The sequence below is a fragment of the Paenibacillus sp. PvP094 genome (assembly GCF_040546835.1).
GTDB lineage: Bacteria > Bacillota > Bacilli > Paenibacillales > Paenibacillaceae > Paenibacillus > Paenibacillus illinoisensis.
Genome location: NZ_JBEPOM010000001.1, coordinates 2,065,001 through 2,295,686 on the forward strand (window position 1 = coordinate 2,065,001; position 230,686 = coordinate 2,295,686).

The 230,686-nt window shown below is 47.2% G+C and carries 197 protein-coding genes and 1 tRNA gene (2 of these 198 cut by a window edge); 151 read left to right on the forward strand and 47 right to left on the reverse strand.

What is annotated here, in order from left to right:
- A protein-coding gene (gyrA, locus tag ABIC22_RS09680; protein ID WP_354480433.1) for a DNA gyrase subunit A crosses the window boundary here: on the reverse strand, positions 1-2,045 show its 5' portion. Its footprint begins 508 nt before the window's first position; only the first 2,045 of its 2,553 coding nucleotides appear in the window; the start codon lies at positions 2,043-2,045; its stop codon lies beyond the left edge, outside the window.
- A gap of 423 nt (positions 2,046-2,468) precedes the next feature.
- On the opposite strand from gyrA, the gene ABIC22_RS09685 reads away from it, so the two are divergent.
- Positions 2,469-3,404, forward strand: a complete 936-nt coding sequence (locus tag ABIC22_RS09685) for a YheC/YheD family protein (RefSeq protein ID WP_127537621.1) — start codon at positions 2,469-2,471, stop codon at positions 3,402-3,404.
- Between the two features lie 72 nt (positions 3,405-3,476).
- Here the strand turns inward: ABIC22_RS09685 and gyrB are convergent, their stop codons facing one another.
- The 9 genes from gyrB to ABIC22_RS09730 form a co-directional block, all read right to left on the reverse strand.
- Entirely contained in the window at positions 3,477-5,387 is a 1,911-nt protein-coding gene (gyrB, locus tag ABIC22_RS09690; protein WP_127537620.1) for a DNA topoisomerase (ATP-hydrolyzing) subunit B, read from the reverse strand.
- Between the two features lie 146 nt (positions 5,388-5,533).
- Positions 5,534-5,782 carry an extracellular matrix regulator RemB gene (remB, locus tag ABIC22_RS09695; RefSeq protein WP_095293520.1) on the reverse strand — a complete coding sequence of 83 codons (249 nt, stop codon included), beginning with the start codon at positions 5,780-5,782 and terminating at the stop codon, positions 5,534-5,536.
- Positions 5,783-5,795: 13 nt separating this feature from the next.
- Positions 5,796-6,908: a DNA replication/repair protein RecF gene (recF, locus tag ABIC22_RS09700; RefSeq protein ID WP_095293519.1), complete on the reverse strand. Its 1,113-nt coding sequence runs from the start codon at positions 6,906-6,908 to the stop codon at positions 5,796-5,798.
- Between the two features lie 54 nt (positions 6,909-6,962).
- Complete coding sequence (yaaA, locus tag ABIC22_RS09705; RefSeq protein WP_056697580.1) at positions 6,963-7,178, reverse strand: S4 domain-containing protein YaaA; 216 nt, start codon at positions 7,176-7,178, stop codon at positions 6,963-6,965.
- 16 nt (positions 7,179-7,194) lie between these two features.
- Entirely contained in the window at positions 7,195-8,337 is a 1,143-nt protein-coding gene (gene dnaN, locus ABIC22_RS09710; RefSeq protein WP_354480440.1) for a DNA polymerase III subunit beta, read from the reverse strand.
- A 220-nt stretch (positions 8,338-8,557) separates the two neighbouring features.
- A complete protein-coding gene (gene dnaA / locus ABIC22_RS09715; RefSeq protein WP_095362173.1) occupies positions 8,558-9,904 on the reverse strand; it encodes a chromosomal replication initiator protein DnaA in 1,347 nt (448 codons plus the stop codon).
- A gap of 755 nt (positions 9,905-10,659) precedes the next feature.
- On the reverse strand, positions 10,660-12,207 hold the full coding sequence (gene gntK, locus ABIC22_RS09720) for a gluconokinase (RefSeq protein WP_354480443.1): 1,548 nt from the start codon (positions 12,205-12,207) through the stop codon (positions 10,660-10,662).
- A gap of 63 nt (positions 12,208-12,270) precedes the next feature.
- Complete coding sequence (locus ABIC22_RS09725; RefSeq protein WP_127537617.1) at positions 12,271-13,632, reverse strand: GntP family permease; 1,362 nt, start codon at positions 13,630-13,632, stop codon at positions 12,271-12,273.
- A gap of 211 nt (positions 13,633-13,843) precedes the next feature.
- Positions 13,844-14,518, reverse strand: coding sequence for a GntR family transcriptional regulator (locus tag ABIC22_RS09730; protein WP_154894406.1), 675 nt, complete (start codon positions 14,516-14,518; stop codon positions 13,844-13,846).
- Positions 14,519-15,325: 807 nt separating this feature from the next.
- On the opposite strand from ABIC22_RS09730, the gene rpmH reads away from it, so the two are divergent.
- The 12 genes from rpmH to ABIC22_RS09790 all read left to right on the forward strand — a co-directional run bounded on the left by rpmH (position 15,326) and on the right by ABIC22_RS09790 (position 27,230).
- The gene (gene rpmH, locus ABIC22_RS09735; protein ID WP_024629517.1) at positions 15,326-15,460 is read left to right on the forward strand and encodes a 50S ribosomal protein L34; all 135 of its coding nucleotides are present in this window, start codon (positions 15,326-15,328) and stop codon (positions 15,458-15,460) included.
- 280 nt (positions 15,461-15,740) lie between these two features.
- Positions 15,741-16,091, forward strand: coding sequence for a ribonuclease P protein component (gene rnpA / locus ABIC22_RS09740; RefSeq protein WP_095293513.1), 351 nt, complete (start codon positions 15,741-15,743; stop codon positions 16,089-16,091).
- 74 nt (positions 16,092-16,165) lie between these two features.
- Positions 16,166-17,044 (forward strand): YidC/Oxa1 family membrane protein insertase, encoded by an 879-nt coding sequence (locus ABIC22_RS09745; RefSeq protein WP_127537615.1) that lies wholly within the window; start codon positions 16,166-16,168, stop codon positions 17,042-17,044.
- Positions 17,041-17,742 carry an RNA-binding cell elongation regulator Jag/EloR gene (gene jag, locus ABIC22_RS09750; RefSeq protein ID WP_095293511.1) on the forward strand — a complete coding sequence of 234 codons (702 nt, stop codon included), beginning with the start codon at positions 17,041-17,043 and terminating at the stop codon, positions 17,740-17,742. The genes ABIC22_RS09745 and jag overlap by 4 nt, the downstream gene beginning before the upstream one ends.
- Before the next feature lie 148 nt (positions 17,743-17,890).
- Positions 17,891-19,267 carry a tRNA uridine-5-carboxymethylaminomethyl(34) synthesis GTPase MnmE gene (mnmE, locus tag ABIC22_RS09755; RefSeq protein WP_354480450.1) on the forward strand — a complete coding sequence of 459 codons (1,377 nt, stop codon included), beginning with the start codon at positions 17,891-17,893 and terminating at the stop codon, positions 19,265-19,267.
- A 215-nt stretch (positions 19,268-19,482) separates the two neighbouring features.
- Entirely contained in the window at positions 19,483-21,372 is a 1,890-nt protein-coding gene (mnmG, locus tag ABIC22_RS09760) for a tRNA uridine-5-carboxymethylaminomethyl(34) synthesis enzyme MnmG (protein WP_354480453.1), read from the forward strand.
- Positions 21,372-22,097 (forward strand): 16S rRNA (guanine(527)-N(7))-methyltransferase RsmG, encoded by a 726-nt coding sequence (rsmG, locus tag ABIC22_RS09765; RefSeq protein ID WP_354480456.1) that lies wholly within the window; start codon positions 21,372-21,374, stop codon positions 22,095-22,097. Before mnmG ends, rsmG begins: the two co-directional genes overlap by 1 nt.
- Positions 22,098-22,590: 493 nt before the next feature.
- Entirely contained in the window at positions 22,591-23,409 is an 819-nt protein-coding gene (noc, locus tag ABIC22_RS09770; RefSeq protein ID WP_095293507.1) for a nucleoid occlusion protein, read from the forward strand.
- 192 nt (positions 23,410-23,601) lie between these two features.
- Positions 23,602-24,363, forward strand: coding sequence for a ParA family protein (locus ABIC22_RS09775; protein ID WP_095293506.1), 762 nt, complete (start codon positions 23,602-23,604; stop codon positions 24,361-24,363).
- Positions 24,356-25,201, forward strand: a complete 846-nt coding sequence (locus ABIC22_RS09780) for a ParB/RepB/Spo0J family partition protein (protein WP_095362185.1) — start codon at positions 24,356-24,358, stop codon at positions 25,199-25,201. The genes ABIC22_RS09775 and ABIC22_RS09780 overlap by 8 nt, the downstream gene beginning before the upstream one ends.
- Positions 25,202-25,345: 144 nt before the next feature.
- On the forward strand, positions 25,346-26,542 hold the full coding sequence (locus ABIC22_RS09785) for an aminotransferase class V-fold PLP-dependent enzyme (protein WP_483312583.1): 1,197 nt from the start codon (positions 25,346-25,348) through the stop codon (positions 26,540-26,542).
- Between the two features lie 187 nt (positions 26,543-26,729).
- Positions 26,730-27,230 (forward strand): DUF4446 family protein, encoded by a 501-nt coding sequence (locus ABIC22_RS09790; RefSeq protein ID WP_127537610.1) that lies wholly within the window; start codon positions 26,730-26,732, stop codon positions 27,228-27,230.
- Here the strand turns inward: ABIC22_RS09790 and yyaC are convergent.
- Positions 27,205-27,810: a spore protease YyaC gene (yyaC, locus tag ABIC22_RS09795; protein ID WP_095362187.1), complete on the reverse strand. Its 606-nt coding sequence runs from the start codon at positions 27,808-27,810 to the stop codon at positions 27,205-27,207. The two genes, ABIC22_RS09790 and yyaC, sit on opposite strands and share 26 nt — an antisense overlap.
- Before the next feature lie 162 nt (positions 27,811-27,972).
- On the opposite strand from yyaC, the gene ABIC22_RS09800 reads away from it, so the two are divergent.
- From ABIC22_RS09800 to ABIC22_RS09815, 4 genes are all read left to right on the forward strand, one after another.
- Positions 27,973-28,224 (forward strand): putative Se/S carrier protein, encoded by a 252-nt coding sequence (locus ABIC22_RS09800; protein ID WP_095293526.1) that lies wholly within the window; start codon positions 27,973-27,975, stop codon positions 28,222-28,224.
- Between the two features lie 15 nt (positions 28,225-28,239).
- Positions 28,240-29,205 carry a mechanosensitive ion channel family protein gene (locus ABIC22_RS09805; RefSeq protein ID WP_354480461.1) on the forward strand — a complete coding sequence of 322 codons (966 nt, stop codon included), beginning with the start codon at positions 28,240-28,242 and terminating at the stop codon, positions 29,203-29,205.
- Positions 29,195-29,404, forward strand: coding sequence for a DUF951 domain-containing protein (locus ABIC22_RS09810; protein ID WP_095362223.1), 210 nt, complete (start codon positions 29,195-29,197; stop codon positions 29,402-29,404). The genes ABIC22_RS09805 and ABIC22_RS09810 overlap by 11 nt, the downstream gene beginning before the upstream one ends.
- 102 nt (positions 29,405-29,506) lie before the next feature.
- Positions 29,507-29,597 (forward strand) — tRNA-Ser (locus ABIC22_RS09815).
- Between the two features lie 407 nt (positions 29,598-30,004).
- Here the strand turns inward: ABIC22_RS09815 and ABIC22_RS09820 are convergent.
- Positions 30,005-30,199, reverse strand: a complete 195-nt coding sequence (locus tag ABIC22_RS09820) for a YjzC family protein (protein ID WP_095362189.1) — start codon at positions 30,197-30,199, stop codon at positions 30,005-30,007.
- Between the two features lie 199 nt (positions 30,200-30,398).
- Between ABIC22_RS09820 and rpsF the strand changes: the two genes are divergently transcribed.
- From rpsF to ABIC22_RS09975, 31 genes are all read left to right on the forward strand, one after another.
- Complete coding sequence (gene rpsF, locus ABIC22_RS09825; protein WP_024629534.1) at positions 30,399-30,692, forward strand: 30S ribosomal protein S6; 294 nt, start codon at positions 30,399-30,401, stop codon at positions 30,690-30,692.
- Positions 30,693-30,740: 48 nt separating this feature from the next.
- On the forward strand, positions 30,741-31,226 hold the full coding sequence (gene ssb / locus ABIC22_RS09830; protein ID WP_095293499.1) for a single-stranded DNA-binding protein: 486 nt from the start codon (positions 30,741-30,743) through the stop codon (positions 31,224-31,226).
- Between the two features lie 54 nt (positions 31,227-31,280).
- Positions 31,281-31,553, forward strand: coding sequence for a 30S ribosomal protein S18 (rpsR, locus tag ABIC22_RS09835; RefSeq protein WP_062327715.1), 273 nt, complete (start codon positions 31,281-31,283; stop codon positions 31,551-31,553).
- A 201-nt stretch (positions 31,554-31,754) separates the two neighbouring features.
- Complete coding sequence (locus ABIC22_RS09840; RefSeq protein WP_354480468.1) at positions 31,755-32,345, forward strand: M15 family metallopeptidase; 591 nt, start codon at positions 31,755-31,757, stop codon at positions 32,343-32,345.
- 727 nt (positions 32,346-33,072) lie between these two features.
- On the forward strand, positions 33,073-34,071 hold the full coding sequence (locus tag ABIC22_RS09845; protein WP_354480471.1) for an ABC transporter ATP-binding protein: 999 nt from the start codon (positions 33,073-33,075) through the stop codon (positions 34,069-34,071).
- A 4-nt stretch (positions 34,072-34,075) separates the two neighbouring features.
- Positions 34,076-35,008, forward strand: coding sequence for an ABC transporter ATP-binding protein (locus ABIC22_RS09850; RefSeq protein ID WP_354480473.1), 933 nt, complete (start codon positions 34,076-34,078; stop codon positions 35,006-35,008).
- Positions 35,009-35,015: 7 nt separating this feature from the next.
- Positions 35,016-35,978: an oligopeptide ABC transporter permease gene (opp4B, locus tag ABIC22_RS09855; protein ID WP_153980492.1), complete on the forward strand. Its 963-nt coding sequence runs from the start codon at positions 35,016-35,018 to the stop codon at positions 35,976-35,978.
- A 27-nt stretch (positions 35,979-36,005) separates the two neighbouring features.
- Positions 36,006-36,911 (forward strand): ABC transporter permease, encoded by a 906-nt coding sequence (locus ABIC22_RS09860; protein ID WP_354480476.1) that lies wholly within the window; start codon positions 36,006-36,008, stop codon positions 36,909-36,911.
- A gap of 17 nt (positions 36,912-36,928) precedes the next feature.
- Entirely contained in the window at positions 36,929-38,755 is a 1,827-nt protein-coding gene (locus tag ABIC22_RS09865) for an oligopeptide ABC transporter substrate-binding protein (protein ID WP_354480479.1), read from the forward strand.
- 407 nt (positions 38,756-39,162) lie between these two features.
- Complete coding sequence (locus ABIC22_RS09870; RefSeq protein ID WP_354480482.1) at positions 39,163-40,410, forward strand: MFS transporter; 1,248 nt, start codon at positions 39,163-39,165, stop codon at positions 40,408-40,410.
- A 36-nt stretch (positions 40,411-40,446) separates the two neighbouring features.
- Positions 40,447-41,781, forward strand: coding sequence for a radical SAM/SPASM domain-containing protein (locus ABIC22_RS09875; protein WP_354480485.1), 1,335 nt, complete (start codon positions 40,447-40,449; stop codon positions 41,779-41,781).
- Positions 41,759-42,061, forward strand: coding sequence for a PqqD family peptide modification chaperone (locus ABIC22_RS09880; RefSeq protein WP_354480488.1), 303 nt, complete (start codon positions 41,759-41,761; stop codon positions 42,059-42,061). The genes ABIC22_RS09875 and ABIC22_RS09880 overlap by 23 nt, the downstream gene beginning before the upstream one ends.
- Positions 42,033-42,596 carry a S24/S26 family peptidase gene (locus ABIC22_RS09885; protein ID WP_354480491.1) on the forward strand — a complete coding sequence of 188 codons (564 nt, stop codon included), beginning with the start codon at positions 42,033-42,035 and terminating at the stop codon, positions 42,594-42,596. The genes ABIC22_RS09880 and ABIC22_RS09885 overlap by 29 nt, the downstream gene beginning before the upstream one ends.
- A gap of 634 nt (positions 42,597-43,230) precedes the next feature.
- Complete coding sequence (locus ABIC22_RS09890; RefSeq protein ID WP_354480494.1) at positions 43,231-44,124, forward strand: D-alanyl-D-alanine carboxypeptidase family protein; 894 nt, start codon at positions 43,231-43,233, stop codon at positions 44,122-44,124.
- Between the two features lie 105 nt (positions 44,125-44,229).
- Complete coding sequence (locus ABIC22_RS09895) at positions 44,230-46,662, forward strand: S9 family peptidase (protein WP_354480496.1); 2,433 nt, start codon at positions 44,230-44,232, stop codon at positions 46,660-46,662.
- 283 nt (positions 46,663-46,945) lie between these two features.
- The gene (locus ABIC22_RS09900; protein WP_354480499.1) at positions 46,946-48,538 is read left to right on the forward strand and encodes an MFS transporter; all 1,593 of its coding nucleotides are present in this window, start codon (positions 46,946-46,948) and stop codon (positions 48,536-48,538) included.
- A 258-nt stretch (positions 48,539-48,796) separates the two neighbouring features.
- Positions 48,797-49,831, forward strand: a complete 1,035-nt coding sequence (locus ABIC22_RS09905; protein WP_127537600.1) for an LCP family protein — start codon at positions 48,797-48,799, stop codon at positions 49,829-49,831.
- A gap of 174 nt (positions 49,832-50,005) precedes the next feature.
- The gene (locus tag ABIC22_RS09910; protein ID WP_127537599.1) at positions 50,006-50,431 is read left to right on the forward strand and encodes a CBS domain-containing protein; all 426 of its coding nucleotides are present in this window, start codon (positions 50,006-50,008) and stop codon (positions 50,429-50,431) included.
- Positions 50,432-50,615: 184 nt separating this feature from the next.
- Positions 50,616-50,918, forward strand: a complete 303-nt coding sequence (locus ABIC22_RS09915) for a MazG-like family protein (RefSeq protein ID WP_095290575.1) — start codon at positions 50,616-50,618, stop codon at positions 50,916-50,918.
- Positions 50,915-51,835, forward strand: a complete 921-nt coding sequence (locus tag ABIC22_RS09920) for a DUF2232 domain-containing protein (protein ID WP_251642846.1) — start codon at positions 50,915-50,917, stop codon at positions 51,833-51,835. Before ABIC22_RS09915 ends, ABIC22_RS09920 begins: the two co-directional genes overlap by 4 nt.
- Positions 51,836-51,846: 11 nt before the next feature.
- A complete protein-coding gene (locus ABIC22_RS09925; protein ID WP_127537597.1) occupies positions 51,847-53,835 on the forward strand; it encodes a DHH family phosphoesterase in 1,989 nt (662 codons plus the stop codon).
- Complete coding sequence (gene rplI, locus ABIC22_RS09930) at positions 53,832-54,275, forward strand: 50S ribosomal protein L9 (RefSeq protein ID WP_095290578.1); 444 nt, start codon at positions 53,832-53,834, stop codon at positions 54,273-54,275. The genes ABIC22_RS09925 and rplI overlap by 4 nt, the downstream gene beginning before the upstream one ends.
- 1 nt (position 54,276) lies before the next feature.
- Complete coding sequence (gene dnaB, locus ABIC22_RS09935; RefSeq protein WP_095290580.1) at positions 54,277-55,638, forward strand: replicative DNA helicase; 1,362 nt, start codon at positions 54,277-54,279, stop codon at positions 55,636-55,638.
- 441 nt (positions 55,639-56,079) lie between these two features.
- Positions 56,080-57,366: an adenylosuccinate synthase gene (locus ABIC22_RS09940; protein ID WP_153980485.1), complete on the forward strand. Its 1,287-nt coding sequence runs from the start codon at positions 56,080-56,082 to the stop codon at positions 57,364-57,366.
- A gap of 170 nt (positions 57,367-57,536) precedes the next feature.
- A complete protein-coding gene (locus ABIC22_RS09945; protein WP_354480506.1) occupies positions 57,537-58,298 on the forward strand; it encodes a dermokine domain-containing protein in 762 nt (253 codons plus the stop codon).
- A gap of 537 nt (positions 58,299-58,835) precedes the next feature.
- Positions 58,836-60,368: a peptidoglycan DD-metalloendopeptidase family protein gene (locus tag ABIC22_RS09950; RefSeq protein WP_354480508.1), complete on the forward strand. Its 1,533-nt coding sequence runs from the start codon at positions 58,836-58,838 to the stop codon at positions 60,366-60,368.
- Between the two features lie 248 nt (positions 60,369-60,616).
- Positions 60,617-61,339 (forward strand): response regulator YycF, encoded by a 723-nt coding sequence (yycF, locus tag ABIC22_RS09955; RefSeq protein ID WP_095290587.1) that lies wholly within the window; start codon positions 60,617-60,619, stop codon positions 61,337-61,339.
- Complete coding sequence (gene walK / locus ABIC22_RS09960; protein ID WP_127537593.1) at positions 61,339-63,189, forward strand: cell wall metabolism sensor histidine kinase WalK; 1,851 nt, start codon at positions 61,339-61,341, stop codon at positions 63,187-63,189. Before yycF ends, walK begins: the two co-directional genes overlap by 1 nt.
- Positions 63,173-64,453 carry a YycH family regulatory protein gene (locus ABIC22_RS09965; RefSeq protein ID WP_354480511.1) on the forward strand — a complete coding sequence of 427 codons (1,281 nt, stop codon included), beginning with the start codon at positions 63,173-63,175 and terminating at the stop codon, positions 64,451-64,453. The genes walK and ABIC22_RS09965 overlap by 17 nt, the downstream gene beginning before the upstream one ends.
- Before the next feature lie 272 nt (positions 64,454-64,725).
- A complete protein-coding gene (yycI, locus tag ABIC22_RS09970) occupies positions 64,726-65,469 on the forward strand; it encodes a two-component system regulatory protein YycI (protein WP_095290591.1) in 744 nt (247 codons plus the stop codon).
- Positions 65,470-65,475: 6 nt separating this feature from the next.
- Entirely contained in the window at positions 65,476-66,282 is an 807-nt protein-coding gene (locus tag ABIC22_RS09975) for an MBL fold metallo-hydrolase (RefSeq protein ID WP_354480513.1), read from the forward strand.
- Here ABIC22_RS09975 and ABIC22_RS09980 read toward each other — a convergent pair.
- Complete coding sequence (locus ABIC22_RS09980; protein ID WP_095290595.1) at positions 66,251-66,463, reverse strand: hypothetical protein; 213 nt, start codon at positions 66,461-66,463, stop codon at positions 66,251-66,253. The genes ABIC22_RS09975 and ABIC22_RS09980 overlap by 32 nt on opposite strands.
- A 670-nt stretch (positions 66,464-67,133) precedes the next feature.
- On the opposite strand from ABIC22_RS09980, the gene ABIC22_RS09985 reads away from it, so the two are divergent.
- From ABIC22_RS09985 to ABIC22_RS10065, 17 genes are all read left to right on the forward strand, one after another.
- On the forward strand, positions 67,134-68,405 hold the full coding sequence (locus ABIC22_RS09985; protein WP_127537588.1) for a S1C family serine protease: 1,272 nt from the start codon (positions 67,134-67,136) through the stop codon (positions 68,403-68,405).
- Positions 68,406-68,682: 277 nt separating this feature from the next.
- A complete protein-coding gene (locus ABIC22_RS09990) occupies positions 68,683-69,204 on the forward strand; it encodes a hypothetical protein (RefSeq protein WP_246058170.1) in 522 nt (173 codons plus the stop codon).
- A 281-nt stretch (positions 69,205-69,485) separates the two neighbouring features.
- Positions 69,486-69,653 (forward strand): CxxH/CxxC protein, encoded by a 168-nt coding sequence (locus tag ABIC22_RS09995; RefSeq protein ID WP_068964251.1) that lies wholly within the window; start codon positions 69,486-69,488, stop codon positions 69,651-69,653.
- 479 nt (positions 69,654-70,132) lie between these two features.
- Complete coding sequence (gene rlmH, locus ABIC22_RS10000) at positions 70,133-70,612, forward strand: 23S rRNA (pseudouridine(1915)-N(3))-methyltransferase RlmH (RefSeq protein WP_095362209.1); 480 nt, start codon at positions 70,133-70,135, stop codon at positions 70,610-70,612.
- Between the two features lie 56 nt (positions 70,613-70,668).
- Entirely contained in the window at positions 70,669-71,238 is a 570-nt protein-coding gene (locus tag ABIC22_RS10005) for a TetR/AcrR family transcriptional regulator (protein ID WP_127537659.1), read from the forward strand.
- A gap of 152 nt (positions 71,239-71,390) precedes the next feature.
- Positions 71,391-72,512, forward strand: a complete 1,122-nt coding sequence (locus ABIC22_RS10010; protein WP_354480516.1) for an ABC transporter permease — start codon at positions 71,391-71,393, stop codon at positions 72,510-72,512.
- The gene (locus tag ABIC22_RS10015) at positions 72,512-73,207 is read left to right on the forward strand and encodes an ABC transporter ATP-binding protein (RefSeq protein ID WP_354480518.1); all 696 of its coding nucleotides are present in this window, start codon (positions 72,512-72,514) and stop codon (positions 73,205-73,207) included. Before ABIC22_RS10010 ends, ABIC22_RS10015 begins: the two co-directional genes overlap by 1 nt.
- A 348-nt stretch (positions 73,208-73,555) precedes the next feature.
- Positions 73,556-74,215: a hypothetical protein gene (locus ABIC22_RS10020; RefSeq protein ID WP_354480520.1), complete on the forward strand. Its 660-nt coding sequence runs from the start codon at positions 73,556-73,558 to the stop codon at positions 74,213-74,215.
- A gap of 33 nt (positions 74,216-74,248) precedes the next feature.
- On the forward strand, positions 74,249-75,526 hold the full coding sequence (locus ABIC22_RS10025) for a polysaccharide deacetylase family protein (RefSeq protein WP_354480522.1): 1,278 nt from the start codon (positions 74,249-74,251) through the stop codon (positions 75,524-75,526).
- Between the two features lie 130 nt (positions 75,527-75,656).
- A complete protein-coding gene (locus tag ABIC22_RS10030) occupies positions 75,657-77,780 on the forward strand; it encodes a bifunctional metallophosphatase/5'-nucleotidase (RefSeq protein WP_354480523.1) in 2,124 nt (707 codons plus the stop codon).
- 558 nt (positions 77,781-78,338) lie between these two features.
- Entirely contained in the window at positions 78,339-84,467 is a 6,129-nt protein-coding gene (locus ABIC22_RS10035; RefSeq protein ID WP_354480525.1) for a DUF7601 domain-containing protein, read from the forward strand.
- A 26-nt stretch (positions 84,468-84,493) separates the two neighbouring features.
- Complete coding sequence (locus ABIC22_RS10040; protein ID WP_354480527.1) at positions 84,494-85,270, forward strand: class B sortase; 777 nt, start codon at positions 84,494-84,496, stop codon at positions 85,268-85,270.
- Positions 85,271-85,563: 293 nt separating this feature from the next.
- A complete protein-coding gene (locus ABIC22_RS10045) occupies positions 85,564-86,094 on the forward strand; it encodes a GNAT family N-acetyltransferase (RefSeq protein ID WP_354485919.1) in 531 nt (176 codons plus the stop codon).
- A 656-nt stretch (positions 86,095-86,750) separates the two neighbouring features.
- Positions 86,751-87,557 (forward strand): ATP-binding protein, encoded by an 807-nt coding sequence (locus tag ABIC22_RS10050; RefSeq protein ID WP_354480529.1) that lies wholly within the window; start codon positions 86,751-86,753, stop codon positions 87,555-87,557.
- A gap of 98 nt (positions 87,558-87,655) precedes the next feature.
- Positions 87,656-88,102: an RrF2 family transcriptional regulator gene (locus ABIC22_RS10055; protein WP_354480531.1), complete on the forward strand. Its 447-nt coding sequence runs from the start codon at positions 87,656-87,658 to the stop codon at positions 88,100-88,102.
- Between the two features lie 118 nt (positions 88,103-88,220).
- Positions 88,221-88,865, forward strand: a complete 645-nt coding sequence (locus tag ABIC22_RS10060; RefSeq protein ID WP_354480533.1) for a nitroreductase family protein — start codon at positions 88,221-88,223, stop codon at positions 88,863-88,865.
- Positions 88,866-89,673: 808 nt separating this feature from the next.
- Complete coding sequence (locus ABIC22_RS10065) at positions 89,674-92,583, forward strand: S-layer homology domain-containing protein (protein ID WP_354480535.1); 2,910 nt, start codon at positions 89,674-89,676, stop codon at positions 92,581-92,583.
- A 172-nt stretch (positions 92,584-92,755) separates the two neighbouring features.
- Here ABIC22_RS10065 and ABIC22_RS10070 read toward each other — a convergent pair whose 3' ends face one another.
- Positions 92,756-93,847, reverse strand: coding sequence for a GntR family transcriptional regulator (locus ABIC22_RS10070; RefSeq protein WP_354480536.1), 1,092 nt, complete (start codon positions 93,845-93,847; stop codon positions 92,756-92,758).
- Between the two features lie 462 nt (positions 93,848-94,309).
- Between ABIC22_RS10070 and ABIC22_RS10075 the strand changes: the two genes are divergently transcribed.
- The 18 genes from ABIC22_RS10075 to ABIC22_RS10160 all read left to right on the forward strand — a co-directional run bounded on the left by ABIC22_RS10075 (position 94,310) and on the right by ABIC22_RS10160 (position 115,291).
- Complete coding sequence (locus tag ABIC22_RS10075; RefSeq protein WP_354485921.1) at positions 94,310-95,926, forward strand: xylulokinase; 1,617 nt, start codon at positions 94,310-94,312, stop codon at positions 95,924-95,926.
- Between the two features lies 1 nt (position 95,927).
- Positions 95,928-96,623 carry an L-ribulose-5-phosphate 4-epimerase gene (locus ABIC22_RS10080; RefSeq protein ID WP_095290617.1) on the forward strand — a complete coding sequence of 232 codons (696 nt, stop codon included), beginning with the start codon at positions 95,928-95,930 and terminating at the stop codon, positions 96,621-96,623.
- A 275-nt stretch (positions 96,624-96,898) separates the two neighbouring features.
- On the forward strand, positions 96,899-98,320 hold the full coding sequence (araA, locus tag ABIC22_RS10085; protein ID WP_336782601.1) for an L-arabinose isomerase: 1,422 nt from the start codon (positions 96,899-96,901) through the stop codon (positions 98,318-98,320).
- A 203-nt stretch (positions 98,321-98,523) separates the two neighbouring features.
- On the forward strand, positions 98,524-99,288 hold the full coding sequence (locus ABIC22_RS10090) for an AAC(3) family N-acetyltransferase (protein ID WP_354480538.1): 765 nt from the start codon (positions 98,524-98,526) through the stop codon (positions 99,286-99,288).
- 298 nt (positions 99,289-99,586) lie between these two features.
- Positions 99,587-101,284, forward strand: coding sequence for a histidine kinase N-terminal 7TM domain-containing diguanylate cyclase (locus ABIC22_RS10095; RefSeq protein WP_354480540.1), 1,698 nt, complete (start codon positions 99,587-99,589; stop codon positions 101,282-101,284).
- A 224-nt stretch (positions 101,285-101,508) separates the two neighbouring features.
- Positions 101,509-102,708, forward strand: a complete 1,200-nt coding sequence (locus ABIC22_RS10100; protein WP_354480542.1) for a WXG100 family type VII secretion target — start codon at positions 101,509-101,511, stop codon at positions 102,706-102,708.
- A gap of 8 nt (positions 102,709-102,716) precedes the next feature.
- Positions 102,717-103,118 carry a hypothetical protein gene (locus ABIC22_RS10105; RefSeq protein ID WP_354480544.1) on the forward strand — a complete coding sequence of 134 codons (402 nt, stop codon included), beginning with the start codon at positions 102,717-102,719 and terminating at the stop codon, positions 103,116-103,118.
- Between the two features lie 80 nt (positions 103,119-103,198).
- The gene (locus ABIC22_RS10110; protein WP_354480546.1) at positions 103,199-103,669 is read left to right on the forward strand and encodes a hypothetical protein; all 471 of its coding nucleotides are present in this window, start codon (positions 103,199-103,201) and stop codon (positions 103,667-103,669) included.
- A 204-nt stretch (positions 103,670-103,873) separates the two neighbouring features.
- Positions 103,874-105,421 carry a nickel ABC transporter substrate-binding protein gene (gene nikA / locus ABIC22_RS10115; protein ID WP_354480548.1) on the forward strand — a complete coding sequence of 516 codons (1,548 nt, stop codon included), beginning with the start codon at positions 103,874-103,876 and terminating at the stop codon, positions 105,419-105,421.
- Entirely contained in the window at positions 105,421-106,368 is a 948-nt protein-coding gene (gene nikB / locus ABIC22_RS10120; protein WP_354480550.1) for a nickel ABC transporter permease, read from the forward strand. The genes nikA and nikB overlap by 1 nt, the downstream gene beginning before the upstream one ends.
- Complete coding sequence (nikC, locus tag ABIC22_RS10125; protein WP_127537564.1) at positions 106,365-107,222, forward strand: nickel transporter permease; 858 nt, start codon at positions 106,365-106,367, stop codon at positions 107,220-107,222. The genes nikB and nikC overlap by 4 nt, the downstream gene beginning before the upstream one ends.
- Complete coding sequence (locus ABIC22_RS10130; RefSeq protein WP_354480552.1) at positions 107,219-108,019, forward strand: ABC transporter ATP-binding protein; 801 nt, start codon at positions 107,219-107,221, stop codon at positions 108,017-108,019. The genes nikC and ABIC22_RS10130 overlap by 4 nt, the downstream gene beginning before the upstream one ends.
- On the forward strand, positions 108,016-108,870 hold the full coding sequence (locus tag ABIC22_RS10135; protein ID WP_354480554.1) for an ABC transporter ATP-binding protein: 855 nt from the start codon (positions 108,016-108,018) through the stop codon (positions 108,868-108,870). The genes ABIC22_RS10130 and ABIC22_RS10135 overlap by 4 nt, the downstream gene beginning before the upstream one ends.
- 508 nt (positions 108,871-109,378) lie before the next feature.
- Positions 109,379-110,476, forward strand: a complete 1,098-nt coding sequence (locus ABIC22_RS10140) for an iron-siderophore ABC transporter substrate-binding protein (protein WP_354480556.1) — start codon at positions 109,379-109,381, stop codon at positions 110,474-110,476.
- Positions 110,469-111,509 carry a FecCD family ABC transporter permease gene (locus ABIC22_RS10145; RefSeq protein ID WP_354480558.1) on the forward strand — a complete coding sequence of 347 codons (1,041 nt, stop codon included), beginning with the start codon at positions 110,469-110,471 and terminating at the stop codon, positions 111,507-111,509. The genes ABIC22_RS10140 and ABIC22_RS10145 overlap by 8 nt, the downstream gene beginning before the upstream one ends.
- Complete coding sequence (locus ABIC22_RS10150; RefSeq protein ID WP_354480560.1) at positions 111,506-112,537, forward strand: FecCD family ABC transporter permease; 1,032 nt, start codon at positions 111,506-111,508, stop codon at positions 112,535-112,537. The genes ABIC22_RS10145 and ABIC22_RS10150 overlap by 4 nt, the downstream gene beginning before the upstream one ends.
- Positions 112,537-113,346 carry an ABC transporter ATP-binding protein gene (locus ABIC22_RS10155; RefSeq protein WP_354480562.1) on the forward strand — a complete coding sequence of 270 codons (810 nt, stop codon included), beginning with the start codon at positions 112,537-112,539 and terminating at the stop codon, positions 113,344-113,346. Before ABIC22_RS10150 ends, ABIC22_RS10155 begins: the two co-directional genes overlap by 1 nt.
- Positions 113,347-113,785: 439 nt before the next feature.
- The gene (locus tag ABIC22_RS10160; RefSeq protein ID WP_354480564.1) at positions 113,786-115,291 is read left to right on the forward strand and encodes a malate:quinone oxidoreductase; all 1,506 of its coding nucleotides are present in this window, start codon (positions 113,786-113,788) and stop codon (positions 115,289-115,291) included.
- A 149-nt stretch (positions 115,292-115,440) separates the two neighbouring features.
- Here the strand turns inward: ABIC22_RS10160 and ABIC22_RS10165 are convergent, their stop codons facing one another.
- Entirely contained in the window at positions 115,441-116,514 is a 1,074-nt protein-coding gene (locus ABIC22_RS10165; protein ID WP_354480566.1) for a hypothetical protein, read from the reverse strand.
- 395 nt (positions 116,515-116,909) lie between these two features.
- On the opposite strand from ABIC22_RS10165, the gene ABIC22_RS10170 reads away from it, so the two are divergent.
- Together ABIC22_RS10170 and ABIC22_RS10175 are read left to right on the forward strand one after the other, a co-directional pair.
- Positions 116,910-119,009 carry a TerD family protein gene (locus ABIC22_RS10170; RefSeq protein ID WP_354480568.1) on the forward strand — a complete coding sequence of 700 codons (2,100 nt, stop codon included), beginning with the start codon at positions 116,910-116,912 and terminating at the stop codon, positions 119,007-119,009.
- Positions 119,010-119,246: 237 nt separating this feature from the next.
- Complete coding sequence (locus ABIC22_RS10175) at positions 119,247-119,807, forward strand: hypothetical protein (RefSeq protein WP_354480570.1); 561 nt, start codon at positions 119,247-119,249, stop codon at positions 119,805-119,807.
- Positions 119,808-120,019: 212 nt separating this feature from the next.
- On the opposite strand, the gene ABIC22_RS10180 is transcribed toward ABIC22_RS10175, so the two are convergent.
- On the reverse strand, positions 120,020-120,757 hold the full coding sequence (locus ABIC22_RS10180; RefSeq protein ID WP_354480572.1) for a glycosyltransferase family 2 protein: 738 nt from the start codon (positions 120,755-120,757) through the stop codon (positions 120,020-120,022).
- A 212-nt stretch (positions 120,758-120,969) separates the two neighbouring features.
- On the opposite strand from ABIC22_RS10180, the gene ABIC22_RS10185 reads away from it, so the two are divergent.
- The 8 genes from ABIC22_RS10185 to ABIC22_RS10220 all read left to right on the forward strand — a co-directional run bounded on the left by ABIC22_RS10185 (position 120,970) and on the right by ABIC22_RS10220 (position 126,990).
- Positions 120,970-121,842, forward strand: coding sequence for an AraC family transcriptional regulator (locus tag ABIC22_RS10185; RefSeq protein ID WP_354480574.1), 873 nt, complete (start codon positions 120,970-120,972; stop codon positions 121,840-121,842).
- Positions 121,843-121,976: 134 nt separating this feature from the next.
- A complete protein-coding gene (locus tag ABIC22_RS10190) occupies positions 121,977-122,594 on the forward strand; it encodes a hypothetical protein (protein WP_354480576.1) in 618 nt (205 codons plus the stop codon).
- 108 nt (positions 122,595-122,702) lie between these two features.
- Positions 122,703-123,671, forward strand: coding sequence for an SMI1/KNR4 family protein (locus ABIC22_RS10195; protein WP_354480578.1), 969 nt, complete (start codon positions 122,703-122,705; stop codon positions 123,669-123,671).
- 219 nt (positions 123,672-123,890) lie between these two features.
- Positions 123,891-124,691 (forward strand): SDR family NAD(P)-dependent oxidoreductase, encoded by an 801-nt coding sequence (locus tag ABIC22_RS10200; protein ID WP_354480580.1) that lies wholly within the window; start codon positions 123,891-123,893, stop codon positions 124,689-124,691.
- 62 nt (positions 124,692-124,753) lie between these two features.
- Entirely contained in the window at positions 124,754-125,488 is a 735-nt protein-coding gene (locus ABIC22_RS10205) for an SDR family NAD(P)-dependent oxidoreductase (RefSeq protein WP_354480582.1), read from the forward strand.
- Positions 125,489-125,551: 63 nt separating this feature from the next.
- Positions 125,552-125,965 (forward strand): MarR family winged helix-turn-helix transcriptional regulator, encoded by a 414-nt coding sequence (locus ABIC22_RS10210; RefSeq protein WP_354480584.1) that lies wholly within the window; start codon positions 125,552-125,554, stop codon positions 125,963-125,965.
- A 108-nt stretch (positions 125,966-126,073) separates the two neighbouring features.
- The gene (flgB, locus tag ABIC22_RS10215; RefSeq protein WP_354480586.1) at positions 126,074-126,484 is read left to right on the forward strand and encodes a flagellar basal body rod protein FlgB; all 411 of its coding nucleotides are present in this window, start codon (positions 126,074-126,076) and stop codon (positions 126,482-126,484) included.
- A gap of 134 nt (positions 126,485-126,618) precedes the next feature.
- Positions 126,619-126,990 carry a winged helix-turn-helix transcriptional regulator gene (locus tag ABIC22_RS10220; RefSeq protein WP_095290658.1) on the forward strand — a complete coding sequence of 124 codons (372 nt, stop codon included), beginning with the start codon at positions 126,619-126,621 and terminating at the stop codon, positions 126,988-126,990.
- Positions 126,991-127,057: 67 nt separating this feature from the next.
- Here the strand turns inward: ABIC22_RS10220 and ABIC22_RS10225 are convergent, their stop codons facing one another.
- Positions 127,058-128,128: an SDR family oxidoreductase gene (locus tag ABIC22_RS10225; RefSeq protein ID WP_354480587.1), complete on the reverse strand. Its 1,071-nt coding sequence runs from the start codon at positions 128,126-128,128 to the stop codon at positions 127,058-127,060.
- Between the two features lie 267 nt (positions 128,129-128,395).
- Here ABIC22_RS10225 and ABIC22_RS10230 point away from each other — a divergent pair, with 267 nt between their 5' ends.
- Complete coding sequence (locus tag ABIC22_RS10230; protein WP_354480589.1) at positions 128,396-129,718, forward strand: sensor histidine kinase; 1,323 nt, start codon at positions 128,396-128,398, stop codon at positions 129,716-129,718.
- A 73-nt stretch (positions 129,719-129,791) separates the two neighbouring features.
- Here the strand turns inward: ABIC22_RS10230 and ABIC22_RS10235 are convergent, their stop codons facing one another.
- On the reverse strand, positions 129,792-130,409 hold the full coding sequence (locus ABIC22_RS10235; protein WP_354480590.1) for an NUDIX hydrolase: 618 nt from the start codon (positions 130,407-130,409) through the stop codon (positions 129,792-129,794).
- 218 nt (positions 130,410-130,627) lie between these two features.
- Between ABIC22_RS10235 and ABIC22_RS10240 the strand changes: the two genes are divergently transcribed.
- From ABIC22_RS10240 to ABIC22_RS10250, 3 genes are read left to right on the forward strand one after another with little or no spacing between them, the layout of a single operon-like run.
- Positions 130,628-130,996, forward strand: coding sequence for a DUF4180 domain-containing protein (locus ABIC22_RS10240; RefSeq protein ID WP_127537545.1), 369 nt, complete (start codon positions 130,628-130,630; stop codon positions 130,994-130,996).
- A 21-nt stretch (positions 130,997-131,017) separates the two neighbouring features.
- Complete coding sequence (locus ABIC22_RS10245) at positions 131,018-131,500, forward strand: SRPBCC family protein (RefSeq protein ID WP_354480591.1); 483 nt, start codon at positions 131,018-131,020, stop codon at positions 131,498-131,500.
- Between the two features lie 50 nt (positions 131,501-131,550).
- Positions 131,551-132,678: an SGNH/GDSL hydrolase family protein gene (locus tag ABIC22_RS10250; protein ID WP_483312536.1), complete on the forward strand. Its 1,128-nt coding sequence runs from the start codon at positions 131,551-131,553 to the stop codon at positions 132,676-132,678.
- Between the two features lie 95 nt (positions 132,679-132,773).
- On the opposite strand, the gene ABIC22_RS10255 is transcribed toward ABIC22_RS10250, so the two are convergent.
- Positions 132,774-133,301: a dihydrofolate reductase family protein gene (locus ABIC22_RS10255; protein WP_354480593.1), complete on the reverse strand. Its 528-nt coding sequence runs from the start codon at positions 133,299-133,301 to the stop codon at positions 132,774-132,776.
- Positions 133,302-133,377: 76 nt separating this feature from the next.
- On the opposite strand from ABIC22_RS10255, the gene ABIC22_RS10260 reads away from it, so the two are divergent.
- From ABIC22_RS10260 to ABIC22_RS10270, 3 genes are all read left to right on the forward strand, one after another.
- Positions 133,378-134,280: a helix-turn-helix transcriptional regulator gene (locus tag ABIC22_RS10260; protein WP_354480595.1), complete on the forward strand. Its 903-nt coding sequence runs from the start codon at positions 133,378-133,380 to the stop codon at positions 134,278-134,280.
- Positions 134,281-134,550: 270 nt separating this feature from the next.
- Positions 134,551-134,817: a CD3324 family protein gene (locus ABIC22_RS10265; protein WP_127537541.1), complete on the forward strand. Its 267-nt coding sequence runs from the start codon at positions 134,551-134,553 to the stop codon at positions 134,815-134,817.
- Positions 134,818-135,007: 190 nt separating this feature from the next.
- On the forward strand, positions 135,008-135,598 hold the full coding sequence (locus ABIC22_RS10270) for a hypothetical protein (RefSeq protein ID WP_354480596.1): 591 nt from the start codon (positions 135,008-135,010) through the stop codon (positions 135,596-135,598).
- Positions 135,599-135,710: 112 nt separating this feature from the next.
- Here ABIC22_RS10270 and ABIC22_RS30135 read toward each other — a convergent pair whose 3' ends face one another.
- The 3 genes from ABIC22_RS30135 to ABIC22_RS10285 all read right to left on the reverse strand — a co-directional run bounded on the left by ABIC22_RS30135 (position 135,711) and on the right by ABIC22_RS10285 (position 139,279).
- Positions 135,711-135,845 carry an AbfB domain-containing protein gene (locus tag ABIC22_RS30135; protein WP_483312584.1) on the reverse strand — a complete coding sequence of 45 codons (135 nt, stop codon included), beginning with the start codon at positions 135,843-135,845 and terminating at the stop codon, positions 135,711-135,713.
- A 15-nt stretch (positions 135,846-135,860) separates the two neighbouring features.
- The gene (locus tag ABIC22_RS10280; protein WP_483312585.1) at positions 135,861-137,528 is read right to left on the reverse strand and encodes an AbfB domain-containing protein; all 1,668 of its coding nucleotides are present in this window, start codon (positions 137,526-137,528) and stop codon (positions 135,861-135,863) included.
- Positions 137,529-137,830: 302 nt separating this feature from the next.
- Positions 137,831-139,279, reverse strand: a complete 1,449-nt coding sequence (locus ABIC22_RS10285; protein ID WP_095290673.1) for a DEAD/DEAH box helicase — start codon at positions 139,277-139,279, stop codon at positions 137,831-137,833.
- Positions 139,280-139,774: 495 nt separating this feature from the next.
- On the opposite strand from ABIC22_RS10285, the gene ABIC22_RS10290 reads away from it, so the two are divergent.
- A complete protein-coding gene (locus ABIC22_RS10290; protein ID WP_354480597.1) occupies positions 139,775-140,713 on the forward strand; it encodes a macrolide 2'-phosphotransferase in 939 nt (312 codons plus the stop codon).
- 49 nt (positions 140,714-140,762) lie between these two features.
- Positions 140,763-141,449, forward strand: a complete 687-nt coding sequence (locus tag ABIC22_RS10295; RefSeq protein ID WP_354480599.1) for a hypothetical protein — start codon at positions 140,763-140,765, stop codon at positions 141,447-141,449.
- Positions 141,450-141,568: 119 nt separating this feature from the next.
- Here ABIC22_RS10295 and ABIC22_RS10300 read toward each other — a convergent pair whose 3' ends face one another.
- A complete protein-coding gene (locus ABIC22_RS10300) occupies positions 141,569-143,083 on the reverse strand; it encodes a leucine-rich repeat domain-containing protein (protein WP_354480601.1) in 1,515 nt (504 codons plus the stop codon).
- Between the two features lie 309 nt (positions 143,084-143,392).
- Here ABIC22_RS10300 and ABIC22_RS10305 point away from each other — a divergent pair, with 309 nt between their 5' ends.
- From ABIC22_RS10305 to ABIC22_RS10330, 6 genes are all read left to right on the forward strand, one after another.
- Positions 143,393-144,283 (forward strand): diacylglycerol/lipid kinase family protein, encoded by an 891-nt coding sequence (locus ABIC22_RS10305; RefSeq protein ID WP_354480603.1) that lies wholly within the window; start codon positions 143,393-143,395, stop codon positions 144,281-144,283.
- Between the two features lie 141 nt (positions 144,284-144,424).
- The gene (locus ABIC22_RS10310) at positions 144,425-145,342 is read left to right on the forward strand and encodes an aldo/keto reductase (RefSeq protein WP_153980434.1); all 918 of its coding nucleotides are present in this window, start codon (positions 144,425-144,427) and stop codon (positions 145,340-145,342) included.
- 274 nt (positions 145,343-145,616) lie between these two features.
- Positions 145,617-146,999 (forward strand): helix-turn-helix domain-containing protein, encoded by a 1,383-nt coding sequence (locus tag ABIC22_RS10315; RefSeq protein ID WP_354480605.1) that lies wholly within the window; start codon positions 145,617-145,619, stop codon positions 146,997-146,999.
- Between the two features lie 340 nt (positions 147,000-147,339).
- On the forward strand, positions 147,340-147,720 hold the full coding sequence (locus ABIC22_RS10320; RefSeq protein WP_127537533.1) for a GntR family transcriptional regulator: 381 nt from the start codon (positions 147,340-147,342) through the stop codon (positions 147,718-147,720).
- Positions 147,717-148,592: an ATP-binding cassette domain-containing protein gene (locus tag ABIC22_RS10325; protein WP_127537532.1), complete on the forward strand. Its 876-nt coding sequence runs from the start codon at positions 147,717-147,719 to the stop codon at positions 148,590-148,592. The genes ABIC22_RS10320 and ABIC22_RS10325 overlap by 4 nt, the downstream gene beginning before the upstream one ends.
- Positions 148,589-149,287 carry a hypothetical protein gene (locus ABIC22_RS10330; RefSeq protein WP_127537531.1) on the forward strand — a complete coding sequence of 233 codons (699 nt, stop codon included), beginning with the start codon at positions 148,589-148,591 and terminating at the stop codon, positions 149,285-149,287. The genes ABIC22_RS10325 and ABIC22_RS10330 overlap by 4 nt, the downstream gene beginning before the upstream one ends.
- A 120-nt stretch (positions 149,288-149,407) precedes the next feature.
- Here the strand turns inward: ABIC22_RS10330 and ABIC22_RS10335 are convergent, their stop codons facing one another.
- The 3 genes from ABIC22_RS10335 to ABIC22_RS10345 all read right to left on the reverse strand — a co-directional run bounded on the left by ABIC22_RS10335 (position 149,408) and on the right by ABIC22_RS10345 (position 152,296).
- On the reverse strand, positions 149,408-150,184 hold the full coding sequence (locus ABIC22_RS10335) for an isocitrate lyase/PEP mutase family protein (protein ID WP_354480608.1): 777 nt from the start codon (positions 150,182-150,184) through the stop codon (positions 149,408-149,410).
- Positions 150,185-150,241: 57 nt separating this feature from the next.
- Positions 150,242-151,300, reverse strand: coding sequence for a bifunctional transcriptional activator/DNA repair enzyme AdaA (locus ABIC22_RS10340; protein WP_354480609.1), 1,059 nt, complete (start codon positions 151,298-151,300; stop codon positions 150,242-150,244).
- 126 nt (positions 151,301-151,426) lie between these two features.
- A complete protein-coding gene (locus ABIC22_RS10345; protein WP_354480611.1) occupies positions 151,427-152,296 on the reverse strand; it encodes a DMT family transporter in 870 nt (289 codons plus the stop codon).
- A gap of 199 nt (positions 152,297-152,495) precedes the next feature.
- Here ABIC22_RS10345 and ABIC22_RS10350 point away from each other — a divergent pair, with 199 nt between their 5' ends.
- A complete protein-coding gene (locus ABIC22_RS10350) occupies positions 152,496-153,086 on the forward strand; it encodes a hypothetical protein (protein ID WP_354480613.1) in 591 nt (196 codons plus the stop codon).
- Between the two features lie 120 nt (positions 153,087-153,206).
- On the opposite strand, the gene ABIC22_RS10355 is transcribed toward ABIC22_RS10350, so the two are convergent.
- On the reverse strand, positions 153,207-154,124 hold the full coding sequence (locus tag ABIC22_RS10355) for a phosphatidate cytidylyltransferase (protein ID WP_354480615.1): 918 nt from the start codon (positions 154,122-154,124) through the stop codon (positions 153,207-153,209).
- 98 nt (positions 154,125-154,222) lie between these two features.
- Here ABIC22_RS10355 and ABIC22_RS10360 point away from each other — a divergent pair, with 98 nt between their 5' ends.
- The 3 genes from ABIC22_RS10360 to ABIC22_RS10370 all read left to right on the forward strand — a co-directional run bounded on the left by ABIC22_RS10360 (position 154,223) and on the right by ABIC22_RS10370 (position 157,371).
- Positions 154,223-154,765, forward strand: a complete 543-nt coding sequence (locus ABIC22_RS10360) for a hypothetical protein (RefSeq protein ID WP_354480616.1) — start codon at positions 154,223-154,225, stop codon at positions 154,763-154,765.
- A gap of 115 nt (positions 154,766-154,880) precedes the next feature.
- The gene (locus ABIC22_RS10365; protein WP_354480618.1) at positions 154,881-156,206 is read left to right on the forward strand and encodes a GntP family permease; all 1,326 of its coding nucleotides are present in this window, start codon (positions 154,881-154,883) and stop codon (positions 156,204-156,206) included.
- A 22-nt stretch (positions 156,207-156,228) separates the two neighbouring features.
- Positions 156,229-157,371 (forward strand): glycerate kinase, encoded by a 1,143-nt coding sequence (locus tag ABIC22_RS10370; protein WP_354480620.1) that lies wholly within the window; start codon positions 156,229-156,231, stop codon positions 157,369-157,371.
- Positions 157,372-157,485: 114 nt separating this feature from the next.
- Here ABIC22_RS10370 and ABIC22_RS10375 read toward each other — a convergent pair whose 3' ends face one another.
- Positions 157,486-158,532, reverse strand: coding sequence for a CdaR family transcriptional regulator (locus tag ABIC22_RS10375; protein WP_354480622.1), 1,047 nt, complete (start codon positions 158,530-158,532; stop codon positions 157,486-157,488).
- Positions 158,533-158,994: 462 nt separating this feature from the next.
- Between ABIC22_RS10375 and ABIC22_RS10380 the strand changes: the two genes are divergently transcribed.
- Both ABIC22_RS10380 and ABIC22_RS10385 read left to right on the forward strand, forming a co-directional pair.
- Positions 158,995-162,996 carry a DUF4073 domain-containing protein gene (locus ABIC22_RS10380; RefSeq protein ID WP_354480624.1) on the forward strand — a complete coding sequence of 1,334 codons (4,002 nt, stop codon included), beginning with the start codon at positions 158,995-158,997 and terminating at the stop codon, positions 162,994-162,996.
- A gap of 440 nt (positions 162,997-163,436) precedes the next feature.
- On the forward strand, positions 163,437-164,897 hold the full coding sequence (locus ABIC22_RS10385; protein ID WP_354480626.1) for a carboxylesterase/lipase family protein: 1,461 nt from the start codon (positions 163,437-163,439) through the stop codon (positions 164,895-164,897).
- Positions 164,898-165,022: 125 nt separating this feature from the next.
- On the opposite strand, the gene ABIC22_RS10390 is transcribed toward ABIC22_RS10385, so the two are convergent.
- On the reverse strand, positions 165,023-166,189 hold the full coding sequence (locus ABIC22_RS10390) for a VanZ family protein (RefSeq protein WP_354480628.1): 1,167 nt from the start codon (positions 166,187-166,189) through the stop codon (positions 165,023-165,025).
- 303 nt (positions 166,190-166,492) lie between these two features.
- On the opposite strand from ABIC22_RS10390, the gene ABIC22_RS10395 reads away from it, so the two are divergent.
- The 3 genes from ABIC22_RS10395 (at position 166,493) to ABIC22_RS10405 (ending at position 169,358) form a co-directional block, all read left to right on the forward strand.
- Positions 166,493-166,834 (forward strand): zinc ribbon domain-containing protein YjdM, encoded by a 342-nt coding sequence (locus ABIC22_RS10395; protein WP_095290698.1) that lies wholly within the window; start codon positions 166,493-166,495, stop codon positions 166,832-166,834.
- 475 nt (positions 166,835-167,309) lie between these two features.
- Entirely contained in the window at positions 167,310-168,122 is an 813-nt protein-coding gene (locus tag ABIC22_RS10400) for a class I SAM-dependent methyltransferase (protein ID WP_354480630.1), read from the forward strand.
- 174 nt (positions 168,123-168,296) lie between these two features.
- Positions 168,297-169,358 carry an LLM class flavin-dependent oxidoreductase gene (locus ABIC22_RS10405; protein WP_095360258.1) on the forward strand — a complete coding sequence of 354 codons (1,062 nt, stop codon included), beginning with the start codon at positions 168,297-168,299 and terminating at the stop codon, positions 169,356-169,358.
- A gap of 116 nt (positions 169,359-169,474) precedes the next feature.
- Here ABIC22_RS10405 and ABIC22_RS10410 read toward each other — a convergent pair whose 3' ends face one another.
- The 3 genes from ABIC22_RS10410 to ABIC22_RS10420 all read right to left on the reverse strand — a co-directional run bounded on the left by ABIC22_RS10410 (position 169,475) and on the right by ABIC22_RS10420 (position 172,349).
- Positions 169,475-169,927, reverse strand: coding sequence for a hypothetical protein (locus ABIC22_RS10410; protein ID WP_354480632.1), 453 nt, complete (start codon positions 169,925-169,927; stop codon positions 169,475-169,477).
- 85 nt (positions 169,928-170,012) lie between these two features.
- Positions 170,013-171,773 carry a cellulase family glycosylhydrolase gene (locus ABIC22_RS10415; protein ID WP_354480634.1) on the reverse strand — a complete coding sequence of 587 codons (1,761 nt, stop codon included), beginning with the start codon at positions 171,771-171,773 and terminating at the stop codon, positions 170,013-170,015.
- Positions 171,774-171,884: 111 nt separating this feature from the next.
- Positions 171,885-172,349 carry a DUF4385 domain-containing protein gene (locus ABIC22_RS10420; RefSeq protein WP_354480636.1) on the reverse strand — a complete coding sequence of 155 codons (465 nt, stop codon included), beginning with the start codon at positions 172,347-172,349 and terminating at the stop codon, positions 171,885-171,887.
- A 160-nt stretch (positions 172,350-172,509) separates the two neighbouring features.
- On the opposite strand from ABIC22_RS10420, the gene ABIC22_RS10425 reads away from it, so the two are divergent.
- The 3 genes from ABIC22_RS10425 to ABIC22_RS10435 all read left to right on the forward strand — a co-directional run bounded on the left by ABIC22_RS10425 (position 172,510) and on the right by ABIC22_RS10435 (position 174,907).
- A complete protein-coding gene (locus tag ABIC22_RS10425) occupies positions 172,510-172,977 on the forward strand; it encodes a YfbM family protein (RefSeq protein WP_354480638.1) in 468 nt (155 codons plus the stop codon).
- 120 nt (positions 172,978-173,097) lie between these two features.
- The gene (locus ABIC22_RS10430; RefSeq protein ID WP_260504010.1) at positions 173,098-173,223 is read left to right on the forward strand and encodes a hypothetical protein; all 126 of its coding nucleotides are present in this window, start codon (positions 173,098-173,100) and stop codon (positions 173,221-173,223) included.
- A 235-nt stretch (positions 173,224-173,458) separates the two neighbouring features.
- On the forward strand, positions 173,459-174,907 hold the full coding sequence (locus ABIC22_RS10435) for a copper amine oxidase N-terminal domain-containing protein (RefSeq protein ID WP_354480641.1): 1,449 nt from the start codon (positions 173,459-173,461) through the stop codon (positions 174,905-174,907).
- 140 nt (positions 174,908-175,047) lie between these two features.
- On the opposite strand, the gene ABIC22_RS10440 is transcribed toward ABIC22_RS10435, so the two are convergent.
- The 3 genes from ABIC22_RS10440 to pdxR are packed head-to-tail and all read right to left on the reverse strand — an operon-like array spanning position 175,048 to position 177,907.
- Complete coding sequence (locus tag ABIC22_RS10440) at positions 175,048-175,506, reverse strand: GNAT family N-acetyltransferase (RefSeq protein WP_354480643.1); 459 nt, start codon at positions 175,504-175,506, stop codon at positions 175,048-175,050.
- A complete protein-coding gene (locus ABIC22_RS10445) occupies positions 175,503-176,423 on the reverse strand; it encodes a D-alanine--D-alanine ligase (protein WP_354480645.1) in 921 nt (306 codons plus the stop codon). Before ABIC22_RS10445 ends, ABIC22_RS10440 begins: the two co-directional genes overlap by 4 nt.
- Positions 176,424-176,455: 32 nt before the next feature.
- Positions 176,456-177,907, reverse strand: coding sequence for a MocR-like pyridoxine biosynthesis transcription factor PdxR (gene pdxR / locus ABIC22_RS10450; protein ID WP_354480647.1), 1,452 nt, complete (start codon positions 177,905-177,907; stop codon positions 176,456-176,458).
- Positions 177,908-178,154: 247 nt separating this feature from the next.
- On the opposite strand from pdxR, the gene ABIC22_RS10455 reads away from it, so the two are divergent.
- The 12 genes from ABIC22_RS10455 (at position 178,155) to ABIC22_RS10510 (ending at position 197,797) form a co-directional block, all read left to right on the forward strand.
- Positions 178,155-179,390: an MFS transporter gene (locus tag ABIC22_RS10455; RefSeq protein WP_354480649.1), complete on the forward strand. Its 1,236-nt coding sequence runs from the start codon at positions 178,155-178,157 to the stop codon at positions 179,388-179,390.
- Positions 179,391-180,244: 854 nt separating this feature from the next.
- A complete protein-coding gene (locus ABIC22_RS10460) occupies positions 180,245-180,601 on the forward strand; it encodes a nucleotide excision repair endonuclease (RefSeq protein WP_095290710.1) in 357 nt (118 codons plus the stop codon).
- Positions 180,602-180,864: 263 nt separating this feature from the next.
- Positions 180,865-181,614, forward strand: a complete 750-nt coding sequence (locus tag ABIC22_RS10465; protein ID WP_127537512.1) for a Bax inhibitor-1/YccA family protein — start codon at positions 180,865-180,867, stop codon at positions 181,612-181,614.
- Between the two features lie 279 nt (positions 181,615-181,893).
- Positions 181,894-183,108, forward strand: coding sequence for an AraC family transcriptional regulator (locus ABIC22_RS10470; protein ID WP_354480651.1), 1,215 nt, complete (start codon positions 181,894-181,896; stop codon positions 183,106-183,108).
- Between the two features lie 49 nt (positions 183,109-183,157).
- Positions 183,158-184,210, forward strand: coding sequence for an ABC transporter substrate-binding protein (locus ABIC22_RS10475; protein ID WP_354480653.1), 1,053 nt, complete (start codon positions 183,158-183,160; stop codon positions 184,208-184,210).
- A gap of 276 nt (positions 184,211-184,486) precedes the next feature.
- Entirely contained in the window at positions 184,487-185,347 is an 861-nt protein-coding gene (locus ABIC22_RS10480) for an alpha/beta hydrolase (protein ID WP_354480655.1), read from the forward strand.
- A 137-nt stretch (positions 185,348-185,484) separates the two neighbouring features.
- The gene (locus ABIC22_RS10485; protein WP_354480657.1) at positions 185,485-186,270 is read left to right on the forward strand and encodes a 2,3-dihydro-2,3-dihydroxybenzoate dehydrogenase; all 786 of its coding nucleotides are present in this window, start codon (positions 185,485-185,487) and stop codon (positions 186,268-186,270) included.
- A gap of 23 nt (positions 186,271-186,293) precedes the next feature.
- Entirely contained in the window at positions 186,294-187,628 is a 1,335-nt protein-coding gene (dhbC, locus tag ABIC22_RS10490; RefSeq protein WP_354480659.1) for an isochorismate synthase DhbC, read from the forward strand.
- Between the two features lie 5 nt (positions 187,629-187,633).
- Positions 187,634-189,247 carry a (2,3-dihydroxybenzoyl)adenylate synthase gene (locus ABIC22_RS10495; protein WP_127537506.1) on the forward strand — a complete coding sequence of 538 codons (1,614 nt, stop codon included), beginning with the start codon at positions 187,634-187,636 and terminating at the stop codon, positions 189,245-189,247.
- Between the two features lie 64 nt (positions 189,248-189,311).
- Positions 189,312-190,307: an isochorismatase family protein gene (locus ABIC22_RS10500; RefSeq protein ID WP_354480661.1), complete on the forward strand. Its 996-nt coding sequence runs from the start codon at positions 189,312-189,314 to the stop codon at positions 190,305-190,307.
- A gap of 14 nt (positions 190,308-190,321) precedes the next feature.
- Positions 190,322-197,548 carry an amino acid adenylation domain-containing protein gene (locus ABIC22_RS10505; RefSeq protein WP_483312586.1) on the forward strand — a complete coding sequence of 2,409 codons (7,227 nt, stop codon included), beginning with the start codon at positions 190,322-190,324 and terminating at the stop codon, positions 197,546-197,548.
- Positions 197,549-197,560: 12 nt separating this feature from the next.
- Positions 197,561-197,797, forward strand: a complete 237-nt coding sequence (locus ABIC22_RS10510; RefSeq protein WP_127537504.1) for an MbtH family protein — start codon at positions 197,561-197,563, stop codon at positions 197,795-197,797.
- Between the two features lie 158 nt (positions 197,798-197,955).
- On the opposite strand, the gene ABIC22_RS10515 is transcribed toward ABIC22_RS10510, so the two are convergent.
- The 3 genes from ABIC22_RS10515 to ABIC22_RS10525 form a co-directional block, all read right to left on the reverse strand.
- Positions 197,956-198,270 (reverse strand): hypothetical protein, encoded by a 315-nt coding sequence (locus ABIC22_RS10515; RefSeq protein ID WP_095360236.1) that lies wholly within the window; start codon positions 198,268-198,270, stop codon positions 197,956-197,958.
- A 222-nt stretch (positions 198,271-198,492) separates the two neighbouring features.
- A complete protein-coding gene (locus tag ABIC22_RS10520) occupies positions 198,493-199,179 on the reverse strand; it encodes a 4'-phosphopantetheinyl transferase family protein (protein WP_354480664.1) in 687 nt (228 codons plus the stop codon).
- An 85-nt stretch (positions 199,180-199,264) separates the two neighbouring features.
- On the reverse strand, positions 199,265-200,134 hold the full coding sequence (locus ABIC22_RS10525; protein ID WP_354480666.1) for an arylamine N-acetyltransferase family protein: 870 nt from the start codon (positions 200,132-200,134) through the stop codon (positions 199,265-199,267).
- A 235-nt stretch (positions 200,135-200,369) separates the two neighbouring features.
- Here ABIC22_RS10525 and greA point away from each other — a divergent pair, with 235 nt between their 5' ends.
- From greA to rlmN, 3 genes are all read left to right on the forward strand, one after another.
- Positions 200,370-200,849: a transcription elongation factor GreA gene (gene greA / locus ABIC22_RS10530; protein WP_127537501.1), complete on the forward strand. Its 480-nt coding sequence runs from the start codon at positions 200,370-200,372 to the stop codon at positions 200,847-200,849.
- A gap of 297 nt (positions 200,850-201,146) precedes the next feature.
- The gene (locus ABIC22_RS10535; protein ID WP_127537500.1) at positions 201,147-202,502 is read left to right on the forward strand and encodes a sodium-dependent transporter; all 1,356 of its coding nucleotides are present in this window, start codon (positions 201,147-201,149) and stop codon (positions 202,500-202,502) included.
- 177 nt (positions 202,503-202,679) lie between these two features.
- A complete protein-coding gene (gene rlmN, locus ABIC22_RS10540; protein WP_127537499.1) occupies positions 202,680-203,774 on the forward strand; it encodes a dual-specificity RNA methyltransferase RlmN in 1,095 nt (364 codons plus the stop codon).
- 99 nt (positions 203,775-203,873) lie between these two features.
- Here rlmN and ABIC22_RS10545 read toward each other — a convergent pair whose 3' ends face one another.
- Positions 203,874-204,314, reverse strand: a complete 441-nt coding sequence (locus ABIC22_RS10545) for a GNAT family N-acetyltransferase (protein ID WP_127537498.1) — start codon at positions 204,312-204,314, stop codon at positions 203,874-203,876.
- Between the two features lie 176 nt (positions 204,315-204,490).
- Between ABIC22_RS10545 and ABIC22_RS10550 the strand changes: the two genes are divergently transcribed.
- The 6 genes from ABIC22_RS10550 (at position 204,491) to ABIC22_RS10575 (ending at position 209,480) form a co-directional block, all read left to right on the forward strand.
- The gene (locus ABIC22_RS10550; RefSeq protein ID WP_127537497.1) at positions 204,491-204,967 is read left to right on the forward strand and encodes a MarR family winged helix-turn-helix transcriptional regulator; all 477 of its coding nucleotides are present in this window, start codon (positions 204,491-204,493) and stop codon (positions 204,965-204,967) included.
- Positions 204,968-205,068: 101 nt separating this feature from the next.
- Positions 205,069-206,187 carry a glycosyl hydrolase family 8 gene (locus ABIC22_RS10555; RefSeq protein WP_354480669.1) on the forward strand — a complete coding sequence of 373 codons (1,119 nt, stop codon included), beginning with the start codon at positions 205,069-205,071 and terminating at the stop codon, positions 206,185-206,187.
- Positions 206,188-206,300: 113 nt separating this feature from the next.
- On the forward strand, positions 206,301-207,176 hold the full coding sequence (locus ABIC22_RS10560; RefSeq protein WP_095290728.1) for a diguanylate cyclase domain-containing protein: 876 nt from the start codon (positions 206,301-206,303) through the stop codon (positions 207,174-207,176).
- Positions 207,177-207,198: 22 nt separating this feature from the next.
- Entirely contained in the window at positions 207,199-207,342 is a 144-nt protein-coding gene (locus ABIC22_RS10565; protein ID WP_167301716.1) for a hypothetical protein, read from the forward strand.
- A complete protein-coding gene (locus ABIC22_RS10570) occupies positions 207,335-208,630 on the forward strand; it encodes a glycosyltransferase family 2 protein (RefSeq protein ID WP_354480672.1) in 1,296 nt (431 codons plus the stop codon). Before ABIC22_RS10565 ends, ABIC22_RS10570 begins: the two co-directional genes overlap by 8 nt.
- A gap of 121 nt (positions 208,631-208,751) precedes the next feature.
- Complete coding sequence (locus ABIC22_RS10575; RefSeq protein WP_354480674.1) at positions 208,752-209,480, forward strand: class I SAM-dependent DNA methyltransferase; 729 nt, start codon at positions 208,752-208,754, stop codon at positions 209,478-209,480.
- A gap of 112 nt (positions 209,481-209,592) precedes the next feature.
- Here the strand turns inward: ABIC22_RS10575 and ABIC22_RS10580 are convergent, their stop codons facing one another.
- Positions 209,593-210,372 (reverse strand): ABC transporter ATP-binding protein, encoded by a 780-nt coding sequence (locus tag ABIC22_RS10580; protein WP_127537493.1) that lies wholly within the window; start codon positions 210,370-210,372, stop codon positions 209,593-209,595.
- A gap of 167 nt (positions 210,373-210,539) precedes the next feature.
- Here ABIC22_RS10580 and ABIC22_RS10585 point away from each other — a divergent pair, with 167 nt between their 5' ends.
- From ABIC22_RS10585 to ABIC22_RS10595, 3 genes are all read left to right on the forward strand, one after another.
- Entirely contained in the window at positions 210,540-211,574 is a 1,035-nt protein-coding gene (locus tag ABIC22_RS10585) for a pectinesterase family protein (RefSeq protein ID WP_354480677.1), read from the forward strand.
- Positions 211,575-211,966: 392 nt separating this feature from the next.
- Positions 211,967-213,544 (forward strand): chitinase, encoded by a 1,578-nt coding sequence (locus tag ABIC22_RS10590; protein ID WP_354480679.1) that lies wholly within the window; start codon positions 211,967-211,969, stop codon positions 213,542-213,544.
- Positions 213,544-215,646 (forward strand): glycosyl hydrolase family 18 protein, encoded by a 2,103-nt coding sequence (locus ABIC22_RS10595; RefSeq protein ID WP_354480681.1) that lies wholly within the window; start codon positions 213,544-213,546, stop codon positions 215,644-215,646. Before ABIC22_RS10590 ends, ABIC22_RS10595 begins: the two co-directional genes overlap by 1 nt.
- Before the next feature lie 152 nt (positions 215,647-215,798).
- On the opposite strand, the gene ABIC22_RS10600 is transcribed toward ABIC22_RS10595, so the two are convergent.
- Positions 215,799-216,644 carry an aldo/keto reductase gene (locus tag ABIC22_RS10600; protein ID WP_095290736.1) on the reverse strand — a complete coding sequence of 282 codons (846 nt, stop codon included), beginning with the start codon at positions 216,642-216,644 and terminating at the stop codon, positions 215,799-215,801.
- 223 nt (positions 216,645-216,867) lie between these two features.
- On the reverse strand, positions 216,868-218,055 hold the full coding sequence (locus tag ABIC22_RS10605; protein WP_354480683.1) for an MFS transporter: 1,188 nt from the start codon (positions 218,053-218,055) through the stop codon (positions 216,868-216,870).
- A gap of 167 nt (positions 218,056-218,222) precedes the next feature.
- Here ABIC22_RS10605 and ABIC22_RS10610 point away from each other — a divergent pair, with 167 nt between their 5' ends.
- The 3 genes from ABIC22_RS10610 to ABIC22_RS10620 all read left to right on the forward strand — a co-directional run bounded on the left by ABIC22_RS10610 (position 218,223) and on the right by ABIC22_RS10620 (position 219,833).
- The gene (locus ABIC22_RS10610) at positions 218,223-218,621 is read left to right on the forward strand and encodes a winged helix-turn-helix transcriptional regulator (protein ID WP_095290738.1); all 399 of its coding nucleotides are present in this window, start codon (positions 218,223-218,225) and stop codon (positions 218,619-218,621) included.
- A complete protein-coding gene (locus ABIC22_RS10615) occupies positions 218,618-219,295 on the forward strand; it encodes a TIGR00266 family protein (protein ID WP_153980388.1) in 678 nt (225 codons plus the stop codon). Before ABIC22_RS10610 ends, ABIC22_RS10615 begins: the two co-directional genes overlap by 4 nt.
- A gap of 82 nt (positions 219,296-219,377) precedes the next feature.
- Complete coding sequence (locus tag ABIC22_RS10620; protein ID WP_127537487.1) at positions 219,378-219,833, forward strand: MarR family winged helix-turn-helix transcriptional regulator; 456 nt, start codon at positions 219,378-219,380, stop codon at positions 219,831-219,833.
- A gap of 144 nt (positions 219,834-219,977) precedes the next feature.
- On the opposite strand, the gene ABIC22_RS10625 is transcribed toward ABIC22_RS10620, so the two are convergent.
- A complete protein-coding gene (locus ABIC22_RS10625) occupies positions 219,978-220,952 on the reverse strand; it encodes an aldo/keto reductase (RefSeq protein WP_127537486.1) in 975 nt (324 codons plus the stop codon).
- A gap of 112 nt (positions 220,953-221,064) precedes the next feature.
- Here ABIC22_RS10625 and ABIC22_RS10630 point away from each other — a divergent pair, with 112 nt between their 5' ends.
- The gene (locus tag ABIC22_RS10630; RefSeq protein ID WP_354480687.1) at positions 221,065-222,111 is read left to right on the forward strand and encodes an LCP family protein; all 1,047 of its coding nucleotides are present in this window, start codon (positions 221,065-221,067) and stop codon (positions 222,109-222,111) included.
- A gap of 173 nt (positions 222,112-222,284) precedes the next feature.
- A complete protein-coding gene (locus tag ABIC22_RS10635; RefSeq protein ID WP_354480689.1) occupies positions 222,285-224,861 on the forward strand; it encodes a DUF2339 domain-containing protein in 2,577 nt (858 codons plus the stop codon).
- A gap of 213 nt (positions 224,862-225,074) precedes the next feature.
- On the opposite strand, the gene ABIC22_RS10640 is transcribed toward ABIC22_RS10635, so the two are convergent.
- Entirely contained in the window at positions 225,075-225,230 is a 156-nt protein-coding gene (locus tag ABIC22_RS10640) for a hypothetical protein (protein ID WP_164764214.1), read from the reverse strand.
- Positions 225,231-225,441: 211 nt separating this feature from the next.
- On the opposite strand from ABIC22_RS10640, the gene ABIC22_RS10645 reads away from it, so the two are divergent.
- On the forward strand, positions 225,442-226,131 hold the full coding sequence (locus ABIC22_RS10645; RefSeq protein ID WP_154894531.1) for an FHA domain-containing protein: 690 nt from the start codon (positions 225,442-225,444) through the stop codon (positions 226,129-226,131).
- Positions 226,132-226,160: 29 nt separating this feature from the next.
- A complete protein-coding gene (locus ABIC22_RS10650) occupies positions 226,161-226,739 on the forward strand; it encodes a class I SAM-dependent methyltransferase (RefSeq protein WP_354480691.1) in 579 nt (192 codons plus the stop codon).
- A gap of 161 nt (positions 226,740-226,900) precedes the next feature.
- On the opposite strand, the gene ABIC22_RS10655 is transcribed toward ABIC22_RS10650, so the two are convergent.
- The 3 genes in view from ABIC22_RS10655 to ABIC22_RS10665 are tightly spaced (at most 34 nt apart) and all read right to left on the reverse strand, a layout consistent with a single transcriptional unit that may run on beyond the window.
- A complete protein-coding gene (locus tag ABIC22_RS10655) occupies positions 226,901-229,237 on the reverse strand; it encodes a carbohydrate-binding domain-containing protein (RefSeq protein ID WP_354480693.1) in 2,337 nt (778 codons plus the stop codon).
- A gap of 34 nt (positions 229,238-229,271) precedes the next feature.
- Positions 229,272-229,952, reverse strand: a complete 681-nt coding sequence (locus ABIC22_RS10660; RefSeq protein WP_095290753.1) for a DUF4956 domain-containing protein — start codon at positions 229,950-229,952, stop codon at positions 229,272-229,274.
- A protein-coding gene (locus tag ABIC22_RS10665) for a polyphosphate polymerase domain-containing protein (RefSeq protein WP_095290755.1) crosses the window boundary here: on the reverse strand, positions 229,945-230,686 show its 3' portion. Its footprint extends 77 nt past the window's final position; 742 of the gene's 819 nt are visible here — the last part of the coding sequence; its start codon lies off the right edge, out of view — the gene reads right to left on this strand; its stop codon occupies positions 229,945-229,947. The genes ABIC22_RS10660 and ABIC22_RS10665 overlap by 8 nt, the downstream gene beginning before the upstream one ends.

A 230,686-nucleotide genomic window follows, 5' to 3' on the forward strand; every position in this document is an offset into this window, starting at 1 on the left:
CTCCGTCCCATGGAACGAACATTACCTTCGGAAAAACGAATAGACATTCCGTTTGAAGTACCCATGATGATCTCTTGCTGACCATCTGTGAGTTTAACCTCTATGAGAGCATCGTCATCACGCAAGGAGATCCCGATCAGACCACCTTTACGGATGTTGGTGTAATCCTCAAGCGGTGTCTTCTTCACAACACCCTGACGGGTAGCGAAGAACAGATACTTGTCGCTCTCGAATTCCTGCACCGGAATCACGGCGTTAACCGACTCTCCCTGTTCAATCTGAATCAGGTTGATAATCGGTGTTCCACGAGCTGTACGTCCAAGCTCTGGGATCTCATAAGCTTTTAGACGGTATACCTTACCCTTGTCCGTAAAGAACATGAGGTAGTTGTGAGAATTGGTTACAAATAGATGCTCGACAAAGTCGGTATCCTTGGTATCCATACCCACGACTCCACGTCCGCCACGCTTCTGACTGCGGTATGTTGATACCGGCAGACGCTTCACATAACCTGTGTGTGTAATGGTGATAATGACCTCTTCACGCGGAATCAGATCCTCATCCAGGATACTTTCTTCGCCAATAGTGATTTCTGTACGGCGATCATCACCGAAACGCTCACGAATTTCTTGCAGCTCTTCACTGATAATTTCGAGTACCAGATGCTCATTGGCCAGAATCTCGCGATACTCCGCAATCTTAACCATAAGCTCGTTATATTCATTCTCAATGCGTTCCCGTTCCAGACCTGTAAGGCGCTGCAAACGCATATCCAGAATCGCTTGAGCCTGATCATGACTAAGCGAGAACCGCTCAATCAACCCTTCTCTGGCTGCGTCTGTATTGCTGGAGGAACGAATCAACGCAATAATCTCGTCGATATGATCCAGTGCAATGCGCAAACCTTCCAGAATATGTGCACGGGCTTCCGCTTTTCTCAATTCGAATTGTGTACGTCTGCGAATAACCTCAATCTGATGCTGCAGGTAGTGATACAACACCTCACGCAGGTTCAGGATTTTTGGCTCCTTATTCACAATTGCAAGCATATTGATACCGAAAGTCGACTGCATTGCCGTGTGCTTGTACAGATTGTTCAATACAACACCCGGGTTCACATCTCTGCGAAGCTCAATGACAATGCGCATGCCGGTACGGTCGGATTCATCCCGAAGATCTGTAATACCATCAATTTTCTTGTCGCGAACCAACTCAGCAATCTTCTCCACCAGTCTTGCCTTATTGACCTGGTAAGGAATCTCGGTAACCACAATACGTGCCTTGTTGTTATTTTCCTCGATGTTCGTTTTGGCCCGCATTGTAACAGAGCCGCGGCCTGTCTGGTAAGCCTGACGAATTCCGGAGCGTCCCAGAATATAACCGGCCGTTGGAAAGTCTGGTCCATGAATGTAATCCATCAATTCCATGGACGTAATATCCGGATTTTTGATCATGGCCTGAACGCCGTCAATCACCTCTCCCAGGTTATGAGGAGGGATGTTCGTTGCCATACCTACCGCAATCCCGCCGACACCATTGACAAGCAAGTTAGGAAAACGAGCAGGTAAAACAACGGGTTCGCTCTCTTCACCGTCATAGTTCGGTTGGAAATCAATCGTATCCTTGTTGATGTCTCTAAGCATCTCCATAGCAATCTTGGACAAACGTGCCTCCGTATAACGCATGGCTGCCGCCATGTCGCCATCGACGGATCCAAAGTTACCATGTCCATCAACATGCATATAACGCAGGGAGAAATCCTGTGCCATCCGTACCATCGTTTCGTATACGGCAGAGTCACCGTGCGGGTGATACTTACCGATAACTTCGCCGACGATTCTGGCTGATTTTTTATGTGGTTTATCGGGTGTCATGCCTAGCTCTGACATTGCGTACAAAATACGCCGATGAACCGGCTTCAATCCGTCACGTACGTCAGGCAGGGCACGGCTAACAATGATGCTCATCGCATAATCCATAAACGATTCACGCATCTCGACGCCAATATCCCGATCTTTAATCTGCGAGTTCATTTCTTCCGCCATGCTGGACCTCCTTCTTGTCCTTCAACAAACGTTCCATTCAGTCATTAAAATAGTATATGTGAAAAGCCTAACAAGGCTAAAACCGCGCAAGAACGCTACTCTTTATTATATTACTTTCACAAAAGTTACACAATTAAACGTCCGCTGGGTAATAGCCTTTCTTCCGGGAACTTTAAGCAGTCTGGGGATTAGCCCTGCCTTCCTCTCCGTTTACACATACAATGCTAGAAAAGCGGCATATGTACTGCGTGTATTAAGGCTGGTGCCGTTCCCGTTCTACGTCCAAACTAGCAATTGTGCAGCCAAACGCACAAAACGTCATATTTCTCTATTATACCACTGATATCATCTCTTGTCCTTTGATTTCTCCGTACTGCTGCTCTTAGGGAACTCTGATAAAAACAAGAAAGGACTGGTGGCTTCTTGAGTATCCAGCGTGTCTCCAGCAAATGGACCAAAACAGTTGTGTTGCAGCGCAGCCGTACTGTGAATGAATATATCCCTGTCACAAGGCAATACGATCGCCAAACTCTTGAACGGATGACCGAACTGTTTGAGCTCAATTATATTAAGCCTGACCATGGGACCTACGGTAATGGGGTAATGCGAGTAAAGACAGTCCACTCCTTCAGTGAACCTCCAACCCCTGATCACTCCAATGCAGAGGAGGACATTACTGACGAACCCTCCCTTGCCGAATCCAGTTCACAGGATCTGGAGACTTCCTCACTCCAGGTGACATCCTATGAGCTCCAATATGGCACGAAACAGGAGTCGTATTCGTCTCTTGAGGAGCTCCATCAAGCTCTGGAAGAGCGAATTCAGGGACACCTTTACCTTATTCAGCAGGGCATCCCTCTCCTCAAACACGAAGATCTGCCATTTGACTTACGCGTGCTCACGCAAAAGAATCTGAAGAACAACTGGGAGACGACGGGCATTCTCGGCAGAATTGCTGCACCGGGAAAAATCATAACCAATATTCATGGTGGCGGACGGCTGGCCACATTCGAAGAACTGGTTCTACCCCATCTCCAAGCAACCGGATTACAGAAGCTGCGCAGCGAGCTTTACCGACTTGGTGTTCATACTGCTGTTCAGCTGCAAAAGTCGTTTCCAAGACTCAAAGAGATCGGTATTGATATTGCCCTCGATGAAACAGGCCGCCCCTGGATCCTAGAGGTCAACACACTACCTGGTATCTATGCCTTTGGCTTACTGCCTGACAAAGAGGCCTATCGCAGGATTAAACGATATGCAATTGCCTACGGCAGGTTGCCCTCCAAAAAAAAGAAAACATCACGCAATGCTGCCAAACCACAAGCATCCTCTTCAAAAGTGAAAAGTCGGGCACGTTAGCCTTTGGATTTCCTGTTTTCAACAGCCCACTAAAGTGAAAAAGGCGCCCAGCAGGCGCCTCTTCCCGTATCATCAGATATCGAGGTTTTTCACATATTTCGCATTTTCCTGAATAAAGTCACGACGAGGTTCAACATTATCTCCCATCAGGGTGTCAAACATTGCGTCCGCAAGCATTGCATCACTGATCGATACTTGCAGCATCGTCCGGCTTTCAGGGTCCATCGTGGTTTCCCACAGTTGTCCGGCATTCATCTCGCCGAGACCTTTGTAACGTTGGACATTGAACTTGGCATTTTCACCGAGACTCGCAATAATTTCATCACGTTCCTTCTCGGAACCGGCATAACGAATCACTTTGTTGCGCTCAATTTTGAACAATGGCGGTTGTGCAATGTACACATAGCCTGCTTCAATAATTTTGCGCATGTAACGATACAGGAATGTCAGCAGCAGTGTCCGGATATGAGCACCATCGACATCGGCATCGGTCATCAAAATAATTTTGTGATAACGGGCTTTCGAAATATCGAAGTCGTCACCAATACCCGTACCCATTGCAGTGATGATCGCCCTGATCTCCGCATTGCCGAGAATCCGGTCAAGACGGGCTTTTTCCACGTTTAGAATTTTACCGCGCAGCGGCAAAATCGCCTGGAAGTGACGGTCACGACCCTGCTTCGCAGAACCTCCTGCAGAGTCACCCTCGACGATGTACAGTTCACTGATCGAAGCGTCCTTGGAGGAGCAGTCAGCCAGTTTACCTGGCAGGGAGCTCACTTCAAGTGCGCCCTTACGTCTTGTCAATTCCCGAGCCTTACGTGCTGCTTCGCGTGCACGAGCAGCTTGCAATCCCTTTTCCAGAATGCGGCGGGATACCGAAGGATTCTCTTCCAGGAACTCCTGAAGCTTCTCGGCAAACAGGGACTCTACAATTCCGCGCACTTCGCTGTTACCCAGCTTCGTCTTGGTCTGCCCTTCAAACTGCGGCTCAGGAATCTTGACAGAGATAATAGCTGTGAGACCTTCACGTACGTCATCCCCGGACAAGTTACCTGTGCTGTCCTTGATTACACCCGCTTTGCGGGCATAGTCATTAATGATCCGCGTCAATGCACTCTTGAAGCCCGATTCATGCGTTCCGCCCTCATGCGTATTGATGTTGTTGGCAAAAGAATAAATATTCTCGGTGTAGTTGTCATTGTATTGCAGGGCAACTTCCACCTGGATATTATCTCTGGATCCTTCAACGTAGATCGGATTTTCATGCAATACTTCGCGCTTCTGGTTCAGGAAGGAGACGTATTCGATAATACCGCCTTCGTACAGGAACGAATTCGTTGCACCTGTGCGCTCATCTGTCAAAGTAAGACCGATGCCCTTATTCAGGAACGCCAGCTCACGAATACGGGTAAGCAACGTATCGTAATCGTATACCGTGGTTTCCGTGAAAATTTCCGGATCCGGGTGGAACGTAACCGTTGTTCCCGTTTCATCCGTTGTTCCTAATGTTTTCAGGTCATACTGCGGAGCACCACGGCGGTATTCCTGTTGATAAACATGTCCGTCACGTTTAACGGTAACGACCACTTTTTCGGAGAGGGCATTCACAACAGAGACACCGACCCCGTGCAAACCACCGGATACCTTGTATCCGCCGCCGCCAAATTTACCGCCTGCATGGAGCACGGTCATAACAACCTCAAGTGCAGGACGTTTCATTTTGGCATGCTCGCCGACAGGGATACCCCGTCCGTTATCGACGACAGTGACGCTGTTATCTTCGTGAATACTGACCTCAATATGGTCACAGTAACCCGCAAGCGCCTCATCGATACTGTTGTCCACTACTTCCCAGACCAGATGATGCAGACCTTTGGCACTGGTGGAACCGATGTACATCCCCGGACGCTTCCGTACGGCTTCCAGTCCTTCAAGGACTTGAATTTCATTCGCATCATATGACGGTTGATTCATAGACATGCCTTTCACCTACTTCTATAGATTCAATATCGTAAATATGCGTTAACTAAGAATGCATGCTGAATGATCATCTTTTCTTCGTTTCAGCAAGTAGTCCAAACTAAAGACAAGCAGCAGAAGACACACTATACCCTACCTGTAGAGGTCTAAAGATCAGGGAAAATGTGAGCCCGCTTCTTAAGCGTGGCTGAGGAAATAGGTGAATAATACACAATATTCTTGGTCACGACAATAGACTTGGCTTCCTCTTCACCGATGCGTTCCACTGTTTTTTCCTGCTCGGCATGCGTGACATACTGCTTGGAGATTTTAGAGGATTTTTCAATCGATATATCAAAAATAGCGACCAATTCGGAAGAACGGATAATTTTCTCGCCGCCCAGATGAATGTACATGTACCCTCACTCCTTAGCGTTCAACCTGTCCGGCATGAACATGATAAATACTGGCATCTTTGAGCTTGTCAACGTTCAGGCTCTCGATTCCCGTAGCTGTAATAAAGGTTTGCACCTTGCTCTGGAACGTTTCGATCAGCTGCGTCTGACGAAAAGGATCCAGCTCGGACAACACATCGTCAAGCAGCAGGACCGGATATTCTCCGATTTCTTCGTGGATCAGTTCAATCTCTGCAAGTTTAAGGGACAACGCCGTTGTGCGCTGCTGTCCCTGCGAACCATACGTTTGTACTTCCCGGTCGTTAATGAAAAAGGACAGGTCATCCCGGTGCGGCCCACTAAGGGTTGTGCCCCGGCGAATCTCCTGCTCTTTCATTTGTGATAATTTTATCATAAATTGGTCCATTAAAACAGCTTCATCTTCCTCAGCGGCTTCGCTGAAGGATGGAAGATAGGCCAGACGCAGCACTTCCCCGCCTCCGGTGATCCCCTGATGAATCGTTTCGGCCCACTTTTGCAGTTTCTTTATGAATTGTTTCCTTTTTTTGACGATTTTAACACCATGTTCGGCCAGCTGTTCATTCCAGATCTCAAGCATCGTCTGGGCAGAAGCATCCTTGCCCCATAACTGCTTCAGCAGATTGTTTCGCTGCACCAGCACTTTCTGATACTGCTGAAGATGGTAAAGGTAGCCTGGTGCCACCTGACCGATCTCCATGTCAAGAAACCGGCGGCGTACCCCCGGTGTGCCTTTGACAATCTCCAGATCTTCCGGTGCAAACATGACCACATTGAGTGCACCGACAAAATCGCTTAACTTTCGCTGCTCAAGCCCGTTGATCTTGGCCTTCTTCCCTTGTTGCGACAAAGACAGCTCCAAATTGACGGTTCCATACTTTTTGTCGACTTCTGCTGCAAGTCTGGCACGTTCCTCACCGAAACGAATCAGCTCCTTGTCGCGGGAAGTACGGTGGCTCTTGGTGAGCGCAAGCACAAAGATGGCCTCTGCAAGATTGGTCTTCCCTTGGGCATTTTGCCCGATTAACAGATTCACTGGACCGAAAGATTCCAGTTTCAGATGTTCATAATTGCGGAACTGCTGCAGATCAATGCTGTTGACAAACAAGCGGTTAACCTCCCTTTTATCCCGTCCGTCAGGAGGCAGCAGGGATCAAACTGTCTATTCTGCGGCAACTTCGAACGCGCCTTCTCCGTCCACCTCAACGATATCCCCAGGGTATAACTTGCGTCCCCGGCGTTCCTCTGGCTCTTTATTCACACGTACAAGTCCTTCCTGAAGCAGGGCTTTGGCCATGCCTCCAGTCGGAATGCAATCTGCCAGTTTCAAAAATTGGTCAAGCTTAATATATTCCGTACGAATCGTTACTCGGTTCACTGGAATCTTCCTTTCGTTAGTTGGTCGTCCGGTAAGGCAAGATGACGTAAAGGCTGTGACTGTCATCCAGCGGTTTCAAAATGATCGGGCTCATGACGCCGGTAAAAGCGATCATCAGCTGCTCACTCTCCACCACTTTCAGCACATCCAGCATATATTTGGAGTTGAACGAGATTTTCAGCGGATCACCGGTAAACTCGGCCGGTTCAATTTCTTCTCTTACTTTTCCCAGCTCAGAAGAGCTTGATGAAATTTCGATCGTTCCGGATTCCATCGTCTGCATGCGCACAATGTTGGTTTTCTCTTCACGCGACAGCAAATAAGCCCGGTCAATCGACTCACTTAATTTTTTGGTATCCAAAACAAGTTCTGTTTTGTACGAAGTCGGAATAATTCTAGAAGTATCCGGATATGTTCCGTCCAAAATGCGTGAATAGAACAGGACACGGTCAATTTTGAACAGGACCTGGTTGTCAGCGACTACGATATCCACAAGCGTATTTTGATCAGGCACGATTTTGCTGAGTTCGTTCAGCGTTTTACCCGAAATGACAACATTGTTGAAACGCACTCCCTCTGCATTATCCAGCATTGCTGAACGAGTAGCAAGACGGTGGCGGTCTGTTGCCACAAATTTCAACTCATTGTCAGCAAGGCTCCAGAGTACACCTGTCAGGATTGGAGTCGTCTCATGGGTGGAAATGGAGAATACCGTTTGCTTCACCATGTTTTTAAGCAGATCACCTGGAATGGATACCGTTTGGTTCTCTTCAATGCTTGGCAATACCGGGAATTCCTCCGGATCCAAACCTACGAGCTGAATTTCGGTAGCACCTGCCGAGATGAAGGTGTTGAAATTTTCTTTGACCTCCATGTGGATTTCCTGGGAAGGCAGTTTCTTGATGATCTCGACAAAAAACTTGGCTGGCAGTACAACACTACCTGGTTGCTCAACTTGAACTACACTTTTATCTCCCTCTTCAAGCGGGATAAAGGATTGAATTGATATATCCGTGTCACTTGCTGTCAACGTCACACCTTGATGATTAACGTCGAATTTGATCCCGCTCAAAATGGGGATTGTCGTACGGCTGGAGATGGCTTTGGATACATGCTGGATGGATTCGTTCAAGTAGGTTTTCATTATGCTGATTTTCATGGTTTCACTCCTAGCGGATTTTTTGGGTGTTTGGGTATTGAAAGGTGTTAAACAAAAGGCCGAAGGCCGAGCTTTAAACGGCGTATTTGGAGATGATATCTTTTAGATCTTTTTAGTAATAATAGTAATAGGGGCACTGAATATGTGGATAAGTGGGTATAAACCCATAAAATTAAGCCTATCCACATGTGTACACGTTGTGCATAGGCTTGGGACTTGTTCAGGTTGGATTCTTAATTTTTTCGGTTAAGTTGTTGATAACTTTGTAGAGCTCCTGATCGGATTTGATCGATTGGGAGATTTTTTCGTGCGCATGAATCACAGTCGTATGATCTCGTCCTCCGAAGGCTTCCCCAATTTTGGGCAGGGAGAAATCGGTCAGTTCACGCGATAGATACATGGCAATCTGTCTAGGGAAAGCAACGGCTTTGGTCCGCTTCCGTGCTTTGAAATCTTCAAGCTTAAGGCTGTAATACTCGCCGACCTTTTGTTGGATGTCTTGAATAGTGATCATTTTAGGACGGCTGGAAGGAATAATATCCTTCAATGCTTCTGCAGCCAGATGAGTCGTAACGTCTTGATTCGTCAGTGAAGAGTAGGCAACTACCCGAATTAGTGCGCCTTCCAGTTCACGAATATTGGTATCGATCTGGTTGGCGATGTACATCATTGCTTCGTTAGGAATATCGAGATTTTCCGCACGCGCCTTTTTCCGCAAAATGGCGATCCGTGTCTCGAGATCCGGAGGCTGGATATCCGTAATGAGTCCCCATTCGAAGCGGGAACGAAGTCGCTCTTCCAGAGTCGGAATTTCCTTCGGTGGTCTGTCGCTGGAGATAATGATCTGTTTCCGTTCCTCATGCAGCGCATTAAACGTATGGAAAAATTCCTCTTGTGTTGATTCTTTTCCCGCCAAAAACTGAATATCATCTATAAGCAGAATATCGACATTCCGGTACTTGTTACGGAAGCTCTCCCCGCGGTTGTCACGGATGGAGTTGATGAATTCGTTCGTGAATTTCTCAGATGACAAATAAACAACCTTGCTCCCCGGATCATGCTCCAAAACGTAATGGCCAATGGCATGCATCAAGTGGGTTTTGCCGAGTCCAACTCCCCCGTATAAAAACAAAGGATTGTATGCTTTGGCGGGCGCTTCAGCGACCGCCAGCGATGCGGCATGGGCAAAACGGTTGCCTGGTCCAATGACAAATGTATCGAATGTATATTTGGGATTCAGCATGCTGAGAACCGCTTCTTCCTGAACTACCGTAGGCGTTGGCGCCGGCAGCTGCGGATCCGGTTCAGCAGGCTTGTTCTCTTCGATGACAAATTTCACATCGACTTGCTTGCCTAGTAGTTCATATACTGTCGAGCCTACCAATTTGGTGTAACGGCTCTCCAGCCATTCGACGGCAAACGTAGTCGGCGCGGAAATGACAATTGAACTGTCATTCAGCTTCGTTGCTTTGGTTGCTTTGAACCAGGTATCGAAGCTGGGTTTGCTGAGCTTGTTTTGTATGATTGATAAAATTTGCTGCCATAAATCAGAAGTATGGCTGTCCACAGACTGTCACTCCTTTTACATGTTCCAAGTGTGGCTTAAGCCATGATGCAGTGTCGAAATACGAGATATATTGCCGGAATTTATCCCCAAACCCCCGCAGGTCGAAAACAAAAAAAGAATGAACAACGGAAAATTGTTCACAACTTTATCCACAGGCTGTTGATAATATTATGGGTCAGATCACATATTCACATCCAAAAGTAATACAATCATAGCAAAAGAAGCCCCGCATTTCAACGTATCGCGAGATTTTATCCACAAATTCAATAACTTGTGTATAATTTTTAATCACAACACAATATATTGTTTATAAATTGTTTAATTTTCGACAGGATGACCCAAAAAGCCAAAATGTTTTATACACAGGTTGTTCGTCGAAAATCGCTAAATTGTGTGTAAAATGACTCCTTAGTTGTGAATAACACATCTGTGGATAACCAGGAATTCAGAATGATCGTTTTGGGGATCTGTTGAATTAACCTCTTTAACCTCATGTGGGGTTGTATGCAATAAGCAGAGATTCGCAGCAACGGATAATAGATGCAGATAAGCTGATTAACACTAAAAAGAGGACGGTTGAAGCGCTGGCTGGATAGGGGAAGGAAGTCATAAAATGTGTCGTAAATGCCGGATGGGGAGAATAGATTGAATCAAATCATTGAATTAAAAAATGGACAAAAAAGAGGTTGTTCCTTAAGGCCAGCGTGTGGTCTAAGTGAACAACCTCTTTTTTTGGTGATTAAATGAGGAAAAGGTTACTTGGTTCTTAAGGGCAATTTGCGTTGGAATTCTGCAATATCCGCATATTCCTCTTCAAGTTTGCGCGAGATGCGAATGAAAATCGGGAGAAGTTCCCGGTAAATTGCTGCGTTTTCTCTAACAGGGGTATGTCTGTGCGTTGTCCCCACCATAGAAGAGACGGCATGAAGTGACTTGATTCGCCCTGTAGCATACAGACCGAGGACGACGGCACCCAGACAGGAGCTTTCGAAGCTCTCGGGGACGACGACCTCCTGATTGAAAATATCAGACATCATCTGACGCCAGAGAGGGGAACGTGCGAATCCGCCGGTAGCCTGAATGGAGGTCGGTTGACCAATCTGTTCTTCCATGGCCAGCAAGACCGTATACAGGTTGAAAATGACCCCTTCCAGGACAGCACGAATCATGTGTTCTTTCTGATGATGGAGGGTTAAACCAAAGAAAGAACCGCGGGCATCCGGATTCCATAATGGGGCACGCTCTCCTGACAAATAAGGATGGAACAGCAGTCCTTCAGAGCCTGGACTGACTCGCTCAGCGATTTTGGTGAGGACGTCATATGAATTGATGCCCAGCCTTTTTGCTGTTTCCACTTCGGATGCTGCAAATTCGTCACGTACCCAGCGAAATAGCATGCCACCGTTATTCACAGGCCCACCCACGACCCAGAGGTCCTCCGTGAGGGCATAACAGAAGGTCCGTCCTTTGGGATCGGTAACGGGGCGATCAACGACCGTACGAATGGCACCACTGGTACCAATGGTTGCTGCCACAACTCCAGGCTCGATGGCGTTTACGCCGAGATTGGATAACACTCCGTCACTTGCCCCGATCACAAAGGGAGTAGAGGGGGACAGTCCCATTTTCTCTGCACATTCAGTGTCCATTCCCTCTATTGTATATGTCGTAGGAACAAGCTTCGAGAGATGGTCAGGTGTGATTCCTGCAACCTCCAGCGCTTCCGTATCCCAATCCAGTTGTTCCAGGTTGAGAAGACCGGTGCAGGAGGCGATGGAATGATCTACTATATATTGTCCGAACAAACGGAAGAACAGATATTCTTTAATGGAGATGAACTTGGCTGTGCGCTGAAAAAGGTCTGGTTCATCATGACGCAGCCACATGAGTTTGGTTAGGGGAGACATGGGATGGATCGGTGTGCCCGTGCGCAAATAGATCCGATGACCTTGCCCACTCTCCTGTAATTGGGCTGACCAGGCTGCACTGCGGTTATCCGCCCACGTGATGCAGCGAGTGAGCGGCTTATGATCCTGGTCCATGGCAATCACACTGTGCATGGCAGAGCTGCAGGACAAAAACATGATTTGTCCTGCACTTACACTGCTCTGATCCATGACTCCACGTACGGAGCGAATAGCTGCTTGTACAATTTCCTCGGGATCCTGCTCAGCTACATCAGGAGCAGGTGTATATAGAGGATATTCCTGAGTGGAAGTGCTCACAACCTCACCTTGCTCCGTAAATAATACGGATTTGGTGCTGGTGGTCCCAATATCCATGCCAATCATATATTTTTTCATCTGGTGTAATCCTTCTTTCCCTTGATACAGTAAAATTTATCTTCTAAATAGATACGATCTGTCTTAGATCACGGCACTCAGCAGCAAAATAAAGATCAGTCCGACGACGGATAATAGTGTTTCCATAACGGTCCACGTTTTCAGTGTCTGGGAGACGCTCATATTAAAGAACTCCTTAATCATCCAGAAGCCCGCGTCATTCACGTGGGACAAAACAAGTGATCCCGCACCAGTAGCAAGTACAACCAATTCGATATTGGCTCCTGGAGTCAGCGCAAGAACCGGAGCAACGATACCCGCTGCCGTTGTCATGGCAACCGTTGCCGAGCCTGTGGCAACCCGAATCAGTGCCGCAACCAGCCAAGCAAACAGGATGACGTTGATATTGGCGTGAGTGGCAACTTCTGCAATCGCATTGCCGACACCGCTATTAATCAAGACCTGTTTAAATGCGCCGCCCCCACCAATAATGAGAATGATGGTCGCCGTAGGCGCCAGACATTCACTGGTGAAACGGGAAATATCGTGTTTGGTAAATCCGCGTGCAAAGCCGAGCGAAAAGAGGGCAAACACAACGGATATCAACAGGGCAATAATCTCATGCCCGATAAACTCACAAAAGACCGTAAAGCCACTTGTGGCATTGGGATCTACGATATTGGCAATGGAGCCAATTAGCATAAGGATGACTGGCAGCAAAATCGTAAACAGAGTAATGCCGAACCCTGGAAGATTGGTGTTTTTCTTCGTTGCGAACTGCTCTGCCAGCTCGGCTGGCGGTTCAGTGTGTATTCTTTTGCCGATAAACTTACCAAACAAAGGACCTGCGATAATCGCTGTCGGAATACCAACAATGAGGGAGTACAAAATGGTTTTCCCCAAATCCGCGTTGAATGCATCAATTGCGATCATCGGAGCCGGATGTGGTGGAACCAGACCATGTACCGTCGACAGACCGGCCAAAATCGGAATCCCGATCTGCAGAAGAGACATATTGGTTTTACGTGCAACGGTGAAAATAATCGGAATCAGCAGAATCACGCCAACTTCGAAGAAGACAGGGATACCTACGATAAAACCAACGATCATCATGGCCCAGTGCACACGTTTCACACCAAAGCGATCGACCAGTGTGGTTGCAATGCGCTCGGCACCGCCTGATTCGGCCATCATTTTACCCAGCATCGTGCCAAGCCCGATGACAATGGCTATGGTTCCAAGCGTACCGCCGAGTCCACCTGTAATGGAAGAGATCACATCGGCGGGTTTCATACCGGCAAGCAGACCAAGCATTAAAGCGGATATTAAAAGGGTAACGAAGGGGTTCCATTTATATTTGGAGATCAACACGATCAGAAATACGATCGCAATCAATGTCCACACCAACAATGTTGCATTATGGGATAGTCCAAAAAGAGTGCTCATGATGTATGCTCCTTTGTTTTGAATATAAACGCTTACAAGTGAATTTGCCGTCAGGGAAGTTTGTCTCCCTTTAATATGCCCAAAAATTGAAACTAAATCGCATTTTGTATACTTGTCGACAACTTAAATGACAATCCATCCACTTGGATGTGATTGCGGACAGTGGTCATTATTTAAACCAAAGTCGAAAAATATAAACTTTCTGACATGATCAGGAGTCGAAGCTCTCATGCAGGGTTTTGCCGGAATCCTGAAAGTACGTACGCACGCCGGCCTGAATGGATGCTTTGTCACCTGACTCTAGTGCTTCAATCAACAATCGATGTTTTTGAATTACAGCGCTTACTTTTGGATCGCCCTGATCAAACACCCTGCGGGTTGTTAGCAGCATAACCGTCATGACAACATAACGAATGCTTCTCCATAAATGTGAAATACGGGAATGCTCGGCTGCCTCAATGATGGTCTCGTGGAAAGTCAGATCCTGAAAAGCAAACTCGACGGCATCCTGATGCCGACCAGCCAGCTCCATTTTGTCCAGTATATTACGAAGCGAAGTAATCAATTGCTCGGGGACAGACCCTGCTAATCGCTGCTGGACAAAGCTTTCAATTAAAAAACGGACGTCGTACAGCTCTTCAACATCCTTGATTTTTAATCCTAGGACAACCACACCCATCCGTTCAAGCCGAATCAGTCCTTCATTCGACAGTGTTCTCAGGGCTTCGCGGACAGGAGAACGACTGCTGTCAAAATCAGCGGCAATTCGATTTTCAGACAAAATCTCTCCAGGACGCAGGGTTCCACTGATGATGCGCAGCCTTAATTCGCAGGCGATGGCTTCCCCGCGGGAAGCTCCCTGCAGCCAGGAAGAAGGAAACAACATAATGGCTAACGCTCCTATTCAAGTAATCAGTTCTCTAGGTCCAGTACTCGGTAATCCATCTCAGGTGGACCTGTACACTGATCATAGCATAACCTTTTTGCAGTTTGCATGCTGTCTGATTAGGACGCGGAAGTCCAAAACCAATTTTCCTAATACCGTTTTCAAAGAGCCGAAGATCAGTCCTTTTGTAAATCAAAAAGAGTGTTAGGTAACGCGGATATTCTCTTCATGAAAACTTAAGTATACTTGTATACAAGATGTGATTTTTATCCTACACCTTTCTTGAAAGCTTGTAAACCTTCAGATTAAAGCGGATACATAAAATTTTAAACAAGGCCCAATATTCAACAAAATGTACTACATAAGCTGAGAAAATAATTAGCGAATTTTGTAGCCTTCAGTAGGAAGAAAATATTGTATAAAAGGAAAACGCCAATACGAATAAAACGTAGTTGAATTCGTTATCCACATGTGAATAACTTCTGGTTACTGAAAGTGGAGGGTGAGAGATGAACGAGAGGTCCAAGTTGGGGTGTGGATAACCGTTGGAGTGATGGAGGAAGTGACAGCGCGAGGCTTGTTGGGGATAACTTTTTTCGCTTCAAAAATTATTTTATTCAAATCAAAATCTGCTTAAGTGTTACGAACTCTGAGGGGCAGGCTGGAAAGGGCTATAAAAAGAGGGAGAACCTAAGTGGGTTAGAGTTGACTTTTCCAGGTGTACGTGGTTAAATGTATAAAGGTGTTTTCTGTGAAGATGAAAATGATTCATCACATAAGTATTTCCTTGTAAGGAGGTGCAATACATTGAGACCTACATTCAAACCGAACGTAAGCAAACGTAAAAAAGTTCATGGTTTCCGGAAAAGAATGAGCACGAGCAACGGCCGTAAAGTTTTGGCTGCACGTCGCCTGAAAGGCCGTAAAGTCCTGAGTGCTTAATGCATGAGAAGACCACCGAGGTGGTCTTTTTTTTCTTAAATGAGTCATTTCAGACTGGATGCTGATATAGATCGGGTCTGAATTGGCTGCGAAAAAGGGCGAAAGTGTCTATTTCTTTTTTTGAAGAAGGATCTAATCCGTCACGAAATTTATAAAAAGTTTCCTTATATATAATGAAGTTGTCGTTAGAACAGTTTACCGTTATTCAAGAAAGCCTATACTAAATCAGTAATGAGGCCTCCGTCAATATGGATGGTGGAGAACAGCAAGGAGAAGCGCCGTGTATAAAAGACTGCGTTTGCGAAACCGGGCGGACTTTAGCCGCGTATACCGGTATGGGAAATCTTTTGCCAATCATCAATTTGTGGTGTATGGCTGCCGCCGTAAAGATACGGAGCAATTCCGGGTAGGTGTATCATGCAGCAAGAAAATCGGAAACGCTGTCGTACGAAACCGGATGAGACGCATGATTAAGGAAATTATAAGGCACCATGAAAAAGAGATTGTCACACAGATGGACCTGATCTTCATCGTGAGAAAAGGTGCGCTGGACATGACCTATCAGGAAATGGAGAAAAGTCTGCTGCACGTTATGCGTAAAGCGGCTCTTCTTAAGCCTAACAAACGGTAAGCTTCGGTTTATTTGTCCTCCTAATTATGGTATGATTTACGGTGGAATGGAATGGTTAAGAGAGGGGTTATGAAGTGTCGCGATTGAAGACATCAAAGGGGAAGTGGATTCTCCTCATTGCAGTCATTGCAATGGTCACCGTACTAGCGGGGTGTACTCCGCAAGGATCCGGGGTTACGACGGAAGATCTGAAAAACAGTGACTCATTCTGGCAAAGCAATGTTGTTTACTGGTTCTCACTGGCGCTCGATACATTCGCCAACTGGTTTAACGGTGAATATGGACTAGCTGTCCTAGTCATGGTGCTGATTGTGCGGACGTTGATTTTGCCACTAACAATGAAGCAGGTCCGCAGCTCCAAAGCCATGCAGGCAATACAGCCGCAGTTGAAGGAGATTCAAGCCAAGTATAAAGATACACCTGAGAAAGTTCAGCAAGAAACGATGAAGTTGTTTCAGGAGAATAAAGTTAATCCGATGGCGGGTTGTCTACCACTTCTGATTCAGATGCCGATTTACATCGCACTTTATAACTCAATTTACGGTAACTCCAGTCTGAGAACACATGACTTCTTGTGGCTCCAGCTCGGAGCGCCGGATCACCTGTTTATACTGCCTGTGCTGGCTGCCATCACAACATTCGTACAAACATGGATGATGATGCGTATGAATCCTGCACAACAGGTTGGACCAATGCAGTTCATGCTATGGGTTTACCCAATCTTGATTTTCGTAATGTCTTACCAGTTCCCGTCAGCGTTGCCGCTGTACTGGTTCTACAGTAACATCTACACGATCGTGCAAAACTATTTCCTTTACCGGAATAATGATAAAGTCGTGGCTGAAGTCAACGTGAAGCAGAATAGTTCCTCCAAAAATGGAGCTAAACGCAAAAACGGTGGCAAGGCAACCGTCTCTGGAAAAGGGTCGAAAGGGGCCAAAAAATCGAAATGACCAAAGTCATTGCGTCAGGAAAAACCGTTGAAGATGCTGTAAACCAAGGATTGGCTGAGCTTGGCGTGAGCCGGGACAAGGTCGAGATACAAGTGTTAGAGCAGCCGTCAAAAGGATTCCTGGGTTTGATCGGGGTAAAGGCGGCGAAAGTTGAAGTAAAACTTCTGCCTGTGCCCGAAGCTGTACCACAGCGGGTCGAGCCGGCCGCACATGTACCTCAGGTTGAAGCTAAACTTGAGGATGTCGCAGCTAAAAATCCCTATGAGGAAGCGGCTGCTTTCTTAAAAGAAGTAGCAGCAGGTATGGGACTGGATGTTGAAGTGGATATCAAAAAGCAGCGGGATGGACATATCTTCAATATTGCCGGGGAAGATCTTGGCATGATTATTGGCAGACGTGGACAGACACTCGATGCACTTCAATATCTAACGAACATTGTAGCTAACCGTTATTCGGAAAGTTTCGTTCGAATCGTACTGGACGCGGAGAATTTCCGCCAACGCCGCCGGAAGACGCTTGAGGATCTGGCTGAACGTCTGGCTGGACAAGCGATCCGTTCTGGCAAGGAAGTTGTTCTGGAGCCGATGCCTCCACTCGAACGCAAGGTCATTCATGCGAAACTGCAAAACCACCCGCAGATTAAGACGTACAGCAAGGGCGAAGAGCCCAATCGGCGCGTTGTCATCATGACGAAATAACACGAAATTGAAGACGCAATGGCTTCCTGCCCGGTGCAGAAGCCATTGCTTTTTTCGTAGATAAGTATATTGGTGAGAACTTATAAAGTGAAATTCACATGTGGTCCGTAAGGACAACCATTTTAAAATAGAGCAGGGAGAGATAACGATGATCAGTGATACGATCACAGCGATATCCACGGCTGTTGGGGAAGCGGGCATAGCAGTTATCCGGGTCAGCGGTCCGGATGCAGTATCGGAGACGGAGAAAATTTTCCGTAGTAAAACCCCTTTGACCCAAGCAGCATCTCATACAGTACACTACGGTCATATCATTGAACCTGGCAGTGGGGAGAAGATTGAAGAAGTACTGGTTACGGTAATGCGGGCACCTCGTTCGTTTACGACAGAAGATGTGGTTGAGATTAGTGCTCATGGTGGAGTAGTCTCAGTGAAGCGGGTTCTGGATCTGCTGCTTCAGCTCAATATTCGCCTTGCGGAGCCGGGTGAATTCACAAAGCGTGCTTTCCTTAATGGACGGATCGATCTGTCACAGGCGGAAGGCGTTATGGATCTCATTCGTTCCAAGTCGGATAGAGCATTCTCGGTAGCACTCAAACAAGTGGAGGGAAAGCTCTCCTCCAAACTGCGTGATCTGAGACATACGTTGGTGGAAACGCTGGCTCATATCGAAGTGAACATTGACTATCCCGAGCATGATGTGGAGTCCTTAACTGCGGATTTTATTAAAGAAAAATCCAGTCTGGTCATGACTGAAATTGATAAATTGCTGGTAACGGCAGAACAGGGCAAGATACTACGTGAAGGAATTACGACGGCGATTGTAGGGCGGCCAAACGTAGGAAAATCCTCTTTGCTGAATGCACTCGCTCAGGATAATCGGGCTATTGTAACGGACATTCCGGGAACAACACGTGACGTCATTGAGGAATTTGTAACGATTAACAACATTCCGCTCAAGCTGCTGGATACAGCCGGCATTCGGGAAACGATGGACGTTGTCGAGAAAATCGGGGTAGAACGTTCCCGCTCCGCAGTAGCAGAGGCAGATCTGTTGTTGATGGTCATCAATGCGGCGGAACCATTGCACGAGGATGAGATTGAATTGCTGGAACAAATCCGCGGTAGACAATCAATTATCATTATGAATAAAATGGACTTAGCTCCGCAGGCTGACCGCGACATTTTGCTACGCTACATCCCAGAAGAGCGCCTTGTTCCGATGTCAGTGAAGGATGATCTGGGTGTTGATCGTCTGGAAGATGCCATTACCACCTTGTTCTTCAGCGGTAAGCTGGAATCGGCTGACTTGACGTATGTCAGCAATGTGCGTCATATTGCTTTGCTCAAAAAGGCAAAACAGTCCTTGATTGACGCTTATGAAGCTGCTGAACAGTTCATTCCAATTGACATGATTCAGATTGATGTACGTCTGGCGTGGGAGCACCTTGGTGAGATTGTGGGCGATACGGCACATGATGCATTGATTGACCAGATTTTCTCCCAGTTCTGTCTAGGAAAGTAAAATGAACAAACATACTTCCTGTGAAAAGTAGTATGATAATGAAGTCCATTTCTTGTGAATGGTCAGCATGGCAATGACGTCTGTAGGAATCACAGACTTGATGGCTTGATATAGATCGGAATGTCCCCTGGCTGAATAGGGAGAGCATTCAATTTTTTACAATAGACCGTGGGCATGGGATTCAAACGTGCTGCGGCATAAGGAGGTAAACAAGAATGGCTTTTGATGGCGGCAGCTATGATGTAATTGTCGTTGGTGCGGGACATGCGGGTGTGGAATCGGCACTGGCCGCAGCCCGTATGGGTTCCAAAACACTGATGATTACAATAAATCTGGATATGGTGGCCTTCATGCCTTGTAACCCATCCATTGGGGGACCGGCTAAAGGACATGTTGTGCGCGAAATCGATGCGCTTGGCGGTGAGATGGGACGGAATATCGATAAGACGTTTATTCAGATGAGAATGCTCAACACAGGGAAAGGTCCTGCAGTTCACGCTCTGCGTGCTCAGGCAGACAAGTTCTCTTATCAGCATAAAATGAAAGAAACGATGGAGAATGAGCGCAACCTCACTATGCGTCAAGGTATGGTGGATCACTTGATCGTCGAAGACGGGAAATGTGTGGGGGTAGTGACTCAGACGGGTACAGAGTACCGTGCCCAAGCTGTTGTGCTAACCACAGGCACTTATCTGCGCGGTAAAGTTATTATGGGTGAATTGATGTACGAAAGCGGACCGAACAATCAACAGCCTTCACTCAAATTGTCCGAGCATCTGCGGGAACTTGGATTCGAACTTGTTCGTTTCAAAACAGGTACACCACCTCGTGTGCATAAGGATACAATTGATTTCAGCAAAACGGAAATTCAGCCTGGCGATGATGAGCCGAAGTTCTTTTCGTATGAGACAGAATCTTCTGAAAATGAACAGCTGCCATGTTGGTTGACCTACACTTCGGTTGAAACCCATCAGATCATTAATGATAACCTGCATCGTGCACCGATGTTCTCGGGTGTTATTGAAGGTACGGGACCGCGTTACTGCCCATCCATTGAAGACAAAATTGTTCGTTTCAGCGACAAGCCGAAACATCAGATCTTCCTGGAGCCAGAAGGAAAAAATACATCCGAGTATTATGTACAAGGACTATCTACCAGTCTGCCGGAGGATGTTCAGCTTGCCGTTCTTCGCTCGATTCCCGGAATGGAAAAAGTGGAAATGATGCGTAATGGATATGCCATTGAATACGATGCGATGGTACCTACACAGCTCTGGCCTTCACTTGAAACAAAACGTCTGCCAGGTCTGTTCACGGCCGGACAAATCAATGGGACTTCCGGTTATGAAGAAGCGGCAGGACAGGGGATCATGGCTGGAATTAACGCTGCACGCAAAGTACAAGGCAAAGAGCCTGTTATTTTGGATCGTTCCCAAGGTTATATTGGCGTGTTGATTGATGATCTGGTGACTAAGGGAACAAACGAGCCGTATCGTTTGCTCACATCACGTGCCGAGTATCGTTTGCTGCTTCGTCATGATAATGCAGATCTGCGTTTGACCGAGATTGGTCATGATATTGGTCTGGTTTCAGAAGAGCGTTATGCTAAATTCCTCGACAAAAAAGCCAAAGTGGATGCAGAGGTTGAACGTCTAAAAGCGGCTAAAGCACGCCCTGCGGATGTAAATCCTAAGCTTGAAGAGTTTGGCTCGACTCCAATTCAGGATGGAAGCACACTGCTTACCCTATTGCGTCGTCCGGAAATTACGTATGACTGGGTTGAACAGGTTTCACCTTCTGAGGTAGAACTGACAGCAGATATGAAGGAACAAGTGGAGATTCAAATTAAATATGCGGGATATATTGAGAAACAATTGATCCACGTGGAACGTTTACAAAAGATGGAGAAAAAGAAAATTCCGGATACGATTGAGTACAATGATGTTCATGGTCTGGCTATGGAAGCGAAGCAAAAACTATCCACGATCCGTCCCATTTCAATTGGGCAGGCTTCCCGGATTGCTGGGGTAACTCCTGCGGACATTTCCATTCTGCTCGTCTACTTGGAGCATTATAACCGTGTAACCGCAGCAAGGGGACAATAATGGACGATATTCAACAGCAATTGCAGCTTCGACTGAAAGAGCATGGTTTGGAGCTTGATGAACATCAGCTGGAACAGTTCGAACTGTATTTTCAGGAGCTGGTATCCTGGAATGAAAAGATGAACCTGACAGGCATAACGGAACGGGAACAGGTGTATACGAAGCATTTTTATGACTCAGTATCCCTGGCCTTCTATACGGATATGACCAAAGTGGAAAAGCTTGCGGATATTGGATCTGGAGCAGGCTTTCCTGGCATTCCACTCAAGATCTGCTTCCCGCATATCAAGCTGACCATTATTGATTCGCTGAACAAACGCATTGGCTTTCTGCAGCATGTCGTGGATACACTCGGTCTAACCGAGGTTGAATTAATTCATGGCCGGGCAGAGGAGTTGGGGCGCAAGGAAGGATATCGGGACAGCTACGATCTCGTTACTGCGCGCGCAGTAGCTAAGCTGGCAGTGCTGAATGAATTCTGTTTGCCTTTCGTTCGCAAGGGTGGGATGTTTGCCGCAATGAAAGGCGGAGACCCTCGTGAAGAAATGAAGGAAGCAGAATTTAGCTTCAACCAGCTGAGAGGACGGGTAAAAGCGGTTCATCCATTCCAGCTGCCAGTAGAAGAGTCAGCGCGTCATATCATCTTGATACAGAAGTTTGATAAAACGCCTCACAAATATCCTCGTAAACCGGGGACTCCACTCAAGACACCATTGGTACAGTAAATTAATGTTGGGTAAACCAATATGCTTTGCTTACTTTGGCCGGATTATAAAATTAATACTTGTGCCATATATAAAGTCAGACTAGAAAAATATTGAAGAGGATGTTTCACGTGAAACATCCTTTTTTTATTTTCAGATACATATTACAAAGCGAGTACCATTTCAAAAATAAACAGATGAAAAAAGGAGAAATCGAGGGTAAAACCGCCAAGATGCTCGGATGAAAAGCAGGAAAATTAGGAGGGTTTAAAGAATAGGTTAGAATAGGATTATGATAGAAAAGATGATAGAATAGAAGTAGCCGATCCTGTGTATCAGAGATCATAGATTATATATAAATAGAGTTGGCAAGAAGTATAGACAATTTCATCAGAACGTGATGTAGAAAGCAAAACTTATTCGAAGAACGACAACATATGAGGGGTCGCATATAGAATAGGAAGCACCTGCACTGCTGCGGGAGCTATTACGAAACTAGGTGGTAATATACGGAATGAAAGAACAATTTTCGAAGTTGTTTGGTTTGGCGGAGCGCAATAACGGAGATGAAGTGAAACAAATTCCGGTAGGCGAAATAGTAAGCAGCCCTTATCAACCGCGTACGATTTTTGACGATGATAAAATTGATGAGTTGTTGCAGACAATCAAAACCCATGGAGTCATTCAACCCATTGTTGTCCGTGTGCGGAATGGATCATATGAGATTATTGCCGGGGAACGTCGCTGGCGTGCGGTTCGAAAACTGGGACTAGAGCATATTCCAGCCATTGTGCGCGAATTTAATGACTCTCAAGCCGCTTCCATTGCCTTGATTGAGAACCTGCAGCGTGAAGGGCTCACAGCTATTGAAGAAGCGGTTGCTTATCAAAAGTTGATTGATCTTCACCAATTGACACAAGAGAGTCTTGCACAGCGATTAGGCAAAAGCCAATCAACCATTGCCAATAAAATTCGGTTGTTACAACTCCCGGAAGGAATTAAGACTGCACTGATGGAACGGAAAATATCCGAACGTCATGCAAGAGCTTTGCTTTCACTGGACTCGGAAGAACTGCAAATGAAATTGCTCAGCGAGATTATTGAAAAAGAGCTGAACGTAAAACAAACCGAAGCAAGGGTCGCCTTTTACAAGGAAGCTTCCAAAATCAAAAAGTCCAAACGCATCTCATTTACCAAAGATGTCAGACTCGCACTAAATACCATTCGCCAATCCATTGATATGGTCTCTGGCTCTGGTATGGATATTAAAACAAAAGAAGCCGATCACGAAGATCATTATGAGATCGTCATTCATATTCCTAAACGCAAATAGTTGAAGCTTAAGGCGGCAATGGGCCGCTTTTTCTGTCTATAGAGCTGGTTGAAGTCTGAAGTCTGTATTGAAGAACGTGCTTGAAGAACGGAACGGTAGTTGTTGTTTGTGTGGACGATAGCCACCTGCTTTTAGTTAACTGTATCTCACAACCTACAAGAAAAGACTCCTATTTTATTTGAGGTGAAGTAATTGTCTAAGATTATGGCCGTAGCAAATCAAAAGGGCGGTGTGGGGAAAACGACGACATCTGTTAACTTGGGTGCAGGACTGGCTTCACTCGGGAAAAGGGTACTGCTTGTCGATATTGACCCTCAGGGAAATACGACTAGTGGAGTCGGAATCAACAAAGCAGATGTGGCCAATTGTATATATGATGTCATCATTAATGAAGTACATCCTCAGGAAGCCATTGTGGAAACCCAAATTGAAGGGCTTCATATCATCCCTGCAACGATTCAACTTGCCGGAGCCGAGATTGAGTTGGTATCCACCATATCACGTGAAGTTCGTTTGAAAAAATCACTCGCCATGGTGAAAAAAAACTATGATTACATACTGATCGATTGCCCACCATCTCTTGGCATGTTAACGATCAACTCGTTGACCGCTTCCGACTCGGTGATCATTCCGATCCAGTGTGAGTACTACGCACTTGAAGGGCTGAGCCAACTGCTTAACACGGTTCGCCTCGTGCAGAAACATTTGAATACCTCTCTGCAAATAGAGGGAGTACTGCTCACCATGTTTGATGCCCGTACGAACCTGGGGATCCAGGTGATTGAAGAAGTGAAGAAGTATTTTCAACAAAAAGTGTATCAAACGATTATTCCGCGTAATGTGCGACTTAGTGAAGCCCCTTCACATGGGCAGTCCATTATTACGTATGATCCCCGTTCACGAGGAGCAGAAGTGTATTTAGAGCTCGCAAAGGAAGTGATATCGTATGAGTAAGCGGCTCGGAAAAGGTCTCGATGCCCTCATTCCATCGCTTTCAATAAATGACGATGACAAGGTTGTAGAAATTCCAATTGCCCAGTTGCGGGCAAACCCTTATCAGCCACGGAAGGTATTTGATGAGGATGCGATTCATGAACTGGCAGAATCCATACGTCAACACGGTGTGATACAGCCAATTATCGTACGTACTGTACTGAGAGGTTATGAGATTATTGCCGGGGAACGGCGGTTTAGAGCTTCTCAATATTGCGGTAATGCAACAGTGCCTGCAGTCGTTCGTAATTTTAGTGATCAGCAGGTTATGGAAATCGCGCTGATTGAGAATTTGCAACGTGAAAATCTCAACGCGATGGAAGTGGCTGTAGCCTATCAAGGCCTGATGGATCAGTTCTCGCTGACTCAGGAAGAGTTGTCTGTCAAAGTGGGGAAATCCCGTTCTCACATTGCAAATTTCTTGCGTTTGCTTTCGTTGCCGGATGAAGTGAAAGACCATGTTTCACGTGGAACATTGTCCATGGGTCATGCACGCGCCATAGTCGGTGTGAAGGATCAGGATATGGTGAAACAGCTGGCCAAACAAACCATTGACCAACAATGGAGTGTACGTGAACTGGAAGAAGCGGTACAGCAGCTGGATCGTTCCAAGACGGGTGAAGCCAAGGCCAAATCCAAACTCAAGAAAAAGGATCCATTCATTGATACGGTGGAGGAATCCTTGCGTGAGCGTTTCAAAACAACAGTGAAGATAAAGCACAACAAAGATAAAGGCAAAATCGAGCTCAACTACTACAGCAAACAGGATCTGGAGCGATTGTTGGAACTGCTGCAATAGACAATCCTGTAGATTAACTTACAACACGCGGGGCTTTTTCATCTGATGACATATCGCCTCTGTACGATGGAGAAACGATATGTCATTATTTTTTCTGTAAAGGTGTTGTTTTCTTATTCAGCCCTGGCGTTTACGATTGGTTTTATGGTGGATCGCTCAACGAACAGGACGGAGGGTGGTTGTGAGGTGAAGGAAGTCATTTATCTGGATCATGCTGCGACATCATGGCCTAAGCCGCCTGCTGTTGGTGAAGCCATGCTGCATGCCCTTGATGTCGCCGGAGCTAACCCTGGCAGAGGCAGCCATCGAATGGCTGTTCAAGCAAGCCGTGTGCTTTTTGACACGAGGAAGGTACTATCCAATCTTTTTGGCATCAGTAATGCCAATGATATTGCACTCGGTTCCAATACGACAGAAGCGTTGAATCTTGCAATCCAAGGCTGCTTGCGAAAAGGGGATCATGTCATTGCTACAATGGCGGAGCATAACTCGGTCAGGCGGCCTCTGGAATACATGCGACGGATCCGAAATGTAGAAGTGGATTATGTACCTGTGAATGCAGCAGGTGATATTGATCTGGTTCAACTCGAACGTTTGTTTCGTCCAAACACTAGATTGGTTGTGTGTACACATAGTTCCAACTTGCTTGGCAGCATTTTACCTATTGGCGAAATATCGCTGATTAGCCGTAAATATGGGGCAACATTTCTCGTAGATGCTGCTCAGAGTGCTGGTATTATGCCAGTGGATGTACAGCAGCTAGGTATCGATATGCTGGCCTTTCCAGGACATAAGGGGCTGCTCGGTCCACAGGGAACGGGAGGCCTCTATATCGCTCCGGAACTTGATCTCGAACCGCTTCTTCATGGGGGAACAGGCAGTCAGTCTGAAGCCATTCAGCAGCCGCTTGTTCGTCCAGACCGATATGAGGCTGGAACTCCGAATACCGTAGGAATCGCAGGGCTGGCAGCCGGCGTGAGACATGTGATGGAATTGACTCCTGAAGCAATCTATAAGCATGAGTGGGAACTAACTCAACATATGATGCAAGGGTTATCATCTGTAGCAGGAATTCGGATGCTTGGGCCAGAGCTTGGACAACCACGTACCGGGTTGGTATCCTTTACAGTAGAGGGATATGATTCTGCTCAGCTAGCTTTTCAACTGGACCGGCGTTATGGTATTGCTGTGCGTTCCGGTTTCCACTGTACACCTCTTGCTCATGAATCTGCCGGGACCACCTTGAGCGGAGCGGTCAGAGCCAGTGTAGGATATTCAACAACTAGCCAAGAGATAGATGCTCTAATTCATGCAGTAAACGAACTGACAATACCGCGGTAACTACGACGATTGGTATAAAAGGGCAGCAGAATAGAGAGATATCTATTAAAACTGGAAAATAGTTGATTAGTTACTATAGATAAAGGGTTTATTTATTAGGAGAAGGCCTAACGAATGTACGATTGCTCGTTGGCAAAAATGAACGGACAGGTTGATGAACAAACAAACAGAGGGGTAGTTGCACTACATGGCTGAATTAAACGAGCTGATTCTGGAACAGCTGCTATGGATTATTGGCGGAATGGCATTATTATTGGTGATCTTACTGATTGTAAGTATTGCCCAAGGCGCAAAGTTACGCAAGTTCAAACGGAAATACGAAGCGATGATGGCTGGCAGTGGAGTAGAGGACCTGGAATCGTTGTTGATCAATCTGAAAATTCAGATGGACAGCATTGAGGACGAGCATAACTTGCAGACTAGTCAGATCCAGGAAGTCATGCAAAAACTGACCCGTATCCAGGGTAAAGTGGGTGTAAAACGGTATAATGCCTATGGAGAAAGAGGCAGTGATCTGAGTTTCTCCATGGCCATGATTAACGATAATAACGATGGAATGATCCTCACAGGGATCTATAATCGTGATGGTTCTTATGTGTATGCCAAACCTCTTAAAGGGGGAGAGTCATCTTATACACTATCCCCTGAAGAGAAGGAAGCCATTACTCTGGCACAGCAAGCAGAGTAGAGCGTGTATGCCATTCGCGAATGGCTGAGTAAAGACTGCTCGCGATAATTTCAGACATGCGCATGACAAGACTGAGCCGTGTGTTTTGCAAAACAAAGTATTCCATAAAGCCGCCGACGTTAACGATACCTGTAAGATGGATATCGCCGACCGGCGGTAATTCTTTATTTACACCCGCACCAGGCTTGAGCGGCCCATTGACCACCTGAATACAGCCTACACTGGAGGATTGCCCGAGGCAGGCGTCTATTCCTATTACATAGGGGTTATGGTGTGTATTTTGAATGGTGTTCAGGGTGTCCTGAAGGTTCATTGCATGCACAGGTTCGTCCAATGTACCATAGAGGTGAAATAGGGGGCTGTCCCACTTGGCAAGCGAAGAGCCTACCAGAGGACCAAGACAGTCTCCTGTAGAGCGATCTGTGCCGATGCAGACAATAACGACATTTTGCAGAGAATGGGCCTTATAGAGATGAAACATTAAACGATGTATAATGGCGGAGTGTATGCCTGGGTCGGTATGTGGTATCTTCAAACTGGTCATATCTTGGGATGAATAAGAACGCGAATTGGGATTCATAGGATCTATCCTTTCCCCTTGAGAATGGTAGTAACAGTATATGGAAGGATAGAAGGTTTTATACTTCGCAAGGACAAGCTTTTTCCTAAAGGTTTACACGGAGAGAGAACAACCCATGGATGATGCTTGGAAATCGGAAAGGAGCCGGACATGGACGAGTGGATGGATGATTGGATGCTGATTGCCTTTGATTCTACCCAGCAGGCTTTGCGAGCGGAAATGCTGCTAGAATTTGCCGAGATTGAGATTGATTTATTTCCTACCCCGAAAGAGATTACGGCAGGCTGTGCCCTTTGTATACAGTTTCCAAAAGAAGATCTGGCAAGAGTGCAGCAGATCATTCGCAACGAGTTTGTAGAGATCCGGGGCCTCTATTTCAAAACCGAAGACAGCTATGATAACATACCCATGTAGAGGAGGTCGGAATTGATGCTGCCTTTTAAATTTTTTGCTACAGCTCCTGCTGAACCGGGTGCAGGGGATGATACTAATACCTTAGAAGAAACAGTAAAAAGTGCTGTCAGCTGGACTGATAAGTTATGGAATTCCGTCACCGATGCGGATATGTGGCTAAACATTCTATTCAGCTCGATTCGTATTGTTATTATTTTCATTATCACACGTATTGTAATCAAGATTGTGTACCGCATTATTGATCGCAGCCTGGAACGGAAGCAGGAAGGCAAAGTCCGTGTAAATCCGCGCAGGTTTGTCACGGTAGGTGAATTGCTGAAAAATGCGACCTCCATAACATGTAATTTCATTATGATTCTGTTACTGTTATCAGAGATCAACATACAAGTTGGACCCCTACTGGCCAGTGCAGGTGTGCTTGGACTTGCCATCGGTTTTGGTGCACAGGGTTTAGTGAAGGATGTTATTACGGGTTTCTTCATTATATTGGAGGACCAGTTTGCTGTAGGGGATGTTATTCAGACAGGTACCTACAAAGGAACCGTTGAAGTCATCGGCTTGAGAACAACCAAGCTGGTTAGCTGGCAAGGTGAAGTTCATATTATTCCGAATGGTACGATTGCCAGTGTGACAAACTTCTCCATGTCCAATGCGCTTGCTGTGGTGGATATCCCGATGAAGGGTGATCAAACCTTGGATGAATCTGTTCACTTGGTCAAACAGGCTCTGGTTGGAATTGAAGACCGGGATCTCAATATTTTGAAAGTTCCGGATGTGCTCGGCATTCAATCGATGACCACTTCAGAGTATGTCGTTCGGATCGTTGCAGAGTGTATGCCAAATTCCAGAGCCTCTGTAGAGCGCCAAATTCAGAGTGATGTAAAGAAAACGATGGAGTATCATGAGATGGGTAAGCTCGCAGCATTGGAACAGGCAGCCGGGCAGGAGAAGGATGAAGGGGATGGTACTGGTGGAGCGTAAGAGTTTCCAGCTTGGAGACATTGTACAGATGAAGAAGCAGCATCCCTGTGGAAGTAATGAGATGGAGATTATTCGGATGGGGATGGATATTCGAATCAAATGTGTAGGCTGTAAACACAGTGTACTCATTCCGAGAGCAAAGTTTGAGAAAAACATGAAAAAAGTTCTTCGCTCGGCAGAGGATGCTGCAGAATCTTAAATGCAAGTCTGTGGTCAAATGCATACCGTAATAACGTTTTCATGCATGCGCAGCACAGGTATTGCGTTCTGTATGTGATCATGCTATAATCAGTATTGCTGCGGAAAGGTACCCAAGAGGCCCAAGGGGGCTGACTCGAAATCAGCTAGGCGTGTCATAGCGTGCGTGGGTTCGAATCCCACCCTTTCCGCCACTTACAGCATTTATGCAATGGCATTTCAATGAACTTAGTTATATTGAGTATAATAAAGCGATCAGACCTTCCTCGAGTGGAAGGTTTTTTTATTTATTTTAAACAACAAAAAAGTCTACGACATAAAACAAAAGAGCCCCGAAGGGCTCCTTGTAGGCGATACATCGGTTAGTTAGGAAACAATCGGTCGTAAGATCAGAAACCTGGCGTACTGCTCATGCAATACTCGTGCTCAGACGAAGGGCCTTACACACTACCACTTGCTTCTTAGATTACGTGATGAATCTCCAACATTACACGATCGGCTGCGTTGTCCAACGGAACCACACCTCTCTCGTGTACCGCCTGATTGTATTATGTGCATTATTACGTTTTATATACATGTGTTATTAAATAATAATTTCCTTCTAATGAACACGGGCCTTCGTTAATCTCTTCCACTTCCGGTTTTGGTTGCTCGTTTCAGGAAAGGATTCCCCCTTTTTGAGGGTTATCCGTTTAGGATTTTGTATTTCGGTATGGAAGCTTTTTTCTCCGACTTCCGTGTACTCTCCATCATTCGGTGCTTTGTCACCTTTTTCAAACTCAGTTTGTTCGCCCATGGTAAGACCTCCTCAGATATTTTTCTTATTACTGCATCCATAGTGTCTCCAGAACTCGAATGAACATGTGCCAATACAAACAGGGAACGTTTGCTTGCATTGATGTCTTATTTTTGTTATATTAATATAGTTCGAGTTTGTGCTCGTTCCTTGCTCTCAACCTGGATTGAGGGCCAGAGTCCATAAGGAGGTGAAAATTATGCGCAAATATGAAGTGATGTACATTATTCGTCCTGACGTTGAGCAAGAAGTTGTTCAAGCTACAGTCGATAAATTCCAAGGCATCATCTCCAACGGCGGTGGTGAAGTTACAGCTCACGACGTTATGGGTAAACGCCGTCTTGCGTATGAGATCAAGAAATTCCGTGATGGTGTTTATGTTCTGGTACACTTCACTGCTGAACCAGCAGTAGTTACTGAGCTTGAGCGTCTCATGAAGATTTCTGACGAAGTAATTCGTTATCTCATTACGAACGATGTTAAGTCTGCCTAAGACAACTCGTGATTAACGCACCAATACGCTCTGAAGGAGGGGATTACATTGTTGAACCGTGTCATTCTGATCGGCCGGTTAACCCGGGATCCTGAGTTGCGTTACACTCCAGCAGGAGTAGCAGTTACGCAATTTACTTTGGCGGTGGACAGACCGTTTACAAGCCAAGGGGGAGAGCGGGAAGCGGATTTCATTCCGGTCGTAACCTGGAGACAGCTTGCTGAGACTTGTGCAAACTATTTGCGCAAAGGACGCCTAGCTGCAGTCGAAGGACGCATTCAAGTACGGAACTACGAGAATAACGAAGGTAAACGTGTATACGTGACCGAAGTCATTGCCGATAATGTCCGTTTCTTGGAGTCAGGTAACCGTGATAATAACGGTGGCGGCGGTGGGCAACCGATGCGTGAAGAGCCTTCTTATGGAGGCGGCGGGCGCGCGAACAATAACAATAATTCGCGTAGCAACAATCAGGATCCTTTTTCCGATGACGGAAAACCGATTGATATATCGGATGATGATTTGCCATTTTAACGTGAACCGACACTCTAGAGTGGATGGTTTAACGATAGGAAAGGACTGAAAAGCATGAGCTTCAAGCAAAGAGAAGGCGGAGACAACGATAAAAGACCGGCTCGCCGTGGCGGCCGTAACAAACGTCGTAAAGTGTGCTTCTTCACAGCTAACAAAATTACTCACATCGATTATAAAGATACGGACTTGCTTCGTAAATTTATCAGCGAACGTGGAAAAATTTTGCCACGCCGTGTAACAGGTACTAGCGCTAAATATCAACGCATGCTGACGATCGCGATCAAACGCTCCCGTCAAATCGCATTGCTGCCATACACAACTGAGTAGTCTTACTCAGCTTGCATACGAAGCAGCCGGCTTATAGCCGGCTGCTTTTTTGTGTTGTAAAACGAACGCGAACCTGAGCGAAATGATCGTGGAGAAGTAATTGAAATGCAAATCATTTATAATAGAATAGATTATGATTTGAGAAAGTGATGAGTTAACGCCGTATTCCATTTATAACAGATCAAAACATCAGGAGTGCATATGAAGAAAATCAAGAAAAAAGAGCAGCGGAAGCAAAAGAAAAGTTTGCGTTTTTGGCTAATAGCTACGCTGCTAATTTCCGTTTTATACGTGTGGCTACAACAGAAAGAAGATACTTACGAAATTTGGCCAGATTATACGAGAGAAGCTGCACCCATTACAGGTCTCCATCCCGTCGTGGCAGAGAGTGAGCAGTTACTGGTACGCAAAGCAGCCCGGCGTGGTATAGATGTCGTTATCACCCATGGTTATCGAAGTATAGAAGAGCAGAATGAGCTGTTTAATCAAGGCCGCGCCACGACTGGGAATATAGTTACGAATGCCAGGGGCGGGGAGTCATATCATAATTATGGACTGGCTATTGATTTTGCACTTCAGACACCAGATGGTGATGTAGTATGGGATATGGAGCGTGATGATAACGGCAATGGACAAGCAGACTGGATGGAAATTGTCGATATGGCCAAGGAGTTAGGATTTACATGGGGAGGCGACTGGGCTAACTTTCCGGATTATCCTCATCTGCAGATGGATTTTGGCTTAAGCATCAATGAGTTGAAGCGTGGCAAACGCCCGCCGGAATCACCATAAAGAGTATAATTAAAATACAATATATTGTATAAATATCGGAAAAGCCTTGCATTTTGCAGGGCTTTTTTCATTCTTTTGTAAAAAAAATGATAAAAGATTACAATTAGTCCTTTACAGCAGCAAATAAATAAAACTATACTAGAATAACTAGAATTTTAACACAGACTTAATGAATAGCATAAAAATAATCGCATAGGCATAAATTTGCTAAAAAGACAGCTGACATAGAAGAAACAAATTAAATCGAATATTTACCACAAACCTAACATATATATTCTAAAATTAAATTGACTCGACATGTAAGTACGTAATATACGTAAGGTGCATGTTATATATTTAGTATTCTCATTCTCCTACTTCAGAACCTCACGCGAAAAAAGTCGAAATAATATCGAAAACCCCTTGATAAAGCACCTTAAAAATATAACTAATACCCAAAACTATGATATAAAAAACATTTATACCAAAAATCTCAAAATACTTATTGACGTCACCTAAATTTACACGTATGATTACATTAATTATTTTCCTATATAATTCCGCTAGGATTTATCAGCATTAATTGACCAATGGTCTAAATAGCAATATCGAAACTCGTTTCTCCTAAAGGATTAGTATTTTGTATAAACTTTTGTTCGTCTTCTTCAAGAACATGGAAATATACAGTGGATGCATTCTTATATATATGAATACAGTCTGCGGAAATTTTGGGGTTAGGGTGATTGATTTGAACACAGAGCTATTGGAAGTCAGAAATCTAACTACATCATTCAGAATTGAAGATGACTATTATGCAGCAGTTGATCACGTTAACCTTACGGTTAAGAAAAACGAAGTACTAGCGATTGTTGGAGAATCAGGATCAGGCAAAAGTGCGTTTGCATTTTCAATTATGGGTCTTCACAACAAAGCCAAAATTGATGGTCAGATTCTATACAAAGGGCAGGATATCGCGAATATCAATCCTAACAAAATGAACAAACTTCGCGGAAAAGAGATAGGGATGATCTTTCAGGACCCCCTTTCCGCATTAAATCCTCTGATGATTATTGGTGACCAGATCGATGAGATTCTGACACTTCATCAACCTAAGCTATCTTCAAAAGAGAAGAAAGATAAGGTCATTGATCTGCTTAACCAAGTGGGCATCCCACGCCCCGAACAAATTTACAAGCAGTATCCTCACGAACTATCTGGTGGTATGAGACAGCGGGTTGTTATAGCGATTGCAATCGCCAATAAACCGGAATTGCTGATCGCTGATGAGCCAACAACAGCACTTGACGTTACGATTCAACTGCAAATTCTTGAACTTATACGTGAGTTGAAGAACGAAATTCACGCCGGCATCATCTTAATTACGCATGATCTTGGAGTGGTCGCCGAGATGGCGGATCGTGTGGCAGTTATGTACGCAGGTGAGATTGTTGAAATTGCTGATATCTACACGCTAATGACCAATGCGAAGCATCCATACACAAGATCTCTATTAAACTCTATTCCTACCATTACTGAAGAAAAATCGAAGCTGCATGTCATTCAAGGCATTGTACCTTCTTTAAAGAATCTTCCTCGCTACGGGTGTCGATTCAAGGCCCGAATTCCATGGATTAGTGATTCGGCCCATGAAGATAACCCACAGATGCATGAAATTGCTCCAGGTCACTTTGTACGCTGCACCTGTTACCAGCACTTTCATTTCCCTGATCAAGCTGAGGAGGAATAACATAATGGCACTACTCGAAGTTGAAGGACTCAAAATACACTTTCCGATTCGCGGTGGATTGATCAAACGTGAAATTGGAAGTATCAAGGCAGTTGATGATGTGAGCTTCTCCATTGAGCAGGGACAGACTTACGGACTCGTTGGTGAGTCAGGCTCAGGCAAAACGACGACAGGGAGAGCCGTCATCGGACTCAACCATGTAACAGCCGGAAGAATTCTTTTTAACGGCAAGGACCTTACCAAAGAGCGCCGTAAGGACAGACAACTCCAGCGAGACGTGCAAATGATCTTTCAAGATCCCTATTCTTCACTGAATCCCAAGAAGAGGGTTATCGATATTATTGCTGAACCTTTGCGCAACTATGAGCGACTTACAGCTACGGAAGAGAAGAGACAAGTCAGGGATTTGCTAGAGAAAGTAGGTCTAAGTCCGGAGTCAGTCTATAAGTATCCTCATGAATTTTCCGGAGGACAGCGGCAGCGGATCGGAATTGCCCGGGCAATTGCACTGAAGCCGAAACTAATCATTGCAGATGAGCCCGTATCCGCTCTGGATGTATCCGTACAGGCACAAGTGCTTAATTTCATGCAGGAGATTCAAAAAGAGTTAAATCTGACCTATCTGTTCATCAGTCACGACCTCGGAATTATAAGACATATGTGTGATCAGATTGGAATTATGTATAAAGGTCGCTACGTAGAGCAAGGAACGACCGATGATATTTTTGAGAATCCACAGCATATCTATACCAAGCGTCTCATAGCAGCTATTCCGGATATGGATCCAACCAAACGTGACGAGATGAATGCTTTCCGTCAGCAGGTTAAATCCGAGTATGAGAATTCATACCGAAACTTCTTTGATGAGGAAGGGCTTGCTTACTCGCTCAAATCCATTTCCAATACTCACCGAGTAGCTCTACCTCAGAAAGGTTGAAGGCCATATGTGGAATATAATACTACGAAGAATCATGATTATGATCCCTCAGATCTTTTTGCTTAGTCTCTTGGTATTCTTGATGGCCAAGGCGATGCCAGGCGATGCACTAACAGGCTTGCTTGACCCAAGCATAGATCCTAAGGCTCTGGATGAACAAAGAGAACGACTTGGACTCAACAATCCATGGTATATACAGTATTGGGACTGGATCAGAAATGCAGCACAAGGCGACTTCGGGCAATCTTTCCGATTTAAAATGCCAGTTATGGACTTGATTGGTCAACGAATCTCAAATACATTCTGGTTGGCTTTTGCAACGCTTGTGTTCACATACTTGATCGCGATTCCACTCGGTATTATCAGTGGTCGTTACAATGATACATGGTCTGACCGTTTAATTACGGGTTACACCTATTTAGGTTTCGCAGCACCTTTATTTATTTTTGCACTCGTTATGTTATGGATTTTTGGGTTCCACTTTGGGCTATTCCCAACTGGAGGCAGCGTAGCACCTGGACTTACACCAGGAACATTTAGTTACGTTGCAAGCAAGTTCTATCATCTGTTATTACCGGCCTTATCCATGGCGTTGATCGCTACAGTATCCACGGTTCAATACTTGCGTAGTGAAATTATCGATATTAAGCACAAGGAATTTGTTCTCACTGCGAGGGCCAAGGGCGCCTCGGAATCACGAGTTTACAACAGGCATATTCTAAGAAACTCTCTACTTCCGATTGCCGCATTCTTTGGTTATGAGATCACTGGACTTATCGGAGGTACCATTATCATTGAGGGTATATTCAGTTATCCGGGCATGGGTCAGCTGTTTCTTAACTCAATCTCTCTTCGGGATTTCAGTGTTGTGACTGCGCTTGTCCTGATATTTGGTATCGCCACAATTCTGGGCTCGCTGTTATCTGACATTATTCTTGGATTGGTAGATCCACGTATACGGATCAAGTAAGAACTTGAAGATTTCGGGGTGAATAAGATGAGCAACGCGAATGATGTCGTTATAACTTCACAGAAGATAGATAAAAGCCCCTCTAGCTTGAGTATCTTATGGAGGGAGCTAGTCCGGGATAAAGTGGCGCTAATTTCGCTCATATTTTTAGGATTAGTTTTATTACTAGTCTACGGAACTGCTTTGGTTCTGGATCAGGACGAAATTGTTAAAGTAGATCTATTTGCCTTGTATGAGCCGCCTTCCGCACAGTATTGGTTAGGAACAGATTACGGCGGGCGAGATGTATTCGGACAATTAGTCATAGGTACTCGGAACTCATTATCCATTGCCATTCTTGTTACGGTAATGACAGGTTTTTTGGGAATCGTGATTGGTTTATTGTCCGGTTACTTCGGAGGATTGATTGATAATATATTCATGCGTGTAGTGGATTTCTTCATGGTTCTTCCGTTCATGATGATCGTTATCGCGTTTGTTACAGCAGTACCCAAATATAATATTACTTCGTTCTCACTAATCATGACTGCTTTCCTATGGATGGGAATTGCCAGATTGATTCGGTCTAAGGCGTTACAGGAGCGCGAACTAGAATATGTAAAGGCATCAAAAACGTTGGGTTCTTCCCATCTCAAAATCATGCTTTCACAGGTTTTACCTAATCTGAGCTCCATCATCATCGTAACGATGACATTGAACCTCGCTGCCAATATTGGCCTTGAATCCGGGTTGTCTTTCTTGGGATTTGGATTCCCTGAGAGTACACCTAGTCTTGGGACACTCGTAAGTTATGCACGTAATCCGCAAACCCTGGAAACCAGATGGTGGATATGGCTACCTGCGTCAGTACTTATTCTGGTATTGATGTTGAGTATAAATAATGTCGGTCAAGCCCTTAAGCGTGCGACTGATGCAAGACAAAGAAGAGGTTAAAAAGGGAGGAAAGGTTCATGAAAAAGAGATTTTTTTCACGGGGACTATTTTTCACGATGATGTTGGTCTTCGTACTGGCGCTTGCGGCGTGCTCGGAGAAAGAGGCAGCAACACCAACGCCTTCTTCGAACACAGGGGAGACGAAGACAGAGGAGAAGCCTGCTAACGAAGAAGGCGTATACTCCATCGAGGATTTTAACAATGTTAAAACCAACGAGGGCACTGCCATTGAAGGTGGATCACTTACATTCGGCCTAGTATCTGATACTGCTTTTGAAGGTACATTAAACTACAATTTTTATTCCGGGAATCCGGATGCACAAGTTTTGCAATGGTTTGATGAAGGTTTGCTGACTTGGGATAAAGACTATGTATATACCAATGATGGTGCAGCAACATATGAAACATCCGAAGATGGAAAAACGTTCACACTGACCATTCGTGATAATGTAAACTGGCATGATGGTAAGCCGGTAACAGCAGAAGACTTGCAATTTGCTTATGAAGTAATTGGTAACAAGGCCTATGATGGTCCTCGTTACGATTCCAACTTCACAAGTGTAGTAGGTATGGATGAATACCATGCTGGAACAGCAAAAACGATCTCCGGTATCAAAGTGCTGAGCGACAAACAAATCAGCATCACATACAAACAATCTACACCGTCTCTACTGACAGGTGGCGTATGGACATATCCGCTGGCTAAACATATCTTCGGTGGTATGGATGTAGCAAAAATGTCCTCTTCCAAAGAAGTGCGTGAAACTCCAATCGGTTTTGGTCCATTTAAAGTGGAAACAATCACACCAGGTGAGTCCGTAACATACGTAAAAAATGAAGATTACTGGCGAGGAGCTCCAAAACTGGATAAAGTGACTCTGAAAGTTATCAACCCAACAACGGTTGTCCAAGAATTAAAATCTGGCGGGGTAGACCTCGTGGATGCATTCCCTACAGATCAATATAAAGACAATGCAGATATGTCCAACGTGGAATTCTTGGGTGCAATCGACCGTGCTTATACGTACATCGGTTTCAAACTGGGTACATGGGATGAAGAAAACGGAAAAGTTGTAACGAATCCTGATGCAAAAATGGCTGACAAAAACTTGCGTAAAGCCATGTGGATGGCTGTAGACAACGACCAAGTCGGTAAACGTTTCTACAACGGTCTGCGTTGGAACGCAACTACATTGATTCCACCGTCTCACCCAGAATTCCATGATTCCAGCAATCCTGGCGTTACGTACGATCCAGAAGCAGCTAAGAAATTGCTGGACGAAGCTGGTTACAAACTTGATGGTGAATTCCGTACAAAACCCGATGGAACTCCACTTGAAATTAACTTTGCTTCCATGACAGGTAGTGATATTGCTGAACCACTAGCGCGTTATTACGTTCAATCTTGGGCAGCAATTGGTTTAAAAGTAAATTTGGAAATGGTTGAATTTAACAGTTTTTATGATCGTGTAGGTAATAATGGTAAAGATGATCCTAACCTTGACGTGTATCAAGCAGCATGGACAGTAGGGATTGATGTAGATCCTGCCGGATTGTACGGTCGAGATGCCCTATACAACTTCTCCAGATTCTCTAGCGAGGAGAATGACAGACTGCTTGCACAAGGTATCTCAGCTGAGGCATTCGATGTAGACAAACGTAAAGAGATTTATAATGAATGGCAACAATATATGGTTGATGAAGTACCTGTCTTCCCTACTTTATATCGTGCTTCAATAGTACCTGTTAACAAACGTGTTATGAACTTTGCGATTGGGGATGGCACAGGTTTATATCTGAGCGATTTAGCCGTCAATGCAGACAAACCAATTGTAGCCGAGTAGCTTGCCAAAGTAGCGACTTTAAGGATTGGGGTCCTTAACGAGGCCGTTTACTAGGATTTAAGAGTTCCCACTGCAAAATCAACATAGATTCTTTACACTCTGGTAGAAGGTGTATAGAATCTATGTTTTTTCATTTTAAGAACACATTTATTTTTTACTTTTTTTAAGATAAAGTGCAAATAACTTATCTTGGAGGTTGTTAGTAAATTTATGAGAATTTGATTTATGAAGCTAGTGGTTAAGTGTCATTTTACTACTTGTGAGAAAATGTAATTAATGCTTTTTTATTCTTTTTATTTGAAATATTTACCTTTATATAGTATAATTATTTCAATATATAGTTCAAATTGGTGGTGATAATTTTCGTTTAGAAATGGAGAGAAGTACTTAAAAAGAAGGTACCTTATATGAATTTCAAAAAGATAAAAATAATGAATTCAATTGTGATTATAACAAATCAATTTTTAACTGAAATAGCTGATACTATTTTTAGTGTTGTGATCTTCTTATATGTATACGAGCAAACTAATTCTGCATTGTCAGCTTCCTTAATAACTACGGTGACTTTCTTGACACACATATTTATTGGTCCAATTATGGGTGTTTTCTCAGATAGGTTTCATCCAAAAAAAGGAATGCAATATGGGTATATGATAATGATCATGGTAGGTCTCCTACTATCACTATTCTTTATGTATTCGATTGATTATTTAATTTTAATGATTTACATAAGCTTGTTAATTCATAATGTCTGCATGCTATTTATTGTACCTGCAAAAAATAAACTGCTTCCACAAATTGTACCGAGGGAAGAGCTTGTACGTGTTAATGGCTATGTATCTTCATCAACAAATCTTGCTGAACTCATTGGCAATACAATTAGTGGGTTTATCTTAGCCTTGATAGGATTTGTAGGAATTATGTTAATTCATTCAGGAGTTTATTTACTTGCAAGTCTGCTGCTATTATTGCTATTTGATCTTTCCAAGATTTCTAACTTGAAAAATATGTCCAAATCAGCTGAAGTGGAGATTGAAAGTAAACAGAGTGGATTCTTTACAGAATTAATCGAAGGTTATGTTTATCTCAAATCAAATCGGCCCCTTTTCAAATTAGTATTTATGTCTACTATTTTGAATGTTACTTCTATGATTACTCCACTTTTAATTGTTCTCATAACAACCCAGTATGGAGGCGGATCTAAAGAATATGGATTCTTTAATGCTGGTGCTATCGTTTCGAGTTTTATTGTAGGCTTACTCGTAAGTTATGTTAATAAACTTATCTCACCAGGTAAAATATTTTCCATTACTTTATGTTTAGCAGGTTTTTGTTTGATTTTAATTTCTTTTTTTTCAGATATTTATGTAGGAGGAACTTTGTATTTTATATTCGCTGGTTTATTAACCATGCAAAGGATTATATTTAATTCATTTTTTATGCATGCTGTCGAAGAAAAGGTCAGAGGCAGAGTTTTATCATTAAGCTTAGCAATTTCTGTCGTAACGGTACCTTTATTCTCCCTATTAGGTGGCTATATTAGTGATATTGTTAGTGCAAATTATGTATATGTATTTTCAGGAATATGGTTAAGTATTTGGTCTGTTTTTCCACTTTTAGATCAGGATATTAAATCTATTGATAAGATAATGTGAAAAATGTGTCTTACTAATTCTGAGGAGTGATTTAATATGAATAGATTAAAAGAAGCTATTGTAACTAGAAGAGGGAATATTGCAGTTTATCATCATAAAGGAGAATATATAATTCATAATTTGATAAAAAGTTCATGGGTTGTACTAGATAAGGATCAAAACGAGATAGCCACCAGATATTTGTTTGATTTTGTTACAAAAGACCAATTGCTATTAGATTACAATCAAAAAGAAGTTAATCAGGTTTTGAATTTACTTAATTTGTACAGGATTAGCGAAGAAATCGACAAGGATATTCAAAAGAATAACTTTATACTTTCGAATAAGGTTACTAAACCGAAAACTGTGTATTTCGTTTCAACTTATAAGTGTAATTTGAGTTGTATTTATTGTTATGCTGATAGCGGCCCAACAAGATCAATGAAAGAGGACCTAACTACAGAAGAAGCAAAAAAGGTAATTCGTGAGATTAAAGATCTTGGGACAGAAATCATCACTTTTACGGGTGGAGAAGCATTTCTGAGGAAAGATATGATGGAATTGATTGAATACTCTAAGGATGTTGGATTACTAGTCAATCTCATTTCAAATGGTGCATTTATTCAAAATATAGATATGGCACGAAAACTATCTTCTCTCACTAATCTAATCACTATTAGTTTGGATTCATTGAAAAAAGAAGAACATGATGCTAATAGAGGCAAGGGGGCTTGGAGACTTGCTATGAGAGCAATTGAATTGCTATTAGAGGCTGGAGGGAAACTTAAGATAAATCAGACTGTCACCAAGAATAATCTTGATGCAGTAGAAGATATCATTGATTATGCTAGAAAAACTAATTCTAAACTTGTAGTAGTTCCTTTGGCGGGCTTAGGGCGAGGAAAACAAAATAATTATGAGTTGAATTATACTCAACGTCTCCAATATGAAAGTACTGTCATGAATAAATATCATTCTCAAGGACTTGCTGTTAAACAATTTAATTTGCAGCAACACTGTGGACATGGACTTAGTGAATTTTCTATAGATAGTCGTGGTAATGTGTATCCATGTAAATTGATGCATGAGTCATCTTTTTTAGCAGGCAATATTAAAGATAATGATTTGGCTGGTATATACAATGATTCGCATGTTTTTAAAGAATCGCGAGATCGTCATGTTGACAACCTACCTACTTGCAAAAGTTGTTCTTTTAAATATATGTGTGGTGGAGGATGTCGTGCAATACAATGGAGTGATACTAATAAAGTCAATGGAACAAACACTTATGAATGCGAATTTATAAAGATGAATTTTATTGAACTAATGTGGAGATATTTTCGCGAAAGTAAAAAGGAGGCTAAAGCAAATGTCCAAACTGTATCAAATTAAAGAAGAAATTTTTTATGATGAGAATTTAGAAGGTATATATTTACTAACTCCTTCCGGTAATACTCTGATTTTGGATGATGTGGTTGCTAAATATATATGGAGTACCATATCAAATAAAGCTTCTCATGAACATATTGTAAATGAGCTTATGGGAGCATTTAATTTAGATCAGTCTATGCTTGATGAAGTAAAGAAGGATGTTACAGAGTTTTTGAGCGAATTAGAAATTCATGATGTGATAGGGATATACGATGATGTTGAAGCAAAACAATTTCATTAGAAGAGCTGTTAAGTCTGGAAAAACAGTTAAAGTAAATATTAGCGGGGATTGTATGTTTCCGACCCTGTGTAACAATGAGCATGGATATGTTTGTGATAGTGATTCTTATAGTGTAGGAGATATTATACTGTTTGAAGATGGTAGGCACAAACTTATTTCGCATAGGATTAATTATATAAACGACAAAATCTTCCTCTCTTCTGGAGACAACAATAAAAATTATGATATTCCAAAAAACAAAAAATGTATAATTGGGAAATTTAAAATTAGTGACAAGCAATTTTTGTTTTCTAATCATAATATGATTATTGAAAATGTTCATTTTAAAGAGTACTTAACATTATCTCCAATAATAAGAAAAGAATATAGTGTTATTGCTATTTTCAATCATTACACTGAGTCAGTCCTGAATAAGTTTTATAAGTTTTATGAACAGCCAATTAAGAAAAAAGACAAAGTGCTACTAGTAACAGAACTTGATCCAAATAAAGTTGAAGAAGTTAATACTTTGTTTGATTCTGTCGTATGTATTTGAGACAACAGTTCTATACTTTTATATATCTGTGGTCTAAATTACAGAGAAAGGAGGAGTAGTATGAAATATGTAAAACCATCTATAAATAAAAGTCAGGGTATGATTGCTTCTGCTAGTTGTATATGTGGTCTCTTAGTTGGAGGGGGCGGGTGAAACAGTTTTATTATTAACTTTGAGGGGAGAGAAAAATATGAACTACATTAAACCATCTATTAAGAAAACTACTAATGTTTCCGAAGCAAAGTGTGATTGTGGATTATTAATTGGAAGTGGAAGATAGGATCTTATTATAATGTTTGAATTTATTCATTATAAACATAAATAGTGAATATGCAGTCAATGTAGATTCTCACTGAAAGATAACATATTATTTGAATGGAGTGAATGATATGTCTTACGTAAAGCCGAACGTTAAAAAAGGCAACACTATCTCTGTTGCTGCGTGTGAATGCGGCCTTTTAATTGGAAGTGGAAGATAAAATTTTATATAACTCGACAGTTCAAAAAGGGTGTTCTCTCTAAAGAGAGCACCCTTTTAACGAATTATGACAAATAATAAATTTAACTTTTTTGCAAAAAAGTGCAGACCAAATGCCTCTTTCATTCGTCTATATCTATAAGAGGTGATTCACGGATGAAAAGATGGTGGAAACGGGCAGGAATGCTGCTGGCTCTGCTGGTCATTATATATGTGGGTGTTAAACCGGACATACTGATAGGCAAACCGGGAATCAAGGCGGAATCTGCGGTACTGATGGATTTGAGTACAGGCAAGATCTTGATGGATTATAACGGTTCAATAGAAATGGCCCCTGCGGGTATCAGCAAATTGATGACAGAGCTGCTCGTCATGGAAGCTGTTATGAATGGCGAGGCACGCTGGGATGATGCGGTTAATGTTAGCCTGTACGCCAGTTCGGTGGGAGGCACTCAGGTTGCACTTAAGCAAGGTGAGAGATTTACAGTACAGGAGCTTTTCCAAACGATGGCAGTGTATTCCGCTAATGATGCAGCTGTTGCGCTTGCAGAGCATATTGGTGGTACAGAGCAGTCATTTGTACAGATGATGAATGAGAAATCCTCGGAGATTGGCATGTCAACGGATACCGTCTTCAGAAACTCCACGGGACTAAGTGAGAAACAGCTAGGTCCTCATCGTCCTGATGTAATTCAGGGACAGACGGTCATGACAGCTACGGATGCATGCAAACTTGCACAATATCTGATTGAAAATTACCCCGAAGTACTTCAGGTCTCCAGCCAAACTCAGGTATCCATGCATCAAAAAGGGATTTATATGAGTAACAAGAATTGGATGCTATCCTCCATTGGAGGACCTTACGCTTACGATGGCAATGACGGATTGAAAACTGGCTATGATCCACTTACAGGCTACCACTTTGTAGGAACAGCAGAGCGCGATGGCAAAAGACTAATCTCGGTCGTATTTGGTACAGAAAGCCGTGAAAGCCGTTTTAACGAAACGCGCAAACTGCTCAATTATGGTTTCTCTGGCTCAAAGAATTAAATGTTGCCGTATTCCCCTAACTGTAAACTTATGGATTATCATGGTAAAATGATTTACGAATAATTCCATATTATTCTGTAATTCACTTATAAGGGGGACTTAATATTGAACGCAATTAGCAAGAAGGTATATGCTGTAACGCTAACCATGGCCATGTCGATTGCTCTGATTCAGCCTGCAGTTCTGGCAGCCGAAGCAAGCAAGCCTACAGCAGCCGTTGCTGAAGCCATAACTTCGAAGATAGCACAGACGCTCCAGCAACTGGGATACATAGAAGGTACAACAGATGGAATGAAACAAACACAGACACCAATAACGCGTGCTCAGGCAGCAATCGTCCTACAACGTGTACTTAAGCTGGATACACCTGCTTCTCTTACAGGCTTCGCTGATGTTCTGGCTCAAGATGAAGCCGCACCAGCCATCTATGCATTGAAGCAGAGTGGTCTCATTCAGGGACAAGCCAAAGGCTATGCACCGGATGCACCCCTTACGCGAGCACAGATGGCCTCATTATTTACCCGTGCATTTGAGTTGAAGGATAACGGAATTCAGGTCGTATACAGTGATATGAAACAGATTCCCGCAGTGCATGCCGAGGATGCGGTCCGCCTCAAGCAGCATTTTATCATTGAAGGCACTGCGTTTAATGCCAAGGGTACAGTAACTCATGGTGAATTTGCCGAAGCATTGTATCTGGCACTAGGGCTTGATGTAGCAGCGGAGGGTCTTACACCATTAGAGGATTTCTTCAAGCAGCCTGCTCAGGCTGGATTCAAGATGTCACCGGACGGCAAACATATGGCGTATCTGGAACCGTGGAATAACCGTATGAACGTTGTGGTTAAGGAAAATGACGGTACAGGCAAGCCAATCCGGATTACAAGTGAAACCGATCGCAATATTGCTGCCTTTGTATGGGCTACCGATGACAAATTGCTCTATGTGAAGGATGAAGCCGGGGACGAGAATTATCATATTTATGTTACGGATATTGATGGGAAAAACAGCAAGGATCTTACCCCATACCCCAATACAAGAGCCATGTTGGTTGATCCACTGGAGAGCATTCCAGATGAAATTTTGGTGGGCATGAATAAACGTGATCCTCGGATCTTTGATGTATACCGCATCAACATTAAGACAGGCGAAGCTGTGCTTGCTGCTGAGAATCCAGGTAATATCTCGGGCTGGTTAACAGATCACGAAGGTAAGATTCGTGTAGCCGTATCCAGTGATGGCAACGTATCCTCGTTAATGTATCGTGATTCGGAGGATAAACCGTTTGAGCCATTGCTCACCACAGAGCTGGGAGAGACGTTTGTTCCACTGATGTTCACCTATGACAACAAAAATATCTATGTTGCGTCCAACCTGGATCGGGATAAAACAGCTATCGTGGAATTTAGCCCGAGCACCAAGAAGGTAACTAGAACCATTTATGAAAACAAAGATGTGGATGTAACCAGCTTCGTACCTTCGAAAGAGAAGGGGACAATTCTTGCAGCAGTTTATGAGACAGACAAGGTAAACTATGAATTCTTCGATGACGAGTTCAAAAAATTAATGCAGGATCTTCAAGCCAAAGTGCCCGGCAAGGAAGTTAGCATTTCCAACATGAGCGAAGAAGGTCAGGTCCTATTCGCCGCTTATAGTGACAAGTCGATGGGCACCTATTATTTCTACGACTCGAAGACAGGCAAGCTGGATAAACTGGCTGATGCCGCACCATGGATTGATGAGAGCAAAATGTCGGATATGAAACCTGTGACCTATACGTCACGTGATGGTTTAACCCTTCATGGCTATCTGACACTACCTAACGGGGCGGAAGCTTCCGGGCTACCACTCGTTGTTGTCCCGCACGGCGGTCCATGGGCTCGTGACTCATGGGGCTTCAGTCCGGAAATCCAGTTCCTTGCCAGCCGCGGGTATGCTGTACTGCAGGTGAACTTCCGTGGCTCCACCGGGTATGGCAAAGCGTTCCTGGATGCAGGAAACAAAGAGTGGGGCAAAGCGATGCAGAACGATCTTACGGATGGCGTAAACTGGCTGGTTAAAGAAGGGACAGTTGATCCAGAACGTGTAGCCATTTATGGAGGATCTTATGGAGGTTACGCAGCGCTAGCCGGACTGGCATTCACGCCGGACGTGTATGCTGCCGGAATTAGCTATGTGGGACCTTCCAATCTGTTCACCCTGCTGGATTCCCTTCCACCCTATTGGGAGTCTGAGCGGAACATGTTCTATGAGCGCATGGGTGATCCGGTGAAAGACAAGGAGCTGCTGACCGCAGCCTCACCATTATTCCATATCGATCAGATGAAGGCGCCGTTATTTGTCGTACAGGGTGCGAATGATCCGCGGGTTAAACAGGCAGAATCTGATCAGATCGTGGAAGCACTGCGCGAACGTGGTGTGGATGTACCTTACATGTTAAAAGCGAACGAAGGTCATGGCTTCGCTAATGTTGAGAATCAGCTTGATCTGTATCGGGCCATTGAGAAATTCCTCAATCGTCACCTGATGCAGGAATAGTGTACATCCAAGTTATTCGTACCGCTAAATTAAGCAGCCATAGGTAATCTTTATAAGGCAGCGGGCTGTCCCTCAGGTTAGATTCAAACACAATCTGGGGGGCAGCTTTTTTTCATTAAAATTATGCTAATAACCAGTGTAAATTCATATTAATGAATTGACATATGAAATCTGTTTGTTTTAAAATGACCAGTGAGTCATTATTGCTCTAATTTGTTTAATATATATGTAACATCCCGGCATATGCTGGGCAATTGTGATCTGATCGGGGAGGTAAGTAGAGATGCAAAAACAAATGAAATGGCCGCTCATTTTATTTGCGATAGGGGTATTCATGGCTGCACTCGATAATGGTATTATCACGTCATCGCTGACGACGCTAAATGCTTCATTTGGAGTATCTCCGACGTGGGGAGCATGGACAATTACTCTCTATACGCTTGGTCTTGCGGTGAGTGTACCGATTGCAGGGAAGCTGTCGGACCGTTATGGCCGTAAAAAGCTGTTTTTAATTGAAGTCGCGTTGTTTGGCATAGGTTCATTGCTTGTCGCAATGAGTCCATCATTTACCTTCTTCCTGGTTGCGCGTGTCATCCAGGCGCTGGGCGGTGGCGGGATCTTTATCATTGCCAGTTCGTATGTGCTGAGCAAGTTTCCTGCTGAACGTCAGGGTACAGCCTTAGGCTTGCTTGGAGGCATGAATGGTGTTGCTGCGATTCTGGGACCGAACATTGGTGCTTTTATTTTGGATATTACGGGAAACTGGCACTGGTTATTCCTCATTAATGTACCGATCGCTATTCTCTTATTTATCGCGGGCATTCGATTTATCCATGAAGAACAGGAGTTAAACCGTGCTGCTGTGGACTGGAGCGGTATTGCTGTTCTCACACTCGGGGTATTGAGTTTGATGTACAGCTTCAGTAATCTGGACGGTGTCGATATGCTGCAGAGCCTCGGTTCTCCGATGTTCTATGGTTTCTTCCTGGCAGGTGTGGTTATTCTGGTGCTCTTTTACTTTTTGGAAAAAAGGCTGGAAGGCTCACAACGTGAACCTGTCGTATCCACTCAACTTCTTGGCATTGCGTCCTTTCGGTGGACGCTGCTGATTGCCTTTTTCTCGGGAGCGATTCTGGCATCCGTAATCTTCATTCCAGGCTTCGTGGAGCAATATCTGGGTGTATCCAGTACGGCTTCAGGTTATTGGTTTACCCCGCTTGCCTTGGCATCAGGAATTGGCGCAGGTGGTGGTGGTTACCTGGTTGACCGCAAAGGACCGATCTGGACCTTATCCGTCGCTGGTTTGCTGTCTGCCATTGGATTCTTGCTATTCCCGCTATGGGTAGAGCATATCTGGCAGTTTGTGATTGCGAGTGTACTTGTGGGGATCGGTTTCGGCATGATGCTGGGGGCGCCGGTAAACGTGCTCGTCACGGAACAGGCTGGTGAGAACAACAAGGGCATTGCTGTGGCAACCAGTTCCTTATTCCGCCAGATGGCGATGGCCATTGCGCCTACCATCTTTGCAGGATTTCTCGCCCGTTCGTTCTCCAATTTGGGTTCCAATATTCAGACAGGCCTTGCGGATCAGGGAATCCAGGTTCCTCCAGAAGTGCTTCAACAATATGCCTCAGGAGCAGGCGGAGCATCGGGAAGTGATGTCGCGAGTCTGACGGAAGGATTGTCCCAAATTCCAGACCCGGGTATTCGGGATGTGCTGCTCCAAGCCGTTCATCAAACGACTGGTCAAGGTTACAACGGGCTCTTCTGGTCTGCCGTTATCTTCAGTGTGCTGACCCTGGCAGCTGCCCTGATCACTGGACGTTTGCGTACACGAGAGAAAAACAAACGTGTGAATACAGTATCCACCAATTGACCTTATAGAATAGATATACGTATAATTTGAAGAGAACAGCCTTACCTTTGAACGAGCCAAAAAGGAAGTGCTGTTCTTTTCAATTTAACCGTATTGTAACTTTTCGCCCTGTAGCAATGTTTAAAATAGAACGAGCGTGAGCGTTGTTCCTGTCCGAGATAGAGAAAAGTTCAGAGAGCACCGTGTCATAAGCAGTTTCAGACGTTTAATGATATGTAGTATCGAATTTCATTTTGACAGTGAAGAAGGAATCGATGAATGAAAAGCAGAACTAAAGAAAAGAAGAAGAAAAGAAGAAAAGGCATATATATTACTCTCGTGTCGCTCGTTGTTTTGTTAATTGGCGGATATTTGTTTCGCCAGCAGCTCGCTGTAGCTGCATTTGACCTGTTCCTGGCAGGCTCTGTAGAGGGCCAATTGTCCAAATCGTATGTTCCGCAGGAGGGCAATAAAACGCCTGATCCAACCGTCTATCGCAAAGAGCCGTTTTCGGTGCTGCTGCTTGGTTCTGACAAACGTGCTTACGAGAAAACGCGTGGTCGCTCCGATACGGTAATCTATGCCGTGGTCAGACCGAAGGAATCGCGTGTATTGCTCGTATCCATCCCCCGTGATACTTATGTACAGATTGTTGGACGTGATGCCAACAAGGATGGCGTAGATGATTACGACAAGCTTGCGCATGCCTACGCTTTCGGAGGGGAGAATATGTCCATCAATACAGTGGAGAAGTTTCTGGATGCGGATGTAGGCTACTATGCAACGATCAATTTTGACGGAATCAAAAAGGTCGTGGATGCGCTTGGTGGGGTGAAGCTGCCGATTGAAGAGGATATCGTGAATAAGGATCCGAATCACGTGCAATTCACGATTGAAGGCGGCAAGCCGATCTATGATGGTCAGGAAGCCCTTTATTATGTAAGATACCGCGAGGATAGTGATTTTAATCGTACCAAGCGGCAGCAGATTTTCCTGAACGCCATGGCAAACGAAATGCTGAGTTTGAATCAGATTACGAAAATCCCGGAATTGATTCAGATTATGGGAGAGAACTTCCAGACAGACATGCAGCCATCATTTATTACTGACCTGGCCAAACAGGTCATGACCCAGGATAAACCGCAAATCTCAAGCTTCACCATTCTCGGTGAAGGAATGCGCAAAGACGGTATCTATTATGGTCAGGCGGATGAGAAGGATGTCCAATATGCCAAAGAGCTGATTAACAACTGGATGGATGAATCGACCCCAGCCGGTGAAGTCATGGTTCCAGACCGGCAAGCGATCGACTAATGAATTCCATACAGACCTTGTTTATGACTACAATCAGCAGTACGTTAATGAGCGGGCTGCTGATTTTTTCATTGGAGGGCGATTTCAACCTTTTGGAACATCTTGCGTTTTGATCCGTATAATATAAGTTGAGGCGTAACTTGAAGTAGAAATACAAGGAGGATACGTAAGGGTATGAACATCGCATTTTTTTTGCTGCCTAAGCAAGAGGTTACCTGTGTAACGTCGGATTCTACTCTGCGGCAAACGTTGGAACGGATGGAATATCACCGGTTTACGGCGGTACCCATTTTGAATAAGGAAGGCAAATATATAGGCACGGTCACCGAAGGTGATCTATTGTGGTATATGAAAAACGCTGAGGGAAAGATTACATTTGAAAACGCTTCAAAATTCCTACTCAAAGATGTACCTCTTCGCCTCGATATTAAGCCAGTATCCATTGATGCCAATATGGAAGACCTGATCAATCTGGCCAAGGTACAGAACTTTGTGCCTGTGGTCGATGATATGGAACGTTTTATTGGTATTGTGCGGCGCAGTCAGATCATTGAATACTGTGAAGGCATTGTCGCCAAAGAGTCCATGAAAGCCAAGTAAGAAATCATTAAATGAAATTAAGCTTCAGTGAACGCGGATAATCAGAGCCTCTCAGTATCATGTTAAGCATTAGGAAGCATAAGAAGCGCGGGCATTTTCCTGCCATGGGGGATGATTTTGTGGACCCCCTTTTTATGCTATAATGGAGAATAAAGCTTTTTCGGGGAGAGTGACTTTCGCCAATATGCCTAAAGAACTGGATGTAGCCAAACGCGCTAAAGTGATTGAATGGCTGAAAACCGAAGTACTTGACCAGGTATCCCGATTGTTTAAAGCGTTATGGGAAGGCAGTACCTCCCGCATCGGGGACAGTCTCGCCAGTCTGATGATGAGTAGTTACATATTGGGCCGCAGGCTCGGTATTCCTTTCAAGGATCTGGATGCATTGTTAATTGAGAAGTTGAGAAAGCACAAATCGGAAGGTCACCAGCTTGAAGACTGGTACCAGGATATATCCGCGCTAGAAGATCATATGCGTAAGAGGTGAATTTGTTGAAATTTAGCTTGAAGTCAGCCGTCTGGAGCGCAGTATACCTGCTCTTGCTGCTTTCGCTGTTAACTCCTTTATCGGTTCTCGCCATATTTTTCATGATGGTACCCGGAGTTATTTTGTATGCTTCCTTATCTGTAAAATCATTTATATGGCACCTTGTTCCGGTAGCGGTCATATTAGTCTTGTTTCATCCGATCTATTTATTACTGCTGCTGCTATTCACCCTGCCTGCGATCATTATGGGTAATGCCTATAAGAAAAGGAAATCGGCCTTGTTCGCATTATTGGCGGGAACCGGAGCCATGCTGGCAGAATACCTGCTGCTCTTGCTGATTGGAAGTGTCATCTTCCAATTCGATCTGTCGAGTTATATTGATGATGTGGTGAGACTTACAATTGAACCACTAACGAATACGTCTAATCAAATGGTAAATGGCTTTGCGTGGACACCTGAAATGACTCAGGATGTCGCAAGGCAGACACAACTCATGATTCCGTTCGCTTTGGTTGTGACATCCATGGTGATGTCGCTTATCACACACGTGATTGCTCGTCCTATTCTGAATGTGATGGGTGTATCCGTATCGAAGCTGCCACCAGCGCGCGAATGGCGTATGCCTCGTGCTCTGATCTGGTATTACTTCCTGGCACTGCTCTTCGAGGTCATCTCTAGACAGAGCGATGGGACATACTGGACCATGATTGCGATGAACTTGTCGCCTTTGATTAATCTGGGCTTCATGATTCAAGCCATCGGTTTCTTCTTCTTCCTGGCACATGCGAAGAAGTGGAACCCGGTTATACCGTATTTGCTGGCGGTTGCGGTCTTCTTCATTGGGCCGCTTCGGATTATCGGGATTATCGATCTGGCGTTCCCGCTTCGCGAGGCAATATCGAGACCAAAACGTTAGGGTGATGAGTCATGCCTAAATTTCTGAAGAAACGCTGGCACGGCTACTATACCGTATGGGCGTTCATACTGCTGCTTCTGCTTGTTATGTTCGTGACCATCTATAACTGGGCGCTTGGTTTGATTAGTCTGATACTGGCTTCAGCGCTGGGAATCGTCATGATTAAGGCGGAGATGGCGTTCCGCCGCGAGCTTAACGACTACATTAACGGCCTGTCTATTCGCATCAAACGAATGGAGGGCGAAGCAATCAGCATGCTCCCATTCGGGATCGTGCTGTACAGCGAGGATCGTACGGTAGAGTGGCACAACCGTTTCGTTGGGGAGATGTTTCAGGAAAAGACGATGGTGGGCAATCCACTGCTTAACCTTTTCCCGAAGCTGCCTCAGCCGAAAGAAAAAAAGGATGGAACCAAAGAACCGGCCAAGGAACTTCATGATGAGTTCCAGTTGGATGACCGGTTCTATGGCGTTATTCACAATCCGCAGGAGCGGTATGTATATGTTTACGAGATTACGGAGCTTGCCATACTGCGCGATAAATATGAGAATGAACGCATTGCACTGGGGATTCTGGTATTGGATAACCTGGATGAGGCAGCACAGGGAATGGACGATCAGCAGCGTACTGCGCTTATTGCGCGGGTAACAAGCGAGATTACATCCTGGGCGAAGAGATATGAAGTTTACTTACGCCGTCTCTCTTCTGACCGCTATCTGATGATGCTGAATCATAAATCGCTGCAGGAGCTCGAACAGAGCCGTTTCGTCATTCTGGATGAAGTGCGAGAGATGACGGCGGATCTTAAAGTTCCGATGACACTCAGTATTGGACTCGCATTTGGTTCGGATACGATCAGTGAGATGGGTGAACTGGCACAGTCCAGTTTGGATATGGCGCTTGGACGCGGCGGGGATCAGGCTGCTGTGAAGTCCGGACAACGTCTATCCTTCTACGGCGGAAAATCCAATGCTGTGGAGAAACGTACACGTGTCAGAGCCCGGGTAATTGCCCATGCCTTGCGTGATTTGATGCAGGAGAGCGATCGAGTGCTGATCATGGGTCACAAGATGCCGGACATGGATGCAATCGGAGCTTCAATCGGCGTGTGGAAGGCAGCAAGTTTATACAATGTAGAAGCAAGAATCGTCTTGGATGGAATCAACCCATCCATCGAACGATTAATGGAGCAGGTGAATAAGGATGAGAAATTGTCCAAAGCCTTCGTCTCACCTGAACAAGCGACACAAATGATGACGGAGCATACGTTGCTCGTGGTGGTGGATACCCATAAGGCATCAATGACGATGGAACCGAAGCTTGTGCAATCAGCCAATCGCGTCGTGGTGGTGGATCACCACCGCCGCGGAGAGGAATTCATTAACGATGCGGTATTAATCTATCTGGAGCCATATGCTTCATCGGCTGCGGAGCTTGTGACTGAGCTCCTGCAATATATTCATGACAAGGTACAATTCACTCCGCTTGAAGCAACGGCTCTGCTGGCCGGGATTACGCTGGATACGAAGCATTTTGCACTGCATACAGGTTCGAGGACATTCGAAGCCGCAGGTTTCCTGCGCCGCAGTGGTGCAGACACCATTATGATCCAGCGTCTCATGAAAGAGGATTTGTCAGAATATATTGCTAAGGCAGAAATCATAAAGCATGCTAAAATGGTATACGGGAATATTGCGCTGGCGGTCACGGATCCCGGCAGCAAGATTTCACAGATGATGATTGCCCAGGTGGCAGACACATTGCTGAATATGACGGATGTGGTCGCTTCATTTGTTATCAGTGAGCGTCCGGATGGACTGATTGGCATCAGTGCAAGGTCACTGGGCCGCATGAATGTTCAGGTCGTCATGGAAAGACTTGGCGGTGGCGGACATTTGACGAATGCTGCCGTGCAATTGGAAGGAACGCTTGGAGAGGCAGAAAAACGGCTGATGAACGTACTGGCTGAAATCGAAAAGGAAGAGGGGCTGTTCGAATGAAAGTCATTTTTATAAAAGATGTAAAAGGTCAAGGGAAAAAAGGACAAGTGAAGGAAGTATCCGAGGGATACGCGCAAAATTTCCTTCTGCCACGGGGAATGGCACGCTTGGCAACAGACGGTAACATGAAGACGCTGGATAACCAGAATGCAGCGGAGGAAAGACGCAAGCAGGAAGAGAAGGCTGAAGCGGAAGTCCTCGGCAAAAAGCTGGAAGCAGAAGTAACTGAACTGAAAGCAAAATCCGGCGAAGGCGGCCGATTGTTCGGTGCAATTACAAGCAAACAAATCGCTGAAGCTCTGGCTGCAAAAGGTCTGAAAGTCGACAAACGCAAAATTGAGCTGGACGAGCCTATTCGCACACTCGGCGTAACGCAAGTAACCGTCAAGGTTCACCCTGAAGTGAAGGCTACCTTGAAGGTACAGGTAACGGAGGAGTAAGATGGGCGGCGAAATGTTATTCGACCGGATTCCCCCACAGAACCTGGAAGCCGAACAGGCTGTGCTGGGTGCAATCCTGTTGCAGGGCGAGGCCCTGATTACAGCGATGGAACGGGTGCAAACCGAGGATTTCTATGATAAGCCCCATCAATTGATATTTGAAGCGATGATTCAGCTTGGAGAGGAAAATCAACCGATTGACCTTGTCACGCTGACTTCGCGTCTAAAGGATAAAGGCGAGCTGGAGGACATTGGCGGCGTTAGCTATCTAGCGAAGCTGGCTCATGGTGTGCCTACGGCTGCCAACGTGGATTACTACGCACAGATTATTGAAGAAAAATCAATGCTGCGGCGCTTGATCCGTACAGCTACGCAGATTGTTAGTGAAGGCTATACGGGCGGTGAAGACGTTGCTGCGATGCTCGGTGAAGCAGAGCGGCGCATTTTGGAGATTTCCAACCGACGTTCCAGCAGCGGTTTTATCGCCATTCAGGATGTACTGATGGAAGTGTTCGACAAAGTCGAGACGCTGCATCAGAACCGGGGAACCACAACGGGCATTCCGTCCGGATTTATCGATCTCGACAAGATGACTGCCGGATTCCAGCGTAGTGACTTGATTATTGTAGCTGCGCGTCCTTCGGTAGGTAAGACAGCCTTTGCCTTGAATATCGCTCAGAATGTTGGCATTCGGGCGCAAGAGACGGTAGCCATCTTCAGTCTGGAGATGTCAGCCGCGCAGCTGGTACAGCGTATGATCTGTGCGGAAGCCAATCTAGATGCAGGGGTTCTTCGTACCGGTGAATTCAAAGGTGATGAGGACTGGCAAAAGCTGACGATGGGGATCGCTGCATTAAACGAAGCAGAGATCTATATCGATGATACACCAGGGATTACGGTAGCTGATATTCGTGCCAAATGCCGTCGTCTCAAAAAAGAAAAAGGTCTTGGCATGATTCTGATCGACTACCTCCAGCTGATCAGCGGCCGCGGTAAAGCGGGCGAGAACCGTCAGCAGGAAGTATCGGAGATCTCGCGTACACTGAAACAGATTGGCCGGGAACTTGAGGTTCCGGTTATTGCCTTGTCCCAGCTGAGCCGGGGTGTAGAGCAGCGTCAGGATAAACGTCCGATGATGAGTGACTTGCGGGAATCGGGTTCGATCGAGCAAGATGCCGATATCGTAGCCTTCCTGTACCGGGATGACTACTATAACCAGGAGACCGAGAAGAAAAATATTATCGAGATTATTATCGCCAAGCAGCGTAATGGTCCGGTAGGTACGGTTGAGCTGGTCTTCCTCAAAAACTTCAATAAGTTCGTTAACTATGAGCGGGCCCATAATGATGCCTTTGCGATGTAGATGATAGTTACGTTATATTTTGCTAGATAATAGAGAAGATTCTGTGCTCATCAACTACTAGTTAATATGGACTTATAAATAGATTCCTAATACGATATGTAGAGCCTTAATTCTATCGTGCAATTAAACCGGGGTTAGCCGTCAAGCTAGTTTTGACAGGCAGCCCCGGTTTTTTGCGTGGGAATATGGGGTTAATTCCGAACATTAAACTAGTGCGATTACCAATTGTTCGCCATTTCATTTGACTTTGAAATAGGGGACTGGTACACTAGAATTGCTGCGTTAAAGCAGCGAAAACCTTCCTTGATATGTAACACGAGGGGGATTTTCACTGTCCGTTAGCACGCTTCTCCGCCGGTATTTTCACTTCGAATTCCTGCCGAGATAGAGGACGGACAGACCAATACAAAGGTGCGCAAGGCACCCACGGAGGTATGTACGATGTCAACGGTAGTTGTAGTGGGAACGCAATGGGGAGACGAAGGTAAAGGTAAGATTACGGATTATTTGGCTGAAAGCGCAGACGTGGTCGCTCGTTACCAAGGTGGTAACAACGCAGGACATACGATTCTGATCGACAACAAAAAATATAAACTGACGATGATTCCATCGGGCATTTTCTACACGGATAAAGCTTGTGTCATTGGTAATGGCATGGTTATCAACCCGAAGGCACTTATTGAAGAAATTAACTATATTCATGATAATGATTTTACGACTAAAAACCTGTTCATCAGTGAACGCGCACATATCATCCTGCCATACCACATGGTACTGGATGCACTGGAAGAAGAGAGCAAAGGTCCAAACAAGATTGGTACAACTGGTAAAGGGATTGGTCCAGCTTACATGGATAAATCAGCTCGGATCGGTATTCGGATGGTTGACCTGCTTGATGCGGAAGAGTTCGAATTGAAACTGCGTCATTTGGTAAAAGAGAAGAACCGTGTGATCGAGCAAGTCTACGGCGGTGAGCCAGTAGATGTAGAAGAAATTCTGAAAGATTACCTGGGATATGCAGAAATCCTGCGTCCATACGTGCGTGATACATCCGTTGTACTCAACGATTCCATTGATGAGAACAAAAAAGTATTGTTTGAAGGTGCACAAGGTGTGATGTTGGACCTTGACCAAGGAACGTATCCATATGTGACTTCATCCAACCCTTCTGCAGGCGGCGTATGTATCGGTTCCGGCGTTGGTCCTGCTCGCATTCAGCAGGTCATCGGAGTAGCTAAAGCCTACACCACACGTGTAGGAGATGGACCGTTCCCTACGGAGCTGCATGATGCAGTTGGTGATCAGATCCGTGAGACTGGACATGAGTATGGTACCGTAACTGGACGTCCGCGTCGTGTGGGCTGGTTCGACAGTGTTGTCGTGCGTCACGCTCGTCGTGTCAGCGGCATTACAGGACTGTCCCTGAACTCTCTGGATGTGATGACAGGTCTTGAAACGGTGAAAATCTGCACAGGATACAAATACCGTGGAGAGATCATCACACACTACCCAGCCAGTCTGAAAATGCTGGCTGAATGTGAAGCGGTATACGAAGAGATGCCAGGCTGGAGCGAGGATATCACCGGAGCGAAGAAACTCGAAGATCTGCCTGTGAACACACAGAACTATGTGAAACGTGTTTCCGAGCTGACAGGGATTCCAATCGCGATCTTCTCCGTAGGTCGTAACCGTGAGCAAACGAATCAAGTTCTTCCAATCTACGTATAATTAAGTTGAATCATAGCCCCAGTTGTCGCCCCATAAGCGATGACTGGGGTTTTTCGCATATCTCCTGATATAATCCCGAGATTTCCGTCAATACTGAATAACAGTAGAATCACAGACCTGATGTGCTGACTGCCACAGACAGGTTGGATAATCGGAGGAGGAGAACAGGGATGAAGTTGCTTCAATGGTTTGCCAAAATCGTACTTACCGTCATGCTAGTTAGTTCATTGACCTTACTGACAACCGGATTAATTGTACAGTCGTATGTGAAATCGCTGCTGGCGAGTTTTAATATTGAGTGGGAAGGTCAACCGCTGGGGTTAACATCCATGTTTCAGGGTGCACTCGGTGGTAAGGCGAGCGAGGAGAACAAACCGGGGGCAGGAACAACAGATCAGCCGACTGGTGCTGAAGAAGAACAAGTTCCAGAGGACGCCATATCGGTCATGGGTAATGGAACAGACCAACCGGAGACAAGCACTGACAATGGTTCTGGCAATACAGGGAATGGGTCAGATAAAACCGACCAGACGGCTTCAAATGGTAGAGGCGAGAGCAGCAACGGTGACACTGGCAGCATAGACACAGACCCCAATAAGGCTCCAGAAGGTGCTGCGGGAAGTGGAAACGGGACAGCAGCTGGCAATGGTACGGCTGGAACCTCTGGTAACTCTGCTGGTTCAGGTAATGATGCTATTGTGGTATCGCCAGATGATATTACGGGAACAAAGGACAAGCTGCCTCTGGAGGAAAAAGAGAAGATCTTCAGTCTGCTGATGGCAAAGCTTCCCCAAAATGAAATGCAGCAGATCTCGGGCGCGATGGAAGATGGCCTGACCGAACAGGAATTACGTGATATTGAACAGGTGATATCAAAATATCTGACGAGTGAGGAATACGATAATCTTATGGAAGTGCTTCAGGCTGAATAAGTAATAGTTTACAAATACGCATGATGTGTATGGAACTTGACGTATCTATGAATTCAGGAATTCATTCTTCAAGGCCTGAGAGCAACCGAGAAATATAGTTGGATAGCATATTCAATTCATACAACCATCCCTTGTCTGAGATTATCTGGCGAGGGATTATTTGATTGTGCTTTTATGAAAATAATTTCGCACTATTGTGGGTCTTAGAACCTAGTCTTAAAACTAGACTGAAACTACATAGTATACCTGAACATGAGGCATAATGGGTAAGAATATTCGCCTGCCATGTTATGGATAATAAAGGAAAACCAAGCGGGGCGCGGCTTTGGGCTGTGACGCATAGAGTTGAAATGAGTGTAAAACCTGTGTTAAAGTATACGGGTGTGATTAAAGGTTAAAATTTTGACACTTTTATGAGCGCAGCTAAAGTCCTGATTTGCGGACACCCAGAACCAAATATCGACAGACTTGAGACAGACACGGATGGGTGTGTCTTGACAGAAATGCGAACTGAGAAGTGCTGAAAAGGAGAGAATCATGAAAGGTTTCAGAGGCATACGCCAACCGGGCAAAAACCGGGTACACGAACAATCCGGAGAACACCGGACGGCCGAAGACAAAAACAACATGAGCATGTCCAACTTCAGTGTAAATAAAAAGCGCGTTCTGGCCTCGCGTAAATGGATCATTACAGCAGCATGCGGAGTGTTCATCGCTGCATCGGTTGGATTCGCAGGCAAGCAATACGTTGCTGCGAACACCGTTCCATATTACAAGGTCATGGTAAAAGGGAATGAGATTGGCAGCATTGCGGATGAAGCGCAATTACAGAAACTTTTTGCAGACAAAACCGAGGAATACCAAAATAAATATCCTGACGCGGAAATGGTGCTGAACACAGATGGCATCACGACCGAAACGGTAAAAGCGTACAAACCTGAAGTGAACAGCGAAGAAACGCTGGACAAGCTGGATGATATGCTGACAGCATATGCCAAAGGCGTGGAGCTCAAAGTGGATGGCGAAGTAATCGGCATCGTGAAGGATCAGGCAACAGCTGATGCCATTCTGGAACAAGTGCAGAACAAATACATATCGGCATCGGCTGTGCGCAGTTCGCTCAAGACGAAGTCGGTATCGGCTAACTCGTCAAGCAAAGCGGAAGGGCCAAGTACAACGCTGAAGTCCGTGGACATCAAGGAAGATGTGGCGACAGAGTCAGTGAAGGCAGATCCGAATAAAATATGGGACGTGTCCGAGGCGGTTAAAGCGTTAACCGTTGGTAAAGACGCGCCTGTAACCTACGTGGTGCGTGAAGGAGATACGATCTCTTCCATCGCAGCGAAATATGAGATTACGCAAAGCGAGATTCGCAAGAACAATCCAGGCATCAAGGAAACGTCATTGCAGATCGGGGACGAGCTTACGCTGACGGTGCCTAAACCGGCAGTTACGGTAAAGTCGGTTGAGCAGGTCGTGGAGCAAATTGAGATCAAACCACAGGTTGAAGTACGCAAAAGTGCTGAGCTAAAAGCCGGCACCACCAAAGTGGTACGCCCTGGACAAAGCGGATTAAAAAGCATGCAGTACCGTGTAACCAAGGAAAATGGTGAGGTCATCAAGGAAGAATGGCTGGGCCAGGAAGTCATCAAGGCAGCAGTTACTGAAGTGGTGCTGAGTGGAACCAAAGTGGTTGGTGAGGGTACAGGCGAATTCGCTTGGCCTGTATCAAACGCAACGATGAGCAGCAGCTTCGGACAACGCTGGGGTCGTCAGCATAAAGGTGTCGATCTGGTAGGTAACCGGGATGTGAAATCGGCCGATGAAGGCGTGGTTACTTTTGCAGGACAGAAGAGTGGGTATGGCAATGTCATTATCATTAACCATCGTAACGGATATGAAACACTGTATGGCCACCTGGACAGCATTGGCGTAAAGGTTGGACAAGTGATTGAAAAAGGGGAGAGCATCGGCGTTATGGGCAACACGGGTCGTTCGACCGGAACGCATTTGCATTTCGAGATTATCAAGAACGGAACGCCAGAAAATCCGATGACGTATCTTAACTAAGTGAAAGAAATCAGAAGCAAGGTTGGCTTAAATGCCGGCCTTGTTTTTTCATGCTGTAAAATATTTTCAATTTGTAGCATTTGGATCGTTGGATCAGGATGTGACTGTCCTTCAGGTATGTTAAACTATACAGTAAAGATACCTTTATAGATCAAACCTTAGAATTACATTTGTCATAGAAGATAAGAACCAAAAGAGATAAAGACCGCTAGAGCGGATCAAGCAGGATATAGGGGTGAATACAGCCGATGCAGGGGAAGATTTTGGTGGTGGACGATGAACAGCCCATTGCGGACATTCTGAAGTTTAATTTGGAAAAAGAGGGATACGAGGTCATCTGCGCTTTTGATGGCATTCGTGCAGTTGAACTGGCGTTATCCGAGAAACCGGATCTGATGCTGCTGGACCTGATGCTGCCCGGCAAGGATGGCATGGATGTGTGCCGTGAGGTACGCGCCCATCTGGAGCTGCCGATTATTATGCTGACGGCAAAGGACGGCGAGATTGATAAAGTGCTCGGCCTGGAGCTGGGTGCGGACGATTATGTAACGAAGCCTTTCAGTACGCGAGAGCTGCTCGCCCGGGTGAAGGCACAGATGCGCAGACGACAGAAGCCTGCGATGGCTGCCGAAGCTCCGGAAGACGACGAGAAGCAGGTCATGCGCCTGTTCGATCTTGCATTTGATATGGACATGTACACGGCTTATAAAAGCGGTGAACCGCTTGATCTGACGCACCGTGAATACGAGCTTCTCTATTATATGGCGAAGAACTCCGGCAAGGTCATGACACGGGAACATCTGCTTCAGGCAGTATGGGGATATGAATATTTTGGGGATGTGCGTACCGTGGATGTTACGATCCGTCGTCTGCGCGAAAAGATTGAGGAGAATCCGAGCAAACCGGAAACGATTCTGACTCGCCGCGGGCTGGGTTATCTCGTGCGCAGTCCCAAAAGCGTGGGGATATAATGGGGCGTTTCTCGCGATTTTCGTTCTTCCGAACGATTCAGGCGAAACTGATTATAATCTATGTACTGCTGATTTTGATTGCGATGCAATTGATCGGCGTTTATTTCGTGAGTGCGATGAAGAACTCCCTGACGAGCAACTTTACCGAGGATCTCCAGGCACGGGCGGAGATGCTATCCGTTCTTGTGGGTGAGACCATGGCTGGCGGAGAAGCAGAGGCTGGCGAGGACAAAACGGAAAACCTGCGCGTACTGGTAAACAATCTGTTCAACATTAACGGTGCCGAGATTCAGGTGCTGGATGCCAGTGGCAAAGTGTTGACCACTTCCTTGAGTTCACATTCCGATTACGTGGGTCGCAAAAATACCCAGACCGTTGTCAGCCGGGCACTGCAAGGCATCCGGGATAACGAGGAATATATCGTGGACGAGGATAATGTCCGTAAAAAGGTCGTGGCCAAGCCGGTCATGTCCGGTGGCAAGATCATCGGCGCGGTCTACATCGCCGCCTCCATGAACGAGCTGTACTCCACCATGGAGGGAATCAATAAGATTTTTATTTCCGGCATACTGATTGCCTTGGTACTGACCGCAGTGCTCGGCGTCATTCTGTCGCATACCATTACGCAGCCCATCAAGGAAGTTACCCGCAGGGCAACGGCGGTTGCCGAAGGGAACTTTGATCAGCAGACACCTGTATTCGGTACAGATGAGATTGGACAGCTCAGCCGGGCGTTCAATTACATGACCAGTCGCTTGCGGGATGCACTCTCTCAGAACGAAGAGGAGAAAGAGAAGCTGACGTCCATTTTGACGAACATGAGTGATGGTGTGGTCGCGACTGATGAGTATGGCAAAGTCATTCTGGTCAACCGCCGGGCCAGCAGCATCCTGGGCATGCGTCCTGCGGATATCGAAGGCAGGCATTTTGCCGTATTGCTCGGCATTGATCCGGAAGATGCAGAAGCACTTGCAAGTGGTTTTACAGGCTCGACGCTGCTGCAGATTGCACCTGCCGGGCAGGAAGACCCTGTGGTGATCCGCATGACATTTACACCGGTTCATCGGCGTGAGTTGGGCATTACCGGAACGATTGCCGTGCTTCAGGATGTTACCGAACAGGAAGAGCTGGAGGCGTCCCGGCGCGAGTTCGTTGCGAATGTATCCCATGAGCTGCGTACACCACTGACGACGATCAAGAGTTATGCAGAGGCACTCGATGATGGAGCACTTGAAGATCCGCAGCTGGCTGGACGTTTTGTAGGCGTTATTCAGAATGAGACGGAGCGGATGATACGGCTGGTGACGGATCTGCTGCATCTCTCCAGACTCGACTCCAAGGAGGCACTGCTGCGCAAACAGCCGACGGATATTATGGACATGCTGGAGGAGGTAACGGATCGATTCTCATTCCAGATGCATCAGAAGGATATTCAGCCCGTTTTGTCGGTTGAGAATGGCATTCCTGAGGTACCCCTTGATCGGGACCAGATTGATCAGGTCCTAGATAATGTCGTATCCAATGCACTGAAGTATACGCTGGAGGGCGGTACGATTACAATCGCGGCCAGACGCAGTGATGAGCATACCCTTGCCATTTCCGTGTCAGATACGGGAATGGGTATTCCGCAGCGGGATCTGGATCGTATCTTTGAACGGTTCTATCGTGTGGACAAAGCTCGTTCCCGCAGCATGGGCGGTACAGGACTCGGACTATCCATTGCCCGGGAAATTGTTAGGGCGCACGACGGCACCATTTCTTTGGAGTCTGAAGTGGATGTAGGCACAACCGTAACGTTCACACTGCCTATGCGTGAAGAAGGAGGTGAGCACCTTGAAGGAACGGATTAAATCCCTGGTGCTCGCTTCTCTCGTTGCCGCCAGTCTGGTGCAGAGTTATTTTCTGATCTATCGTTTGCCCGGGGGTGGGGATTCCATTGTGACGTCTGAGACGAACTATGTGAAGACCGAGAATATGGGTCAGGAGCGAGATATTGAGGAACTGATCTTTCCCGATCAGATGATGATTCATCTGGGAGAGGACAAACATACCGTGTTTTATCCAGGCAATACCTTCTACCAGCTGATCTATTCACGTCTGCAAGGACGGACATTTGATGATTTTCAGCGGCGCACGGTACAGTCCGTGAACTGGGGTCAGATCCGCAAGGATAACCCCGGCATTGAGCTGTCTTTCAAGGAAGGCATTCCGGTTGCCCTGCTGCAGCGAGTGATGCGGCTGGGTACGGATTCGTTGTTTCAGGGGGAAACCATTAACCGGATAGCGATCTATACCGCGAAAAATGAAACCAAAGCCCATGCACTGTTCTTCAGTGCCAAAGGTGATGTTGTCTATGAAGCTGCACAGGCGGACCTGACGGTCCAGGACGTACAGCAGCATGTCGATTTCGGTACCAACTGGACGCCATACACACTGACGGATGGCGGATATTATATTCCGGCAGAGCCACTGGATGCGGTGGAGGCTGATGTGCCGACCGGGCAGTTCACGGTGGAGCAGATGCAGCGCAGCCTGTTCTTCGATCCCAGCATGACGCGAAATATTCGGGAAAAGGATGGATCGGAGATCTATACGGACAGCAAACGAAGTCTGCAAGTGAAGCAGGATCAGCGCTGGATCAGCTATACGGACCCGGCTGCACCGCCTGCAGGGCAGATTGATGCAGCGAAGGACGCGCTGTCTGCGGTGGATTTTGTGAACCAGCATGGCGGCTGGAAAGGCCGCTCACGCATGATGCTGGATACCGTGGATAACAAAACACAGCTGGAGTTCCAACAGTATTACGGAAGTTTTCCGATTATGGACTCGGTGCAGTTCCGCTTTGGAACCATCAGTATGGAGATGCAGCAGGAGACCGTGTCCAGCTATGAACGCTCGCTGGAATACCTGAACGAGGGTGCCGAGACGAAGAAACCGGTGAAGCTATCAGGTGGAGATAAGCTGAAGGCCCTTATCGAGAAGGTTGCTGGAGAGAACCGCCAAGTGGTAGATGTGTACCCGGCGTATCGTCCGTCCACGATTGAAGGTGGACTGAAGCTAATCCCTGTATGGGTCATCCGCTTCAGTAATGGAGAGGAAACCACTGTTTCTTGATAGGTTTTTGTAGGGTGCCGGAGTCTTTCGATCTGAGCGAGGTGTAAGGTCACACGATAACGGAGAGGGCAGAATAAACCTGAAGAAGCGGAGCGTTCGCTAAAAGCTTTCTGAAAGAAAGCTACTTCGGAAGCATACGCTACCACCGGATTTCCCCTTGAAAAGAGGAATTCATGAAATCCGGGGGTAACAGCGATCGGAAGGTTGTTCTGACCGCGTAGTGGTCCAGTGTGAGATTAGTCGTTTTATATCAAATAACGGAGGTGAATGGTTTGGATTGGGGACGGGCGAAAAATGTATTGATCTATGCCTTCCTGCTGCTCAATCTGGTGCTAGGTTACCAGATCTGGATGGATGCACGGGAGACGGCCGGAGCCAATCTGGACTTCACCTCGCTGGCTGACAATACACAGCAGGCGATGGAAGAGAAGGGCATTCAGGTGCTGGCACCAATCCCGAATGAAACGCCGAAGCTGCCCAAGCTGTCCTATGAGTTTATAGAAGAGGACAAGACGGGGATTCAGATCGATCTGGACAAGCCGGTGGACAGCAAGCTGATCTTCTCGCAAAGAGAGCTGGCGGACGTGCTGGCGGATGAAATTCCGCAGATTGGCACGTATCGGCTGGATCAGCTGATGACGGAGGATGGGGCGTTTGTGCTTCATCCGCTAGTCGATGGGAAATGGCCGCTCTTCAATGTCAGTCTGGAGCTGTTCTACAGCGATCAGAAAATTACGGGTTACCGTCAGACTCCGGTGCGGATTACAACCGCAGAGGAGAGCGATCAGCAGGTGCTTCCGGCGCCCAAGGCGCTGGGAACGCTGATCGAGAATTTTTTGCCAAACGATGCAATTGTCAAAGACATTCAGCTGGGCTATTACGGCCAGTTGTTTAATTCCGATATACAGGTAGCGATGCCGGCATGGCGGTTCGTGCTGGAAAGTGGCGAAGTGTTGTACGTGCAGGGCATCAGTGGGGATGTATTCAGTCCCAAGACAGACAAACCAGGGGAGTAATGCGTTATGGGGATATATTTTACCGTGTTATCCAGCGGTTCGACAGGGAACGCCACAGTTATACAGCATGGGGGCACGTCCCTCATGATTGACGCGGGCCTTAGTGCGAAGCGTCTGGAAGCTTTGTTTCAGGAACGGGAGATTTCGGGAACGGAGCTGGACGGGATTCTGGTTACACATGAACATTCCGATCACATTAAAGGACTAGGCGCGATGTCTCGGAAATATAATTTACCAATCTATGCAAATACGAATACGTGGGCGGCACTGGAGAAGTCGGTTGGGGCCATTCCAGAGGAAAACCGGAGGGTGTTCGAGACGGGAGAGCAGCATGATTTTGGCTCCTTGCGTGTGGAATCCTTTGGCATTTCTCATGACGCAGCGGAGCCTGTGGGATACACGTTCGATGATGGCAGCGAGAAGCTCTCCGTCGCAACGGACCTTGGCTATATGAGCGACAAGGTTCGCGATGCGATATCAGATTCCGATGTGCTTGTGTTGGAGGCGAATCATGATGTCGAATTGCTGCGCATGGGGCGTTATCCATGGAACACCAAGCGCCGCATCTTGAGTGACATTGGGCACTTGTCGAACGAAGCGGCAGGGGCAGCGCTCAGTGAACTAATGAACGGACGCATCAAGCGCACGTATCTGGCACATCTCAGCCGGGACCATAATATGATGGACTTGGCGAAAATGACGGTGCGTGAAGCGATGGAAAGCCGGGGCTGTTTTTATAAGGATCATGAGTTCAGACTCTGTGATACCTATTATGACCGTCCTACGCCATGGGATAGGGTGGGTGAGCCATAAAGCTGTCGAGCTCGGCGGCTTTACGCTCCACTTCCTCACGGGTCAGAATGCCTTTGTCGATCAGCAGCTCGATGATCGTGCTTAATGCTAGGGTATTACGATAATGTTCTTCCTTGAGATCGGCCAGCTTGGCCGCCATATGAACCTCATCCATGGCTGTGAGAGTACGCGTGCGTTCCATAAGTGAATCCTCCTTCTATGAACCTTCGAATTAGTCTTTTACTATTATTGTAGTCAGGCTGGATGGAAAACATTCCTCTTTTTGCCGCTATAATTTAAGCTGCGAGGCGTGTATGCTGAAGTCTGTGGCTTTCTGGGCCCAAAAAAGTTCTTAGGAAATTGGAAAAAGTACGCTTAGCGAACCGGGTTTTGTGGTGATAGTTACTATGGACGTTTTATTGTAGGTCCGTTATTGATAAACCTGCTTTAGCAGAAATTTGCGTCAATCTTCGTAATTATGCAACTTTTTTGAATTTGGCGTGTTTAGTATATATGGAGCCTTGTAAGAGAGGCTTGTTTGCTCGGGAAGTTGGCATGTCGTAGAATGCTAGAACGTTGCTGGTAGATTCATAGACAGGATGGGAGTGTCCGTTCTGCTGTACATAGACGCTTCATTTCGGGATAGCGGGGATGCAGCGATATGCAAAACAACCTTGAAAAAATGCTAGAAAGCATGGAAAACCGTTGGGGTCTTCACGTAACGGAGACGACAGAATGAACTTGGAGAAGCGAATCGAAAGGTTCATCTGTCGGCAGAGTGGGCTATGTGAGAACACCATCGTTGGCCATGCCACAATGATCAGGCGGCAGTCAGGATCTGGATGCGTGACAACGAAGGGGAGAGGATCACGATGGGATTGTTCGGAGACGATTTTTATTCAACCAAAGTATCAAGACGCGCCGAGCCTGTACAGAAAGGCAAACTTCAGATTATCCGCCCCGGTGGACGGGATCGCTGGCAAAATCCGCGCCGATCGCGCTCGGGCATCAGCTCCACCGTGAAGGTGGCAGTCATTAGTTCGGTAATCAGTTCCATCGTGACCGTCACGCTGTTTAGCTTCATCATGCAGCCCGCATCTGTTCCTCTGGCCAACGCTACAGGCAATGGCGGGAACGGAGGTAACCTGCAGGCCGCGCAGGCGGCTGATCCATATGACCGGATTATCCAGGCAGCAGCCAAGGTGCGTCCTTCGGTCGTGAGCATCGTAAACCATAAGACGGGTAGCAGTCTATCCATGGAAGATTCGGCGCTTGGATCAGGTGTCATTTTCAAGAAGGAAGATGGCAAGGCCTATATCATGACCAATCATCATGTCGTTGAAGGGGCAAGTGATCTGGAGATCGTGACCGTCGAGGGCGAGACACACAAGGCGAAACTGGTCGGCAAGGACCGCGTAAGCGACATCGCAGTCATGTCTGTTGAGGATGACAAAGGCATTGGGCCAGTAGCGGAGATTGGCGATTCCAGCAAGCTTCAGCGTGGCCAGACAGTACTCGCTATCGGGAATCCGCTTGGCTTGGGTGGTACGCTGACTTCCGGTATTGTCAGTTATACGGATCGGATCCTGCCCGTGTCCATTAACCAGGATGGTGTATACGACTGGGAGCAGAACGTAATCCAGACGGATGCAGCCATCAACGAAGGCAACAGCGGTGGCGCACTCGTTGATCTGAACGGCAAAGTGGTCGGCATCAATACGATGAAAATCTCGGATACAGGCGTTGAGGGCCTGGGATTTGCGATTCCGATGAATGAAGTGATGAAAACTGTCGATTCACTGCTGCTGAGCGGCAAAGTGTCCCGTCCATACCTGGGCGTGTACACCGTTGATCTCAGCAATCCATATGCACCACTGGATGACGAGCAGCGCAAGGATCTGAAGCTGCCATCTCACGTCGATAGTGGTGTTGTGGTGCTCGAAGCATCTGGTCCGGCATCCGAAGCGGGTCTGAAGCTCAATGATGTCATTACGGAATTTGATGGGCAAAAAATTACCTCTACGCTGGATCTTCGGAAATATCTGTACGATAAGAAGAAGATTGGCGACACCATTGAAGTCACCTTTTATCGGGACGGAAATGCCGAGAAGGTTTCCGTGAAGCTGACCGATAAACCGGAGTAAAGGTAATCGGAAATGAATTTGGGCGAGAAGTCCCCTGCTCGTGAAAGAGGCAACACATCATTCATTTGGAATGGTGGAACCTTCTGACACGAATCGGGGACTTTTTTTGTTTTCTTTCCGAATAAGCGGATTGAACCAGAGCCAAAGTCTCAGTTACAGAAGGTGTAGGCTATGATAGACTATTTTAAAACGTGCCAAGGGTGCACGATTGTGCGAGTAACATGCATTTGTCGTGGTTGGGTTGAAAGATCAATTGGCAAGAAGAGGAGCTTATTCAATGAAACATTTGATGAAAAAATCGCTCGGAGGAGCGGCTTTACTACTATCACTATCCGTACTCTCTGCATGTGGATCTGAGGTATCTTCCTCTGGGTCTGCGGATAACAGCGGTTTGGAGGGACGAATTGCAAGTCTGGAGAAGCAGCTTGCTTCACAAGGTGAGAAGAGTATAAAGCAGGATGAGAAGATTGCTGCGCTGGAGAAGAAGCTGGAAGAGCTGAATAGTACGGTAACAGCAGTAAATGAAGTGGGTGGGAATGATTCTGCTGCTTCAGGTATTAACGGATCTGCCGGCAAGGGGGATGGCATACGGATTACCTTTGCTCAATATGAGAAGCTTGAGGTAGGCATGACGTATGATGAAGTGAAGGAGATCGTCGGCGGGGAAGGCGAAGCCCTGAGTGAAGCGGAGAATACGGTCGTCTACAGTTATAAGGGAGCTGGCGATACGGGAGCCAATGCGATTTTGGCGTTCCAGGGTGGCAAGCTGCTGACCAAGGCACAATCCGGATTGAATTAAGAACGTTGGACTGGAGATTGAATGCGTTGAAACATAGATAAGCGTTATTGTATGGAATCATTGGAGCGTTCTCTAGGGACACGGTATAGTGTCGAACAAGAACGCTTTTTTGGTTTGATTTTTGCCGGTTGGGGAAGATTATTGGGGGTTAAACACGATAAATGAGGGATAGGGGTTTCTTTTCCACCCCAGGTGTGATAGAACAGAGAAGTGGCTATCCTATATGGATAAGCGGTTGTGAATCGGGAGCATAGCTGGTTACAGAAAGGATGCTTGAACGGATGTACGTTGTATGCAAAGAACACGTGGACATTGCCATCGACATGTTTGTCGATGAGTATGAGGACGCTCCGGATATTGTTGATCTGAAGGAGACGGAATTTGCCGATTGGGACCCGCCTGCGAAGTGCGCCGAGTGCGAACAAAAGGCTGAGTTTCTCGTCGTCTAGCGTACTGTGTAGGCATCCGCAGCAGAGGCGTCCCTTATGGACGCACTCGCTCGCCTGCCATCCGGTATGAACATCAAAGGCAAGAAGCAGGGAGAGCGTGTCGGAACGCTCTTTTTGTGTTTGTGGGAGAATGAGGAGATGGCGGTATGTGCTGTCTGCTGTCTGTGGGTGAAGTCGGGTACGGAGAGTCATTCTTTGAAGCGTAATGTAAGGAACCTGAGGCGTTTTAAATGGGTTGATTTGGGCCGATATGTGGGTAGACACGCTATTTGCCTGAAATGAACTGTATAGAGTCCTTATTTCCTCGTATTAAGGTGTGTGAGGTTCGCTAGCGGCGCATTAATGTGTACTTGAGGCTGTATAAGGTGCTTGAGGTTCATAAGAGGATGCGGGTTTCATTATTGAGAGTATAGGTGTGGCGAAGCACCATTCATAAATAGATACATACGGGATTGGATCATGAGGAGGAAATGGTTTTTATGTTTATTCAGATTATTGGCGTAGGCAAATTGAAGGAAAAATATCTGACGCTCGGCATTCAGGAATATGCCAAGCGTCTTGCCCCGTACATCAAGTTTCAGATGATCGAGGTCGCAGACGAGAAAGCGCCCGACACCCTGAGCGAAGCTGAGGTTCGGGCGGTGAAGGAGCGCGAGGGTGAACGCATCCTCGCGCATGTGAAGAGCGAGGCGCATGTCGTTGCGCTCGCATTGGACGGCCAGCTCTGGAGTTCCGAGGAGCTGGCAGCGGAGATCGACAAGCTCGGCACGTATGGGACGAGCCATGTCGTGTTTGTCATCGGAGGAAGCCACGGGCTCTCCGATGAGGTACTGCGCCGCGCGAAGCAGCGACTGAGCTTCGGGCGCATGACCCTGCCGCACCAGTTGATGCGGCTGGTGTTGGTGGAGCAGATTTATCGCGCGGTGAAGATCAATCGGAATGAACCTTATCATAAATAGGGCGCAATTTTTGTTACAATGTAGACTAGGGTTAGCAATAAGGGACGGTGATTATCATGGGAAGAAAGCAGGCTTTTACAAAATCAGAGTTGCTTGACCAAACCAAGAAAGTGCTTCTTGAATATGGTTACGAGGGGTTCCAACTTAAATTGCTATCGAAGAACCTGGTTGGGGCAAGAAGCACGATCTATCAATATTTTTCGAATAAAGAAGAGATAGTTGCTGCATGTATGAAACGGTCAATGGAAAGTGTACTACAGAAGGCGTTGGCTATTGATGAAACGGATTGCATGATTGCCCTCCAACTACTGCTGGATATATATCTGGAGGAAGCCAGCTTCCATCAATTGTTTGGATATGCTCATAAAATAAATAAAGCCAATTCTGTGGCTGCAGCCAATGATCTTGAATTTGTTGAGCAGGCACACGTGACTTTGAAAAATCAACTGGAGCAGTTGTTTATTCGTGCTCAGAAAGAGGGACACTTGAATCCGAGCATCCCGCTCCCTGCCATTATTGGTGTCTTTTTTACCCTTATTGATACACCCAATATGATGAATATTCCTATACCTCAATGGAGTAAGCTATTGTACCAAATATGGCTGGGCGGGGCAGGAAAGAGATAAGAAATTATATATTTGACACGCGCGTCATATAAAAACTATACTATATGTGACACGTGTGTCAAATAAATTCTATATTAAATTACGTGCCAAGGGATAGAGATATTTAATTTGACACGAGTGTCAATTAAATAGGTTGAGGAGATGAATGATATATGTTTTTGGCACTAAAGGAACTGAGGCACAGCAAAACAAGATTTTTGATGATTGCGATCATCTTTGTGCTAATTTCTTGGTTGGTGTTCATCCTATCAGGGTTGGGGAATGGGTTATCTACACTTGCTGCCTCGACATTTAAGACCATGAAGGCTGATTATGTAGTTTTCGAGCAAGGATCCAAGGCTTCAATGAGTAAGTCTTTATTATCTAATGATTTGTCAGCAGAATTAACGGAGATGCCGAATGTAAGTGCTGTTTCACCTATGGGAACGATGATGGCATCCGCAATCAAAGGGAATAGCACCTTGAATGAGGATAAGGTAGATATAGCGATTATCGGAATCGAGCCGGGGAGTTTCCTTGAACCGGCGATTGTGGAAGGTACGGGACTGACATCCGACCAAATGAACAAGGTCATTGTCAATGATACGATGAGAGATAAAGGATTTAAGCTAGGGGATACCTTCCAGCTAGATGGTTCAACGGAATCGTTGACGATTGTCGGCTTTGTCAAGAATCAGACGTACAATCATGTAACAGCTGTATTTATTCCTATTGAAGAGTGGCGTAAGCTTGCATTTGCAGCACCAGGCTCCGATAAGGGAATCACAGAACCCGTCAATGCAATTATGCTTCAAGGTAAAGATATTGATCCGAATGTCATAAATGAACAGCTTCCGGGTACCGAGACAGTTACTCGTGGAGAAGCGGTGCAGGGAATGCCTGGATACAAAGAAGAGAATGGCACCATCATGATGATGCTTGTATTCCTGCTTGCAATCTCTGCATTCATCATTGGCGTATTCTTCTATGTATTCACAATGCAGAAGTCCAATCAGTTCGGGGTTATGAAAGCGATCGGGGCGAAGAATGGATTCCTAGGTAAAGCTGTCGTCTCACAGGTGTTTGTCTTGTCATTCTCAAGCATTATTGTGGGCATCTTATTGACATTTGGGACAGCGGCAATTATGCCTGAAGGCATGCCATTCATGCTGGATACGAGGATGGTGTTCACCTATTCCGTTGTATTGCTGGTGATCTCATTGCTTAGTTCGTTAGTATCCGTCCGCACGATTTCAAAAATTGATCCGCTTAAGGCACTTGGGAGGGTTGAGTAATGACTAAAGGCTTACAAATAACAGCAGCTTCAAAATATTACAACGAAGGATTAAATCGTAATACGGCATTAGACCGAGTATCCATAAAGGTGGAGCCAGGTGAGTTCGTCGCAGTAGTAGGGCCGTCCGGATCTGGAAAAAGTACCTTTCTATCCATCGCGGGCGCGCTGCTTAAAGCCTCTGAGGGAGAGATTATACTAAAAGGGAAGGACATATCGAAGCTTTCAAGCAACGAGTTATCCGATATGCGGCTGCATGAAATTGGGTTTATTATGCAGGCTTCGAATTTGGTACCTTACCTGAATGTTCTGGATCAGCTGCTTGTCGTGAAGAGAATGTCGGGCAAGGTTCGTGCATCAGATAAAACTACGGCCACTAGGTTGCTTGAAGAGCTTGGTCTAGGAGACAAGCTGAAGGGCTACCCCGAGGAGCTGTCCGGGGGCGAGAAGCAGCGTACCGCTATTGCCCGGGCGTTAATTAACGATCCCGCTGTTATATTGGCAGATGAACCTACAGCAAGTCTGGATACCAAGCGTGCTCATGAAGTTGTCTCCTTGATTGCCCATGAAGTGAGAACTCGTGGCAAAGCGGCGATTATGGTGACACACGATGAGCGTCTGCTTACTTATTGCGACAAGATATACCGGATGGAAGATGGCAAGTTATCTCTAGCAGAGCTGGAGTCTATCCATTAAGGATTATGTGAAAAATCATTTTCATGCCACATACACTAGTTTAGGATTAATTTCTGTTCTTGTTTTACTGCCACCATTCAGTCTAAGATGTGCCATAAAGTTCTTTATCGTAAGCTGTTTAATACCAAGAGACGCCGGAAGATGTCCACGTCTCTTTTTTCTGTGTTCTGAGGTTAATTTATCGAATATATTAAGAAATACAAGTGAATTTCCGATAATTAATATGCAGTTATATGTCATGAATCGACATTTATCAACATTTTCTTAGAAAAGGTGATTTAATATATGTTTTCACCGTTCCAAAAGAAGAAGAGTAGACTTGAGCAGCAAACGAGAGAGGACCTTGGCATGAAGAGGGACTTGGACGAGCCGCAAGAGGAAGTATTACTAAATTCGAGTACTTCCGAAGTGAAGGAAGAGCCTTCAGGTTCTGTTTTAATAAATAAGGCCCATATGGACAAAAGCTCGCTTGATCTATTATTCGCCGTAGAGCAGATGATTAAGGATAAACAGCATGTTGAAATGAGTCATAGCGATGTACAGGATCGACTAAACCATGCGAACGGACAAAATGATCGCTTGAACAGAGACCTAAAGAACTTGGGCAAGGTCATTGAGGAACGGGAGAAGAGCATTTTGGAGCTGGAGCGGAAATTGGCCGATAAGAACCTGAAGGTTGATCAGATGCTGGAAGACTATCGGGAGCTCCAATCGAATATGTCTGGTCAGAATGAGGAGCTAAAAGGTGTCATTGAACTCGAACGCCAGAATTATGCTGGCCTGCTTCAGAAACACAATGAGATGATTACCGATAAGAATAAGAGAATCAGCGAGCTTGAGGAGAAGAATGTCCGATCTGAATCCGAGCTCACTCAAATGAAGCAGAAATTCGATACTCTTCGCCAGGAGAAAACGCATCTGCTTAATGTGGTAAATGACTTTACGAACAGACTGACATCTCCGTTTGCATCGAACGCTGGAAAAACCGAGGAATCTCCAAACGATTAAAGTGATGCCTGATCGGAAGAGAGGACGAGTGGTATGGAGACATACATTACGCAGGTAATAGAGCTGTTATCTCTTGGGAAGACCGCGGATGGTGTACATCAGATCACGGTCGTTGTGACCCAAGAGGATAGGCAAGCTACATACGAAATGGATATTGATGAGTTTACATATCATGGACTTGAAGTGTTACAGCCCATGAATGGAGACAGGATCCGACTCTCTCCTTATGCCAAGTGGGATCCTTACCGAAATACCCTGTATAGTTCCATAATCAGATCCACAGATGTTTCCCGGGATGTGCAGTATTTTGCGTGCAGTGAAGCATACATAAATGAAATAAAGCGGATCCGGAACTTTCCGTCCGTAGTGATGGAAGATGGAGGGCAGGGAGACAGCATAGAGGAACCCGCTCAGCAGCGGACGCACCTCCTGCGGCAATTCTCTGTACACATGCCTAAGATACTCGTTCTGTTTCTGTTCACTGCCGGCTTGCTGATTGTTCTATCTATCACTTCGAAAGGGAATGACAACTCTGCAGATTCATTTAGCAGTCCAGTCGGAGTGGCACAGGCAGAGGAAAAGACAGATGCTCCAAAATCAGCGGTGGATCCTGTATCTATAAGCAATACATACAAGTCCAAAGTCACCGATGCGGCTGCGAGAACGGAACAATTGGTCATAACTCAAGTATCGGATCGGCCTAGTACCAATCAAGCATCCGTTGAAGTCATCAATATTGATGAAAAGGAGTCCTTCTTTGGTTTATCCAAGGGGTATGTGGCTTTAACCTTTGATGATGGACCTTCCGCGCTTACGAAGCAGTTTGTGGACATTCTGACAGAACAGAAGGTAGCGGCAACTTTCCTATTCGTAGGGCAGAAGGTGAAACGCAATCAGGACGCCGTTATCTATGCAAGTGAACATGGAATGGCGATCGGAAATCATTCCTGGGATCACAGCTTGCTTCCGAAATCTACACCTCAGGATCAGAGCGAAAGCTTGTCGAAGACAAACAGCGTTATAGAATCACTGACGCATAATACGGTTACGTTGTTCCGACCACCATACGGTGCGATGAACAACGAACTTGTCTCTGAGGTCAAGAAGATGAATATGAAGACTCTCCTATGGAATCGGGATCCAGAGGACTGGAATGCGAAGAAGCCAGAGGATATTATTCGGTACTTTCACCAGGTGGAAGCTGCTGGGGGCGTATATGTGCTGCATGAGAACAAGAACACATTAGAAGCACTTCCAGCTATTCTTGAACATTTAAAAGAAAAGAACTTGAAGTTCGTCATCTTCCAATAAAATAGACCTGCTTTCCTCTCTATAAATCTTTCAAAATTTTTACATCCATTTGATATAATTCGCGATTTTTATCACTAGATTTATGTTAAAATATCTCAGGATCAGAAATTGGAGAGGGGTTTTTTAACGCATGTCATGGAAAAAAGTTTTGGGGAAAAGCACTATTCGTGTGGCAACTACTGCACTATTACTTACTCAACTATTCGGCGCGGTAGGTCCTGTCTCTGCTGCAGGCACAGATGTAGAAGTACACTTGATCGGAATTAATGACCTGCATGGTCAGCTCGATACCACATCAATGGTTGGGGATAAAAAGGCAGGAACAGCTCCAATTCTAGCTACATATCTGAAAGAAGCTCAAGCCAAATATGAACACTCCCTACTCTTCCATAATGGAGACTCTGTTGGTGCATCTGCTCCAGTCTCTTCTTTGGATCGGGATGAGCCTACGATGGAATGGATGAATATGATGGGCTTCGATGTAGGTTCTCTCGGCAACCATGAATTCGATCAAGGCATTGCTGCATTGAAAGCACAAATCTTTGGTGGCCTTGATCCAAAAGAAGGCAAAGTGACTCATGCGGGCGCAAAATTTGATTATGTGAATGCAAATGTCATCGAGACTGCCACAGGCAAAACATTGATCAAGCCATATGTGATCAAAGAAGTGGGCGGCGTCAAAATCGGATTTATCGGATTGGTGACGAAATCTACACCGGCCAAAGTTTCCCCATCGGGTACAGCAGGCGTGCGTTTCCTAAGCGCTGAAGAAGAAGTGGAAGCGGTTAATAAATATTCAAAAGAATTGCAAGATCAAGGTGTTGAAACGATCATCGTTCTGGCCCATGATCCAGCAACAACCAAAGAAGGCGTAACTACTGGAGAAGCAGCTGATTTGGCAAAAGCTCTGCCAGCAGACTCTCCTGTTGACGTAATCGTTGCAGGTGACAATCACGCTTTGGCTAACGGTGAAGTGAATGGAAAATTGATCGTTCAAGCGTACTCTTATGGTACAGCATTTGAAGATATTAAGTTGATGATTGACCCGACGACTGGCGATGTAACCGAAAAATCTGCAACAGTGACAACTACTTTCCAAGAGGGTGTAAAAGAAGACCCTGAATCTTTGGCAATTATAAAGAAATCATTGGACAAGCATCCTGAGCTAACCAAGCCAGTAGGTACAACAGATGGTTCTGTGACTCGCACAGATGCTTACAATAACGAGGCACCTCTAGGAAACCTCATTGCAGATGCAATGCGTCAAGCAGACTTTGGCGATAACGCAAGCGAAGCTGACTTTGCATTTATGAACCCAGGTGGTATTCGTGCAGATCTGCCAGAAGGGGATGTGACTTTTGCTGATCTTGCTAAAATCCAACCGTTTGGTAATACGCTTGTAAAACTGGAGCTGACGGGTGAGCAAATTCAAACCTTGTTGGAACAACAATGGGGAACCAATGCGGATGGTACGCCAAACACCAAAACCCTACAGATCTCTGGTTTAAAATACACAGCAAATTTCAATAAGCCAGTTGCAGAACGTGTGACTAGTCTTAGCCTTGAAGATGGTACGGCTATTGATCCTGCCAAAACATATACAGCTGTAGTGAACAACTTTATGGCAGCAGGTGGAGATAACTATAAAGTACTGGTGGATGCTAAATCATCCCTGGCTGGCCCTATCGATCTGGATGTATTCTATCAATACATTGTAGATGCATATAAAGGCGGCGCGATTGAGGCTAAAACAGAAGGACGCATTACGAACATCGCTGCACCTGCAGAGCAACCAGAAACACCGGTAACAACAGAATTCATTTCCCGTGCTGAATTTGTAAGTGCGCTAGTAGACATGTTGAAACTAAACGAAGTTGCTACAGCACCAGCATTCAAGGATGTGGCTGCTGACGCGGCATATGCAGATGCCATCGCTGAAGCTGCTCACGCTGGATTCATTCAAGGCTTTGGTGGCAACTTCAACCCTGACCGTGATATCACTCGTGAAGAAGCAGCTACTATTCTTGCTAAGTTGTTGAAAAATCCAGCTTCGGATAAAGATGCTGCTGCGATTATTGCTGGTTTCAAAGATGGTAAATCCGTATCTGCCTATGCAGTTAAATCCTTGGCACAATTGATTGAGCAAGGTATTCTCGGAGCGGCAGAGAACAACTCACTCGAGCCGAAACAAGGCCTCTCCAATAACGATGCCAAAGCTCTCATTCAAAAAGCAGTGGCAGCCAAAGCTTCATAATATAGAACGTATTCAAACCATATTTTAAGATAAGAAGACACATCCTTTTTGGAAAATAGCTCTTCTCTAATGATAAACCTCGAATCTTCGAAAGGTTTTATCTGGGAGAGTACTATAACTCCACTAAGGATGTGTTTTTATTATGCTTTTATATGAACGGATAGGAATTTCAAGAGATAAGATCACTTCAGAAATACAATCCAGAAATAAACTCCTTCAAGCCATAAATCCCCTCAATTCATCCAAAATGAATCACTTTTCTATTCAAATGTCACCTCGATCAGCTCGATTCTCATGTTCTAGTTGTCTTTGTTGAGATTTTGTAGAGACTCGTTTTTTAAACTAAACAAGAAAGAGTGGAAACTCGGACCAAAGTGCATCTTCACGAGCCATCGATCTATGAGGGTGAACAGGAGGAATCTTCGCAAGATCTCATTGAGGCAAAGATCTACTAGAATCATACATATAGAAGAGATTCATTTGGATAAATGTGATCAGGCTGGATCCTCCTGCAGTTGATGGATTTTGGCAATTTAGGGAATGGAGGAGAAAGGGATCTTGAAACGACAGCGCAACATGGGAAAAGCAATACTCTCTTGCTTCTTGGCAATGATGCTGGTTTTGCAGACGATGGCATTCTCGGTCACGGCCTTTGCGGATAGCGAACTAAGCGACTCTGGGGCCGCGGTTATTAGCGAAACCGATTCGCCAAGTCTGGACGAACCGCCTTCAGTAACCGAGGCGGTGTACGATATGCCGAACAATTCCTTGGCGATGACGGCAGCTCCGACCGACAAAACGGTGGTGTTCATGGATGCAAATGTGACCTTCCCACTGCAGGTGACGCAGGGAACGGTTGTTAGCCCCGGCGGTACGATCCAGGGCCGGCAGGCTTTTACCCTCAAATCAGAGGGCCTCAAGGTTCCGGTTAAAGGGGATTACGCAAATACACCGGATGAGAATGATACAACCAAGTACATTCAGCAGGGTGATTCCATCGAGTTAAGACGAGATACCTACTTCAACGAAGTAGTGCTGCCGACAGCTACTAAGCCGTTAATGGCAACAACCGATATGGGTGTGAAGCAGCTCGGTACTGCGTATTTCACCCCGGATAGCATCAAAATTGTTTTTGATGGTGATGATTGGTTTTTTAACGGTGTCGGACGAGGGGTTACCTTTGGCTTCGAAACCACTGCCAATTCGGATATCACAGGCATGAATTACGGTGATACGAAGCCTATCACGATTTTCGGGGGAGCGTATGAGTTAGTTAACCCGGATGTGACGGCAGCGTACAGCATCACGTTAAGCTCCCCTGGAATGATCCGGTGGGATCAGTATAGCTACCGCGGGATTCAACCTGCGCAGTTGGTGGAAGGCGCGATTACCTGGGAGTCAACGGTATCCGCATTTGATCAGTTTGATGCAGCAGTCCAATTACCGTTGGACGGAAAAATATTTTATACGAATCCTGCCAAATATAATACAGGCTTTGGTAACGTGCCTGGTATCTATATGGAAGGGTCGTTCAAAGTTAACGGCCAGGATGTAACTCCAGTTGTTGAGGCCGATGGTTCGTTAACTTATCTATTTCCGGAGGGAACAGGTCTCAATCCCAAGGTTGAATATAAAACCTGGATTCCCAAGGAAGCCTATTACTATGAGTATCGGAATCCGCCAGGCAATCTTGGTCGCAGCCACCGGGATATGCATGGCAAAGTGGAACTGAGACAGGACAGCACCATGCTGGTGCAGGCAAGTCAGGAGATTTCTTTTGCCCCTGACTGGATTCAAGCCAGCGCATCCTATGACCATGCGAATGAAACTATTACATGGAAGGTCACAGTTAACCAATATAACAAAAAAGGGTTAAAGGACTTTACGATTACAAATGTATTGCCTGCCGGGCTGGACTTTATATCAGCTGAATGGCAGACGTGGGTGGATAATACTACATCTGGGGTACAGCCCATCACACCGGATGCAAACAGCACGTATTCCTTTGGGGAGATCAACGGCAAAGTAGAACTAGTGATTAAGAGCAAGGTCACAAGCGGTTCCAGCTTCAGAATTGACCCACGTGCCAACTGGAATCTGGATACACCGAGTGGCATACAGAACAACGATGTCAAAGCCGGTACAAGGCCTAATGCCGTGACGGATGAGGCCATTGTCAACATCGGGGCACATACGTTTACCAAAACAGGCGCCATTTCAACTGAGGATTATAGCCTGGGCGGCGTTACATGGACGGTCAATCTGGCACCACAGTATAACCTGCCAGATGCCGTAGTATACGATGTGCTGGTACATGGCGGTGATTTGAACGTTCTGGACAACGCAGTGGATGTAACTGGCGAAGTGAGCACAGAAACCATTGCCAAAATCAAAGCCAACGTTAACTCGTTCCAGCTGTGGAAGCAGTATCATGAGGGATCCTTAAAAACAGCTGCAGCTGGACTTGCGACAAAGGCCATTCCTTTAACTGTAGACGGTAAAGTGGTGGCAGATTTGATCAAGGTGACCGGATATACGGATAAGGCTGCATCTTTCAGCTTCCGTTCACTGGAGACCAACCCGGATATTCTCTTCAGACAGAATATTGAATCCGGGAAAACGATTCAAAATCGGGCGCTGCTGTTTGATGGAGATACCGTAAAAACGGCAGATTACTCTGTTAATCTTCATCTGCGCATGCTGAACAAAGATATGCTCTTTGCATCGAAGCCATTGAAGACAGATGGCACACTTGAAAATGTAAGCCCGAATAACATTGGCAGTTATATTCGAAACGATAACAATGAAGCATGGACCATTTCCGCCTATGACAGGACAACCAAGACGGTCACATTCCGTTTAGGGGTAAACATGCCTGGATATAACACAGAAGAAATGGCTAAGGCTGGCGGTAATCGGGTCATTAGTAATATCAAGCTGGTGGACACACTGCCCGAGGGATGGGAATTCGTTCCGTTTTCTGAAGACGAGGAGTTTGAGCTGTGGAAAGGATTGTCCGACAATGGATCAGGTACAGAATATGGTGTCCGCAATGATGCCAGAACACGTATTGAACCAGGAACAAGTGCTCATGTCGTCAGTTTCTCTCATCAAGGAAACGAGGGGACGTTCACTTTCTCCAAGTTGGAGAGCCCATATGTCATTCTGGTAAAAGCAAGACCCTCCAATACTGCTCTGCAGAAGTATTTGGACGAATATACCACCAGCGGCATCGACAAGCAGGTAATGTATAACAAAGCCGACCTCCATATGACATGGGGTGGTGTGGAGAAGGTCCTCACTGAACAGCGCAAAGTGATTGTACCGGTTCAGACCCTGGGCAAGTCAGTAACAAAGCCAGTTCCAGGTGTACTCGAATGGACTGTTAACTATACCCCTCCATTTAATATGACACAGGGCGTATATTTGCAGGATACTATAGGTGCAGGCATGGATCTGCGTTATGAAGAAAATGGACAGCTTGTGCTAACAGCACCTAGTATGGCTGTCTATCGGGCTAAGCTGTCTGCCAGCGGAGCTCTGGAACGAGAGGGAGAAGCACTGGATCTTAGCGACCCGAATAGTGAAGTTCAGGTAGAAGCTGTCCCAGGTGCCGATGGCACAACGGTGCTAACATTTAACATGGATGGCCCTAATCAGTTCTACCAGTTTGTCTATCAAACAGAGGTTGACCCTTCCAAAGCAAAAGCTGGGGATAAAATGGGCAACGAAGTAAAGCTGATGGGCGATGATAAGCTGAAAACAGTCAGTGCCAGAAGTGAAAGTACGCTGGACAACTCAGACGTTGCCGGAAGTTCAAGCTCCAATGCCCTTCTGCCTCTGAGGAAGGTGGATCCCGACAACAATCCGCTCAAAGGTGTAGAGTTTACACTGTATAAGAAAGACAGCGGAACTCAAGTTGCCAAAGGAACAACCGACAGCAGCGGGAAGCTGAATCTGTTATTCCCGGATCCAGGATACTATGAGCTGAAGGAAACGTATATCGACACTACAACGTGGTTGCCGACTACCAAAATTTATCAGGTGTATGTAGGCAATACGCCTGGAAAGCCCATCTGGGTAGATGGCGTGAAAGTAACCTCGGATAATCCGCTGGTTGTTCCTACTCCAGCGCAAGGAAAGCTGACCATCACCAATAAGGTGGAAGGGAACGGCAGCGATCCTGCCAAGGATTTTGAATATACCGTAACTTTCGAGGGTGAAGGTAAGGACGGAGAGTATACCTATAAGAAGCCGGATAATACAATCGGCACGATCAAGAATGGTGACAAGATTAACCTGAAGCACGGAGAATCTGTAACACTCTCGGCATTGCCTGCAGGTCTGGTATATACTGTAATGGAGGCCGATTATACATCCGTTGACGGATATACGACTAACCCGGAAACGAGAGAGCTGACTGGTACAATTGTGAATAAAGGGGATCACAAGGCAGACTTCGTCAATGAACGAACCGTTAACAAGCTGACAGTCAGCAATACCGTCATGGGGAACGGTGGCGACAAGACGAAGGACTTCGAGTACACAGTCATTTTTGAGGGTACGGGTAAGGATGCAAGCTACTCCTACGTGAAGTCGGACGGCAGCACAGGTACGATCAAGTCCATGGATATCTTCAAGCTTAAGCATGGAGAGACACTGGATATTTCCGATCTGCCTAAGGGTCTGAAGTACACAGTTACCCAGAAGGAATACACAGCCGATGACTACACGACCATCCCTGAGGAACGGGAACATACCGGAATCATGGAAGGCCAAGATGAACTAGCCCCGTTCACCAACATTCGGGTGCTGAAGGGCGGCCTGCTCATCAGTAATACAGTTAAAGGCAAGGACGATGACAAAAAGAAACTGTTCAAGTACACCCTTAACTTCACAGGAGAGGGCGAGAACGAAGCTTACACCTATGAAAAATCAGACGGAAGCAGCGGCACAATCAAGAACGGAGAGACCTTTGAGCTTACAGACGGTCAGACATTTATTGTGCAAGGACTTCCAACGTATCTCGAGTATAAGGTGACACAGGATGATTACACGGAAGATGGTTATGTAACGAATCCTGAAAGTTTCGACCACGCAGGCACTATTCCAGAGAAAAAACTGGCCGAAGCGCATTTCATCAATACTCGCCCTTATTTGGAAGGCGTTCTGCGTAACAACAACACAGGAGAAGTTATTCCAAATGCACCTATTACGATAACGGACCTGAAGACCGGCAAGGAGATTCAAACGGAAACGAATGACAAGGGTGAATATGCGATTCCGGCCACAGCGGACACGGACTACACAATCACATATACCAAGTGGTATCAGGTAGGCGGAAAAGATGTTCCTGTCGAGTTCACGCAAAAAGCGAATGTAGACGGCAGCGTGACGGACGAGACCATTCCGGCTGACATTACAGCTGTAGGGATCATTCTGTTTAAGCAGCTGGATGGAACAACAGAGCTATTCAGTGAGTCATTAACCAGTCAGATGTACATCTATTTGAAGGATACGGACGGCAAGTATGTTGAGGAGAACGGTCATCCCAAGGCGTTCCCGATGGCTCCGAACGGCACGTTCTTGGTAGAGGGGCTAAGCGAGCAGAAGTACACCATGGAAGTTCGCTACCAAGCTGAGACCGGGGAGGATCTGCTCTTCAAAGTGACACAGCTGAACGTGAAAGCTGACGGAGAGCTGAATATTTCCGAGGCATTGGTCGACCCCTACGGTACGGTTTATGATGAAACGACAGGAGATGCCAGCACTGGCAAGAAAATTGAAGGAGCCAAAGTTACTCTCTACTATGCCGATACGCAGCGTAATCGAGATAACGGCCGCATTCCGGGTACGAAAGTTACCCTTCCCCCGGTTCCTAATTTTCCGCCTCATGACAACGCGAGCCCAGAGCAGTTGAGTGATGCCAACGGCTTCTACGGGTACATGGTGTTCCCTGAAGCAGATTATTACCTGATCGTAACCAAGGATGGATATGAAACGCACAGAAGCGGCACCATTTCTGTTGATTTTGACATTGTAAAATACGATGTCCCAATGAAACCGATCCGTTCCGGTGGCGGCACCGGTGGTAACGCTGGGAATGGGAACAGTGGAACGGGCAGCAGCGGTAACAGTGGTACAGACAATGGCAGTAACGAAAACAATAATGGTAGCGGTGAAATTGATAATGGTGGCAGTGAGACCGACAACGGTAGCAGCGAGACCGACAATGGTAGCAACGAGACCGACAATGGTAGCAACGAGACCGACAACGGTAGCAATGAGACCGACAATGGTAGCAGCGAAACCGACAACGGTAGCAGTGAGACCGACAACGGTAGCAGCGAGACCGACAATGGTGGCAGTGAAACCGATAATGGTAGCAGCGAGACCGACAATGGTGGCAGTGAAACCGATAATGGTAGCAGCGAGACCGACAACGGTAGCAGCGAAACCGATAATGGCAACATCGGAACCGACAACAGCAGCAACGAAACTGGCAACGGCAGCAACGAAGCCGATAACAACAGCAACGAAAGCAGCAATGTTGGTGACGAGCTGGATGATGCTCCAAAAACCGGAGACAACAGCGTTTCGCCAATGTTGTATATGGTTCTGGCGTTGATGTCTTTGGTGACAATCGGACTCTGTCTACTCAGTAATAAGAAGAAAACGCACATGTAGTAGATAGGAAAGGCGGTAAGAAAGGAATGAGCAAAACCAAAAAAATGCTTATCGCCGTTTCCTCCCTTTTGTTGGTGTTTTCTCTCGTCAGTATGACAAGAATTTTTTTGCGGGATTATACGGAGCAACAGAAAATTGAAGAGCTGACAGAGGTTTGGGAGGAAGGATCAAACCAAGGTGGAGGGGATGCAATCCCCTCCTTTTTGTCCAATAAGGCGAATAAGCAGGTCATGCTTCCCGAATTCCGGAATCTTTACGAGAGGAACTCGGACATTATCGGCTGGCTGAAAATGGACGGCACCCGGATTGAGTATCCGGTCATGCAGAATCCACAGGATGCCGAGTACTATCTCAATCATGATTTTGATAAAAGGGAAAATACAGGTGGGCTTCCTTTTTTGGATAAGGATAGTCAGGCTGACACTTCGAACATTTTGCTGATTCACGGACACCATATGAAAAGCGGCTGGATGTTCAAAGACTTGATGAAATATAAGAACGAGAGCTTCTATAAGGAGCATGCCACGTTCCAATTCAGCACACTTTACGAGAAAGAAGAGTATGAGATTGTAGCTGTTATTCTGTCAGAGGTCTACCTGAAATCGGATGACGTTTTTAAATACTACCAGATTGGGGAGATCAACACCCCCGCCGAGTTCGATTCCTATGTAAAGAATATGAAGAAGCTTGCTCTCTATGATACAGGTGTAACAGCCCAGTATGGCGATAAGCTTGTTGTGCTGTCCACGTGCGAGTACTCGACTGAAAATGGAAGGCTGGCCGTGGTCGCGCGAAAGCGTTGAGGTGATGCTGATACAAGAAATGATATAGGAAATGACTCTGCTTCATATCGCGTTCTCCTTCTGGAGGGCGCGATTTTTTTGTCGCCAAAACGTTGAGGTTACTTATACCTGTATTTAGGATAATGCTCGTTCAACTCGCGTATTCAACGAGGTTCGGCGTAGGACTCCGACCGGTTCTAGGTTGTCCAATTTGCATGGTATAATAAAATGAATTCAACATGGAAGGGACTGAACTATGCGCAGATATCAATATCTTGAACCTACCCTATCAAAAATCAATGGAGGTGAAAGTATTGATTACAGAATTACAGACAGAGCGTCTGCAACTGAGGAAAATGCAGGTATCAGATTCACCGGGTTTATTTAAAATCTGGTCTGATCCGGAGGTTACTCGATTTATGAATGTTCGTTGTTTCACGGCTGAAAATCAAGCAATCGAAATGATTCAGCTTCTGGATGATCTATCACAGGACAATAAGGCTATTCGTTTCTCCATCATACACAAAGAATCGGGCGAAATTATAGGATCATGTGGGTATAATGCCTTCAATTTTGTAAATGGAACAGCGGAAATTGGTTATGACCTAGCCAAATTGTACTGGGGAAAAGGTTATGCTTCAGAGGCGGTTTCGAGTTTGGTCGAGTATGCTCTCTTATCATGGAAGCTGAAACGAATCGAAGCAAAGGTAGAACCTGAAAACCGGAATTCCATAAAGCTCTTGCAAAAGCTTGGTTTCACGTATGAAGGAATCCTTAGTCAAGATGAAGGCGCAGAAGAAGCAGCGAGTGATCTCTATTTATACTCAAAATCAACATCCAATTAAACTAATCTATCAGGATTACGATAGTAGCATAAACTTTAGTTTAGCCGTACGGGCTCGTAGACCGTACGGCTATATTGCATTTTACGTAAATCAACATAATTTTATATTAAGTCGTTAGTCAAATAAGATACAATGAAATGTAGTATAGGGCATCCAGGCGGGTGCCTTTAGGTTTGCCCGCACACAAGGCTATATCGTGTTGAAGATATTCGAAGATATTAAATTTGAGTTGAAATGGTGGGTTCATGAAAGAATTATACAGTCAGGTAAACCGAAGAACATATTATATATCCATGTTAACGATCATTGTACTTATGGTGTGGGGACTTATCCTATCGAGGTCCGAGCTAAAGGGCATTACGATAGGCTATGGTATCCATTTTGCGTGTGTAGCAATTATATCGGTGTGTTTGCTGGTCTATCCGAGGCATGAAACTTACTTTTTTAGAAAGATCATCATTATGATGGGGTTCGCTTATTTCTATACTCTTTTCTTTTTGTACCCGGATACCTGGACCACCTATATTATGATATGCCTAATTCCTTCTCTTGCCATTTTGTTTTTTGATATGAAATTGTTTTACTTCTCCATGGTTTTAAATGGAATACTGATCCTGATCACTTTCGTTTACATTACTCTAATTGACCAGGGACAGGTGTATACATATGTACATTACGATCTTGTAGGCAATTTAATCAATATCATAGCCAGCCAAGTGCTGCTGTTTCTCATATTTCATTTATCCTTCAGTCGGATGAAAAAGCAGCAGCTCTATTATGAGCAGGTACAACAAGCAGAGCGCTTGAAGATGATCGCTAATCTGACCGCTGCTGTGGCGCATGAAATTAGGAATCCGGTTACTGTTGTTCGAGGTTTTTTGCAGTTATATCAGCAAGATCCCGCTTTTGACGTTTCGGACAAGAGCAAGTTTAAATTAATGATCGATGAACTGAATACGGTTGAACACATCACTTCTCAATTCCTAACCCTCTCCAAGCCCAACGGAGATTTGAAACCGGAGAGAGTCGATGTGAAGGATGTCCTTCATAGTGTTACAAGTCTGCTAAGTTCATATGCAATGCTATCGGATAATCATATTGATATAGATGTTGAGGAAGACTGTACGATTCTCATTAATACGATTGAGTTCAAGCAGCTGCTTATGAATTTAATCAAAAATGCAGTGGAAGCATCGGAGGCAGGCATGTCTGTCTCTATCACAGCAAGGAGAAATCGTCAATATATTGAGATAAGAATTACTGATCAAGGAAGCGGAATGTCAGAAGATGAGGTGAAGTCACTAGGCACTCCTTTTTATTCGTTAAAAAGTAATGGAACAGGGCTGGGGTTGATGATCTGTTTTAATATTGTAGAAAAGTATGGTGGAGGAATTCATTATCAAAGCTCCAAGGGACGTGGAACAACAGTTATTGTTCGCTTCTTAGCTGTAAATGACAAGTAAACAGCTATCATAGAACGGTTCCTCTTCCTCTTGTTGAATGGGACTTAAGGGTTTGTTATAATGCACACATTACATCACGAAGAAGGGAGCACTGTATAATGAAAAAGGCCAAACATACCTGTCCATCCAACAGCAAGGCATTCGGCTTGGCTCTGCAGGCTCTTGTGTTCATGTCAGATAGTCCAAATCGCTATCCAAGCACCAATATTGCTGATCACTTGTGTTCGGAAGCGACGTTGATCCGCCGGATATTGGCGAAGCTGGCTCAGGAAAATATTCTTGAAGTCCGGGAAGGTCGCGATGGGGGATACCGGATGAAGGCAACACCGGAGTCAGTCACTCTGGCTGATATATATCAGGCACTCCAGACCGATGTATCACTATGCGAAGGTATGCTTGAATCTACAGGTGAGCACGCATTCGGCTTACAGATGCATGATATGTTCAGCGATATATCGGATGAAATTAACAATAGCGTTCTGAATATTTTACAAAAATACACCATTGCCGATATGGCCAATAAAATGAACCCCGTAACGGAATAATTGACAACGATCTATTCCGCATATATACTGTGCTTATATTAGCACAGTTAAGTGGTTTATTTTTTTGTTCTTAACTGTGCTAAATAATACACAGTATAGATATGGGAGGCTAAACGGAATGGAGAGCACAAAACAAGAGCAAAGTTTCATGGGTGTTGTCAAAGAAAGACGTTCAGTACGGCATTACGATCCTGCCTTCAATATTTCCGAGCAGGAACTGAAAGATATTTTGACTGAAGCTACCCTTGCTCCGTCAGGTGCAAATATGCAGCCATGGAAATTCGTTGTCTTCAATGATCAGGCTTTGAAGGAACAGCTGCTTCCCATTGCCAATAACCAACAGCAAGTGGTGAATGCCTCGGCTGTCATCGCGGTGCTTGGTGATCTGGAGTACATTAGACAGGTGGACTCTGTTTATGACACTTCCGTAGAAGCTGGTTACATGACCCAAGAAGTCAAGGAAACACTGGTTACCAATATGAAGGGAATGCTGGCATCCATGGATCCTCAATATATTAAGGAGGGTGTAATATTCGATTGTGGTCTTGTATCGATGCAGCTCATGCTAGCCGCACGCGCACGCGGTTACGATACCGTTGCCATGGCTGGGTATGACAAGGAGAAATTCACCCAGGCATTTGATATCCCCAATCAGTATGTGCCAACTATACTCATAGCCATCGGTAAAGCATCACAACCGGGGCATCCAACCACACGTCTTCCGATTGATGAGATGACATTTTGGAACGGTATAACAAGATAATGGGAAGAATGCTGCCGAGGATTTCCCTTGGTTAGGGTTCTTCTAGCGATTGCAGGATAGGTAAAACATAAAAACGTTAAAGGCTGCCATGATGGCAGCCTTTTTCTATGGATATACCTTATTCTACTTCAATCTCCTTCACCGTCTCACCCTCCACTTTATTCGCTAAATAGTAATGGAACAGGGCTGGGGTTAATGATTTGCTTTAATATTGTAGAAAAGTTTGGCGGAGAAATTCGTTATCATAGTTCCAAGGGAGACGCACAACAGTCACTGTTCGCTTCTTGCCTGCAAATGAGAACTCAAAGTGTAGACTAAGTATTCTTACGTAGCATATTTACGCTAAATGGTACGTTATCAATAATGGAAAAATTAATGACAAATATGGCGTAAAAAGGTTTGGTGGATGTAGGCGATGTCTTGTAACAGAGGGACAGCACCTACTTTTATTAACATCGTATTGCGCCCCTTTTGTCCTCTCTAGGTCTTCTTGAGATCATAGTAATTTTATAGATTTTTCTTGATTGACTAACATATCTCGAGTGAGTAGAATAAAAACACAAATCAAGGATGAAATGTGATTCTTGAATGTGAAATCGGCATTATAGTTGTCTGCGGCGTGACCAATTGTGAATCAGACAAGCTTAGGTAGTGTACTTGATAGGAGTATATGTCAGATGTATTTGTGGATGATAGTGCTGGCAGTACTGAGGAGGATTGTAACTATTACATAAAGTAATTTGAGAGATGTATACATCAGCAGAAAAAGGATGAATTATTCAAAAACTAAATCATTTAAGGGGAACAGATGAAAAAGAATTTTAAAGCAAAATCCTTATCAATCCTATCTACAGTCGCTATCCTTAGCGCCATGGTACCACATGCCTCGGCTTCGGTAACTTTGAGCGATATTTCAAGCAGCTATGCCAAGGAAGAGATTAATGAACTTGTCCAAAAAGGGATTATTTATGGCACTGGTGATGGTAAATTTAATCCAACGAGTAATATAAAGCGACAGGACTTCGCTATCCTGCTGGTAAGAGCATTGAATCTGGATACCGACAACCCTCCACAATCACCTTCCTTTAAAGATGTTCCTCAAAACAACTATGCATTCTCTGCTATAGAGGCCGCTGTCAAAGCTGGTCTAATTAAAGGTATGGGTAATGGAGTTTTTGGTATCAATCAAAATCTTACCCGTGAGCAAATGGCTGTCATCTTTGTGAACGCACTAGGAGTTAATAGTGCAGGAAAGGGTCAAAATCTAGCGTTTTCGGATGTCAATTCAATTTCTGACTGGGCTAAAGATGCAGTTGGTGCTGCTGTCGAATTGGAACTAATGAAGGGGAATCCGGATGGTACGTTTAAACCTTATAATCAAGCAAGTCGTCAGGAAGTAGCTCTGGTCGCATATAAGTTTCTAAATGAAAAGACTAAGATTGATGAACAAAAGCCGTCTGTGACACCCCCGCCTACTCCAATACCGCAAACACCAACTCCAATACCAGTCCCAACACCTTCTACTGGTGGTACACCTTCGACAGGTACAGGAGGGAATTCCTCAAATAATGGAGATTTGGAAATCGCCAATCTGGTAAAAGCAGCAATCGCAGCCTTGCCAGCAAAAGGTGATGTAATGCTGACCGACAAAACAGCTGTGGAAAAAGCGCGCACAGAGTATGGGGCGTTAACTACGGCTCAAAAGACGATGGTAGGAGATATCTCGCGTTTGACAGAAGCGGAAGCAGCAATTGCTGAATTGGAAGCCCAAGCAGCCGCTGATCTGGAAACTGCCAATCGGGTGAAGGCAGCAATTGAAGGCCTACCTGTAAAAGAGGACGTAGAGCTTGCTGACAAAGCAGCCGTGGAAGAAGCCCGAACAAAGTATGAGGCACTAACTGCGACTCAAAAAGCGCTGGTAGGAGATATCACACGTTTGACAGAAGCGGAAGCAGCAATTGTGGAATTGGAAGCCCAAGCCGCAGCAGATCTAGAGGCCGCCAATCTAGTGAAGCTAGCAATTGAAGGATTACCTGTAAAAGAGGAAGTAGTGCTGACAGACAAAACAGATGTGGAAGAAGCGCGCACAAAGTATGAGGTACTCACTGCAACTCAAAAAGCACTGGTAGGAGATATCACACGATTGACAGAAGCGGAAGCAGCAATTGTGGAATTGGAAGCCCAAGCCGCAGCAGATCTAGAGGCCGCCAATCTAGTGAAGCTAGCAATTGAAGGATTACCTGTAAAAGAGGACGTAGTGCTGACAGACAAAACAGATGTGGATCAAGCGCGCACAAAGTATGAGGCGCTAACTGCGACTCAAAAAGCGCTGGTAGGAGATATCACGCGATTGACAGAAGCGGAAGCAGCGATTGTGGAATTGGAAGCCCAAGCCGCAGCAGATCTAGAGGCCGCCAATCTAGTGAAGGTAGCAATTGAAGGCTTGCCTGTGAAAGAGGACGTAGTGCTGACAGACAAAACAGCTGTGGAAGAAGCGCGCACAAAGTATGAGGCACTCACTGCAACTCAAAAAGCACTGGTAGGAGATATCACGCGTTTGACAGAAGCGGAAGCAGCAATTGCTCAATTGGAAATCCAAGCCGCAGCAGATCTAGAAGCCGCCAATCTGGTGAAGGCAGCAATCGAGGGCTTACCTGTAAAAGAGAACGTAGAGCTTGCTGACAAAGCAGAGGTGGAAGAAGCCCGAACTAAGTATGAGTCACTCACTGCAACTCAAAAAGCGTTGGTAGGAGATATCACACGTTTGACAGAAGCGGAAGCAGCAATTGCTGATTGGCAAGTAATTGCACTAGCTATAGAGAATTTGAAAGTAACGTATAATGGAGTCGATGTTTCAGTCTTATTACCAAACAATCAGGATGGAGCTAATGTTACTTGGTCATTAAAAGATCCAACGCAGTCATCTATTATTGATGTTTTAAATGGTGACATTATCCGTGCCGGTTTAACAGCTGATACGAACATTGTGCTCGTAGCCACCATTATCTCAGGATCTAAGTCGACTAATAAGGAGTTTGTAATTACTGTTCAAGCTGAGGTTGCTGAACCTAAGTCTATCCTCAGTAAAGAAATTACAAATTTCGATTTTACCAATGTCTATGCGACTCAAGCTAGGGAAGAAAGTAACAAAATTATCTCAACAGATTTCAAAACTAACCCTAAACATTTCACAATTAGTGATGGGAATATTACAATACCTGTCGACCTCACCTGGGATATTCCTTTGAATGGTTTCTCTACCGGACAGGTAGTTGGATCGGCAATTGATAGTTTCATTCAGGACTACTGCAATGCGCATGGAATTAATTTAGGGGATCGGACAGTAGGTGGGTATGGATTTGAAGACACATTCTTTATATCTACATTTAAGACTGGATCCTCGGCTGCTATAACACTAGGTGGGAACGACTGGTCGTTTTTCTTTCAAAATAATCATTGGACGGGCACAGACGAAGATAGCACCAAAAATCGCACGTTTGTTGTTAGTGATGGTGTGAATCAGGCGTCTATTGTATTGCGTCAAAAATTTACCGACATGAGTAACCTGGTAACCTATCTAAATAATCAATTGCAGTCTGCATCAGTTTCTGTCACAGCTGAGCAAGTAAATGAGAGTCAATTCAAACTTGTATCCAATAGTTCGAATACTGATATCACTATTACCGGAAACGATAAAGAGCAGTTCTTTGATAATTAAGAATTTAAACAAGATATGGTAGTAATAAAGCGAGAACTTATAAGCAAAAAAGGCTGTCGATGAATTCGACGGCCTTTTTGTGCATTTGGAAAATCCTTGAGTGCCACCTATATCCAGTGGTGGAGGAAAGAATATCTATGAGTGAACGGGATGGTTTAAACCAATTCTTCCCTTATTCTACTTCAATCTCCTTCACTGTCTCACCCTCCACCAGGACAGGCTGGTAATAGGTGTTGTTGGGCAGATCCTTTTTGCCTTGCAGCTTCTTAATGACCCAATCGGCAGCGTCGCGGCCCATTTGCTCTTGGGGATGGGTTAGCGTGGTGAGTTTAATGTTGGCGTTCTTGGCAATGTACGAATTGTCCTGTCCAATAATGGATAACTCATCCGGGATGGATATGCCCAGTCTTCGGCAGGCATGCACCACTTCCAGCCCCACCTCGTCGTTGTAACATACGATGGCGGTTAGAGCTTCCCTGTTATCGTTCAGAAACGTTTCCAGATTAGCGGACAGATCCGGTTTCGAGGCTGTATCGAACGAAAGCACCTGCTCGGGATGGAACCGTAACTTGGCTTCGCCCAATGCTTTGATATACCCCTTCATCCGGTACTTTCCTTGCAAATCATCCATTTTCGCTATAAGCCCAATCTGGGTATGCCCTTTGGCGATTAATTCCCGGGTGGCCAGATAGCTGGACTGTACATCATCCAGACAGAAGAAGGGAACCTCCAGCTCTTCGTAAAAGGCATTGATCATCGTGAACGGTACATCCTGCTCCTTAAATGACAGGTAGTACGCGATGTTGGGATTGTACAGATTGCTCTTGGTCGGCTCCACAATCAGACCATCGACCCCATAGGAGAGCATCATCTCCAGCGCTTTTTTCTCTTGGGCAACATCATTATTAGTGCTGGCTAACAGCAGTGAATAATTATCTTCGTTCAATCGGCTTTCAATGCCGCGAATGATCGAGGGGAAGATGTAATCAGAGATGTACGTCGTGATGACACCAATCGTTTTCTTCATCGTTGTTCCGCCGGATCTGGACCGGTATTGGTTGCTGACATAGGTGCCAGATCCCTTCTCGCTTCTCAGAAAGCCTTCATTCGACAGCTCCAAAATGGCCTTCCGAACCGTCTGGCGGCTCACATTGTAGCTCTCCTGCAGAGCGGACTCTGTTGGAATCTGTTCTCCCACGTTATATGTCCCCGAAAGGATATGGCTCTTTATATCATCAATAATGACTTGGTATTTTGGCTTCACGCAATCCACTTCTTTCATGATTACTCATCTATAGAAACGTTATGGTTCAAATAGTTGTACGTACATATTTTAGCATGATTCTAGTCTAATGAAAATAAAACAGCATATTTCCCGAAATAAACCGTACAATTCAGGTTCAATTACATGAAACTGTACACTACAGCATACCCTTAAGCAAGCATAAAAAGACATGCTAAACAGTAATAACATGTTCTTTGTAAGTATAAATATTATATATTATTGACAGATGTACGTACAAAAATTATACTAAGGCTGTCAGAAAAGGAAAGCGCCTTCTTAAATAAGGATTGCTGCTGTTCATTCACCAGAAGTGATCGCAACAGCAGTACACATTTTATACGAATTCATAAATTCATTCTATGCCGTTGCAGCTTTGGTCCTTTAATGTAACTACCAGCCTTGGGATATAAAACGGCGATCAGAGAGGGGACAACCATGGTTATGAGTCATGAGCAGATGAAAGAGGCCATTGAAAAGGGAGCTACATCCCTGGGCATCGAGTTCGGGTCAACGCGGATCAAGGCCGTATTGATTAACGAACGTTTCGACACCATCGCATCCGGAAGTTACGAATGGGAGAATCTCCTGAAAGACGGATATTGGACGTACAACCAGGAGGATATCATCACGGGCATGCAAACCGCGTACCGCGAGATGAAGCAGGATGTGGAACAGAAGTACGGCATCACGCTGCAAACCATTGGTTCCATTGGCTTCTCCGCCATGATGCACGGATATGTTGCACTGGATCGTACAGGTGAACTGCTGGTACCGTTCCGGACATGGCGTAATGCAACAACTGGAGTGGCAGCGAAGGAGTTAACAGATCTTCTTCAGTTCAACATTCCTGAACGCTGGAGCATCGCACACTTGTATCAGGCCATATTGAACGAGGAGGAGCATCTGCCTCGTATTGATGCCCTGACCACACTGGCTGGATACATTCACTGGTTGTTAACCGGTAATAAAGCGATTGGAATTGGTGATGCTTCAGGCATTTTCCCAATCGATGAGTCCACACATAATTATCATCCAACCATGATCAAGCAGTTCGACGAACTGATCGCAGGCCGAGGCTATCCATGGACATTGGAAGAGCTTCTTCCCAAGGTATATCTCGCGGGCGAGGATGCAGGTACGTTAACGGATGCCGGGGCCAAGCTGCTTGACCCTGCAGGAGACTTGCAAGCAGGCATTCGGTTATGTCCGCCGGAGGGTGATGCCGGAACAGGCATGGTTGCAACGAACAGCGTGAGAAAACGTACGGGCAATATCTCTGTCGGCACATCCGTCTTTGCCATGATCGTCCTGGAAAATGAACTGTCCAAAGTGTATCCCGAGATCGATATGGTCACAACGCCGGACGGCAGCCCGGTGGGTATGGTTCATGCCAACAACTGCTCCAGCGACATCAATGCCTGGATCGGATTGTTCCGTGAATTCTCTGAGGCCATGGGATACGAAGCCGATAGCGGCAAGCTCTTCAGTGTCTTGTTTAACAAGGCACTTGAAGCAGACCCGGATGGCGGCGGCCTGCTGAGCTACGGATACTATTCCGGCGAGAACATTACGGGGATCGACAAGGGCCGTCCGTTGTTCGTTCGTTCACCTGAAAGCCGGTTTAACCTGGCCAACTTCATGCGTACCCATCTATTCACAGCCTTCGGTGCACTGAAGATCGGGATGGATATTTTGACGGAAAAAGAGCATGTAGCTATCGACAGCATCTTGGCTCATGGTGGATTGTTCAAAACGCCAGTCGTTGGACAGCGGATCGTTGCAGCAGCGATGAATGTGCCCGTATCCGTTATGTCCACGGCGGGGGAAGGCGGAGCATGGGGCATGGCGCTTCTCGCTTCGTACATGATCAATAAGGATGAGCAGGAGAGTCTGGATATATTCCTGGAGCAAAAGGTATTCAGCGATGTCGCTGGAGAGGAAGTAGCACCGGACCCATCGGATGTCAAAGGATTTGAATCATTTATCGAACGCTACCGGAAGGGCCTGGCCATTGAGCAGGCGGCTGTTGATCATCTGGTAGAGAACGGGAGGGACTAAGATGTTAGAGCAATTGAAACAAGAGGTTTACGAGGCGAATCTGGAGCTGCCAAAGCATGGTCTTGTGAAGTTCACTTGGGGTAACGTCAGCGCCATTGATCGGGATAGCGGATTGTTTGTAATCAAACCGAGCGGCGTCAGCTACGATGCCATGAAGCCAAGCGACATGGTTGTTGTCGATCTGGATGGCAACGTGGTCGAGGGTGAGATGAGACCATCCTCGGATACAGCAACCCACGCCGTTTTATATAAGCATTACTCCGAAATTGGCGGGATTGTGCATACGCACTCCACGTGGGCGACCATCTGGGCCCAAGCTGGATTGGATGTACCTGTTATGGGAACTACACATGCGGATACGTTCTATGGTGCGGTACCTTGTGCACGTTTCCTGAACCAGAATGAGGTTGATCGCGGGTACGAAGCGGAGACAGGACGTGTCATTATTGAAACGTTTGAACAGCGTGGGATTGATGTTATGGCAGTTCCGGCCGTGTTGCTCCATGGTCATGCACCGTTTACCTGGGGGAAAGATGCGAAGGCGGCTGTGGTGAACAGTGTTGTGCTGGAGGAAGTATGCAAAATGAACCTGTATGCGCGGCAGCTAAACAACTTTGCCAAAGAACTGCCGCAAGGCATTCTGGATAAGCACTATCTGCGGAAACACGGAAAAGACGCGTATTACGGACAGAAGTAATTTGGTTATGTAGTGATCGGTTAATAATAATTCAAGCGAATAAGTTGTTTGTTACTACTACCAATGAAGTTGTATCAAACTTTTACACGAATAACGGAGAGTGCAGTACCAATCTGTAGAAGCGAAGCGCTCGCCTTTATAACCGGATATCATCCTTATTAAAATTGATCAAAGAAATCCGGGGATAACCAGCGATCGGAAGATGGTACTGCAATCGGAGTGATAAGTGTAAACCCATATGTTCAACTATAAAAAAATGAAATGAGGATGATTACATGTCAGCAGCAGCAAAAGAATTTTGGTTTGTCGTTGGTTCGCAGCATCTCTATGGTGAAGAAGCACTGGGCGAGGTCAAAGCCAATGCACAGAAAATTACGGATGCCCTGAATGCAAGCGGCGTTCTGCCATACCCACTCGTATTGCAGGATCTGGCGGTAAGCGCGGATAAAATCACAAGCATCATGAAAGAAGTCAACTATCGCGATGAAGTAGCGGGTGTTATTACTTGGATGCATACTTTCTCTCCAGCGAAAATGTGGATTCGTGGTACAAAACTGCTGCAAAAACCACTGCTTCATCTGGCTACGCAATACAATGAAAGCATTCCTTGGGCCACCATCGATATGGACTTCATGAACCTGAACCAGGCAGCACACGGTGACCGTGAATATGGTTTTATCAATGCGCGTCTGAGAAAACAAAACAAAATTGTCGTTGGTTACTGGGAGCGCCCAGAAGTGCAGCAGCAGGTTGCGGATTGGATGGACGTGGCGGTTGCGTATAACGAAAGCTTCAATATTAAAGTGGCCCGTTTTGGCGACAACATGCGCAATGTGGGTGTAACTGAAGGGGATAAAGTGGAGGCACAGATCCAATTCGGTTGGACGGTCGACTACTTCGGCATCGGTGATCTCGTACAGGTTGTGAATGCGGTGACGGAGCAGGAAATCGATGACCTGATCAGCCAATACGCGGAGCTGTATGAATTCGATTATGGTACAAACAGCAAGGAAGCTTGGGAAGCCAGTGTGCGTGTGCAAGCCAGTTATGAAATTGCAATTAAACGCTTCCTCGACGAGGGCGGATACACTGCATTCACCACCAACTTCGAAGATCTGCATGGCATGAAGCAGCTTCCGGGTCTGGCTGTGCAGCGCCTGATGGCCCAAGGATATGGATTTGCCGGTGAAGGTGACTGGAAAACAGCTGCACTTGATCGCTTGCTGAAAATCATGAGCCATAACGAAAATACGGGCTTCATGGAAGATTACACATATGAAATGGCTGCTGGACAGGAAGCTATCCTTCAATCTCACATGCTTGAAGTAGATCCTACTCTCGCCAGCACCAAACCGAGAATCATCGTGTCCCCACTGGGTATTGGCGATCGCGAAGATCCGGCACGTCTGGTATTCGATGGCAAAGCAGGCGAGGGCGTTGTCGTATCCATGGCTGACTTCGGAACGCATTATAAACTGTTGATCAATGAAGTTTCTGCATTCGAGCCAACTGTACCAGCACCGAACCTGCCCGTGGCACGTGTATTGTGGAACGTGAAGCCAAACTTCCAGGATGGGGTTAAAGCCTGGATCGAAAATGGCGGCGGTCACCACACCGTTGTTTCCTTGAACCTGACAACAGATCAGATCGTAACGTATGCGAAGCTGGTTAACCTGGAATACGTAGTCATTAAATAAACATAAATTAATTTTTTCGTGATTGGACTCATATCCATGATTGTCTAGTGGCCGAGGGGATTCCCTCGGCCCTTTGTCATGCTGTGATGCAGTGACAAGACATCACAGTCACAATCTGTAGTGCAGTCTCATGAAGTGCGAACCCTTGCGCACCATACTGTTTCTTTCATTTATAATAGCCCAAAGGAGGTTATCGATTCATTATGCATACTCAACAAAGCTTACTTGATCAGCTCCACCAGCTTGGCATTGACAGACGAGGTACGCTGCTTGTTCACTCTTCCATGAAAAGTATAGGTGAGGTCGAAGGTGGGGCGGATACCGTACTGGATGCCTTTACAGAGTATATGAAGGACGGACTGCTGGTGCTGCCAACCCACACCTGGTCCACCATCAATGCGAGTAATCCAATGTTCCACGTGGAATCATCACCATGCTGCGTCGGGATTCTACCTGAGCTATTTCGAAAACGGCCAGGTGTCGTACGTTCGTGGCACCCGACTCACTCGGTTGCAGCAATCGGTCAGGATGCAGTGGCATTCACGAAGGACGATCACCTATATGACACGCCTTGTGCAAGAGGCTCAGCTTGGGGCAAGCTGCTGGATCGTAAGGCGACCATTCTCCTTGTTGGCGTGGACCTGAAACGAAACACGTTCATCCATGGCGTAGAGGAATGGGTGGACATTCCGGGACGTTTAACAGATGAGCATGAGCAGCTCTACACGGTATTGCCAGATGGAACAGAGATTTCAGTACCTTCGCGCAGGCATTGCGGGTTGTCGTGGTCGGAGCATTTCTGGAAAGTGGATGAGGTGTTACAGCGAAAAGGCGCGATGCGCCTAGGAAAGCTCGGGGACGCTGTTGTACGAGTATGTGATGCGGCCATGGTGGAGGAAATGATCACAGAGATGCTGAGGGCGAATCCGGATCTATTCTCGGATAACCTGCCGCTGGCGAAGGAGTAGGAGTAGACATATCAGAGGACCGCTCGGCAACGGGCGGGAGATGGTTCTTTTTTTCAATAGTTAAACGTTCAAAAACACTCACTAATCAGCAAAATAGATGCATAAATAAAACAGTGCTTGGCTGTATTTCCAGTGTATGGCCTACTCACCCATAGGGGTGTGTGATAAGATATGGTTAATTTAACCAAAACTTTAGTCAGGGAAAGCACTATATAGTTTCAATACAGCTTGAATTAGATTTACGAAAACAGCCTAGCTCAATGATATCGAAGTAGCGCAACCAAGAAGGAGAAGATTTGTGAGTCCATTGGTATGGTATGATCTCTTTTTATTCGTCCTGTTGTTAGGTGTATACGTTTATGTTTTTGCTACCGCTAGAATCACGAACTTACATAAGGTTTACTTTTTATTTCATGGGTTGATGATGCTCTGGCCCTTCTGTCAATTTGCGGTCGTGTTGTCGGATGACCCGGGCTGGCAGTTATGGTATGTGACCCTGTCTTTTGTTGCCGTCTCACTGCTTGGAAGTGGCTGGCTGCTGTTGACCATCTTCATTACCGGTTATGCGGATCGATTAGGGACAAAAAGAGTTATGCTGCTGTTCGTACCAGCCGTTATTGCAGCCATAGGTGTGGTTATCAACCCGGCTAATTGGTTTGTAACCCCGCTGGAGGGTGGTTATGTCGAACGGGCATATGGCCCCTGGTTCTGGGTTGTCATGATTGTTTTGGTGAGCTACTTTGTAGCTTCCCTCTTTATTTTGTTCGGGGCACTTCGCGCCTCCGATAAGTCACCAACGATTAAAAAACAGGTGAAAATTACGCTGTGGGGTATATTCGTCCTGGCTGTTTTTGCAGCCATTGATGCCCTTCTGAATGTGGTTTTGAGAGCATGGATACCGTTCATCATTCCCGGACTGACGTCGCTGGGGATTTTTCTGTCGGATTTATTTTTTGTCTATGTCATCAAGCGGTACAACGTCTTCGATCTGGTTTCCATCGCCCATGAAGATGTGATTAATACGATTCCCTATGGCATCCTGGTTTTGGATGAGAATGAGACTATTATTGAAGCAAACAAGGCATCCAGATCCTTCATGGATCTGCATGTTGGGGATTGTTTTGATATGGAGGCCTTTCTGAATTCTGTTCGTGTAAAGGGCAGCAGCGGGCCGTTTCTGGATCAGTATAGGCAAAAGGAAAATACCCTGTCTCAGATTGAGGTTATTGTGGAGGAGCGCGACATGGAGCGTCATTACATCCTCCAAACCTCTCCAATCATTGATCATTATCAGATGCCTCTTGGTTATCTCCTGACGTTTCAGGATGTGTCGCAAGAGCGCTACTATGTGAAAGAAATGAATCGGCAGAATGAGATGCTTCAGGAACGCAATCATGCCCTGGATCGCATTCGGCAGGAGTTATCCGAAGCTAATCTCAAACTGGAAGAGCTGGCGCTTACGGATAGTCTGACTCACTGCTACAATCGTCGTTATCTGACCCAGCAGCTGACGCATGAGGTCATTACGAATGTTCACTATAAGACGCCGTTTTCACTGCTTCTCCTGGATATTGACTTCTTCAAGGCAATCAATGATCGTTATGGACATGTCATCGGGGACGAAGTGCTGTACCGCACAGCTCAGGCTGTGAAACAGTCCATCCGGGAGACCGATATCCTAACGCGCTACGGCGGGGAGGAGTTCATGATCTACCTTCCGCACACGGAACGCCAGTTAGCTCAAAAAATCGCAGAACGCGTGAGGCTGTCCGTGGAGTCCAACCTTATGGCGGTAGATCATGAGGTTGGGCAGGTGTCCATTACGATCAGTATTGGGATTCTATCGATTGAAGATTTCGAATGTGATGATGTACCGGATAATCCGGAAGGGTATCTGACGCAGCTATTTGCAGCAGTAGACAAGGCACTGTATCAGGCGAAGCAGAATGGGCGGAATCGGATTGAGTTTGCGGAGCTAGAGCGGGGCGTTTCTTGATGAGGTGAGAATCACTTCTATAATATGTCTTACAAATGACACCAGGCCGATCGGTGTCATTTGTTTTTTTAGCCCTTAGCTTGGGTATATGCATATAGGACCATAGGACTGAAGGTAACAGCTGCTAAAATTATAAAATAGGAAAAATCAGGATGTTAGCCGGATGTATGTATGTAAAACTTCTGCTAACATAGGTTAATCTTATTAAATGAGCGGAGATACATATGAGTACAATTAAAGTTACCCCTGAACAACTACATCACGTATCCAATCAGGTAGATCAGGCCAGACAACAATTGGAGGGCATTCGGAGTGATCTGACCAGGCAGATTATGTTCATCCAGGCGATGTGGATGGGTGCAACGCAGGAACGTTTTTACTATGAGTTTGAGCGATCCAAGCCTATACTGGAGAAAGCATTAGAGAGTATGGTCAACACGTCCAAGGATCTGAGGGATATCGCTACCCGCTTTCAGGAAGCAGATGCAGGGCAGGTAAGTTTGGCAGGTGCAACTGGAGCTGTTGGTGCGATGGCGATGACGACAAGATTGATGGGGAATGGAAACTCGGAAGATAAGGGTTATCGGATGGCATATAACTCAACATTTGGAGTATGGCTTCCTGTGAATGAGAAAGGCGTTACGGATCAGGCGGCTCTCCAGGCTTATGAGAAGGATAAAGGGAATTTGGATGTAAAAGGCATGCAAGGTCCTATGAACATGGACCCGCCAGGGGAGGATATCTTCGCGCTCCAGATCAAGGCATTTGAGAATGGAATACATCCGTTTACAGGCGAGCCAGTCTCAGATAAATATGCTCAAACAATGGTTACGTCGCTTAAACTTAGTCAGATTTTTATGGCTGTTTCGATGGTTAAAGGGAGTATGCCGGGTAGCAAAGGTCCGTTCCGTTTGCCATCATCCAACCCAGCTGTGGCGAAGATTAAGAAGAATATTGAGGTTGCTAGTTTAGGCGCTACTAGTTCTAGCAATGTTGCACCTGGACAAAGAATAAATAATAGGTTTCCTGCTGATGCTCAAGTTGGAAAAGAGTTTAGTTTTAATATAGAGAATGGACGAATCAAAAATGTAAATGGAATTAATGAGATGGATTTTGTTATAGACATGAACGGTAAACTTCACATTGGGAGAGGGCACTCTTTTCTAGCGAATGGTGAATCTGTTCAAGCAGCAGGGAAGCTTAAGATAAACTCTGATGGACAGCTTAGAAGAATAACCAACTTGTCTGGACATTACACGCCCACAGTTGAGCAAGCAAGAGTATTTCCTCAAATTTTGGAGCAAGCTGGAATAAAAACTAAAAATGCATGGTTGGAAGTATTCTCTATAGATACAACGCCTTCAGGATATGTTAATACTAACGAACTTGTTAAAGTCTCAAGTACGAAGATCACAGGAAAGTAGGGATAACCTTGGAACAAATAAAACAGATGAATAAAGAAATATTTAAAGAGAATCTATTAAAGACAATTCAAGAAATTTCAAATAGAAAAGGACTACAATTCAACGACTACAGATTCATTATTGAGCCTGTGAGAGAAAGGGATAAGCCTCTAAATAGTGCTGATGATATGATGCGACTAAATATTCTGAGCGAGGATAATATCGGCGAGAAGAAATTACCATTAGTCAATGCGGTTAACATCCTATGCGGTTTAGAGCCCATGGTTCCTATATGGATAAACGTAATTTTTGTAGGGTTTGATGAAGCTATAGCTATTTTTAAATTACAGTGCAGTCTAAGGTTTAGAAAGCCTACTTTGTTGAGAAATGTCGAAACAGGACATGCTCCCTTTAAAGCAATCATAGAATGATTTAGATTTGGCAGGTGTCTCGGAGCAGTACACCAATTTAGAAACTAAGACTAAAACGAAAGATAACAATGGGTATATTCATGAATCGTTTTTCCGAAGCTCTAGAAAGAATTAACAACATAGATTGGAGCATCTCTGGCAGTGTTGACGTACCGTCAAATATGGCACTAATACAAGAATATATCAGACGAGCAGCCTTATTAATAACTTCCTATGATTTAAAATCTCCATACCCTTTTTTTAAAGCTTCTCATGTAATCGGTCATGACGTCGATCTGGATTTAACAGAAAAATGCCCTGAGTTAGCGAAGCTGACCAACAGTTTTATGAAAGGGACCTGTGAAGCATATTTGGAGTGGGTATTCTTAATTGATTCAGGAAATGAAATAGCATTGAAGTTTAATGATTTGTACGAACCCCTCATTCGATTAATTGAAAGAGGAGGAACCGTTAGAAGACGACACGGAGACATTATTGCTGGGGGCTATGTGTTTCCGTTAGCAAACGCTGACTACATGTCAAAACAAAAACCTATTGATATTAGAATCTAAAGCGAGCAAAAAAGAGATTAATAGAATATTGTTCGAATACACCGAGATAAGATAACCCACTCTCTTTTGGAGAGTCGGGTTTCTTTTGCGTTGCTCCATCAATATAACTCTTGTCAAAACGTAATCATTACGATATGATAATACTCATTGTTTAAATGATAATGATTACGATTAATGAGACAATTGATAGAGAGGGGCATTACCTTGAATAAAAAGACGCCGCTGCTGGTGCTGACCTCCCTGGTCCTGAGCGCCGGACTGCTGAGCGCCTGTGGATCTTCCGAAACGAGTCCCGCTGCGCAGCCATCCACCGACAAAAACGTTCACTTCCTATATAACTTTTCCACAAACTCGCTTGACCCACATGTCGACTCCAGCTACGTTCCGCTTCGTGCAGGCATTACAGAAACGCTGGTTCGTCTCGACGAAGACAATCTGACGGTTGCTCCATGGCTTGCTGAGAGCTGGGAAAGCGAAGACGGACAGCATTGGACGATTGATCTGCGCGATGATGTAACGTTCCAGAACGGCAAACCGATGACGGGTGAATCTGTTAAGGCATCACTTGAGCGCGCATTGACCGAAAGTGCAGCCATTCAGAACGCACTTAAAATTGACACGATTGAAGCTGAGGGCGACAAACTGGAGATTACAACCACACAGCCGTTCCCGGAGTTCGCATCCGAACTGGTTAACCCGAATACGGCCATTATTGACGTGAGCGAGCCGGACATTGTAAACAAGCCGATTGGCACCGGGCCGTTCAAGCTGACTTCATTTACTCCGGGCAGCAAGCTTGAACTGGATCGCTACGATGAATATTGGGATGGAGCTTCGCCACTCGACTCGGTAACGTTCTCGTTTAACGAGGATGCCAATGCTCGTACACTCGCACTTCAATCCGGACAAGTCGATATCGTATACCGTCCGGAAGTGGAGAGTCTGGAATCCCTTAAAGCAATCGATGGCATGACTGTGGAGTCCACCTCCACGTTCCGCGTTCACCAGATGACGATGAACATGCAGCGTGAAAGCATCAAGGACCTAAACGTGCGCCGTGCACTGGATGCATTAATTGACCGTCAGGGGATCGTTGATACCATCCTGCTTGGCTATGGTGAGTCGGCTATCGGGCCGTTCCTTCCGTCTCTGCCGTTTGCACCTACCTATGACAAGGCAGCATCACAATCAGGTGAAGAAGCTGCGGTTAATTACCTGAAGGAAGCGGGCTACACGCTCCAAAACGGCGTTATGACCAAAGATGGCAAACCACTGCAACTGACGCTGCTTACATACTCGGCTCGCGCAGACCTGCCATTGATCGCCCAAGTCTTCCAGTCTGACGCCAAGAAGATTGGCATCGATGTGCAAATTCGCCAGATTGACACGCCGGAGGATTATATGGCATCCAATCGTGATTGGGATATCGCAACCTATAGTAATCTGACCGCACCGCGAGGTGACGCGGGTTACTATCTGAATGCAACGTATCATCCGAAGGGCGCACTCAACTTCAGTGGATCAGAAGATCCGGAGCTGACGGCGATCATCGATGAGCTGAATCTCACAGTCGATCCGGAGAAACGCGCAGAGCTTGCGGAAAAGGCCGCCAATTACGTGCACGACAATGTGCTGAATTCATTTGTCCTGCATCCGGGTACGATCGTTGCCTACAACGGCAAGAAGATCAAGAACTGGGTTACAACGCGCAGTGAGTATTACATGATCACCAATAAGCTGGATGTGATGTAATGTTTCGCATTTTGCTTCGCAAGTTTCTCGAAGTTTTTATTTTTCTACTATTCATTATGTTCGTGAGCTTCCTGTTCATCCGTCTGGCTCCAGGGGACCCGGTGCTTACGATTCTAAACGTGGACGAACTATCTGTCAGTCAGGAACAGGTTGAGGCTATACGTGAAGAAATGGGCTTCAATGATTCCCTGCCTGTTCAATTTGGCAATTGGCTGTTGGACTTCATCCGCCTGGACTTCGGCGTATCGTACTCGACAGGACAGCCGGTTATGCAGACGCTCATGCGGGCGCTTCCGGCTACAGCGGAACTTACGATCGGCGCTCTGCTGGTCATGCTGGCTGTGGCCATCCCGCTGGGATCACTGTCAGCATTGCATCGTGGCAGCTGGATCGACCGGGGCAGCCGGTTGTTGTCCATTGTCGGTGCGGCGGTGCCCAGCTTCTGGCTTGGCCTGATTCTGATCGACCTGTTCGGCGTGCGCTTCGGCAGTCTGCCGACCATGGGGCGGGACGGATTCGCATCACTTATTTTGCCATCTCTGACGCTGGGACTTGCCATCTCCAGCGTTTATGTGCGTCTTTTGCGTTCCAGCCTGCTGGATTCACTGAGTCAGGAGTTCGTTCGGTCTGCTCGGGCGAGGGGGTTATCTGAAGGTCGCATCTTCTTCTTGCATGCCTTCCGTCACAGTCTGCCACCAGTCATAACCGTCTTTGGTGTCAGTCTAGGCAGCCTCATTGGTGGGGTTGTTGTCATTGAGGTGCTGTTTGCCTATCCGGGCATTGGTAAGCTCGTCGTTGATGCCATCCGCCAGCGCGATTATCCATTGATTCAGGGTTACATTCTGATCATGGCAGTCGTTGTATTCTTCGTAAATACGGCAGTCGATCTGTCCTATCGATATTTGAATCCGGAAATGAAACTCAAGGAAAGGGAGGCCCACCGATGAAAACGATGCTTCTGCGCCCACTGGCCGCTAAAAAATCGAAAAAACACAGCATACAGGCGATCACCGCCTTGCTATTTGTGCTGCTGATCATCGGGGCCTCCATATATGCCTTTGTTTATCTTAAGCATGACCCTACACTAACCGATTTGCGCGGACGGCTGCAGGGTGCAAGTGCTCTCCATCCATTTGGCACCGACCATCTGGGTCGAGACGTTCTGACAAGGCTGCTGCTTGGAGGCGGCCAGACGCTCGGTTATAGTCTGCTGGCGCTCGGAGCGGCACTGCTCATTGGCATTCCGTTTGGCCTGATTGCGGGATACAAGCGTGGTTGGGTGGATAAGCTTTTTATGCGAATCGCTGATGGCTTCCTTGCCTTTCCTGACACGATTGTTGCTATCGTGCTGAGTGGGCTGCTTGGGGCGGGTATCGGTAATTTGGTGCTGGCGATCGTAATCGTCAAATGGGTCAGCTATGCACGCCTTGTCCGCAGCACCGTTCTGTCCGAGTCGCAAAAGGACTACATTCGTATCGCACGAACCAATGGACTGTCAGACGCACGCATTATGACCAAGCATCTGCTCCCGCATATTGCCGGGCATGTGCTCGTACTGGCAAGCCTCGATCTGGGGAAGATCATTCTACTCATCTCATCGTTGTCCTACATCGGACTTGGGGCTCAGCCACCGACGCCTGAATGGGGAGCAATGCTGAATGACTCCAGACCGTACTTCCAGTCAAGGCCGGAGCTTATGGTCTATCCAGGTCTAGCCATCGTAGTGGTGGTATTGCTTGCAAATATGCTCGGCGACTATCTGAGAGACCGCTTTGATGTGAAAAAGGAGGTGCAGCCGTGATTCTCTCCATTGAGGAACTGAGCATCTCCAGCCGTGGCCGTACCATTGTCGACAGCGTCTCGCTGGCTGTTCGGGAAGGCGAATTCATGGCACTGGTCGGGCAGAGCGGCAGTGGCAAAAGTCTTCTCTCGCAGTCGATTGGTCAACTGCTTCCGTCCAACCTGCACGCATCGGGGCGAATCATGTTTGAAGGCAGTAACCTGCTCGAACGTAAACCGAAGGAGATGCGCGCCCTGCGGGGAAGCCGCATCTCATATATTTTTCAGGATTATCAGGGGGCATTTACGCCGTTTCGAAGTATTGGCGGACACTTTGACGAATACCAGAAAATCCACGGAGAGAAGTCTTCTGCTGTCCGGCGTAAACGTGCCGTCGAAGCGTTGGAATCCGTCGGCCTTGGCGCCGAGTTGCTACGCCGCTATCCGTTCCAGTTGAGCGGTGGTCAGCTTCAGCGTGCTTCAATCGCGACAGCGCTTATGTTATCGCCGAGGCTGCTGATTGCCGACGAGGCAACTACGGCACTCGACAGCGTCTCGGGTCACCGCGTGCTGGAACTGCTGGCGCGTAAGCAGGCTGAGACTGGCTGCACGATCCTGTTTATCACACACGACTGGCGCCATGTTCGACGCTACGCCAACCGATTGGCTGTCATGAAGGAAGGAAAGATCGTCGAATCGGGCGGGAAGCACCGTATTCTGGACCATCCACAGCATGAATATACCCGTCAGTTGATTGAAGCGGCTCCTGTCCTGAGTCGCTCGTTGAAGTCGGGTTTGAAGGAGGCGGAAACGCAGTGACGACTACCGAAATGGAGCATCACAAGGAATCATTCCCGGTTGAAGCACCTAACCAGCAGGACGAGGGCCAATCCGAATGGTCTATTCAACCTGTGCTCGGCGTGGAACGTCTCAGCCGTACCTATGCTGGCGCCGACCGTCCAGCTGTAAACGGCGTTTCCTTCAACTTAAATCGAGGCGAGTGCCTCGGCCTGGTTGGGGAGAGCGGCTGTGGCAAGAGTACGCTCGCTCGCTGTCTTTTGCGGATCGAAGACGTTGATTCCGGCTCGATCATGCTTGGTGGTGTGGACATTGCGCGGCTTAGCGGCCGACGCTTGCGCCCACATCGCAGGAAGATCCAGATTGTGTTTCAGAATCCAGCTGCGGCGCTGAATCCAAAGCTGAAGATTGCTGATTCATTAATCGACCCGTATGAGCAGTTCGGAAGAGACGCTAAGCTGTCCCACTTCGCTTATACATCGAAGGACGCCTACGTGCGGCAGCTGCTTGAAGCCGTCGAGCTTCCAAGTGAGCTGGCTGGGCGTTACCCGCATGAGTTAAGCGGTGGACAACGTCAGCGGGTAACCATTGCACGTGCGATTGGCATTGAACCGGACGTTATCGTTCTTGACGAACCAACAGCGAGCCTGGATGTGATATCACAGGGCGCTGTACTGCAATTATTAACCGACCTACGGACTTCACTGGGACTTTCATATTTGTTCATCTCGCATGATCTGGCTGCCGTACACCGTATGAGCCAGCGTATCATCGTGATGAGAGAAGGACGAATCGTTGATCGATTTGGTGCGGATGCGCTGTTCGCAGAAGAACGTCATCCGTATACGAAGGAACTCATCTCAATCTTCTGAGTAAAACCTCGAAATGGAGGGTATAAAGGCATACCCAAACCAAAAAGCCACTTTCAATGAGAATTGATTGTGGCTTTTTGATGTTACTTTTATTTATCTGTATGTTTGAAAGCTCATACTTTTGCTGGTTTGCTTATTTAACGTAGATGCCTCCCTTTTTTTTCTGGGCTCCCGATAATATGTATCCATATTTTTTATTGACAATCTATCAAAACAAATGTAGATTTGTGATATCGATAATCATTATCAGTTACACAATAAGTATAAATGCATAAATATACGAAAACTCATTACTTTTGCGATAGGTTGTTTGCCACCGATACATAGAGACTGAGTTTCAAGTGAGCAGATGCATGCCACAACAATTCGGGACATCAAAATCATTCAATTGCCTAGGCCGATTGAAAACGTTCTCGAGGTAACTTATGGCCGTAGTTACAGTAACAGCAAGACAGGATCGTTCATCATGATATCCAAAAATTTAATGGAGAAAAGGAAGGGTCTACACATGAAGAGGAAACAAAACATTTCATTGAAAGCACTAATTATCTCAATGATTATGATCTTGGCACTGGTGGGCTGCTCAACACAGCAATCTGATTCGACGACAGGTTCAACTCCAGCAGCGAACAGTTCGGCAAACACGGATGAATCAGCGACAGAAACAGCGGTTACTCCAGATGAAAGTACACAATATCCAATTACCATCAAGCATGCTCTTGGTGAGACCGTGATCGAAAGCAAGCCTGAACGAGTGGTTACTGTACAATGGGCCAATCATGACATTGCCCTTGCTCTTAACGTTGTCCCTGTTGGATTCTCAGCGGCAAACTTCGGTGTGCAGGATGACAGCGGACTGCTTCCTTGGACCAAAGAGAAGCTGGACGAGCTTGGTGTAACAGATCCGAATGTGTTCCAGGATACAGATGGTCTTGATTTTGAAGCCATTTCGGATGCTAACCCTGATGTGATTCTTGCGGCGTACTCCGGTATTACACAAGAAGACTACGATACATTAAGCGAGATTGCTCCAGTTGTAGCGTATCCAACAGCTCCATGGGCGACGACGTGGCGTGAACAAGTAAACCTTAACGCTAAAGGCATGGGAATGGAAGCGGAAGGTGAGCAGCTGATCAAAGATACCGAAGATATGATTAAGGAGAAACTAAGTGCCTATCCTCAGATTGCAGGCAAAAAAGTCGTTTGGGTAAACTTCTCTGCACAAGACATGTCCAAACTGCATATTTATACGCCAGTGGATTCCCGTGTTTCTTTCTTGGAAGAACTGGGATTGAGTAATCCTGAAAGTATCACCGAACTCATTAAGGATCCCAAAAGCTACTCATTGGAACTGAGTGCTGAGAATGCAGAGGCTCTTAACGATGCCGATCTGCTGATCGGATACGGCAATGATGAATTGTTAAAGGCTATTCAGGCCGATTCCTTGCTGGGTAAAATCCCTGCGATCGAGAGAGGCTCTGTTGCCTTCATCGATAGCGACACACCTCTGGTGGCTGCCGGAACACCGAACCCGCTTTCGATTGCGTATACCATTGATGAATACCTGAAATTAATTGGGGCAGCGATCGACAAGATCAATGAATAGATCTTCGACTTCCCCAAACAATTCTTTAAAACTTCATATGCCTAAACATTTCAAGACGGTGCTGTTCCTTTGCATCGTCTTGCTCGGCGTTTGCGTGTTGGCATCACTCACACTCGGTTCCCGGCTCGTGAGATGGAATGAACTGATGGATGGTCTGTTTCACTCCAATATGGACTCCTACGGGGCAAATATCGTTCGCAAACGAATATCTCGGACCGTGTTCAGTTTATTTTGCGGAGCTGCGCTGGGCGTTTCTGGAGCATTGATGCAATCGGTCACACGCAACCCGCTCGCAGACCCGAGTATTCTGGGTGTCAATACAGGTGCGTCCCTGTTTGTTGTTTTCGGCATTGCCTTTCTGGGCATAAACACGGCAGGCCAATATATCTGGCTGGCCTTGGTTGGTGCAGCACTTACCGCTGTATTTGTATTCGCTGTCGGTTCCATGGGGCGGGGCGGCGCTACACCCATCAAATTGGTGCTAGCGGGAGCAGCCATAACTGCAGCCCTTTCCTCTCTGGTGACTGCCATCATGATTCCACGCGCTTATGTAATGGATCAATTCAGATTCTGGCAAGTCGGCAGCGTCGGTTCAGGCAACTGGAGCGATATCGGTACGTTTGTGCCGTTTCTGGCCATTGGTATCATCATTGCTTTTATTACAGCTCCAGCACTGAATGCATTGGCACTGGGTGACGACGTGGCAACCGGGCTGGGTGTTCGAACGGGAGTACTCAGGTTGATTGCAGCACTTGCGGCGGTTCTATTGTGTGGTGCAACAACGGCACTGGCCGGTCCCATTGGTTTTATCGGACTTTTGGCGACGCATGTGATTCGGCTTATACTCGGCTCTGACTTGCGTTTTGTTATTCCGATGTCCGCCATCTCAGGGGCGATCATTTTGACGATATCTGACGTACTTGGCAGACTCATCGGCAGTCCGGGAGAGCTTGAGGTCGGTGTGGTTACAGCCTTCATTGGTGCTCCAATTCTTATCATTTTAGCGATCAAATCGAAAGTGCGTTCATTATGAGAAATAATACGATGGAATTGATTATATCGGGCAGACGTCAAAGACGACGTCGGTGGGTCGTTGTTAATGCATTACTTGCCATACTTGCGCTCGCTCTATGCTGTGCCATGCTTTTGCTGGGAAATACCATCTATCCGCTTGGTGATGTCATCCGGGTCCTTTCCGGTGAGCAGATCAAGGGGGCGACATTTGCAATCCATACCATACGTTTACCAAGGATGCTTGCAGGGCTGTTTGCCGGATTTGCCTTCGGTATGGCGGGCTATATCTTTCAGACCATGCTACGCAACCCTTTGGCGAATCCGAATGTCATCGGTATAACCTCCGGTTCAAGCGCAGCAGCCGTATTTTGCATCACGGTCATTCATGCCAACGGAGCCGTTGTTTCCATTGCTTCGGTCATTGCGGGTCTTGCGACGGTGGTATTGATCTATGTATTATCCAAGGGAAGAACCTTCTCGATCGGAAGATTGATCCTTGTCGGGATAGGCATACAGGCCATGCTGGATGCTGTCATATCCTATCTTTTGCTGGTCAGTTCGCAGCAGGACATTCCAACTGCGCTTCGCTGGCTCAGCGGCAGCCTTAACGGCTCCAAGATGGACGAGCTTCCGCCTTTAATCATTGCGGTTCTGGTCCTGTCTCCTTTTATTATTGTGCTAGGCAAACATCTTGGTTTACTGGAGCTTGGAGAACAATCGGCTACATCACTTGGTGTTGCTACGGATAAGACAAGAGTTGTACTCATCTTGTGTTCTGTAGGCATGATTGCTCTCGCGACAGCCACTACCGGTCCGATCGCTTTTGTTTCTTTCCTTTCGGGACCTATCGCGAAGAGACTAGCAGGATCAGGCTTCTCAAATGCCATTCCGGCGGGACTTGTTGGCGTTAATCTGGTCTTGGCTGCAGATCTCATCGGGCAATTTGCGTTCGAGGTCAGATATCCTGTCGGCATCATTACCGGAATCCTCGGTGCGCCTTATCTGATCTACCTGCTCATCCGAATGAACCGAAGGGGAGAATTATAATGAAACCGACTCATGAGTTCCAAGCGGAAGACTTAGTGGCTGGCTATGACAATAAAACCGTTATTCATGGCGTAGACCTTGCGATTCCCAGCAACCAAATCAGTGTCATCATTGGAGCTAACGGCTGCGGGAAGTCTACGCTTCTCAAAACATTGGCCCGGCTGATCAAGCCGATATCGGGAAAAATTACGCTGGATGGGAAGCCGATCAGCAAATTCCCACCCAAGCAGCTGGCCAGGGTGGTGGGGCTGTTACCCCAATCCCCTATTGTCCCGGAAGGGATCTCCGTTGCCGATTTGGTGGGGAGAGGGCGGTTTCCGCACCAGTCCTTGCTGAGCGGATGGACCAAGAAGGATTACGAAGCGGTAGCTGAAGCCATGGAGATCATGGACATTACCGAGTTCGCCAACCATAACATCGATGAGCTTTCAGGCGGTCAACGACAACGGGTCTGGATTGCGATGGCTCTGGCGCAGCAGACGGATATTCTCTTTCTAGATGAGCCCACAACCTTTTTGGATATTACCTATCAGGTTGAGATTCTCGATCTGCTCACCGACCTTAACCGGAAGCATGGAACAACCATTGTCATGGTGCTGCACGACATCAACCTGTCAGCCCGTTATGCGGATCATATCATTGCGCTGGTGGATGGGAAGCTTGTAGCGGAGGGTGCTCCTTCTGACGTCATTACAAGCACCATGGTGAAAGATATATTCGGCTTGGACTGTACCGTGGTAGAAGATCCTTTGTCGGGTTCTCCCTTGGTTGTACCCCGGGGAAGATATCATGTACATACTGGCGATTAACATGCTAATCGGGCGTTTGGGTCTTAGAGGACAAAGTATAAGAAAGCTTATTCCATGAATTCTCTATCTGGAATAGGCTTTTTACATGCGGAAAACCAGTAGATTAGTTCCCCTTTCCTCGTGATATGAAGTATGGTGATCCCAGAATTCTGATAAAGGAGGGCGTTATGGCTTGCCATGTTTTCTATTATCTTGAAAAAATAAATCTTTCACCCCTATAAGCGGGTTAGCGGTAAGAATAAAACTAAAGTATACTAACAGTTAAACCAAGTAACTTAAAATTGCATATTTCAATCTAACCGTAATATTGATACACTATGACCAAGGTTTAATTTCGTTCAGAAGAGGTTTGGGCCAGTTCAAGAACGGGCTCGCTGCAAATGCCAAATCGATAACGCTTACATCCTTTTGGCAAATATAGGATATAAGGACGGTAGACATGAGCCAGGGACAAACGAGTACAGATGTTATCTTGATTGGTGCCGGAATTATGAGTGCAACATTGGGAACCTTGCTGAAGGAATTGGCACCAGATTGGAATATTAAGGTTTATGAGAAGCTCGCCAGTGCAGGAGAGGAAAGCTCCAACGAATGGAACAATGCCGGAACGGGCCACTCTGCACTTTGCGAATTGAACTATACCGTTGAACGACCGGACGGAACCGTAGATATCAGCAAAGCCATTAAGGTGAATGAGCATTTTCAAGTCTCCAGACAATTTTGGTCCTATCTCGTCAATAGCAATCTGATTCGTAATCCGCGGGACTTCATTATGCCGCTTCCCCATTTGAGTTATGTGCATGGAGAGAGCAATGTCCTGTTTTTGAAAAGACGTTTTGAAGCCTTATCGAACCATCCTCTATTTGAAGGTATGGAATTCTCGGACGACCCGGCAAAATTGCGGAAATGGATTCCTCTGATGATGAAGGGCCGCAAGGGGAAAGAACCGATCGCAGCTACCAAAATCGACTCCGGTACGGATGTTAACTTTGGTGCTTTAACGCGTATGCTGCTCGATCACCTGAAGAATCAAAACGTGGATATCCACTACCAACATAGTGTGAAAAATATCAAACGCAAGCAAGATGGCGCTTGGGAATTAACAGTGAAGAATCTGACGAACGGTGCAGTAGAGCGCCATACAGCCAAGTTTGTCTTTATTGGTGCGGGTGGCGGAAGCCTGCATTTGCTGCAGAAATCCGGCATTCCGGAAGGCAAACATATTGGCGGATTCCCAGTTAGCGGACTCTTCATGGTGTGTAAAAATCCGGAGGTTGTGGAGCAGCATCATGCCAAGGTGTATGGTAAAGCCTCGGTGGGCGCTCCGCCGATGTCGGTTCCGCATTTGGATACCCGATTTATTGATAACCAGAAGTCGTTGCTGTTTGGCCCGTTTGCCGGCTTTTCACCCAAATTCCTAAAGACGGGTTCGAATGCCGACCTCATCACGTCGGTTAAAACACATAACCTTCTAACCATGCTTGCTGCAGGGGTCAAAGAAATCTCACTGACCAAATACCTGATTCAACAGCTAATGTTGTCCAAAGAGCAGCGCATGGAGGAACTGCGTGATTTTGTTCCAGGTGCCAAAAGCGAAGATTGGGATATGGTTCTGGCAGGTCAGCGCGTGCAGGTCATTAAGGATACGGTGCAAGGCGGAAAAGGAACGCTTCAATTCGGTACAGAGGTCGTTACTGCTGCCGACGGCTCAATAGCGGCATTACTCGGCGCTTCGCCAGGGGCCTCCACTGCGGTGCAAGTCATGCTGGAGATTCTGCAGCGATGCTTCCCGCAGCATATGGATTCCTGGGAGCCGAAGATTAAGGAAATGATTCCTTCTTACGGCGAGTCCCTGGTGGAGAATCCGGATCTTCTTCGTAAAGTTCACACGACGACAGCTAAGGCACTTGGGCTGACAGTTGAGAAGAAGGTTGCTTCGGTGTAAAGAGGCAAATGATATAGAACGCCATTGCATATTTACTGTAATTATTCCAATGGATAAGAATAAAGTATAAAAAGCCTTTGCTGACATTAACGTCGGCGAAGGCTTTTTGACGTACTATTTTGGATTAGTGTACGGCACTCTCTACGGAGCTACAGATAGATCCGTTTCGCTTCGTCCTCAAAGAACTGAGTTACATTCGGGTACGCGGTTATATCGATGCGGTTCGGTCTCATTATCCGATCAATGAAAACTGTGTCCATGAAGATTTTATTGATGATCGCTCTGCACCACACAGGGGTGTTTTTGAAATAATCCACCAATGCATGAATCTCATCAAACCTGAAAAACAGGATATACGAAGCATAGTTCTGGAGCAGCGTCGTGAAACAGTGTTCCCGATAGGGAGTGGAACGAGCTTCAGTCAGAAAATCCTTCATGATCTCAAACAACACTGTTTTATTTTCTTCATGCAGCTGCAGCATCTGATCCACGTCATTGATGAGCCGCAGCATTGCTTCTAATCCCTCCTCCTCAGGCAAGTTCAGCTTGGCAGATTTTCCTTCAATACACCGCAAAATCTCCAATGTAAGGTGTTTGCAGGCTTGGATGTCGTGTGGAGAAATGGCGATCTGCTCGCTGTACTCATTCATATTTGTACTATAGTAATCATGAAATGCCGTGAAATAACGCTCCAATGGAATATCCGTTTTGGTATGTACCAAGTTCTGACTGTCAAATGAACATGCGTAGAGCGTTTCCTCGTTAACCGGATGTGCATAAAGGTAGTAAAAGAAGAAAAAGTCTCTTACCTGGTGCTTCTGTTCCTCGTTTAAACGAGTGATCTCGCTCAAGTGAGACAGCTGTAAGAAGCTGTAGTTTTTCATGAAATCATTCATGGTGCTGTATGCGTTGTGCGAGTTAATGGACAGCGTAGTGTTGAGGGTGAACAGAAGATAATACAGGACCTGCTCATCATATATATCCATCTGCTGAAAAAACTCTCCGAGAACAGGCTTCCAGTCTGGCTCAGAAACATAATGGGGATCTCTCGGTTGTAAATCGTACATCCAATTCGTGAAGGTCACCTCAGGGTGATCCGGTAGAAACAGATCAGCACTGTCATCTTCATACAAGCCATATTCGAACGAATTCGTCCGTACAGGCGGTAATCCGCGTTTGAATTTGATATTGAGATACTCGTTATATATCGATTGAAGTTCCATCTATCCTAACCTCGATTCATGCATAGTTCTATACTAAGTCTTATATAGGTATTCGACGCCCATTGGGTTGTTCCTATTCGGCCTTCCATCAAGCGGGGTGTATTGCTTCCAGATGATATCGGGAAATGATTGATGCAGTCGTAATACTTTCACCCTGTTGGGAGATCGTGGAATCTGAGATGATGGGTCTACCAAAGGTTCGGGTCACGAGCTTCGGACCTCTGGCCTTCAGGCTATTGCGATCCTTCCTTCTAACTCAATTGGATGAAATAGGGTCGCAGCTCTCCTGTAGGATTTCTATTCAAGAGAGGAGGCGTCCAGGCTATTATATTCCTTCCTTCTTATGCTAACCTTTCACGTTATATAGGGATATAGCTTTCCTGGACTCTTTTATCATGAACCATAACACCATTTATTTAAGGCGAGCTAACAAACTGATTATCGAACATCAAGGGGAGAAACAACTGCCCAAGTCTTACCTGGCTACTGCCCTTAAAAATATTGAAACGCTAGGATACACGTTCTCCGATGAACTGATGCAAGCCGTACGAAGATTATCCAATGAACAGTTTGAAGCATTCGTTGTTCAGTTGGTAGCGGATCTGAGAGAGATGGTCGGGGCACATGTGAAGTACAAACCGATGTATCCGGGATTTCCCATGCAGGTCATGCAGGAAGATGAAGCGGAGCTGTATCTCAATGCCATCATTCACTACCTAACCCTTGTATATCCTGATCGTGAACCGGTTGATAGACAGCCTTTGTCTGACAAGACCAATCTGAAAGTGATCCACTTGGGAAGTGAGGAAGGGTTCAGAACACTCATCTGCCAGCTGATTGAAGCAAAGGGCTCCATTTCAGAGACGGACAAGAATGACATCGATACAGTACTGGAACATGCGGAACCGGATGAGGTAGATGCGATACTGCCTGCTGAAATTCCATTCAAGGAGAATGTGGGCTTCGTGGTGGCTTCGCTGTTGAAACATGAAAAGGCGAGGTTGGAACGAATCAGCCCGTACTTCAAAACGGCCACGGACGTCCTTCGTCTGGCTGCTGCCTGGTCGAACGGTGATGTCAGTTTGGCTGCACCTGCACGCTTCCGTAAGTTCAAACGTCGTGAGAGACGCCTATTGCTGGGTCTACTGGAGCAATGCGGGCCGATCACTGAGGACATGCTGCGGTATAAGGATCGCTGGGTTCGTCTGGGCGAGATTCTGCATCCTTCTGAATATAAACTTCGGTATCCTCGCTGCGAAGAAGCCTTTGATATTCTGCGCAATAAGAAGCCGTTTACCACCTTCAACGGAAGCGTAGAGCTGGCGTTCCAGTATCGCAACACCTGGAGCCTGATCGATCTGCTGTCACAGCGTCCGGGTGAGTTTGCCAGAAGACTGGATCATCTACTGCGAATCACCGAGGATGAGACCTATGTACTGTTGGCATTTAGTGAGGTGACTGCACAGATATCCACGCCGGTGCTGCTGCAGGTGAGACAACATTTTGCCCAGCGTAATGAACCACAGGATCTTCGTGTCTTTTTTCCAAAAGGCAACGTGGCAAAGGCTTTTGGCATTCCGAATCAACTGCCAGTGTTGGATGAGGTGACGTGCCGGGAAGTTGTGCAATTGTGCGAGCAGGCTCTGGTCGAACGGTTCGCCGCGCTTCCTCAGCTGGGTAAGACATATATCGATGAACAGCTCCATGACTATCTTGTGCCTTTTTCCCAACGTTCCGCGAGCAAGGCCCTGCGTACCCTCGTGAGAGGGAGCCGGGTACCCATGGGCGAAGGAGATACGATTCGTTTCTTCAACTGGTGGAAGGAAGGCAAGGTCAACGGGCAGGAAACGGGACGTGTGGATATTGACCTGTCTGCGGTGATGTATGACGAGAATTGGAATTATGTTGAGCACATCTCCTATACGAATTTGCGTTCCACCAAGTACAAGGCTGTTCACAGCGGAGATATCGTATCGGCTCCGCAGGGGGCATGCGAGTTCATTGACCTGCATATTCCGTCGATCGTTAATTATGGCGGCCGATATGTTGTTGCTTCATTGCTGTCGTTCACGAGTCATCCGTATTGCGATCTTCCGGAATGCTTCGCGGGGTGGATGATGCGCAAGAAGCCAGGGTCGGGTGAGATATTTGAACCGTCTACGGTGGCTAACAAAATTGATATTACAGCCGATACACAGATTACGATTCCTGTCATACTTGATCTGGTAGATCGCACGGTTATCTGGACTGATCTTGCCCTAACCAGCCATCCACACTATTACAACAATGTAGAGGGCAATGAAAAGGGAATGGTCTTGATGGGCAAAGCCATGACCGGGTTGCGCAAGCCAGATCTATACGACCTGTTCATGCTGCATGCAAAGGCCCGGGGTGAACTGGTAGATACGCTGGATCAGGCAGATACGATCTATTCGGTAGAGCAAGGGGTTACTCCTTATGATATCGAGCAGATTATGGCGGAGTATCTGGCTTGAGTATAACGAATGTGATTTGTGCAAAAAGAAGGGCAGCGCCGCTGCTCTTCTTTTTTTGTCTTTAATTTAATGTTTGCCTCAAAAGGGTTGCTTTGTGTTTATATGTAAATTCCATAAATAACAAAAAATACTATTAAATAAATGAGTATGAATGTATAATTTTTTTACTTAGGCGCTCTAATACCATTTTCATTATGATGTTCCCAACATAAATAATTTGCTTAAGGAGAGTGAAAAATGAAAAAGATTACGTTTTATGCGCTTTGCCTGACGCTTTCCATTGTAATGACTGCCTGTGCGGGTAAAGACAAACTTGCTAACAACTCTGCTGCCAACTTAAGTGACATCGAAATCAAGGTCAATAATAAGAAGATAACGCCTACTATTATCCCAACGTCTATAAAGGAATCAGACGATCTGGATATGAGTTCGTTTGAATCCATTATGAATAACCCAGATGCTGTTCTTCCTTATGTAAAGATAGGGGAGACTATTTCAATAAAATTTGATAATCAGAAATCAGTGCCAGATTCCTATGAATTATTGGATTATGTTCTGACTGATCAAGGTACGGTTAAATACAAGCAGCCAGAATTAACGAAGATTCCAATGGATTTCAATAATGGAACAGGTTCCTTTGTCCTTCCAGAGAATGTACTGGCTTATGCCAGCTCTGATAGTCAGGATTATGAGCCGGGTGCTGTCTTGAGAGGTTTTCGACTAGTGGCTAAGTGGGGGAGTACTACTCAAGAAATCGTATTTATTATAAAAACAGATGCTGTTCAAAATGAGGGATGAGCGATTAATCTGTAGGATTCTGAAAAACACCAAAATGCTCCCGGATAGGAGGTGGGCACTTTGGTGTTTTTCATTCGATTAATGAGGTGTGTCCTAACTCTGACTTACAAACCTCCGAGGGTTCTTCACTTTCAGTACCTGATGATCTGCTTGAGTTCCTTCTACGAATTGCAAGGAAGTTGGATGGAGTTCCCCGCGTAGATCAGCTGCCATCAGAATTGGCCCTTCGGTTTTTTCTGTACATATCGCTTATAATGCTTCGCTGTTCGGATCTTCTTGCTTTGCGAGAGGAGTTCGTGATCACTGATGATCCAAGTGTGGCCGGAGGAGTTTTTCCTGCGGATCGCGACAAAGTTATGCCTGCCTCCCGAGTATACCTTGTATCCCTTCCGTTTACTTCTTATGCAAAACTGATCATCTTCACCGACGCTTCGATTCGGAAACTGGACATGGCTGAATACATGTCGTTTAAAGATAAGCGTAGCACCCGGGAGGAGGGTTACAGGGCGATGTTCATCCTGGGGAAAACGAAGGAGCAGCTTCCTGGATCCTCTTAAATATAGATAATGTGCCCGCTTGCCAATGACATCGGCATTCGTTCTCTTGAAGGTCTGCAGGCTTTCCGTCAAATAGTAGGGAGCATAGTAATCGTCATCATCAAACTTGGCAATATAGCCGTATTTTGTTTTCTTGATCGCATAATTGAGGCAAGCACCGAGAGAGGTACGTTCCGGCAGACGAAAAACGTGTACGTTCCGAAGCTTTTTGGCTAAGCTTTGATAAGGAGCAAGAGGGATATTATCGTTATTGACGATAATGATCAACTCTTTCCTGGAGTGCTTCTGTCGGCTGTAATTCTTAAATAAATTATGGATATAGTGCTGGCGCTTGGTGCAGGCAATGATAGACACGCCTTGTTTAGTCTTGACTGTACCGGGGCTGGCTCCCATTCGATCGCGCTCCTTATCCGTGAGGTTCAAAACTACCTTTCTATAAAATATGTACATAACAAGTAAGAGGAACGGCCTTGATATAAAATGGAGAATTCGCCGTCTATGCTGGCCGTCTGCTGATCAATTGCAGCCTGCAGAATGGTGCAGGGAATGTCGGATGCCGGAAGAAGAGCTTTGTTATGCTTGGATCAATGGGGGAGGGAATGATGATGAATACACTGGCACGACTGAATGAAGGTTTGGCCTATATTGAGGATAATCTGACGGAGACATTGGATATGAAAGAGGTCGCGCGAATCGCTTGCTGCTCGGAATACCATTTTACACGAATGTTTTCCTTTCTTAGCGGCATTACCTTATCAGAGTATATCCGTCGCCGGCGCTTGACGCTGGCAGCAATGGAGCTCAGCAGTCATGACAGCAAAGTCATCGATGTTGCGCTCAAATATGGATATACCTCACCGGATTCCTTCGCCAGGGCTTTTCAGAGCATGCATGGGGTCACACCCTCGGAAGCGAGGAATCATGGCCCTTCGCTCAAGGCCTTCCCCCGGATGACATTTCAATTGACCATTCAAGGAGGAAGCGAAATGAACTATCGTATTGAAGAGAAGGAAGCCTTTCGGATTGTGGGAATCAGCAAAAGGGTACCGATCGTGTTCAACGGGGTAAATCCGGATATTGCTGCGATGTATCAGCAGCTCACTCCGGAATTGATCGAGACGATTAAGGGGTTGTCCAATGTTCAGCCGCTGGGGATCATCAGTGCTTCGGCTCATTTTAGCGAAGAGCGGATGGAGGAGAAGGGCGAACTGGATCATTATATCGGTGCAGCCACGACCCAAGTGGCCCCCGAGGGTCTGGCATGCCTGGAAGTACCCGCATCGACATGGGCTGTGTTTACTGCGGTTGGCCCCTTTCCGAGTGCGCTTCAGGATGTGTGGGGACGAATCTACGCCGAGTGGTTTCCTTCGTCCGATTATGAACTCAGCGAAGGACCGGAAATTCTGTGGAATGAGCACAAGGATGTTACCTTGCCGCAGTACAGAAGCGAGATATGGATTCCGATCCGGAAGAGCTAATGCAACGTTTAGTATTCCTAAGTTAAAGCAGGAGAATGGGCCAGATATGTGGAAAGGGTAACCAACCTGTTTCATAAACACTGGAAGAATTACATTCATTCATTAGTATGACATCACACTAGGGGGTGGTAACCATGGATCGCTTGAAACACAGTGGATTTTATAAGCTTAAGTTTCTGGTCACACCAGAGGAATTCAAAGGGGTTTTAGCGCTTTTTGAACAAAAGGAAGCTCAGTTTGGTCTTTCGAATGCTTCGAGAACCACCCATGATCTAAATCAGGTGCACGAGGCTTATACTGCTTATTATCAGTATTATACAGGACAGGAAAAGCTCCATTACCACCCCCATTTTGTATACTCCATAACGATGAAGTTGGATGATAAGATCTCTGGTTTTTTTATAAAAAACGAAGGAATCAGCTTTCCTTATCGCGGAGCGTGGGCTGAGGACGAATTACCGTGCATTATGCTTTCACTTCCCAAAGGATTTCAAGTACATCTTGAAGATGAAAAAGGGAAGTATTACGTCTATGAGGATATTCGTGAACATCTCCCGTTAACGCATGCATTCTACGAGGAAGTGGGAAAGTATATCAAGAAACACACGAAGCTGCTGCGCTGTTCAGTAGGATCTTCAACGGATGATCTGCAGGAGCTAAAACCCTCTGTGCGGGTTAGTAGAGATGCAGCAGCGGATCTGGCAAACTCCTGGATCTTCACAACCTATTCGCTCGTGCTGAATATGGCATGAGGCCAACTTGAATACTAGTCAGGAATGGCATTGCTGGAGAAGGCAATCTGATAAATGGTATAATTTTCGGCAAGGGATATAGAGCGAATGATCAGGGAGGTACGAAGGATGAGAGAAGAGTTATTGGAGCAGCTGGAAGAGTGGCATGAACAGGATGAATTCGAAGAGATTGTGGATGCGATTACAGCCATTGATGTGGAAGAGCGCGATTATGAGCTGATCGGTCATTTGGGTAGAGCGCTGAACAACCTGGAGCGTTACGAGGAGGCAGTTGGACAATTTCTGACGGTTGCCGAAGAGGGTCAGGACGATCCCTTGTGGCATTATCGCATTGGTCTGGCATATTATTACCTGGAGCAATATGAGAAGGCACGTGAGGCTTTTGAAACAGCAGACCGACTGGATCCGGGAGATGAAGATACACAAGAGTTTCTCGAATGGATTCGCAGTAAAACAGCCGAGATGCCTGCTGAGGAAATAACTCAAGTGACAACTCAGGAGACGGCTCAATCCGTCCCGGCAATCTCCATGGAGCAGCCCAGTGTTAGTGATCCGAATTCCACGGATTTCTGGGATGACAATGCCGAAGCTTTGCAGAACTGGGTTCTGCCTTCACCTACGGACGAACAGGTGGAATCGGTAGAGGAGCGGCTCGTTTTCAAATTACCTAGAGCTTATGTCGACATGATGAAATTACATAATGGTGGGATCCCTCGTTATCGATATGTTCCAGTCAGCGAGGCTGGGGCTGCAGAGAAGAGATTCATTGAAATTTCGGGCATGCTGGGCATCGGCCAGGAGAAAAAGCATTCCCTGTGCGGTGAAGAAGGCAGCAGATGGATCATTGAGCAAAATGGCTATCCGGAGATTGGTGTGGTTCTATGTAAGTGCCCATCGGACGCTGAGATCATTATGCTGGATTACCGTGCATCGGATAATGCGGGTGAGCCTGAGGTTGTTCATGTGGATAAGGGGAACAACTATAAGATCACCTGGATTGCTCCCGACTTTGATACCTTTGTCCGTAGTCTGGTCAATGAGGACAATCGCCGTCCTGACCTTTCTGATTCAATGTAAGTTAATTCACCCAATACCCTGTCCGACTCTTTCATTCCAAATGAGAGCGTTGGACAGGGTATTTTAGTTCACGCGATAACCAAAATAAGTTAAATGTATCCATGCCATTGCATATCGGATAGTCTGGTGCTATTATTTAGACATCTAATAGTTATATATCTAAATAATAATCATCTTAGAACCATTACAGGTTTCTTAAATATAAGGAGCGTGGTGAATATGGACAGAATGAAGGGCAAGGTTGTGCTTGTTACAGGAGGAGCTTCTGGCATCGGCTTATCCGCTGCCAACTTGATGGCTGCGGAAGGTGCTAAAGTCGTCATTGCCGATTTTAATGTCGATGGAGCTATAGAAGCTGCCAAAAACATTCAACTCCGAGGAGGCGAAGCCGTAGGCATATTTGTCGATGCTGCAAAAGAAACTTCAATTCAAGAAGCGATTGAATATACGGCACAGCGGTACGGTAAACTCACATGCTTGTTTAATAATGTGGGGTTGACCAACCTCAAGAAGGATTTGGACGTAGTTCATGTAGACCTGGATGAGTGGGATCGACTGATGAATGTTAACCTCAAGAGTGTACTTCTGGGTTGCAGATTTGCCATTCCTCATATGATCCGTGCTGGTGGAGGGTCCATCATCAATACAGCATCCATGGCAGGCTTTACAGGTGATGCTGTTCGTGTGGCTTATGGCGCTTCCAAAGCAGGTGTGGTCAATCTTACCAAGTATGTTGCAGCCCAATACGGGAAGCACAACATTCGTTGTAATGCTGTTGCTCCCGGTCTGATTTTGACACCTGCAGCGCAGGATAACATGCCACAAGACGTGTTGAATATGTTTGCAAAATATAATGCACTGCCTTATCACGGAGAACCGGATGACATTGGACATACCGTCCTATTCCTGGCTTCCGACGAGTCCAAATTTATTACCGGCCAGACGATTCAGGTGGAAGGCGGGCATTATATCGCTAATCCAACGATTCCTGATTTTGAGCAATTTATGCAAAGCGTATAAGCCTTCATTGCTTGCTATATTCCTATAAACAAACATTCAAAACAAAGTGAGGAGCAACTGACATGGGAAAATTGGAAGGTAAAGTAGCTATTATTACAGGCGGAGCTTCAGGCATTGGCGAGTGCATGGTGGATCTTTTTGCACAGGAAGGTGCCATCGTGATTGCAGCGGATATTAATGAGGCAGCGCTGGAGACGGCTAGCCAGAAGCAGAATGTATATGGAATGAAATTAAACGTGGCGTCGGACGAGAACTGGGAGGCACTGGCGAAGGTCGTCAACGAGCGATTTGGTAAAATAGACATCTTGGTCAACAATGCAGGTATCTCATCCGAAAAACCATTTGAGGAGATCAACGCACAGGACTGGGAGAAGATGCTTTCCATTAACGGATTTGGCCCGTTTGCGGGCATGAAGCATGTGACTCCATATATGGCCGCTCAGAAGAAAGGTTCCATCGTTAATATTTCTTCGTATACTGCAATGATTGGGCAGGGCTTCAATCACTACTCGGCGACGAAGGGCGCGGTACGTGCATTGTCCAAAGCAGCGGCTACGACATTCGGACGTCAGGGCATTCGTGTCAATGCTCTTTTCCCAGGGATTATCGAAACGCCCATGACTCAATCCCTGAGCACGTCCCAAGAACTGCTTGGTCGGCTGATTCAGGCAACGCCTCTACAGCGTCTGGGTCAAGCTATGGATATTGCCAAAGCGGCACTGTTCCTGGCTTCCGATGATTCCTCCTATATCACCGGCTCCGAGCTGGTTATTGATGGTGGATACTCCGCACAATAGTGTGTAGAATAATGACAGCTCTTAATTTTCATTAGGGGCTGTCTTTTTTATGAGGAGGCAGTTATGGAAGAGAAAACAATTTTTGAAATCATACACAATATGGATACCTTCACCAACAAGTTGATTATACAGTGGAACAAATCATTTAATGAGGACCTGGGCGTTTCTCATGTTCTTGTGCTTTCCCATTTGAAGCAAAACGGAAAAAGTCGACCATCGGATATTGCGAAAGTACTGGGGCTTACCCCGCCGACTCTCAGTTATTTATCCGACAAGCTCGTCGGAAAGAAACTGGCTGTCAGGGTCGTTGATGAATCCGATCGCCGCAATAGTTACCTGGATATCACCGAGGATGGCTCCGAAGTTCTTGGCAGAGCATCCATGGAGGGACAAAAGCTGCGCAGGGCGTTATTTGAAAAGTTAACACCACAGGACCGGGAGAAGTTAGCGGAGATTTTCGAGAAGCTGAATCGCTAAAGTTGTGTTAAGTTTTATATGTAAGAATTGAGTGAATGTTGACAGAGGGCAACTTTTTTTCTTATGATAATTGGGACTGCACCATTATGCTCTGAAGGAGACTGAGCCGTGATTGAAACCAACACGTCAAGACGCAATGAATCTCTTTTGCAAGTGCTGAACGTGCAGCACAAGGTCACCACTGACAATATTGCCAATGCAGACACACCCAATTACAAAAAGAAATCGGTGGAGTTTGAAGAAGCACTGAGACGTATCGTTGAAAATGGTACAACCAGGGAGCTGAACATGCACCGGACTCATCCGAAGCATCTGCCTGCCAAAGATCTCAATTCTTCTGTCGTTCCATACCGGATTGTGGAGAACAACGAAACAACGATGAACAACAACGGCAATAATGTGGACATTGATGCCGAAATGGCGAACCTGTCGGAGAACCAGCTCATGTATAACTACATGGTTGACCGGGTAAGCGGGCATTACAACAAAATGAAAAACATTCTGCAGAGCTTGAAATGAAGAATGTCCAGCGGCCCCGAGGGCTGCTTTTTTTATTGGCTGATAACGATGGACCATGGTCTATAATTAAATTGCAACGTGGACTGTATTGTAGACTAGAAGGGAAAATGGGTGTAGAGGGAGGCAGGAGCTATATGCAGGAACCGATCAAAGTATATAATACTGCGGTCGAAGCTTTACTTGAAGTGATCGGCGGCAAATGGAAGCCCGTTATTCTGTTCCATCTTACTTTTGGCAAAAAACGTAATGGTGAATTGATGAAGCTCATGCCTGCCATTGCTCAGAAAGTATTGACCCAGCAGCTTGGTGAACTTATGGAGGCGGGAATCATATCCCGTATTTCCCATCATCAAATTCCACCGAAGGTTGAATATGAGCTAACGGAATATGGGTGGAGTCTTAAGGAGATTCTCCACTCGATGTGCAGATGGGGAGATACCCATGTTGAAAAAGTATACGGTAATCGAGCGAAAATTCTGTTTAAGCCTCCCACCTCGGATAGTTAACCGGGAAGTACAAAACAAGCAGATTCCCGAGGTTTGGGAATCCGCTTGTTTTGTATTTAATATTCCGTTATGGAATGATCCTGCGCTCACGCAAATTCGCGAATATATCCATAAACATAGATTCGGTTTCAACAAAATCATGAAAGCCAAAGCGGCGGGCTTTGGAACCATCTGCGAAGAAATCATAATCCCATGAGAATACAAAGTCGCCGAAGGCCCAGGAAGAGACATCATCATAGGAGGTTTCCATCAAGCCATACTTCTCAATCATGGATTTCCACAGATTTTCTTTGTCTGCCATCACCGTGGCGAGCGAGAGCGGCAGTGGAGGTGCCGTTTCCAGTTCAAAAAAGGCAGCGATTTTGGGCCAAAGTTCATTCCACCGAAATAAATCGCCATTGGTAATATTAAACGCCTGATTGGCGCAGCGGGGGTCGGTTGCCGCCCAAACGGTAGCGCGAGCCAGCAGGGCAGCATCGGTCATTTCGAGCAGAGAGTGGTAAGCACCTGGCTTACCAGGGAAGCGAAGTGGCAGCCCAAGTTCCTTGGAGATGGACGCATATATTCCAATAACCATGGCGAGATTCATTGGATTGCCGAGTGCGAAACCGCACACAACAGACGGACGCAGGGCCGACCAGGTCCAGCCGCTTCCGGGCTGCCTTCTCTCAAGAAACTGCTGCTGATCCACATTGAATTCAGGTGGCATATGGTGTGCATCCGTTTCCCGTGCAGGTGTTTTGAACGGGCCCAGATGAGCACCGTATACCTTATAACCTTGCATTAGACTGATATGCTGGAGGTTGGGGGCGATGGGCTCGATGGCATTGACCACATTAACGAGCATTGCCAGGTTGGGTTGTACCAATTCGGACCAAGTAGGGCGATCCTGATAAGCAGCATAAAAAATGTGAGTGACCGTCGTCAATGGACTCAGCTTGGCCTGCGTATCGGCTTCATTCAATAAATCCACCGATATATAACGAAGTCTCGGAGAGTTTTGCCCTCCGCGGCGTGATACCCCAATGACATTCCATTCGGGAAGTGTCGTCAGATAATTAATAAGGTTACTTCCAATGACTCCGCCCGCACCAATAACGAGAGCAGTGTGGCGTGTAATAGGTTGATCGGGTTTCAATGGGCATGCTCCTTTCTTTTCCTGTACATTATTGTGAGCCAGCAAAAGGAAGGTGTGAAGTACGCACCTTGAAGTCATATACGCACTTGAAAGTAATATTCAGCTGTTAGGCAGGTTCACGGGCTTTGGAAATGTAGTAAAAACGACTCGGACGTTGCTCTGCTATATCGTTAATTTTCTAAAGATGAATACGTATGTTACTATATACAGCATTAGAAGCCCGAACCGTATTTGCAAGCGCTAATCGGAGGCATGTAGGAGAAAGATATGCGTAATTGGCTTAAAAATGAGAATGTACAAATGACGGCGGTCGCCCTGGCTACAGCCATTGGTGCGCAATTTAAGATCAATCCTTTTCAGGAAGACTATTTTCGAATCGGCTTGGGCGTAAGTATCCTATTGTTCCTGCTTATGATCATGCCGCATCTGTCTTATGTGAAGACGGGGATTCTGACGGGGATCGTGAGCTTTATCGTGCAATCCGTTGATTTACTGTACGATGTGAATTCGATGTCGGTCCTGGAAAGTTTGCATGACAACATTGGAGCGGGCATCTATTACATTGCCTTCTCTTATGGTCTTAGCAAGTTCAAGAACAGGTTTCACGAGATCCAACCACTTCTCCTGGGTGGCTTAATTACATGTGTTGATTTTTCCTCCAATCTCATTGAGCTTTTCATTCGCGGTGTATTGAATGGGACCAGCATCTTCGATATGAGAGAATGGCTGTATCTGCTCGTTGTGGGTGGGCTAAGAAGTTATTTCATCAGCGGTTTGTATAACAGTATCGCGGTAAGACAGATGAGGCTCATGCATGCGGAGCAGGAGAAGCGGATGGAGCAAATGCTCAATGTAAACTCCGGTCTCTATGGAGAGGTCTTCTATCTGAAAAAGGCCATGAAGACAATCGAAGGCATAACGGCGGATAGCTACGACCTCTATCGGGATCTTAGGGAACAGGACATGAATCAATACAGTCAGCGGACACTGGGGATTGCTCAGCAGATCCATGAGGTGAAGAAAGACTCACAGCGCATCCTGGCCGGACTGCTGAAACTATATGACAGCGAGAAGGCAGTCAACATGAGCCTGTCGGAGGTTCTGAATTTCGCCGTGAAGGGCAATCTTAAATACGCTGAGATGCTGGATAAAAGAATACAAATTCAAATGGAGCAGCAGTATAATTGCGAATCGCCTTTTTACATTCCACTCTTAACGGTGATGAACAATCTGATCGCCAATGCTGTGGAAGTGATCGAGTTCGAAGGGACTATTCGGATACAGGTATATGAACAGGATGAGGATGTACATTTTGCGGTAATCGATTCTGGCAAAGGAATACCTGAAGCCAAGCGAAATATTATTTTCGAACCTGGCTATACGACAAAATTCAATCAGGCTGGCATTGCCGCAACAGGAATAGGTCTGTCCCATGTCAGAGATATTGTCCAGTCTCTGGAAGGGCACATTACCGTCGAATCGGCCGAGCGAAACGGGAAGGGAGCAGCCTTTGTGGTGTCCATCCCCAAGAGGAACCTTATTAAAGGAGCGGAAGCGGAGAACACGTTCCACCCGGATGGAAAGTCATGACCAACACAAACACAAACATAGAGATAGCGACTTTAACCACAGAGGGAGAGTCGCTATCTTTATGTGGTGAACTTTAATCCAAAATAACTTCTTTGGTGGGATGATCCAGAAATTCAAACATGGTCTTCACCTGCTCTGCTGTATTTCTTTCAAGCGAAAGCTCAGGCAGATCATGCCTGTCGAAGAACTGGACTGCACTGGTTTCCACACCGGTTTCAGCTGTACCCCCTGTAATCTCACATTGAATAAACATCTTGTAGATATGATAAGGTTCGGGTGGATGGCCATGGAATTTCTTATCTAGTACAGCTAGTAAGCGTAAGGGAACAACATCGAATCCGGACTCTTCCTTGATTTCCTTCACGGCAACCTCCGATGGAGAGAGGCCGATGTCGCTCCATCCACCGGGCAAGGCCCAGGCTCCATCGATTTTTTCCTGCACCAAAAGGATTTTATTATCCTTGAACACTACTCCGCGAATATCGACTTTGGGCGTTGCATATCCAGAATCACTCGCGAAAGTGAGTGATATCTTCTCCTTGTTTACAGAAGTGTAGTTATCCAAGATATCCACGCTAATCTTTCTCAATTCCTCGTAGCGTTCGATATCGTATACATCTTTGCCATAAGTTAAACCGGTCTGAGCAATAGCCTGAATCTGTTTAGCCCAATCGAGCCACTTCATGTCCATGGTAGCATCCCTCTTTCTTAGGCAAATCTCGAAATATAATTTCTATAGGAAATAAATCCATTATAGCAGAGGAATTCCAGCGTGTGATTACAAATAAGAAGCAAACCCAGATTGTCGGAGGAGCGAAAATTTCCATTCTGATTGTGAAAAACACATTGCTTTTAGCGAAGGAAATGCGAGATAGTATAGGGAAATGAGATATGGAAGGAGCACGAGAAATGGATATTACGATCGATCAACAGGGTAACTCCAAGGTTGCCATTATTGAGAGTAACGACATCGTCATCAGCGAAGTGCAAGATGCACTGGATCTGATGGCGTCGGTAAATTATCTGAACGAGGCATACAAGCTGATCATCGACAAATCCAACATTACGGAAGAATTCTTCGATCTGAAGACGAAGCTGGCCGGTGAGATTTTGCAAAAGTATGTTAACTACCAGGTGAAGCTTGCCATCATTGGTGATTTTGACGGCTACAGCAGCAAAAGTCTGAAGGATTTCATTTATGAGTGCAATAATGGCAAGCATGTGTTCTTCGTAAAAACAAAAGAGGAAGCGCTTCATATCCTGCATGAATTGAGCTAATCAATTGGAGGAGGTCTACCCATGATAGCTGAGTTGAAATTGGTTTCGAATGACGTTGTGGCCCGTTTTGAGCGCTTGTGGCAGCATGATGTACGGAAGGTATGGTCCTTTTTAACGGAAAACGATAAGCTGCATGGATGGTTCCCCGAATTGCGAATTGAAGATCTGCGAGAGGGCGGACTGATCAAGTTTGACATGGGCGATGGGACATTTGAAGAAATGAGAATCACACATCTGGAGCCTTACTCCGTTCTTGCATACACCTGGGGAGAAGATGAGGTGAGGTTCGAGCTGCATCCTGTACAGGAGGGCTGCCGTCTTGTTCTGACAGAGATCATTCATTCCATGACAAGCCATACACCAAGAGATCTTGCCGGATGGCATGTCTGTCTGGATGTGATAGGTGCGCTGCTGGACGACCGCACGCTGGAGTCACGCAAGGATGAGTGGAGATCATGGTACGAGAAGTACCAGGAGCATGTGGATCGTTTTCTAAAAGAATAGGATGACGAAACCCGCTTGCTCAAGTGGGTCAAAACAGGCAGGAGGAATACATGGTGAAAACGAATGACAAGTTACAGGTGCTTGCCCTGTCAGAGATACAGAACCTGAAGGTGCATGGCAGGACAACAGAGCAGCGGGGACCTCTGACGTTATTTTGGACAGGCAGCGCAATCGAACTTCAAGTCACAGGCTCTGAGCTGTGGGTGGAAGTGGAGTCGGACTACGATATCTATGAACCGTGGATCAGTATTCTGATCAATGGTGTTCCTGTAAGCAGGCAGATGGTCAATGCAGGACGGTATTGGATCTGTATCTTCCGGGGCATGAGCGAGGATACAGTAAAAAACGTAAAAGTCGTCAAGGACGTGCAAGCGATGAGTACAGACCCGGGCTCCGCATTGCAGCTTCATGCCTTGAAGTCGGATGGCACATTCCTGCCTGTGGAAGAGAAGCCGTACAAGATTGAATTTATTGGTGATAGCATAACATCTGGAGAAGGCGCGATAGGGGCCAGAGCGGAAGAAGACTGGATTCCAATGTGGTTCAGTGCGATACATAACTATACGTACATGACAGCAGAGGCAATGAACGCGGAATACAGGGTAATATCCCAGAGTGGCTGGGGTACACTGACAAGCTGGGACAACAACCCGAACAATAATATTCCCGATTATTATGAACAAGTCTGCGGCCTGCTCACGGGTGAGAAAAACCAGGCGCTCGGGGCCGGGGAACTGCATGATTTTGAGTCCTGGCAGCCGGACGTGGTAGTGATCAATCTGGGAAGTAACGATGGAGGTGCTTTCCAGACAGCGGAATGGAGAGATCCGGTGTCTGGAAAGGTACATAAGCAGCGTTTAAACGAAGACGGAAGTTATCATGAAGAGGATTTGGCTGCTTTTGAGGAGGCGGTAGACCGATTCCTGGCCAAACTTCGACAGTACAACCCGAAGGCTCAGCTTGTTTGGGCCTATGGCATGCTTGGTTTTCCCATGATGCCTGCCATCTATCGTGCAGTGGATGGTTATATGAAGCGGACAGGCGACCGAAAGGTATCTGTTCTGCAGCTCCCGGATACAACGAAAGAGACCATGGGAGCGAGGGCGCATCCTGGCGAGTTGTCCCACCGGCGGGCAGCAGAGACGTTAAAAGGATACCTGCAAGGAATGTTGGCTTAACGCAGAATGTCGTAATAGCCCTGGCCTGGATAAAAACAAGGACCACACTTAACCCCCTCGTGGGCAGTGTGGTCCTTTTCTTATCCTTAGTTTGGTTATACCTGAACCTGATACCGGATGGAGATGATCTGACCGAGTGTCTGCGTGCCGATCATCTTCAGGTTGCTCGGGACCGTTCCCTCAGGAAATAGGGGAATGCCTTCCCCAAGAATTTTCGGAATGACGGCAACCTCGATTTCATCAAGCAGCTGTTTTTCCAACACAGCCTGAACCAGTTGACCACCGCCGACAATCCACAGATCGTCATCGGAAGCCTGTTTTAAATGGGGAATAAGGGTTTCTACAGGCTCGGTTGTAAATTGCACATGTGGTGCAGGTGGCTGTTCGGAACGGGAGAGTACATAGGTGGGGCGGTCTGCATAAGGAAATTCTTCAGACAGTTTAAGGACATCTTCGTACGTGGTCCGGCCCATGACTACCGTTCCAATCGTTTGATGAAATGCAGCATACCCGTTATCTCCACCGTCACCTTCCACGTCAAACAGCCAATCTACCGAACCGTCCTTTCTTGCAATATAACCATCCAGACTCATCGCAATGTACAGCACTACTTTATTGGACATGATTTTATCGCTCCCTTCTGTTACGTATGATACACTTAAACTATGACAAAAGTTGACGTAGTTAGGTGGTGAACCCATGAATGGCCGGAAACTCGCCATTATGAGATTGATGGATTCCAGAAAGAAGTTCACAGCCCGTGAGTTGGCAGAACGATTCGGTGTATCCGTCCGTACCATTCAGCGCGATCTGGATGCGCTGCAGACGCTCGGTTTTCCTTTGTACACGGAGGTCGGTGTGAATGGGGGTTACAAGGTTCTGCCTAATCGGATCCTGCCGCCACTGCAACTGACACAGCATGAGGCACTAGGCCTGTTTCTGATGATTGAATATTTGCAGCGGGTTCCTGATTTTCCGTATGGATCGATGCGAGAGCATTTGGCAGAGCAGTATTTCTCCAGCTTGCCGCAGGATGTACAGGATCTGATTGTACGAATGAGAGAACATGTGACGTTTATACAGCATCCGGGCGAGCACTTAGAGATATTGACGACAGAGATTTTGAATGCTGCCGTAGATAAAAGAGAGATTGAATTCACGTATCATTCCCGGAATGGCAGTAAAACAACAAGGGCTTACCCGATCGGCATCTATTATGACGGTGGATTTTGGTACATGCCCGCACGTCATAAGGAGCGGGTGCTGTTATATCGTGTGGACCGCATGCAGCAGCTGAGATTGCTTGATTCCACAGATGAGTCCATTCCCAGTTTGCAAGCATGGTTCAAGTCCGAAGACGACAGAGAGGGGGCAGAAGTGGTGCTGCACTTCACCGAGTTTGGGTCAAGGCTCGCGCGTTCCGATGTGCTGTTCAATTCGATTCAAGGCAATGAATGGAGAGGGATGGTCCCTCTGGAGGAGTTCCCGTTCACCGCCCGGAAGCTGCTTGCCTATGGCCCGGAAGTCAAGGTGATCTCGCCAGCACCCTTGCAGCATGCTGTCCGGGAGATGCTGGAGAAGAGTCTGAGCCAGTATTCATGATGCTTATGTTTAATAAGAGGATATTGCCGTGCTTTGATCGAATGGTTCATGTGAAGGGATCAAACAGCACCTATATATGGGTGCCGAATGGGGGGCTACCATGATTCAATTCATAAGAGGTTTCAAGATCCGCTCTATGCAGAGTCCATGCGATGAACAACGGCGGTTGTTTGCATAGAGCCATGTCTTTCCTTTCCGCCACATAGAACTCAGAAGTGTACGTCGTATGACTCTGCTGCCTTAAAGACTAATTTTAAGGAGCGGAGCAGCATGAAATATATCAATGCAGATGCGATCTTGCCGGAAGAATTATTAAAAGAGATCCAGAGGCACATCCCAGGTGGGCTGGTTTATATTCCAAAACCGAAGGAAGCTCACAAAAAGTGGGGCGAAAAATCGGGCAACAGGGCGGTTGTGAAGGAGCGTAATGAGCAGATCCGGCGCCTGTTCGCTGCAGGTTTAACCGTGCATGAGCTGACCGAACGATTTTTCCTGTCCATCGACAGTATCAAGAAGATCGTGTATTCCAAAAAATAAGGATGAAGAGCCGCATTAGAGAAATCTAGTGTGGTTTTTTTTGTGTAAAGATTCGTTATAAATGTTCGTTAAACTGAAGTTTAGATACTTGAAATCTAATTAGAATCCGATAATGCGTCTAAATACTGGACAAATTAACCAAATAAAGGTGATAATTGAAAGTAATGAAGATACGAAAGGATTTGGTAAGATGCGCAAGTTAGTCTGTGTAATGAGTGCTTTATTACTTTCAGGGATGATTATGGGATGTACTGAATCGAAGACGAGTGATCCTGTTCAGGAGATACCACCCCCAACCAGCGATCCGAGTATGGTAACGAACGATAAGGCAACGGCTCAGGATGAACAGAAGGCTCTCGATATGTCACTGGAGTATAAAAAAAAGGAATTGACCGTGGATTATGCCGATTATGAAGATACACTAACCGTAGAGGGGCTGCTCGCCAAAGGGGAGACCATGAAACCATTTTTGACGGAGAAGAACTATGAGGCCTACATGGCTAATCGGTATGCGACGTTACCGCTAATGGTTGCCGACAAGGAGAAGGCTCTACTCCATCCCGAAAATATACTCGTGGAGATCAAAGAGAGCAAGAACGATTGGATCCTTGTAGAATATAGACTGAATCTGGTCTTTACTGATCGCGAAGGCAAACAGTTAAAGAACATTCCATTATCAGGTGATATTACTTTTTTACAGGGCCAAGGCGAATGGCGCATTCAAGACGACACCTATAATATCAAAGATTTGCAAAATATCGTCTATGAGGCAAAAGAGTAGCGTGATACGAACCGATCAAGATAATAGAAGGCTGCACTCTTAGATCAGTTTCTAAGATGCAGCCTTTTGTTAGTGAGATCTTACAGATGAGATCAGACTTCACAAGGTCAAACTAGAAGTTGGTTCGCCCAAACGTGGCATCACTTTTCACGGTAGAGCTGCTGGATGCATTAATGGTATCAAGCTGAAGTACGTAGTCATAGTGCCGGATGTAATACCCGGGCTGGCTGTACGATTGAAGTGATATTTTGGAGCTGTCTGCCTAGCCGGGGCTGCTCAGAAAGGTTGCATCTCCTTTATAAGCGGCTGTGTCTGCATAGGCTTCAAGCACAATTTTGTTGCTGCTGTTTCGCTTCAGGAAGTACCCTGGGAAGTTGATGGACTCCAGCGAAATGCCTGTAGAGCTGGCGAGACCAGGAACAACGCGGAATTGGGAGTCCAGTACAGGCGAGACATTCGCATCAACACGAGCTGTGAAATTGGAGTGCCGGATATAACGGTCCGGATAGTTATGTGAGCTGAACTGGCTGTAGCCTGTCGCTTCCGAGTCAGCAGGACCCAGCATTTTGACCTCATGCAGCGTTGGAGTGTACCAATTACCCGGGTTGTTCCACAGCACGGCATTCACCATGTTGATACGTACATAGCGGGCCGTAAAGTGCACTGCATCTGTGGTAAACCCGTAGGTCAGGTTATTGGTTCGATCCAGTGTGGAATAGTTGACGCCATCGTTGCTGATCTCAATCTTGTATTTGTAATACCCCTCCGATCCTTTATACATAAACCAGGAGATATCGATTTCGGTAATGGTCTTCGGCGCTCCGAAGTCAACCTGCCACCATGCAGGCCATGTATTGGAAGAGGCCGCCCACGAAGTCTGGTAGTTGCCGTCATTCACATTGGCAGCGGAAGAACCGGAGGCTGTCGATATGGCCGTAGCTGTCTTGCCTTGAGCGTGATTGACGAGAGAGGACGGCGCTACCGTACCTGTAGCAGCATCGATACTCCAATCCTTATACCACTCCAGTGATGCCGTTCCGTTGGTATCGTTCAGGGTCAGAGGGAGCCAGATATGCTTATGCTCGCCCAGATTCATTGGATTCCAGCGGTCTCCCATATAAATATAGGACGTGGTGCTGCTGCCTGTAATCGTGGCAATATCATGAATCTGCGATCCAAAGGCAGAAGGATTGCCATAAGGGGTAAGTGCAGACCAGGGTCCCGCCATGGATGTGGCTGTCGCATAAGCCCCCTGATTCGGATACCAGCCAGCGGCCTGGGAGGTGAAGAGGTAATAGCGGTTTCCCTTTTTCACAACGGCAGGAGCCTCTCGGTAGCTGTTCTCAAATAACCAGCCAACAAAGGATTCTACGCCTGTATAGCTTGCGTTCATTTTGAAAATGGCCATCGTATCGTTCGCGCCGCCATTCTTTCGTGAGGCACTGATGAGATAGCCCGTACCATCGGTATCCACGAACACCGTCATATCGCGGGACTCATAGTCCAGTGGCCGGAAGCTGCCCTCATACGTGAATTTACCACTCGGTGTATTGCTGGTCGCTACGGCGACACGTCCCAGATTATAATCCGTTCCGTTCTCATAATGTGCCCAGAGCACATACTGCTGCGTAGCGGGATTGTAGATCACTTTGGGGCGCTCAATCTTGCTGGAGGCAAGCTCCGTTGCGGAATCCTTGGTGAGGATGGCATTGCTGAATGTCCAGTTTTTCAGATCGGTTGAAGTATAGACGTTAACACTGTCAAACTTGCCACCTACCGCATGCTCACCATACCAATAATACGTGCTTCCCACTTTCAGAATATTGCCGCTGTTCGCATGAATGGGGTTACCTGCGGTATCCAGCCAATCGGAGCCGTTGCTAATAGTCACATTTGCTGCGTCCGTTCGTTCTGGATGGAAGCCAAACATCGTCAGTATCAGGGTCAGAACCAGAATCCATGCATACTTCCTGCTTCTCATTACATGCACCTCCTCAAGGTTATGAGCAAAAGTATAGCGCTTTCACATATATTCTAGCTGGACTTCCATTCGTTTCAAGTGAACAATTCATCCATTGCTGAACAAAGAAGTGCTTTTCGATATAAAGCGGCGAGAGCGGGGAGTTTTTTATAAGACGTGTTCATCTACTTTGCTGAAAACCTGCATAAATCAAAGAAGGAGTGCCTCAAGACACTCCCACTTCTAAGATATATTAAATTCGTATCTTCCGCTTACACATGCTTCCCTTTGCGGACCTTCAGCTGTTTACCCTTGACCGTTGTGTTTTGCATCATTTCCAGTACAAGCGGGCCTTTGCCGTTTAGGATCTCCACATCGGTCACATTATCGAGAATGGTAATAATCCCGATATCATCTGCGGTGACGCCTTCCAGTTTGGCAATAGTACCTACGAAGTCTACGGCACGCAGCTTTTTCTTCTTGCCGCCGTTGAAGTTCAGCTTCATGATCTGCTGGTTCAGCTGCTCACGCTTGTCTTTTTTGCGTTCAGGTACAATCTTCAGACGCTTCTCGAATTCTTCCCTGCGGCGATCAACAGCTTCTTCAGATGGGGCCGGAACAACCGGGATCTCGAATCCGATATAGGATTCAATCTCGGCCAGGCGTCTGCCATCCTTCGGCGTAACCAGCGTGATGGCTTTGCCTGTCTTACCAGCACGTCCGGTACGGCCTGTACGGTGCACATAGCTCTCTTTTTCCAGCGGAATATCATAGTTGATGACATGAGTGATATTCGTGATATCGATCCCACGTGCCGCAACATCGGTTGCAACCAAATAACGGAATTGGCCTCTTCTGAATGCATTCATGACTTCGATCCGCTCGTCCTGCTCCATGCCTCCGTGGATTCGGTCTGCTGGGTAGTCCAGGTCAGCCATCACCCGGAACAGTTTATCCACGTTCTCCTGTGTACGGCAGAATACAATGCAGCTGTCCGGATTTTCCACGATAAACAGATCCTCCAGCACAGCGGTCTTGTTGACTTCGGATACCCGAACAACCTCGTGTTCTATTGTAGCTGTTGTGAGACCACTTGCTTTGATCTCGATCTCTACCGGATTATCCATATACTTGCGTGAGAGACGGGCAACGTCCTCAGGGAATGTAGCGGAGAATAACATCGTTACGCGCTCGCGAGGCAATGCCTGAATAATAGCTTGTACCGTCTCGATAAAGCCCATGTTCAGCATTTCATCCGCCTCGTCAATGACGAGATAGGCAATCCGCTCGAGCGGCAGCGTGCCGCGTTCGATATGGTCCAGCACACGTCCCGGCGTACCTACGGCGACATGTGTTCTTTGTTTTAGCTCTGCTTTTTGAATATAAAAAGGAGATTGTCCATAGAGTGCCGTGGCTTTAATCCGCTTATAGCGTCCAATATTGGTGATGTCTTCATTGACCTGCAGGGCCAGTTCACGGGTTGGCGTGAGAATCAAAGCCTGCGGTTTATTTTCATTCCATTCCACCAGCTCACAGATCGGAATACCATACGCAGCTGTTTTACCACTGCCAGTCTGGGATTTGACCACGAGGTCTTTATTTTCCAAAGCGACCGGGATGACTTCAGTCTGAACCTCGGTTGGCGTTTCATAACCCAGACTATCCAGTGCCCGGACGATCTCTTCGCCAAGTTTATAATCTTTGAATTGTTGCTTGCTCATTGTTAACCTCTTTTGCATTAGTTTTAAGTGCTCTTACCAGAGACGTGCAGGATGCTTACTATATAAGCATTGCACCATACCTATATCGTATACCTGTTCATTATACTCTATATGCAGGAAGGCCAGTGGAGGAATTGACCTAGGTACATGGGCAAATCAGGAAATTCATGCTGGAACCAGGAATTGGAATATGTTAGCATAGGGGTAACTTACTGAACGGAGGGATACGTGTGGCACATTTTTTCCGATTGAGATAGTAGCGAAACGTTTGTTTGCGCGTTGCTGCTTGCTGCCTGTGTGCAGATAATCGGGAGAGGTTTGCCTATTTACACGTATGCCGTAATCGATAGTGGACACTCTTGTCTAAGAGTGGTTCTTCGATGTACCACTATTGGACTGCACATAGTTAGGTATATTCCTTAATCCGAGATCAAGGCACAGGCGTGAATGTCTGTGTTTTTTTTATTTTTCTGAGGTAAAAGAGGAGGAATGGGTATGCAAGGACCAATTTCGAATGAACAGGTAAAACTTCAACAGGATATATGGCTGCTCGCGGAACAGAATGGGCTTCGAATCCGCAAAGATTCGATGGAAATCAATGAGTCCGGGATGGATTTCAGGGTGGCCTTTGCTACCGATGAGAGTGGGCAAAAGTGGGTTTTGCGCCAGCCGAGACGTGGAGATGTATGGGAGCGTGCCGAGAACGAGCGCAAGGTATTGGGGGTTGTACAGGATAACTTGTCAGTTAAGGTGCCGGATTGGCGAGTTTGTACACCGGAGCTGATTGCTTACCCCTTGCTGGACGGTGAACCGGTTGCTGTGGTCGATCCTGCTGGGGGAGGATATGCATGGCGCTTTCCACAGGGAGACCTATCGGATGTATTTTTTGATTCGCTGGCCGCTGCACTCGTACAATTGCATGGCATTGATGCCAATGAAGCGGTACAAGGCGGAGTGCGGTGCAAGACGTCTAGGGAAGTGCGCCAGGAGTTTGCTGCTAATATGGAGCAGATTAAGCAGAGCTTCACAGTGCCGGAGCGACTCGCCGAGCGGTGGGAAAAATGGGTGTCTACAGACCATTTCTGGCCTGAGCACGTCACATTCAATCATGGTGATTTGCATCCACCGCATATTATCGTCAATCATACACAGCGGGTAACCGGGCTTATCGACTGGACGGAAGCGGAGATCGCCGATCCAGGGAAGGATTTTGTGATCTTGTATGGGCTTTTCCAGGATGCTGGATTGCGCGATCTGTTAAAGCGTTACGAAAAGGCAGGGGGAAAAACATGGCCCCGGATGTTTGATCATATTCGGGAGCAGTGGGCTGCTTACCCGGTACTGGTTGCACAATTCGCACTAATCACAGGGGAAGAGTCGACCATGGAGATGGCGAGAGGCATGCTGGCTAGCTGGGATGTGCCTCAGGATTAAACTGGACTGTATGAACCTAAGTACGCTGGATCAGGGAGGAGGTGGAGTTGTGGAACGGGTCCGTGCCATGCATTGGTTAATAAGTGTTGTATTACTGATTGGATTAACGAGTTGCTCTACCCCTTTCTCCAACTCTCGTGATGATGCAGGAAACAGACTGTCCCTGAACCGGATAGCGGAACTTAGAGAAGAATATCCACTCTCCACTGGCGTCCCGCCGACAATCAATATGAGGGAAGTGAGTTTCAGAGAGATGATGGATTTCGGGGAAGCGGTCATTATTGCAGAGGTGATGAGCGAACTCCCAAATTTTAGCGTCGATTTGACCGCTGTACCGGGCACACCTGAGGGAGATTCCGCAGAGAAGGATCAGGATGCTGGCATTGGTCCATACAAGCCTGAGTTCATAGCGTACAAGGTGAAAGTGCTTCAGGTTGTAACAGGTGAGGGTGTGAATGAGGATACATTTCTCTTTTATAATGCTGACTTTGCAGGCATGGAACCGGAACTTAAACCAGGCATGAGAATCGTCACCGTGGTCAAGAAGGGGACAACAGGGGAACAGGTGGAAGGTTATTCGTTTACCCGGTATGGAACGTATTATATTGTGGATGGGGATTATGTGCTATCTGCATATGAAGGGGAATCCGAGGAGCTGCGTGAATTTACGGAAAAAACGAACGGCATCCAGGTGGACTCTTTTATTCAGAAGATCAAGGAGCTAGCACACAGTTAGCAGGCAGAGGAGATCGTCGCCCTGTCCCTTGTTTTGCAAGAAATATAGCAAGAAAATAATAAGCCCATCGCATGCAGTTCATACAAGAACCTGCGATAGGCTTATTTGTCGTAACACCTTTAAGATTCAATACTGTTGTCCACCTGTTTATTTTCAAAAATCAGAATCGTTTTGCTTCTCCCGATATATCCGACTGTCGTGTTAAGCTGCTCCGAAACAAAGCGAACAGGTACAAAAGCCGTGCCATTTTCGATCAACAAGGGAGCATCATTTATCAGGAGCGAATCGTCTACAACCACCTGTTTGTTGCCGGCAGTCCAGCGAATAGTTTTATCACCTTGTGTGATTACGGCCTCCTGCTTGTTGCGATCCCAACCCACCTGGGCATTCAGTTGTTCGGACACAAATCGCAGTGGCACATACGTACGCCCTTCATGGATAAAAGGTGCAGCTTCCAGGGCGTATGTGCGATCACCCACATAGGCTGTGGTCGACCCTTCGATCAGACGCTGAAAACGGCCTTGCGGTGTGCGTTTCTGTTCCCGGACATTCATCTGGTTAAGGAGACTCATGGTATTGCTGCCATTCGATACGTCCAGGTAGTTATTTTGCACGGTCAATCCGGCAGATTCCGCTTCCGTCATCGGGGTCAGTACGTTAGGCGATACAGAAGTGGAAGCTCCGATGTCCTGTACCGTATTCGCGGGAGTAGCCTGTGTAAAAGTAAAGTCGGCAAGCGGCGTCAGATCCCATACACGATTGTTCGCAAGCTTCAGCACCTCCAGCTTGGTGAGCTGTCGTAATGGCTCCAGATCATAGATCTGATTGGATTCCGCATTAAGCTCGGTTAACCGCACCAATCCTTCAAGTGCCTTGAGGTGCTGAATGTGGTTACTCGAGATGTCGAGCCCTTGAAGACGCGTCATATGCTGCAAGGGTGACAGGTCCGAGATTGCATTGCCTGCCACGTTTAGTCTCAATAATGTATTGTCCATATCAGCCAGTGGGGCCAGTGATTGCAGCCGATTATTTGCTACGTTCAGCTGCAGCAGCCGAGATTGATTAACCAGTGGAGTCAGATCTGCAATCTCGTTATTGGAAATCTCCAGCCATTTCAGATGATCTAGTTCAGACAAGGCAGATAAGCTGTAAATTTGATTGCCACTGGCATAAAACGTATGTAATCGGGTAAAGCCACGAACCGCTTCTATAGAAGAGATAGAGTTGTTGCTGATGTACAGCCGTCCGAGTTCCTTCAGGTCAGCGAGTGCCTCAATGGAGGTAATATAATTGTTGCTTACGTCGATTTCCCGGAGCTGGTCCAGATGCTTCAGCGGGGTCAGATCCTCAATCTCATTGCCGTATAGGCGGAGATGTGTAAGGTTGGTCGCATACTCCAGTCCCGACAGGCTCTGAATCCCTGCATTACTCAGATCAACAACGGTAAGCTGTTCCAGGTCGGAGGAAGTTAAGGGTGAATCTACCGGTTTGTTCAAGATCAGTTTAAGTCCGTTTTCCAGTGCAGGATCTTCTATGATGCCTTTGCCTGAGTCCATCGTTGCGTAGGCCATGGCTTGCCCCGACGCACCGATACTTAGAATGAATATTAGACATAGTAGTGCCATTCTTTTCATTGCATGCATTCCCTCCGATATTCAAAAGTTCTTCTAGCTTTTATGTAATCCACGCATTGTAAAGGTCAGGTCAACAGGAATGAATCCTCAACATTTCTCTAGTTATTAACCCGTCTGGCGAGAAAAGGAACATCCATTTCAGGGGACAGGTAACAACTCTACTTCTATTCTATATGAAACAAGCCTTGATCTGTACTCCTTCAGGTGAACTTTACCAAAAAAATCTTTTGGCCTGCGAGCCTTATTCATCCTACCCCGAGAAAGGGTATAGAAGAAGTAAATATGTGCAGGTGGAGGGGAGAGGCGTTTATGCGTCAAGCCATGATCATTAGCAATCCGTCATCGGGAAAAGAAGAGGCGCAGCAGTACGTGTCCCAAGTTCAGGCGATTTTGGAATCGCAGCAATATCAAGTGATGATTAATGAGACAGCCGGGGTGGGTGATGCAACCAGTTACTGTCTGGACGCCTGCCAAGGCGGCTGTGATCTGGTCATATCCATTGGGGGAGATGGCACACTGCATGAGACCATTAATGGCATGATGGATCAGAAGCATCGTCCCAGGCTGGGTATTGTGCCACTAGGTACAGTGAATGATTTTGCCCGTGCGCTCCATCTGTCTCTCGATCCTGATGAAGCCATTAAGCAGCTTGGTTCAGATCAGGTACGCAAGGTGGATCTGGGGAGAATTAATGATCGTCTCTTCGCCAACGTGGTGGCGGCCGGTTCTTTGGCTGAAGCGTTATCTTCCGTCTCATCGGAAGACAAGTCGAAGCTGGGCTCCCTGGCTTATTTGAAGGAAGGATTGAAGGACCTCGTGTCCTCGCCCGCCTATCCTTTGAAGATTGAATACGATGGGCTGACGTGGGAGGGTGAATCCCCGTTGTTTCTCGCTGCGCTAACCAATTCGGTTGGCGGATTTGAGAAGCTGTCTCCGGATGCAGTGCTGGACGATGGACTGATTCATTGTTTTGTGATCCGCAATATCAGTGTGTTCAACAGCCTGACACTGGGAACCTCCTTATTGTTTGGGCATCTGAAGGACCATAAGGATGTGGATTATTTTACGGCAAAAGATATCCGGGTAAGCTGCACTGAATCGGTCCGCACCAATGTGGATGGGGAGGAAGGGCCTGCGCTGCCTATCCAGATCAGCGTCTTGCCTCAACATATTGAAGTGATCGTGCCTCAAGAAACGTAAGCCTGTCTAGAAATGGAGAAAAAACGACCATTTTTCCATATAAGATGTCTAAAAATCCATTGAAACCGATTGCAGATCTGTGTCACAATCAAAGCTGGAAGACAAGTATATACCAATATCCGAATATGGAGGGAAATCACCTTGAGAACAATAAAACTTGGCAGCAGCTCACTTGAAGTACCAGTTGTGGCCGTAGGCTGCATGCGCATCAATTCACTCAGCAACAAAGAGGCAGAACAATTTGTTCATTCCGCCATGGAAGTCGGTGCGAACTTCTTCGACCATGCTGATATTTATGGAAACGGGGCATGTGAAGAGATTTTTGCAGAGGCGGTACAGATGAATCCCCAGGTTCGTGAAAATATGATTTTGCAATCCAAATGCGGTATCCGCAAGGGTATGTTTGATTTCTCCAAAGAGCATATCCTGAATTCAGTGGATGGGATTCTGCAGCGTCTGAAAACCGAGTATCTTGATGTTCTGCTGCTGCACCGTCCGGATGCTCTGGTGGAGCCGGAAGAAGTGGCAGAGGCATTCGATCTGCTCGAACGTGAAGGCAAAGTGCGTCATTTCGGCGTATCCAACCAGAATCCGAACCAGATTGAACTGTTGAAAAAATACGTGAAACAGCCGCTGGTAGCCAACCAGCTTCAGCTGAGTATTACCAACACAACAATGATCTCCAGCGGGATCAACGTGAACATGGAGAACGATGCAGCCGTGAACCGTGATGGCAGTATTCTGGATTATTGCCGCTTGCACGATATCACGATTCAGCCATGGTCTCCTTTCCAATATGGCTTCTTCGAAGGCGTATTCCTGGGCAGCGACAAGTTCCCGGAACTGAACGCCAAGATCGATGAGATTGCAGCCAAATATGATGTAAGCAACACCACCATCGCGATTGCCTGGTTGCTGCGTCACCCAGCTCAAATGCAGCCTGTAACTGGCACAACGAATATTGAACGCCTGAAGGACTGTGTCAAAGCTGGAGATGTTCATCTTACACGCCAGGAGTGGTACGAAATCTATCGTGCTGCCGGGAACATCCTGCCTTAAGTCTGATTCACAAACAGAGTCGTAGAGACTACTCTCTTATACGAAAACACGAGCATTTATTCGGCTCGTGTTTTTTGTTTTTTCCTTGATTTGATGCGAGTTCATTCCCGGTATAAAATAGGGGAACGGGGTTTATTTTATCAAAAGGATTAAATTGTAATTAATACAAATTAGTTGAAATTATTATGTTGACCCTTTCTTTTGGATTACATATAATTACTTTTGCATACCGTTAATCCTGTATATGGCTTTAATTTGGGAGGGTGGTGTTCGTTTGGAGCCGACAACCACGATTCGCGATCATTTAGAGAATTATCTGAAGCGCGAGCAGATGTCCATCAGTTTTTTTTCGGAAGCATCGGGTATTAATTCGGGTACGCTGAGCAATATTTTGAACAAAAACCGCCCGATTGCGATGCAGCAGTTGGACCGAATCACTTCAGCCATGAAGCTTGAAGAAGGCCATTTCTATGAATTGTATATAGATGAGTGTTTCGTTCATGCTACCCCCGATTGGCGAAGACTGGGCCCCTTCCTTCACCGTTGTGCGGAGTTAGACAAGCTAAATTGTATTGAAGAGGTTATCCGATTAATGATGGATAATCTATCGTATATTCCCCTTTTATTTGATCTGGCTGAGGAATTCTACCACGAAGGTAGATTTAAACCAGCCATCCTCTTATATGAAACGATCGCTGAGAGTGAGAAAATGCAGCATTCGGAGCGTCTCGCTCTATGTCAGTATCGGCTGTTTAAATTGGGCCTGACCAATGACCAGCAGAGAAACCTGATCATCGCAGCCAAATTCGAGTATTATGTTGATCGCCTGGATGAACGATATCAGTTGGACGCTCTTAATGAACTGATCAATGCTTTTGGAGCACTACACCGATGGAGCAAAGTGCAGGAGCTGTCCGAGAAGCTAAAAGTGAAGGCAACCATTCATTATGAATTGAATGGCAGAAGAAAACAGGAAGAAACCAAAAAGCCTATTGTTTTCTATGTCCTTTATTCCGATTTGGCTGCTGGAAGTGCATGTTATCATCTCAAAGATTACGATAGTGCTTTAAAATATGTCTCATTATATGCAGATAACAGCTGGGTTAAAGACCCCGATCAGGATGAGATTGTGGTTATTCATCAGTTCCAGGAATGGGCTGTAGCAAATCGTTATATCTATCAATTGATGGCGGGGCAGTTCGAGATTCTGCCTTCCTATTTAGAATATATATCTACCAAGGAAAATGAAATTTTTCCTGCTCTTTGCGATATAGTTACCGCCGCTAATCGTTATGGTGAAAATATCGATTATGTTCTTGAACAGTATCAATCGTATTTTACGTATCAGGAACAGAGTAATCGAATTGGAAAGGTTAGCAAGCAGGTTACTGATGATCGTTATTTACGTCTTTTAGCTGATCTCGGAGCGTATTATCTAAAGAAAGATGAGTATCATAAAGGCTTGGGATTCGTGCTTGATAGCTTAAGATTTTCTATTGAAATTAGCAGCGGCAGGGGTATGCTAAGGGGTATCGGATTGTTTGAACAGTATAGGGATTATGCGACTGATACAGCCAAGCAGCAGTACAAAATGATCATTAGTGAGGTGCAGAAACTCAATGAAGAGAAAGTTGGCTTTGCTGATAGCTACATGTAGCATTGTGGTAAGCATACTAACTCCTGCAAGTGAGCCTGACTTAAGTACGGATGCTCCAAACCCCGCAATTATGAGAACCGCTGATCATGGTTTCGGCTCTTAATCCCATTAGGAAATTGGAACGCTTCTGAATTTTCATTCAGAGGCGTTTTTTTTGTTTGCCTTTGCCATGACAAAGGAGGGGTGGCTCCATCTTAAACGGATGAACTCACTCCATCTTGCAGGTTCAAAAAAAAATGAAATACGGGATAGTCGGCTATTTACTTTTGAATATCTGTGTACTATAGTTAGTTACATGAGTAACTAACCAATTAACCTAAATAACGAAAGTTGGATTGGCATGAAATCGACTTTGGATGAATCACAGCCCATATTTCATCAGATTGCCATGATGATTATGGATGATATTGTGGAAGGCAGATTACAAGCGGAAGAGCAGGTTCCATCGACCAATGAGCTCTCACGTTTCTACAATATCAATCCGGCAACAGCGCGCAAAGGGCTGCAGGAGCTTGTGGACAGAGGAATCATTTATAAACAGCGAGGTGTTGGGATGTTTGTCGCCAAAGGAGCAAGAGATGCACTGCTGGTTGAACGAAAACAGCATTTTTACGAAGAATACATTAAGCCACTGCTCGAGGAAGCCAGACGGATTCATATGAATGAAGACATGATTATTGATCTGATTAAAGGCAAGAGAGACAAGGAGAGTGAGTCATGATTCGTGTAGATCAGGTAAGCTACGGTTATCATCAGACACCTGTTTTGGACCATGTCACATTGCATGAAAGTGAGCCGGTCATTAGTGCGATCTGGGGGAGGAACGGAGCCGGGAAGACAACACTTATGAGTTTGCTTGCTGGACATAACCGTCCTGATCAGGGCAGCATTCAAATCATGGGGGAGGACCCCTATAATAATCTGGCTGCTCAGAAGCATCTCTGCTACGTTCAGGAGAATCACCCGCTGGGCAGGAACTGGACAATAAGTGACCTGGTACGATTCGGTCAGTATTTCCATCCAGAGTGGAATCAGGAATTGGCGGAGCGGTTAATTGATCTGTTTGAATTACCTTCCAAAAGGAAGATCATCAAATTTTCCAAAGGGATGAAAACAGCTGCCCAGATGGTTCTTGGCCTCGCAAGCCATGCGAGTGTTACCATTCTGGATGAGCCGACCAACGGATTGGATGCAGAGAAACGCAAATTTTTCTATAATACCTTGCTTGAAAGTTATGAAGAGCATCCCCGTTTGATTCTGGTTTCTAGCCATCATATTGAAGAGATTCAGCCGTTATGTGAGTCACTCATCGTGCTCCATCAAGGCGGCGTACTGTGTCATGAACAGATGGAAGAGATGCGCGAAAAGGGAATTCTGCTAACAGGGTTAATTCGTGATATAGATCAGGTTACCCAAGGCGAAAACATCATGGAGTCTGCACAGCTCGGGTCAACAAAAAAGGTGATGATTGACGCCTCTTACTCCAAGGAGTGGAGAGATATAGCGCAGGCGCATGGTCTTTCCATTGAAAAAGCGACCCTGCAGGACTATTTGGTTAACCTGACGCGGAAACAGGAGGTGCTTAAGGGATGAATGCAGTAAAAGGTACAAATCGACTGATTCTGGATGATATGCGTTGGTATCTGATGCTCTTCTCACTCATTACACTTATGCTTACGGCCGTATATCTGGCAGTGGGCTTCATATTTGATGTTGCTTTTACCACTCAGCTGTTCGGGCCCATGTATGGGGGGATCTGTGCATTTGCTGTGGCAGGTCTCATTACACTGTACCCCGTTGCAATTGGACTGGGGAGCACCCGAATTCAGTTTCTGAAATCCTTCTACCTCATCTCTGCATGGATGGTGGTTGGTACCATTACCATTCTGAATGTGATCTATCTCATCATGCATCTGCTTCATGAAGCTGGATGGCTTGGTGTAACCTTTTATCAGTTGGGTAGGCTACACTCCAGTGATTATCAATTCCTGTCCTATCTCTGGATTGACTTGATGATTGGATTTCTTGTCCTCGGGTTATCTATCTTTTTGACGGTTTGCTGGATACGGCTGGGAATGCGCAATTTCCTGATCCTGTTCTTCGGCTTAGGCCTGATTCTTACGCTGGCTTTCGTTTTGTCCGACCTGAGTGCTCTGGTAAAATGGTTCACGAGTATCAATATCCTTGTGTTTGCCACGGTCTTGGGGGCTTTGAGCTGGGGGTTCATTCTATGCACCTATCCCATGATGAAGAATGCGCCGCTTACGATGAAGGGCAGAAAAGAGTAGTGGTTATCGGTATACGTTAGAAGGCTGTGTGGATCTATGGAATCAAACGTAAACAAACACGAGTGCATTACTGCCTCGTGTTTTTCTGTTTATATAATTATTCCTGCACCTGTAATCTTCTTAGCTTGTTTCGAGTAAAATGCTTCGTCCGAGTTCTTTCAAGTGTTCCATGGCACTCTGATAAGGATAAGGTCCGTAGCTTACCCGGGCTACCCCGAGCCTCGCGAGCTGTGCTGGGGTTGGCTCATTAGATGTCACCATTACGTTGACTGGAATCGGGGAGTGTTCACACAATTCCTGAATGAGTTGTGGATCCTGTAGACCTGGAACGAATAGCCCGCTGGCTCCTGCCTCTGCATAAGCGTGGGATCGTACTAGGGCTTCTTCCAGGTGGAATGAGGTATGCTGCGCTGGTGCCGTTTGCAGAAATATATCCGTGCGAGCGTTAATGAATAGGGGAATGTCCATTCGTTCAGCGGCTTCCCGAGCGGCTCTCAAGCGCAGAACGAATTCCTCAATGGCATATAGACCTGTTCCACCAGGAAGTTGATCTTCGATGTTAATGCCGACAGCACCACGCTTGATTACCCGGAGGACATTCTCCTTCACTTCTGACGCATACCTGCCATGCCCTCCCTCAATATCGATGGTAACAGGCAGTTTAGTACTGGATGTGATGCGAGCGAGATTGGAAAGTACCCATTCAAACGGCATGATCTCTCCGTCCTGCTCCCCATGAGCCGCGGCAACAGACCAGCTTCCGGTGGCTATGGCTGCGGCTCCAATCGATTCAATGGCTTTTGTACTTCCGGCATCCCACACATTGATTAGCACGAGTGGATTACCTTTGATGTGCAGCTGGTGAAATAGCTCTGCTTGTTCTTTTAGGGTCTGCATAGGATGATTCTCCTCCGTTATATCGTTATAAATGGATATACTTTCACTGACTATGTCTCAACGAATTTGTCCAAAAGCAGTCTTCTCATGGGTTAACAGCCAGTTCTTGCGAGTGAGGCCACCGCCGTACCCACCGAGATCGCCACTTGCATTAATGACCCTGTGGCACGGGATGACAATGGCCAGTTGATTCGCCCCATTGGCCTGTGCGACTGCACGGCATGCGGACGGTTTACCCAGTGCAACAGCGATATCCTGATATGACCTTGTCTCGCCTGGCGGAATCGCCATAAGCTGCTCCCAGACGCTCTTTTGGAATGGTGTTCCTAAACAGAACAACGGGGTGTTGAATGCCGTTAAAGTCCCGTCAAAATACGCTGCCAGTTCCCGCTCGATAGAGTGAATGGGTTCAGTTACACCCGGTACGATAGCGGACTTGGTTCGTTTCCGAAGGCGCTCCACTTCCCGCTCCAGACCTCTGCGATCCACAAATTCAAGCAAATACAGGGCTGTATCATCAGCCACGGCCATCATGGGTCCAAGACGGGTATCAATCCAGGAGGCCTTCAGCACCCGCCCGTCATCCACATGAGTAGGAGCAGCGCCCATAATTCGGGAGAAAGCATCCCGGAAGCCGCTGCTGGATTCGTAACCTGTTGATAGCTGGGCATCGATAATGGTGCGGCCTGAGCGGATATTCTTCAAAGCCAGTCCCATACGACGTGCGCGAGCATACTCCACAAAGGTCATGCCGAACCGCTTTTTGAACTGGCGGCGTGCCGTGGACTCATCGATGGATAAATCCTTGAAATCCTGACCTTTCCAGCGCTTTTCCGGATTGTTCTCCACGGCCTCGACCAGTATTCGGACTACATCAGATACCTGGTTGGGGTGGGATAACGGACGGCAGCGCTGACAGGGGCGAAATGAAGCAAGCAGTGCCTGCTGTGCGGTCTCGTAAAATTCACAGTTTTCATATTTGGGCTTCCGTGCAGGGCAGGTAGGGCGGCAAAATACCCCCGTCGTTTTGACACCAACGTAGAATAAACCTTCGTATTCCGAATCTTTGGCAACCAGAGCCTGATAATATTGTTCTTTCAGTTCAGCAGAGATCATTAAACGCACGTCCTTACGATTTTTGGTCCAGCTAGCAAGATGCAGTCCTATCGGAAGTCACATCTGTCTTTGTTATTATAAAAAAACGATGCGCAGGGCATCGCCGAAAATCAGGCATGAATATTTTTATTTCAATGCAATGTGTTTCTTTCCTCCAGTCCAGTTTACCAAAAAGATCCCCAGGAATATAAATAACCCGCCAATATAAACGTAGCTCCGGATGACCTCCCCAAGAAGCAGCCAGCCGGATAGTATGCCGAAGAACGGAGCTAGAAAAAGAAAGGCGCTTGTTTTGCCAGGATCGCCTTTGCTCAGCAGGTAGTACCATGTAGCAAACTGAACAATGGAGCCAAGCAATGCCAGGTATAGAACAGCACGAATGGAAATGGCGTTAAGCTCCAGATGTGGTGTCTCCAGCGATAAACTGAGCAGTAATAGGAGCAGGCCGCCGAATAACATTTGATAAGCGGTCAATACCCAGGTGCTGAAGCGGGCCCCCCACTTTTTTACGAGTAAAGTAGCAATGGCCCACGACACGGCGGAGCCTATGCCCAGCCACGTTCCTTCTGATAACTGCAAGTGAAATCCCAACGTAACAAACACTCCTGCAATACCAATAACGACACCTATCCACTGATAAAACCGGTATTTCAGATGGAGAAACAGACCTCCCAGAATAACGACCAGCAACGGATTGGTAGACGTAAGAATGGAGGTCTCTCCAGAAGGAATGGTACGCATGCTAAGAAAGATGCAGGCCATAACCCCGGTTGTCTGGAACACACCAATAACGAATAATCGGGTCCAGTCCGGTAAGGTAGAAGGAAGATTTTTGTTCCACACCCATAGTGCCATGAGTCCCCCAGCCAGTGTAAAGCGGATACCTACGAGAAGAAGTGGAGAAATATAAGCGAGCCCAATTTTGCCAACAGCAAAAGAAGAACCCATAAGCGAAGTGGCAATGATGACAAGTATGATGTAAACCAAGCGATTCAATATGTTCCCCCCTAAATTCGGTAATGCCTTTGTCTAACCAAGGTAACACGTCAATAGTTCAGAACTCATCGAAGTGTGGCTGTAATGATCAAATTCGGATGGTTTACATATTATGGAGCTTCATGAGGGACGATATGGTGTAGTGATTAATAAGGCATGTGTCGTTTAGATGGATTAGACCAAGATGGAAGGAGTTCCAATGATGAAAAAGAACACGAATACATTTGCTCTTTGGGCATCGGTGCTTTGCATTCTGCTGCTGATCAGCGCCTGTGGCGCGAAAAATAACAATGAATCGGTTCAGGAACACGCTTATCCGCAATCCAAGCAACCTATCGAGGAAGCGGGAAAAGGCTCCATTCCGAACTCGGATGCCAAACAGGGCAATGAGGACCCGGCGAACACGGCGGATGGCGATGAAGGGAAGCTGTCTGCTCAATCCGATTCATCAGCAAATGACGAACAGATCATCATTCAAATTGACCAATCGGACAAGCCGACAGAGAATAACAAAAGCTTTGACTTCTCCGTGAGCCAGGTGCCAGAGGGCTACACCCTCTCTGAGCTGCGGTGGACATCCAACCAGATTACCATTATTAACTCGCCTGCAGAGGCCATTCAGCATGGTGGTGACGGTAAAGAAGGCTTCTATATTAGCGGGAACGGACAGTTCTCCGGCTTTAAGTACTCGGATGAAATGAAGGGTGAACGGGGTAAGATCACACTTGTCTACAAGAATGAAGCGGGTAAGGAAATACTGGCCGAGCAGGAAGTTCAGTTGAAAAAATAAAGAATAAGCAGCCGATATTGAACTGCCCCCCAATTGTTGGACACCATCTAACAATTGAGGTGCAGTTTTTTCGTTTGGCATGATCTCCAAAAATGCATCTTGCGGTAAGTGTTGTCTGATCTACATGAAGTCGAAGAAATAACGAACGACATGAAACATGACCGGAGACGTATAGGTCAGGCTGTCGACCCGGCTCAGATAACTTTTTTTGAGTGCATCGAATTTGTTGTCGTCCCCAATTAACAAGTCCCGCTTGAGTACAGACACCGTCAGACTTCCGAAGAAACCGGCAAGGCTGATCAATACACCGATAAAGATTCCGAATTGCCAATCGAACGGAGTCAGATAAGGGTGGATGAAATAGGAGGCTGCCGTTGTGATCACGAGTGCACAGGCGAATCCTTCCCATGTCAAAAATGGATTAGCTGTGGGTACCACTTTTCGTTTCCCCAGATAGAGGGAGACCAGATAGTGGACCACATCGTTAAGCTGTGTTAACACGACCAGAAACAGGACCAGCTTCGACCCATATTCCGGTGTTGCGAACGGAAAGTAAGCCAGATGGCTGAGCCCGAATACCATCAGCATCAATCCCCACTGCGTAGAACTTACACTTCGCAGGAAGCCGACTGTTCCCTTATTAATCAAGCGGGGCAGGGGCAGCACGAGGAAGACATACAGCGGAATAAAGACGATAAACATCCCATACCATCCAATATAGATCCAATAGAACTGCACCGGTATAGCGAGATAAGCCCATAGGAACAGCCGGCGGTCAGCCTTTCGGGTACTGCGGATCATGGAGAAATACTCTTTGAGCGCGAAGAACGCAAGTACCATCAATGAGATGAGGGAAACAATCGGATTGAAGAGTGTAGCGAGACAGAAAATGACGAGCATGCCCCACCAGGTCTTGATTTTGTTGCCAATGCCTGAATAATCCTTGTCCGGCTGAAGCCTGGCAATGATTTTATACACGATATGTATGACGAGTAATGCTGCAAAAATGAGCGTTAATGTGAAGAGCGAGCTGCTCACGAACCAATCACCTGCTTATTCCAGAAGTAAGATCCCATAATTGGGTACCTATGTTATTATGAAGGAATAGTGCCAACTTGATAAGGGGAAATTTCGTTATGACAGCCGACCGTTCAATCTACATCCTGCTTACGAATACAGGGACACTGTTTACCAAGGTTATTCAGAGTTACACGAGAGCACCATACAATCATGCCTCAATCTCTTTCAACCGGGAATTATCCGAGCTGTACAGCTTCGGCCGCAAGCACCCGAACAATCCGCTGAATGGCGGTTTTGTGAAGGAGGATATTCAGACGGGTACATATAGCAAATATCCGAATACAACATGTGTCATTTATGAGCTTCAGGTTACGGACCGCGAGGTGGAAAAAATGAAACGCGTGCTGCAGATTTTCATCCGCAGCCGTCAGAAGTACATGTACAATCTGCTGGGAGTCATCGGCATTACCCTGAAGGAGCCAGTGGAATTCAGCAACTCCTACTTTTGCTCCCAGTTCGTGGCTGAGATTCTTCAACGTTCGGGAATTAAGCTGTGGAATAAGCTGCCTGCACTGGTGACCCCTGATGATTTTCGTCAAAGCGATCGCCTGAAGCTGGTATACGAAGGAAAGTTAAACGACTATAAGCCAGTCACCTAAACGCAGAACAGCCTGCTGCCTCGAATCATTGAGCAGCAGGCTGTTGTGCATATGCACAATGAATTTCGTCCTTTAATCAATATTTATTTGATACGCCAGCCTCTATAATGAAAGCGTGTTCAACAAGAGCAAGGGGGCAATCACAATGGAGGCTTTAACTATTAGTTGGATTGGCGCACTGGCAGGGCTTGCTATTGCCATCATATTGATCTTAAGGAAGCTGAACCCGGTCTATTCTTTATTTCTGGGGGCAATTGTAGGCGCTTTAATTGGTGGAGCAAACCTGGAAGAGACCGTAAACATATTGGTGAATGGCACGCAAAGCGTCATGGGCACCGTGCTCCGCGTTCTTGCGGCAGGGGTTCTGGCAGGTGTCATGATGGAGTCTGGAGCGGCAGAGACAATAGCTCAGGCGATTGTGCGAAAATTTGGTGGAAGCAAGGCAATTCTAGCATTGGCACTGGCCACGATGATTATTACAGCTGTTGGGGTGTTCATCCCCGTTGCCGTACTTATAGTGGCACCAATCGCCTTGTCTGTGGGTAACAAAATGGGTATTTCCAAACTGGCCTTGATTCTTGCGCTATCTGGCGGTGGTAAGGCGGGGAACATTATCTCTCCGAATCCCAATACGATTGCAGCGGCACGTGGATTCGATCTGGATCTCAGCAATGTCATGCTGGCAGGTGTGATTCCAGCCATCTGCGGATTAATTGTAACCGTTATCGTCGCTTCAATGCTCAAAAATAAAGGCGTAATGGTTACTGATCAGGAAGCGGAACAGGGTGAAGTGGATACCTCACAGTACCCGCCGCTGAGAAAAGCAATTGTTGCACCTCTGGTAGCTATCATTTTGTTAATGATTAACCCGATTGGTTCAATAACAGGGGTAGAAGTACTATCCACGTTCAAAGTGGATGCGATGTATATTCTACCGCTTGCCGGCATCATCGGCATGCTGGCGATGGGACAAGGTAGAAACATTGTGAAGTACACAACTTCCGGATTAAATAAAATGACAGCAACCGTGCTTATTCTGATCGGCGCAGGCGGAATTGCGGGTCTGATCTCTGCATCCGACTTGTCAGGTCAGGTGGTTAGTTTAATTGAAGCATCCGGCATCTCAGGCACCTTCCTGGCGCCGATTGCGGGTATTCTGATGGCAGCAGCTACTGCCTCTACATCAACCGGTGTCATACTGGCAACAGGCTCGTTTGGCGACGCGATTCTGAACATGGGGACGGCTCCGCTCGCAGCAGCGGTTATGGTGCACACCGGGGCAACCGTCATTGATTCTCTGCCTCAGGGGAATTACTTCCACGTTTCGGCAGACAGCATGAAGATGACGATCCGGCAGCGGATGGGCGTCATTCCTTATGAAGCTATTGTAGGTGGGACGATGGCGATTGTAGCCACATTACTATACGGATTTATCCTCTAATAACAAGGATGGGGTGAGAAGAATGGGAGAGAAGACATTTGTACTGGCACCGGATTCATTCAAGGAGAGCATGACGGCGAAGGAAGTCTGTATTGCGATGGAAAAAGGATTGCGTAAAATCTACCCGACCGCCAGTTACATCCATGTGCCCATGGCAGACGGCGGGGAGGGGACCGTGCAATCATTGGTGGATGCTTCGAATGGTGTCATTCACCGGAAAGAGGTGAGCGGGCCGCTTGGTCAACCGATCATGGCGCAGTATGGCATTCTGGGGGACGGTACCACGGCAGCCATTGAGATGGCATCGGCCAGCGGCATTCATCTGGTAACCCCGGACAGCAGGGACCCGCTCCGCACGACCACTTACGGAACAGGAGAACTGATTCGGGCATGTCTGGATCTTGGCATTCGCAAAATCATTATCGGGATTGGTGGCAGTGCCACCAACGATGGCGGCACAGGCATGGCTGAGGCGCTCGGGGCGAAGTTTCTGGATGCCCAAGGGCAGCCACTTGCTCGTGGCGGTGGGGATCTGAACAAGTTGGCCCATATCGATGTGTCGGGTCTGGACCCGCGTTTGCAGGAAGTGGAGCTCATTGTAGCCTGTGATGTGACCAATCCGTTGTGCGGAGAGCATGGTGCTTCAAGGGTATTTGGGCCGCAGAAGGGGGCTACACCGGAAATGGTACAGCTGCTGGATGGCAATCTCTCTCATTATGCGGAGGTGGTGAAACAGCAGCTGGGCAAAGATATTCGGGATGTTCCAGGCGCCGGAGCAGCAGGTGGACTGGGTGCAGGATTGCTGATTTTTACCCAGGCCGTTCTGCGTAAAGGCATTGAGATTGTCATCGAGTACACAGGTTTGCAGGGCAAGCTGGATCATGCAGATGTGGTGTTTACAGGTGAGGGCGGAATCGATTTTCAAACGAAATTCGGCAAAACTCCTTACGGTGTTGCACAGGCCGCCAAGGAAGCAGGCAAACCGGTGATCGCCATTGCAGGGTATGTTGGTGAAGGTATCGATACACTGTACACGGAAGGTATTGATGCCGTATTCGGTATTGTACCGGGGGCAGCCGATCTGGGTAAGCTGCTTCGTGAAGGGCCGGAGAATGTGGAGCGTACCATGGAGAATATTGCAAGAGTGCTGAAGTTGGGTTTGTGATCTTGATGATCAATCGGGATGAAATGATCAATCAAAGTTATAACGGAGACGGGTTGCGGATCTGCCAGCGTGCAGATGCTGCATGCCCGTCTCTCTTTTTTATGATGGCTGTTGTCACTGATGGAGTGAGAGCAGTCCATGGGTAAGTTCGATCAGTTCGAACCAGTTGTGAGGGTCTCTGCCCGTAATAGTCTCTATGCGTTTGAGGCGATACTGCAGCGTATTGCGATGAATGTTCAGATCGGTAGCCGTTATGGTCATGCTTCCGTTATGGTGGATGAAGCTGCGCAAGGTTTCCAGCAGATCTGCATGGTCTTCCAGCCTGCTAATGATGTTGGCTTGAGACGTCAGGCGAGCCTTGCTGAAGCTTACCAGAAAGTGCACATCATCATAATAGAGGAGAGGGGTAGCTGGCTGAAGTGCCATCAGAATATTCATGACGGATCTCGCCTGCTCATAACAAACAGCAACGTTGGGTTCTTTTCGGCTGACCGAAATCAAGCAGTGAGGCTGTTCTTGACGTAATCGCTCAAGGAGTGAATCAAGATCTGTTTCACTTTGAATCATGATAATCTGTGCGTCACCTTCGTCCTCCATGGAGAAAGAGGGGAACTGCAGCAATACTTTGCCTATACTTTCATTGAATTCAGGAGTACTTCCACTGGCCTTGATGTAAAGGAGGACGGTTGGCAGCTGCAGATCCAGGTTGTATTGCAATGCTTCTTTCCTGATCTTCAGGGAATAGGAACCGTAATGATTCAATAGGCGTTCCAGAAAGGCCTTCTTACGCGATGTTTCATGAGCCAGACTCTCCAGTTGGTTGCGTTGTTCAATGAGGAGCGCGACCGTTGTCCGTACAATGTTACAGAACGGGCGAACCTCGTCCGGATGACCGGAGATTCCGATGACACCCACATGCTGGTTGTTGATCCTAATCGGTTCATTGGTGCCCATTTTCTCTAATTTCCCGTCCTGCCATACCTCAATTCGGCTTCCTGTGGTCAGTGCCCGAACAGCACCCTGATGAACGGTTCCGACCCGCTCTTTCTGGCCGCTTCCAATAATAATGCCCTGTTCATTCATGATGTTGATGTTATACGGAATGTCCTGCATCATTTTGTCGACGATTTCCTGTGCCTGTCTCTCGGTGAGCTGCAGCAACGCTATTTCCCCCTTTCTATTCATTTGGCTTAAATATAGGTCAACCGTTATTTCGAATGTTGGCATATCTATCTACATTGTTCATATGAACGAAATTATAAATGATTGATAAGGCGTACACAAATGACATATTCACCTCAATTGCGCGAGTGATGACATGATCCTGTCCCAGTTCCCGCTCTGATTCGTTAAGGTTCCTTGGACTGTAAAATTTGTAGATGTTCACTACACGTTGATTGATAGGCTCGACATAGAGGGGAGTAGGCCTTCGAGATTATCTGTTAATTAAAAAAATGATGAATAATGACGAAAAATGTAGAGATTCAACCTGGTTTTTACCTTCAAGAAGGGTCTTTTTCCAATTTTTAGATTGATTGTTCAGAATCCGTTCAGAGTTGCGTACTACAATAGACCTAAATTGCGGCCATTTGAATGGAATAGAAAAGAGGAGGATACAGGTTTATGTTTTACAGGAAGCTAGTAAGTTGTTTATTAGTTGCAGTTCTGTTTTTGCAGGTTGTTAGTGTAGGAGGGGTAAGTGCGGATTCCGATCCTACCCCATTAGAGCAGCTCAATCAAATCAGAAAATCAGATCAGGATATTGAACAAACCATTTCACAAGTTCAAAGTCTCATAGAGAACAGCAGTCTAATCGATGATAAAACAATGCTCTATGATGGGCTGGATGAAGAACAAAAGAGGGAACTGGCACGAGGAATGACTCTATTGCTGCCAATTGGGACAGATTATGTGAATCAAAGTCAAGCTAACGACATTTTCTTCTTCTTATGCTTTCTAGTAGAATTGCCTAAAACGATGAATTCAAGTGAAGCACAGTTTTTTTTGGATAATATATATAATTTTTATTTTAGTCGGGCCAGAGGTTTCCTACCTTCTGAACAAGCACAACCAATGGTTGAGGCGAGTGCTGCCTACAGCATGCTAAGAGGTGCTGATAAGGAAATATTCACAAATATTGTGATGTTTGGACCTGCTTTAGGTCAACACCAAACACCCATTAATTATAAGGGTCAGATTGAATTACTGAACGTGCTGATGTCGGATTATCTTCCAATTAACAGACCCATCACTGGATCAGACATGGATGCTGCACTGAATAGTCTCTATGCACACTATCAAATGACTTGGATGATTGGTATGAATCCAAATGCTGCAGTTCAGCCTTTTCCAATCAACATGGAGAAGATGTCTACAATCCAGAATAATGAGCAGAGACGGGCGGAACTGGCAGATTGGATGATTTATAAGAGACCTGGTATTGAAGGCTACAATACCACAGCAGAAGTACAAGCTGCCTTTGACGCATTCTTCGCAGTGGCTGCCCCAGCAGTAACAGCGGATGATGAAACCAACTTAATCGTGGGTGCGGACGACACGATGGAATACAGCACGAATGCTGGCTTAGATTGGTTTGTTTACAGTTCTACTAATCCACCTCAATTTGACGGTGCCCAAACAGTATGGGTGCGTGTGAAGGCAACTGGAAGTAGCCCAGCAGGTCCTTACGAGACATTGACGTACACCGAGAATAGAGGAGCAGATCCACTTGAGGCACTAAACTTGGCAAAAAGCCATGCAGATGTAGCTGGTGTACTCGTGGCAGTTCAAGACCCACAAGTCGGAGTAATTCTCCCTCAGGATTTTGGCAACTGGACCAAGGATGAGAAAGAATCCATGGCTGAGTTTCTAACGCTTATGAACGGCAGCAAAGGATATGTAAGTAAAGATCAAGTGCAATATGTGATTGACCTGGTTGTTTACCCTCGGAACCTGCTTCAAACGCGTGATTTGCTGAGCGTGGAGCAGAGGGTTACAACGTATTTTGACATGCTGAGAGGTCTGCCTGACGTATTCAGTGGAAATATGGATTCCAGCATCTCTACCATTTATAGCATTGGGAAAAAGTATAACAATCTGTCAGCAGTAGATAAGCAGATTCTGACCTACAAGCTTAAATTCGATATTATACGCAGTTCATTACCAGTATATAAGTATAGTGAGCAGTTATCTGCTAATCTTTCAACGTATGGACCAATTAACAGTCTGACTAGCAAACCTCAAATGTATAGTGCACTGGTACGTCTTCGTTTATTACAGAAAGAATCAACACAGTATAACCGTGATTTGTCTACAACAGAATATATGGATGACTTCCCGCTTAACCTTAGTAAGATTGATGACATTACCAATGAAAAATATCAAGAACTCGCCCAATGGATGATCGATAAGCGTCCAGTGGAAGGTTACGCAAACTACCAGGCAATTCAACAAACGTTCAATGCTTTCTTTGGCCCATTATCACCCATGGAACAATTAAACGATGCAGTGGATGCAGAAAATGTAGGTGAGGTTCTAACTATTATCCGCAACAGCCCTGAGCTTGTAATACTCCCTGCGGGATTCAATGATCTTACTCCTGAAGAGCAGTTAGCTGTAGCTCAAGCTTTGATTGATTTGCTTCCGGATAAATATGATTATGAAAATGAAGGACAAGTAAGATATACCGTTGAGCTGGCATATGAAGCTGTGCTTGCCTATAAGGCAACGAGTCAGGCCGAGATGCAAAGTCATTTGGATAATTTCTATATGAAGCTTTCTCAAGTCGATGAATATATCTCGATTGAAGACTTCGAAGATTATGAAGAATTCCGTGAGCTTAGCAAAAAGTACGTAGAGGGGTCTGTTGTAGATCAGAAATTGATCGCTTATATGGCTCGCCTCATCTTCAAAGAAGAGGGTATGTCAGTGGATAAGGCTGTGCTCGGCATGGTTATGATCTTGACCATTTCTCCGTCTCTTAATGTAAACACAGCAGACGAGATGAGCCAGACCTTGTTTACACTTCTGATGATTCAACAAGAGGTGGAAGAGTACAACAAACAATCGGATCATGAAAAGCTGGATGACTTCCCATTGAATTTCTCGAAATTAGCAGATGTATCGAGTGATGAATCTAAGATCGAAAAACTCGCACAATGGATGCTGGATAAAAAGCCAGCTAACGGTTACGTAAGCTATACCGAGGTTCAATCGGCATTTGACGAGTTTTTTGAACCTAAGACACCGGTTGTCACGCCGCCAAGCAGTGGCGGAAGCGGTGGTGGATCTTCATCTACACCTGTAACATCAACGCCTGCAACAAATAAAGAAACACTTACGGTGGATGTGAATGGTACCAACGGGACCAACTTGGTGAAAACAACAATTACACGTACAACAGAAACAAATGGTAAGGTGAAGGACCTCGTAACAATGTCTGAAGCGACTGCCAAAGAATCCGTAGAAAAAGCGAAACAGCTTGGCATGGATACAGCACGCATCATCATTCCGGATGCCAAAGATTCCGTATCCGAGACTCGCGTAGAACTGCCAAAAGCAGCAGTAAAACAGCTGAATGATGGCGGACTTAAGCTGGAGATCTCGACAGAGAATGCAATCATTTCAATTCCTACGGCTTCGACCGCTGGTTTCGACCAAGACTTGTACTTCCGCATTGTGCCAATGAAGCAGGAATCCGAGCGCAAGCAAGTGGAAGAACGCGCGAAGCAAGAGCAATTGATTCAGCAAATTACGCCGGATGCAAATGTCAAAGTACTGGCTCGTCCAGTCGAAATCGAAACGAATATGCAGAGTCGTGAAGTAACACTGACATTGCCACTGCGTGATAGTCTGCCGACAGATGCAGCAGCACGTCAGAAGGCTTTGGACAACCTGGCTATCTATATTGAACACAGCGACGGTACCAAAGAATTGCTGCAAGGGAAGCTGGTTCAGCTGAACGATGGCAGTGAAGGCATTGAATTTACAGTAAGCAAATTCAGTACGTTCACACTGGTTGTGGTCGATGGACTGAAAGCGGCAGAAACAATTAATAAACCATATATCAAAGGTTTTGGTGACAAGTTCCGTCCAGATGCATTCGTGACTCGTGCTCAAATGGCAGCCATGTTGGCTCGTAACCTGACGGATGAATCTAAATCTATTAATTCCGGTAATTTTGCCGACGTAGCAGCAACTCACTGGGCAAACAGCGAAATTGCACAAGCTCAATCCGCAGGGATCATGAATGGCATGAGCGCAACTCAATTTGTACCAGAAGGTTCGATCACACGTGCGCAGATGGCGACGATTGCTTACCGTTGGATTCAGCAGCAATCGGGCAATGCAACTGCAGCATTGGAAGCTAGATCATCCTTTACGGATGTGTCCACAGATTCCTGGGCTGCAGAAGCGATCGCATATGTACAATCTGCTGGCTTGATGACTGGATACACCGATGGTACGTTCAAACCGGATAGCCGATTGACCCGTGCTGAAGCAGTAAAAGTATTAAATGTGTTGTTCAAGCGTACCCCAGCAGTGGGTACAGGTTCACAATCGTTCTCTGACGTACCCGCGTCTCACTGGGCATATGCAGATATTGAAGCTGCAGCACAGCAATAATGATCTGCTAAATTGAAAATAAATAAGGCTACCCGAAGGGGTGGCCTTATTTGTATTTAAAAGAACGGATTGCGGCTTATTTTAGATGCGAATTTTACATATCTTTACCTGCAACAAACTGTCGAGACGTTTATTCCACGGTGTCTGTCCTTTTTCACGTATCACGCAATGGTTTCAAATCTCTGCAATCACCGAGAATACTGCTCCGTATGCAGTAGTTTCTGCATAACCGGTGAAGTCACATCTGTTGCAGACGTATAGTTGTTGTTGTGTTGTTATCATGGGTTGATCCTCGAAATATTCCTTCGTTGTGTGCATAAAAGTTCCACGTGAAACGTCTCAACCCCGGCCTTTTTGGGTAAACTTGTAAATTGATCTGGCGGGGCTCTATACTCAATAGTATGTATAACATTTGATAGCAGAGAGGATGTATACGCCGCATGAGAGAACTTCAAGTTAACACACGGTACGGTACAGTTGAGGGAGAACATCTGCATGGAACAAGTGTATGGAAAGGCATCCCTTATGCCAAACCGCCGGTGGGCGAGTTGCGCTTTCAAGCCCCGATTCCGCCTGAATCCTGGGATGGAGTCAGGGAAGCGAAGCAGTTCGGACCTGAAAATATACAGCCAAGACATCATCAAGCAGAAGGGATATTCGGAGATCCTCCTGCCGAGTCGGAGGACAGTCTGTATCTGAACATCTGGGCACCGGAAAAAGAAAGCCAGTATCCTCTCCCCGTTATGGTATGGATTCATGGAGGCTCATTCACTTCGGGGGCGGGAAGCCAGCCTTTGTATGATGGAACCCATCTGGTCCTGCGTGGCAATGTCATCGTTGTGACGATTAACTATCGTCTTGGCCCACTTGGATTCATGCATATGGCTCCACTTGGGGAAGGGTTTGCAACCAACGTGGGCCTGCTGGATCAGGTTGCTGCCCTGCAATGGGTGCAGGATAACATCGGAGCCTTTGGCGGTGATTCTGGCAATGTTACTGTATTCGGTGAATCGGCCGGCAGTATGAGCATTGCTGCATTGATGGCCATGCCGGCGGCCAAGGGCTTGTTCCATCGTGCCATTATGCAAAGCGGAGCATCGCAGTTCATGCCTGCAGAGCAGGCTGCCGAGATCCGGAGCGGTGTATTGAGGGTTCTGGGTGTAACCCAGGATGATCTGCATAAGCTGAAAGATATCCCGGCAGAGCAGATCCTTGCTGCTGGCGAAACGGTCAAAAAACACAGCGGTGCTGCCATGGCATTGTTATTTCAGCCCGTACTGGATGGAGTAACGCTCCCGCAGTCTCCACTTGAGGCTGTACGTGCGGGAGCTGCCCAAGGCATCCCTGTATTGATTGGAACTACCCTGCATGAAGGTGCGCTGTTCATTCAGCCGCATGTCCCTTATTCGGAAGAGATTGATATGGTACAAGCGGTCGACTTCATGACGCCCGATCTGGAGAACCGGGCAGCGATCGCGGACAGTTATCCCAAAACGGCAGACGGACAGGCTCAGGTGATGACCGATCTGTTCTTCTGGCGCTCAGCGCTTCAATACGCGACTGCTCAACAGAAATATGCCCCCGTGTGGATGTACCGCTTCGATTGGGTCATGCCGGAGCATCCATTGCTGAGAAAGTCGATTCACAGCATTGATATCTTCTTTGCTTTCAATACACTGCATGCGCTGAAATCCATGAACGCCGAACCGGATGCAGCAGCTGCAGAACTGGCAGGCAAAGTGCAGGATGCCTGGATTTCCTTTGCCAAGAATGGCCATCCGGAAACGGCTGGAGTGAACTGGCCTCCTTATGAGGAGAATCGCGCGACGTTGATCTTCAATCATGAGATTGAACTTGCGCATGACCCAGAGTCATCCAAGCGGGAACTGCTTGGCGTATAAACGAGCCAATTATAGCGTCATGGTACACAGATCAAAGGCGTCTTCCGTCATGCTTGATGGAAGACGCCTTTTCTTTGTCTTTTCAATACACTACTGCTGACCAAGTGTCCGATGTACGGCGTAATTCATTTACGGGAAGCTCTGATATTGGATACATGATCACAATAGAATGAACGGCTGCCTCTAGAGAAGAGTACCAATATGACGTGAATGAAGAGTGCTCCGAACAGGAGCATATAGAGACCGATCATACCGATCGAAATCCATACTTTATAGGGTTCAAGCACCGAGTCATTATTGACAAAGGCATAATCGTTAACGAGCCGGATCATGGTAAACATGAGCCAAGGCACATAAAGCGCGAGCCAGCGTTTAAACAGCAAAGGCATGGAAGGTTTCCCTGTCTGCCTGCGAACATACCGGAAGCGCATAAGTGCGGAGCCTGGCGTGTTACCGTCCCGGATACTCGGAATGAGAAACAATACAATGAGCATCGCGATGGTTGTATTGGCTGCGCTGTTGATCACATCGGTACTGGATAGACTGAAGATCGAGAGCAGATTCGATAGAAATACCACCACAACACCGTCGATGATGAGTGCAAGCAGCTGAGGGATCGGGAACACTTGGTTTTGCTCCACAATTTGCTCACTTTTTGCCTGAATGCTGGCACGTGACGGGAATAGGGCAAGCAGGATCGGTGCTGCGAAGAATCCAAGTACCGCTCCTGACGTATTCGACAGCAGGTCATCGACATCAAACAGTCGATAAGGGCAGCTGTAATAGCCGTAGAATCCGGTGATTTGCGTTATCTCAAAAAACAGGGAAAGTCCAAATCCGCCAAGCAGGGCATATTTCCAGTAGGATCTCTTTTGAAAAAAATACCGGATATATATGCCGAGAGGCATGAGCAGCAGCACATTAAACAGAATTTGCAGAAAAGCTCTGCCTTGGATCATCCCCATGTAGGTGGACGGCTGGGACCATACAATCGGTGTTTCTTTCATGATATCTTTTACAAAAGTGAAGGGGACGAGATTGTAATATACGGTATCTGCTGCCTGCTGGGCACACGTATTGCGGGTTGTCGGGAAGGGCAGGATGACGAGACAATACGCAGCGAGAATATAAAAGATGAACGAAAAACTGACGGCAAAGCGTGACCAGCTGAAAAATCCATCTTTGCGATAGCCATAAATGAGCCACGGAATAAGCAAAAACATGGCGATGATCACGAAAATAAAGAAAGCTGTTTGTACAGGGAAAACATAAGAAGACATGGACATTGACATGACAAGAAACTCCTTTTGAAGAAATATATTTCATGGACGGGCTGAACCCGGAAGCGAATATGAAATTAACACGAATCAGAATCTAAATTTGGATATATCGCGGGAAACTCTCCCGGATAGGTATATCGTATAGGATGCGTTTTAAAGTAAGGAGAGGTGAACCTTAAATTTCGTTTAAATTCCATTAACCGAACGCAGAATGGGGGATAACATGGATTTAACGTGATCCATTCGCTGGAAGGAACATGAGGAATCCCGTATACTTGCGAGAAGCCCAAAAAAGGAATGGAGAGTTTAAACGATATGTCCAATTTACCTAACTGCCCCAAATGCAATTCCGAATACACATACGAGGACGGTAATCTGCTGGTATGCCCGGAATGTGCACATGAGTGGACGTTGGAATCCGAAACCGAGCGTGCAGAAGAAACTAAAGTAGTACGTGACTCGAACGGCAATGTTCTGAATGATGGAGACACTGTGACAGTCATTAAGGATCTGAAGGTGAAAGGAAGCTCACTGGTTGTCAAACAAGGAACCAAAGTCAAAAATATCCGTTTGATTGACGGTGACCATGATATCGACTGCAAAATCGATAGTTTGGGTGCGATGAAGCTGAAGTCTGAATTTGTGAAAAAGATCTAGAAGGTTACATATTTAAGGTTGTAACAGAATGAACAAGGCGTGAACGTATTTAATGAGGTACATGTATTTCGTGTTGTAAGAATCTTTCGAGATGCATTGACAGGGGATATATGGATGGTATACACTTTCTGAAATTTAACAGGTAAACGCAATGATCAGGAGTATTAAGGACTAAGGCTGGCCCAGAGAACTGCTGCATGGTGCAAGGCAGTCCAACCTATCCCCAACTCGCCTGTGAGCGGCAGGATTGAGCAGCAGTCATTCAGACGGACTGAGGTCAGATCCTGACGGGCTAACCCCCGTCATCAGGTTCCTGAGTTTCTGTGGCCCAGTAGATACAGAGAGATCTGTCATTAGCATGGTCCATGGATGAAGAAGAGTGGTACCGCGAAGGTCATACCTGTCGCCTCTTAGTTGAGGTGGCAGGTTTTTTGCATTTTTTGACCCTAAATGAAAAAAGGCAGGTGTCGGATGAATGACAAGAGAACGCATTATTGACTATTATTCCGGGTTTGACGAATGGGGAAGATTGGAGCGAGAACCGCTGGAGTTCATCATTAACATGCATTACATCAGGGCACATCTTCCTGCAGCTGGACTCGTTCTGGATAATGGCGCAGGGCCAGGGAAATATGCGATGGAGCTTGCGAGGGATGGATACCGAGTAACCCTGTCAGACTTGACACCTGCTTCCGTGGATATCGCTAGGCAGAAGGCTAAGGAGTATGATCTGACGAAGCAGTTTGAGGGATTCCACGTACTGGATGCAACCCGTCTGGAGGGGCTGGCTGACGATACATACGATGCATCGCTGATGCTGGGACCGCTGTATCATCTCCAGACTGAACAGGAGCGGGTAGCGGCTGTAAGAGAACTACACCGGGTAACGAAGCAAGGCGGCATGGTGTACATCGCGATGCAAAGCCGAATGAGAATGGGCATTAACTCGCTGCAGTCTCCCCAGCACTGGAAACCGAATGATCATATGGGTGCCATTCGTGCTTTTATGGAAAAGGGGACATTCGACCATCAGGATCAGGGCCGATTCACAGGGGCGTACTATTTTAACATTCAGGACATTCAACCATTCATGGAGCAGCACGGATTCGAAACGGTGAATCTGATTGGATCATCCAGCCTCGGAGCCATGCTCACAGCAGAACAGCAGCAGTATTGGAAAGAGCGCGGGGAGTATGAAGAGATGATCCAATTCATGATTGAGAAGGCAGCAGATCCTACAATTCTGGGGATTTCCTCTCACCTGCTGTACATCGGGACCAAGAAATAATCATGAATGTCACAAAAATAGAGAATAATATATCAAAATCATGCCCTCTGGAGAAAGAGGGCTCTTGTGTTTTTCTTCAAAATAGTTCAATATTAAGATACATAACAAAAGGTGATCTACTTACAATAGGTTAGATGAACGACGGATCGCTTCATAAACAGGGAGGAACAGAACATGGAAATCGGAATTAGTACCTTTGTAGAGACAAATCCAGATGTGAAAACTGGAGAACTCATAAGTCACGCACAGCGTATTCGTGATGTTGTAGAAGAGATTGTCCTGGCTGACGAGGTCGGTCTGGATGTATACGGCGTAGGGGAGCATCATCGTGCTGACTATGCAGCATCATCCCCGGCAGTGATTTTGGCAGCAGCGGCTTCACAGACCAAGCGCATCCGGCTGACCAGTGCTGTAACTGTACTGTCATCGGATGATCCGGTACGGGTATTTCAGGACTTTGCAACGCTGGACGGCATCTCGAATGGACGTGCGGAGATTATGGCGGGCCGGGGTTCGTTTATCGAATCCTTCCCTCTATTCGGCTATGATCTGAACGACTACGACGAGTTATTCGATGAGAAACTGGATCTGCTGCTTAAGCTTCGTGATTCGGAAAAGGTAACCTGGGAAGGAAAGCATCGTCCTTCCTTCAACAATCTGGGTATCTACCCGCGTCCAGTGCAGGAGAAGCTGCCCGTATGGATTGGTAGTGGTGGTAATCAGGAATCGGTTGTACGCGCAGGTCTGCTCGGTCTGCCGCTGGTACTCGCGATTATTGGTGGTCGTCCGGTTCAATTTGCCCCACTGGTGGAGCTGTACAAAAAAGCAGCAGCCCATGCAGGGCATGATGCTTCCAAACTGACGGTGGCATCACACTCTCACGGTTTTATCGCGGATACGATGGATGAGGCTGTTGAGAAATTCTTCCCACCTGCTCAGGCTGTCATGAACATACTGGGCCGTGAACGTGGCTGGGGGCACTACAGCCGTGCAACATTTGATGCTGCACGCAGTCTTGAAGGCGCATTGTACGTTGGTGACGTAGAGACCGTGGCTCAGAAGATTATTTACCTGCGCAAGGAAGTTGGCATCACTCGTTTCATGCTGCACACCCCTCTCGGCACAATGCCGCATAATGAGGTGATGAGAGCCATTGAATTGCTTGGTAAAGAGGTTGCTCCAATCGTTCGCAATGAAATTGCACGTTGGGAAGCGGAGAATGGTGAAGCGCGTTAATTCTGCCCGTTCGTCGATCAGAGAAAAGCGAACATCACTTATTTTAACGTAACAAAAGGAGTAGAGGCTCAGCATACCAAGCTGGGCTTCCACTCCTTTTTTTGTTTTGGGCTGTTTTACAATTTTATGATGCCATACAGAATGCTGGTTCCTGCTGCACTCAGTGCAATCAGCTGAATTTTCAGGCCTAATCCATTAAAGCTGAATACTTTCGGAAGCAGCCAGTATAGGCTGATTGTTGTCCAGAGCGTGTACAAGAATGCTGCAGCAAGCAGCTGTCTCCCGGAGATTTCCCTGATTGCGGAACTCAGCAGACCCGGAAAGGTTGCATCACCAATCATTTTCAGATTCCAGTAGGAGAGAAGAAAATAAACAAGCACAACGCCCATCGTTCCCACGATCATCAGCGTATCCTTGCTCAGCAGTAGACTGCTAAGAGTCCGTGACCTGTTCTTCATTTCCCCGAAACCGATGAGGAAAAAAAAGAAGCCTACCACCATTCCTACACCGGCTCCTGCCGTGCACAGCGTAAGTAGAACGATACCGAGGATGCCAATAATCCATAACATGTCATCACCTTCTTCAGAGCCTTGCGAACTTCCCGCTCGCAGAGCCATACCATGCTGTCCATTCTACGCCTGATTGTACGGCTCATCAATGAAGTGCCTTCCCTGTTATCTGGTTCCCGCTTTTGAACAGCGTATAGTGAATGACCTCACCGCTCCAGAAATGGAAGGCCAGATCAATCTGCCCGTTATGCAGTTCACTCAGCCATTCCGGCTGCAGAATCAGTTGATCTGTTTCATAAGAAGGTGCAAATGTAGTCAGGAATTCTTTGTAAGGAGTCCAGTTCTGCGGAGCAGTAAACTCTCCAGAGGAATAGACGGCTTCCATGGTGGCGAGCTGATTCCCATGAAAGAGCGTTGGTATGGAGAAATCCTCTGTAGTACCGAATGCATTCTCCAGATCGGGCTTGGCCGATACGACGAGCTTCCATGTCCAGTCTGCACCTTGATTGAACTTCGCTGTGATGATAGCCTGTTTGCCGAGCTGGTCGCCCTTGCTAACCATACGGGATAATGCATCTGCTTGGATAAGCAGCGTACTCCCGCTGAATGAATAGTCTGCGTTTTGTTTCAACAGCTGCTCACCTGCATAGAGCGATACGAGTTTAGTTCCATTTAACTTGACTGTCAGCTCCGTATCCTGAATGGGGTAGCCTTGCCTCAGGTACAGTAGGTCACGATCTCCAACAGCAGAACGGCCTGTCCATCCTGCCTGAATCATCTGAAATAGAGCCGGATCGGACCACACATACGTCTCCCGGTTTAGATGCTGGCCATTGTCCCACAATATGGATGCGATCTTTTTGTCCTTCAGCTCATGCCCGATGAATTCGAAATATTTTAGCTTTTCGCCCTGTTCAATAACATCTGTATGTTTATCGAATCCCAGCAGTCCGTACTCGCCAAGAACGACCGGAATCCCCTGCGTGACGAGTGCCCTGTATATATTGTTAAACGTGCTGGCAGCATCATTCTTGGTATCGGTATCAAACGTGGTGTGTCCAGCGATATTAACGCTAAATGGCCAGTAACCGTAGTAATGCACGGTGGCAATCAGGTTCTTATCCTTCAGTTCAGTGATGGTATGCCTCAAACTGTCAAGCCTTGCCTGTGTCGGTGAACCTTCAAGTGTAGGCAGCAGAAGTGCACGCTCTTCGTTATTGCCGCCAGTGCTGCGAATCAGCTTCACAAACGTCGTGTTTAATTCATGCAAAAGGGTAAGCTGCCTTGGCTCATCGATATTGCTTCCTGCTCCCATATCACCCGCCTGAGTGATTCCACGATTGAAGCGCGGTTCATTCACACTTTCGAACATCAGCCTCAGTGGAGCATCCTTGAATTGATTCGCAATTTGGGTCCACACTGCTGTGTAACGAGCGAGTACCTGGTCATGATCGGTTTCCAGCTGACTGATCCAGAGATAAGAATCATGATGGAGATCCAACACGACGTACAGATTGGCATCCAGTGCCCATTTGATCACTTCCTGGACCCGTCCCATGTAAGCAGGATCTATCCGGTAATCCGGGGCGGCACCAATATGCTGGTCCCAAGTAACGGGGATTCGTATGCTTTTGAATCCTTGAGCGGCAACGTTTCCGATTAATTCCGAAGTAACGCGTGGATTGCCCCAGTAGGTTTCATCCGGACCTACCGTATCCAATGAGTTGCCGAGGTTCCATCCGGGCTGCATCTGATCCACAACCGTTTGCAGTGGACTGAAGGCGGTCATTTCACGCTGCCTCGCAAGCTCGGATTGGGCTGCAGACGCAGGTAATGGCAGCAGGATGAACAGGTACATCGCGATGCATGTCAGTGTGATGGAGATAGGGCGACTAGGTAATTTCATGAAGGCTCCTTTAGCTTGAGTGATCTCATTATGTTTTCGTCCTGTAGATCGACGTAAAGCATTATATCAAAAGGAGTATCGGGATGAGCCATGTATTTTTTACCCAAGTGTCTATTCGTTCTCGGATTCGTACTTTTCCCGGTGCTGCTTCTTCATTTCAATATAATCCGGGTCAGTCTTGGCAATCTCCCACTGTGCCTTGAAGATAGCTGCAGCTTCCGCTTTCACTTTGTCATTCTGATAGGGAAGAATCGAACCGTCCTCTTTCGAATATTTGCGTCCACCTTTATGGTTCGTATATCGCCGGGCCCGTGTATATCCCATCTGCAGAAACTTGCGCGCCATATCCATGCCAACGAAATCTTCCTTTTTCTTATATTCCAAAAATAGCTCGTAGATCTTCTCCGATGATTCGGTCGCGATCTCGGGTGTTTTAAAACGCCAATAGGGCAGAATCTCGCTCTTGTAGGGTTCCACCATCAGTACACCCTGCTCTCCCCGTCCGACGGTATATAGCTCGGGATGTTTGCGCAGATCGAGCTCTTCATAATTCAGGGTGTAATCGAATTTTTTCATCGGTGTGGTCCCTCCTTGAGATAACATGTATGGTATTGCCATGCTTGATCATGGGATTTTGTAATCGTAATATGACTTCTACCTCTTTTTACCCCGATTCTTTTGGAACATGCACGGTTAATGGGGGACAGAGGATTAAAATCATAGGAGGGATCATGATATGGGAATGTCCGGTAGATATCTTGTGGTGACTGACGAGTTGATTGAATCAATCAAGTCAGGCGAGATCAGTGTGCATGATTGTTCCGTTGATCTGGATATTGATAAAACGTGGCAGATGCTTCAGTTCACATTAACCGGTAATCTGGCGGATGGAGAGCCGCCTCTGGGATATGTGGTGCCGATGTCAGGGGAGCAATATCTGGGAAACTATTCTGACATGGATCTGTTTCTGCTCTCGAACGAACAGGTGCTGGAAGCCTATATGGCTCTGGAGCAGCTGGACCCCGACGAACTGAGGGCACGTTTTGACCTGGACCAAATGGTTACGGAGGGCGTCTATCCGGTCATGGAAGGCTGGGATGCAGAGGAGACGTTCAGGGAGATCGTTCAAACAATGAATGATGTTCAGGCTCTATATCAGGCAACTGCAGCCGCCGGGAATGGAATCGTCTTTTATATTTTCTGAAACGGTTCATAAAGGTGACGCTCCTTCATGTTTAAGCTGCTTCGGTTCGGGTTATTGATAAAAATAAGGCGATTGCCTTGATAATTATCACGAAAATCCGGTAGAAGAGAGGGATTACGGATGACACAGGACCAGAATGAAGAGAACAAAGCCATTCAAGACGACGAGCCGGATCAATTTGAAACCCCTGTAACGACAGAGGACAATGAACCGACTGAAGAGGTTGCCGAGGAAACCGAAGAGTAATGTACGAGGTCGTCTAAAATAGATTCTTATCCAAAGGTCGGACACATTTCCGGCCTTTTTTGGCGTTTTTACGTTCCACTGGTTTACAACATTTACCTGTTGGCCTCATAATAGGAATGAACCACATTTTTCCTAAGGAGGAGATCGTATCAAAAATCGAAGGTTAGCCAAGTGGATCGCCGTACCACTCGTTTTGATGATGGTGGCGCTTACGGGATGTCAGGCTGTTGGTGGGGTGGATATTAGTAAAGCCATGGCCAACAGTACAAACGTAAAATCCGGTGAATCGAAACAGTCCATGCACATTAACATAGAGCCGGCTAAAGAATTCGCTACTGAGAAAGACAACGAAATGATTGAACTTATTAATTCCGTATCCCTGGACATTGAGAATGCCAAAGTGAAGGATGCCCAAACGGCATCAATCCAAGGCGCTGTAAGTTTCCAAGGAACCAAACTGCCTTTCCACCTTTCCATGGACGAAACCCAAATGGTGATCGACCTGGACGGTGCGCAGAAGCCGCTGTACATATCACTTGAGGCTCTGGAAGGCGCGCAAACGCTTCCGATGATGGACACCAAGGCTCTGGAAAAGCAGATCGAGGAGCTCTCTCCCAAATTGCTTTCCTTTGTCCTGAAGCATTTGTCCAATCCGAAAAATATCTCTGTTACGCCTGTACAGGAATCAGTTAACGGTGAGTCCCTCAGCCTCTCCAAGCTTCATATGGAGATCACTGGAGAAGAGATTCTTGCCATGGTTAAACCGTTCCTGACAAGTGTTGCCAAGGATGAGCAAGGACTCAAGGATCTGATCGGCGATCTATATGAGGTGTTCTATCCACTGCTGACAGCAATCAATCAAGTGGAAGAAGTGGACACAGGAGCCATGACCTCTTTAATGCCAGAATCCAAGGAGGCAGCTGTTGCAACCATGTACCCGATGATCAAGGCAGGACTCGACGAGCTTCTGGTTAACTATGATCAAGGGTTGAACGAATTGTTGAATGAAGTGCCCGAACTGAAGACGGTATTTGGAACAGATACAACGTTTAAGCTCGATTTCTATCTCGACAGTGCGCTGAACATCCGCAAGCAGAATGCTGAGTTGAAAGTGGCACTGCCTGCCTCCGAGGATCTGCCTTTGCAATCCGTGACGCTATACGCAGACAGCGAGCAGTGGAATATCGGTGGACCGGTAACCGTGGATGCGGTTGATACAACAGGTGGCGTAATCGATCTGATGAAGGAAGATATCACTCCGGGACAGATGCTGCGCAACTTTGATTCCAATTCTGTCGTGTATCAGCTGCTGAAAGACGAAGCCGGCATCACTCGGAAGAGCATTATGCTGTATCCGGAAGATGAGATCTATGGTGCCATTACGGTGAAAAATACAACATTCGTTCCTCTGCGTTACCTGTCCGAGGAATTGGATGCTGAGGTGAAATGGACCAAGGGATCAGATACCATCGTTGTTATTGACGATATTACAGGCAATGAGATTGTTCTAACTGTGGGTTCCAAGAACGCAACGGTTGCGGGCAAGGAAGTAACCATGGTTGAATCGGCCTATGTGGGCAAAAATGGAAAAACTTATGTTCCACTGCGCTTCATGGCTGAGTCTCTTGGAGCGAGCGTGGATAAGGAAAAAGAAACCGGCTGGATCTTTATCGATCGACCATAAGTCATAACATCTGTACGACATCTGTATGTGCGAGAGGGGATTTCAGAGTATGCCAGATTCCTTGTAATCTCCGTCATCAGAAAGCGCCTGACTCCCAGCAAGTTGTTGGGGACAGGCGCTTTTATTATTATGATCGAATATTAGGCAGGCTGAAGAGCCTGCGGCTTTTTGCTGAATCCAGTACTTCCGGCGGTAAAGCCCATTTGCCGATAGAACTCATGAGCTGCTTCACGGTCGGGACGGTTACCGCTGTTCAAGGAGAGCGAGTCTATGCCTTGGCTGGCTGCCCACTGCTCTGCTGCCAGAATCAGCTGACGGCCTATCCCGGTGCCTCTGAACTGGTCATGCACGATGAGTGCCAGGATGCGGCAGTGCTGACCGTTTTTCTCATACAGGTAAGAGGTCTGCATGCCAATTAGTCCAACCACACGTCCACGAACCTCGGCGACGAGCGTATTAAAATTTGCATCAGCTGCAATGTGGGCATAACGCTCCTGCATTTCAGCATACGTCGTAGGATAGCCCAGTTGGTCCATGAGAATGACCATATCCTGCAGATCGTCCGTTGAACTGCTGCGTATTGTTACATCCTGGTTCATGATAGCTGTGCCTCCTTATTTCGTTCCTTCAGTGAGAGTTCAATGATGGTATCCAGCAGCTCCGTAAAGGAAATACCTGCAGCTGCTGCACTTTTGGGCAGCAGACTGTTACGGGTAAGACCTGGAAGCGTATTGACTTCAAGCACATAAGGCATGCCATCACGGATGATCATATCCACGCGGGCATAGACGCTGCATTTCAGCACACGGTAACAGGCAAGTGCGGCATCTTCCACGCGCTGGTGAATGTCGGCAGGCAGCTGAATCACCTGTTCTTCGGCACCGCCATCATTATATTTGGAGCTATAGTCGAAGAACTCGGCGCTTGAACGAATGGAGATGATCGGGAGCATCTTGCCATCTACAATGGCACAGGTAATTTCATCCCCTGCGATATATTGTTCAATCATGACCGTGTCATCCCATTTGAGTGCGGCTTCAACCGCGGCTTGAAGAGATGAAGGCTCTTGAACAACCTGGGTGCCAATGCTGGAGCCGCCGGAGTTGGGCTTCACAACGACCGGATACGTCAACTGCTGCACCACCGTAGATGACAGTTCTTCCAGATGGTTCACCTGCACCCACGCTCCAGTAGGTATGCCCGCATGGTGCATGAGCTGTTTGGACATGTCCTTATCCATACATACGCTGCTGGACAAGACACCGCAACCGGTGTATGGGATGCCCAGCGACTCCAGTGTACCTTGAACTGTACCGTCTTCGCCGTATTTGCCATGCAGTGCGAGTAAGGCTACATCAATACCCGCCGATTTGTCGATCAGATCCCGTTTGCTGCTTAGCTCAATGGGAATGACCTCATATTTATCCCTGTCCAGATGGGCAATCATTTCCTGTCCGGTGAGCAGGGAAATATCCCGCTCGGAAGATGTACCGCCCATAATCACGCCAACCTTCATGTGTAATCCTCCCATGTTGTTTTTCAGCCGTTTCAGCTCATCTGAGCTGCGGTCTCACCAATGATACGAATACCTTTGCGAATATTCTCATCGCTGACCCTTGAGAAGCCCAGGCGCATCGTATTTAACCCCTGACCTGGTTCCAAATAAAAGGTATCGCCGGGCGTGAAGGTCACACCCTTCACCTTGCAGGCAGCCAGCAATTCCCGGGTCCGGTATTCCGGAGGGAATTGCACAAACAAATGCAAACCGCCCTCGCCGGAGATCTGGCACATGGGCAGATGCTTGCGCAAGCAGCGCACGACCAGTTCGTATTTCCGCTTATATTCAGTGCGGGCCCGCTTCAGATACTTCTCAAAATTGCCGTTGCTCAAGTATTGGTAGAGCAGGGATTGGTCCAGTGTTGAGGTGTGAATGCTCCGGGCCCGTTTCATGCTTTCCAAATAATCAATCAGCGCTGCATCTGCAATGACCCAGCCTACTCGCAGCCCGGGAAAGAGTACCTTGGAGAAGCTGCCCAGATAGACCAGTCCATTACCCTTGCCCGCACTAGCGATGAGAGGGGAGACGTGGGAACCGGAATAACGCAGTTCCTCATTGAACCCGTCCTCGATAATGGGCACTTCGTACTGATTCATTAACCGGATAATCTCTGCCCGTTTGGCAGGAGAAGTCACCGTTCCGGTTGGATTGTGATAAGAAGGTACCAAATAGGCCAGATCATACGAACTTGTGACGAGTTCATGTTCCAACTGCTGCAGATTGAGTCCGTCCGGCTCCATGTCCACACCTGTGAGGTTGAACTCATGAAGCTTCAGATTTTTGATGGCCGTATGATGGGTAGGATTCTCGCATAGAGCTCTGCCGCTTTGTCTGCGCAGTGCACCAAGCACTAAATCGAAGCCTTCCGTGAATCCGTTGGTAATTAGAATATCCTTGCCGGTCAGGTCAACACCCTTGTTCTCCATGTACCGGAGCAGATAGTTCATCAAAGGACGGTAGCCTTGTGCATATCCGTAGTTCAGCAGCACTTCGCCTTCGAGAGACATGCGATCAAGGAAGGCCCGTTTCACATTATGCAGATCGAACAGCTTTTCATCCGGGGCAATACTGGTAAACGAGATCTCGCCACGTTCTGCACCAGAACCATGTTTCATCAGATCATATTGTTCCGCCTGGATGGCATAGTCGCTTACGCGGCTCTTCCAATCCAGCTGCCAGCCATTGGTTGGCTCAGGCGTTTCAATCATGGGGCTGACGTAGTTGCCTTTGCCTTTGACGGCATAGATCAGACCTTCTTCTTCAAGCTCGGCATAAGCGAGCAGGACGGTGCTGCGGCTAACCTTCATCAGTGTGCTGAGTTCACGGGTGGAGGGCAGCTTTTGCTTCGCTTGCAGTCCGCCTTTGAGCATCAATCGCTTCATATAATCTTTGACTTGTATATATACAGGGCGGTCCTCCGTCAGTTGCAGATCGGAATACATCCCATCACTCCCTCTGTTTGCTATCTTGCCATATTATAAACCCGACCGAAAGAACCACAATACCTCTGTTTCCATCACGAGGTGGTTGGAACCTGGAACCGATAGCTGTCGTTCCATCCAGCCGCATTTAGTCACGTTAATTTTTTTTCAATGCCTCTATTTTTCATGATTTTTCTATAGTAACCTATATTTGAACATGACCCAAAATGCTTTAATTCCAATATGACGACACCGGAGGAAATCCCGCATGGCAAGAACGCTTTTCCCGAGACTTCGCGGCAACAGCCGGGGCTGTCTCGCTTTTGAACCGTTTTTCTTGATTCCGTACAGCATGATGGCAACTTACGCTACGCTGTACATGTATGAGCTGGGCGTTACCGAGACCAATATTGGCTGGATTACGACGCTCGGGCTGATCGTGCAGGTGCTGTCATCATTCATGAGTGGGTATTTGACCGACCGAATGGGACGCAAACGCGCCATCCTCACCTTCGACGTGCTTAGTTGGAGCGTGGCGATGCTGATCTTTGCCTTTTCCCAAAATGTCTGGTTTTTCGTTATCGCGACATTCATCAACGGGCTTCAGCGTGTTCCGCATATCGCCTTTTACTGTCTGATCGTCGAGGATACGCCAAAAAAGGATCGGACTTACGTTTTCACGCTGCTTCAGATCATCGGCGTTGTCGGTGGTTTGTTCGCTCCGCTTGGTGGTCTGTTGGTTGATTATTACGGACTGGTGGACGGCACTCGGATCATGTATGTGCTGTGTTCGGTGCTAATGACCTTCCAATTCATCGGGCGGCACCTGACCACGAAGGAAACAGAAATGGGCTATCGGAAAATGAAAGAGACGAAGGAACTCGGGCTCAAAAAGAGTTTGATCGACTACAGCGGCGCGATCCGAGACCTGTTTGCCAGCCGCAGCCTGATGCTGATCTTCGTCGTTTATATCCTGTTCAACTTCCAAATGACGCTAAAAACGACCTATCTTTCGCTGTATCTAGCCGACTATCTGAAAGTGGACAGCGGACTAATCTCGCTCGTTCCTGCTGTTTCCTCTATTATTATGCTGCTCGCGCTGTGGTTCATCATGCCGAAGATTCCAGCCGAAGGAGAAACGCGCTCGATGATGGCTGGCTTTTTACTGTCGTTGCTTTCGAACGTGATGCTAGTGCTGTGGCCGACGTCGAATCTGGTCTGGATTGGTTTGAGTACCGTGCTTGCCGCCGTCGGATTGATGATTAGCTCGCCGTACCTCGAAGCGGCCGTCCAGAACGCGATCGACGACGAAAAAAGAGCGAAGGTATTCTCGATGCTTTCCGTCGTCATCCTGCTGCTTACTTCCCCGGCCGGTATCGTGGGAGGGTGGGCATACGCGCTTGATCCACGGATTCCGATCTGGATCATTACAGCTTCTTTTGCCGCGGCGTTTGTGTTTTTGATGATTTATTTGAGTCGAGGAAGAGGAAAGGCTTATTTGTAGGGAGCTGAGGTTCCCTCCGCGATCACCGCGCGTAGATGGACCTTTCTGAAGTAATTTAAGGGATGCCGCTTGGTCGGCGTCTCTTTTTTTCTTTTAAATATACTGCGAACTCAAGATTCAATGAAGGTAGATAGGAGTATACGGGGGCAGTTACAAATGGTTTAAGGCAGGGGGGAATTGCTTATGAAAAATAACAATAATCGGTTGATTACGAGGGGTTGGGATATCAGTGGGACAACGTAAAAAAGCCCTGGCTTCGTGCCGGGCTGTGGGTGTAGCTTGATCCAATTCTATATAGATCTGCTGTTATGAAGTTATGACTTACTAAGATTGCATGGCATGACCATTCTTCTCTTTGCTAGGATCGATAGCTATCGGTTCTTCTACGTGGATCTCGTTGGTCCTTGCTGACTGAATTGCAGGCTTTCTAATTCAAATCCACTTCTTACTTCTACATCTACTTCTTTTTCTACGTTACAATCTACAATGAATCTCTTCCTACATTTGCTTGCTGCAAGGGTCGTATTGATGATGAATCCTAAAAGCTACAGACTTGCAATACGTGCTAACTGTCCTCTTGTTGTGGTGCGCACATTACAGAATACAGTATGAAAAAGATCATGATTCATAGGGTACAATAGACTGAAGTAGATATAAAGACATATGTCTTAGTGCCCAATTTCTTCCTCATACCCCTATAGTACCACTTTGAATCAGGGAAGTTAACCTTTTTTTTGAAATTATTGTCGTAATAGTTGAAAATAGCGTGAATTGTGCATCTTATAGAATGAAATGGTTTCCTGTAATAATGTATGATAGGATGTAAGCCTATAGATAATGAGGAAGTGAGCCCAATGATTCAGATTACCGTACCAACGCCGGATGTAACCATCACCAAGCAGGCAAACCCGCAGCTTAGCCACATCTATGGTTTCACCGATTTTCACCTGATCACGCGTGAAAAGGGTGGAATCTTCATGTTTTACAATGCCGATGGGGAGCTGTTATTTGTCGGGAAAGCAAGAAAATTGAGACCTCGGATCAAGAAGCATTTTGAGGATACCGTTTCTCCAATGAAGAACCACCGGGAAGAAGTGGCGACCATTGAGGTTTGTCTGGTGGAAGATGCCGTAGACCGTGAAATTTATGAGACCTATATCATTAATACGATGCGTGCGAAATACAATGTAGACAAAGTGTTCTATAACTAAGTCTTCTGCTGAGGTAACTACAGCAACAACTAGCATTTAAATGTCTGTATCAAGCTAAAAAGAGATTTTACAGCCCGGGACATATGTCCTACAGGGTTATAACGATGGATAAGGATGTGATCGACCGATTGCATCCAAGTCTGTACTTGAACATCGAAAGATATGAATAGCAGATCACTGGAAATGTAGTAGAACATGAAGAACGCAAAGAACGTAAAGAGTGGTTTCAAAGATTGACCCAATACATAGAAGAGGTGATTGTTTTGATCGGACGCAGTGGTAACCCCACACTCAAGGACAGTACATTTGAAAATGCCGGTGGATATGGAGATGACCGGTACCAGCGTTACATGACGATTAACGGCACAGTGAACAAGTCATTCATTACGCTGGTCATCCTGCTCGGCAGTGCATTTGCGACATGGATGATGTTTTTTAACGGTCAGGAAGTGCTTCCTCTCGCCATCGGAGGTGCCATCGTCGGATTTATTCTGGCATTGATTATCTCGTTCAAACCTGTGGCAGCACCCTATCTGGTTCCCATCTATGCCATCGCGGAAGGCATGTTCCTTGGCGCACTCTCCGCAACCTACGAGTCATTGTACAATGGAATCACTTTGCAGGCTGCTTTGCTGACTATGGCAGTGTTCATTGCCCTGCTGGTCGCTTACAAAACGAGACTGATCAAAGCTACGGAGAACTTCAAGCTGGGAGTGGTAGCGGCAACCGGCGGCATTATGATCATGTATCTGCTCAGTTTCGTGCTGGGATTGTTCGGAATTACCGTTCCCTATCTGCATGACAATAGTCTGATCGGAATTGGGATTTCTGTCGTGATCGTTATCGTGGCAGCGCTGAATCTGGTGCTTGATTTTGACTTTATTGAGAGTGGTGCTGAACAAGGTGCTCCAAAATATATGGAGTGGTACGGCGCATTTGGGCTTATGGTTACCCTGGTATGGCTGTATATCGAGATTTTACGTCTGCTCAGCAAGCTGCGGAGCCGGGACTAGGAACGAATAAATACAATTGAGATAACGAATTAAATCCAAGAGCTAACGCGTGCATCTTCACGACGTTAGCTCTTTTTTTGTGTATATGGATGACGATGATCATTCGAACTAAAACGGGTGCACATATTTCCATATATGGATTGACTGAGAGGAAAAGAATATGATACTTTAATTGATAATGATTATCATTGTCGATAAATGATGAATCAGTCAACTGACCTCAACGTACGCTGTACGCTTCATATTAAGATGATCAAACAAATCGAGAGGAGTGGCCTCATGTTACTGGAGAATGAATTGCACCGTGCTGTGCGAGCCCCCGTTATGAGTCGCAGCCCCAAGACGGACCTTGCTGAAGTAAAAACCTATATGGACGAGCATTACAATGAAGCATTGTCTATTGCCGATCTTGCTCAGAGAGCAAATATCAGTCCGAAGTATTTTGTTGATCTATTCAAAAAAACCTACGGTCTCAGCGCGATGGAGTATCTGACAGATCTCCGCATTAACCGAGCCAAGCGTTATCTGAAGGAATCCGGATATAAACTGCGTGATATCGCGCTCAGAGTTGGATACAGCGATGAATATTATTTCAGCCGCAAATTCAAAAAGGAAGTCGGCGTTTCTCCTTCCGATTATGCCAAGAACGCCAGAAAACGCATTGCCACCTGCTCCTCCAGCGTCATCGGACATCTACTGGCCCTCAATGTCATGCCCATTGCTGCGCCCATCGATCCGAAATGGACAGCGTATTATTATAACGCGCACCGCACCGAAATCCAGGCCCATCTTAAACTAACAGATCCTTATACCAGCTGGAGATTCGAAGCGAACGTGGAGCGGCTTGTGCACATAAGGCCGGATGCCATCATTGGTACTGATCAACTCAGTGAAGAGGATCAAGCTGGACTTGCCGAGATTGCGCCTTGCTGTTTTGTACCCCAGCATCAGACCGATTGGCGTGCACAGCTGCGCATGATTGCTGCGTTCCTGGAACGGGAGGAACAGGCAGAACAGTGGATCGGACTATATAACAAGCGGGTAGAGAAAGCGCGGGAATCCGTGCAGAAGGAAGTGGGATGCGAGAAGGTGGCTGTGATCAGGGTATATGGTCAGCGCCTCTATCTCTATAGTAATCCGGGGATCGAGGAGGTGCTCTATGGCGCATTGCAGCTGGAGACCTTCCCCGATGTTAGTACCAATACACCGCTGACGCTGGAACAATTAAATGTAATGAATCCGGACCGGATCCTGATCATGGTATGTCCCGAGGCCGTATCTCGGGCATACTGGCTCAGTCTGCAGCACTCGCCAGTATGGAGACAGCTGAACGCTGTGCGTCAGTATCAGACACACCTGATCACTGGCGATCCCTGGTTCGATTACTCTGCAGTAGGCGTTATGCGCATGCTGGATGAGGCATTGCTCATTTTCACGGGATATTGTCCAAATATATATCTGGATAACGTCCATGGTGATTCACGAGCGACATGACATATAATCCATCTATCTAAATGAGAATGTTTATCAAGGGGGAACTATCATGCATCAGCAGGAAAAAGAGATCGGGCAGCGTTTCGCTCCAAGTAGATGGATTAATCATCGGCTGTCGGCCTTGATTGTGCTCGTATTAATGGTGGGATTACTGTCAGCCTGTGGCTCCACATCAGAACATGAAGGAGTAGCCCAACAGGAGCAGAAGACAGCCGAGGCCTCCACAACAGCCTCATCAGAAACGGCCGTACAAGAAGAAGAGACTGCAGAAACTGCGGCTGGCGAACGGACTGTAAAAGACGAAATGGGACATGATGTGGTGGTTCCTGCCAAAGTGGAGCGTGTATTTGCACCTTATCTCGAGGATTCCCTGCTTACACTCGGCGTCAAGCCCGTTGCTCAATGGGCAAGCGGCACCCAAGGGCATGTTTACTTGCAGGATCAGCTCAGTGACGTACCTACACTCGATTTCTCGAGTGGGCTGCCTTCTCCTGAAGCATTGATGGCTTACAACCCTGATTTTATTATCCTGCACACGGCGAATTACGCCGAGAATGGTGTATATGAGAGTTACTCGAAGATTGCACCAACCTATGTATTTAACAATGCATCGGGGGATGTAGAGAAGTCACTGGAGATCATTGGCGATCTGCTTGGCAAAACGGTTGAGGCAGAACAGGCCATCAAGACATACCACGCCAAGGTAGACGCTGCGAAGGCTGAGATCGCCAAGGTAGCGGACGGCAAGAAAGCGGCCATTATCCGCTTTGCTCCCCGCGGAATCAGCATGATGGGCGGAAACTACTTCAGCGGCTATGTCGTATACGAACAGTTGGGACTCGGGAAGCCTGCGCTCGTCGAGACGGAGAACAGTGCGATTGTATCCACCGAAGTGCTGCCCGAGATTGACGCAGATTATATCTTCACCGTGGAACAGGGACCAGGAAGCATAAAGGAGATGACAGATACCAAAGTATGGCAAAGTATGCCTGCCGTTAAAGCAGGAAATGTATATGCAGTCGAGCCAGCACCATGGCTGGGCGGTGGATTGATTGCCTATGGTCATGTCATTGACGATACATTGAAGGCATTGACCCAATAATAGCGATGAATCAGCTCCTTCTCGGAGTGCCTCGAACCGGATATTATTTCTGTGTTTGAGGTGTCACGGGGAGGAGCTGTTGTTTTTTTGCCAAGGCAAAAGTGGATCAAGAAAAATATGTAAATATGGAGATAATCAAAATGAATTCTGGATATCGTCCATGGGACAGCCGAAATCACTCTTTTATAATTGGTAATGAGAATCAATCTCATATAAAAAATATGATCTATATACACATAGCAATGTGAGTTGAACAACGAGGAGGATCCATCCGTAATGACGTTTCAGCATAATCAATCAGCCTCAGGGACCCTTGAGCAGATGACACGCAGTGCTGTTCCCATTCCCCGTTCAGAACAGTGGACGATGAAATCACGAGCGGGCAATCATGCCTATCAGATCATGGTATATCAGCCCGCAGAGGCCGCCCCGCCGTCTGGATATCCTGTGATTTACCTGCTCGACGCTAACTCTGTGTTCGGCACGATGGTAGAAGCGGCTCGCATACAGGGACGCAGACCCGAGAAGACCGGGGCACTCCCGGCCATCATTGTTGGAATCGGGTACCCGACTGCCGCCCCGTTCTCGCCTCATCGATATTACGATTTTACTCCGCAGGCCACGACGGAATATACCCACAAGTCGGATGGAACAATTTTGCCTGAGCAGGGGGGAGCTGATGCTTTTCTGCAGTTCATTGAAGAGGAACTGAAGCCGGACATGGAGCAGCAGTTCAACATCGATCGGAACAGACAGGCCATTTTTGGCCATTCACTTGGCGGGTTGTTCGTTCTGCACACCCTTTTTACCAAGCCGGACGCTTTCCGTTACTACATTGCTGGAAGCCCTTCGCTTCATTGGAACCAGAAGGTGATGCTGGCCGAGGAACAGGAGTTCATCGCAGGTCTGGAGCAGCATCCGGTCAACGTTCAGGTCTGGATTGGCATGGGCGAACAGGAGAAGAACCATCCTGCCCGCAACAATGACAAGGCATCGGGTTTAACGGAACGCTTATCTGCATTGAAACAGCCGGGCCTCGATATTCAATATACCGAGTTCGAGAAGGAGAATCATGTCTCGGTGCTGCCGTTTCTGATCAGTCGTACGATACGTTTGGCCTGCAGTCCTGAAGCGTAGGGGCGGAAGAATAGATGTTTGTTTGATTTAGTTGTGGATAGGCTGCTTTCGGATTGGCTGAGATGTCATGGATGGTCCAATGGAGTTCAACAATGAGTCAACGTTCAACAGGCAGTAAGTCAGGGGAGGTATACAGCGTGAGCTATACAGGAATTCATGGAAAGGTGGCTCTGGTCACCGGTGCAGCACAGGGAATCGGCGAAGCGGTTGCCAGAGCTCTGGCTGAACAGGGTGCAGTTGTAGCAGCAGTAGATATTCGGGAAGAGCAGCTCGATCAGCTGGCTGTGGATCTAAATCATCAAGGTCATCAGGCGGCTGCTTATCCTGCTGATATTGTGAATCGCCAATCGGTAGACGATACCGTACAGCGAATCGAGGCTACACTTGGACCGATTGGCATTTTGATCAATGCGGCTGGTGTGCTGCATACAGGTACAGTGGCATCCCTGAGTGACGAGGAATGGACAAGAACGTTCGATGTTAATACCCACGGTGTATTTTATATGTCACGTGCAGTTGTACGAAATATGGCAAGGCGCCAATCGGGAACAGTGGTTACTGTTGGCTCGAACGCTTCAGGCGTACCCCGGATGCACATGTCGGCTTATGCAGCCTCCAAGGCGGCGTCCACCATGTTTACCAAATGTCTTGCACTTGAATATGCGGAGCAGCATATCCGCTGCAATATTGTATCTCCAGGGTCGACGGACACCCCCATGCAGCGGGCCTTATGGCAGGATGATCATGGCGCTCAGGCCATCATTGCAGGATCGCAGCAGGCGTACCGTCTCGGCATTCCTCTGAACAGGCTGGCATTGCCTTCCGATATCGCGGATGCCGTACTCTTTTTGGCGTCAGACCAGGCGAGGCATATTACCATGCATAATTTGTGTGTGGATGGAGGCGCCACACTCGGCGTCTGAATCAAGATAAGGAGATGATGAATATGTCAAAAGCGGGTGCAATCGCAGCAACCTCCGCCTTACACCTTCTGGAACAATATCGGGAGGGGACGTCCTTTTTCTGGTCTTCACCGCAACATACCTTGCTCGCTCAAGGCGAGCGAATGAGGTTTCCTGTCTCCGCTGTTCAGCAGCAGGTGGTATCTGATTCCTCAGGAAACATGGATCATGCCCATGATTACCACGTGGAAGGAGTACATTTTGTTATCGAACAGGTTCGCCAAATGATTCAGGAAGCGCAGCAAACGGGCCTTCGGAAACCAATTGTGGTGGGAGCGATACCTTTTGATCCGAGTCAGTCCTCAGCCGAGCTGTTGATCCCGGAAACGGTGCAATGGGCAGAACCTCCAAGCCATGCTGCAAACGGATTATACGAGAGGCGCCCGGCTGCGGCTGGCTGCGAGATTGAGGAAGTGCCTGGGGCCGAGATGTATCAACGAAGTGTCAATCATGTGCTGAGGCAGATGGAGCAGGGAGAACTCGACAAAGTTGTGTTATCCCGCACACTGCATGTGGTCTCAGAGGATCTTGTGGATACACATCAGCTTCTGCGTAATTTGTTCAGGGATAATGCACACGGGTATACGTTTGCAGTTCCCATGAGGAAAGTTTCCAAAATGGAAAGTACTATAACAACGATAAATCGCGACGAGTGTGAAGTCGATCACCAAGGCACACGTACGTTTATTGGCGCAAGTCCGGAGCTGTTGGTTACTCGAAAAGGCACCATCATACGGGTGAATCCGCTGGCTGGCTCCGCTGCTCGTAGTGATGACCCTGCTGAGGATCGCCGCCGCGCAGAGGCACTGCTGGCTTCAGCCAAAGATCGGCATGAGCATGCTGTCGTCATTGATGCTATTGCTGCTGCACTCCGACCTCTTTGCAAACAACTGATCGTTCCGGCAGAGCCCTCCTTGATCCAGACAAGCACGATGTGGCATCTGTCTACCGAGATTCATGGAGAATTGCTGGATAGAGATATTTCGTCACTGGAGGTGGCCTTTGCTCTCCATCCGACCCCGGCTATCTGCGGAACGCCTGTATTAACGGCCAAAGAGGCCATTGGGTTACAGGAACCGTTTGATCGCGGACTGTTCACCGGCATGGTTGGTTGGTGCGACAGCGAGGGAGACGGGGAATGGGCTGTGACCATCCGCTGTGCGGAAGTGGAGGGCAATGAACTTCGACTATTCGCTGGGGCAGGCATCGTAGCGGGCTCCACACCGGAAGCGGAACTGGCAGAGACCTCCGCCAAATTCAGAACAATGCTGCTTGCCATGGGTTTGGACTCCACCGTATCCCATTTGAAGGAGGAATAAAAAAGATGCTGCCAGGATATCAGGCTTGGCCTGAAGAGTTTGCAGAGTTTTATCGTCAGGAAGGTTGCTGGGAGGGCATTACATTTGGAGAAATGCTCCGGCAGCGTGCGGATGGTTATGGCAATCGTACTGCCATTATTAGCGGTGGAGAGCAATTAACCTATGCAGAGTTGGACAGACGAGTCGACCAATTGGCGGCAGGGTTGTATGCCAAGGGAATACGGCAATATGACCGCGTTATTGTGCAGCTGCCGAACATAACGGCTTTTGTTGAAGTGATCTTTGCCCTGTTCCGTCTGGGAGCACTGCCGGTGTTTGCACTGCCTTTGCATCGGAAAAGTGAAATCGAGTACTTCGCCCGCTTCTCTGAGGCTGTTGCTTATCTGATCCCGGATCAGGATGGGGGATTTGATTATCGCAAACTTGCAGCAGAAGTTCAGGCAGAGGTGCCGAGCCTTAGACATATTATTGTGGCGGGAGAAGCCGGTGCATTTACTAATCTTGAGGATTTATATATTGATCCCGTTCAGCTGCAGGATGATCAACCAGTCTCTTCGGATGTAGCCTTTCTTCAGTTGTCTGGTGGAAGCACCGGACTGTCCAAGATGATCCCGCGCACCCATGATGACTATATCTACAGTCTGCGGAGAAGCGTCGAGGTCTGCGGACTCGGCCCGGAAAGTGTATACCTGGCTGTTCTGCCTGTAGCGCATAATTACCCTCTAAGTTCGCCAGGAATACTAGGCACGCTATATGCAGGAGGTACGGTTGTGCTGTCACGGGGGTCAAGCCCGGATGAAGCTTTCCCGCTCATGAAGGAGCATCAGGTGACCATCACGGCGCTGGTGCCCCCGCTCGCCCTGATCTGGCTGAACGCGGCCGCTGCGAGAGGAACCAAGCTGACATCACTGAAGGTTCTCCAGGTTGGTGGAGCCAAATTCAGTGCGGAGGTGGCGGGACGCGTCAGACCAGTCTTGGGCTGCACACTGCAGCAAGTCTTTGGCATGGCCGAGGGGCTTGTGAACTATACCCGTTTGGATGATCCCGAGCACATCATTATTAACACACAGGGTAAACCGATGTCCCCCTACGACGAGGTAAAGATTGTGGATGACGAGGACATTGAAGTGGAGTTGGGGCAATCCGGGCATCTGCTGACCCGGGGGCCCTATACCATTCGTGGTTATTACAAGGCCGAAGAGCACAACGCGAGATCCTTCACCACAGATGGGTTCTATCGTACAGGAGATATTGCGAGCTTAACACCCGAGGGTTACCTCATTGTGGAGGGCCGGGCGAAGGATCAGATCAACCGTGGCGGAGACAAGGTAGCTGCTGAAGAAGTGGAGAACCATCTGCTGGCTCATCCGGGTGTTCATGATGCAGCACTGGTGTCTATGCCGGATGAATATTTAGGCGAGCGCTCCTGTGCGTTTATCGTACCCAGCGGCGAGAATCTGGCTGCTGCCGAAATCAAGTCCTATCTGCGCAGTCGCGGCCTGGCGAGCTACAAAATCCCGGATCGGGTTGAGTTTGTCCAATCTTTTCCCAAGACGGGTGTCGGCAAGGTTAGCAAGAAGGCACTCCGCGAGATGCTGACGATGAAGCAGCCCATATAACGATCTTGATGCAGGGCTACGTTGAAACGGTTTGAAATAAATAACGCTGAAAAGAGGGATATGGATGGCACTTCCAGTGATTAAGTCATATGCAATGCCTGCAGAGTCGGAGCTTCCGGTCAATAAGGTAGCGTGGACGCCGGATGCGAAGCGTGCAGTACTACTTATTCACGATATGCAGCAATATTTCATGGATGCTTTTACGGCAGGGGAATCACCTGTAGTGGAGCTGATTGATCATATTGGACAACTTCGTGCAAAGTGTCATGAACTGGGCATACCTGTGGTGTATTCTGCCCAGCCGGGTGGACAGACACCGGAGCAGCGCGGACTGCAGCTGGACTTCTGGGGAGCGGGCATTAATGGGGGACCTACGCAAAAGCAAATCATTGAACCACTGACACCTGCTCCGCAGGATACGTTTATGACCAAATGGCGGTACAGCGCCTTCCAGAAGACGGAACTGCTTGAATTGATGCAGGAGCAGGGCCGGGATCAGCTGATCGTATGCGGCATCTATGCTCATATTGGTTGTCTGATGACCTCCTGTGAGGCATTTATGAAGGATATTCAGGCCTTCCTGGTTGCTGACGCGGTAGCTGATTTTTCAGCTGAGAAGCACCGTATGGCACTTACCTATGCGTCCGAGCGCTGCGCAGTAACGCTGACCACCGGGCGATTGCTTGAATTGCTCGGGGCCTCTGCTAAAGGAAACGATTCGGTCGGGGCAAGCTTCTCGGAGGCAAGATCACACACTGCTGCAGCGATGGAGTCTGCTGAGACGAGTACTGGCAGCGGTGCTCAGGCGAGACTTGACGCGCTGCGAGTACAGGTTGCCGAACTGCTGCAAGAGCAACCATCCCGGATCGGGGAGCATGATGACCTCATTGAGATCTGGGGGCTCGATTCCATACGCATTATGAGCCTGGCGGAGCGTTTTCGGGTGGAAGGAACAGAGGTAACCTTTGTCGATCTGGCCGAGCAGCCAACGCTAGCCTCGTGGGCGGTGCTGTTGAGTGCACAGCCTCATAGGGTCATGCCGAACGGAGATTACTTTTGAGCGGGGCGGTGAACTTGTCGCAGCGTCGGAATGGAACGTGGCCCATGTCGGCTGCCCAGTCCGGGATCTGGTTTGCTCATCAGCTGAATCCGGACAACCCCATGTACAACACAGGTGAATACGTGGTTATTCACGGGCATGTTGATGTACAACGGTTTGAACAGAGTGTTCGTCAAACCGTCTCGGAGGCCGAAACCTTAAACATGGTTTATGGCGAAAATGAACACGGCCCTTACCAAACCCTCAACCAGGAGGGCGATCATTGGACATTTCATGTACTGGATGTTCGCGGCGAACAGGACCCCCATGCGGCGGCTATGGCCTGGATGCATCAGGATCTCGCCAGCCCCGTCAATCTAGCAACTGGACCGGTATTTACAGAAGCCCTGTTCCAAGTGAGTGAAGGGTGCTGCTACTGGTACCAGCGTGTGCACCATATTGCGATTGACGGATACGGCGTATCGCTAATTACCCGTAGAGTAGCAAGTCTGTATACTGCCAGGGTTAAGGGTGGATCAGGTGAGAGTGTCATGGAAACACGAGCATTTGGACCGCTTTCCTCTGTCATTCAGGAGGATGAGGCTTATCATGCATCTGCTGCAAGGGAGCAGGATCGCACGTTTTGGCTGGAACGTTATGCTGATGAACCGGACGTCGTAAGTTTGGGCGAAAAGGCTTCCCGGACAGCGGATCATTTCCTGCGGCAGAGGTTTGAACTAACACAGTTCGATCGGGATCGCCTTCAGGATGCGGCCGCCCGGTATGGGGTAACCTGGCCTGATCTGTTTATTGCAGCAGCAGCCATTTATGTGCATCGGATCACCGGCACGCAAGATGTGATACTGGCTTTGCCTGTCATGTGCAGGCTGGGATCGACAGCCTTGCGTGTGCCAGGCATGGTTATGAACGTGCTCCCGCTGCGCTTGAAAGTTGAGTCTGATATGCGTATATCTGCCCTGGCCGAACAGATTGTGCGGGAGATCCGTGCCGTTCGCAAGCATCAACGTTACCGGCACCAGGATCTGCGGCGTGATCTGAAGCTGCTGGGGGAGAATCGCCGACTATTCGGGCCGATGATCAATGTCATGCCATTCCACCATGAGCTGAATTTCGCGGGTCAGCGCGGGATGATCCATAACTTGTCTACAGGTCCGGTCGATGACCTGTCCATTCATGTCGTGGATCAAGGGCACGGTCATGGACTTCGAATTGATCTTGATGCCAATCCTTCCGTCTACAGCGAATCGGATCTGCTGAGTCATCAGCTCCGTTATATGCAGCTGCTGACTGCAATGATGCAGCAAGGAATCGAAGAGCAGTACGTAGGTCAAATGGAAGTGCTGTTACCTGAAGAACGTGACCAGGTCCTGAACGGGTGGAATCAGACACAGCACAAGGCTCCTGAGCGGAACTCGGCGGCCATGTTCGAACAGCAGGTTCGGCGCACCCCATCTGCCATGGCGGCAACGTTTGAAACTGAATCTCTGACCTATGCCGAGCTTAACGAGCGTTCAAACCGTCTGGCTCACGAGCTGATCCAGCATTACAAGGTGGGACCGGAGCAGATCGTAGCCATTGCCATGCCGCGATCTCTGGAGGTCGTGGTTGCCATTCTGGCTGTTCATAAGACGGGAGCAGCTTACCTTCCGCTGGACCCGGATTACCCTGAAGAGAGACTAACCTACATGCTAGAGGATGCCAGACCGGCATGTCTGATTACGGTGAGGCACAATCTGTCCCATTTGCAGCACATGTCCGATGTCCCCATGTTGGCCTTGGATGAACCGAAGGTTGCGGCGAGAATAGGCCGTCAGTCCGGGAGCAATCCCGAACCAGAGGATCTCATAAAAGCTGCCTCGCAGCTGAACCCCTCCTATATCATCTATACCTCCGGATCAACAGGTAAACCGAAGGGGGTTGCCGTTACCCATCTCGGCCTGTCCAATCTGCTGGAAGACATGAAGCTGAGACTGAAGGTTGGGCCGCAGGATTGCTGGTTATCGGTCACTACAATTGCTTTTGACATTTCTGTTCTTGAGGTATTTCTGCCTCTTACGACTGGAGCAAGGCTGGATATAGCTCGCAAAGAAACCATTCTTGATCCGGTGGCTCTGGCTGCACAGATGAGACGGCAGGGGACAACGATCATGCAAGCCACACCAACGTTGTGGCAGTCTCTGGTGACCAGCAAGCCTGGGACATTTGACGGTTTGACGGTCATTACCGGCGGTGAAGCCCTCTCTGAGGAACTGAAGCTTTCCTTGCAGGAGATGGGATGTCACGTGCATAACCAATATGGACCGACGGAGACCACGATTTATTCAACGGCTGCTGCGATGGTTGCTGAATCAACGGGTAAACCCTCTATTGGCGGACCGGTTCGAAACACGCAGCTATTCGTGCTGGATGGGAGTCTGAATCCAGTCCCACCGGGTGTTGTCGGAGAATTATATATTGCGGGAGATGGGCTGGCACGAGGTTATCTGGGAAGACCCGACCTGACCGCCGAGCGTTTTGTTGCGAATCCCTTCGGACAAGCAGGCTCCCGCATGTATCGTACAGGAGACTTGGCGAAGTGGCTGCCTGACGGATCGATTGACTATTTGGGCAGGGCAGACCACCAGATCAAAATCAGAGGATTCCGCATCGAATTGGGTGAGATTGAATCCGTCATTTCCAGATACCCGGGCGTAGCCCAGGTTACTGTTATGGCACGCGAGGACCAACCTGGGAATCCGCGTCTGGCCGCGTATGTGGTTGCAGCCTCTGAATACTCGTCAGGCCTGGATCTGTCGTTGCTTCGGGCACATGTGGCGGATGAACTGCCGGATTACATGGTCCCAGCTGCCTTCATGAACCTTGCCGAGATGCCGCTGACTCCCAATAAAAAAATCGATCGCAAGCAGCTGCCTGTCCCTTCCGTACAGTCCCATGCCAGCGGACGTGAGGCCAGAACGCCTCAAGAGGAGATGCTGTGCAGTTTGTACGCTGAGATTCTGGGTGTTGCTCGTGTAGGGATCGACGATGATTTCTTCGAGCTGGGTGGACATTCCCTGCTCGCAGGCCGTATAACAGCAAGGATTCGGGATGTGTTTGGAGCAGAGCTGAACATTGGCAGTGTATTCGAGTCACCAACGGCAGCAGGCCTCGCCAAGAAATTGGATCAGGTGGGGTCAGTCCGACCAGTAATAGAGGCTTTTGCCCGTCAAGGTGAGATTCCTCTCTCCTTTGCTCAGCGCCGGCTCTGGTTTCTGTATTGTCTGGAAGGACCGAGCCCTACGTACAATATTCCGCTTGTGGTGCGGTTAACCGGCAAACTTGATATATCTGCGCTCCAAGCCGCCATTCAGGACATTGTTGATCGCCATGAGACGTTGAGAACGTTATATCCGCCAGAGCTTGGTTCTGCAAGCCAGACCATTCTGGATGCCGAAGACGTTCGTGTGAACTTACATGCAAGCTACGCTGCAGAGAATGAGCTGTCGGAACTTCTGACCGAAGCTTCCCGGTACAGCTTCGAGCTCTCAAGCGAGCCGGGTATCCGTACGGAGCTGTTTACATCCGGTCCGGACGAGCATGTTCTGTTGTTACTGCTTCATCATATTGCTGGAGATGGTTGGTCCCTGTCACCTTTGATGCGGGACTTGTCCCAAGCATACAGGGCACGTGTTCAGGGGGCGGCGCCTTCCTGGGAACCTCTGCGCATTCAATATGCCGATTACGCGGTGTGGCAAGACCGACTGCTTGGAGATGAAGGGCAGCCGGACAGCCTGATTGCAAGGCAGCTTGAGTTCTGGAGCCGTCAACTGGAAGGCTTGCCGGAACAAGTGACGTTTCCAGCCGATTATCCGCGTCCGGTGGTCTCCAGCTACCGGGGCGGAACGATCCCTTTTACCATTAGTCAGAAACTGCATGAACAGCTCTTGGCTGTGGCGCGGGAAAACAAGGTCAGTCTCTTCATGGTTTTGCATGCCGTATTGTCGGTACTGCTTACACGTATGGGAGCGGGTACGGATATTGCGATTGGGACCCCGATTGCCGGCAGAAGCGACGATGCACTGGACGAAGTGGTGGGCATGTTCATCAATACCCTTGTGCTGCGTACAGACACTTCCGGGGATCCGACGTTCCGTGAACTGCTGGCACGTGTGCGGGAAGTGGATCTGGCTGCTTACGAACATCAGGATCTGCCTTTTGAGCGTTTGGTTGAAGTGCTGAATCCGTCCAGGTCCCGCTCCAAGCATCCACTGTTTCAGGTGATGCTGGTCCTGCAAAATACGCCAGACGTTCAGCTCGATCTGCCAGGAGTCGTATCGCAAACGAGTATGCAGGGCGTGGGTTCCTCCAAATTCGACCTGACTGTGGAGCTCACGGAACAACGCGAACACAATGGTTCGCCAGCAGGAGTCGAAGGCGTGCTGGAGTACAGTACGGATCTTTTCCGGGAATCAACGGCAGCAGAGCTTGTGGTCCGATTGATCCAGGTGCTGGAGGATGCCGTCCAGCAGACGGATGGGCACATTAGCTGCTTTGACGTGGTAACTCCCAAGGAACGTGCCCTCCTGGAGCAGCAGTGTTTTGCCGCAGGGGATGAAGATTCTTTATCTGGAATGACTATTGTTGAACGCTTTGAAATTCAGGCTGCGGCTACCCCGGATGCCCCGGCTGTGAGCATGGGAGACACAGTCATTAACTATCAAGAGCTCAATGCAAGAGCCAACAGGCTGGCAAGATTGTTGATTGCGGAAGGTGTGGGGCCAGAGCAGATGGTTGCTCTTGCACTGCCACGTTCCACTGAGATGGTGGTCGGTATTCTGGCTGTGTTAAAAGCAGGGGCGGCCTATCTTCCGCTTGATCCGAATTATCCATCAGACCGATTGACGCATATGCTGACAGACGCAGCGCCGGGCGTGATGATTACAAACGAGGAAGTAGCGTCCCTGCTGCCTCAGATAGAATCCGTACAACGGTTAAACCTGGATGATTCTCAAACCATTCAGCGGCTGTCTGCTCAGGATGAACGAAATCCCGCAGATGGTGAACGCAATGGATGCGTATCTCATCTCAGTCCGGCTTATATGATCTATACTTCGGGTTCCACAGGCAAACCAAAGGGAGTGGTTATTCCCCATGCCAATGTGATCCGGTTATTTGAGGCTACACAGCACTGGTTTCAATTTAATGCGAGTGATGTATGGACGCTATTCCATTCTTACGCCTTTGACTTCTCGGTCTGGGAGATCTGGGGACCACTGCTGCACGGGGGCCGGCTGGTCGTTGTGCCGCATGAGATTAGTCGCTCACCAGGTGCATTCCTGCAGCTGCTTGCTGAGCAAGAGGTAACGGTGTTAAATCAGACACCGTCAGCATTCTACCAGCTGATGCAGGCGGATCGGGAGCATCCGGAGTGGGGGCAGAAGCTTGGACTCCGCTACGTGATCTTTGGAGGAGAGGCACTGGAGCTCGGGCGATTAGAGGGTTGGTATGAGCGCCATCCAGATGATGCACCAAGATTGATTAATATGTATGGCATTACGGAGACCACCGTTCATGTCAGCTATCAGGAACTGCACGCAGGCAGTGCCGCAGAAGGAGCCAGCAGCTGGATCGGCTGTGCCATTCCGGATCTGCGCGTATACGTGCTGGATGATCATCTCCAGCCTGTGCCTGCAGGTGTGATAGGTGAGATGTATGTGGCCGGGGCAGGCCTTGCCCGCGGGTATTGGGGCAGACCGGATCTTACGGCAGAGCGTTTCGTCGCAGATCCATACGGTCCTGCAGGAACACGCATGTACCGGACGGGAGATTTGGCCAAACGACTTCATGATGGGTCACTTGATTACTTGGGGCGGGCGGATCAGCAGGTAAAAATACGCGGTTTCCGCATCGAGCTTGGCGAGATCGAAGCGGTGCTAGCCAGACATCCCGAGGTTGCACAAGCTGCGGTCATCGTCCGCGAAGACCAGCCGGGAGGTAAACGCCTCGTGGCGTATATTGTGCCAAACTCGAAGACGGGTTCCGGACCAGAATCGGCTATGCTTCGTCGTCATGCTTCAGCAAGTCTGCCTGATTACATGGTTCCATCTGCGGTGGTCACCATGGAGGCTATACCGCTCACGGCCAACGGCAAGCTGGACCGTAAGGCTTTGCCTGTACCGGAGATGCAGCTGACTTCCGGTGGCCGGGCACCGCGTAATCCGCAAGAGCAGATTTTGTGTGATCTGTTTGCCGAAGTGCTGGGATTGCGAAGTGTCAGCATCGATGATGGGTTCTTTGACCTTGGTGGACATTCCCTGCTCGCTGTTCGTTTGATGAGCCGAATCCGGGAGGCTATGGGCAAGGAACCGGGCATTGGCATTTTGTTTGAAACGGCAACGGTTGCCGGACTGGCTGAACGGCTTGAAATGGATTCGGATACGGGAACAGGTTCGCTGCAAGTGCTGCTGCCTCTTCGGACTCACGGAGCCCACCTCCCGCTGTTCTGTGTTCATCCTGCCGGAGGATTAAGCTGGTGTTATGCCGGGTTGATGAAGCATCTGGGTATGGAATACCCGATTTATGGATTACAGGCTCGCGGCATTGCCCAGTACGAGGATCTTCCGGCTACGCTGGAGGACATGACAGCAGATTATATCCGTCATATTCGCTCAGTACAGCCTGAGGGACCTTACCGATTGCTGGGCTGGTCTCTTGGAGGCAATGTAGCTCAGGCCATGGCTGTACAGCTTCAGTCGGAAGGGGAGGAGGTAGAGTTTCTCGCCATGCTGGACGCCTATCCGAGTCATTATCTTCCGATTCGCGGGGAACCGGATGAGGAAGAGGCGCTGACCGCCTTACTTGCCCTTGGTGGATATGATCCGGACAGTATTGGGGAAGGTCCGCTGGATATGGCAGCAGCCATGCGTATTCTGCGCAGTGAAGGAAGTGCGCTGGCCAGTCTGGATGAGGAGACGATCATGAAACTGCGGAAAACGTATGAAAATTCCGTGCGGATTCTGGGAGCATACACGCCTTCCCGATTCGAAGGGGATCTGATTTTCTTCCGTTCTACTGTCATTCCGGACTGGTTTGACCCCATTGAACCAGAGATGTGGAATGCCTATATTGGAGGCCAAATGGAAAGGCATGATCTTGCCTGCCGCCACAAGGATCTCTGCCAGCCTGGACCACTGGCTGAAATATGCCAGACGCTGACGGCCAAGCTGGAGATGCTGAATCAGCGCCAAGTTCATCTTAAATAGGAGGATAAGCCGATGAGCAACCCTTTTGAACAGGAAGACAGCAATTATCTGGTATTAATGAATGAGGAAGGGCAGTATTCGCTCTGGCCTGCATCCATTCCAGTCCCTGCAGGCTGGACCCAGATGCTGGGCAAGGCAAAACGCCGGGTGTGTCTTGATTATATTGCGGAGCAGTGGACGGACCTGAAGCCACTAAGCCTCTGTGATGAAACGGGGATGCCGGGTGTGGTCCAAGAGGCTGGCGGATGAGACTCCGGCTGCATCCCAAGGCCATTGTCAGTATAAATAAATATCAAAAATCCCTGGCTTATTTGCCAGGGATTTTGGTGTTTCTACATATTTACTATTTACTATCTACAAGTTGAATCTAGAAAAACGGTATTGCTAAGCTTCTTTTAAAGGATAGATTAGGCTGCTGGGGCAACAATTTGAGTTCTCTCAAGAACGGCTTGAGATTCAGCATTTGCAGGGCGGTAGCCTTTTTCGAGCAATTCTTTAATATAAATTTTGTTGTAGACGAACGAGAATACGATTCCGCTAACCCAAGCCCCGATACCAAAAGTGAAGGCTCCGATAGCTGCAGCGATTAAAAACATAATAACAGCCCATTTCAAATCACCACGGAACAGAGCAGGGAGAAACCCGAAAAAGAATGTTGTCCAGCTGAAACCAACTTTGACGTTTTTGGTTACACCGGCACTGTTTTGCAAAAAGATATGCATTTGTCCACTTCCTTCTAAAATAATGAATCGGAGAGATAATCGGGGATCGACAAAAGTATGTAAGGTATAATCTAGTTATAAAAGCCTGATCTGTTTTTCCTATTTCTCGTCCAAGTGGTTCTATAGTACCATTAATTGGACAAGATGTAATCATTTTTTTTGAAAAACTATGTGTTTAAAGGTGAAAATAAAAAAAGAAGGAAGGAATGAAAATTCCCTCCTTCACAGTATGAATGAATATAATTCCTCAATCGTAATCACATCAGGCTGGGTTGGCAGTTCCGTTGCCGCGGAACTGGTCGCTGCCAGCATATGTCCCTCATCCAGACGCTGGCTGAGGAATTGATACGTCGGTGCTTCGGGACAATACCAGTGACCGCCCATGCCACGCAGCATGGAAAAGGAGTCTAGCGGCATGGATAACCCCATACCGATGGCCTTGATATAACTTTCTTTCAGCGTCCACAGCTGATAGAAGGTTTCCAGCTGCTGATCCGCGGGCTCTGCTGCCAGATTTTTGCTCTCCAACGGAGAGAAGAAACGTTCGGCAATCGTCATGTCGATGGGGGATATTTTCTCTACATCCACACCGAGTGGAGCGTGACCTCCTGAAATGACGGCAACCCAATCACCGGAATGGGATACATTGAAGGGCAGATCAGGATGGCTGATAAGTGAAGGCTTACCGTATGTATTGCGGATAAAGGTAAGATCGCCCGGTCTCGCACCAGTCCACTTGCTGAGTATCACACGAGCCAGCGTCTCCCCAAGCACCGAACGATAGGCATCGGCCTGATGGACAAAACGTGACGCTTGCTGCCGCCGCTCAGCCGAGACGAGCGCGAGGAGCAAATGCCAAACTTCATTGGGGATTTCTGCAGGAATGCGCAGAACTTGAATGTTTATCATGATTTATCACCTGACGAGATATTCGGCATGTGCAGCAAATTCCCCTTTATATTCCTTTGTTCTCCCAATGAGTTTTCGCCCCTTTTTACACCTGTTGCGTTCTCTTCCACTCCTCATGCCCAGCACGAATACGTTCCCACATCTCCACGCGCTCCAGTTCACTATAGCGTACCAACGGTTCATAAAAGACTCCGTCCAACACCTCTCTCCAGGCTGTATAGCTCTCTATTTCGGTTTTATGAATGCCTTCTGCGGTATGGGTTCGCAGCATGCATCCACGCAGCTCGTTGCTGGCCACAGCATTCCGCTGGCGAAGCAGGAAAACATGATGCCATGGCGATTCGGCTGATTGACTGTAGAAATGATGGTTGGTGATAAACTCATCCAGGGTATGGATTACCTCTGGAGCATAGTCTACGCCCTCACTGGGTCCATGAGGTTCGTATTCAAGTCGCCATCCCTCAGAAGCAACGCTGGATGAGGTTAAGTTGTAGGTGAAAGGAGCCTCTCCATAAACCTCATAACGAAGTGGCAGAGGCTCGAAGGGCATGCCACCCAGGCCAACATCGACGATCCAGCGTTCGGTCTCAGGTCCAGCTTCAGGTAGGAGTACGGACAGGCCAAGATGGAACGAATTCACACGCGGCTGCTCTCCATGGGGCTGCACTCCCGCGCGATGCCACTGTACTTCATAGCCGAGAGAACGAAGCAGGATGCTAAATGCGCCATTGAGATGGAAGCAGTACCCGCTGCGTCCTTGCAGGACAAGTCGGACTGAATTGGCAAGATCGATTGCCTCCGGGCGTCCTGTAAAGATATCTATCGTTTGCCATGAAAGGTATTGTACATGTGCACGATGAAGTTCTGACAAAAATTCCAATGTTGCCGGTTTAATATCATCAATGTGGATCCGTTTCAGATAGGACTTCAGTTCTGAATCTGTCAATGTGTTCAAGCGGAATCACCTCAAATCGGTTAGTCGGCCATTCTTAAAGGAAGCGAAAAGGCCATGATTTTATTGTAGAAGTGACAAGTGAAAATGGATACTCACGTTTACTCAGATTGTACCGGTACAATTGAGACAGCATCTATATAGTGGAGGATGAAATTCTTTTTTCGGGGGTATGTTAACCGTTTGGAGGGGATATAGGTTAGAATATAGATAGAAAGCAGGATTAGGAGATGGAAAAATGGCTAATGATGAAGTAATTTTGACACAGGAAGGCTTGGAAAAGCTGGAGGACGAACTGAGGGAATTGAAGACGGTGAAGCGTAAAGAGTTGGCCGAGCGTCTGAAGCTTGCGATCAGTTACGGTGACCTGAAGGAAAATAGTGAGTATCATTCAGCCAAAGATGATCAGGCATTTATGGAAACCCGCATTTTGATTCTGGAGAAGATGCTGACCAAGGCAAGAGTGATTAGTTCGGATAATATCGACTCCAACAAGGTGAGCATTGGCTCAATCGTGCTGCTGAATGATATTGAATTTGCAGAAAAGATTGAATATCAACTGGTTGGTCCAGCCGAAGCCGATGTGGCAAATAACAAAATTTCCTACGAAAGCCCACTCGGCAAGGAGATTGTGGGCAAAGAAGTAGGCAGCGTCATTCATGTCAATGCACCGATGGGTGTTATCAAATATGAGTTGCTTGAGATCAGATCGAACTAACAACTGATCAAATAAGGATTACGTTGCTGCCATGTGAATGGCGGGCGCAATCCTTTTTTTGTGCCCAAAAACAGTCATTTAAAAGGTTATCGGAAGTCTTCAAGATGTGTAATATAATGCAAGGGGTTGGAGTGTCTGAATTTATCCCATACTGATATGTAGGGGAATATTTAATAAAAATAACCTTTCTCTCGAATGTAAATAAATAACATTTCGATAAATTTCGATTTTCGAATGACCTGACACGAGGAGTGTTATATAATTACGGGAAAACTTTAAAGTGATGGAGTAGATACGATGAATTTTAGTAAGTCAAACCTGGAGCAAGACAATACTGGCAAAGGTGAGCGCTTCTCACGCGCCGGGTTTATCCTAGCCGCCATCGGTAGTTCGGTTGGTCTGGGCAACATGTGGAAATTCCCTTATATTACGGGGGAAAATGGGGGAGCTGCGTTTTTCCTGCTCTTCATCGTCTGTCTATTGCTTATTGGTCTGCCCGTTCTGCTTGCAGAGCTTGCCATCGGACGCAGTGGCAGAGGCAGCGCCGCTACGGCATTTATCAAGGCTGGTGGACATAAGGGCTGGCTTGCGGCAGGATTACTGCAAGTACTGACACCGTTTATCATCCTGTCCTTCTACGTTATTATTGCAGGCTGGACGCTGCAGTACGCTGTGACCTCTTTTAGCGGTACATTGTTTGATAATCCGGATTATGCCGGGCAGTTTGGTTCCTTTGTAGGCGGATATCTGCCGATCATGTGGCAGCTGATTTCAGTCCTGATTACAGGCTGGATTGTAGCCAAAGGGGTATCCAACGGAATTGAGAAATTCAACAAGGTGCTGATTCCAGCCATGCTGGTTCTGCTCATTATCCTGATGATTCGGGCAGTGACTCTGCCTGGAGCGGGTGCGGGAGTTTCCTTTTTCCTGAATCCCGATTTCTCGCAGCTTACGACTGAGTCAGCGCTGGTTGCGCTTGGACATGCCTTTTTCTCCCTGTCGCTCGGAATGGGTATCCTGGTGACTTATGGTTCCTATGTTGATAAAAATCAATCGCTGGGTGCGGCAACTGTCGCTGTCGGCGCGGGTGACCTGATCTATGCATTTATTGCTGGTCTGATCATCTTCCCAACGACATTTTCGTTTGGTATTGCACCGGACCAAGGGCCTTCGCTTATTTTCGTAGCTCTTCCAGCTGCGTTCTCGGCTATGCCGCTCGGGTTCCTGTTTGGTGGACTATTCTTCATCCTGCTGGCAATCGCAGCACTGACATCGGCCGTATCCTTGCTTGAGGTTCCGGTGAAATACTTCATGGAACGGTTGTCCTGGAGCAGAAGCCGTGCCGTATGGGTGATCTCGCTGGCTGTTTTCATCGTCGGCTTGCCTTCTGTATTGTCACTGGGCTTGCTGCCTGAATGGACCATTGGTTCGAAGAGTGTGTTCGACTGGATGGACTTTGTAGCGTCCAACATTCTGCTGCCTATCGGCGGATTACTTGTGACGATCTTTGCGGGTTACTTCTGGAAAAAGGCTGCAGAGGCTTCAGGCCTGAATGCAGGCTGGTTCCGGATTTGGTTGTTCATGCTGCGTTATGTGGCACCCATTCTCGTCGTGCTCGTACTGCTGCACACATCAGGTATCATTCACTTCTAACCGTGAAGACCGGGTAAGGGGAAACGATGTGCATTGTGCAGATTTGCCATAGCTAAAACCTCTTGGAAGAAATGCAAAAGCCCTTGTGTTCCCTCGATAATTTTGGGACAATACAGAGTAGAGGTTTTTTGGTAGGACCGATAAGCCATATGCTTTTTGCGAAAAGAGGACTATACAATGAACAAATCATCCATTTATGGATTAACATTAGAGCAACTTCGTTCCTGGTTACCGGAGCATGGGCAGAAGAAATCCCGTGCTTCCCGGATCTGGGAATGGTTATATCAAGAGCGCGCACATGATTTTTCCGAGATGAACGATGTGCGTCAGGAATGTCTGGATGTTCTCTCTGAACACTTCACGATGAACTCGATGAGTGAACACGTGAAGCAGGAGTCGGCAGACGGTACGGTGAAATTTCTGCTGCGGATGCAGGACGGCAACCTGATTGAGACAGTATTGATGCGTCAAAAATACGGTCTTACCGTCTGTGTAACGACCCAAGTGGGCTGTAATATTGGCTGCAGCTTCTGCGCAAGCGGATTGATTAAGAAAAGCCGTGACCTGTCCGCAGGAGAGATTGTGGAGCAGATCATGCATGTACAGCGGCACCTGGATGTAGCGGGTCAAGGCGAGCGGGTAACCAACGTTGTCGTGATGGGGATTGGTGAACCGTTTGATAATTTCGAGAACATGAGTAATTTCATCGAAGTGATCAAGGATCGTAAGGGGCTGGCCCTTGCTGCCAAACGTATCACTGTATCCACAAGTGGTTTGCCTGACAAGATTAAGGAATTTGCAGACAGCAGTTTGCAGGTTAATCTGGCAATCTCCTTGCATGCGCCGAATAACGAACTGCGAACACACATCATGAAGATTAACCGGGCCTTCCCGATTGAACAGCTGATGGATGCAGTGGATTATTATTTGGCTACCACGAACAAACGCATCATGTTTGAATATATTTTGCTTCGGGATGTTAACGATCAACGGGAGCATGCAGCCGAGCTGGCTGAACTGTTGTCCAGCCGTAAGAGCATGGTTAGCGTCAATCTGATTCCATACAATCCGGTTGATGAGCATAGTCAGTATCAGCGGAGTACGGAAGAATCGATTCTGGGCTTCTATGACACACTTAAGAAAAATAACATCAACTCCACGGTACGTATGGAACACGGTACCGACATTGATGCTGCCTGCGGTCAACTGCGCAGTAAACAGATGAAAAACAATGCCGCTGAATCACAGCCAGATCGCCTGGCTATGGGGTAACTCCCCTTGAGATGATTGGTGCGGCATCGTTATAGTGCACGTAGGCAAAACGCCTCCGTATCTCACTGAAAAAGTGAGTACAGAGGCGTTTTTTAATATCTATTTGAGCTGTTTGGTCATTAACAGATGGGGAATGCCATCCTCCATAAACACATCGGAGGCTGCGGCATATCCAAGACGTTCATAGAACCCGGAAGCTTGAACCTGGGCATGCAGCTTGGCCTTCTTCAGCCCTTGATCCAGAGCCATTTGCTCGAGTTTATCGATCAGCACACGGCCGAGGCCATGTTTGCGATAATCCATCATCACACAGATCCGTTCCAGCTTGGCGACATTCTCCACAATGCGCAATCTGGAGGAAGCGGCGGGTACGCCGTCCACGTAGAGGAGAATATGACGGGCTTCAGTGCCGAGCGCATCATAGGCGTCGAATTCATCTTCGGCAGGAACCCCTTGCTCTTCCACAAAGATAGCGGTACGAATGCCGAAGCAGGCATCGAGCAGTTCCTGATTATCAACTTCTACAATAGTGGTATTCATGAATGTTTCTCCTTTGGCCGATAGTAATGTCATTCTGGCATGGTAAACTGGTACAAAAGCAAATAAGATCCTCAAAAGAAGCAAAATTTCATCGTTCACTTTTAAGATGAGTTAATTTTAGTTATATCACTAATTATGTTGCGAATGCAACAAAATGATAAGAGGGTGTGCGTACAATGATTGAGAAAAAAGAAGTGCTGCGCGAGATCGGCATGATCGCACGTTGTTTGGATTCCATCAGCAATGTTGAATTTCAACATTTGAACCTCTCTCGTGGACAGTATTTGTATCTGTATCGCATATGCGAGAACCCTGGCATCATTCCTAACCAGCTGGCTGAGATGATCAAGGTGGACCGAACCACGGCAGCCAGAGCGATCAGCAAGTTGGAGGCGGACGGGTTTATCGTCAAGAAGTCGGCATTGGGTAATAAAAAGAACAAGCAGTTATATCCAACAGAGGCCGGACTGGATGCCTGGGCTTTTATTCAAAAAGAGGGAGTGCATTCTGACCAGGTTACGCTGGAGGGACTGACAGAGGAAGAGATTGAGCTGGCGGTCAACCTTCTGCGGCGGATGCGTCATAATATCGAAGTCGATTGGAAGTTTGTCAAAAAGGGCGGCCGCCGGGCCTACATGAACGAGTCCGAATGAGCAGAGCCCCTATCCTTGATTCCTGCATCCCAGACCATAGCCGAGCTTATTTCAAGGAAAAGAATCAACATTCCACAGGATTAATCGCACAGGAGGCAATCATGAAGAGCATCAAGCGTAGAAGACTGACGTGGCTGGTGGCCCTATCCGTTATTGCAGTCAGTATTATTGCCTTGTCATTTCTGTACATGAAGGAGAGGTTTGTGATGAACGAGGTGTCCCCGACGGTGGCATTTGTCCAGAACCATATGACCAATCCGAATGGCACGCTGGCTTCCTATTTGCAGGATGCTGCTTCAGAGCAGGCAGACATTGTTGCCGGCAGGGAGGCATTGTCGGAATCACTGGGTTTGTGGATGCAATATGCGGTGGCCAAGAACGATCAGTCATTGTTTGAACAGAGCTACGAACTGCTGACGACTTATTTTCTGATGCCTCAGAAGTATGTTGCCTGGAAGCTCGACAAGGAAGGCAAATCGCACGTGACGACGAATGCACTTGGTGATGATTTTCGAATTATAGACGCCTTATTGAAGGCTGCGGATCAATGGCAACAGGGCAGAGATGCGAAGTTGACCACGGCAGCCGAGATCTCCCGTACCTTGAGCCAATCCGTACAGAATGAAGGATACTTTGTCGATTTTCATGACTTTGCAGGAGGGTATTCCCCGGATACGTTGAGCTTGGTATATGTGGACTTGCCGGCACTCGAGCAAATGGAAAAGCACGAGATGCTGCAGCCTGGGACATACGCCAAGTATGAGCATTTGCTTCAAAACATGCCGGGTGACGGAGTGTTTTATCCCAAAACATTCAACGTTGTAACCAAGGAGTATACATATGATGACAAAGTAAACCTGATCGATCAGCTCATCGTAGCGAATCACCTTGCCCAGACCAGTCGGAAACCGGACAAACTGATTTCTTTTTTGAAAAAGGAATTCAAAGACCGTCATCAGCTGCCCGGACAGTATGTTCGTAACAATCGTACACCTGCGGTAAACTATGAATCGCCTTCCGTATATGGACTCGCCATCTTGCTTGCCGTGCGCACCGGTGATCCAAAATGGGCCAAACAGCTGTATAACCATATGATCACGATGCGTGGTCAGGATGGGGCTTATCCGGGAGGATATGTGTTTGATGGAAACACCCATATGTTTGATAATCTGTTCCCTTTGCTTGGAGAGACTGAATTACAGAAGTTCCTTAAAAAGTAATAGATTTGTATTCTTATTTGGGTATAGATATGGTAGGATACCATTGTCTAATGATGTCATAAATTGGCGGATTACTAGAAGACATAACTTAAACCATCGGAGAGAAGGAAACTATGAGAAACAAAGCACCTATCCAACGTATCGCATGGGGATATGCCAGTCTGATTGGATTAGCTGTTATTCAGCAGCTCGTCATTTATCTCAAAATCTACATGAATCAGAGTTTTACCACGCTTGATGTCATTTTCAGCATTGTGTCGCTTGGCGCGCTGGTCCTTGGTTTTGTGATACCTGTCGGAGTGTCTGTTGTTGCCGGGTTTGTATACCTGGTTTCTTATTTTGTATGGCTGGTGACCTACGCGAACGTGGATGTACTGACGTTCTCATGGTGGCTGCTGATTCCGGCCAATGTGGCAGTTGCTGCCTTTATTAAAGCCAGTCTGGTTCGAAGCGCACGTGTGATGGAGCGGCTGCAGGAACTGCAGGATCGCAATCCGGAGCTGGATCTGGATACCACCCTCGGCAATAAGGAAGCCCTCGCAGATACGGTTATTAAGCAGAGTAACCTGGCAAGAAGATACTCGGAGCAATATGGGTTCAGCATGGCTATGTTCAAGATTGAATTTCTGCCGCTGGTCCTTGAATCACTCGGATCCGTCCGGTATGCACAGTTCCTGCTTGAACTGTCGAACACCATTCAGAAGCAAATTCGGTTCGAAGATTATAAATTTTTTGTAGACCGGGGAAGGTTCGTCATTATCTGTCCGATGACCAATGTGGAATATTTGCCTGTGCTCACAGCACGGATCAAAAAGGCCATGATGGATCTGCCATTTATCGATAAAAAGGGAAACGAGCTGCAGACGGTTATTCGCTCCGGGGCACTTGTTTTTCAGAAGGAACAGTTCAGTAAGTACGAGGATATCGATGCTGTAATTGCTGCGCTAGAACGGAATACAGAGACAGATCTCATTGGAGAATACATCTAGATGCAGGAGGAGGCATAGTCCGGTGAATTATTTAACATGGTTTGTTCCGCTCTGCATTATCGTCAGCAGCTTCTTCACGATCACCATACTTATTTTAACCGTTGCGACACTGCGTTTTCGAGGGAAAATCAACAGGAAATATGATCGGAGGAAGTTGAATGGCTGATTTCCTGCTGCTGATGTCCATTCTTAGTATCTGGATATCGGTCACTGAATCTATTGTCATTATGGCCGGGGCTATTCGATTCATCAATAAACAAGAGAAAAAGGGAATCCAAATCCCGGAGAACATGGACAACTATCCAACGGTAACGGTTATGGTGCCTGCACATAATGAAGGTGTAGTTATCGTTTCCACGGTTGAGCATATTCTGCGTCTGAACTATCCCGAACATAAAGTTCAGGTCATCGTCATCGCAGATAATTGCACGGATGATACAGCTGAACGGCTTAAGACGCTCAAGGCAAAGAGCAGCTATATAGACCGGGATTTCACGATTCTGGAGCGGAAAGGCACAGGAGGGAAATCCGGGGCACTGAATGATGGTCTCGAACTTGCCTGGGGCGAATGGATTTGCATTTATGATGCAGATGCGGCACCTGAACGAAATGCATTAATGTTTCTGACACAGAAAGCGCTGGAGAACCCAGAGAAGCATGGTGCTGTATTTGGACGTAATAAGGCTCGTAACCGGGGGCAGAATTTTCTCTCCCGCTGTATCAATCTGGAGCTTGTAACCGTTCAGCGCGTTCACCACACCGGGCTATGGGAGTTATTCAAGCTCGGGACGATTCCAGGCACCAACTATATCATTAAGGCCAATCTGATTCGTGAAATTGGCGGATGGGATCCTGACGCCATTACAGAAGATACGGCTGTGTCATTTGATATCCTTACCCGTGGTCAGCTTATTGCATTGGCGCCGCAAGCGGAAGCCTATCAACAGGAGCCGGAGCAGCTGAAAGTATATATGAAACAACGCCAGCGCTGGTCGAAGGGGAATTATCAGGTTGTTATTGATAATATTAAGCATCTGTTCGACCGTACAAGCTGGAGAATTAAACTCCATGTCCTGTACTATGCTGCGAGTTATTTCTGGTTTATGATCGCCATTATTGTTTCGGATATTATCTTTGTCTCTAACCTTGTATACCAAGTTATCGCACTGTTTAATCCCAACGTTATTTCTCCATTCCAGTTCTCTGGGGACGTATACGTGTACCTGGTTATCGCTTGGGCACTTATGTATTACATTTATGTACTGCAAATTAATCTGGCACTCTCCGCGGATATTGGACAGAGCAATACCCAAAACTTCATTGTGGCTTGCCTTTCCTACTTCACATATGCCCAGTTGTTTCTGGTTATCTCCGTTAAGGCATTTGTCTCTCTCATTGGGGACAAGCTGTTCCGCAGAGAAACCAAATGGTATAAAACGCAGCGATTCGGCTGAGTCCATTCATACTATGATAAGGACTGTTTCTGACCTGTTCAGAGGCAGTCCTTTTTTGTTATGGAAGAACACGTGCACAATAGGTATAATCTTTCGGAGAATGGAAACGGAGGGCTGGGCAGTGAGCGAACATGGATCCGATTTTTATGACAATAACGCCAACTTTGAAAAGTATATGGAACGACGCCAGTGGCAGGAGAATGCCAATGATACACTGGAGAAACCCGTCATGCTGGAGCTGATCGGAGACGTTGAAGGCAAAAGCGTTCTGGATTTGGGCTGTGGCGATGCGAGATTCGGGGCAGAATTACTCAGTTCTGAGCATCTCGCTTCGGATTACACGGGGATTGAGGGATCGGACAATATGTTCCGTACAGCCGTAGAGACGGTTAAGGGCCCAAATGCACAGATTGAACAGGCATTTATGGAAGACTGGACGTACCCGCCAAATCAGTATGATGTGGTTATATCCAGACTGGCTATTCATTATGTAGAGGATGCGGACCTATTATTTCACAACGTACATAACACGTTGAAGGAGAACGGGAGATTCATATTTTCGGTGGAACACCCGGTGATTACATCCACACTGCAGCTATCCGGGATGCGAACCAACTGGATTGTCGATCAGTATTTTGTGGAGGGATATCGCGAGCAGCAATGGCTGGGAGGTTCAGTGAAAAAGATGCATCGCTCTATTGAATCGTACTATATGGCCTTGCAGAAGGCGGGCTTTCAGGTAGAGCATCTGCGAGAGTCCAACCCGCAGCGCCAATATTTCGTGAATGAGGAAACCTATCTGCGCAGACAGCGGATTCCGCTGTTTTTGTTCCTCTCTGCAAGCAAATAACACACAGCATGCTGTGGATAGATGGAATAACCTGAAGCAGCCAAGAAACCTATCCACATGTGGATAAGTTTTTTGGCTTTTTAAGTACTCAGGCTGTGTGCAGAGGAGCTGTTTATTTATCGGCAGCCCTCACATAGACACGATCCCCATGTTGTTCCACATCTACAGGCGCTTCAAAAAAGTTACTCAACACTTCGGTGTTCATCACCTCAGAGGTTAACCCGCTGCTCACAACCTCGCCTCGCCGAAGCAGGAGACTATGACTGAACACGGGCAGAATCTCTTCGGTATGGTGAGTCACGTAGATCAGGGAAGGAGAGTCTGGTCTCTGCGATAATTCGCTGATACTCTCCAGCAGCCGCTCACGGGAGAACAGATCAAGCCCATTGCAGGGCTCGTCCAAAATAAGAATGCGCGGATTCGCCATCAGGGCTCTGGCAATAAGAAGCTTCTGCTTCTCGCCCTGGGAACAGGTTCGATATTCGCGATCCCACAAGTGCTGACAGCCAAGAGTGGTCATCAGTTCCCGGGCCTGATCCAGATCCTCATCGGATAACTTATCATATAAACCGATCGTGGCATGCTTGCCGCTAATGACGACATACTGAGTACGATCCGTCCCATGTAATTTCTCCTGGAGGGACGAACTGACCCAACCGATGGTTTTACGCAGTTCACGCAGGTCGACCTCTCCATACGGATGTCCAAGCACCGAAATCGAGCCTTCGGTAGGCCAGAGGTAACCGGTGATCATGTTAAGCAGCGTGGTCTTGCCGGAGCCATTCAGGCCGAGCAGTGCCCAGTGTTCTCCATCATTAACCCGCCAGCTGACATCATTCAGCAGGGTGATCGGTCCCCTTTTCCAAGTCACGTGTTGTACATCAATAATCATGTCGTATTCCTTCCTTCTGTTTTCCGCTTGTATATCCTATTAGTATTGTAGTCACAGATATTTTGATATTGTCAAGCCACGTGGACTCTGCTAAGATGGGACAAATTTGTTGTAAACGCATTCAATGTGAAGTGTACGGACCTTGAAAAATAAGGAGGCCGATGGTCATGAAAGTGCCGATATCCAAGGATAAGAACAATCGCTTATATACGGTTTCACTCGATGGGAGCGGTGATTTCCCCACTATCCAGGCTGCAATCGACGCCATACCGGAACCTTGTACCGAGACATTCATTATTCGTATTAGACAAGGTGTCTATGTTGAGAAGCTGCACATCGAGAAACCAGGGGTTCATCTGATCGGTGAGGGAGCAGACCAGACCCTTATTACTTATGATGATTATGCCCTCAAGACGTTCCCTAACGGGGAGCCCTATCATACATTTCATTCGTATTCAGCCTTCGTTGGCGCGGATGATTTCACTGCAGAGGGGCTTTCCTTTGTAAATTCGGCCGGTCCCGGCAAGGATGTTGGGCAGGCTCTTGCTGTGTACGTGGATGGGGACCGGGCCGTTTTTCGCAAATGTCGTTTCATCGGACATCAGGATACGATCTTCACCGGGCCGCTTCCGGACCAGCCGATCGACAGAAGTTCTTTCGGTGGTCCGCGTGACGGGGCAGAGAGGCGGAAGCTCCGGCAGTACTATGAGGATTGTTATATCGAGGGCGATATCGATTTTATTTTCGGCTCGGCTACAGCCGTATTCAAGGGTTGTGAGATTTTTGCGAAGAAACGCTCGTTTGATGACACTACTGCCTCTGCAGAGGAAGTTCATGGCTGGATCACTGCGGCTTCTACACCGGAAGATGTCCGGTACGGCTATGTGTTCATCGACTGTTCCCTGACCAGCGATGCACCTCCGCAATCGGTATACCTCGGCAGGCCGTGGAGAAATCACGCCAAAGTATGTTTCCTGCATTGCTGGATGGGTGCTCATGTGAAGCAGGAGGGCTGGCATAACTGGAACAAACCTGATGCAGAGGCCAGCGTGGTGTTCGCCGAATATAACAGTAAGGGTCCGGGAGCAGGGAGCGGGGCGGGGCGAGTGCCGTGGGCAACCATTCTGAATGAGCAGCAGGCAGAGGAATATTCATTATCTCGGGTGCTATTCGGAGAGGATGAATGGCAACCTTTTGGCTGAAGCTTAACAATCCCTAGTGCCTCAGGGGGCAACGTTTTACTGCCTGTTTGCAGGAGCTTATGCAAGGCTGTCTTTCAAGTCCGTTAGGGGCTTGGCAGACAGTCTTTTTTTTGCAGCATATTCAATTTTCGCCCTCCAAAAGAATAATTTATCCCTTATCTCATTTGCAGTTTACTGATTAAATACAGATGAGGATCTGTAAATTCCCTGTAAAATCTGGATGTCATAAATCTTAAACGTAAATGGAGGGCAGATCCGATGTCGAAGAGAGAGGGGGAAGCTGCAAACGTAAATATGGATCACGATTAAATTCCTACAGTCGCAGATCACATGCCAGTGCACGGAGAAGCTTTTGCAAGGTGAAAACAAGCTGAGTACAGGAGGGATTTTGCTTGAATCAAGCTGTTCGAGTCCGCCCGGTTATCATAGTCGCTTTGGCATTTCTTCTGATCATTTCGTGGTTTGCACCAAGAGCAGACGCCGCTGCCCAGTGGCAGGCCGGCACCGCATACAAGAAAGGAGACCTCGTAACATATCAAAACAAGAATTATGAATGCATTCAGTCCCATACGGCTTTGAACGGCTGGGAGCCTCCTCTAGTTCCTGCACTGTGGACTTATGTTGGGGATGGTCCCGGGGAGGGAGGAGAGACACCTGTTCCGGATACAATCCCACCCTCCATTCCTGCAGGCTTAGCCTCATCCTCGATCACGGGGACCTCAGTCCAGCTTACCTGGAACGCATCCACGGATAATGTGGGGGTGACCGGATACGACGTGTACCAAAATGGGGCTCTTGTGACGAGTACCTCAGCTGTAACAACGACAATAAGTGGGCTAACCAGCGGCACGTCTTATGTTTTTACAGTAAAAGCAAAAGATGCTGCAGGCAATGTGTCTGCTGCAAGCAATCCCCTGAGTGTAACAACTTCCACTGGAACTCCGAATCCGGGGCCAATCGGTAACAAATGGCTGATCGGCTACTGGCACAACTTCGACAATGGCTCTACCAATATCAGACTCCGCAACGTGTCCACAGCCTACGACATCATTAATGTCTCCTTTGCCGAACCGGTTTCGCACGGCAGCGGCACGCTCGCTTTTACTCCATATAACGCAACGACAGCCGAATTCAAATCGGATATTGCCTATCTTCAGAGTCAGGGAAAAAAAGTACTGCTGTCCATGGGAGGAGCCAATGGAACGATTGAGCTTACCGATGCAGGCAAGAGGCAGCAGTTCGAGGAGTCACTGAAATCCATTATTTCAACTTACGGTTTCAATGGTCTTGATATCGACCTAGAAGGAAGCTCCCTCTCCCTGAATGCAGGGGATACCGATTTCCGTAATCCGACGACACCCAAGATCGTTAATCTCATCCAGGGTGTAAAGGCGGTCAAGTCACACTTTGGCAGTGAGTTCATACTTACAGCAGCACCGGAGACGGCCTATGTCCAAGGTGGTTATCTGTCCTATGGCGGTCCCTGGGGGGCATATCTGCCGGTAATTCATGCCTTGCGTAACGACCTGACGCTGCTCCACGTGCAGCACTACAATAGTGGCTCCATGGTCGGGCTGGACGGACGCTCCTACGCTCAAGGGACAGCAGATTTCCACGTAGCCATGGCCGAGATGCTGCTTCAGGGCTTTCAAGTAGGTGGAAGCTCGGGTTCATTCTTCAGTCCATTGCGTCCGGATCAGATTGCGATCGGTGTACCGGCATCCCAGCAGGCAGCCGGTGGGGGCTATACAACACCTGCCGAGCTGCAGAAGGCATTGAATTACTTGATCAAGGGTGTATCATACGGCGGTTCTTATACCTTGCGCCAACCCGCGGGATATCCGGGCCTTAAGGGCATTATGACCTGGTCCATTAACTGGGATGCATATACGAACCATCAATTTTCAAACGCACATCGTTCGTATTTGAACGGGCTCAGCATGCAAACGACGAAGGAGGTTGTGTACTAATGTCATATAAAGCCAAACACCTGGATTTCAAAAAAGTCGGTAAGGTTCTTCTCGGTCTGGTCCTGCTCTTATCTGTCATCATCCCTTCCTTCACACTTCAATCTCGAACGGCCGAAGCAGCAGATGCCTATAAAATTGTTGGTTACTATCCTGCCTGGGCGGCATACGGACGAAACTACAATGTAACGGATATTGATCCCACCAAGGTGACGCATATCAACTATGCCTTTGCCGATATTTGCTGGAACGGCATTCATGGAAATCCAGATCCTTCTGGTCCCAATCCGGTGACTTGGAGCTGCCAGAATGAGAAGAGCCAGACAATCAACGTACCGAATGGAACGATTGTTCTTGGAGACCCCTGGATCGACACAGGCAAACAATTTGCAGGGGACACCTGGGATCAGCCCTATGCAGGGAATATCAATCAGCTTAGCAAGCTGAAGCAGATCAATCCGAATCTGAAAACGATCATCTCCGTTGGAGGATGGACGTGGTCCAACCGTTTCTCTGATGTAGCCGCAACATCAGCTACCCGTGAGGTCTTTGCAAACTCTGCCGTCGATTTCCTGCGGAAATACAACTTTGACGGGGTGGATCTCGACTGGGAATACCCGGTATCAGGCGGGCTGGACGGTAACAGCAAACGTCCTGAAGATAAGCAAAATTATACCCTGCTCCTGAGCAAAATCCGCGAGAAGCTGGATGCTGCGGAAGCCGTTGACGGCAAAGAGTACCTGCTTACGATTGCAAGCGGAGCATCTCCAACCTATGCTGCCAATACGGAGCTTGCGAACATCGCTTCCATTGTTGACTGGATTAACATCATGACCTACGATTTTAACGGAGCCTGGCAGAAAATCAGTGCACACAATGCACCGCTGAATGCGGATCCTGCCGCTGCAAGTGCAGGAGTACCGGATAGCAATACATTTAATGTGGCTGCCGGAGCACAAGGGCATCTGAATGCAGGAGTACCGGCTGCCAAGCTGGTGCTGGGTGTTCCATTTTACGGTCGAGGCTGGGATGGATGCGCACAGGCGAGTAACGGCCAGTATCAAACATGTTCGGGTGGTTCTTCTATTGGAACTTGGGAGGCAGGTTCCTTTGACTTTTATGATCTGGAAGCGAACTACATTAATAAAAATGGATACACACGCTATTGGAACGATACAGCCAAAGTACCGTTTCTGTATAACGCCTCCAACAAGCGCTTCATCAGCTATGACGATGCAGAGTCCATCGGACACAAAACCGCATATATCAAGAGCAAAGGGCTTGGCGGAGCGATGTTCTGGGAGCTCAGTGGGGACCGCAACAAGACACTCCAAAACAAGTTGAAATCGGATCTGTCGACCGGGGGCACAACGCCTCCTGCGGATACGACGTCACCGAGTGTGCCGGGCAATGCCCGTTCGACAGGAGTAACGGCAAGCTCGGTAACCTTGGCCTGGAATGCTTCGACGGATAACGTTGGCGTTACCGGTTATAACGTCTACAATGGCACTAGCCTTGTGACTTCCGTTACCGGAACAACCGCAACAATTAGCGGGCTTGCACCAGGTACTTCCTATACCTTCACGGTAAAAGCAAAGGATGCCGCAGGCAATCTATCCGCAGCTAGTAATAGCGTTACAGTAAGCACTACTGTTCAGCCGGGGGGAGATACCCAAGCGCCAACCGTGCCGACGAACTTCACATCAACTGCAAAAACCTCATCCACGATCACCCTTAGCTGGGCAGCCTCCACGGACAACGTTGGTGTATCCGGATATGAGGTATACAACGGAACCGCTTTGGTGACAACCGTTAGTGGAACATCGGCGACTGTTACAGGCCTGGCGGCAGACACCTCTTATACGTTCACAGTAAAAGCGAAGGATGCGGCAGGCAACCTGTCTGCTGCGAGCAGTGCCTTGACTGTGAAAACCGATGTGGGTACGACGAATCCCGGCGTTTCCGCTTGGCAGGCTAACACCGCTTATGTCGTAGGGCAACTGGTTACGTATAATGGCAAAACGTATAAATGTCTGCAATCCCATACCTCCTTAACGGGGTGGGAACCTTCCAATGTGGCTGCACTGTGGCAGCTTCAATCGTAACAACCTGTAAAAGAGGACACTCCTGATAAACTCGGGAGCGTCTTCTATGTAATAAGCCTTCCATCATACCCGAAGGATTCCATACCGCAACACACAAAAGCCCCCATACCCCGCATATAGCGAGGGAATGGAGGCTTTTTGCTTCATTTAAATTAGAAATCAAAGTTGTCCGGGTCTGGTCCCACACGAACATCTTCGTTGAGGGCGCTGATCCGATCCATCTCATCGTTGGACAATTCAAAGTCGAAGATGGAAGAGTTCTCAATGATCCGATTTTCCTTAGTGGACTTCGGAATGGTGATAACACCGTTCTGCAGATCCCAGCGCAGGATGACTTGTGCAACGGATTTGCCTTTGGCAGAAGCAATCTCGGTAAGCACCGGGTTGTCCAGCAGCTGACCTTGCATCAGAGGGGACCAGGCTTCAAGCTGAATACCATGTTTCTCGCAGAAGGCTTTCAGTTCAACCTGAGTAAGGCGAGGATGATACTCGACTTGGTTAACCATCGGTTTCACTTTGGCATCCTGCATCAGGTCTTCGAGGTGATGGATCTGGAAGTTGCTTACACCAATCGCTTTGATTCGGCCTGCAGCATAGAGCTCTTCCATCGCTTTCCATGCACCTTTGTATTTGCCTGCTTTTGGCCAGTGAATCAGGTACAGATCCAGATATTCCAGACCGAGCTTGTTCAAAGTTGTATCGAAGGCTGCAAGAGTCTCTTCATATCCAAGGTCTGCAGTCCAGGCTTTGGATGTAACAAACAGTTCTTCGCGCTTCAGGTTGTTTTCTTTCAACGCTTCGGCAATCGCCTGTCCAACACCGGATTCGTTACCATATATAGCGGCAGTATCAATGCTGCGGTAGCCATGCTGGATTGCTTTTTTGACCGCTTCGATCAATTCTGCGCCTTCTTCTACCTTGAATACTCCTAGTCCGAACCAAGGCATTTGAACGCCGTTATGCAAAGCTACTGTAGATTGTAAGTGTTGTGCTGTCATGTGATGTCCTCCTAAGTGTGTTCGTAATTCACAGAAAGTAACTCTCGAATCGTTCAATCCGATCCCCCAAAATTAAATGAGGGTAGATTAAATAGGGTCCAACGTACTATAATACTATACCATGCGAAACCGGTTCCTTTAAATAAGGGCTTCATGAGTCACTGAATGTGATCAGTCTAGAAATTCAATTTTTTCAGGTGCAGCCTGTTCTTATATCGAATGCTTATGCGGCTGATGATCTGCGTTCAAGTACTCTGGCCCATCCTGTAAGAAGAACGGCGGCAAGAACCATAATTGCACCAACCCAAGTCGTATGCACGAGCCCAATGGAGTCGGTAATGACCCCACCCAGGTAGGCGCCTATGGCAATACCCGCGTTAAAGGCAGCGATGTTGAAGGCAGAAGCCACATCCTTAGCCTGTGGCGCATAGCGTTCTGCAAGTGTGACGACATACATCTGAAGTCCGGGTACATTCATGAAGGCAAGCAGACCCATGCCGAGAATGGTAAGCAGTGCTGCCAGCTTGAATGGTAAGGTAAAGTACAGTATGCCCAGAATGATGGTCTGAACGATAAACATATAAAATAATGCCTTCAACGGATTACGGTTGGCGGCTTTGCCCCCAATGATATTGCCGATCGCGATGGCGATTCCGTATAACAACAGAATGGCTGCCACGGTTTTCTCGGAATATCCGCTGATATCATGCAGAAGCGGAGACAGGTACGTGAAGACGACGAATGTACCTCCATACCCGACCGCTGTAATCGCAAACGCCAGCAGCAGCCTTCCTCCTGTTACAAGCTTCAATTGGTCACGGAATGCTGTGCGTGTTCCGCGCTGCAGGGTGGAAGGAACAAGTACCATATTACCAATAAAGGCAACGATGCCGACAATAACAATGAGAATAAAGGCAGCACGCCAGCCTAAGTGTTGCCCGATCAGCGTACCCAGAGGCACCCCGGTCACAGTAGCGATGGTCAGGCCCGAGAACATAATGGCAATGGCACTGGCCCGGCGGTTTGCTGGCACGAGGTCAGCTGCAATGGTGGAACCAATGGACATAAACACCCCATGTGACAGGGCTGAAATAATCCGGGCTATAAGCAGCATGGTGATGCCACTTGATAGCGCGGCCATCGTATTGCCTGCAATGAAAACAACCATGATGGCCATCAACAGCGTCTTGCGTGACACGGTTGAGGTTAATGAGGTCAGGATGGGCGCCCCGAAGGTTACACCGAGCGCATATAAAGTAACGGTCAGTCCCGCTGTAGTTACGGAAATGCCCAGGTCACCCGCAATGAGTGGCAGCAGTCCAACACTGATAAACTCAGTGGTGCCGATGGCAAACGCACTAATGGCCAGTGCGAGCAGGGCCCAGGTGCTGCGTTTTGAATCTTGTACCATGTTTCTAGTTCAACTCCCCGAATGTAGATTTACGTACCGGCAAATGCTATTATGAATTATTCGATATAAAATGAATAGTACGTACTTTTTAGTACCATACGTACTTTTTGGTGCCTATATAAATAAGCTCGGCAAGTTCATCAGATGATTAGGGGAGGAAGCATATAATGAACAGAAAAAAATACAATATCTCGGTCGAGGCTACGCTTGAGGTGATCGGCGGCAAGTGGAAGTGCGTCATTCTCTGTCATCTCACACATGGCAAAAAACGTACCAGTGATCTTAAGCGTATTATGCCCGCCATTACCCAAAAGATGTTAACCCAGCAGCTTCGGGAGCTGGAGGACGACGGAATCGTGAACCGGATCGTCTATAATCAGGTCCCGCCCAAGGTAGAGTATGAGCTCAGTGAATATGGCTGGAGTCTGGAGCCGATTCTGAATGCACTATGCAATTGGGGAGAGCAGCACATTGTGAAGGAGTACGGAGACAAATCAGCAATGCTCGAGGATAATGGACTGAACCATTTTGATTCGGATGAGAACAAGGAGCTGATCAAACAATGAATTACGAGATTTTGCATGAAGGTGCTTTTGCCATGCTCAAGGTTCGTTTGCAGCGCGGAGAGCGATTCAAGGCTGAGAGCGGCGCCATGGTATCCATGACACCGACAGTTCAGCTGAAAGGATCAGCGGAGGGTGGCATGTTTGCCGGAATTGGAAGAATGATCAGCGGGGAGAAGTTCTTCTTTCAAGAGTTAACCGCTGCAGGAGGACCTGCAGAAATCTTGCTGTCACCTTCCACCATGGGCGGTGTGGAGGCTGTTGAACTGGATGGCTCCTATTCGCTGTATGTGCAGAAGGATGGCTTTTTGGCGGGGACGGAAGGCATCCAGGTAAATAGTAAAATGCAAAACCTGAAGAAGGGCCTCTTCTCGGGGGAGGGTTTCTTCATTATTGAGATCAGCGGAAGAGGCACGGTATTCCTGTCTTCTTATGGTGCAATTCACGCCATTCATCTGGCAGCTGGAGAAGAAGTCATTGTGGATAACGCGCACCTGGTTGCCTGGCCTCAATATATGGAGTATCATATCGAAAAAGCATCGCAGGGCTGGTTATCCAGTGTGACCAGTGGTGAAGGACTGGTATGCCGATTCAGGGGTGAGGGCACGGTCCTGATCCAGAGCCGCAATCCGCAGGGATTCGGACAATGGGTGAAGCAGTTCATCCCTTCCCGCTGACGATCAGTCAGTCATCCGATTATCTCTACAATGCACGGCATACAACCAGTCCCAAGGCATCAGTGATGGAGGAATAAATGAGATGAGTTCACAGTATAAAAACGCACATGAAAGTCCAGGACACCTGCTGTGGCAGGTTACAACGATGTGGCAGAAGGAAGTGCGCAGGGTGCTTGATCCATTGGGATTAACCCTGCCGCAATTTGTACTTCTGCATGGCTGCTTATGGCTGAATGAGAGAGATACGGAAGGGAAGGGCGTAACGCAGGTTCAGCTTGCGCATTTTGCCAACGTGGATGTGAATGTGACCTCTCAGGTTCTTCGAGCGCTTGAAAAGCGGGGATTGATCCATCGCAGTCGCCATCAGACCGATACCCGTGCGAACATTATTACTACAACGCCCGAAGGCACGGAACTGGCCAATCGGGGAATCCAGCTAGTTGAAGAGGCTGACAGACAATTCTTTGACCTGGTAAGCGATCATAAGGAAGAGTATATGGAGATTATGCGGGAGCTTATCAAACATAAATCGGAATAGTCGCTCTATGGCATCCCACAATTTATTGAACTCATAGATGATATACCCATCGAAGCAAGGTAAGATGAGTTGGCACCTGGCCTTCTACATACAGACAATGAAAACCTCCCCGAGCGTGAGCCGGGGAGGTTTTTTTGTAAACTTCTATTCCAGTCGATATGCCGCGAACGGCTCGCCATGACGGAACGAGTCACTAAGTTGATCCAGCTCCGTGATCATGTCTGGCGTAAGCTCCAGGCTTAAACTAGCCAGGTTATGCTCCAGCTGCTCGGTACGCGTGGCCCCAACGATAACCGTTGAAACGGCTGGCCGAGCCAGCAACCAGGCAAGTGACAGAACACTTGGAGAGCAGCCGTATTCTAATGCTTTCTCACTTATCTGCTCTCCTAATCTGACATTGTGCTCGAGCAGGAACCGGTTGAAGGATGGATCCGTATCCGCTCGGGAGCCCGAAGGAATACCTGCTTGTCCATTATATTTGCCAGTCAGAATGCCACCCGCAAGTGGGAAATAGGGAATGATTCCGACGCCTTGATCAAGACACATTGGGACAAGTTCCAGCTCTGGGGTGCGGTCTGCCAGGGAGTAGCTGGTTTGAGTGGAAATATAGCGCACATGACCTTTCAGTTCGCTGATGCCGAGAGCTTTCATGAGTTCCCAGGCTGCATAGTTGGAGGCCCCGATATAGCGAACTTTACCGGAGGACACCATATCGTCCAGCGTTCGCAAGGTTTCCTCCAGCGGAGTGTGCGGATCAAACGTGTGGATCTGATACAGATCCACGTAGTCCGTCTGCAGACGCCGGAGGCTCTGTTCCAGTTCTTGCTGCAAATGATAGCGGGAGGAACCCCGCCCATGCGGACCATCATGCCGGGGAAGTCCGGCCTTGGTTGCAAGCACAGCGTTTTCCCTCCGCCCCTGCAGGGCCTGTCCAATAATCCGTTCCGATTCGGTTCCGGCGTAGATGTTGGCGGTATCGATAAAGTTGATTCCCTGATCGAGTGCTGCATGAATAATACGGGTCGAAGCCGCGTCATCTGCACGTTTACCAAAAGCATTTGTCCCGAGCCCAAGTGCAGATACACGCAAGCCGCTGTTGCCCAAACGTCGATATTCCATTCATCATCGCTCCTTCTGTGTCAGTTCTTGTATAGCAGATTATAACGCAATCTATTGAAAACGTGTTATTAATATAGTTAAATGATTCTAAGAACCCGTTATTAAAGGAGATATGATGGAAAACAGTGCTGCACATTTAACCCGCCGGAAGCCGAAGAAACCGAAGAAGAGATGGAAGAAACCTCTAATCATTACCCTAAGCGTGCTGATCGTGCTGGGAGGACTCGGATATGTCTACCAAAAACAACTTGTACTGCTGGCATTTAACCTATTTGCCTCCGGTACGGTGAAGGAAGCGCTTGATGATTCCTTCAAGCCGGTTGGAGATCAGAACGCAGAAGTCCCTGTGGTACAACACACTGACCCTTTCTCGCTACTGCTGCTGGGGATTGATCAACGGGATAATGAACCAAGCCGTTCGGATACAATCATCTATTCCGTCGTGCGTCCGGAAGACAATAAAGTGCTGCTGCTGTCCATTCCGCGAGACTCCTATACCGAGATTGTCGGTCGGGATGTGAAATCGAAGATTAATTCAGCCTATGCCCATGGCGAAGCCAAGATGGCTATGGATACGGTGGAGAATCTGCTGGGGAACAAGGTGGACTTCTATGCCGCGATTAATTTTAACGGACTCAAGGATATTGTCGATGCGGTTGGCGGCGTTGAGCTGCCGATCAAGAAAAATATCGAGAACAAACTCAAGAGTCATGAGAAACTGTTTGTGGAAGCAAATAAACCCATCTATAGCGGCGAAGAAGCGCTTGGCTATGTTAGATACCGGGAAGACTCCGATTTTAACCGGACGATGCGTCACCGGATTTTCCTGAGCGCGTTCATGAATCGTGCATTGGAGGTCAAAAATCTGACCAAGATCCCGGACGTCATCAAGATTGCCGGATCGAACTTTACAACCAACATGAGCTCGGATTTCATCGTGAACTTTGCCGAGTCCTTATATATGAAAGACAGCGCGCCAACAATCAGCAACTATATGCTGAAAGGTGAAGGCGCAACCCGCAGTGGAACTTGGTATTATGATCTATCGGAGGATGATCTGCAGCATGTACGGACCATGCTCAGCAATTGGCTGGACCCGGATGCCACCGAAATAATCGAACCCGAATCCGCAGATGGGGAAGAGAAAGATGCCGCATAAAGCGTTTATCAGGTAGAATTATTTTAAATGGTGTAACCCCGAGAAGCGAGCTTGCTTCCCGGGGTTTTTGCTGTGCATTTATTGCAGCCAATCTCAATCTATAGGATCATTTCATGGCATATGTATAGTAAAATATAGGTAAACAAATCAACATCAACCAATGGAGGAGCCTTATGAAGGACTTCAAGGACCGACTTCGCCAGGTTCAGCAACAGCAAAGGCAGCTGGTGAAGGAATACAACATGCTGCTTCAGGACTATGAGTCGGATGACCTGATTGTGCAGAATGAACAGCTTCGTGAGCAGGTGGATGCACACGAGCTGAAGCTGCGTCAGATCGAGGCACGTGCACGCAAGATGGAGGAAGAGAATGCCCGGCTTCGGATGGCGTTGTCCGAACAGATGCTGGATGAGAAGCTGAATCTTATTCGCGTATCACAGGAGAAAATGGAGACATACTTCCGCGGGAAAACAGGTGTACATAATGACCGGTTGGAAGCTCACGAACATCGTACCCAAATAAACATGAACGCTCTATTCAATAAGGCTTCGGAGGAGCTTCAGGAAGATGCGATGGAGTTCAAGGAGAGGATTGCTTATCTTGCCGCAGAGGTGAAGGAACGCATCGAACGGCATAGACAAACGCTGCAGGAACGGGAAGAAGCGGTTCGGCAGCAGATGCAGCTTGGCTATGAGCATATGGCGGAAGAAGGTTTGAGTGAAGAAACCATTCAGCGCCGGATTCGTCAGAACCGGATGGAGATGAAGATCGGGCTAAGCTGGATCAACAAGGTCGCCATCCTGCTTATTATTCTTGGCGTTGGTGCAGCGTTCCAGTATTCGTATTCCACGTGGTTCAATGATGAAATGAAGGGCGGTGCGTTCTTCCTGCTCGGCATGCTGATGCTCGCCGGGGGAGAGTGGCTGTTTCGGCGGAAAAGTCAGACGTTTGCGATGGGCTTGCTTGGAGGCGGAATTTCGGTACTCTTCGGCTCTATTTTTTACAGTTATTTTCTGCTCCATATTATCGGTCTATATACGGGTCTTGGACTTTCTGTCCTTGTATCGGCGGTGTCCGTCCTGTTATCGCTAAGATATAAGTCGAGGACGATCTGTTCACTTGGTCTGGTAGGCGGTTATCTACCTTTGTTCTCGTATATGGCCTATTTCGGTCTCAGCGGGAACTCCGTATATGTTGCCATGGTCTATTTGCTGCTTCTTAACGGCATTATTGTACTTATTTCCTTCGGCAAACGTTGGCCGATCGTGCATTATATCAGTTTTCTGTTTAATACACCGTCCATGTTAATCCTCTTGTGGCTATCGCCGAACAACATTGTGGGCATGGTGTATTCGATTGCTACGTTTGCATTATATCTGGGAATTACACTCGCGTATCCATTCAAACATCGGGTTAAGCTGACCTGGTGGGACTTCGCCCTGCTGGCCATGAATACGAGCATCAGCTGTCTGATGCTGTATGTACTCTTTGACGCAGAAGGCTGGGAGGATGCGCAGGGATTGCTGGCGCTTATATTCTCCCTGGTGTATCTTGGACTCGCCGGGTGGGTACAGCGCAACATGGTTCAGGAGAAACAAACCATGCTATTGTTCTATATCACATCTTTGACCTTTGCCATCCTCATGATTCCGTTCCAGTTTGGGGCAAAGTGGCTGTCCATGGGATGGTTAATTGAGGGGATTTTGCTTGTTATCCTAGGTCATCTGAAACAGTTCAGGTCGGTAGAACGTGCAGGATGGGGCGTTGTGCTCCTGTGCGTGTTCACTTTCGTATATTATGATGTGCTGGTGCTGTACATGGTGGGAGAGCAATCCTATTTTATGCTGAAATACTCCTGCATTACACTGGGTGCGCTTTTGATTACATCGTATTATGCCATGGTTGGCAGCGGGAAAGGGATATTGTCCAAAACCAATATTCATCACAGTGTGTTGGAGCTTGGCGCGCTGAATATATTCAAGTACGTTACCCTCGGCAACCTGTGGATATATGTTCTATACGAGTCAAATGAACTCTATACCCGAGCGGTGGATGGGACCTTCCTGCTCTACTTGTTCTACAAATGGCTGATGTTTGCTGCATTAACCATCGCATTGGCGTATGGCTTAAGCCAAGCTAAGTTATTTCATGACCAGATGGTGAAGTACTACACAACCTTTCTGCATGCAGCAGGCTGCTGTATTGCACTTGCAGTGACGTTGTCCATGCCTGCACTCGATCCGGGAACCCAGCAGCATACGGCTGCGGAGATTGTGGGACTGCTGGTTTTGATTATTTTCAATATTGGCGTGTTTTTCGCTGGAAGAGACTTGCTGATTGCGGGCATACGCGGGCAGTTCAAGAGCGTGGAGTGGTACCCGGTCATTGCGGGAATCTACCTGCTGGGTGTCATCACGGTCTTCCTGACGGTGCAGTTCCAATGGGGAGACATCGGTCTGATGTTCAGCTTGATGTATCTGCTGCTTGCGATTCTCTATATTGCGTACGGATTCCGTAGAAGGTACGTCATGATTCGTCGTCTCGGACTCGGTCTGACCTTGTTCTCCACGGGGAAAATGGTGTTCTACGATGTTGGTTTGCTGACAACGGGCAGCAAAATCATCGCCTACTTTAGCTTCGGTGTGTTATTGCTGGGCATTTCGTATCTGTATCAGAAGGTATCCAGTCGGATGGAGGAAGCTCAGGCCAAAAAGACCCCACAGGTGGAAGAATCCGATCGGGCTGAGTAATTACTTTTTTTAAATGTGAACAATCTTCAGAACGCATTTTCAATTGTACAATTCTAAGCAAACAGGCCTCTTCCCGCTGCGATGTCAGCGTGTAAGGGGCTTCTTCATGTGGACTTATGCGATTATGCAGGCAGGGAGTTATGTTCTATCCAAGCAGTGATTATGACATTGGTGAAACGTTTATGACATGGATCGCGTTATAATAGAGTAAGCTCACGGCTGTGTGTTCAGTTGCAGCCATGATGTTTCAGAGGCTGGCGTGCCGTTCAATAATTCGCTGCGTTCGTCTGTCATGCGTGACAGGACGGTTAGTGTAATGGACAGGGTAAAAGCGAGCAGTACGTATATGAAAATCTTTTTTTTGTTCATGATGATAACCCTCTCTTGTTGATTAGGCTGGATGAAAGACCGTTATGAGAAAAAAAGCACAACGTCTGGTATAGTAGAGAAACGAATACATCATTGCCTGTATACACTATATAAATAGTCAGCAATGCAAACAATGGAACAAATCTGATGAAGTTATCATTATTCATGAAACTTATAGAGCTAGAGTGATAATCGAAGGTGGGAGATGAACATGCGAGAGACGGCAAAAATCGTCATTCGTACACCTGGGCAGGAGAGCGACGGTTCATTTGCTTACGTAAGCCAAGGACGCTCCATCACGGTGGGACGTTATACGGGCGGCGGTGAATCGGACTTGTCCGTGTATAATCAGTTGATATCGAAGCGGCACTGCCGCATTCATTATGATGCACAGCGTCAGCTGTGGGTGGAGGATCTGGATAGCAAAAATGGTACCGAATTGAACGGGCAGCGGCTCGTTCCCTATGAGAAATACCCGTTTGCCGAAGGAGACATTTTGACCATGGTCAATGGCTTGATTCAGCTTCGGACGGAGGGTGATCTCGAAGAAACACGCGAATACCGCATATCCGATCTGCTGGGTGAGGGAGTCCGGGTGCATGATCACCTGCAGACCGTACAGATTGGCGAGGTGGAAATTCCGCTGTCGAAGAAGGAGTTCCAGCTGTTCAAGCTGCTGTACAGTCAATTGGATCATTTTGTGACGAGAGAGCAGATCGTTGGTCAGGTATGGCCTGAACGAAGCATGCTGGAGAGCGATTCGGTAGGAATCGATGAGATCAACTCGCTGATCTATCGGACCAACCGCAAGTTGGGTGTCCATTTTACGATCAAATCGGTCTATAAAAAGGGTGTATACATGAAGTCACATGTGCCTGGCGTTATGGGCGGCATGATGTAACCAGTCTGTATGAACAAAGGGATGAGGCCATGTTGATCATTCAATTCATTCCATGGCTGATTGCCGTGGTGACGCTAATCGCCGTCATATCCATTGTGCTGGTCAGCTGGAAAAATGGAATCTCGCCCATGCCCACATCCAGAATGGTCCGGCAGGTAGTCATTCAGGAGGTTAATCGCATTCCGGGTTATGGGGATATCATTGAGGCAGGTTCCGGCTGGGGGACGCTGGGCGTTGACATCGTCCGTCATTGTCCGGGCAAGCGTGTTACGGGCATTGAGAATTCAATCATTCCCTTCTGGTTCTCTCAAGTCATGTCCAGCATGATGATTGGATTCAGGAAAGCCAAGGGCGAGCGGAATTCACTGAAAGGTCGGCTGCGGTTCATACGCGGCGATATCTACAAGAGCTCCTATGAACACGCAGACGGTGTGGTCTGTTATCTGTTTCCTGGTGCCATGACCCGGCTCGTGGACAAGTTTACCCGAGAGCTTCCACCGGGGGCACGGGTTATCAGTATATGTTTCGCACTTCCGGGGAAAGTGCCTCTGCGCACGATTACGTGCAAGGATGCCTTGCGTACGAAGGTTTATGTATACACATTTTGAAGAGAACGATGGTTATACCTTTCCCCAAGGGAAAGCAGTGTGATCCAGTCACTATAAGGATAACGAAAGAAGGCGCCGAACCCACTTCTAAAGTGAATTTGGCGCCTTCTATTGTTATGCTGAACAGGCGTTTTATTAAATACCGCTCAGTGTGTCCTTGTTTATTTTGCGGAGTCTGTTGTGCTTGTACTTGTTCCTTCTGTAGTTGTGCCATCTGTTGTTGTTCCGGACTCTGTTCTGTTTCGTCCGCCTCCGAATCCACCTTGACCGCGTCCTCCACCTGGACCACCCATACCTGTATTGGCAGTTGTCACACCGGATTCATTCACCCAAGTGATGTTACTAGTGGATTGGAAAGCCACCACTTTGGTGCCGCCACTGTAGGTACCGTCTGTGTACAGGCCATCAGTGGCTGTACCAGTCGATGTTCCGCCGGAGTAGATCTCATAAGAGCCGTCTTCTTTCAGGTCTGGAGAGCTGATGACAACCGATTGATAATCTTTTGCTGGAGCAAAGGTCAGGATGTTGTTGCCATCGCCATCTTGTACGTGAACCAGGGTTCCTGCTTTTTGCGTTTCAGGGAATGTCATGACGATTGTGTTCTGAGTCGAACTCTCGGATGTCCCTTGAGCCATACCGGAACTGCCGGCAGCGACCAGGTAGCCACCGCTCATCTCGAATGTACCGTCATAATCCAGTGGTCCGTTGCCATTATCGGTTGGTCCGTTCACAATCACGGTTCCGCCGGTCATGTAGATGGAACCATTGGAGTCAAGTCCATCGCCACCTGCATTGACGGTAAGGGATCCACCGTTAATGTGAAGCTCACTGTTTCCAGCGGATTCACCCGGCATACCGCCTGGAGCGCCACCTTGTGGGCGAGTATTGGTATTTGCGTCCGTACTTTGATCTGCTTGATCCGTATCTGTAGTTGTTGATGTTGTTCCAGTCGTCTCGGTTACAGAGATGTTGGAAGCAGTAGTTGTGTCTGCTGCTTGAGTGCTGTCTTCTCCTGTGTTTTCCGCAGGATCCGCAGTTGTTGCAGTGATGTCACCCGAAGCATTGACACCATCATCTGAAGAAGTTACGTCCACATCACCATCATTCAGTGTAATGGATGCTCCTTCAAGCCCTTCGTAGCTCTTCGCAATGTTGATTGTTCCACCGTTAATGGTGAGCGCCAAGTCAGCATGAATGCCGTCGTCACCGGATTCAAGGGTAATCTTGCCATCGTTGATCGTTACATTACTATTGCTGTGCAGGGAATCATCCATGGAATCAATGGTGTACGTACCGCCGTTAACGGTAAGATCTGCCCCTGCTTTAAGTGCTTTGGCACTTGTCGATTCTGTTTCTGTTGTAGTTGTTGCCGCAGCATCTGCATCCGAAGCAGTAGTCGATGCCTTATCAGCGGAACTTGCCGGTGCTGTACCTGCTGCATTCGTTCCATCCGCTGCCGGCATATCAGCAGGCGGTTCACCATCTGGTGGAGTACCCATGTCGGTTGGAGGTGTTCCACCACCCCAGCCACCGCCACCGCCGCCGAATGGTCCTTCTTCTGCTTTGGCTGGTGCATTGGCGCTGCCTCCGCCAGTGACGATGTTAAAGGTTCCGCCATCCGTAACGAGCGCGGTCTCAGCCTGAATACCATCGTTACCACTTTGGATATCGAATGTACCACCGGCAATGGCTACGAATCCTTTTTCGGCATCGGTATCGTTGGTCGATTTCATACCGTCGCCTTCAGCATCAACCGTAATGGTACCTTCTTGGACAGCAAGCATATCCTTACCTTTGATGCCGTCATCTGCTGCCTTGACGTCAATGGTGCCACTTATAATGATGAGATCATCTTTACTTGTGATCCCTTCGTTGTAGTTACCTGTTACGTTGAGTTTGCCTGTGCCGTTAAACGTCAGATCTGCTTTACTGAAGATGGCTGCATCGGGCTCATCCGTTGCATCATCAGCGTATACATAGGTCGTACCATCCGAAACGGCATTTTCCGTTCCTTCCTGCAGGGTAATCACAGCTTTGCCAGCTTCCTTAATATAGATGGCCGCACTGTCGTTATCGTGAATGGTTGCCCCATTCAGCACGAGGTGAACGGTTCCTTTATCGGTTACATTAACTACAATCTGTCCGTCTGTCAGTTCCCCGCTAAGCAAATACGTACCTGCCTCGGAGATGGTTACCGAGCCGTTCGCCGCTTTGGCTCCGGAGCCAGTAACGGTTGCTGTCTTCCCGCTCAGTTTAATGGTTGTAGAGTCGGTTTCACTCCAGCTTACATTGGTATCGTCCGCATCCAGGGAGACCAGATCCGCATATTTGACGGAGGTCTGCTCACTAACGGAAACCGTTTTGGTGGTGCCTGTTGTTGATGTTGCGGCGTTGGCGGTGGAGTTGGTTGCTGCTGGAGCACTGCATGCTGCAAGCATTGCGGTAATCATCGCTACGGACCATAACTTGCTGCCTGTAATCCACTTTTTATTCATCATGTATCGTTCCTCTCGTTTTATAAAATGTCTCGAATTAATACTCTGGCGTTGGTGCCATGTTGAGGGAGATATCCAGGTTCCCGTTACGTGTGCGAACGGCATCAAGGAATTCCTTCTGATTGACGTGTTGGCCAAGGTGAACCAGATAGACCAGTTCGTACAAGCTGCCGAGTTCGGTTGTTCTCACTTTGTTCAACTGATACTCAACATTGAATTTTTTGAATACTTCATCAAATGCTTCTTCATAGCTCAGGTTTTCAGGAATGGTGACTTTAAGCAATTTTTGTTGACTCTTTTTGGCTCCGAATTTGAAATGGCTCAGAACAAACATCAATACACACAAGATGATGGTGAACAATACCGCGTATCCAAATGCGCCGACGCCGCAGGCAAGACCGGAAGCCATGGTGAACAGGACGTAGGAGATATCTTTGGGATCACCAGGCGCGCTTCGGAAACGGATGATCGAGAAGGCACCGGCCAAGCTGAAGGCGCGGGCTACGTTGCTGCCGATTAGCAGGATGATGATCGCAACGATAACAGGCAGGACAACCATGGTTAATGTGAAGCTTTGTGAGTATGTGTTTGCATTGGTTTTCATGTAGGTGAGACTGATAATTGCACCCATAAGGATGGCTAGGCCAATCGTGATCACAGCGCTGCTGAATGTCAGCGTTGTGTCGGTTAGAGCAGAACTGAAAATGGAATCAAGCATATACTACACTCTCTCTTTCTATGATCGTTTGGTTAGGTTTCATGGCTGGATCGAAGTCGGTACCGGGAACAAGGATTCGTTCGCCCTGGTAGTTCAGATTCGTCGTTCTGACGAGGCGTTTGAATTCATTGCCGTATTTGGAGAAGCCTACACGGTACAAGCCGTGTTCAGACAATAGCTGGGACAGCCAGAACGGAACGGTTTTCTCCGCCTTGACCTCCATCAGCCAGCGACCGTCCTCCACCAGTGGTTCACCGTAGTCTCCCTGCTCCAGCTTCAGATCGTATCTGCGGCTGCGGATATTGGTGTCAAAGGTGATGCGGAGATCGCGGCTGTTCTTATCGAACAATGCTTTGCGTTCATAGGCTAGATACACTTTCGGTTCCAGGTTGTATAAGCGAAGGAAGTATTCGATCTCATCGACAACCTGCTTGTTCATGTAGTCTGCCAGCTCAGGCGCCTGTCCCGTACGAACGAATTCATAAGCCTCATCCAGCATCAGGGCCGTTCTTCTTTTGTTCACCAGGCCAAACACTTTCTTTTTGATCTCCAGATACACCTTGGCATTTTCTTCAGGAACCCCATAAGCCCGCAGTCTCAGCTTCTCTTTGTATTTGGGCTTGGAGAGGCTTGCTCGGATCAGGGAATCCTGCGGAGTATCGAAGTACAGGTTGCTGATGGAGTAGAACTCGTGTTTCTTGTTGTACGCATCCAGTTCCATATACTTCAGCAGA

What these genes read in the sequence shown, in the direction of transcription:
- gyrB (WP_127537620.1), bottom strand. Translation starts at nt 5,387, where the DNA reads ATGTCTATGAATCAACCGTCATATGATGCGAATGAAATTCAAGTCCTT.
- remB (WP_095293520.1), bottom strand. Translation starts at nt 5,782, where the DNA reads ATGTACATTCATCTGGGCGGCGAGAAAATTATCCGTTCTTCCGAATTG.
- dnaN (WP_354480440.1), bottom strand. Translation starts at nt 8,337, where the DNA reads ATGAAAATCAGCATAATGAAAACCTACTTGAACGAATCCATCCAGCAT.
- gntK (WP_354480443.1), bottom strand. Translation starts at nt 12,207, where the DNA reads ATGAAAAAATATATGATTGGCATGGATATTGGGACCACCAGCACCAAA.
- ABIC22_RS09725 (WP_127537617.1), bottom strand. Translation starts at nt 13,632, where the DNA reads ATGAGCACTCTTTTTGGACTATCCCATAATGCAACATTGTTGGTGTGG.
- ABIC22_RS09730 (WP_154894406.1), bottom strand. Translation starts at nt 14,518, where the DNA reads ATGTTGTTTCCTTCTTCCTGGCTGCAGGGAGCTTCCCGCGGGGAAGCC.
- jag (WP_095293511.1), top strand. Translation starts at nt 17,041, where the DNA reads ATGACCAAAGTCATTGCGTCAGGAAAAACCGTTGAAGATGCTGTAAAC.
- mnmE (WP_354480450.1), top strand. Translation starts at nt 17,891, where the DNA reads ATGATCAGTGATACGATCACAGCGATATCCACGGCTGTTGGGGAAGCG.
- mnmG (WP_354480453.1), top strand. Translation starts at nt 19,483, where the DNA reads ATGGCTTTTGATGGCGGCAGCTATGATGTAATTGTCGTTGGTGCGGGA.
- rsmG (WP_354480456.1), top strand. Translation starts at nt 21,372, where the DNA reads ATGGACGATATTCAACAGCAATTGCAGCTTCGACTGAAAGAGCATGGT.
- noc (WP_095293507.1), top strand. Translation starts at nt 22,591, where the DNA reads ATGAAAGAACAATTTTCGAAGTTGTTTGGTTTGGCGGAGCGCAATAAC.
- ABIC22_RS09780 (WP_095362185.1), top strand. Translation starts at nt 24,356, where the DNA reads ATGAGTAAGCGGCTCGGAAAAGGTCTCGATGCCCTCATTCCATCGCTT.
- ABIC22_RS09785 (WP_483312583.1), top strand. Translation starts at nt 25,346, where the DNA reads ATGGTGGATCGCTCAACGAACAGGACGGAGGGTGGTTGTGAGGTGAAG.
- ABIC22_RS09790 (WP_127537610.1), top strand. Translation starts at nt 26,730, where the DNA reads ATGGCTGAATTAAACGAGCTGATTCTGGAACAGCTGCTATGGATTATT.
- yyaC (WP_095362187.1), bottom strand. Translation starts at nt 27,810, where the DNA reads ATGAATCCCAATTCGCGTTCTTATTCATCCCAAGATATGACCAGTTTG.
- ABIC22_RS09800 (WP_095293526.1), top strand. Translation starts at nt 27,973, where the DNA reads ATGGATGATTGGATGCTGATTGCCTTTGATTCTACCCAGCAGGCTTTG.
- ABIC22_RS09805 (WP_354480461.1), top strand. Translation starts at nt 28,240, where the DNA reads ATGCTGCCTTTTAAATTTTTTGCTACAGCTCCTGCTGAACCGGGTGCA.
- ABIC22_RS09820 (WP_095362189.1), bottom strand. Translation starts at nt 30,199, where the DNA reads ATGGGCGAACAAACTGAGTTTGAAAAAGGTGACAAAGCACCGAATGAT.
- rpsF (WP_024629534.1), top strand. Translation starts at nt 30,399, where the DNA reads ATGCGCAAATATGAAGTGATGTACATTATTCGTCCTGACGTTGAGCAA.
- rpsR (WP_062327715.1), top strand. Translation starts at nt 31,281, where the DNA reads ATGAGCTTCAAGCAAAGAGAAGGCGGAGACAACGATAAAAGACCGGCT.
- ABIC22_RS09840 (WP_354480468.1), top strand. Translation starts at nt 31,755, where the DNA reads ATGAAGAAAATCAAGAAAAAAGAGCAGCGGAAGCAAAAGAAAAGTTTG.
- ABIC22_RS09850 (WP_354480473.1), top strand. Translation starts at nt 34,076, where the DNA reads ATGGCACTACTCGAAGTTGAAGGACTCAAAATACACTTTCCGATTCGC.
- opp4B (WP_153980492.1), top strand. Translation starts at nt 35,016, where the DNA reads ATGTGGAATATAATACTACGAAGAATCATGATTATGATCCCTCAGATC.
- ABIC22_RS09860 (WP_354480476.1), top strand. Translation starts at nt 36,006, where the DNA reads ATGAGCAACGCGAATGATGTCGTTATAACTTCACAGAAGATAGATAAA.
- ABIC22_RS09865 (WP_354480479.1), top strand. Translation starts at nt 36,929, where the DNA reads ATGAAAAAGAGATTTTTTTCACGGGGACTATTTTTCACGATGATGTTG.
- ABIC22_RS09870 (WP_354480482.1), top strand. Translation starts at nt 39,163, where the DNA reads ATGAATTTCAAAAAGATAAAAATAATGAATTCAATTGTGATTATAACA.
- ABIC22_RS09875 (WP_354480485.1), top strand. Translation starts at nt 40,447, where the DNA reads ATGAATAGATTAAAAGAAGCTATTGTAACTAGAAGAGGGAATATTGCA.
- ABIC22_RS09880 (WP_354480488.1), top strand. Translation starts at nt 41,759, where the DNA reads ATGTCCAAACTGTATCAAATTAAAGAAGAAATTTTTTATGATGAGAAT.
- ABIC22_RS09885 (WP_354480491.1), top strand. Translation starts at nt 42,033, where the DNA reads ATGATGTTGAAGCAAAACAATTTCATTAGAAGAGCTGTTAAGTCTGGA.
- ABIC22_RS09890 (WP_354480494.1), top strand. Translation starts at nt 43,231, where the DNA reads ATGAAAAGATGGTGGAAACGGGCAGGAATGCTGCTGGCTCTGCTGGTC.
- ABIC22_RS09900 (WP_354480499.1), top strand. Translation starts at nt 46,946, where the DNA reads ATGCAAAAACAAATGAAATGGCCGCTCATTTTATTTGCGATAGGGGTA.
- ABIC22_RS09905 (WP_127537600.1), top strand. Translation starts at nt 48,797, where the DNA reads ATGAAAAGCAGAACTAAAGAAAAGAAGAAGAAAAGAAGAAAAGGCATA.
- ABIC22_RS09910 (WP_127537599.1), top strand. Translation starts at nt 50,006, where the DNA reads ATGAACATCGCATTTTTTTTGCTGCCTAAGCAAGAGGTTACCTGTGTA.
- ABIC22_RS09915 (WP_095290575.1), top strand. Translation starts at nt 50,616, where the DNA reads ATGCCTAAAGAACTGGATGTAGCCAAACGCGCTAAAGTGATTGAATGG.
- ABIC22_RS09925 (WP_127537597.1), top strand. Translation starts at nt 51,847, where the DNA reads ATGCCTAAATTTCTGAAGAAACGCTGGCACGGCTACTATACCGTATGG.
- rplI (WP_095290578.1), top strand. Translation starts at nt 53,832, where the DNA reads ATGAAAGTCATTTTTATAAAAGATGTAAAAGGTCAAGGGAAAAAAGGA.
- dnaB (WP_095290580.1), top strand. Translation starts at nt 54,277, where the DNA reads ATGGGCGGCGAAATGTTATTCGACCGGATTCCCCCACAGAACCTGGAA.
- ABIC22_RS09940 (WP_153980485.1), top strand. Translation starts at nt 56,080, where the DNA reads ATGTCAACGGTAGTTGTAGTGGGAACGCAATGGGGAGACGAAGGTAAA.
- ABIC22_RS09945 (WP_354480506.1), top strand. Translation starts at nt 57,537, where the DNA reads ATGAAGTTGCTTCAATGGTTTGCCAAAATCGTACTTACCGTCATGCTA.
- ABIC22_RS09950 (WP_354480508.1), top strand. Translation starts at nt 58,836, where the DNA reads ATGAAAGGTTTCAGAGGCATACGCCAACCGGGCAAAAACCGGGTACAC.
- yycF (WP_095290587.1), top strand. Translation starts at nt 60,617, where the DNA reads ATGCAGGGGAAGATTTTGGTGGTGGACGATGAACAGCCCATTGCGGAC.
- walK (WP_127537593.1), top strand. Translation starts at nt 61,339, where the DNA reads ATGGGGCGTTTCTCGCGATTTTCGTTCTTCCGAACGATTCAGGCGAAA.
- ABIC22_RS09975 (WP_354480513.1), top strand. Translation starts at nt 65,476, where the DNA reads ATGGGGATATATTTTACCGTGTTATCCAGCGGTTCGACAGGGAACGCC.
- ABIC22_RS09980 (WP_095290595.1), bottom strand. Translation starts at nt 66,463, where the DNA reads ATGGAACGCACGCGTACTCTCACAGCCATGGATGAGGTTCATATGGCG.
- ABIC22_RS09985 (WP_127537588.1), top strand. Translation starts at nt 67,134, where the DNA reads ATGGGATTGTTCGGAGACGATTTTTATTCAACCAAAGTATCAAGACGC.
- ABIC22_RS09990 (WP_246058170.1), top strand. Translation starts at nt 68,683, where the DNA reads ATGAAACATTTGATGAAAAAATCGCTCGGAGGAGCGGCTTTACTACTA.
- ABIC22_RS09995 (WP_068964251.1), top strand. Translation starts at nt 69,486, where the DNA reads ATGTACGTTGTATGCAAAGAACACGTGGACATTGCCATCGACATGTTT.
- rlmH (WP_095362209.1), top strand. Translation starts at nt 70,133, where the DNA reads ATGTTTATTCAGATTATTGGCGTAGGCAAATTGAAGGAAAAATATCTG.
- ABIC22_RS10005 (WP_127537659.1), top strand. Translation starts at nt 70,669, where the DNA reads ATGGGAAGAAAGCAGGCTTTTACAAAATCAGAGTTGCTTGACCAAACC.
- ABIC22_RS10010 (WP_354480516.1), top strand. Translation starts at nt 71,391, where the DNA reads ATGTTTTTGGCACTAAAGGAACTGAGGCACAGCAAAACAAGATTTTTG.
- ABIC22_RS10015 (WP_354480518.1), top strand. Translation starts at nt 72,512, where the DNA reads ATGACTAAAGGCTTACAAATAACAGCAGCTTCAAAATATTACAACGAA.
- ABIC22_RS10020 (WP_354480520.1), top strand. Translation starts at nt 73,556, where the DNA reads ATGAAGAGGGACTTGGACGAGCCGCAAGAGGAAGTATTACTAAATTCG.
- ABIC22_RS10025 (WP_354480522.1), top strand. Translation starts at nt 74,249, where the DNA reads ATGGAGACATACATTACGCAGGTAATAGAGCTGTTATCTCTTGGGAAG.
- ABIC22_RS10030 (WP_354480523.1), top strand. Translation starts at nt 75,657, where the DNA reads ATGTCATGGAAAAAAGTTTTGGGGAAAAGCACTATTCGTGTGGCAACT.
- ABIC22_RS10040 (WP_354480527.1), top strand. Translation starts at nt 84,494, where the DNA reads ATGAGCAAAACCAAAAAAATGCTTATCGCCGTTTCCTCCCTTTTGTTG.
- ABIC22_RS10055 (WP_354480531.1), top strand. Translation starts at nt 87,656, where the DNA reads ATGAAAAAGGCCAAACATACCTGTCCATCCAACAGCAAGGCATTCGGC.
- ABIC22_RS10060 (WP_354480533.1), top strand. Translation starts at nt 88,221, where the DNA reads ATGGAGAGCACAAAACAAGAGCAAAGTTTCATGGGTGTTGTCAAAGAA.
- ABIC22_RS10065 (WP_354480535.1), top strand. Translation starts at nt 89,674, where the DNA reads ATGAAAAAGAATTTTAAAGCAAAATCCTTATCAATCCTATCTACAGTC.
- ABIC22_RS10075 (WP_354485921.1), top strand. Translation starts at nt 94,310, where the DNA reads ATGAGTCATGAGCAGATGAAAGAGGCCATTGAAAAGGGAGCTACATCC.
- ABIC22_RS10080 (WP_095290617.1), top strand. Translation starts at nt 95,928, where the DNA reads ATGTTAGAGCAATTGAAACAAGAGGTTTACGAGGCGAATCTGGAGCTG.
- araA (WP_336782601.1), top strand. Translation starts at nt 96,899, where the DNA reads ATGTCAGCAGCAGCAAAAGAATTTTGGTTTGTCGTTGGTTCGCAGCAT.
- ABIC22_RS10090 (WP_354480538.1), top strand. Translation starts at nt 98,524, where the DNA reads ATGCATACTCAACAAAGCTTACTTGATCAGCTCCACCAGCTTGGCATT.
- ABIC22_RS10100 (WP_354480542.1), top strand. Translation starts at nt 101,509, where the DNA reads ATGAGTACAATTAAAGTTACCCCTGAACAACTACATCACGTATCCAAT.
- ABIC22_RS10110 (WP_354480546.1), top strand. Translation starts at nt 103,199, where the DNA reads ATGAATCGTTTTTCCGAAGCTCTAGAAAGAATTAACAACATAGATTGG.
- nikB (WP_354480550.1), top strand. Translation starts at nt 105,421, where the DNA reads ATGTTTCGCATTTTGCTTCGCAAGTTTCTCGAAGTTTTTATTTTTCTA.
- nikC (WP_127537564.1), top strand. Translation starts at nt 106,365, where the DNA reads ATGAAAACGATGCTTCTGCGCCCACTGGCCGCTAAAAAATCGAAAAAA.
- ABIC22_RS10140 (WP_354480556.1), top strand. Translation starts at nt 109,379, where the DNA reads ATGAAGAGGAAACAAAACATTTCATTGAAAGCACTAATTATCTCAATG.
- ABIC22_RS10145 (WP_354480558.1), top strand. Translation starts at nt 110,469, where the DNA reads ATGAATAGATCTTCGACTTCCCCAAACAATTCTTTAAAACTTCATATG.
- ABIC22_RS10150 (WP_354480560.1), top strand. Translation starts at nt 111,506, where the DNA reads ATGAGAAATAATACGATGGAATTGATTATATCGGGCAGACGTCAAAGA.
- ABIC22_RS10155 (WP_354480562.1), top strand. Translation starts at nt 112,537, where the DNA reads ATGAAACCGACTCATGAGTTCCAAGCGGAAGACTTAGTGGCTGGCTAT.
- ABIC22_RS10160 (WP_354480564.1), top strand. Translation starts at nt 113,786, where the DNA reads ATGAGCCAGGGACAAACGAGTACAGATGTTATCTTGATTGGTGCCGGA.
- ABIC22_RS10165 (WP_354480566.1), bottom strand. Translation starts at nt 116,514, where the DNA reads ATGGAACTTCAATCGATATATAACGAGTATCTCAATATCAAATTCAAA.
- ABIC22_RS10170 (WP_354480568.1), top strand. Translation starts at nt 116,910, where the DNA reads ATGAACCATAACACCATTTATTTAAGGCGAGCTAACAAACTGATTATC.
- ABIC22_RS10175 (WP_354480570.1), top strand. Translation starts at nt 119,247, where the DNA reads ATGAAAAAGATTACGTTTTATGCGCTTTGCCTGACGCTTTCCATTGTA.
- ABIC22_RS10180 (WP_354480572.1), bottom strand. Translation starts at nt 120,757, where the DNA reads ATGGGAGCCAGCCCCGGTACAGTCAAGACTAAACAAGGCGTGTCTATC.
- ABIC22_RS10185 (WP_354480574.1), top strand. Translation starts at nt 120,970, where the DNA reads ATGAATACACTGGCACGACTGAATGAAGGTTTGGCCTATATTGAGGAT.
- ABIC22_RS10190 (WP_354480576.1), top strand. Translation starts at nt 121,977, where the DNA reads ATGGATCGCTTGAAACACAGTGGATTTTATAAGCTTAAGTTTCTGGTC.
- ABIC22_RS10195 (WP_354480578.1), top strand. Translation starts at nt 122,703, where the DNA reads ATGAGAGAAGAGTTATTGGAGCAGCTGGAAGAGTGGCATGAACAGGAT.
- ABIC22_RS10200 (WP_354480580.1), top strand. Translation starts at nt 123,891, where the DNA reads ATGGACAGAATGAAGGGCAAGGTTGTGCTTGTTACAGGAGGAGCTTCT.
- ABIC22_RS10205 (WP_354480582.1), top strand. Translation starts at nt 124,754, where the DNA reads ATGGGAAAATTGGAAGGTAAAGTAGCTATTATTACAGGCGGAGCTTCA.
- ABIC22_RS10210 (WP_354480584.1), top strand. Translation starts at nt 125,552, where the DNA reads ATGGAAGAGAAAACAATTTTTGAAATCATACACAATATGGATACCTTC.
- ABIC22_RS10220 (WP_095290658.1), top strand. Translation starts at nt 126,619, where the DNA reads ATGCAGGAACCGATCAAAGTATATAATACTGCGGTCGAAGCTTTACTT.
- ABIC22_RS10230 (WP_354480589.1), top strand. Translation starts at nt 128,396, where the DNA reads ATGCGTAATTGGCTTAAAAATGAGAATGTACAAATGACGGCGGTCGCC.
- ABIC22_RS10235 (WP_354480590.1), bottom strand. Translation starts at nt 130,409, where the DNA reads ATGGACATGAAGTGGCTCGATTGGGCTAAACAGATTCAGGCTATTGCT.
- ABIC22_RS10240 (WP_127537545.1), top strand. Translation starts at nt 130,628, where the DNA reads ATGGATATTACGATCGATCAACAGGGTAACTCCAAGGTTGCCATTATT.
- ABIC22_RS10245 (WP_354480591.1), top strand. Translation starts at nt 131,018, where the DNA reads ATGATAGCTGAGTTGAAATTGGTTTCGAATGACGTTGTGGCCCGTTTT.
- ABIC22_RS10250 (WP_483312536.1), top strand. Translation starts at nt 131,551, where the DNA reads ATGGTGAAAACGAATGACAAGTTACAGGTGCTTGCCCTGTCAGAGATA.
- ABIC22_RS10255 (WP_354480593.1), bottom strand. Translation starts at nt 133,301, where the DNA reads ATGTCCAATAAAGTAGTGCTGTACATTGCGATGAGTCTGGATGGTTAT.
- ABIC22_RS10260 (WP_354480595.1), top strand. Translation starts at nt 133,378, where the DNA reads ATGAATGGCCGGAAACTCGCCATTATGAGATTGATGGATTCCAGAAAG.
- ABIC22_RS10265 (WP_127537541.1), top strand. Translation starts at nt 134,551, where the DNA reads ATGAAATATATCAATGCAGATGCGATCTTGCCGGAAGAATTATTAAAA.
- ABIC22_RS10270 (WP_354480596.1), top strand. Translation starts at nt 135,008, where the DNA reads ATGCGCAAGTTAGTCTGTGTAATGAGTGCTTTATTACTTTCAGGGATG.
- ABIC22_RS10280 (WP_483312585.1), bottom strand. Translation starts at nt 137,528, where the DNA reads ATGTTTGGCTTCCATCCAGAACGAACGGACGCAGCAAATGTGACTATT.
- ABIC22_RS10285 (WP_095290673.1), bottom strand. Translation starts at nt 139,279, where the DNA reads ATGAGCAAGCAACAATTCAAAGATTATAAACTTGGCGAAGAGATCGTC.
- ABIC22_RS10290 (WP_354480597.1), top strand. Translation starts at nt 139,775, where the DNA reads ATGCAAGGACCAATTTCGAATGAACAGGTAAAACTTCAACAGGATATA.
- ABIC22_RS10300 (WP_354480601.1), bottom strand. Translation starts at nt 143,083, where the DNA reads ATGAAAAGAATGGCACTACTATGTCTAATATTCATTCTAAGTATCGGT.
- ABIC22_RS10305 (WP_354480603.1), top strand. Translation starts at nt 143,393, where the DNA reads ATGCGTCAAGCCATGATCATTAGCAATCCGTCATCGGGAAAAGAAGAG.
- ABIC22_RS10320 (WP_127537533.1), top strand. Translation starts at nt 147,340, where the DNA reads ATGAAATCGACTTTGGATGAATCACAGCCCATATTTCATCAGATTGCC.
- ABIC22_RS10325 (WP_127537532.1), top strand. Translation starts at nt 147,717, where the DNA reads ATGATTCGTGTAGATCAGGTAAGCTACGGTTATCATCAGACACCTGTT.
- ABIC22_RS10330 (WP_127537531.1), top strand. Translation starts at nt 148,589, where the DNA reads ATGAATGCAGTAAAAGGTACAAATCGACTGATTCTGGATGATATGCGT.
- ABIC22_RS10335 (WP_354480608.1), bottom strand. Translation starts at nt 150,184, where the DNA reads ATGCAGACCCTAAAAGAACAAGCAGAGCTATTTCACCAGCTGCACATC.
- ABIC22_RS10340 (WP_354480609.1), bottom strand. Translation starts at nt 151,300, where the DNA reads ATGATCTCTGCTGAACTGAAAGAACAATATTATCAGGCTCTGGTTGCC.
- ABIC22_RS10350 (WP_354480613.1), top strand. Translation starts at nt 152,496, where the DNA reads ATGATGAAAAAGAACACGAATACATTTGCTCTTTGGGCATCGGTGCTT.
- ABIC22_RS10360 (WP_354480616.1), top strand. Translation starts at nt 154,223, where the DNA reads ATGACAGCCGACCGTTCAATCTACATCCTGCTTACGAATACAGGGACA.
- ABIC22_RS10370 (WP_354480620.1), top strand. Translation starts at nt 156,229, where the DNA reads ATGGGAGAGAAGACATTTGTACTGGCACCGGATTCATTCAAGGAGAGC.
- ABIC22_RS10380 (WP_354480624.1), top strand. Translation starts at nt 158,995, where the DNA reads ATGTTTTACAGGAAGCTAGTAAGTTGTTTATTAGTTGCAGTTCTGTTT.
- ABIC22_RS10385 (WP_354480626.1), top strand. Translation starts at nt 163,437, where the DNA reads ATGAGAGAACTTCAAGTTAACACACGGTACGGTACAGTTGAGGGAGAA.
- ABIC22_RS10390 (WP_354480628.1), bottom strand. Translation starts at nt 166,189, where the DNA reads ATGTCAATGTCCATGTCTTCTTATGTTTTCCCTGTACAAACAGCTTTC.
- ABIC22_RS10395 (WP_095290698.1), top strand. Translation starts at nt 166,493, where the DNA reads ATGTCCAATTTACCTAACTGCCCCAAATGCAATTCCGAATACACATAC.
- ABIC22_RS10400 (WP_354480630.1), top strand. Translation starts at nt 167,310, where the DNA reads ATGACAAGAGAACGCATTATTGACTATTATTCCGGGTTTGACGAATGG.
- ABIC22_RS10405 (WP_095360258.1), top strand. Translation starts at nt 168,297, where the DNA reads ATGGAAATCGGAATTAGTACCTTTGTAGAGACAAATCCAGATGTGAAA.
- ABIC22_RS10410 (WP_354480632.1), bottom strand. Translation starts at nt 169,927, where the DNA reads ATGTTATGGATTATTGGCATCCTCGGTATCGTTCTACTTACGCTGTGC.
- ABIC22_RS10415 (WP_354480634.1), bottom strand. Translation starts at nt 171,773, where the DNA reads ATGAAATTACCTAGTCGCCCTATCTCCATCACACTGACATGCATCGCG.
- ABIC22_RS10420 (WP_354480636.1), bottom strand. Translation starts at nt 172,349, where the DNA reads ATGAAAAAATTCGATTACACCCTGAATTATGAAGAGCTCGATCTGCGC.
- ABIC22_RS10425 (WP_354480638.1), top strand. Translation starts at nt 172,510, where the DNA reads ATGGGAATGTCCGGTAGATATCTTGTGGTGACTGACGAGTTGATTGAA.
- ABIC22_RS10430 (WP_260504010.1), top strand. Translation starts at nt 173,098, where the DNA reads ATGACACAGGACCAGAATGAAGAGAACAAAGCCATTCAAGACGACGAG.
- ABIC22_RS10440 (WP_354480643.1), bottom strand. Translation starts at nt 175,506, where the DNA reads ATGAACCAGGATGTAACAATACGCAGCAGTTCAACGGACGATCTGCAG.
- ABIC22_RS10445 (WP_354480645.1), bottom strand. Translation starts at nt 176,423, where the DNA reads ATGAAGGTTGGCGTGATTATGGGCGGTACATCTTCCGAGCGGGATATT.
- pdxR (WP_354480647.1), bottom strand. Translation starts at nt 177,907, where the DNA reads ATGTATTCCGATCTGCAACTGACGGAGGACCGCCCTGTATATATACAA.
- ABIC22_RS10455 (WP_354480649.1), top strand. Translation starts at nt 178,155, where the DNA reads ATGGCAAGAACGCTTTTCCCGAGACTTCGCGGCAACAGCCGGGGCTGT.
- ABIC22_RS10460 (WP_095290710.1), top strand. Translation starts at nt 180,245, where the DNA reads ATGATTCAGATTACCGTACCAACGCCGGATGTAACCATCACCAAGCAG.
- ABIC22_RS10470 (WP_354480651.1), top strand. Translation starts at nt 181,894, where the DNA reads ATGTTACTGGAGAATGAATTGCACCGTGCTGTGCGAGCCCCCGTTATG.
- ABIC22_RS10475 (WP_354480653.1), top strand. Translation starts at nt 183,158, where the DNA reads ATGCATCAGCAGGAAAAAGAGATCGGGCAGCGTTTCGCTCCAAGTAGA.
- ABIC22_RS10480 (WP_354480655.1), top strand. Translation starts at nt 184,487, where the DNA reads ATGACGTTTCAGCATAATCAATCAGCCTCAGGGACCCTTGAGCAGATG.
- dhbC (WP_354480659.1), top strand. Translation starts at nt 186,294, where the DNA reads ATGTCAAAAGCGGGTGCAATCGCAGCAACCTCCGCCTTACACCTTCTG.
- ABIC22_RS10495 (WP_127537506.1), top strand. Translation starts at nt 187,634, where the DNA reads ATGCTGCCAGGATATCAGGCTTGGCCTGAAGAGTTTGCAGAGTTTTAT.
- ABIC22_RS10500 (WP_354480661.1), top strand. Translation starts at nt 189,312, where the DNA reads ATGGCACTTCCAGTGATTAAGTCATATGCAATGCCTGCAGAGTCGGAG.
- ABIC22_RS10510 (WP_127537504.1), top strand. Translation starts at nt 197,561, where the DNA reads ATGAGCAACCCTTTTGAACAGGAAGACAGCAATTATCTGGTATTAATG.
- ABIC22_RS10515 (WP_095360236.1), bottom strand. Translation starts at nt 198,270, where the DNA reads ATGCATATCTTTTTGCAAAACAGTGCCGGTGTAACCAAAAACGTCAAA.
- ABIC22_RS10520 (WP_354480664.1), bottom strand. Translation starts at nt 199,179, where the DNA reads ATGATAAACATTCAAGTTCTGCGCATTCCTGCAGAAATCCCCAATGAA.
- greA (WP_127537501.1), top strand. Translation starts at nt 200,370, where the DNA reads ATGGCTAATGATGAAGTAATTTTGACACAGGAAGGCTTGGAAAAGCTG.
- ABIC22_RS10535 (WP_127537500.1), top strand. Translation starts at nt 201,147, where the DNA reads ATGAATTTTAGTAAGTCAAACCTGGAGCAAGACAATACTGGCAAAGGT.
- rlmN (WP_127537499.1), top strand. Translation starts at nt 202,680, where the DNA reads ATGAACAAATCATCCATTTATGGATTAACATTAGAGCAACTTCGTTCC.
- ABIC22_RS10545 (WP_127537498.1), bottom strand. Translation starts at nt 204,314, where the DNA reads ATGAATACCACTATTGTAGAAGTTGATAATCAGGAACTGCTCGATGCC.
- ABIC22_RS10550 (WP_127537497.1), top strand. Translation starts at nt 204,491, where the DNA reads ATGATTGAGAAAAAAGAAGTGCTGCGCGAGATCGGCATGATCGCACGT.
- ABIC22_RS10555 (WP_354480669.1), top strand. Translation starts at nt 205,069, where the DNA reads ATGAAGAGCATCAAGCGTAGAAGACTGACGTGGCTGGTGGCCCTATCC.
- ABIC22_RS10560 (WP_095290728.1), top strand. Translation starts at nt 206,301, where the DNA reads ATGAGAAACAAAGCACCTATCCAACGTATCGCATGGGGATATGCCAGT.
- ABIC22_RS10570 (WP_354480672.1), top strand. Translation starts at nt 207,335, where the DNA reads ATGGCTGATTTCCTGCTGCTGATGTCCATTCTTAGTATCTGGATATCG.
- ABIC22_RS10580 (WP_127537493.1), bottom strand. Translation starts at nt 210,372, where the DNA reads ATGATTATTGATGTACAACACGTGACTTGGAAAAGGGGACCGATCACC.
- ABIC22_RS10585 (WP_354480677.1), top strand. Translation starts at nt 210,540, where the DNA reads ATGAAAGTGCCGATATCCAAGGATAAGAACAATCGCTTATATACGGTT.
- ABIC22_RS10595 (WP_354480681.1), top strand. Translation starts at nt 213,544, where the DNA reads ATGTCATATAAAGCCAAACACCTGGATTTCAAAAAAGTCGGTAAGGTT.
- ABIC22_RS10600 (WP_095290736.1), bottom strand. Translation starts at nt 216,644, where the DNA reads ATGACAGCACAACACTTACAATCTACAGTAGCTTTGCATAACGGCGTT.
- ABIC22_RS10605 (WP_354480683.1), bottom strand. Translation starts at nt 218,055, where the DNA reads ATGGTACAAGATTCAAAACGCAGCACCTGGGCCCTGCTCGCACTGGCC.
- ABIC22_RS10610 (WP_095290738.1), top strand. Translation starts at nt 218,223, where the DNA reads ATGAACAGAAAAAAATACAATATCTCGGTCGAGGCTACGCTTGAGGTG.
- ABIC22_RS10615 (WP_153980388.1), top strand. Translation starts at nt 218,618, where the DNA reads ATGAATTACGAGATTTTGCATGAAGGTGCTTTTGCCATGCTCAAGGTT.
- ABIC22_RS10620 (WP_127537487.1), top strand. Translation starts at nt 219,378, where the DNA reads ATGAGTTCACAGTATAAAAACGCACATGAAAGTCCAGGACACCTGCTG.
- ABIC22_RS10625 (WP_127537486.1), bottom strand. Translation starts at nt 220,952, where the DNA reads ATGGAATATCGACGTTTGGGCAACAGCGGCTTGCGTGTATCTGCACTT.
- ABIC22_RS10630 (WP_354480687.1), top strand. Translation starts at nt 221,065, where the DNA reads ATGATGGAAAACAGTGCTGCACATTTAACCCGCCGGAAGCCGAAGAAA.
- ABIC22_RS10635 (WP_354480689.1), top strand. Translation starts at nt 222,285, where the DNA reads ATGAAGGACTTCAAGGACCGACTTCGCCAGGTTCAGCAACAGCAAAGG.
- ABIC22_RS10640 (WP_164764214.1), bottom strand. Translation starts at nt 225,230, where the DNA reads ATGAACAAAAAAAAGATTTTCATATACGTACTGCTCGCTTTTACCCTG.
- ABIC22_RS10645 (WP_154894531.1), top strand. Translation starts at nt 225,442, where the DNA reads ATGCGAGAGACGGCAAAAATCGTCATTCGTACACCTGGGCAGGAGAGC.
- ABIC22_RS10650 (WP_354480691.1), top strand. Translation starts at nt 226,161, where the DNA reads ATGTTGATCATTCAATTCATTCCATGGCTGATTGCCGTGGTGACGCTA.
- ABIC22_RS10655 (WP_354480693.1), bottom strand. Translation starts at nt 229,237, where the DNA reads ATGATGAATAAAAAGTGGATTACAGGCAGCAAGTTATGGTCCGTAGCG.
- ABIC22_RS10660 (WP_095290753.1), bottom strand. Translation starts at nt 229,952, where the DNA reads ATGCTTGATTCCATTTTCAGTTCTGCTCTAACCGACACAACGCTGACA.